Below are 193,369 nucleotides of genomic sequence, written 5' to 3'. Positions count from 1 at the left end.
CCTCGAGGAATCGGTCGATTCATTCTTTCGGAGTAGGTAGTGTTAATCGGGCGTTCATCCGCCGCAAGTGTGGCAGACGCCTATTCAGTCTACATTCGTCATTGCATCGCACTCCGACCCAAGCGGTGCTCACACACCCCCGGCACAAGAACACGTTCACGATCAACGACGGACAGCAGATTGGTGCGTCGCACAACGATGCATATTCCGCGTCGGTAGCGCTCTGTGCTCAGGCCGATTTGGGCAGTGGCGAAAACTCTTACGGATCATGAGGGCGACCTGACAGCCCACCCTGCGCTGAGCAAGCTGCCGGGCGGACGCCGCGTCATATCGATGCGGATGAAGCCGTGAGGGGATCACGTAGGCCGCTGCCGGCAAGGTGCGGCGATGGGCTGTCAGAACACAACTGGAAACGACATCGTCACCACCGTGCCGCGCTCGAACCGCGACGCGATCTCGAACTCGCCCGACCATCCCATGACGATCCCCTTGACGATGGCGAGCCCTAAGCCGGTGCCCTGGCCCTCGGTCTTTGTGGTGAAGAAAGGATCGGTCGCACAGGCCGCGACCTCTTCGGACATGCCACACCCGTCGTCGATCACCACGAGCTGAAGGCATGGCACCTCGGCAGGACCCGCGGTGAAGCGCCGGTTGCAACGGTCGACCCGCACCGTGATGCGCGATGCCTCGGCCTGCATGGCGTTCTGGACGAGATTGAGCAGGATCTGGGTGACCTCGCTCTCCGTGGCGAGAACCGGGCTCTCGGTATCCCGAATCGCGACATCGAGAGGCGGACGCAGCATTGGCTGGAGGAACGCGCAGGCATTCTCCACCGCATGGCCCAATGGTATGGCTTCAGGTACCCTGCGCTCCTGTCTGACATAGGCCAGGATGTTGCGGATGACCCCGACCGCCTGATCGGTGCAGGCGAGGATGGTTTCGAGGTCTGCCCGCTCGGGCGCATTCGCCTCGAAATCCGCGAGCATGATCTCCGTCATGCCATGGACCGGCTGAAGCAGGTTATTCAGTTCGTGCGCCACCGAGCCAACCATCTGGCCGAGGGTCTCGAGGCGCTGACGCTCCCGTTCCGTTCGCTTGCTCTCCTCCTGCCGCTGCCGTTCAAGCAGTTCGAGCTTGCTCCCGAAGGCAATGGCCGCCGCGATGGCCAGGGCGCTCAGACAGGCCGACATCCGGCGGATCATGGCCGGCTCGCTGATGGCGATTCCCATCTCCGAGAGGGATAGAGTGGCTCCCTCGTGAAGGCCGACAATGTCTTCGAGCGAGACATCTGTCGCGATGGCCTCGCGGCCAAGCTCCTCGATATCGACGAGAGCGGCCTCCCCCTCGGTCATCACGTAGGAGGCCATCCCGGCGGCATAGCGGTCGAGGAAGGCCTTCACACCACGGCTCCGTCGAAGGCGACGCAGAGGACGGAGCAATCGTCGCTCTCGCATCCGAAGCGCGCGAGCAGGCAATCCGCGAGCCTTTGTGGTTCGTCGCGAAACCGCCAGCAGGTCTCGTCGATATCCACGTGCCGCAGGCCGTCGCTCCATAGAACCAGCACATCCGCCGGATCGAACGCGAATGTGAGGGGGCGGATCGCTCGGATTCCCGCCCCGACGATGCCTGCGGCCCCGTCGAAGCGCCGCGTTCGAGCGCCGAATATCCCGCCCTGAATGTTGCCGACCCCCGCAACGGTCAATGTCATCGCGGCAAGGTCGATCTGCACGAGGGTGGCCGCCACGCCCCGTGTGCGCACGATCGCCCGATCGGCCCGTTGCATCCGTTCGGCCAGGCCGAGGCCGGAAGAATCCTCCACGGCGGCCATGAAGGATTCGGCGGCGAGCCGCGCGGAGGTGCCATGCCCGAGGCCGTCCGCCACGGCGATGAGCGTCGAGTCATTCTCCCGCCACCAGGCGACGACGTCACCGCAAGCGGTCTCACCCGGGAATGAGCGCAGGGACGAGGCGATCTTCATATACGGGTCAGGCTGCAGGCGATGCGGGTTCCCTCGCCGGGACGCGTCGTCACCGCGAAGGTGTCGACGAGGCGCCTTGTCCCGGGCAACCCGCATCCCAGGCCCCCGAGGGTCGAGTAGCCATCCTGCATGGCCAGAGCGAGATCGGGTATGCCGGGGCCGTCGTCCTCTGCGGTGAAGCCGATGGTTGGAATGCCGTTCACCAGCGCGGCTGTCAGATGGATGACGCCGCCACGGTCGGCATGGAGGACGAGATTGGTCGCGATCTCGGACACCGCCGTGGCGAAGCCATAGGCCTGCACCGTCTTGAAGCCATGTCGGCCGGCTATATGCCGCGCGGCCCGCCGGGCCTCGGCCACGTCGATCTCCGCGATGATTCGGAACATCAGCGTTTCGAGGGGGGTCTCGTCCGGACGTTCGGATCCGATGGGCGTCGTCATGTATGCCGCACCATCTGCGCCCGGATCATGGTTCGTCCCGGCCGCGTCTCCACGATCATGTCGTCCATCAACCTGAGGACGGCGGACATGCCGAGACCGAGTCCTCCGCCGGTCGAGAAGCCCGGAGTGAGGGCGGCGGTCACGTTGTCGATGCCGGGTCCCCGATCCTCGATTTCCAGCACGATGGTGCGGGTCAGGACCGCCACCTGTGTGGTGATGCGGCATTGGCCGCCGCCGGCGTATCGGAGGGCGTTGCGGGCCAGTTCGGAGATCACCGTGGCGAGGCGGGTCTGATCGACGGTGCAGAGCCCTATGTTCCGGGCTGCGTCCCGCCCGGCCTGACGCGCGATCAGGATGTCTTCCTGTCCGTGAATCTCCACGACCGATACCAGGGTCGCCGACGTCTCGTCGGAAAATTCAGACCTCAGGTGGTTCGTCACGGTGACCTCCGCGGGTGGCCATCGCCCTCTGAACCTTCGCGACGCCGCCTTCGAGGTCGAACGCCGTTTCCATCTGAATCAGGTTCTGGCCCATCTCCACCAGAGTCAGCGCCACGGCGGGGCGCATGCCGGCGAGTACCGCGACACCGCCCATGATGCCGACCATCTTGGCGGTCTCCGACAGCACCCGCGCCATGTACGAATCCACTACGTCGACGGCGGTGATGTCGATGACGAGCCCATCCGCGCGGTCGTCGCGGAGCAGGGCCAGCGCATCGATCTGCAGATCCATGACCTGCTGGTCCGTCAGGTCGGCGGGCAGGGAGGTCAGCAGGACGCGCCCGAGCTTCAGGATCGGGACGCGCATCAGAACCCCGCCTTGCTGGGCGGTGCCTGGCCATCGGCGCAGAGCAGGCGGAAAGCTTCGCCGAGGCCGGCCCGCAAGGTGCCGCGGGTGATCATGCTCGTGAGGTTCACATCGAGCTTCACCAGTGTCTGCGCCGCATCCGGGCTGATGCCGGTGACGATGACCTTGGCGCCCAGAAGGCGTGCCGCCTCCACGGTCTTTGTGAGATGGAGGGCGACGCGGCTGTCGATCACCGGCACTCCCGTCACGTCGAGGATGGCGATGTGGGCTTCCTCCCGCGTCAACGCTTCGAGCAGCCATTCCATGATCTGTCGCGCCCGCTGCGTATCGACGATGCCCACGAGCGGCATCAGCACGATGTGGCGCCAGATCGGCAGGGCCGGTGTCGCAAGGTCGAGAAGCGCACGGCTCTGGCGCTCGATCAGCCGCTCGCGGGTCTCGACGAAGGCCGAGAAGGTCACGAGGGCAACTCTGTCCACCGTGGCATTCAGGTGCGCGAGAGTCTCGAGGAGTTCGGACGAAAGACCGCCGGCTTCGCGCTGGATGACCGCGCTGACGACGGGTTTCAGCGACATGACGAGGGTCGCGGTCTGGGCGGGGGTGTAGCCGTCCCGAGCCCGCGCCGAGCTGATGATGGTTGCCTGTGAGGCGACCTCGCGGAAGCTGTCCTCGGTTCCTTCAATGCCGCTGAGGAAGAACGCCGTCAGCGCGTCGAGAAAGGCGGCGAGTTCGATTCGCAGAACGCGGGGTGAAGCACTCGGTGTCACGCCGGCACCGCGATCGTCGCGTAAACGCTCGATCCATGAATCGATCACCGCATCGCGGTGCTCCGACAGGATACGTCCGAGACTGTGCATCAATTCACTCCCTTCAGACGGGCGGCGAGCAGTTCCGTCACGCAGTTCAAGAGCTCTTGCATGCCCACGGGCTTCATCAGCACGCGGTCGGCTCCGGCCCGGATCGCCTCTTCGGTAGAGAAGAGCTGGGGCATCCGTGGCGCCCCGCCCGTGATCGCCACCAGGGGAAGCGGCCGGGTGCGCGATTTCACGTGCTGGATCAGCGTCAATCCATCCTGTCCCGGCATCCAGAGATCGGTCACGATCAGGTCGAATGAACCCGATCCCAGCGCCTGTTCCGCTTCGCCCACGGAACCGCATTCGGTCACCAAATGACCGCCGCGTTCGAGGAATTTGCGGATGGTCCGCCTGACGACAGGGATGTCGTCCACCACCAGGACGGTTGCCATGCGCGCGTGATCACTTTCTGCTTGTAGACGGTACCAGCGGAGCCGAGAGACCGGACGTTAATGTAGGTTACCATTGTCCCGCTCTAGGCGCAGCACGGTGACCCATGGTTTGTGGTTCAGGCCCCATGCGTTTCATATGCAGGGAGCCTAGAAAAGCTCGATCTCGTCGCCGCCTCCGACAACGAGTTTGCGCGGTGGAGATGGGCCATCGGCGTTCGCCACGGCGGCGAACTGATCGAGATCGGGCAACTCGCCCGTGGACTGGGCGGCGTTGCCCAACGCATCGAGATTGTGGCGTGCCGCCGCGAAGATCGTCTCAAGATGTTCGAGACGCTGGCGCGTGACATCCTGGAACTGAATCGAAGCCATAAGCTCGACCACCGGCTGAGCGATGCGTGCGCTTTCGTCCTGAACCTTCACCAGTGTGTCGCGCTGATGCGAGATCAGTCGCTCCATGTTCTCGGTCAGGTCCGATATCGCCGTCGAGATCTTCCCGAGTTCCACACGCTCACCCGCGATGCGGTGACTGACGAGGGTCGTCAGGTTTTCCCGAATCGAGCCACGCAGCGTCATCAAACCCTCGTTAATGCGGGTCGCCGCCTGATCGGAGGCTTGCGACAGCTGCTTGACCTCGGATGCGACAACGCCGAAGCCGGCCCCGAACTCCCCAGCGCGCGCCGCCTCGATAGCGGCGTTGAGAGCGAGGAGATTCGTCCGCCTTGCTATGTCGCGGATACCGCCGACCAGGCCGCTCAGTTGATCCGTCGCGGTTTCCACATCCTCGAGCCGCACGCGGCACTCCTCGATGTCCCGGTCACGGCTTTCGAGAAAGGCCGCGATCAGGTTTCGGTTCGTCACGAGTTGCCGGTCGGTCTCCTCCACGATCTCGATCACGCGGGTGTTGGACCCGGACGAATCGAGGAAGCTCAGAAGGTCCGACATGGCGATGTCGACCGCTCGCAGGCTCATCATGATGTTATAGGCCGCCGCTTCGGTCTCGGATGTCACCGAAGCGGTGTCACGCGAGGCCCGCGCGAAGAGCTGATCGTAGACGCCGAAATGCTGCGTCAAGGCATGGTTGAATGGCGGAGGCTCGGTGCCGGACGGCCCTTCCGGCTCCTCCTCACCCGCCTTCGCCTCAGCCTGCTCATGGACGTCGTCGTCCGCGGCAGGGGCGGAAGCAGGATCGTCGGTTCGACGGCGGGACAGACGTGTCGCAGTGGAAGCCAGCCACGTCGTCGCGAACCCTGCCGCCGCGATGGCGAGGAGGGCCGGCGTGAGACCGAGCGTGGGCAATCCGGCCGCGCCGACGACGAGGGCCGAAAATCCGGCCGCGAGCGGTGCGATCCGCTCCGGCGGTGGAAGGATGGCTTCCCTCCTCATGATTCAGGCGCCCGGCACGAGCTGGCGAATGACCTTGATGAGGGCGGTCGCATCGACTGGTTTCACAATCCAACCGGTGGCTCCGGCCGATTTAGCTTCGTTCCGTTTGTCCTGCTGCGACTCCGTCGTCAGCATCAGGATCGGCGTGAACTGAAGGCCAGGAAGCTTACGCACACGGCGGATCAGCTCGATCCCGTCCATCGCGCCCATATTGAGATCGGTGATGACGAGAGAAGGCTTGGTTCCGGTCTTCAAAGTCTCGAGCGCCTGCTCTCCGTTCGCTGCTTTGACAACGCCGAGTCCAGCTTTGGTCAGGATTCCCTCGATGCTCATGAGCATCGTAGGGGAATCATCGACGATCATGATGGTCGCTGCCATGAATGCTCCTTAGACAAATTATAGAAGTCGAGTTCAGACATAACTTTCTGGAAATCACTCAATAGGTGGCAAATCATTGATTAGTGGTTTCATTGTTCCAGATATATCTTCTTTTCCCCAGCGCGTTTCAGGATAAACGGGTATCAAAAGCCTGCTCGGGGTTAAATTCAGGCCAGAGTCCCCCCAGTTCATCCGCCAAGACGCGATAATCGGCCGCACCACGACTGCGCGGGGCGTAATCGTGGATTGGCCGCCGGGCAGCGAAGGCCTCCGCGAGCTGAATGTCGGATCGGATCCCGCTGAGCAGGCGGTCGAAGCCGAACTCCGTGCCGACATCCTGCAGGGTATCCCGGTGATGGCTCGTGCGCGGATTCAGCATCACGGGAAGCAGGCCCGCCAGCGTCAGCCCCGCATTCACCGTCGTGGCGATCCGGAAGAACAGCCGCGTCAGTTGCCGCACGCCTTCGGCTGACAAGGCGTGGGGGATCATTGGGATCAGGACGCTATCGGCGGCCGCCAGGGCATTGACCAGGACCATGTCGAGAGAGGGCGGCGTATCGAGGATGACGAGGTCGAACCGCTCGGCGATGGCGGGGGACCGTAAGTTATGTCGCAGAGCCGAGACACTCCGGTCGGCTACCCCCGTCCCGTCGAAAAGCGGGTCGGCGGGCGCCACCGCGACATTGGCCGATACGCTCGGCCGGATGGCCTCCTCGATCGAGAAGCCCGTCTTGGAGAAGATGTGATGCGCCGTCGGCTCGTCCCGGCCCGCCACCACGCCGAAGCCGAGCCCGGCATGCCCCTGTGTGTCGAGATCGACGAGCAAGATGCGATGGCCGCGTGCCCCCCACTCCGCCGCGAGGTTGACAGCCGTCGTGGTCTTGCCGCTGCCTCCCTTCCGGTTGGAGATGGCGAGAATGGCGGTCACCTGTCGGCTCCGATCCCGCTGAGGAACGGCATGATTGCCTGGGCGAGCGTGGGATCCGACGGCGGCGCGATGCTGGCCGGCTGTGCGGCCGCCAGCACTTGGAGCAGGGCCGTGTGCAGGCCGGCGCATTGCGTCAGCACAACCTTGGGCACCTTGACCCGGCCAAAGAAGGCCTGGAGGTCGAGGGCTTCCTCCACCGAGCAATGACCTTCGAAATGCACGGTCGTGCGAGCAATTCTCAGCGGCATCAGATCAATTCCTTGAGGTCCAGGATGAGCAGGACGCGGCCGTCTCCCAGGAGCGCGGTCCCCGAATAGCCCCGCATGCCCGCCAGGGCGCCCTGGAGGGGCTTGAGGATCACGTCCATTCCCTCGCGGAAATCGTCGATGACGAGGCCCACATGACGGCCGTCGATCTGGCAGACGAGGACCGCCTCCTCGGCTTCCTCGTCGCTGTTCCGCTGGCGCGCCGGCACGCCCAGCAGGGTCGACATCCGCATCAGAGGGATGACGATGTCGCGCAGGACGAAGGCTTCGGCGCGCTTGATCCGCTGGATCCGGCTTTCCGGCACCCGGACCGTCTCGGCGATCATGTCCATGGGCACGCCGTAGACGCCATCCGCGGCCTCCACGACCATCACCCGCGTCACCGCCATGCTGAGCGGCAGTGTGAGTCGGGTGGTGGTGCCTTCGCCCAGGCGCGATGTCACGGAAACACGGCCGCCGAGCTTCTCGACCGTGGTCAGCACCACGTCCATGCCGACGCCGCGACCGGACAGGTCGGAGATCTCCTGCGCCGTGGAGAAGCCCGGCCTGTAGATCAGGTTGATCGCCTCCTGATCGGACAGGCGGCCGGCCTCATCGGCATCGATGACACCCTTCTCGATCGCCGCGGCGCGGATCCGGGCCGGATCGATACCGCGCCCGTCATCCTGCACCTCGATGACCACGCCGTCGGCTTCCTGGCGGGCCCGCAGACGCAGGCTCGCCGTGCGTGCCTTGCCGGCGGCCTCGCGTATCTCGGGCTGCTCGATGCCGTGATCGAGGGAGTTGCGGACGATATGCAGCAGCGGGTCGCCGAGCGCTTCGATGATCGTCTTGTCGGCCGCCGTGTCTTCCCCTTCCACGGACAGGTCGATCTGCTTGCCGAGCTTGCGGGCGAGATCGCGTACCAGACGTGGGAATCGATCGAAGATGTCCGAGACCGGAAGCATCTGGACCTGCATGATCGCGCCCTGCATTTCCTGCGCGAGGCGGTCGATGACAGCGTATTGCTCCTTGATCTCCCGCGACATGTCCCGGGAGCCGTAGGTTTCCTCCGCCCGTTTGGCCAGGAAGGGCAGGCTGTTCTTCGAGACTACGAGCTCGCCGATCAGATTCATCAGCAGATCGACTTTGGCTTGCTCGACCTTGAGGGTCTTCTGTGGCGCGCGCACCTCCGGAGCTGCATTCCGTGCGGCTCCGTCCGGCACCGGTGCGGTACTCTTTGGGAGATCCGCAGCCTTCGGCAGGTCGGTTGAAGAGGTAATCGAGGGGAGTGGATCCGAGGGGGGGAAGGTATCCGGCATCCCACCGTTTTCGAGCACGTCCAGGAAGATCAGGAGCGGCAGGGTCGAGCGGCTCTCATGCGTATCCACGATCGCCTGCTGGAACGCATGACGTTGCGCGTCCAGGCCGAGGCCGACGAGCAGGTTGCCGACCACCGCCGCAACGGAGGCCAGCCGAATCTCGTCATACCCGTCCTTGCCGAGGGCTTGCCGCTGGCCGGCAATAATGCTGCGTGCCACCGCTCCGTTGGGGCCGTCCAATAGCGTGGTCGGAGCCCCCGACGCAGTAGCGGATACGGTGGAATTCCCTGCGCCGCCGAAGCGCCCGGTTCCGGCCGCGTCGATCAGGGCGCGGACGAGGTCGTGGTCCGGAGCGGTGGCGGAGGCTGCGTCTTCGAGCCAGGAAAGGGCGTCGTTGCGCCATAGACCCGGCCCGGTGAAGCTCCGAAGCGTCGCCGCGCTGGCACGGATGGCCGCAAGATCGCCTGCCGCGTACTGGGCCGAGGCGGCCTCGTAAAAATCGTCCCAGACCGGCCCGTCGCTCGGCTCGCCGGTAATCTGGACGAGGTCACGGGCAGAGACCGGGCTGAACGAGACCTGATCCAGCTCGTAGCGTATCGCCTGCTCCACCTCGGTCCGGGGGGCGTCAGTGAGGATGTGGAAGCGCAGGTTGCAATGGTAGGGGTCGAGATCAGCTACCGGTCCCCAGGGCGCCACCGCCTCGATGGTGAAGGCCATGGCCTCGGGAACCTGGAGGGCGGCCTGAAGCGGGTCGGTGCCCGCATAGAAGCAGCCGGGGTCGGGCTCGTAGCACAAGGCCAGAACGGTCGCGCCTCGACAGGCACGACGGAATCCCTCCCGAAGGGATTCCACGGGCAGGCGATGCAGCCAGATCGGCGGCGCTTCGGCCGGCAGCGTTGCGTCAGCCGTCGTGGCGGTTTCCGGCGAATCCTTGGAGGCGACCCGAGCGCGCAGGCCCGATGCCATCCGGCTGGCTACGCCATCGGCATCGGCGGGAAGCTCGGCGTCGCCTTCGAGACGGTCGACCCAGAGGCTGACCTGGTCCAGGCTGTCGAGCAGCATGTCGACAAGGCTCGAATCGAGGACGATTTCCTGCGCTCGAACCGCACCGAGCAGATCCTCGGCGGCGTGGACGAGACGGGTCAGCGCGGTCGCGTCGAACAGCCCCGACGACCCTTTCAGGGTATGGACGGCCCGAAACACTTCATTGATCGCAGGTCCGTCCTGCGGGTTCTTCTCGAGCCGCAGCAGGCCGCCGGCGGAGGCCTGCAACAGTTCCCGCGCTTCCGGAATGAAGCGCTGCAGCAAGGGGTTGTTACGGCTCGGGTTGCTCATGCCGCTGCACCGGTGAGAAGGCGGGCGGTCTGGACCAGAGCGACGGGATCGGCGGGCTTCACCAGGTAGAGGTTGGCGCCTGCATCATAGGCTCTGGCGGCATCCTGGTCACCGGCTTCGGTATTGATCGCCACCACGGGAATCGCCCGTAGTGCCGGCTCGTTCCGAAGGCGAGACAGCAACTCGTAGCCGTCCATCTTCGGCATGTTGATGTCGACGATCAGCATGTCGAAACGGCCGAGAAGCGCCCGCTCCAATCCCTCGAATCCATTCGCCGCCTCCTCGACGACGAAGCCCGCCCGGCTGAGCACGTCGCGGTAGAACATGCGCATCGTCGCGCCGTCCTCGACCACGAGGATCTGTTTCTGTTCGGCGCTCATCTCAATCGTTCCCGAGAGGCTTCTGATAGACGATCGTGTCGCCGAATTTGCGCGGCTGAAACATCGACGAGATCCGGCTCATGCTCTCGGAATGCCCGAGGCAGATGAAGCCGCCCGGCGACAGGCAGTCGTAGAGTGCTTCGACGGCCAGCCGGCGCGACACGTCGTCGAAGTAAATCAGAAGGTTACGGCAGAAGATGACGTCGACGGCGCGGTAGCGGGTCGTATGTAGGGGGTCGACGATATTGGCGATGGAGAAGTCGACGGATTCGCGTAACTCCTCGCGGAGTTGGAAGCGATCCGGTCCGACACTTTGGAAATACTTCGCACGCAGTGCCGGAGTGAGCCGGTGCAGCGAGCGCTCGCCGTAAATGCCCTGGCGTGCCTCGTTCAGCACGCGGGTGTCGATGTCCGAACCCCTGATCTCGATGGCGAAATCATCGGCCCGCGACCAGTTCTCGATGATCTGGATCGCGACGGAATAGGGTTCCTCGCCGGTCGAGCACGGCATCGACCAGATCCGCAGGGTATCGCCGATCTTACGCGAGCGTGCGATCTCCGGCAGCATGCCCTGGACCAGGGCATTGAACTGATAATCCTCGCGGAAGAAATAGGTCTCGTTCACCGTCATGATGTTGACGAGGCATTGAAGCTCCTCGCCAGAGGCCTGGAAGCGAACCAGATCGAAATAACGCCGGAAGCTTGTGCTTCCCGTCTTTTCCATACGGTCATGCAGGCGCTTCTCAACGAAGTACCCTTTCTTGTCGTTGAATAGAATGCCTGTCCTACGATAGAAGAACTCGAAGAAGATGTTGTATTCTTCTTCGCTGATCGGAGGGTGCCCCTGTCTCATCGTCATGGCGCTGGAGAGCGGCATTACAATCCTCTGATCCGGCGGATCACGGCCGAAACCGCGAAGGCAATGAAGGGGACGTCGGGGAAACGGCCAGGGAGGGCTTCCAGCGCGGGAATGGCGTGTTCGGTGCCGATCTCGGCCAGTCCCTCGACGGCGGCCGCGCAGACATTCACGTGCTCGTCCTCGGCCACGACCTGCGTCAGCCAAAGCGGCGTGCTGGGATGCGGCAGCAGGCTCACGATGTTCACGGCGAAGATGCGCACGTCGCTATCGGCATCGGCGAGCAACTCGGCGACGAACGGCTCGACCTCGGACGGCATCTCCTGAAGCGCCTCGATGACGGCATTGCGCAGGCCGGTATCCTCGCTGCGCAGGAACGGCAGCAGGCCTTCCACCACGCGCTCGGATTTCAGCCGAATGAGAGACGTGACGATGGCGCTCCGGACACTGAGGGCGCTCTCCACTGCCAGCCGATCGCATAGCAGCGGCACTGCTTCCGGGACTGCGCCGAGGGTCCGCGCGGCACCGCGACGCGCCGAAGCCTCTAGGGAGGCGAGTTCGAGGCTCAGCGTCGCCAGATCGATGGTGGACGCCATTACCTGCGTGTCGCCGAGTGCGGCGGGTTTCCTCAGTGCCATCCTAAGCTCCCTGGGCTCGAAGGCCGGCCTGTGGCCGAAGCCAAGCGGTGAGTTGTGCGGCGATGGCGTGGCTCGGCAGCACCATGCTGGCGCCTCCGAGCTTGATGAGTTCGTTCGGCATGCCGAACACGACGCTGGTGTCGGCATCCTGTGCGATGGTCAGGCCGCCGCGCTGGTGGATCCGGGCCATGGCCTCGGCGCCGTCATTGCCCATGCCGGTGAGTTGCACGCCGATGAGCTGCTCGGCCGGAAAATGATCGAGGGCGCTGACGACCAGGCGGGTGACGCTCGGATGCCAGAGATGATCCTGGGACTGGGGCAGCGGGGTCGCCGAATGACCGGTGCCGCGCTTCGTCACGACGAGGTCGGCGTCGCCCTTGGCGATATAGATCGTTCCTGCCGCCAGCGGCGTCTGGCGCGCCGCCTCGACCACGGACAAGGCGCAGAGCTCGTTCAGGCGCCGGGCGAAGACGCCGGTGAAGCTTCCGGGCATGTGCTGGGCCACCAGGACCGGCCAGGGGAGATCGGCAGGCAGAAGCGGCAGGATTTCCTCCAACACGCTCGGGCCGCCCGTGGAGACGCCCACCAGGACGAGGCCCATGCGGCCCCGCGCGCCGGCCCTTACGCGGTTCGAGACGCTGTCGACGGGAGCCGAAGCGGGTGCGGGGCGCCTCGCCCCGATGCGCTGGCGCAGACCGATGCTACGCCGGATCCGCACCCGTGCAGCACCGCGGATCTTGGTGAGCAACTCGTGGTGGATGCGGTCGATCGACAACGAGATCGTACCTCCGGGCTTCTGGACGAAGTCCACCGCACCGAGCCGCAACGCCTGGAGGGTCGTCTCTGCGCCTTCCTCGGTGATGGAGGAGACCATCACCACGGGGCGCGGGTAATCGCTCATGATCCGGGAGAGGCAGGTGATCCCGTCCATCTCGGGCATGTTCACGTCGAGGGTGATGACCTGCGGGTCGAATTCCTCCAAGCTCGCCAGGGCCTCGACGCCGTTGCGTGCGGCACGAACGATGAAATCGCCCTGGCCTTCGAGCAACTGGGTCAGATGCCGGCGCATGAGCGCGGAATCGTCGACGATGAGCACCTTGATCATGCAACTGTCTGACGGGTGAGGTGAAAAGGAGCAGAGGCGGAAGAACGGCACGATCCGGATTCGTGGATCGATGTCCCGTCCCGCGAAGGTCAGCCATGCCCGGGACCGACCGTCATCCGACGCCCATCGAGGGCGGCCGAACGACGGGCGGATTTCCGGAGCGGCCGGGACCGTGAGGCCGGTCCCGGCCGGGTATCAGTGCGTGACCTGTCCGATGGAAGCCGCTTCGTCGGTGTCCAGAAGCTGCAGGATATCCAGCAGCAGGATCATCCGCTTCTGATCCTCGAGGTTGGCCACCCGGCGGATCAGTCGCTTCTGCGCATCCGAGAGGTGAGGGGCATCTCCGATCACCTTGCCGGAGATACGCATCACCTCGGACACGGAATCCACGATGAAGCCCGTGCGCACGTCGCGGATCGTGAAGACCATGATCCGCTGGCGGTCGCTGCGATCGGCCTGGGCAAGGTTGAAACGCCGCCGCTGGTCGATCACCGGCAGGACGACGCCCCGGAGGTTGATGACCCCCTCGACGAAGGCCGGTGCGCGGGGGATTCGGGTCAGCTCGTCGGGGACGCGGACGATCTCCTGCACGGCTTCGATCGGGACGCCGTATTCCTCGTCCATCAGGCGGAACACCACGAACTGTTCCTCGTCGAGGCTGTCCTGGACCGTCTCCCGCTCAGAACCGGTGCTGGTGCCCATCATCGTCTCCCCGGCCTTCACGGCCAACCGCAGATCGGCGGTGTCGAACATCCGCCCCGCCGAGAGGACCGAGACCAGGCGCTTGCCACCCTGAAGGCGGCAGATCGCCTGGATCTCGTCCATTGTGCCGTCATGGCTGAGAAGGGTCGGCATGGCCTCCACGAGGCTGCGGTTGACCCGCAGGACCTCCTTGACGCTGTCCATCACGACGCCGACCGAAAAGCCGGACTCACCGCCGAGGGACACCACCACCACCTTGTCGGTGCCGCTGAACGCTTTCGCGGGCAGGCCGAACATCTCGCGGAGCGAGACGAGCGGCAGGAGCCGGTTCCGCAGGGTGATCACTCCGAGCACGTGGCCGGGAGTGTTCGGGATCTGGGTCACGTGCTCGGGGAGCTGCACGATCTCCTGCACCTGCTCGATGGGAAAGGCGTATTCCTGCCCGGCCACCTCGAAGCTGACGAGCTGGTCCTCATCGACCACCGCGTCGACCGATACGGAGACGGATGCCGTCCCGTCCGAGCCGATGAGGCCGCCCGCCGAAGACCGCTGGGCAGCGATGGAGCTGAACTCCCGCTGCACCAGCTGCACAGAGTCGAGGATCATGACCATCGATCCGCCCTTGGCGTCCTTGATCATGCCGGTGAGCAGCTCGGTATCGACGGTGCCGCGGAGCGAGGAGGCGGGCTCGATCCGCTCTGCATCCACGGTCACCACATTGGCCATCCGATCGACGACGAAGCCGATCGGACTGCCCTGGTCGAGCACCACCACGCGGGTCGCGTCGTCGTGGAGCACCGGCGGGAAGTTCAGCACGTCCCGGAGGTTGAGGACGGGTAGGACCGTGCCCCTGAGGTTGGCAAGGCCGAGGAGGGAGCCCGGGCTGAGAGGGACCCGGACCACGGTCGGGACCCGGATGATCTCCTGGACATCTGAGAGGGAGACGGCGAACATCTCGGTCTCGATGTGGAAGATCACGAATTGCCGTGCTTCCGTAAGTGCCGCGTCCGAGTCCGGCGGCGGGGCGGCGCGAGCCGCTGGAGGCGCGAACTTGGCCTCCAGCGTTTCTAACGCCTGGGCAACTGCTGGTGCCATGGGGGTGTCGTCCCTTCGAGAGAGCTCGGTTCAGGCGGCCTGGAGCTCGTCGGCGAGGGAGGCGATCTCTTCGATGGCAGCGGCGAGTTGCCTGAGCGGCGCCTGCACCGAGTGCGGTGGCCGTCTCCAACTCGCCGCCCTGGACCTGGCCGACCAATACGTTCGCGAGCCCGCACGCGCACTGCGCGGCCGGATGACCATGATCACGGTGGTTCCCAGCTTCGGATGCGTGATGCCGGGTGAGCTGGATGTGGCCGTTTGTCGGCGGGTTCTGGCTGAAGTGGGGGCTGCCGCTGTGGCCAGCGGTATCACCCCCAGCATCTTCAGCCTCGACATCTCCTTAAATGAGGATCTGACCGGCAAGGGTCCCCCGCCGCACTGGTGCGTGCACGCGGCCGGGCTCGCCGTCGATTGGTTCTCCCAGGCTCAGCAAGCGCCCTTTCGCTTTGCGTTCCCGCGATCCGATTGGGTGAAGCGACCGGTCTGGTTTGAACCTATCGATGCCAGCGGGGTCGCCGAGTGCTACGCGCTCAAGCCCGACCGCGGCCGGCGGGTGACCCACTGGGACGAGCACCGGCTGAACGCCGGCGGCGGTCCCAGCACCAAAACCACTCCCCGTGGGTTGCGGGCGATTCAGGCCGATAAGCTGGCCATGGTTGAGCATCAGCTCGGCTTGGCTGGCCGGGTCATCGGGTGCGGAATCGATGACGATGCCGTCGAGCGGGCTCTGGGTGGCTTCAACTGGGTGAGAGACGGGCCCTAGGGGCGACTAGGCGGGAGGGGGAACTGCAACCCCCGTCCACCCTGACTCAGTGGCCGTCTTCAACGGCGTGCCCGGCGCCTACCCCACCCTGTCAGCGAAAAGCCCGTGCAACCCGTGCATCCCGTGCGTGAGCTGACCCAACACCATCGAAAATCAGTCCGACCACCGGATCAAAGGACCCATCATGTCAACTGACAACCCCACGACCACCGCGGGCATCCGCAAAATCAATCAGCTTTACGACGAGAGCGAACAGGTCTGGTACGACGTCTACGAGGCGCCGGGCATCGAGGGGGCGGTCATCCAGGCCACTGTTCCCCGTCAGGAGCAGAGTGTTGCAGTGGTCGCTCGCTACTTGCTTGCGAAGGGCGCGCAGCTACCCTTTACCACCGAGCGTCAGGGTATCATCGCTTCCGCCATCGCAGCCGATGCCCCCATCGTTCGTCGAGCCGCTCGCAACGGTTGGCGGGACGCCACCACGTTCGTGACACACCGTTCCGTTGTATCAGGGCGCGACGACGCCGAAGCGATTTTGCCGCCGACCGGAGCTTACGCTGGGAGCACCGGTCACATGCAGGATCGCGGTGACCTCGACGGGTGGCGAGCCCTGATCAAGGTCGCGCGTTTCTCGACGGCAATGATGATCGCACTAGCCGCCATCTTCGCAGCGCCGCTCCTCAAGATCGCGCGGCGCCCGAACTTTGGGCTTGTGCTTTTCGGCCCCAGCCGCTCGGGGAAATCCACGGCTCAGCTCGCTGGTGCATCGGCCTTAGGCTATGGGCAGGAAGAGGATCTACCCAGCCTGAATGCCACGGTTAGCGGTCTTCTGGCGGTTGCGGTCGCTTTCAATGACCACGCGATCCCGATCAACGAGATCGGCACCGCACGAGGTGGAAAAAACAATGTCCATGAGGTGGTTCGCGAGACGACTTATGGGCTGATGAACGGGCAGGACATCATCCGTCACCCGAGCTGGGCTGGTAGTGATGGTGGGGCGACGGCAACCTTCCAGGTTCTGCCACTTATGTCCTCCGAGCACTCGCCCGACGCTTGGGCGGCGCGGAAGGGCGAGACCCGCGATGAGGGGGAAACGGCCCGCCTCATTGGCGTCCCGGTGCTCTTCAACGGATCCCAAACCATCTTCGATTTGGCGCCCAAGACCCTCACTGGGGCGGATCTCGCAGCCTGGGAAAAGAAGCAGTTTCAGCTTTTGCGGGAGGGCCTGCCTAACTTCCGCGGCCTTGCCTTGAGCACCTATACCGAATGGCTCGCTAGACAACACAAGGCTGTCGAAGAGGTGGTTCGAATTCTGGTGGCGAACTTCGAAGTGGCCGTAGCGCGGCCAACGAGGTCACCGGTTGAACGTGATATCGTGGCGAAGTTTGGCGTCCTTTATGCGGGTGGCCTTTTAGCAATCGCTGCGGGTGTTCTTCCGCTGGACATGAAACGGCTCGGTGCGGCTTTGAAGCGGGCATGCTTGGCGGCGCTCGCAGAGATCCCCAATCCACAGGCTGAGCTCATGGCCGATCTGAAGGTGTTGAAGGGCAAGCTGAACGGCGCCAGCGTTTTGGACACCGAAACCTGTACTCGTAAGCAGTTGCGGCTGATGCACAACGCGGATGGCTTTCGCCAGATCAAGAATGAAGGTCTTGAGTGCGTGGTTCGATCCGAGGTTTTCACGCGGTGGTTTCGGTCGGAATTGCGGAGGCAACGGGTCCTCGAATGGCTCGACGCTGAGGGGTTCTTGAACCACGGCCGGGACCGGACCACTGGCCGCTCGATTGAGTGGGCTCAGCGTCAGGTGACTTGGCCTGATACCTCCCGCAAGCGGTCGATCAGCGTCTACCTGCCCGGCGGCTTCGCTGATTTGGAGCGGGCGTTCTAAGGATTACTATAGACCTCGGGCGTTGAAAGCGACGCCCGGGTTTTTTTGGTCGGTCAGGCGCTCCCGCCATGCCGGGCGACCTACGATGACTACAGGCGTCGATAGCACTCATCAGTGTCCAACCCCGCCTTCGGCCGAGATGGCCCGCGTGGGCCGCCTGTGACGCCTCCAAGGGCATAGCGCCGAAACGGGTACCCTTCACCGTCGGGATTCGGTCGCATCGGCTTCTCCCCGCCACGCGCTAGCTCACCGTCATGGATCGCATTTTCCCTATGACCCGCGCCGCCGGGCTCGACCGCCTCGCTGCCTTTCTAGAACATGAGGGAGCCGAGTATGCCGGGGCCCGCAACTTCGACCTCGGACCCGAAGGGAGGTCAACGACCTCGGCGCTCTCCCCTTATCTGCGTCGGCGCCTGATCGCCGAGGCCGAGGTCGTCGCTGCGGCCGTCGCTGCCTTCGGCGAAGAGGGAGCCGAGAAGTTCGTCAGCGAGGTGTTCTGGCGGACCTACTTCAAGGGGCACCTGGAAACCCATCCCACCGCCTGGACGGACTACCTTGCGCTGGCCGCCGAGGGCCACGAGCGGCTCGCCGTCGAGCCTGGCCTGCGACGGACCTATGAGGCTGCGATTGAGGGTCGGAGCGGCATCGACTGCTTTGATGCCTGGGCGAACGAACTCGTAGAGACAGGGTGGCTCCACAACCACGCACGCATGTGGTTCGCCTCGATCTGGATCTTCACCCTGCGCTTGCCTTGGGCCCTCGGCGCTGACTTCTTCATGCGCCAGCTCGTCGATGGAGATCCGGCCAGCAACACGCTCTCCTGGCGCTGGGTCGCCGGCCTGCACACTCGGGGCAAGCACTACGTTGCCCGCGCCGAGAACATCCGGCGGTACACCGACGGACGCTTCGACCCAGTCGGCCTCGATGAGTACCCCGATGCCCTCGACGAGCCGATGCCGCCGCGAGAAGTGCTGTTGCCGCTGGCGGACGCCCTGCCCGACGGCGAGGTCGCGCTCCTCCTCCACCTCGACGACTTGCAACCGGAAAGCCTGCCCCGCGGCACCGCGCGGGTCGCCCGCATCGGTGGCCTCGTTGCCCATGCCGCCAGCGCCTCCGACCGAGTAAGGGCTATGGACGAGGCTGCGATGGCGGATGCCCTGGCGCGAGCCGAGGCCCATTTCGAATGCGCCGCTGGCCACACTGATAGCGGTTGGGCCTGCGGCCTGCCGGTCGTGACCGCATGGGCCCCAGTCGGGCCATCGGCAATGGCGCTGCCAGACGGTTGCCTTCGCCTACGACGGGCCTGGGACGAGGCAGCATGGCCGTTGTCGAATCGAGGCTACTCCCGGCTGAGAAAAGCTATCCCACAGCTCTTACTGAACTGATCCACTGAATGTTTTGCCGAGATCAGGATCGGATCGGTAGCCGGGCGATTCGCCCGTAAGCGGTTATTTAAAATCGATTTATCCCTCGATGAGATCGTCGGCTAGGCTCGGCGAAGCCGTCCAGAAGCAACAGGCGTTCCCTAGCGGCATTCTCCTTGCTCGCATTGGCCGGACGCCCGGCGTGGCGGGCCATCCCTGTTGCGGTGGCTAGGTGCCGATAACAAGATAACGGGAAACGCCCATGAATGGACTTGGCGGACTCAACAGATCCCCCAACGGCGTGGTGCTGGGCCTCGTCCAGCTGCAACTACCAACTGTCGTCACAAAGGCCGACCTCGCGGCCCAAACTGAGCGCATCGTCGCAATGGTCGCCAAGGCCCGGCGCAACCTCGCAACAATGGACCTTGTGATCTTTCCCGAATACGCCCTGCACGGCCTCTCGATGGACACCAACCCTGACATCCTGTGCCGGATGGATGGGCCGGAGGTCGCAGCCTTCCAGCAGGCCTGCATCGACAACCGGATCTGGGGCTGCTTCTCGATCATGGAGCTGAACCCGGGCGGCTCCCCTTGGAACACCGGCCTCATTATCGACGATCACGGCGTCGTGAAGCTCTACTATCGTAAAATGCATCCGTGGGTGCCGGTCGAGCCCTGGGAGCCCGGCGACATCGGCATCCCGGTGATCGAGGGACCGCGCGGCGCGAAGATCGCGCTCATCATCTGCCATGACGGCATGTTTCCAGAGATGGCGCGTGAATGCGCTTACAAAGGCGCCGAGATCATGATTCGCACTGCGGGCTATACCGCGCCGATCCGCGAGTCGTGGCGCTTCACCAATCAGTCGAACGCGTTCTGCAATCTGATGGTCACGGCCAATGTCTGCATGTGCGGAACGGACGGCTCGTTCGATTCCATGGGCGAGGGCATGATCGTTAATTTCGACGGGGCCATCATCGCCCACGGCACCACGGGGCGCGCCAACGAGATCATCACCGCGGAGGTCCGGCCCGACCTGGTGCGGGAGGCGCGCCTTCACTGGGGCGTCGAGAACAACATCTATCAGTTCGGCCACCGTGGATACACGGCGGTGAAGGGTGGCGCGCGGGACTGCCCCTACACTTACATGCACGATCTCGCCGCCGGTCGTTACCGCCTACCGTGGGAAGACGATGTGAAGGTCGTTGATGGCACGTCCTGCGGATTTCCCGAGCCGACCTGTTTGTACGGTGACGCACAAACTCCAGGAACAAAGAAGTCGGTGGAGTAAGTGGTGGCTCCGTGCGTTGAAGCGGGCGCCATCGGGGGCTCTCAGCCCCGGTTTTTAGGTACTGTGCCAGTCTTCTTGATATGAAGTCATCGGCAGGATTCTGCTTGTTCCACATCGTTTCTACAACTACGCTTGCTGCACTCTAGTTTGGATGGACAGGAGCAAACACCGCCCTCACGACCGGGACGTCGGCGATCCTGGTTGTGTAGCGCGGCGACCGCATGTCAAATCGCGTGGACCAGTTTTGCTGCGAGCCAAACCGGCCCGTGCCGGGCACCACCGCCCTGCGCCCCCAGCGGCGGTTACAGGCGTCGAGAGCGTCCATCAGTGCCGAACCCCGCTCGCGGCCGAGACCGTCGAACAGCGCACGCTTTGAGGCTGCCAGGGGGGACGAGATCGACGGTCATCACCCCGGCCTTCGAGTACCGGTAGCTCGCCTTCCAAATCCGCCACACGCCCGACGTCCCCGCCTTGATCAGCACCCGGGCATCCCTATGCCTGAACGTGGCGTTAGGTACGATGTGATGAATGATGGCGAAAGGGACCTGCGGTAAGTCTCCGATCAGGTTTGATGCCCCAGATACCAGAGCACAAAACCCACGCTTGGAATCGCTTGACGACGATGGGGCTTCAAGAGCTATCGAAGGTACTACGGTCCGCCCGGACTTGGACCGCGCTGAGCGTCCTGGCCCCGGTCGGTATGCTCGTCGTCTCGAGTTTGATGCTGATCGACCTACGCCGCGATGCCTGGGACAAGGCTGAGGTGACGTCACGCAATCTGCTTCAGGTCATCGAACGCGACATTGCCCGTAACGTCGAGATCTTCGACCTTTCGATTAGCGCAGTTGTCGAGAACCTCCATGCGCCAGGCATCGACGCGGTCAGCCCTGCCATGCGTCAGCTCATCCTGTTTGATCGAGCGGCGATGGCCCGCGACATGGGCGTAATGCTCGTTATCAATGAGCGTGGCGACATCGTGGAGGATGCGGGCGCCGCCCAATCGCGAAAGGGCAACTACGCTGATCGGGAGTACTTCCAAGCCCAACGGCTCCGGTCCGACCGGGGGCTCTACATCGGCAAGCCCATCGTTTCGCGGCTGACTGGTGAGCCCATGCTGCCGTTCAGCCGGCGCGTTTCCAAGCCCGATGGCTCATTCGGAGGCGTCGTGCTCGGGAGCCTGAAGCTCACTTACTTCACACGCCTTTTCGATCACATCGGTCTCGGCCGCGACGGTGCGATCAATCTCTATCTGCGCGACGGCACGCGGGTCATGCGCTATCCCTATGAGGCGGCGGACATCGGCGTTAATATTGGCGGTGCGCCAACCTTCATGAGGTTTGCGAGCACGCGCAACGGTTCATTCGTAGACGTTTCGGTCCGAGACGGCGTCGAACGCTATTACACCTTCACTCAGGTCGGCGACTTGCCCCTAATCCTCAACGTCGCCCTTTCGACGCGCGCGGTGGAGGCAGAATGGCGTGCCAAAGCCCTCGGCATCGGCTCTGTCGTACTGATCCTCTGCGGCCTGACCGTGGCGTCGTCCCTGCTTTTTGGGAAAGAACTACGTCGCCGTACCCAGATGCAGGCGGAGCTCGCTCGGCTATCGGAGACCGATACCCTGACGGGCTTAGCCAATCGGCGGCGCTTCGATGAGGCATTCAGCCGTGCTTGTGCGCAGGTTGCACGTTCTGGCAAACCGCTCTCACTGCTTATGATTGATGCCGATCATTTCAAGCGTTTCAACGACCGCTACGGCCACGCGGTCGGGGATGCGGTGCTGAAGGGCTTGGCCGGCTGCCTTGCGGCAAGCGTACATCGACCCTCCGACTTGGTCTGCCGGGTCGGCGGCGAGGAATTTGTCCTCCTGCTCCCTGACACCGACACGGCCGGCGCCTTGCGCGTTGCTGAGGCGGCGCATGCCCAGATTGCGACCCTGGCGGTCGAGGCTGCAGGGATCGGCCCTGGCGGCATAACAGTCAGCATCGGCTCCGCCACGGGCACTGTCGATGCTCGCAGCCTGTACGCTCGCGCGGATGCCGCGTTGTACGAAGCCAAAGCAGGCGGCCGCAATCAAACCCGCTGCGCACCGTCTCTCACCATCGAGCCCGTCGAGAAGCCATCCTTGCGCCTCGTTGAACGCTGAGCCGACCAAGCCAGGTAAGGCCGTCAAAAGAGGATGATAATGGAATTGAAATCGCCTCAGCCCATTGGCACTTCCGTAAGCTGAGAGGGGTGCTTGAGCCGTTCGTTCATTCTGACGCTCGTTGTAGCCCTCACATTCTGGCCGGTTTCCATTTCGGTTGATCCTTCGTCGCAGGGTCACTGACCGCACACACGGAGGTGGACCTGGGGATAAAGCCCCTCGCGCAGAGGACGTCACCGCGGTAGCCTTCAACTCTGCCGGAGGCTTCGGCGAGGGCGCCAACGATGCCGGCACTACCGGAGGTCTGCCATGGCATTCTCAAGCCTGATGGTCCCGCTGGATCCGGGTGCCTTGGGGCTGGCGCGCCTGAGGCTCGCGGTGGGCCTGGCACAACTCTTCGAGGCGCGCCTGATAGGTATCGCCGCCCGTCAAGCGCTGCCACAGCACCTGTATGGGAGGGGCGCCCTCATCGATAGTCGGTTCGTCGATCAGGCGTCATCGCGCCTGAGCGCCGAACTCTCGCAGCTTGCCGCCCGGTTTCAAGAAGCTTCGGCTGATCTCGGCGCTGTCGAATGGCGCTCGGCCGAGATTGACCCGATGACGTTCCTGGTCCAGCAGGCGCGATCTGCCGACCTCGTCATCGTCAACCGCTACCGAGAAGAGGGCAACGACGACTGGTGCTCCTGCATCGCGCCGGGCGAACTTGTACTGCGCCTGGGCCGACCAGTGCTCGTCGTCCCGGAGACGGTTGAGGCCGTCACAGCGCGGCGCATCGTTATTGCATGGAAGGACACACGCGAGGCCAGGCGCGCTGTGTCCGATAGCTTGCCGTTCCTGAAGGTCGCCGAGAAGGTTCTCGTCGTCGCTCTTGGGGACGAGGCGGACTGGGCGGGTGCTCGTGCCATCCAGGCCTACCTAGCCCAGCATGGCGTCGCCTCGACCATGATTTTACGCCCCCCTCCGGCGGGCAACGTCGCCACACAGATCCTTGCCATCGTGCAGCAAGAGGACGCAAACCTAATCGTTGCCGGAGCATACGGACATACGCGGGTCCGCGAGGTCATCTTTGGAAGCGTGACCCGCACCCTGCTCGAGCGCACCCCGATCTGTTGCTTGATGAGCCACTGAGCGTCTGGCAAGAAAACCCAAGCCGTCCAGGCCGTTCGCGTTGGGCATCGGTCATAATAGTGGGTAGTGGGGCGTAGCAGACGAAAGCGCTGTCGAGGTTGACGCGCACCATCTTATGTAACATCGTTTGCTACATGAGACGCGATAGCCGCCTGTCCGGCATTCTCCACGTATTGCTCCACATGGCTGAGGAGCCTGGCCCGGTGACCTCCGAGGTGCTGGCCGCCGCCATGCAGACCAATCCGGTCGTCGTGCGCCGCATCATGGCCGGACTGCGCGAGGCAGGCTTCGTCCGGTCCGAGCGTGGCCACGGTGGTGGCTGGACGATTGCGCGCGAACTGCACGAGATCACGCTTCGCGACATCTACGTCGCGCTCGGCTCACCCGCACTCCTCGCCATCGGCAACCGCACGGAATCGCCGGGCTGCCTCGTCGAGCAGGCCGTGAACGCCGCCCTCGATACGGGCTTCCGCGAGGCCGAAGCGCTGCTGCTGGAGCAGTTCGGCCGCGTCACCCTCGCGGCCCTCAGTGCCGATTTCCACGCCCGTCTCGCTGCACGGGGCGGCACCCTCACCCTGGAGCAGGCCCATGGCATTTGACGTGATCATCGTGGGGGGCAGCTTCGCCGGCTTGTCGGCGGCGACCTACATCGCCCGCGGGCGACGCTCGGTCTGCGTGATCGATACGGGCAACCCGCGGAACCGCTTCGCGGCGGCCTCCCACGGCTTCTTCGGTCAGGACGGGAGCGACCCCCGGGCGATGATCGCGCAGGCGCGCGCACAGCTCGAGGGGTACCCTCAGGTGACGTTCGTGGCGGGGGAGGTGGTGGACGCCCGCGCGGGCCAGGACTTCGCCATCGTCCTGGCGGGTGGAGAGACCCTGCACGCCGCCCGCCTCGTCCTCGCTCACGGTATCTCGGACGTTCTGCCGGACCTGCCCGGCCTTGCCGAGCGCTGGGGCAAGAGCGTCCTCCACTGCCCCTATTGTCATGGCTATGAATTCGCGGAGCGGAAGCTGGGGGTGCTCGCGCTATCGCCGATGTCCGCCCACCAGGCTTTGCTGATCGCCGAATGGGGGCCGACGACGCTCTACCTCAACGGCGGTGATAGGCCCGATGAGGCAATGCATGCCCGGCTCGTCCAACGGGGCATCGAGATCGAGCCGGCTCCGCTGGTCGCTCTCACGGGCGACGGCGATACGTTGTCGGGTGTGCGGCTCGTGGACGGCCGAACGGTCGCGGTCGATGCCCTCTATCTCGCACCGCGTTCACGCTTGAACAGCCCGCTCGCGGAACGTCTGGGTTGCGCGCTGGACGAGGGACCGTTCGGTCCGGTCATCCGCACGGATTCCAGCAAACTGACGACGGTGGCGGGTGTCTACGCTGCGGGCGACATCGCCCGCGCCCCCCATAGCGTGAGTTGGGCCGTGGCGGACGGTGTGACGGCGGGCGTGTCCGTGCACCAGTCCCTCGTCTTCGCAAGCCTGGCTGCCTGACCCCGTGCGGATGCTGTCGCACCTGCTTTCGACCCAAAGCAGGCCCTGGGAAGGTCCGCTTTGCGGAAGCTTGATGGGGGATTGGCTACGTCCGGGCTGGGTGAATTTTGATGATCCGCTATCGAGCGGTAATAAATATGAGCGAACATCATCCCAGATGACATCAAAGATTTTTCTTACCCTCGCGCTGACCACACTGTTCGCAAGTGGATCGGCCGCGCTGGCCCAGGCAATCGACAAGGCCGCCGTCGACACCGCGGCGCGCGCATTCATGGCTGAGACCAACACGCCTGGACTGGCTGTCGGCGTCGTCACCCCGGCGGGGGCTCAGGTGTTCTGCTATGGCGTGGCCTCGGAGGAGACCGGCATCTCCGTGGATGAGCGGACGCTGTTCGAGGTCGGTTCGATCAGCAAGACGTTCACAGCGGCCTTGGCGGCCTATGCGGCTCGAATAGGCTTGCTCGATTGGACCGGGCCGCCAAGCCGATACCTCCCGGAACTCAAGGGTACCGCCCTCGACCGGGTGAGCTTGATCAAGCTTGCGACGCACACGACGGGTGGAATGCCGTTGCAGCTTCCCGATGGCGTGAGGACGAACCCCGACCTGATGGCCTACTACCGGGGTTGGACGCCTCCATCGCCGCCGGGAAGCGTGCGGACCTACGCTAATCCCAGCATCGGCCTGCTCGGCGTCGTCACGGTACGAGCGCTGAAGGGCGATTTCGCCGCGCTGGTCCGCGAGCACGTCTCCGAGCCGCTTGGCCTTCGGCACACCTTCAATGACGTGCCGGCGGCCGAGCAGACGCATTACGCACAGGGCTACACGCGCGACGGAAAACCCGTCCGGGTCACCTCGGCTCCCCTGTCGACGGAGGCGTATGGCCTCCAAACCACGGTGGGAGACCTGCTGCGGTTCGTCGAGGCGCAACTTGGAAAGGTCGATGGGGACGAAGTGCTACGGCGCGCCCTGGCCGATACCCATGTCGGTTACTTCCGCGCCGGACCGATGACACAAGCGCTGATCTGGGAATGGTATCCGCTACCTGTGAACGCGGACGACTTCGCAACCGGCAATGGCGACGCGATGGTTTTATAAGCCCACGCCGGTCACTCGCATAGAACCGCCGCAGTCTCCTCCTGAGAACAGTCTCGTCACGAAGACAGGGGCAACCAATGGTTTTGGGGCGTATGTCGCCTTCATTCCTGGACGTAAAGTCGGATTAGTTCTCTTGGCAAACCGCAATCACCCGACAAGCTTACGGCTGATGCTTGCCAAGCGCGTCTTCACAGCGGTGGGCGTTGAAATCACGAAGAACCAGCCGTAGCGCCAACTCTTCGAGCTTCTGATACTCACCCACACTCAAAGTTGCCAGAAAGCTGACGAGTGGCCGCTTCGGAGAAGCGTTTATGGCGGTCCGTCCGCTTCAGGGCGAAGGGTCAAGGTCCGCTCCCCACTCATTGCGACCACTCTACCATCTTTATTGCGAGGGCTCCGCACACAACTCAAGGCATGCACCAAAGACAAATATAACCTGACTTGACATTAGGACTATAATCTTATAATATGAGGGTCGCTGCGGGCTGTTTCGCAGCTTACTGGATGCTCCTGATGACCGTGCCGTCGCGACCCTTACCACTCGAGCCCGACCGGCATCGGGCGGGTGCATCCTCCCCCTCACACTCAACGCAAGGCGGCCTCCGGGCCGCCTTCGTCGTTTCTGGAGCCATTTTATGACCCCGAACATCACAACCAGCACACCCACCGCCGTGCCGCCCGGCCTGATCCTGTTCGGCCGCGACGAACGACACCGCCCGCACGCCTCACGCTTCGCCGTTGGTGACAAGGCCGAGGCCGAGCGCGCCGCCGGGCTGATGGGCATGCATGTGCTCGAGATCAGTGACGACGCCCATTACAGCCTCGCCGCCGGCCTACCGCACGGACGCCTATTCGAGAGCGGCAAAGCCTTCGTGCCGTTCGTCAAAGCCGAGGTGTTCGACCGGCTCGTGGCGGCGGCGGGCCTGCCCGATATTGCCCCGCCCGTCAGGGCCTCGGCCAAGGCCACCGGCGCCCCTCCGGCATCAGGGGGCGGGGCGAGTGGCGATGCGGGCGGCGGAGGCCCTGGCGGCCGTTTCAAGGCGCCGGCCGATTGGCCCGCCATCGAACGGGGCTGCCTCGTGCTGGCCTGCGCCGGCCCGCAGGAGGGCTGGTTCGAGGCGATCATCATGTACACGAAGGCCGACGACGCGTTCGAGCTTCAATGGCGCGACTGGCCAGACGATGGGCTGATCACCCGACACCGCAGCGAGCTTGGCTTGCTCCCGCCCGGCGCGGTTCAGGGCGCGAAGCAAGGGGCATGAGGCAGCTTGCCCCTAACAGCGTCGAGGCGGATCCCGCCTCGACCACTCGTACCGACCGGGTGCGTGCCCTGAACGATGCCTTCCGCCGGAGCTTTGCCGGCGGCCGTGTGATGCTGTCGCGCGGGATCGCTACTCTGCCCGAGGAGCGCCGGCGCGAAGCAGAGGCAGCGGTGCAATCGTTCGAGGCCTTCGGCGCCGCCGACGACCCGCATGATGAGCACGATTTCGGCGCCTTCGATCTCACTGGGCAGCGATGTTTTTGGAAGATCGACACGTACGACCGCGCCATGGTCGGGCACTCGCCTCACCCAGCCGACCCTGCGGTGACGGCGCGCGTCCTCACCATCATGCTGGCCCAGGAATACTGAGCCTCCGACACTGATAGCCGTGCCTGCCTGCTGCCTAGCCGGCGCACCTGACCGAACGGCGTTGCGCCTGCCCCTGGCCACCGCGCCGCCCTTGTCACCACCCCATCATCAGGATTCCGAACATGAACTCGTACCTTAGTGCGATGCGGAGCTATCGCGACTTTTCCGGCCGGACCTCGCGCGGCAACTACTGGCGCTTCATTCTCGTGTACCTCGGCATTGCGTTGATCGCGCTGATGCTCGATGCCGCCTTCGCAACCGGCAACAAGGATGGCGGCCTGTTCATCGGCCTCGTCCACCTGATCCACCTCGTGCCGCAGGTGGCCGCCGGCATTCGGCGGATGCACGACACCGACCATTCGGGCTGGTGGTTGTTGCTCAGCCCCGTTGCGCTGGTCTTTGCCTGCTTTGCCGGGACGCCAGGGCCGAACCGGTTCGGGTCGCCTCCGATGGGCAGTGTCGTGCCCGCTTCAATTGGCACCGCGCCATTGGTGCCTGCTCACGCCACCCCCGTTGCACCGGTCGCCCCGCCGCAGCGTGACGTGATCGCCGAGATCGAACGGCTGGCGCAGCTTCGCGCCAACGGTAGCCTGTCGGAGGCCGAGTTCGAAGTGATGAAGGCGCAGGCCCTGTCGCAGGCGCGCGGCGCGTGAACGACGACACAGCCTGGGTGTTGGTCGCGGTCACCGTTTGCATCGCGATCTACGGCCTGCCCTCGATCATCGCCTTCCACCGACGCCATCCCAACCGCTGGGTCATCCTGGCGGTCAACGCCCTATTCGGTGGGACGCTCGTGGGCTGGTTCTTGGCGCTGGTCTGGGCGCTGCACGCGGTGCATCGGCTGGAGCAGCCCGGCGCCTCGCAGGGCGGTGAGTCGGGGCTGAACTTGTTCGTGAACGACACCCGGCGGGTCACCCTTGTGGCGGCACCTCAAGAGGATGGGGTCGGAAAGGTGCGGCGCGCCCTTTCGCCGGCCGATGCAGTGCGGGAACTTGAACGCTTTGGCGATCTCCGCACCGCCGGTCACATCGATGACACTGAACACCGGATGCTCAAAGCCATGATCTTTCGAAAGATGTAGGGCGAATGGCTCTTATCGACCCAACATAGCCGTAGATACCATAGGAGGCATTGCTCGGAAGCAGCCGTACAATCGGCTGCAGTTAAGCCGGACTCGCGAAGAAGAAGGCCAATCCGAACAAGACGTAGACCCCGAGAAGGAGGAGTCTTTCGAACCACGTCGTTTCGCCGTCCCGGGCAATAGTGTTGACGATGAAGGCGGTGCTCGCGATGCCGAACACCCGGCAAGCGTGGGTCGACGCTGCGGGCGGCGGGTGTCAGCCTTCCCGCAGCGTCCGTCGCGCCACCATGCCGAGGGTGGAGCCCTGGACGATGATGGTGAAGAGCACGACCGCATAGGTCGCCGCCAGGATCGCGGGTTTGGCGTCACTCTCGGGAATCGACAGCGCCAGCGCAACCGAGATGCCCCCGCGCACCCCGGCCCAGGTTAGGAACGGCACGTTGCGCGGCGACAGGTGGCCGCCCCAGCGGAAGACGAGGAGCGGCGTCGAGACCGCCACCAAGCGGGCCAGGAGGACGATGGGAACCGCGCAGGCGGCGAGGAGCAATCCGTTCGTCTCGAAGCGCAGCACCAGCACTTCCAGCCCGATGAGCAGGAACAGAACCGAGTTCAGCACCTCGTCGATGAGCGTCCAGAGGGCGGAGACGTAGCCTTGGGTCCGCTCGCTCATCGCGTCGCGCGGGGCACGGTCGCCGACCAGCAGGCCCGCTGCGACCACCGCGAGGGGACCGCTGGCATGGATCTTCTGCGCGAGCGCGTAGGTTCCGGCCACGAGCGCCAGGGTGATCAGCACCTCGACGGGGAAGTCGTCGATGGTCCGCATGGCCCGGTAGGCGACGTAGCCGGTGACGACCCCGAGGAGGAGGCCGCCGCCCGCCTCCTGGAGCAGGAGCCAGGAAATGCTGATGGCGCTGGTTGCCTCGCCGCCCGTGCCGGCCGCGAAGGCGACGAGGACAGTGAACAGCACGATGCCGACGCCGTCGTTGAACAGGGCCTCGCCCTGCATCTCGACCTCCAGCGTCTCGGGAACTTTGACGTTCTTCAGCGTCGCCAGGACCGCGACTGGGTCGGTCGGGCTGATCAGCGCGCCGAAGACGAGCGCCCACGCGAGCGATATGGGCCGGCCGATGAGGTCGGCCGCCAGCCAGAACGCGCCGCCGACGAGGGCCGTGGAGATCAGGGTGCCGAGGAGCGCCAGCGTCGCCACGGCCCAGGCCCGATCCCGGAGCATGCGCAGATCGAGGCTCATGGCGCCGGCGAACAGCAGGAAGGCCAGCATGCCGTTCATCACCACGTCGGTGAAGTCGACCTGGCGCAAGACCTTCGTGAGGTTCTCGTAGAGGTGCTGGGACGGGAAGGCGAGGTCGAGGCCAACGAGGGCCAACGAGGCGGCAAGGCCCATGACGAGGAGGCCGATGGTGTGCGGCATCCGCAGGAACCGCCGGTTCAGCCAGCCGAACAGGGCCGAGAGGGTCAGCAGCATCGCGGCGAGGTCGAAGATGGAGATCACGGGCGCTCCCCGCCCGCGCAGAGAGAGCCTGCCGGGACCTGTCGATGGGTGATGGAAGTCAACGCGAGCCCAGCCGTTCTGTCGCGCCCGCCGAAGCAAGCACCGCGTTGGCCGTGGCGACATCGTCCGCATCCCGCTCGGGGGGAGCCTTCGTACCTTCCCGGGCCTGACGGCAGAGACGGACGAGGTAGGGGAAGTGGTCCGATCCGAACGCGTCGAGGCGCTCGACCGACACCGCGGCGAACCCGCCTTCGTGGAACACGTGGTCGAGGGGCCAGCGCATCCACCATGCGTTTGCGTTCCAGGTCGCGACGTAGCCGTAGCCCTGCCGTGGGTCGATCAAACCGGACAGTCGCGCCATGCGCTCGACCGCGATCTCCCAGGGCGTGGCATTGAGGTCGCCGGCGAGGATGCCGGGCTCGACTCGCGTCCGCAGAACGTCCGCCGCCGCGTAGAGCTGGGCATCCCGCCCGCGTGCGGATTGCCAGGCTTGCGGAGGTTTGGGATGAATGCCGACGAAGTCGACGGTCTCGCCGGTGCGCAGGGTGACGCCGGTGACGATGGCCGGGGTGTCCTGACCCGCGAGGTACCGGATGCTCCCGTTTACCAGCGGCAGCCGGGAGTACAGGTGGATGCCGTAGTACGATCCCGTGATCCGCTGGAGGGCATGGGGCATCGCCGCGAGAACGGGCTTCAGGGCCTCGTCCCACCAGGCGTCGGTCTCCATCGCGAGGAACAGGTCCGGCTCGACCCGTGCGATGAACTCGACCAGGGGGGCGGCCTTTCGGGCCCCGAGCTGGACGTTGGCGACCATCACGGAAAGTCGGCGCTCGGCGGGACAGGCCTCGACGCTGGAGCCCCGGGTCGGCAAGTACGGGCGAAGCACCCACGCATCGACGGTGAGGGCGACCGCCACGAGGGCCAGCGTCGACGTTGTTGATCTCGGGGATTCCCGGAGAAAGAACAGGAGGCCGAGGCCGACCGTGAGCAATCCCAGGGCGAAAAGCAGCCGCGGGAAGTCGAGCAGGCGCACCCACCACCACTCGGTGGGCACCAGCGGGATCAGGCTCGCGGCCGAGAGCACCACTGCGAGGACGAGGAGCGCGTAGCGGACGAGAGATCTCACGGGCGGTCCGGATCGGGTCGGTCAATCTCGTGCCGCGGCACCCCATCCAAGCCGTCGTCGCGCCCGGAGAGCGACTTGAGCACGCTGATCGAGCCATCGGTCTCCAGCACGACCGCCGCGGCCTGGGAGAGGTCATCCAGCCCTTCCGAGCGCAGGGCGGAGAGGACGTCGTCGCGGGTCAGGCGCTGCCGGCGCATCGCGCCCTCGACCAGATGCCCCTTGTGCGCGAGGAGGGTCGGCTCGGCCTTGACCAGCGACCGGACCCGGGCGGAGCGCACGCTCGACCACGTGATCGCGTATTGCAGTCCGATGAGGGTCGCGAGGGCAAGGACGCCCTCCAGGAGTGCGACCGACTTCGTCAGGACGATGGACGACAACGTCGAGCCGAGTGCGACCGTGACCACGAGGTCGAAGGCGTTCAGTTTCGTCAGGGTGCGCTTGCCCGAGATCCTGAGGAACAGGATCAGGGCGACGTACGCCAGGGGGGCGACGACCACGACCCTGAGCAGGCCGGACCAGCTATCGAAGAACATCGCGGAAGTCCTTGTCGCGACACCCGCCGATGGGTGGCGGGTGTCTGGGCCATCGGTCCATCGAGCCGAGGCTTGTCATCCTGCCCGGCTGGCGCGCGCCTCAGCGCATGTACTTCGGGAGGTGCTGGATCGGGTTGGTTCGACCGCCCTGTCCCTTGCCCTGGACCGAGCCTTCGGACTGCATGACGTCCGTCGAGGACTGAATCGCGCTCGGCGGCGCGACCCCGCCGGTGCCCTGGTGGCGCGCGGCGTCCGATCCCTTCGTGGTCGACGTTCCCGATGGGAGCGTACCGGGCGTGGGTTGGTCGATGGAGCTGCCTACGGACTGCGCCGAGGCTGGCCCCGCGAGGGCGAGGCCGACGATGACGGCAAGGGCGCCGGCGAGGCGCAAGGCGGAGCGGCCCCTTGCAGGGTCGGTTAGGTCCAAGCGGTGCATCGGCGTGGTTCCGGTCGGACGCCTGGGCGTCGGGATTGTCGAACCGAAGCGTTGCCCGCCGACTTTGGTTCCGGCCCGAGACGCTCACGCCGACATGGCGGATCGCTTCCATGGCCACCCCACCTCCGCTGGCGGAGATAGGGGGGCCTTCTTCCGGGTTACTTCGGCATCAGCACGCTGTCGATGACGTGCACGACGCCGTTGGACTGGTTGACGTCGGCCTGCTCGACGATGGCGCCGCCGCCCTTCTGGTCGATCAGCGACAGCCGGTTGCCGTCCATCTTCACCGTCAGGACCTGGCCCTCGACCGTCTTCAGGTTGGCGTCGGCGCCGCCCATCTTCGCCTTGGCCATCAACTCCTTCGCGTCGAGCTTGCCCGGGACGACGTGATAGGTGAGCACGCCCGTCAGGGTCTTCTTCATCTCGGGCTTAAGGAGGGAGTCCACAGTCCCGGCCGGCAGCTTCTTGAAGGCGTCATTGGTCGGGGCGAAGACCGTGAACGGACCCTTGCCGCTCAGGGTGTCGGCAAGGCCCGCGGCCTTCACGGCGGCGACGAGGGTCGTGAGGTTGCTGGCCTTGGATGCGTTCTCGACGATGGTCTTGTCGGCCATCATCGGCGCGCCGCCGACCATGGGGGAGGTCTCGGCGAGGGCGGGAGCGGCCACGGTCAGGCCGACGGCGAGGAGGGCGGCGTTCACGGTCGAGCGCATCATGAAAAATCCTATAGGTGAGATGAAGCTTCGGGAACCGAGGCTCATGCCACCGATACGCGTCGACTTATCCGTAAGTTTCAAAAGACGGATCACGATAAATTCATGAATCCTAAGGCGCGGCTTCAGGTCATCTCCGTGATATATGGTGTTCATTTTAAAAAATGCGCTGTGATGACGCCCTTGATATCAGGATCATTCTTCCTAAGGGACCATCTGAAGGCTTAGCGGCCTAGACTATCTTATGCTTTACGCCAATCGATTGACATGAACGTTTCCTGAACAGGCGCGTTGAACCTGCGAGCCGATTGACCGCGCGTCGGTCAATCGCCGTCCAGGCCTCGCGGGCATTCCCGTCCGTTCAGGCCTCCTTCCAGGAGATCCCCTTGTCACATCGCGCCCTCGCCGCCGCCCTCGCGCTTACCTGCCTGTCGCTGCCCGCCATGGCCCAAACCACTCCGGCCCCAACTGCGCCCACTCGCGGCACCGCGATGCCAGCGTCCTCCGACATGGGGATGAAGATGGCCGACACGGCGACGGTGAAGCTGAAGTTCATGACCGTGAAGTCGGCCGACGTGATGTCGTCCAAGCTCGTTGGCACCACCGTCTACAACAACAAGAAGGAGACGGTGGGCGAGGTCGAGGATCTCGTGATCGAGAACGGCAAGACCCTCACCGGCGTCGTCGTCAGCGTCGGCGGCTTCCTGGGTCTCGGCGAAAGCTACGTCGTGCTTGACCCGTCCTCGCTCGCTATCAGCAACAAGGACGGCAAATGGATGGTCCACGCCGACACCGACAAGGACACTCTGAAGAACGCGCCGAAGTTCGAGTATTCCAAGAAGAAGATGTGATCCCCGCAGACAAAGGAGACATGATCATGAAGCACACCATTCTCGCCTCAGCGCTCCTGGCTGGCCTCGGCCTCTGCGCCTTCAGCCTGCCCTCAGCCGCCCTGCCTATGAACGCCACCGGCGTCACGGCATCGGATGGCGGCGATCTCGTGCAGGTCCGCATGACCCGACGCGAGATGCGCCGCCATCGCATGATGCGGCATCACCGTATGCGGCAGGGCTCGGCCAGCCGCGGCAACGCCAGCATGCCTTCGCGCGGGGCTAGCGGGCAGCAATACGGCGGGACGTCCGGCGGCCCGCGTCGCTGACATCGTCGTACTCGGTCCGCGAGGTCGGTTGATCCTCGCGCAAAGCCTTTTGAGACGCCGCCGGATGGCACGCCCGCCACCGGCGGCTTTCCCACGACCCAAGGGTTCCCATGATCTTCTCGGAAGCGCTCGGGCGCCTCGAAGGGCTCGGTCGTTCGGCCGCGGCCCTGCTGCCGGGGCTCGCCGTCGCCCTCCTGCTGTTCGGCCTGGGCCTGCTCGTCGCGCGTGGGGTCCGTGCCGCCGTGCGGCGAGCCGCCGAGTTGCGGCAGGCCTCGCCCGGGTCCGCCTCGGTGCTCGGGCGCATCGCGGGCGGCATGACCATCCTGGTCTCGTTCCTGGTGGCGGCCTCGGTTGCCTTCCCCTCCGTTTCCGCCGCCGACCTGTTCAACCTCCTCGGCATCGGTGGCGTCGCCATCGGCTTCGCCTTCCGCGACGTGCTCCAGAATCTGCTGGCCGGCATCCTCATCCTGCTGACCCGCCCCTTCGTCATCGGCGACCAGATCCGGGCCGGTTCGCACGAGGGCACGGTCGAGGACGTCTGGGTGCGGGCGACGGTGCTGCGCACCTACGACAACCAACGCGTTCTGATCCCGAACGCCACGCTGTTCGTCGACAAGATCACCGTCATCACCGCGCACGACAAGCGCCGGCTCGCCTTCCCGCTCACCATCGGCAACGGGGACGACATGAAGGAGGCGCGCCTCGTCATCGTCGAGGCCCTGCGCAAGACCGAAGGGGTCCTGGCCGACCCAGCCCCGGAGGCGCTGGTCACGGGCCTCGGGGCCGCCGGTGTCGACATGACGGCGCGGTTCTGGATCGACCCGCCCCGGCGGCGCGACGCGGTCGACGCCCTCGACCACGCCATCTCGAACGTCAAGGACGCGCTCACCGCAGCCGGCATCGACCTGCCTTACCCCACGAGCCAGGTTCTCCTGCACGACCAGACCGAGGCGACGGACGGCGACCGCACGAGCCAGCGCGAGGGCTGGCCCGCCGGTAAAAACCCGCCGCGCGCGCGTTGGCATGTGCTGCGCGAAGATCGTGACGACGTCCAACGCAAGGACCCCGAAGACCGGGGTTCGGAAGGAAAGGGCGAGCCGGCATGAGGGCACGTTTTCGAGCCTGGATCGAATCCCTTGGCGATCAGTTCTGGCTTCGGCCCGCGCTGATCGTGCTCGGTTGCATCGGCCTCGCCCAGCTTGGGATCTGGCTGGAGACGGCCCATGTGGCCGGGTACGACGCCTCCTCGCCGGACCAGAACTGGGGCTATTCCGGCGGCGCCGAGGGCGCCCGGGCGCTCCTGAGCGCGGTGGCCTCCTCGACCATCGGGGTCGCCGGCACGACCTTCTCCATCACCATCGCGGCCCTGACGCTGGCCTCCGGGCAGATGGGCCCGAGGCTGCTGCGCAACTTCACCCGCGACGCCCGTAACCAGATCGTCCTAGGCATCTTCCTCGGCACCTTCGCCTACGCGCTTATGGTCCTGCGCACCGTGCGCACGGTGCAGGAGAGCCCCTTCGTCCCGCACCTCGCGATCACGGGGGCCATGCTCCTGGCGCTCCTCTCCCTCGCGACCCTGGTCTGGTTCGTCCACCACATCGCGGCCAGCATCAATGTCGAGACGGTGGTTGATGCAGTCCATCGCGACCTCTGCGCCGCAGTGGCGGCGCGGACCTGCGACGCGGCCGGCATGACGCTCCCGGCCCGACTACCCACTGGCTGCGGGGTCTCCATAGACGCCAACGGCTACCTTCAGGCCGTGGACGAGGGCGGGCTGGCCGACTGGGCGCAGGGGCATGGTGCGACCGTCGTCCTGCGGGTTCGCCCCGGCGATTACGTGCCGAGCGGGTTTCCCGTCGCGTTCCTCTCCGCCGGGATCGAGGATGCGGAGGCGGCACTCAGGCGTTCGCTGACCTTCGGCCGTCGCCCGGCCGCCCTGCAGGACCTCGAATACTCGATCCGGCAACTGGTCGAGGTCGCGGTCCGGGCGCTTTCGCCCGGTATAAACGATCCCTTCACGGCCGGCAGCGTCGTCGACCATCTCGGCGATGCCCTGTGCCGGGTCGCATCATGCCATCTGCCCACCGGTGCCGTCGTCCGAGACGGCCGGGTGGTGCTCGTCCTTCCCGTGACCGATTACGACGGCCTGTGCGATGCCATGTTCCACATGATCCGCCAGAACGCCGCCGGATCGGTGCATGTCCTCGTCCGGCTGCTCGACGTGCTCACCCGTGTCGCCGAGGTGGAGCGCCTCAAGGACCGGACCGCCGAACTCGTACGTCACGCGGACCTCGTGATCGCCGCTGCTCGGCGCGACGTCGCAGATCCCAACGACCTCGCCGACCTCGAAGAGCGTCACCGCCACTTCCACGCCGTTGCGGCCCCGTTCTCCCCGGCATCCGTTTAGGAACAGGCACGGTCTCGGCCCAGCGTCGGCTGCACAACGTCGGATTATCTGAGCGCCAAGCCGGTATGCGACCAGAAGACGTAGTAGGCGGCGATCATCAGCGCCGCATAGGCGGGTGCCAGCAGTGCCCCCAGCTTGAGCAGGTCCGTTGAGGTCCAGGCCGGTCGCTCCTCGCTCTGGAAGATCAGCAGCGCCTTCGAGGAGACCGGCAGGGTGAGGCAGTAATCCATGCCCGCATTCGCCAGGAAGGCGACCGCGACCGGGCTGAGGCCGAGCTTGTTCGCCAGGAGTAGCAGGGGCGGCAGCAGCGCCACCACCCGTGCGGTGTGGGACACCATGTAGAGGTGCGCCGTCAGGCTGAGCGCCGTCAATCCGAGTAGGATCGGGAGGGTCGGGCTGTCGGCCCCAAGGCCGCTCGCTGAGAGCGCGGAGCCGATCAGCCATTTCGCGGCTCCCGTCGAGATCAGGGCGCGGCCGAGCACGAGGGAGGCCGCGATGAACAGGACGAGCGACCAGTTCACGGCCTTCACACCGTCCTCCCAGTCGAGGACGCCGATGACAGGCATCGTCAGGATCACCGCGCCGACGACCGCCACGGTGGCGATGCCGAAGGGATGATAGCCCTCCGTCAGCCACAGACCCAGCATGGCGAGTACCACCGCCCCGGCCCGCCACTCCTTGGCGGACAAGGGGCCTGACGACGCCTCGATCTCCGCGACCTGCCGGGCCCGGGTCTCGGCGTCGAGGAAGAGGTGGCCGATCAGGAAGGTCGTGATCAGGCAGGCGGCAGCGCCGAAGGGCAGTCCCCAGAGCATCCATTGCCCGAAGCCGATGGTTCGGTCCGAGAGCCGCTCCAGCAGGTCGACGGTGACGAGGTGCGAGCCGGCGCCGGTGAGGCTGCAGATTGTCGAGAGTACGATGAGGGCCGGGATCAGCAGTCCGATGGCCTTGGCGAGCCGCGGGTCGTCGTCGGCCTCTGTCAAGCTGCGATGCAGCGGCAGGAGCACCGTGGCCCGCCCGGAGGTGGAGGGAATCAGGAAGGCGAGTGGGACGATGCCTAGGGTCAGGCGCCACATCAGCCCGCCGACGCTGGTCCCGCGCCCGGCGATCAGGGCGGTGAGCCGGCCTGCGAGTCCACTCTTTTCCACCGCCGCGCCGAGCACGAAGGTGCCGATGACGAGCCAGACCACCTTGGAGCCGAGGCCCTCGATCAGCGCGCGCTGCTCGACGGCCCGGACCGCGACCAGGAATACGGCCGCGGCGACGGCAACATAAGCGGCGCTGAGCCCAGTTAGGATCCACAGGATGGCGGCCCCGCCGAAGGCCAGCATGGACGCCCGCGCGGGCCAGTCCAAGGCCTCCGGAAGAAATACGACGAAGGCCAGGGCCGCAAGGAGTCCGGTGGCCGAGAGTGTCCGCGCGCTCATCAGAGGCATGGCGGGCAGACCCGCGCCGGGACACGCGTCGGTGGGACCGCCGTTAGATCAGGGCGATGTGCAACCTCGGACGCGGCACGCCCAGTTTCATGGCCCCCCCTGGGGCTCGGGTATGCCAACATGTCATGAAGAGTCATTGGCGGTTCGGGTCCTTGGCCGCCAGGGTCTTCGATGACGAGGGGCAAACACGGGAAGGGCCCGCCTCGGCAGTGCTCGGCGGGCCCGGTGGGGGGGTCGATCAGACGGCGTGCCTTAGCAGTTGTCGTCCTTGCCAAGGCCCTGGTTCGCGCCGGCGTTGTTCATGGCGCCGACCGTGCCCGGCGAGGCCGGCTGTTGACCGCCGGCGAGGTTCTTGCTCGACGTGCCCACGCCGTTGCCCTGGTCGTTCTTCGCCTCGGTGCCCGGCTTCTCGCCGACCATCTGGTTGGTGCCGACGTTGTTCATGGCGCCGACCGTACCCGGCGAAGCCGGCTGGGGGCCGCCGGCCAGGTTCTTGCTGGACTTGTCGACGTCCGAGCTCTTCGGGTTCACGTGGTCCGGCGTTGGGTCCTTGGAACGCGTGGCGCCCGTGTTGCAGGGGGCTGCGAGGGCTGGCACGGCCAGGGCGAGGGTGGCCACGGCGGCGAGAGCAATAGTTCTCATAAGCGTTTCCTCAAGGTTTTTATCTTATCGTCGACAAGACGTAGGGCCGCCCCAGGTTCCTGGGCGAAACCTCCGCCACCGAGGACGTGAACGCGGTGCCCACCGCATCAAATTGCTTCTCTAACGTAGTCGACGACGGCATGACGACGCCGATGCGTGCCCCCTACCGGAGGGTGAGCGCGTCCAGCCAACCGTGGGAGGCGGCGTAGCGGATGATCTCGGCACGCGACCGCAATCCGAGCTTCTCGGCGGCCCGGGCCTTATAGGTCTCGACCGACTTCACGCTGACCTCGAAGCGTCGCGCGATCTCCTTGTTGCTGAGCCCCTGCGCGATCAGGCGCAGCGTCTCCGTCTCTCGCGGGCTAAGCGACTCGCCGGTCTCGGCCGGCTTGGGCCCCGCCGCCGCCGCGGAGTTGTCCCCCAGGGCATGACCAGCGACGGACGGGTCCAGGTAGACCCCGCCCGTCGCGACCGCATGGACCGCCCGCAGGAGGTCCTCGGCCGCCGAGCGCTTCAGGAGGTAACCCCGGGCGCCGGCCTTCAGCAGCGGCTGGACGTAAGCGGCATCCTCGTGGACCGTGAGCACAAGGACCCGGGTCCCGGGGCACTCACCCGTGAGGCGCTCCGTCAGTTCGAGGCCGTTGAGGCCGGGCATCGAGACGTCGATGACGGCGACGTCAGGCGCCACGGAGCGGATCAACGGCAGCGCCTCCCCGCCGTTCGTGGCCTCGCCGACCACCTCCACCCAGGGATCGGCGTTCAGCAGCGCCCGGATGCCGGCGAGGACGACGGGATGGTCGTCGGCGAGGACGACCCGGATCAGGTCCGTGGGGAGGTCATTCATGCGTCAGGCAACCTGCGGAACCGGAATGGTGATGAACAACGTCGTGCCGACGCCCGGTGACGATTCCAGCGTCAGCGTCCCGCCGAGGAGGGACAGGCGCTCGCGGATGCCGGACAGGCCAAGGCGTGGGTTAGCCGGCGACCCGTCCGCAGGGGGGCAGGAAACAGCCTCGGGATCGAAGCCCACCCCGTCGTCCTCGACGATCACCCGCATCTCCTCCGGGCGGTGGTCGACCGATACGCTGACGGTGGCGGGCCGCGCGTGCTTCAGGACGTTGGTGAGGGCCTCCTGCACGATCCGGTAGACGGCGCTCTCGGTGGCCGGGGGAACCCGGCCGGGCTCGCCGAGGAACTCCAGGTCCGCGCGGACGCCATGGCGCTGCCCCCACTCGCGCAACAGGGTGGCGAGGGCCTCGCGTAAGCCGAGGTCGTCGAGGGCCGTCGGTCTGAGGTCGACGGCGGCGCGGTGGATGTCGCGTCCGATCTCGCCGGCCAGCGCCTGCAGCCACTGGACCTGGCGCTCGGCCTCCGGTGACATACCCCGCGCTTCGAGGAGCCGTTCCAGCCCCTTCAGGCCGAGCGAGAGGCCGGTCACGGTCTGGCCGACCTGGTCGTGCAGCTCGCGCGCGATCCGGCGCTGCTCGTTCTCCTGCGCCTCGCCGAGGCGTCGAAGGAGTTCGAGGCGCTCGGCCTCGGCCCGCTTGCGCGGCTCGATGTCGGAGACCACGCCGTAAACCAGGCCGGCGGCGCCGCCGTGCAGTCGGGGCGCCCGGCCGGTAAGGCGCACCCAGCGCGGCTCGGGGTTCGAACCGACGACGCGGAATTCGACGTCGAGGGTCGCCCCGTCCGCCAGGCTCCAGCGCAGGTCGTCAGCGAGGCGGGCGCGGTCGTCCGGGTGGATCGCCTCGGTCACAGCGCCGGCCGCGGCCTCAGTCTCGCCCTCCTGCACGACGGTGGTCGTCCAGCCCAGAAGATGGGCCGCGCGCGGCGAGCCGGTCACCGTTTGCCGGATCGTGTCCCATCGCAGCGTGCCGAGCTCCGCCGCCTCGGCCGCCACGGCGCCCTGCTCCTCGCTCGACCTGAGCGCCAGGGCGAACCGGGCCCGCTCGCCCGCCCGCCGTTGGGCCATGTCGCGGCCCACCAGGCCGACCAGCGCCAGGGCGAAGCCGATGCTGAGGACGCTGCCGCCGGCCAGGACGAGGTATGAGCGCAGGACGGGGGCATTCAGCGTCGCGGCCGGCATCCCGAAATGCACCGACCAACCCCCGGTCTCCTTCAGCGTGCGGTAGACGACCTCGACGTTCGAGCCTTCCAGGGTCGAACCCGTGTAGAAGCCGTTCGGCGCGCGCCGGATCGCGGCCTGCAGGGCGGCGTCGGCCGGTTGGCCGAGCTCCTCGGCCTCGGCACGGGTTCGGGCGATGGTGTTGCCTTCAGCATCGACGACGGTCCCGACCCAGCCCTCCGGAGCGCTGGCGTCACGCAGGATCGAGCTGACCGCGTCGTTGGCGAGCCCGACCGAGAGGACGTAACGCAGTTGCCCGTCGCGGACGACCGGGACCCGCAAGGCAACGAGGCGTTTGCCCGAGACCGCGCCGACGGGACCGATGCCCCCGACCACGGGACGACGGGTGCGCACGACAGCTTCGAAGCTCCGGCGGTCGGCGGTGGGTCCGAGCTCGTCGTCGAGAGAGCGTAGCAGGTTGACGATCTGGCGCCCGTCCGGTTCGGCGAGCTCGACGGTCTCCCAGAGGGGGCGCGCTTCCTTGAGCCGCTCGGCCTCGGCGTAGAAGGCGGCGAGATCCGGCTTGTCGAGGGTGGCGGACGCGGCCTCAGCTTCGAGGATGGCGACCTGCCCGGCGATGTCGGATGCAACGCGTTCGGCGACCCGCGTCGCACTGGCCACGGCCGCGCCGCGGGTCAGGTCGCGCTGCTGCTGGGCCATGAGGGTAGCGACCCAGCCGCTGAGCAACATCACGGGGATGGCCGCCGCGACCGCGAGCGCGACGAAGGTCCGACGGTTGCCGCGGTCCAGCCGGGGCTGGCCGGTAAGGCCGGGGGAGGCTCCACCCGGGGTATTCATGCGACAGGCATTCGAACCGTTCCCTTGCCTCGGATGCTTCCGGGCGTACGGTCCCGCGGTCCTTAGCGCATTGCCTCCCGGTCTCCGAGTTCGGTGCCGGGATCCCTACGCGGAAGCTGACGCCAGACCCGGTGTCCCGCCGACGTCCCGTGCCATCGCCGCGGCCTTCGAGGCGATGGCCGGGTGTGACACCCTCGTGCCCGGCTCCCAGGCCGATCCGTCAAAACCCTCGAACCAAGCCCGACGCTCGCGGGAATCGGCGGGATAGGGACAGGCATCTCTCGGCCGACCGGTGGTGCGGGCCCTGGCTCCCTGCCGGATGACTTCCATGATCATCGGTACTCACCCTTTCGCTGTTCCGAGGCGTCCTCGGCACACCCGAGTAGCGCCCGGATCGCAGCGACCGACAAGCTTTTCCGCCCGCTCCTGCCGGTCTTACCGACGCGTGTCAGGGCAATCCCTACAAGCGGCGCGACCGAAGACACTTGACCGTGCCGTGTGCGCCGCGCCGCGTCCCCGATTAGTCGGGAGTTGGGTGAGGGAGCCGGCGTGATGGCCCCCCGGCCGTGCGTCTCAGTAGCCGCAGCCGAGGTAAGGACGGCCGTACCCGTAACGGACCGGGGCGTAGCCATACCCTGAGCCGTAACCGTACGGACGGCCGTAGCCGGCGCCGTAATAGGCCGGCCGGACGGCCGCTGCGGCAAGGCCGAGGCCGAGACCCGCCGCGAGGCCGAACCCGCGATAGCCGCGCCGGTAGCCGTAGCGTCCGTAGTGTCGCCTGTAGCCGTAACGGGCATGGCGGAAGCCGATCCCGCGATAGCCCCCAAACCCGCGGCGGTGCGACCGGAAGCCGATGCCGCGGTAGCCGTGGTGTCCCCGGAAGCCGCCGAAGCCGTGATGCCCGCCGAAGCCGCCGTGATGCCCGTGGAAGCCGTGTCCGCGCCCGAAGGGACGCGCTTCGCTCGACGGGGCGAACAGGACGAGGCTCGATACAGCCGCAAGGGCGAATGCGATGCGTTTCATGGGTCTGCTCCGAGAGGGCCATGCGTGACGGAGGAGAGGCTGGTCCGACGTTTCGATCCGGGGTCACCTCTCCGGCTCGGAGGACCATCTGTGTCGCCGAAGGCGGCCGTTCAGTCAGAGAAGCCCGCAGTCTTGTCGGGATAAACCTGACGGCCCCTGGGACGCCCTGCCGACGCGGCTTGCAAACGTTTCGGCGCCATACGAAGTCAAAACCGTGGTTCCAGGCGTCCGGGTCGTACTACGGCGACGGTCGGGTCCGGAGCTTCCTCGGTCAAGCCGACAAGGAGCACCATGAAGGAAGCGATGGGTCGAACGGCACGACTGGTCCGCACGCTCCGGCGGCGGCCTGCAGCCTCGCCACCGGTCGATGGCGTCGGCGGAACGGCGGCGTCGAATGAAGCGTCCGTCGAGGACTGGGCCCGATACGGCGGAGGGCTTTTGGCGGCCGACGTTGCCCCGGGCCAAGTCCGCGCCCGGTCGTCGGGCCATGTGCTGCCGACCTGAGCCGGGCCCGAACCCCGAAAGGCCCTTGCACCAGGCTCCCTGGGCCTGCCGCAGTTGGCGAGGCTGGCCGCGGAAGCTCCCGGGACCGGCCAACGACAACGGCGTCGATTCCTTGGCGAGCCGCTTCCATGCGGTCGGCCTCGCCACATTCGGATACTTCGTCGTGCTCTGCCTATCCTTCGCCTACGCATCCTGACCGAGGATCGGTCGATCTCAATTCCCTCATGCCTTCGAGGCCTGCCTTGCCACGTGTCACGACCCGTAGACGACCCTGGAAGCAACTCGCGTTCGCCAGTCACCTCGGCGGGGAGCCGCGCACGTCCGACATCGTCATGGGCGTGCTTGGCATCGCGCTCCTCGCCGGCTTCTGCCTGATCATGGCCGCCAACGTCGTCGACGGCCTCACCGGGGTCACGGGCTGAGGTATCCCCGTTAAGACGAAGCGTCGGTTAGGGGCAGGCGTGGCGCGCGCCGTCGTTGCCGAGGTAGGTGCCGCTCGATGCGTCGTAGGACCGGAATCGGCGCGCGCAGGCCGCCACGGCCTCGGCGCCCGGCGCGCCCTGCGAACCTTGCGCCTGTGAGTTGGCGATGGCCCCGCCGATGATGGCTCCGGCGGCGAGGCCCGCCACGCCGGCCCCCACCGCGGCGCCGACCCCTGGCCCCCGACGGTACCCGTAGCCCCGGCCGTAACCACGGCGGTACCCGTATCCACGACGGAAGCCGTGGTGCCGATGCCCGAAGCGCCGGTACTGGACGTAGCTGGTCGGCAGGGCGCCGGCAGTGAGCGCCTCGACCGGCCAGCCCAAGGGACCGGCCGATGCCGGCTGGCCGAGCAGGCATGCGGCAACCGCGGCGGCGAGGGTGAGGGAAAGCTTCATGGCGACGGCTCCTGAACTTTGGGCGATGCCGGTTGGGGCTCGGGGGCCGCAGACATCGCGGTTCGGTCAGCGGACGGTCTCGGGACGCTGTCCGCATCGCTCGTGAGAAGAATGAACACTCGCCGCCCAAGGCCGTTCCGGTCGATGGGGCCGGACACATCGCTTGACCTTCCCACGGTTGGAAGTCCGATCCTGCCGATTGTGGGCCGAACGCGCTTCAAGGGAAGCCCATGCCCGGCTCTCGCGTTGTCAGGGTATTGGCGTTCCTAAAACTCAATTTTCCCAAGGAGGGATTCCGCGATGCTGGACACTGTCCGCAGAGCCGTCGTCCATCGCATGGTGATGGAGAAGCACGTCTGCCCCTACGGCCTGAAGACAAAGGACCTGCTCGAACGGGAGGGCTTCCAGGTCGAGGACCACTGGCTCACGACGCGTGAGGAGACCGACCGCTTCAAGGCCGAGCACGGCGTCAAGACGACGCCTCAGACCTTCATCGAAGGCGAGCGCATCGGCGGCTACGACGACCTTCGCCGCCATCTCGGCAAGTCCGTAGCCGATCCAAAGGCCACGAGTTACATGCCCGTGGTCGCGGTGTTCGCCATGACCGCCCTGATGGCGCTGGCGGCCAGCCACGCGGCTTTCAGCACGCCGCTGACGATACGGGCCGCCGAGTGGTTCATCGCCTTCAGCATGTGCGTGCTCGCCATCCTCAAGCTGCAGGACGTCGAGAGCTTCTCGTCGATGTTCCTCGGCTACGACCTTCTGGCCAGGCGCTGGGTGCGCTACGCCTACGCCTACCCGTTCTGCGAGGCGCTGGCCGGTATCCTGATGATCGCCGGAGCCCTGAACTGGCTTTCGATCCCCGTCGCCCTGTTCATCGGCACGGTCGGCGCCGTGTCGGTGTTCAAGGCGGTCTACGTCGACAAGCGCGAGATCAAGTGCGCCTGTGTCGGCGGCTCGGCCAACGTGCCGCTGGGCTTCGTCTCGCTGACCGAAAACTTGATGATGATCGGCATGGCCGTCTGGATGCTGGTTCGGTCCTGACCGTCATCGGGGTCAGGTGGCAACCCGGAAGAGCTTGCCGGTCAGATCCCCCTGACGCCCTGGCACCCTCACGGCGGCGTCTTTCGTGACTTTGTCCGGGAAGCGGACAGCTCGCCGGAGGCGCCGGGAATTGTGCTCGGGAAGTCTCCGCCCCTCTCAGTACGTTCCTTCGTCAGGGATATTGAGGGTCGTGCCGCAGGCCTTGCAGTGGACCGCGTCCGGCTCGTGCCGCTGCAGCCCGCACGTCGGGCAGGGAAAGCGTACCTTGTGGGGCCGGAAAAGCACCTGGGCGAGGCGCAGGAAGAGCGTCACCCCGCAGATCATCACAACCACCGAGATCAGGCGCCCGCCCGTACCGTTGAGCGTGACGTCGCCGTAGCCTGTCGTCGTCAGCGAGGTGACCGTAAAATAGAGCGCGTCGACGTAGTTGCCGATGGCCGGGTTCCGCCCGTGCTGCGTCGCGTAGACGATGCCCGTCATCACGAAGACGAACACCGCGAGGTTCACCGCAGCGACGATGACCTCCTCGTTGCGGCGAAAGAACGAGAAATCCGAGCGCAGGCGGTCGAGGACCTGATAGGTGCGCAGGAAGCGCAGCGTGCGAAAGATGCGCAGGAAGCCAGCGCCCTCGCCGACGATGGGCGCCAGGAACGAGGCGATTGCCGCGACGTCGGCCCAGGTCGTCGGTCGCAGGAACTCGCGGGTCGGCTTCGGGCAGATGGCGAGGCGTGAGAGAAAGTCGGCGGTGACCGCGATCCCGATCAGCACGTCGACGCCCTCGACGAGCGGCTCGCGCGGCATGAACGAGGATACGACGATGAACAGCAAGGTTGCGAGGTCGAAGGCGAGCAGGGCGTAGCGGAACCGGTACGCCCGGTCGTCGTCGCCCTCGTAGAGTTCCCTCAGCGTTCCCTTCAGTCCGGCCATGGTTCTCAGCATTCCCCCGACGCCCGACGTTCCGCGGGCCCGAACGTTCCCAGCTCGGTCCGTATGCGGACGCCTGTTCGTCGGCAGATGATTTGGGACAGTCTGCGGTTTTCAGGAGCGGAGGCTCTGGTCCATCCGGGGTGAGAGGTTAGGCAAGCTGCCCCTCGTGGCGCAATCGGCCGATGCTCCATGACCTCCACGATAGGCTACCTAATGGCATCTTCTGATCGAAAGCAGCCGGACCGCATTCCACCCGACCTGGCCGTACAACGGTCCGGCGGTTCTCGACCCGACCCGGTAGTTCAAGCTCGCAGCGCCCACCTCCGGAAGCGGCCTTAAACCTTGGCCTGAGATTCGACGCAAACCGACCGAGAGCAGAATTGGCACTTTCTGGAAGATCGACCCGGCATGGCAAACCCGGCTGACGGTGGCACATCGGTGGCGGCAGAAAGGTGGGCCCCTTGCGCCTGTGCCTAGAAGGCCGACCGCGCGAAAAGGTAGATGACGGCTACCGTCAGGACCAGGGAAACGAGCTTCCAGAACAGCACCGGATCGCGCTCCAGAAGGGCAGCCCGTCGTATGCCGGGCAGCGATAGGTTTGGATGGCGCAGATCGTGGACGAAAGCGGAGAGAACGTCGTAGCGCTGGGCGGGATTGGGATGCACCGCCTTGCGCAGGGCCGCATCGACATAGGCGGGCAGGCCGGTGCGTGCTGCGGCGATGGAAACGTAATGCAGGCGGTGCGCGCGCGCCTCGCTGAAGGCCCGCGCGGCTTGTGCGCCATAGGGCAGGCGGCCGGTGAGCATCTGATAGGTGATCACGCCCACCGAGAAGATGTCCGCGGCAGGCGTGGCGGGACGCCCCGCGAGGCATTCCGGTGCGGTATACTGCACCGTTCCCAGCACCGAGTCGTCGATGGTCGGATCGTCTTCTGCGAGCCCGGCGATCCGGGTGGAGCCGAAGTCGATGATCCGCACGGTGCCCACGGCATCGATCAGGATGTTGTGAGGGCGCAGGTCCCGGTGCACCATCTCGCGCCGGTGGAAGGCGCGCAGGCCCGCTGTGATCTGCTCGACCAAGCGCCGTACCTCCTCCAGCCCCGGCTCCGGGTTGTCTCTCAGCCATTGCGCAAGGGTCCGGCCTTCGACGTAGTCCATCACCGTGTAGAGGTGGCTGCGCCGCCGCGTCCGGGGCGGGGCGCTCAGCACGTGCGGGCTGTCGATGCGCCGAGCGACCCACTCCTCCATCATCAGCCGCTGCAGGCCGGCCGGGTCGGTGTGCAGGTCCGTCGAAGGCACCTTGAGGGCAACCGTGCGCTCGGTCTCCCCGTCGATCGCCAGGTAAACGTGGCTACGGTGGCTCGCGTGCAACGTGCGCAGCACGCGGTAGCCATCGAAGGTGGTCGGCGGGTCGAGGATCGGCGCCGGGGGCATGTCATCGATCCGGCCCAACAGCTCGGCCGGCTCACCGTCGGGGAGGGCATCGACGCGCACGATCTGGACGGTGAGGTTGTCGGCGCTGCCGTTCTCGTAGGCACGCCGGACGATCTCCCGGGAAGCCCGGTCGAGATCGTCGCCGTGTTGGGCAATCTCCGCGACGATCGCCTCGGGCCGCACATGTTCGTGCACGCCGTCCGTCGTCAGGACGAAGATGTCGCTGACCTCGATGGCGACAGTGCGGTGGTCGATCTCGACATGCGCGGCAGCGCCAAGCGCGCGACCGAGATAGGATTCCTCGGCGGAGAAGACGACGCGGTGGTCCTCGGTGAGCGCTTCGAGCGAGCGCCTGACCACTCGGGAAACGCGAGCATCGCCCACGTGGAAGATGTGAGCAGTGCGTGATCTCAAGACGAGCGCACTGAAGGTGGTGACGTAGCCGCGATCTCGAAAACCCTCGTGATCGTGCAGGTGCCGATTGCGTCGGGTCTCGGCATGGAGCCACGCATTCGTCGCGGCGATGACCCGGCTCGCCGCCGTCTTCACCGACCACGTGTCGGGGGTGTCGAAATAGTCGGACAGGAAGCTCCTGACCGCCATCTCGCTCGCGACGTGACTGACGGCGCTGCTGCCGATCCCGTCCGCGATGGCGATTGCACTTCCCTTGAGCACCAGCGCGGCGCGTTCGGGAACGAGTGCACCGTGGAAATCCTGGTTGGTATCTTTGCGACCGCGCTCGCTGTGCTGGCCGAGGGAGAGCGTCAAGGTCAGAGGCATCGGTATATCTCGGGGGTCGGGCCCTATGCCCCGCGGCGTGGGGCCCGACCGGTCGAGCCGGCGATCAGGCCGCGAGGCGGCGCTCCGCCTGGACGACATTCCGCTTAGGGGCCGTCCGGACGTGGGTGGTGTAGAGGGTCAGGCCGGTGAAGGCGAGGCCGCCAACTAGGTTGCCGAGCACGGTCGGTATCTCGTTCCAGAAGAAATAATCGCCGATTGAGAACTGGCCGCCCATGAGAAGGCCGAATGGGAACAGGAACATGTTCACCACGGAATGCTCGAAGGTCATGTAGAAGAACACCATGATCGGCATCCACATGGCAATCACCTTGCCGCTCACGGTGGTCGAAATCATCGCGCCGACGACGCCGGTGGAGACCATCCAGTTGCACAGCATGCCGCGGATGAAGATCGTGAACCAGCCGCCGACGCCGTGCGCGGCATAGCCGACGGTGCGCCGCTCACCGATATGGGCGATGAACTCGCCGACCTTGTCGGCCGGCGCGGTGAAGCCGAACGTGAACACGAACCCCATCATGAAGGCCACGGTCAGCGCGCCGAGGAAGTTGCCGACGAAGACGAGGCCCCAGTTGCGCAGCACGCCGCCCCAGGTCACGCCGGGCCGGCGGTCCAGGAGGGCCAGGGGCGCCAGGACGAACACGCCCGTAAGAAGGTCGAAGCCTAGCAGGTAGAGCATGCAGAAGCCGACCGGGAACAGTGCGGCGCCGAGAATCGGGATGCCGGTCTGCTGCGTGATGGTGACCGCGAAGACCGCGGCGAGCGCCAGGATTGCGCCCGCCATGTAGCCGCGGATGAGGGTGTCGCGGGTGGACATAAAGATCTTGGATTCTCCTGCATCCACCATTTTGGTGACGAACTCAGCAGGTGCGAGATAGGCCATATCGGGTCCTCTTCGGATCGGGGCTTCTGCAAAGCTCGCCGGACTGGCGAGGCGTAGGCGCATCATCCGACCACGCTCCATTGGGCGGCTTGCAGCAGGGGATGTGCGAGACGCCGGCACGTGGCTTGTCGGCGATCGGCTAGCAAAATCCGGACCCATCAGGAACCGATCATCCCCGGAGTTTGAATTCGCGATCGCAGTCCTGAGGGAAGGCTCCGCGCCGACCAAGCTTATCCAGTTCGAGCGTTGGCCCGATCGAACGCCCCGCCCTGCCTCGGCCCGTGCCACGTACCGGCTGGTCGAGGATGGCCACCACCATGGCCCTGCCGTCGCCAGACTTAGTTCCGACGATCCTCGCTTGAGATCCGTCGCTATCACTTTAGGGTGCCCGCTTCAGGCGCATGTCATTCCAGAAGCGGACAGGCAGGAAACCACCCATCCAGGACATTGCCATCGCTGAAAACAGTCGGTCGGTCAGGCCTCTCTGATCACCCGATACACCTGCATACGAGAGCAGCCCAAAGCCGAAGCAATCGCGGCGGCCCCATCGCCTGCCGAAGCCATCGCCTTGATCCGCTCGCGGTCGAGGCGACGCTTGCCGCCAGCATACACGCCGCTGCCTTTCGCGCGCTCAATGCCCTCGCGCTGGCGCTCTTTGATGAAACGTCGCTCCATTTGCGCGACCATGCCGAGCACCGTCAGAACGACGTGACCCATTTCGCCTCGGGTCGAGACATGTGGGTCGAGCACGGTGACGTGGGCACCGCGTTGCTCAGCCTCGTGAATGAGGTTCAAGACATCTCGCGTGTCGCGGCCGAGCCGGTCGAGGCGCGTGACCACGAGTTCGTCGCCGGGCCGTAGGAACTCAAGCACGGTCGCCAGTTCGGCCCGGCCATCTCGGCTGCCACCGGAGACCTTCTCAGAACGGATGACCCCGCAGCCTTCGGCCTTCAGCTGGGCAACCTGCCCATCGAGATCCTGATCGAGCGTACTGACACGGGCGTAACCGATGCGGGCCATGGTTTGTAACCTCAGGGTGTAAGCCCGAGGCTACCTTGTCACAAATACCCGGTGTCAACCCAGATGTTACGATGATCGACGCCGACGATGTTACGTCACGCCAGGGTATACCCCGATGTCACGCAGCTACACTGATTGCAGCTTTGCGCCATAAGCGGGAGTTGGCTGCTTGTCTGGAAGCGGACGTTCGACAATCGACCCACATCGGGCATCCAAAAGTGCATCGAGCGTTCTCTAAAGCGGTCATGCCGTGCGGCCAGTCAGAGTGCTCGTGCCGAGCGCAGACGACCAGGGCCCCTGTGGGATGCCCTTGTGGCGCGTGCGGATGATGTTGCGGTGCGGGCGGCGTACGCCGCCCGACGATCACGCGGCGATGGTGTGCAGGTCGGTGTGGACGATGAAGGCCTTGCCTTCCTCGACCCAGCCGCTGCCGGCTGCTCCCTGGCGGATGCCCGCTGCCTCGTCCGACAATGCGAAGTGGTGCTGGCCCGTGTCCGCGTTGTAGAAGCGCACGAGCGCCTCTGTGCCCGCCGCCCCTTCCGCCGCTTTGGCCTGGAAGCTCATGCCCTCGTAGTAGTAGCTCGGCAGCCCCCTGAAGATGCTGTCGCGCTCGCCCGTGCTCGTGGTGAAGAAGTGCTCGCCCGGATCTGACCGAGGAACTTGACCCCGGATACAGCCTGCCGCGTCCCGATGGTCTGAGCGGGGCACTGGTCTGGAATACCCACTACGTCGAGTGTGCTTCGCAGGGGTTCGAGTGGCAGCCGGAATTTGCAGAGGTGACCGGCATTGTATGGGGCTGGCCGGCAAGAGGCGCGCCTGATCGCAACGCGGATGGAGTACGCCCGGAGCTACTTGGCCCATGCCCTGGACGATATGGCCGCCAGAGGCGAAATCACTGTCACCTGAGCCGACGCCTTTCAGCCCGTGTTGGTGATCCCGAGCTTCTGAAAAAAGATCGCGTTCCGCAGCCGCGCATCCTGCATCACCTTGCCGAACGGGACAATTTCCACGAACGCGGCCGGATTAGTCGTGTAACCAAAATAGCCCTCGCCATCGGGGGTTTTCTCAAACCGGCCGATAATCCGCTCCTCGAGCTGCGGTGTAATGTCGGCCACGACATAGCAGTGGAACGAGGTACTAGGACGGATGCCCCTTATGGCGCGGCCCCTGATATCCACTTCCCCGGACGTTTCCTTAAGCCGCTTCACATAGGAAAGCACCTGCTGAACAGGGTCTTTGCCTTTGTTGTATTCCTCGCGCATCGGCCTTTTGAATTCGACTATTACGACGGTGTCCGTATCCTCGCGCTCGCGCCAGGTCACACATGAATTGTAGAAAAAAGCCAGGTCTGGACGTTCATCGCTATCGAGGGTCGTGTAGTTCGACAGCCTCTCATCGGATGCGAAGTAGTTGAAGAACGCCAAACGGTCATCGAGCAGCCAAAGGTTATGGTCATCAATCGTCAGGCCCTTGGAGTCGATCCGCATAGGACAAAACAGCTGATGAAGCGCATCCTCCTTGCTGTAGGTTTCCTTATCGGAGTCATCGTACTCGAGGAGCGTTTCAAACAGATCGAGGACAGCCTTCCGGCGCGTGACATACTCGGCCAGAGCGCCGCGCTTTTCGTCAGCGATATAACCTGTGTACTCCTCGACCTTTTCCGTCAGCGGGCCTTTCAGCAGATCCCCGGTCTTGATCGACTTTTCGATGGCGACAAATTTCTTCTGTCTGCGGAACCTCGCACGGGACATTTCGAGGAAAATCTCCTCCTTCCCGTATGAGTTGGGCTGCAGGCCTTCCGCGAAGTTTTCGAGGTCGTCGGCCAAGTACAGGAACTGCGGATTTTCCGCGATCAAATCCCGGGTCGTTTCGACCTTCCGGGCAACCGCCTCCTCGATGTAGGGGCGCAGATAGTGGCGGGCAGCCTGACCGATGCCGCGCTTGATTTCCTCCACCTCAGACGGATCGAGGGTGAACGCCGTGCGCTCGCTGTTGACCTTCTGATCGAGGTAGGGGCTGGACGCGCAGGCGATGTAGACTGCTCCCTGTCTAGCGCCTTAAGGTCCAGCTGGTCGTCAATGGCGTAATCGATCACCGACCGGCTATCGCCCGCGATGAAAGCGAAGTTGAAGGCTGGCGGCTCGAACGGCATGCGCTTGTCGCACTTAAGCGACCAGACCGTGAGCGGGAAGGCGTCATCCCCTTCGCCAATCGTGATGGTCGTGGTGTCGTGGTCAACGATGCTCTCGCTAAACACGGTTTCAATTTCGGTTATGCCGTCATCCTCAACCGTCACCTTGGGCGCGTTGCCGGCGAAGAACAGCGGGACGAAGTGCGCCGCGATCCGGTTTTCAATGACGCCGTTCTTGACGGGGCAGCGGTTCTCATAAGGAGATTTGAGGCCCCGGAACCTGATGATGGTCCGGTGCGCGGGTTCGACCGTTGGCGTGTCCCGTTCAAGAATCTGATCCGTCTCAGACAGCCGGAAATCGAAGGCCCGGCGCTCCCAGCCTGCTTTGCCCTGATAGGTGCTATCGACGGATATCCGGTCGAACACCTTCAGCCAGGCCAGCCGGCCCACGCCCTTGCCGCCACGCGCCTCCTTCCACCGGGAGTCCGGCGTCCTGAAAGACCGGAAATGCTCCTCAGTGAACCCAATGCCGTTGTCCTCGACATCGAAGCCGATCACCCGGCCGGCAGGGTCATCCCCGAGCCTGACGACACGAACGAAGATCCGGCCCTTGATAGAGGCATCCGCATCGTAGAGGTCCGTGATCGAGTGGACCGAATTGCTGACCGCTTCCATGAGCGGCAGCAGGGCGTTTTTCTCGGTAGGGCGCAGGGCCAGCCGGTTCACTCGGCCGATGATATCGCTCTCGAGGTTTGCCACGTCACCATCCCTGAAGCGCCGCTCAGGGTCTGACGCCCGATTGGTCACGCTTGCGGTTATAGGCGGCCAACGGAACAGGCGGAAGGCGACATTCGGGCGTCCCCCACTGCCCGATTTGCGGGAGAAGTCGAGGCTCAGCCTTGTCGGTAGCGATAGCGGCCGAGGTTGCGAGGTGGCGAGACTGAACTACCCGACAGCGGACGTTGCCAGCGTCTGTGAGGGGTCATCAGCGGGCCATTCAAGCTTCCGGATTTGTCCTAAGCGGAAACCGATCCCGAGCCGTGATGCGTTCGGCAGGTAGGTCGCACACCTCCCCCTGGAAGATTCTCTAGCTTAAAAAGGCGCGCTCGTTCTCAAGCCGGTCCTCTTCAACATTGATGTACCAGCACCGCCGCCGACCGCTCCAGCGATAGTTACGAGCGTTCAGAACTTCCTTCGTGGCGATGGGCGAACCAGCGGCCTAACGCGCTCCGGCACCAGAGGCTGCTCAAGCCACGCGTGATAGGCAGGAACCAGCGCCCGGCCCGACCCGATAATGCGTGGGTCTCGGCTACCGTCGCCCGGAGTGGAAGCGGTAACGCCAGCCCCCCTCCAACCTGCGTTCCTCCGCGCTTTCTTCCGGGATGGGTTCCAGACGCAGCAGAATCATCGCGAAGCCGTTCTGCTGGAGATACACCTGCTCGTAGAGGGCCGGCGCACGGAGGTCGCGCTTCACATCGATCCAAAGATCGGGACTACACACGGCAATGTCGCTCGCGATGTTCGGCCGATGCGAACTGCGGTGATAAAGCGAGCCTGTCGGGACCGGGTTGCCACCCGCGCAGGCGACGGCAGGAAAGGAGAGGCTGCGATAGCACCGCTGCACCCGACCGTTGCCCGCCACTACGATGGCAATCCGCTCGGGGTGGTACTGCACGTAGGCCCGAGCCGCCGTCTCCCTACCGACCGCGAAGTCGCGTGCGAGCGTAAGAACGTGCTGCAGATCGGGCTCGCGAAAGGCCGCCATGGACCCTCGCAGCAGGTGCGGGGGCATCAGCAGGAGAGAGGCGAAGCGGTTGGCCTCGACCTCCCTGCGCTGCCGCTGGTCGCCCTCCTTGGCTTGCACGCGCAGCATGTCAGAACTCTTGCAAAGGAACCGGCCGGGCTGTTCCGGAACATGGTGCGCCATCAGGAAGTGGCCGAGTTCGTGCGCGATGGTGAAGCGGCGACGCGGTTCGCCCCCGCGCCTGGCGAGGATGGTTCCTTCGGATCGCTTCGCGTTGGTGACGAGGCCGCCCTCGAACTCGACAGTGTTCAGGTCCTCGATCCTGAAGATTCCGAGGCGTGCACACATCTCCTGGATCGGCACGGGCACCGAAAGGTTTGGCTCGGAATGTAGAATGCGTTTGACGAGCGCCTCCGGCGAGCCCGCGCCCCCGAGGTCTATCCTGCTGGTCGCCATCCGCGCAGTGTCTTCCCGTTCCTAAGCCGATTCATCAGGCTGCCACGCACACGTTATTCCGAAACCGGATTGCGGGACGTTCGTGCAGGCAGTGATCCGATGTCGCCGCGTGCATTGAGCGGTTGCTCGCTATTTAAACGAGACCTCCTTGCCGGGGATCAGCGCCTTGGGCAAAAAAGTCGCATTGATCAGAAGGCTGCATGTACCCCAAGCGCTCGGCCTCGCGCGCGCGAGGCGAAGTCCAGCGCGATCCAGCTTTAGCCGACACAAGCCGATGCAAAATGTGGGGTAAATTGGCGTTGGTCGCTAGACGTCAAGCCTAATTCCACAGCAATTACAATGGCTTGACTTGGTCAAATGGCGGAGGGAGCGGGATTAAACTGACCGCGCCACTGTCGCCAAGACGTATCATGTTCGTTGAAAAGCCATTGCGCATCAGGTGCTTGGCTTGCGCCGCTTGAAACATCCTGACCATAGTCTCTGCCAGATACCGCCTCGCTGATAGGGCCGGTGATAGGGCAGCATTCAGATGGCTCGCGCGCTTAACCGCCTCTCGGCCCGCTTCGTCGCTACGGCGGTGGAGGCCGGCCGGTATGCTGACGGCGGCAATCTCTACTTCTCCATTTCACCCAATGGCGGACGCCGGTGGGTCTTCCTGTTTCGGTGGCGCGGTAAGCCGACCGAGATGGGCTTAGGCTCTACGCGGGACGTCACGCTTGCTCGCGCCCGTGAGAAGGCCGCAGAGGCACGCGCGCTTGTCGCTGATGGCTTGAACCCGCTGGAGGCTCGCGAGACGAAGCGGGCCATCCCGTCCTTCGGTGACGCGGCAGATGCGCTGATCGCCAGCATGGAGCCTTCCTGGCGCAACCCGAAGCACGTCGCGCAATGGAAGATGACGCTGACGGAGTACGCTGGGCCGCTTCGTCGCAAGGCGGTGGATGCGGTGACCACAGAGGACGTGCTCGGCGTCCTTCGCCCAATCTGGCAGGCAAAGCCGGAAACCGCGTCGCGGGTCCGCGGGCGCATCGAGTCCGTGCTTGACGCTGCGCGGGCACAGGGGCACCGCGAAGGCGAGAACCCGGCGCGCTGGCGCGGTCACCTTGATAAGCTTCTTCCGGCCCGCAAGGTGCTCGCACGCGGCCACCACGCCGCTATGCCCTATGCCGACGTGCCGGAGTTCGTCGCGAAGCTGCGTGAAAAACCGACCATCTCAAATCTTGCCCTCGAGTTCACGATCCTGACCGCCGGCCGTTCCGGCGAGATCATGGGCGCGACCTGGGCCGAGGTTGATATCGCTAAGCGCCTGTGGTCGATCCCGGCTGACCGGATGAAAGGTGGGCGCCTGCATCAGGTGCCGCTCACCGATCGCATGATTGAGATCCTCGAGGGCATGCGCGAGCGGGGCGGCGCGTTCGTCTTTCCGGGTGGCAAAACCGATAAGCCGCTTTCCGTGATGGCGCTGACGATGGCGATGCGTCGTGCGGATGCTGGCCAATTCACGCCGCACGGCTTCCGGTCGGCGTTTCGCGATTGGTGCGGAGATGAGACCGACTTCCCCCGCGATGTCGCCGAGGCTGCCCTTGCGCATGCGCTCAGGGATGCGACGGAAGCCGCTTATCGTCGTGCGACGGCATTGGAGAAGCGCCGCTCTCTTATGATCGCGTGGGACGCTTTCGTGTCTCCGTCAAGCTCAGACAACGTTGTCGCCCTGCATGCGAGGAAGAGCGCATAAAGTTCACAGTGATGCTTGACAGCATGGAGCACCACTGGCACTTTATTCGTATTGGCAATTGCGCCACCGTTCTCAGGAAATCATCGGCTTGCTTCCTTATGTGGAAGCCGCCCCGACAGCAGCAGCTGGCGGATGGATTTCCTTGAGGTCAGCGCTGCTGAGCGACCTCGACATGATCGAGGTTTGCCAAATGGCAGCCCAGACAAGACTGATTTCTCCTAAAGAATTTGGTGACAGGCTCTGCTTGTCACGTTCGTCCATCTATCGACTGATGGAGGGCGAGCCAGGCTTTCCCCGTCCGGTGAAGGTCGCTCAGAAGCGCATTGCCTTCGTGGAGGCTGAGGCGGACGCCTATATCGCCGCCCGCATTGCCTCCCGACAGGAGCGTGCAGCATGAGCGCCGACATTCGCAGACAAGTGCTTGCCGCCATAGTTGCTTGCATGAGCAAAGCGATGAGTGAAGGGCGCAATCCCTGGATAGCAGCGGAAGCCGAGTTCCCCGGCACTCCGGGCGGCGTCCTTGGGGAGGCTTATTGCGAGGTTTCTGATGCTGAAGAGGAAGCCTGGTGGCAGACGATCGAGCGAACCATTGATGGCGAGGTGATCCGCAATGCGATCGCGGGCGCTGTGCCATCGTGAGTAGCGCCGCGGAGGCTCGGGAAGGAGACCAGCCCCTTTCTCCGCCGACCGATAAGCAGAGCTTTGCATCATGGAAGTTCGACCTACTCGACGCGATGATGCTCGACCCCAACGTCCGGCCGGTCGATTTCCAAGTGGCTTACTATCTTGTTCAGGGACTCAATCAGAAATCGCGATCCTTTAACGTCTCTGACGAAACAGCCTGCGTCGAGCTCAATTGCAAGCGGGACAGGCTGACCGACGCCAGGAGGCGCCTCAAGGCGAGCGAATGGTTGAGGGTCCGCCTTGGAAGGGGATTGGGCGATGGGAGCTGGTACGAGTTCGATGACTCAAGGGTCGAACGATTGCTTCAAGAAAGGGACGACAGGCGATCGATTCGGAAAGAAACGTGGACCGAACGGCGACTAGCGAAGGTGGAACAAGCCAAGCGCTGTGCGGAAAAAAGCCGGCACAGCGCAGAGACAAGGCGCAGTGCTGTTGTTCAGCGCTGTGCAGGAAAAACCCCGCACAACGATGAGCCTTATGCGGGAAAAACCCCGCATCGCTGTGCAGGAAAAACCCCGCACATACACCTGTTAGATACACCTAGCTCGGTTTCGCTGTCGGTGGAGGATATGACTCCAGAGCCACCGCCTGATGAGCCGTTCGACCGATCCGAGTGGGATCATGAGGACTGGCAAGCCCTCTACGAAGATCGCGCTGGGATCCTCGAATTCGATGGCGGCTATTCACGAGCCGAGGCTGAAGAGATGGCCGCCCTCGAAATCAGCAAGATGCGAGCGATCGCATGATTGAGCGCGCCGGCCGCTTCGCCGGATGAGGAGGACGTGATGGACGAAATCAAGTTAGAGGGCCCGCCCCGGACCACTGCGAAAATTGATGTTCTTGCTCCTACGGATCCAGTTGAGCGGCAGAAATTTGTTAATGCGCTGGAGCTTTTGGCTAAGACGTACCATGTTGATGGTCCCGAACCCGCTAGAAATAGTGTTGTGTCAGAGGCTGCTTTCAAGCTGGTTGCTGTAAGATTAGACCAGTTCGACGAAGACGGTACAAATTATGCCGAAGCATTAGCGGACGCTTATTTTGCAGCCAGAGCAAACGTTGTTGCCCGTTCAAGCACCACTATGGGCAATGCCTAAACTAATCGGCCGAGGAAAAAGCGGGCAGCAGATTCCTCGGCCTCATCACCCCGAACCGATGAGGAAACAAGATGACTATCCCGAGCCATACCACGACATCCCGTCAGTCCGAAAACGTCGCCAGCCGCCGGGCCGTGCTGATGGGGGCGGCATTGCCATTCGCGGCAATTCCCGACTTCTCAATGCCCTTACCCTCTCTCCCGACGCCAAGCCCTGACGCTGAGCTGATCCGGCAATGTCATGAGCACGCCCATCAATGGGAGCTCGCCAATAGCCTATCTGACGATGTAGAGGCAGACGCAGCGGTGGAGCGCTGTTCCGTGCTCTGCAGGATGATCGCCGGCATTAGGCCGCTGACGCCGATCGGCTTCGCCCACAAGGCGGAGATTGCGGCCCGCGAGAACGGTTTCGGAGGCATCCTGTCTGGCCGGAATCTCCATCCGCTCGATTATGACGGTGATCGGGTGATGTTCAGCCTTCTCGCGGATCTCATCCGGGTTGGAATGCCGGCCTGAACTTGCGGCGGATAACATCGCCATAGGCTGCATGCAGAGCTTGAGTGTGTCATGCGGTGCCAGCTAAGCTCACCGTATGACACTCCGCAGCGTATGGCGTTATACCCTCAACCTTTTTGGCACCCTGCTCCTAGCAATGGTCGCCGCTCCTTTTTCGTTAAACGTTGAAGAGCTAACTAAAAAGTTAGGCTTGGATCAGCTATTGGCTGATAATGGGCAGTCATTTGGTGCTTTGATTGTCCAATTTTTAGCTTCAGAGGCGTTGCATGTAATAGCCGCATTCGCAATAGGCGGTATGCTATCTGTATGGGTTGATCGCTTTATTGTTTGGAAGTCACAAGCCTCACGTGAGCAGAGGTTAACTTCACTTGGATATTCAGCATTGGAGATGGCGCGACGTCTCGAAAGGCGTATCGAACGCGAGAGTTTCAGCTTTGGCGGTCCAGATACACGCCTGGGGCCCGACCTTGTATCTTTGACCATCGACTTTGAGAATCTCGGAGTTAGGCCGCCTAGATTGCCACCCGAATACACTGATGAAGAGGCAAACAAGATCGCGCAGTACCTTCTAATGATAGGAAGCTTATTGACCAATGGTCATCACAATGAGGCCATTGCTTATTCCGAAAGGCACGGAGAAAAACTTGCCCAAAATTAACGACATTGATCGTGCGGCAATCTGTCATTGATCGCATCAATTGCCATTCATTGCAGTTAGTTACGCCTGAAACTTCGTCTAAGTCGTTGTACCAGTGAGTCAAAAGTGCTTGCCAAACCGCGCGGTTTGCGGGTAGCAAATAGGCACACCCGGAACCGCGCCTAAAGCGTTTCGGACATTTCTCGAAAAGCTGACCAATTGCACCACCCGGTCTCGCCGGGTGGGATCTCCTGACGCATGAGCGCCAGGAGACCCGTAGGCTAAGTCTTGGGCTTTTTGGGAGGGGCGACGCGTACCCGCTCCTTCTCCGTCGTCTTCGGATGCTTTTCTGCGTAATCTTTATCCACGAACTGACCGTCACCCGAATCACGGTACACCGTTTTCTTCGGCTCTTTGGGCGGCATTAGAATCTCCTTGGTCTGGGGACACTGATGCTGGCCGCAGTAATTGAGCCAGTACAGCGCAATTCAAATCTTTGCGTTCGATATCCACCACTATTGATTACACCGCCCGGCCTCGCCGCGTGGTGCTTTCGCACGTCTGGATCCCCTCATGCCCCCAGAATGGAACCACGTCTGCGACCTCTCCACCCTTCAGCGTGATCGTAATTCTGAGATCCGCTTGCGCCTAGTGGAAGGCCGGAAAGGCTATGCGGTGGAGATCCGCAAACATGACATGAGCCATCACCACGACGGCATGAACGCCGCCGGCCCTGGATTGCTGGTCTTCTCGGATCGCATCCCCGAATTGATTGCAGCCCTTGAGAGGGGGCACAGCGCCGCCAGCGCTCTTCGCCAGGCGGGCCGCGTTTGATGTGGCCGTTCTCTGGATCGAAGGATGAGGCGAAAGCCGCACCGCCTACCCAGACAGCGACCTTAGCCGAGCCTGACGAGGAGCTTTCGATGCTCCTGACGGGTGGCTACGGCGTCGGGACAGCATCAGGCGAGGCGATTGGGCCGCGATCCGCGATGAGGGTTCCGGCGGTCCTGGCTGCCGTCCGCGTGATTGCGAACACCGTCGCTTCCCTCGATGTCAGGGTGATGCGCTTGCAAGCCGACGGGACCGGCGTCGAGGACTTCGCGCACCCCGCAAACCGATTGCTTGCCCGGCCTGCGCCTTGGCAAGGCCGGTTCACCTACCTTCAGAGCCTCGGCTTCGACGCGCTTCAGCACGGCGCCGGCTACGCGGTAGCGAACCGGCTTCGAGGCGAGGTTCGAGAGATCATCCGCATCCAGCCCGGCCGGCTAATGTGTGAGGTCAATTTAGACACGGGCGAGCCGACCTATCGCTATGGCAACCGGATCTATGAATGGCAGGACGTCGTTCACCTTCAGCCTTTGCCATCAAACAACGGCGAGGTGACAAGCGTCGTCAGTCTCGCCCGCGAAGGAATCGGTTTCGCTGCCGTCTTGCAGCGGCACGGGGCGCAGCTCTTCGGCAACGGTGCCAAGCCCGGCGGTATCCTGAGCGTGAAGCCGGCGGCGGGCTCAAATGTGGTCTCGCCAATCACCCTCAAGAATGTTGTTGCCGTTTGGCAGAAGACATTCGGTGCGCTCAGTGGTGGCAGCGGCAAGACGGCGGCGCTTCCGGCTGATGTGTCCTACCAATCGCTAGCATTAAACAGCGTAGACGCTCAGTACTTAGAGCTTTGGAAGCTCGCTGTCATTGAGATTGCCCGCGCGTTCGGCGTGCCTCCGCAATTCCTGCAGGATCTAGAGCGGACCACGCACACAAACGCCGAAGAGCTTGGGCTTCAGTTCGTGCAGTTTTGCATTAAGCCGTTCTGCGACATGGTGACGGAAGCGCATGAGCGAGTTCTCTTCTCAGATGAAGAGCGGCACACCCATTATATCGAGTTCGATTATTCGGACCTAACCAAACCTAACACAGTCTCGCTCTACGACGCGCTGACTAAGGGTGTCGGCGGCGGATTGCTCACCCCGAACGGTGGGCGACGCAAGATCGGTGAACCGCCCGTGGAGGGTGGTGACGACCTCTTGGTCCCGCTCAACACGCGCCCGGTCAACCAGCCAGCCCTGACGCAAGAGAAGCCCGCCGATCCGCCCGCACAGCCGGAAGAGCCCGCACCCGAGGCAACCCCATGAGCCAGACCAAGGCCGGCCTAGTCCTGCCATTCGAGGCGAAGGCCGTTGACGATACCGGCACCTTCGAGGGCTACGCCTCGACCTACACCGTGGACCAGGGGCGCGACCGGGTTGTGCCCGGCGCCTTCCGCAAGAGCCTCGTGGATCGCCCCGCGTTCCGCGTGAAGATGCTGCGCGACCACGATCCCCGCCAGCTTATCGGTGTCTGGACCGACCTCGCAGAGGATACCAAGGGGCTCCACGCTCGCGGCCGGATCGTCATGGAAACGCAGGCCGGACGCGAAGCGCACGCCCTGATGAAGGCCGGGGCTCTCGACGCGATGAGCATCGGCTTCCGTACCCTTCGCGACCGCCTCGACAAGGCGAAGGGCGAACGCCTCCTCGAAGAGATCGACCTTCGAGAGATCAGCCTTACCGGATTTCCAATGAACGAGGCCGCGACGGTCTCGCGCGTCAAGCACTCCTTCCACAACCCGGCAGAGGCGCGCCGCCTCGTGGCCGCTCTCGACCGCGCCGCGATGGCGCTGAAAGGACATTGATCATGGACATGCGACAGGATGGTTTCGACCTCGACGCGCTCGAGGTGAAGGACGAGACCGGCGGCGACCAGAACCAGGGCGGCGCGGGCGGTGATACCGACGTGGCCGCTGCCGTCGAGCGACTTCAGACCGGCTTCGATACAAAGATGGCCGAGATGGGCCGCGACCTGAAGGCCGCGAAGGATCGCGCCGACGCGCTGGAAATCAAGATGAACCGCCCCGGTGGTCATCTCCTGTCTCTGGACGCCAAGCCGCCCCTGACCGGTGAACAGAAGGCATTCCTCGGCTTCGTCCGAGGCGGCGAAAGCTACCTGCCCGAGGAAGAGCGCAAGATGCTCAGGGTTGCCGAGGGGCCGACCGGCGGCTTCCTCGCACCGCCCGAGTTCACCACGGAACTCATCCGCAACCTCGTGCAGATCAGCCCCGTCCGTGCAGCGGCCCGCGTCAGCAGCATGTCGGCCGGCAGCATCTACGTCCCGAAGCGCACGAGCAACGTCACGGCGCAGTGGGTGGGCGAGATCGAGACGCGGCAGGAGACGCAGCCTGGCTTCGGACAGATCGAGATCGTCGCTCACGAGGCGAGCGCGTTCGTGGACGTCAGCAACCAGTTGCTTGAAGACGCCGCAATCGACGTGGCCGCCGAACTGACCCTCGGCTTCGGTGAAGAGTTCGGACGGGTCGAAGGGCAGGCATTCCTCCTTGGTAATGGCGTCAAGAAGCCCTTCGGATTGCTCAACGCCGAAGGGCTGCGCACGATGCCCCTGACCGTGGCGGAGTTCGCTGGCACCGCTACGGGTACGACGGCGAAGAGGCTCGATTCTGCCCTCGTCGCCATGATGTACGACTTGCCCGCGTTCTTCCGGGCCACCGCCGTCTGGATGATGTCCGGCCCGACCATCGCGCTTGTCCGTGGGATGAAGGACGGCAACGGCCGGTTCCTGTGGCAGGAAAGCCTGTCTGCGGGCGAGCCTCCGACCCTCCTCGGCCATCAGGTGGTCGAAGCCGTGGACATGCCGAACGGCCTCGCCAGCGGCGATATCCCGATCCTCTTCGGCGACTTCAAGCGATCCTACCGCATCATGGACCGCGTGGGTGTGTCCATCCTTCGTGACCCGTACACGCTCGCCCGTGTCGGCCAGACCCGCTTTTATGGCCGGATGCGCGTCGGCGGCGCCCCCGTTCAGACGGAAGCCTATCGCGGTCTCAAGGTCGCCTGATAACGGCCGGCGCGCAGCCCGCGCCGGTTCCCTGCCCGCATTCAAGATCACAGGAGCAGCGCAGATGCGCGACTGGCAAAGCAGCATGGCGACCGTGAGCGCCATCAATCCGGCGACCTATGTCGATGATCCGGCTTCCATCACCATCGATCGATCCGGCTTCGATTCCGTGACGTTCGCCCTGAGCTTCGGCGTAGGCGGCATCACCTTCACCACTGCCAATCGCCTCGACTTCATCATGGAGCACAGCGACGACGGCACCACCTGGGACGCGGTGGGCGCCGACAACGTGCTGGGTGCCCCTGTGTCAGGCGCCGGCATCGTGCTCAGTCAGCGCACCGCTCATGCGGCAGCTACCGTGCATCGTATCGGCTACGTGGATGGCACAATCGGGGATCGTCGCTATGTGCGGCTGCGACCCGACTTCGTTGGCACCCATGCCACAGGCACGCCGCTGTCAGCCATCGCCATCCTGGGCGAGGCCCGCGAGCTGCCGAGAGCAGCCTAGCCTGTGAAGCGGGCCCCTCGCCGCTGTGCCTGCGGTCACACCGTACAGCCTGGCAAGGCATGTCCCTGTCAGGTGCGGCGTGGCTACAGCGCAGACGGCAAGCGCCCGTCCGCCCACAGGCGAGGCTACACGGCAGAGTGGAGGGCAGCAGCAGCCGCCTTCCTCGCCCGACCTGAGAACAGGTTGTGCGCCTGCGGATGCGGGAAGCGAGCCGAGATGGTGGACCACAAGCACGGTCGGGCTGGCTCACGGATGATGGACCCGAGCGGCTGGCAGCCAATGACCATCGCCTGCAACTCCCGAAAGAACGCCACACACGAAGGCGGATTCGGCAACTCCCACAACTGAGGACAGGGCAATGGAAGTTCATACCGACGCAATGAAGCAGCACCCCGAAGCTCTCATCCATGCCGGCATCTACAACGGCACCGTGAGCGTCCATCTGCACGACTTCCTCAAAGAACGCGTTCGCGTGATGCATATGCAGCGAGAGCTTGAGGAAGCGAAAGCCCGCCCTTCCGCCCTCGAAGAGCATCTACGCGCCTTCCCTGGTGTCCTCTACCGGAAGGGTCATGACGGTGAGCCTGTCGTGTCCTGGGAGCTACAGGACTGGCTTACCAAGCGAGAGGCTTTGCTTCCCGCCGACAAGTAGGGGGGAGGGGTCCGAACTAACGAAAACTCTTCGACGGGAGACCTCGCCTCCCTCTTGTTGAACACAATCCGAATTTTCTCTCTCGTTGCGGTGATTTTTATGGACGCCTTGACCCTAATCACGCCGCCCGAATTGATCGTTGAGATCGAAGACGCTCGCAATTTTCTCCGCATCACGGACGAAGAGACGAACGTTCTCAACGACGATCCGCTAATCCGTAGTCTGATCGAGACCGCGACTGCCTATGTGGATGGGCCCGAAGGTTTGCTCGGCCGCTCGCTGGGCCGTCAGAAGTGGCGGCTGATGCTCGACGGATTCCCGCGTGATGGGATCGAGCTTCCGCTTCCGCCGCTGCAATCGGTGGACCTGATCCGCTACACGGCGCCGGACGGCACAACTGCGGACCTCCCTTCGACAGCCTATCGCGTCGCGATCCCCGGCGCTGCGCCCGGCGTGATCCGGCCTCGCGGCCTCTGGCCCATGGTGGCGCTGGGAGAGGCTACCGTCGAGGTGCAGTTCACCGCTGGATATGACACCGTTCCGGCACCAATCCGCACCGCCATCCTTCAGCACGTCGCGCTCCTGTACGAGAACCGCGAGACCTCTGCTTATGGCTCATCGTCATTCCAGACAGTGCCGTTCGCAGGGGTGGCCCTTATCGAGCCCTATGTGCGCTGGAGCTTTGGCGCGTGAGGGCCGGCCAGCGAGACCGCCGCATCGTCATTGAGGGGCCGACCTACACCCGCGACCCAGAGACGAACGAAGAGATTGAGACCTTCGGCCCTGTCGCTCGCGTCTGGGGGCAGCGAAAGGACACCGGCGGTGGCGAGTTCCTGAAGGCCGGCGCCATCGTTGCCGAGGAACGTGCCCTCTTCTGGATACCCTGGCGTTCCGATCTCACCACGTTGCATCAGATCGTGTGTGAGGGACTGACGTGGCGCATCGAGGCGTTCCGCGAATTGTCCGGCCGACGCCGATACCTCGAGATCCAATGCACGACGACGCGGGGGGCGTCGAATGCCTAACGTCCTGCGCCTCGTGCCGAAGGCTCCGAAGTCCTCCGCACCGCGTGGCCTGCCGAAGGCCGCTCGCGACGAGTGGGACCGCCTCGCGCCGATGTTGCGGGTTCGCGGCACCCTCACGGCTGAGAACGAGCCCCTACTAGGCGCCTACGTCGGCGCGGTGGCGCTCATAGCCGAGATCGATCGCGAGCTAGGTAAGCGGGGCACCAAGCTCACCATACCCGGCCCCGGCGGCGTTCCTCGCGTTCATCCGCTTATCGGAGCTCGCAACAAGGCGTCTCAGAACGCCCTTCAGTTCGCTAAGCGCCTTGGCATCATCGGCAGCGGCGCACCGTCCCCATCACCGAACCAGGGGGGCGAGAGTGGCGACGCTTATTCCGACCTGGGCATTTGACGATAGCGAGATACCGGACCCGCACGGCAGAGCCGCGCGGATGCTCCAATTCGCCGACCTACTGACGCACCCGGCGGCGACAGGCGATGACCGCCGGCTGCTTCCTCACCGCTGGCAACGTCGCATCGTGCAGCGGATCATGGGGCCGTCCAACGTAGCGGGCGAGCGCGAGGTGCGAACCGTCTTCATGTTGCTGCCACGCGGGGCACGGAAGACGACCCTCACGTCCGTCCTGGCACTAGGCCACACCATCGGCCCGGCGCAGCGTCCGACCGGCCTCGCCATCTCAGCCGCGTCCGATACGAAGCAGGCCCGGCTTGCCTTCGATGAAGCAAAGGAGATGATCCGCCTCGATGGGCGCATTTCCAGCGCCACGCGGGTCCGCGACACGATCAAGCGGATAGAGCATCCAAAGAGCCGGAGCGTCTACGTGGCGATTTCGGCCGACGCGGACGCGGCTCACGGGTCAACACCGCACTACCTCGCGATTGATGAGCTCCACGTCTGGCCCGGTTATTCGCTCTGGACGGCGCTCAAGTCCGGCGCCTCGAAGGTGTCGGGCGCGCTTACGGTCATCACCACAACGGCGGGCGAGCGGGCCGAGGGCGTGTGCTGGGAGCTGTATCGCTACGCCCTGGAGGTGCAAGCCGGCCGGAAGGTGGACCCTTCGTTCCTCCCCGTCCTGTTCGCCGCCGATCCGAAAGACGACTGGACCGACGAGGCCGTGTGGCACGCGGTGAATCCGGGCCTTGCGGATGGCTTCCCCGACCTTCCAAGCCTCCAATCCGAGATGATCCTTGCGCGGGACATCCCGGCGCTCGCCGCCGGCTTCAAGCAAACTCACCTAAACATCTGGACCGACGGCGCGGCCGCCGGCTGGATCGACGCGGACGCTTATGACGAGGGCGGGAAGCCGCCAATCGACCACGACGAGTTGGCAGAGCTACCGGCGGCGGTGGCGGTGGACATGAGCCGCACCTTCGACATGACCGGGATAGTGGTCGCCTTCCGCGACGAGGCGGGTGTCTATTCGGTCCTGCCCTTCGCCCTCCTACCGGAGACCGCCTATCGGAAGCGTTCGCAGTCATCTCCACAGTACGATTGGAAGGGCTGGCGAGACAGCGGCGTTCTGATCGTCACGCCCGGCGATGTGATCCCCGAGGAGGTGATAGAGGCCAAGGTGCGCGAGCTATGCGGCCTGTACGCGGTGCAGACTGTCGGGTTCGATCCGAAGTTTGCCGGCCGGATCACGGCACGTCTCGCAGCGGATGACATTCCGGTTGTCGAATGCCCTCAGACCCCGGCGCATCTCGCCCCGTTCTATGTCGAGATGCAGCGCGCCATGCTCGCCCGCAAGTTCCGGCACGGGGGCGCACCTGTCCTGCGCCATGCGGTGCTCAACGCGGTGCCCGTGGTCTCCGACAATAACCTTTTCTATCTCTCTAAGAAGAAGTCGGCGGCAGCGATTGACGTTGCAGTTGCCTGCGGAATGGCGGTTGGCCTGCTAGGCGCGGAGCCTCCCGGCGAAGACTACTTCGCGTCCGAAGACTTCGATCCTGACATGATGGTGCTGGCATGATCGGCGGCAGTCTCGTGAACTTGGCTCTGTTCGCTCACCAGCTGAAGAGCATGGAGGACAAGCTTCGCGCCGCGGCACAGGCTAGAGCCGAGGAAGAGGCCCAGCGCGCTGTCGAGGCGATGCAGGCGCAGATCCCGGAGGATTCCGGCACGGCCCGCGAGAGCATCCGATGGGAGCCGCTACCGAACCAGGGCGGCGCCCGCGTCATGGCCGGCGGACCTGAGACCACGAAGGATAGCTACGACTACGTGAAGGCCATCGAGTGGGGCCGGCCGCCAAGCAACAGCGGGCCGGGACAAGCAGCGCACCCGTTCTTTCGGCCGGTGCAGGACGAGACCAACGGCAAGGGCCTGGAGCGCATGGCGCAGGGCATCGCCTCCGACATGAAGGAATGACCATGGCCAACGCCATCCCTTTGCAATTCGATATCAAATCGGATGTGTCCAACTTCCAGCGCTCGATGCAGCTGGTGCAAGATACCGCCAAGCAGAAGGCCGCCTCGTTCGCGCTCGAGATGTCGGGGGCGAGCAAGAAGGCTGAGCAGGCCATGGGCGAGTTCAGCAAGCGAGGCGCCGCCAGCATCAACGACAACCTCGCCGCGGCGGCCAAGAGCTACGAGGCGAACTTCGCCAAGGCATCCGCCAACATGGCGGCGACGATGACAAAGCAGGCGACGGCCGGCGCCAAGGGCATCGTGAGCGCGGTCACACCGGCAGCCCTTGCCGCTTCGCGCGAGCTCGCCAAGATCACCCTTCCCGTGGCCGGAGCCTCGGCCGGTGCCTTCGCGAAGGAACTCGCCAGCACCACGTCTGCGAAAGCGGTCCTGGCGGGAATCGCCGGCATCGCCATCGGCTACGCCACGGTCTCAGCCGCGATCGACCAGGCCAACGCGCAGATCGAACGGTTCATCAAGCTCGGGGTGAATGCCGAGCGGGCCGGTGTGGGCGTCGAGTTCTTCCAGCGTTTCAGCGATGCGGCCAAGGAAGCGAAGGTCAGCGTCGAGGAGATCGAGACCGCCCTTAAGAAGGCCGGGGCGGCGGTCACTCCCAAATTCCAGCAGGACGACCCGGTCAAGAAGCAGCTTAACGACCTGTTTCAGTCCGGCTTCCTGGGCGACTACCAGTCGAAGGGCCTCGACCAGTACCGCGCCGCGGGCAACAACGAGGACCGCATCCGCGCCGCCGTGACGGCGATGCAGGAATTGACGGACCTGGGCGAGCGCCTGGCGGCGATCGACCTCGCTGAAAAGATCTTCGGGTCCGATGTGGCCGAGCGCATCCGTTCCGGCCGGCTACAGATTGAAGCCATCGCCGCGAGCCTCGACAAGCCCCGCACGGACCTTGTGAGCCAGCAGCAGGTTGAGCAGGCGCAGGAGTTCCGCGACCGGCTGGACGCCGCCTACAAGACGATTGACGACTTCTTCCGCGTGTCGGTGGCGTTGGAAGGATCCGGCGGTGCGGTGCTCGATACATGGCTGATGATCGCGGAGGCGATTGCCAAGGGCACCACCAACATCGGCGCTATGTACACCAAGCTGCAGGAGATGCAGGGCCCGCTAGGCGACTACCTCGCCAAGGTCGGCTTCATCCTCACCGGCACCGCCAAGATCTTTGCGGAGGGCCTCAACGACCAGGCGACCGGCTCGCGGACGATCTACGATAAGCCGATCGGGCCCGACCTGCCAGCGGTGAAGCAGAACCAGATCATCAACCCGCCCGCGCCGCCGCGCCGGGATATCAGCCTGTTCCTCGACCCGCCCAAGACGGATCGCGGCGGTGGTGGTGGTGGCGCCAAGGCCGCCGCGCCCGCCAAGCCGGCCGAGACCCTCGACCAGGTGCAAACGGCGGTCAATCAGATCGAACGGCAGACGGCGGCGCTGAAGGGCGAGGCCGACGCGATCGGAAAGAACAACGTCGAACGCCAGATCAGCATCAACATGATGCGCGTCGAGGAGGTGGCGAAGCAGGCGGGCATCACCCTTACGGACGCACAGACGCAGCGGATCCGCGAAGCCTCGAAAGCGATGGTCGATTACCGCGAGGCAATCGAGGACGCCCGCGAGCGTCAGGAAGCGTTGCGCTCCATCGGCGGTGACGTGCTGAAGGGCATCTATTCGGATGCGAGGAACGGCGCCACGGCCATCGACCTCCTATCGAATGCCGTCAGCCGCTTGGCGGATCGCATGGCCGACAATGCCTTGAATGGCCTCGCCGACGCCCTGTTCGGGAAGTCCGGGAGCACGGGCGGTGGCGGCATCCTAAGCACTCTTCTGAGCAGCTTCCTGGGTGGCGGTGGCGGTATCGGCTCGAACTTCGCAGGCCAAGCCGCCGGCGCCATCGGCCCATTCCCCAAGATGCATACGGGCGGCATCGTCGGCGATCCTGGCAACGCCCGCGTGAACGTCCCGCCTCACATCTTCACGGGTGCGCCGCGCTTTCACACCGGGCTCACGTCGAAGGAATTCCCGACGATCCTCGAGCAAGGCGAACGAGTGCTGACGCAGGCGCAGGACAAGCGGATGCAAAGCACCATGGCCGGATTGGCTCATTCAGCAGCGAGCCGGCAGCCGGCCGTGCCGACCAGCAACATCATCCACGGGGATACCGTCACCGTCCAAGTCGCTCAGACCGGTGCATCACCGGAGCAGATCGCGGCCGCCATCGAGCGCAACAACAAAGCCCGTGACCGCAGTCTGTTGGACCGCCTGCAGCACAGTCAGAACCGGTACGGTTGAGGGGAGAGCACCATGAAACGCATCATTCTAGCCGCCCTCGCGCTGGTGACGTTCGCCACCACGGCGAACGCGGACCCAATCCTCACCCCCCTACTCATCTCGGCTGGCGTGACCGGTTCGATAGCGATCGGAACGGGCGTCACCTACGCGTCGATCATTTCTTTCGCGATCACGACCGGCGCCCCTCTGAAACCCACGCTATTCAGGAAGCGCCCATGACCGCGCTCAACGTCTTCTGCGAACCGGCCTACGCGGATTTCTGGACGGACGGCGCGTACCTGGACGATACCGGGAAGCTGGCAGGCAAAGGCTCGAAGGTGTTCACGATCGGCGAATTGCCTGCCGTGGTCGCCATTGCCGGCCGGTCTCACGTGCAGTTCGTGGCGGCCGCGACCCTCTCGACCAAATTCGGCAGCTATGACGAGCTGGCGGACGGTGCCGCGGAAATCCTGAGCCAGACGGCGGGCATTGAAGAGGGATTCGACCAACCGAACCTCTTCGCCATGGCGGGCTGGTCGGATCGCGCCGGCCGCATCATGGCCCATGCCTTCGCCTCAAGGGCGATCCCAGAGATGGGGCTGAAGGCGTGGCAGCGCGCGGAGGTGTGGCGCTACCTCCTGCCAAATCCGCCGGAGTTCGGATTGACCATGGCCCGTCAGGACATCGCGATTTGCGATCCGGATCGGCTGCAGGACGCCGATTGCCTGGCCATCATCCGCGGCCAGCGTGATCTTATCGTTGACGGCGGTGCCATGGGAAGGATCCGCAGCGTCGGCGCCTTTGCGCAGCACACCAGGATCAACCGGCACGGGGTCACCACTCGCATCGTTGAGCGCTGGCCCGATAAGATCGGCACGCCCATGCAGCCGCCACAGCAGCGCGCCGGCTCGGCCCGCGATCCATTCCGCATTGCTGGCACTGGCGGCGTAGCGCTGGCGCTGGGATCGAGCCGGCATTAAGGGGCGGCCCTTTGGATTGGTCACGTCACCACCCAGTCGCGAAAGACCGCTTTGGCCTCTCGACGCTTGCCCATGTCTCGGGAGTGGATGCACCGACGGTGCAGCGTTGGATCCACCGCAAGGCCATCCGCGTGCAGAAGATCGGCAGCGGCAGAGACCGGTCCTACACGATCTGGCAGGCCATCCACTTCGCCATCATCGGGGAGATGAGCCGCCTGGGCCTGTCGATCACCGGTAAGGGCGCGGACCTCTCGCTTGCCCTCATGGGCTACGTGCGCCACCGTGTGGCCCGTGACGGCGATCTGAGTGACGTAGGGCCAGTCTCGCTCACGCTGGTGCCCGATACTGACGATTGGGGCATCCGGCCCGCCGAATGGGTGCTGACGGGCGAATCCTGCATCACCATCGGGCTTGGGCTCCTCACCTCCCGCGTGGTGAAGCGGTTCAAAAAGGAATGGGCATGAAAGCTCCGTATTGAGCATCCCATGACCGGTCCTATGTAAGCACGACGCAAAATCACGGTTTAGTAGCGTTGCGGCCCGCTTTTTTGTCTAATAGCGATTGCATTCCCTTAGTAAACGAGGAGGTTGCAGCAAGAGATGTGGTTATTTGAGATGCTAGAAAAACCAAAGCCTCTCTAACTACCGCCGAAAGATCTAAACATTCTTCGTCAGACTGCGAATGAAGACCCTCGCTAAGAGCTTCATGCAACGCCCTTAGAGGGTTCACGTTGTTAGGTCTTAGTATCGCTGGCAAAAGATCTTTCACAAGATCGATTTTCTCAGCGGCAACACGTGTTTCTCGAGTTTTCGCTAAGGCGTCTGCGTAAACGGCCTTTTCCGCATCTGAGAGAAGATCTGGTATTTTCTCTAGGAGGCCGTCTATTATCTCTTCGACGATCCTCCTGTAGTAAGCAAAAGCGCCGATGCCATAACCTTGTGACTCCAAAATTTGGCCCCGTCGAAGATATTCGCGATGGTTGCCGAGAAGTCTTTCTATGTCTTTGTTCGCAACTATAGTCCAGGCTGGAAACTGTCCGACCTTTGTAATGCTTAAAAGGTCATCCGAAATGCGAGTAAAAAAACTTCTTTCAAAGCTCTTGCATGATATGCACACATAGTTTGACTGAATTATGAGGCCGGCCGAGGGATAGTTGGTATAGTTACGGCCGTCAGCATAGTTGTTCATCATGACATATGTTTGTGTAGATACGCATACTGGACAGCTAAAATTAAGCGTAGGCTTTGGTATGCGATCTAAATGTTTAGGAACTTCAATTTCGAAGGGCCTGTATAGAGGATACGTTTCTAAAAAAATTTTTGACGGCATGTCAGCTCTCGTGCGCGCTTCGGCGTACGTTGTCGCATCGCCTATGAAGCGCATCAAACAGGGGCAGAAGCTAGGGCATAAAAGCCAAAGCTCCGAAAAAATTAATTAAATCAGACGGTTGGCCAAATAAATGGCGGAGGGAGCGGGATTCGAACCCGCGATACCGTTTCCGGTATACACACTTTCCAGGCGTGCGCCTTCAACCACTCGGCCACCCCTCCAGTCTCACACGTCGATGCCATCCAAAGAGGCGGCGGCGATGCGCGAGTGGCGTGCTGTACAAGCCGCGTTCTCGGCGTGCAAGGGACCAGAGCACCGATCGGGTGAGGAAACGTCCGATTTCGCGATTGCTCCGGTGTACCTGTGTCTCAATGGCACCGGGCGGGCGCATCGGGACGCGGCATGCGTTGCGCCATGCGAGGGGGGCTTGGACCGCCACGCGAGGGGGTCTTAGACCGCCATGCGGCGGGTTCTGCGCGATCAGGCGCATGGCGCATGGCGCATCGCGGTCGCTCGAGCGTGGCCCGTCATTGCCGGTCCCGTCGTCGAGCGCGGGGATAAGACCGAGTGGTTCGTTTGGTCGTCGGCGCGCGCTTCGGCAGGCCGGGATGAACAGACCGTGTCCTGCCGTTTGCTGATGTCCCTTCCGTTGAAGGTCCGTTCCGGTTTGCCCGTCCAGCGAAGGCTCGAGGGGCGTGGTTTGCCGAGCATTCCATGGACGGGCGCGTCGGCTTGTAAGACGCCTTCCCAGATAGACTAGTTGGATAGCGGCTCCCCGGTTTCTAGTACTTTTTATGCAATTGCCGCATCACTTCGCATCTGGTTTCTATAAATGGTAGATTGCGACGAGATCCTGGCGAGTTTTCGTCGTGCATCGACCTGAACGTTGCGATGCAGCAAGGAGCGGGACATGCCTTCGGTCAAGTATACGTACGGCGTTGAATTCGATCCTAACGCGAGCCTTGCGATATCGATATCGAACGCGATCTATGACGATGACGGCGCAAAGTACAAATTTCGCGGGCAGATCAACAACGATCCATATGGGAATGTGATTGCCCAGCTCTATAACGGCATCAACAATCTTTCGGAAGATTATATCCTGGAGCAATATAAAGTCAGTTTCAACATAAATTTCTCCGATACTACGGGGAACGTGACGCTGAATGGGCATGATTTCGATGACATCATTCAGGGCGGCGTGGGAGACGACATTCTTCGCGGTGGTGCGGGCGACGACACGATACGCGGCATGGGCGGGGCCGACACGTTCTGGGGCGGTGACGGCGACGACCGCCTCGTCGTAAGGGAGGCAGGCGCGAGCGTTCACGGCGATGCCGGCATGGACAAACTGTTCCTGCAGGGAGGAGACAGTTTCGTCTTCACCGACGATACGCTGCAGAATGTCGAGACCATTCATCTCGGTGCGGGCTCCGAATTGGACCTCTCCGCCGTCACGGCGGGCGTGACCATCATTCAGACCAGCAAGATCGGACTTCCCGGCACGATCGTCGGCACTCAGGATGCCGACACGATCATCGCAGGTGGTGGATACGTCTCTATCAGGGGCGGCGACGGCGACGATGTTCTCAAAGGGACGACCGGATTGCCCAGCTTCGCCGGAGAGGGTGGGAACGATGTCATCACCCTCGGCATGCGGGGCGGCCACGCAACCGGCGGCGAAGGCAATGACGTACTTGTCGGAAGCTCCGTGGCACCGAGCGCACTGCACGGCGATTCCGGCAACGATCGCATCAAGGCCGGTGCGGGTGGAGCGACGATCGGGGGCGGCGCGGATGCCGACAAGCTGTTTGCCAATTCGGGAGAGGACCTGTTCGTCTTCAGCGCCGGTTTTGGCCGCGACATCCTCTATGGCCTCGATGTCGAGAACGATCGCATCGCTGTGGCCATCGCGGGTGTCGAGTCCGGCGATCTCATGTTCCGTTCGATGAATGGCGGGCAGGATACGCTGGTGACGTTCCGCGGCGTCGAGAGCAGCAACAAGATCATCCTGCACGACGTCCACGTCGCCGACCTCAAAATGGCCCAGGACGACCTGTTCCTCTTCGGCGCGTGACCGGCGAGACTGGCCGCGAGATCTCCGCCCCACCGGACGGCTCCGTCCCGAGCCGTCGACCCGCCCGGCTCACGTCGTGGCGGGTTTCCGGCGTCGCCCGAATGCGCCGAGCATGAGAAGAATCGGGGATGGCTTTGGACGGGTCCATGGGCCGGGACCCCGGAGGCTTCGATCTGCGCGGTAAAAGCATCACGGAAGCCCCGTCGTTTCTCGCAAGTCACGAATGACACTTTGGCACCATGATAAACATAGGTGTATGTATTTCCGCGCAAATCCTTAAATTGTGCTTAGTGTTCATTAGATTTGGAACATGGAGGATGAGTAATTATTGACCACCGTCAGTAACGGAGAATGCCTATGTCGAACATTCGCTTGCTCGCACTCGTCGCTCTACTCGGCATGGTCCCGGTCGGGACCGCAATGGCTCAACAGGGCACAGGATCGCCGGGCGCCAGCGGGGCTCCTACGGGGGCCGAAGGTCAGAAGGTCGAGACCGGCAAGGAGATGACGGGCGGCGAGCGCGGCGGCGGATCGGGAAATACCGGAGTCCCCGGTGGCTCTCCGGCAGCCGATGGCAACAAGACGCAGGATAGCCGGACCACCAAGACCCGCGATCGCTGATCTGCCCCTGCCTCGTTCCGGCCGGAGCGCTCTGCGCCGAAGCGGATTCCGGTTCGGCGAAAAAGAGCGCGGCACCAGGAAGGCCTGGAGATGTGCCCCGGCCCGACGTGGTCGGGCGCATCTCTCGGCGGATCACTCCGCGCCCGGCAATCGATGCTTTCGGCGCCGTATTAGAGGCGGCCGAGAGCGCTCTCTTCTGGAAGCGAGCCTCCCTCCCCTCCTAGCGCCCCTCCCCTCAAGCCGGTTCGGTCGCCAACGAGCCGGATTTGGTGGTGGCAGTCCTCAAAAATTAACTCTTCGCTAACCCTGAGCCCGGCAATTCTTGCCGGGTCCACGTGGGACGTGAAGGGTGTCGAGTATGAGCGAGACGGGCGCCGCCGCGCCGGCTCAGGGGCCGGGTCTGGGGCAGTTCGCGAGTTTCGCGATGCCCAACCGCGCCAACCTCACCGCTCTGTCGAAGCGCACCGACCTGTTCTTCGCCACGGCGGTGATGGGCATCCTCACGGTGCTCATCTTCCCGCTGCCGGCCTTCCTGCTCGACCTGCTGCTGGCCGTCTCGATCATCATCTCGGTCATCATCATGATGACGGGCCTGTTCATCGACAACCCGCTCGAATTCACCGTCTTCCCGACCCTGCTCCTCGTCGCGACCCTGTTGCGGCTGGCCCTGAACCTCGCCTCGACGCGCCTCATCCTCGGCCATGGCCACGAGGGAACGGCGGCTGCAGGCCACGTCATCGAAGCCTTCGGCAACTTCGTGATGGGCGGCAACTTCGTCATCGGCATCATCGTGTTCGCGATTCTCATCATCGTGAACTTCGTCGTCATCACCAAGGGTTCGGGCCGTATCGCGGAAGTCGCGGCCCGCTTCACCCTCGACGCGATGCCCGGCAAGCAGATGGCGATCGATGCCGATCTCTCGGCCGGTCTCATCGACGAGAAGGTGGCGAAGGCCCGGCGCGCCGCGCTGGAGGAAGAATCCTCCTTCTTCGGTGCCATGGACGGTGCCTCGAAATTCGTGCGCGGAGACGCCATCGCCGCGCTGCTCATCACCTTCATCAACGTCATCGGCGGCATCATCATCGGCGTGGCCCAGCAGGGCATGCCCTTCGGTGCCGCCGCGAAGACCTACACGCTGCTCACCATCGGTGACGGCCTCGCCAGCCAGGTTCCGGCCCTCATCGTCTCGACGGCGGCCGGTATCCTCGTCTCGAAGGCGGGCGTGAAGGGCTCGGCCGACAAGGCGCTCGGCAAGCAGCTCGCCAACTACCCGAAGGCGCTCGGCATGTCGTCGGGCGTGATGGTTCTGCTCTCGCTGCTGCCGGGCATGCCGATGCTGCCCTTCCTCGCCCTCGCCGGCGCTTCGGGCTACGCCGCATGGCACTTCGCCAAGGTCGCCCGCGAGGCCCCGCCCCTCGATTCCGACGGTGCGCCGATGGACGCCACCGCCGTGGCCGCCGCCCAGGCCGCCAAGGAGGAGACGGTGACCGATCTCCTCAAGCTCGACGATCTGAAACTGGAAATGGGCTACGCGCTCCTCGCCCTCGTCAACGGGCAGGAGGGCCAGGACCGCCTGACGGACCAGATCAAGGCCCTGCGCCGCCAGCTCGCGGCGGAACTCGGCTTCGTCATGCCCTCGGTCCGTATCCTCGACAACGTCCAGCTCGATTCCAACGCCTATGTGGTCCGGGTGAAGGAGATCGAGGCCGGCACGGGTCAGATCTTCCCCGGTCAGTTCATGGCCATGGACCCGATGGGCGGACAGGTGCAGCTGCCCGGACAACACATGCTGGAGCCGACTTTCGGCCTGCCCGCCACCTGGATCGACGCCTCCCTGCGCGATCAGGCGCAGCTCAAGGGCTACACCGTGGTGGATGCGGCCACCGTAGTCTCGACCCATCTCACCGAGATCATCAAGGCGCATGTCTCCGAGCTTCTCAACCATGTGGAGGTGCAGAAGCTGCTGAAGGAGCTCTCGAAGGACCATGCCGACCTCGTCAAGGAGGTGGTGCCCTCGCAGATCGGCACCACGGGTATCCAGCGCGTGCTGCAATACCTCCTCGCCGAGCGGGTCTCGATCCGCGATCTCGGCTCCATCGTGGAAGGCATCGCCGAGGTGGCGGGCCATGTGAAGAATCCGCGCGACATCGTCGAGCATGTCCGCGCCCGTCTCGGCCGCCAGATCTGCGCGCAGTACCAGGGGCATGACGGCATGCTGCCGATCATCACCCTCTCGCCGCTCTGGGAGCAGGCGTTCCTCGAATCCATCGCCGGGGAGCGCGACGAGCGCTACCTCGCGATGCAGCCCTCGAAACTATCGGAATTCGTCAACACAGTGCGCGACCGCTTCGAACAGGCCGCGCGAATGGGCGAGATGCCGGTCCTCGTCACCTCGGCCCAGGCCCGGCCTTTCGTGCGCTCGATCATCGAACGCTTCCGCCGCGAGACGGCCGTCATGAGCCAGGCGGAGATCCACCCGCGCGCCCGACTGCGGACGGTCGGTTCGGTCTGAGGCCGGGATCCGGAATCACGGTGAGGGTCCGCCTGACCGTATCGCGGGGCTCTAAAGGCTGCTTGAGCCGTTTTTCCAAAGCTCTGCCTCATCCTGAGGTGCCGCGTAGCGGCCTCGAAGGAGACGTTCAGAGATCTCGCGACCACTGGAGGTCTCCTTCGAGGCCTTCGCTGCGCTTCGTCACCTCAGGATGAGGTGAGCTGATTGGATGATGGACCTTGGCACAGGTACCCAATGGGACATCCGAACGATCGGATTCTCAGAGCGGCTTCTTCTCCAGCCGCTTCTCGATCCTGTTCGGATCGATGCCCGGAGCGACGACGGGGGGCGCGGGCACGGCGGAGGCCGGCGGCGCTTTCGCGAGATCGGCCAGGCGTGAGCGCTCGTAGAGCAGGACGACCACCACCGAGATGAGCGCCGGGATCCAGAAATAGAACACCCGGAACACGATGACGGCCGCGATGATCGCGTCCTTCTGGCCGGGATCGGTGATCTGCATCGCCGTGATGAAGACGAGTTCGAAGACGCCGAGCCCGCCCGGGGCGTTCGAGACCAAGGCGACGGAGAACGAGGCGAGGAAGATCGCGATGACCGCGATCGGGCCGGGATTCACCGCTTCGGGCAAGGCGAAATACAGGATGCCGGCGGCGCCGAGCAGTTCGAGGGGGGCCGCCAGGAGCTGGCGTCCCATGATCGCCGGGCGCGGATATTCGAGCTTGAACTTGCGGATGTGGAGCGGCGGAAGGCGCAGGATCGACCCGGCGACGTAGAGCGCGACGAAAGCCAGCAGCCCGATGCCAACGATGAGCGCGGTCTTCGGGTCGGTGAGGAAGCCCGGCAGGATGCCCTTGAGCCGCGAGAGCAGCTGCGGCTCGACCACGAGGACGACACCGCCGAGGAGGACCGTTCCCAAGAAGAAGGTGAAGGAGCAGAGAGCCACCAGCACCGCCACCTGGGCGGCCGAAAGGCCCTTGGCCGTATAGGCCCGGTAGCGGACCAGGGCGCCGGAGAAGACCGAGGCACCGATATTATGCGACAGCGCGTAGGTGGTGAACGAGCACACCGCCACGAAGAACCAGGAGATGCCGCGCACCCCCAGATGCAGCAGCGCGATCCGGTCGTACCAGGCCAGGGCCGCATAGGCGACGAGGGTGGAGAGCCCGGCCAGCACCATGCGATGCGGCGGGATGGCGACGATGGCCGCCCATACCGCCGCCATCGAGGTCGTCTTCAGCTCCTGGTAGAGAAAGTAACCGGAGATGGCGATCGCCAGGATGCCGATGAGCGGCCAGGCGAAATCCTTGATTGTCTTCATCACGAACCGGTCATGCCCCCACAGCCCAGCCTACCTGCACGACCGCGAGGAGCATCGCAAGCGAGACGGCCGGCCCAGGCATTACCCGGACAGATGTCATGTGAACATGACGACTTCGTGCCGCCCGCCGCGCCGCTCGTTCAGGCGCGGATGCGGGAGAGACCGATACCGTCCATGGCGGCCTGATCGCGGGCCGCCTCGGCGACGCGTTCCGCCGTGCGCTCGCGATCCTCGAGGATCTCGATCTTCTTGAGCTCCTCGAACGCCTCGCCGAGCTCGGCCTTGGCGTCCGTGAGCTGGCCTTCCAGGGCGAGCGCGGATTGGCGCATGTTGTCCCGGCGGGTCGCGGCGGCGCGGGCATAGGTCGGATAGGCGAAATGGCCGGTATCGGTGATGCCCGCGCGGCCTTCCTCGTAGGCGACCTCGCGGTCGAGCTCGGACGCCATCCGGTTGAAATCGGCCATCATCATCTCGATTTGCGTCACCCGCCGACGCTTCTCGTCGACCTGGAAGCGGCGCAGCCGGATCAACGTGTCACGCGATTTCATATTGAGGGTCCCATTCCACGCCACGCACGAAAGGCCGGCGCCGTCGGCGCCGGAGACGAGAGAGAAGACGTTCCGGACGTCACTCAGGCGCCGCCGACGATCGCTGCCAACCGTTGGTAACCCTCGCCTATCGAGGTTGCTTCTTCCTTACTCTGACCCAGAAAAGCCTCGATACTTGGCATCAACCCGACGGCTTCGTCCACTTCCGCCGACGCGCCGGCCCTGTAGGCGCCGAGTCTGATGAGTTCCTCCATGTCGGCATAGGTGGAAAGGATGCGCCGGGCGCGCCTCACGGTCGGCAGATGGACGGGGTCGCAGGAGCGCGGCATGGTCCGCGAGACGGAGCGCAGGACGTTGATGGCCGGATAGCGTCCCCGCTCAGCGATGCCGCGCTCCATCACGATATGCCCGTCGAGGATGCCGCGCACCGCATCGGCAACGGGCTCGTTATGGTCGTCGCCCTCCACCAGCACGGTGAAGAGGCCCGAGATCGCGCCCTGCCCCGTGCCTGGGCCGGCCCGCTCCAGCAGGCGTGGCAATTCGCTGAACACCGTCGGCGTGTAGCCCTTGGCGGTGGGCGGCTCGCCCGCCGCGAGGCCGATATCGCGCTGGGCCATGGCGAATCGGGTGATCGAATCGATCATGCAGAGAACCTGCGCGCCCTGATCGCGAAAGTACTCGGCCATGGCCAGGGTGACGTAGGCTGCGTTGCGCCGCATGAGGGCCGGCTCGTCCGACGTCGCCACCACCACCACCGAACGGGCGAGGCCGGCGGGGCCGAGATCGTCCTGGAGGAATTCCTGCACCTCGCGCCCGCGCTCGCCCACGAGGCCGATCACCGCCACGTCCGCCGCCGTGTAGCGGGCGAGCATGGAGAGGAGGACGGACTTGCCGACCCCGGAGCCGGCGAAGATGCCCATGCGCTGGCCGGCGCACATGGTGATGAAGGTGTTGATGCAGCGGATGCCGAGATCCAGCGGCGGGCCGACTCTCCGCCTTGCATGGGCCGGCGGCGGATCGGCGCGCAGGGGGTAGATGGCCGGGCCGGGTGGCAGCGGGCCGAGCCCGTCCACCGGTCGGCCGAGGGCGTCGATGGTCCGCCCGAGCCAACCGGCGGAGGGGCGGATCGCGCCGGCGGCCTCGTCGCGCACCATGGCCGGACAGCCGCGCCGAACGCCTTCGAGCGAGCCGAACGGCATGGCCAGCGCCCGGTCGCCCTGGAACCCGATGATCTCGCAAGGGACGGCGCCGCCGCCATGCTCCACCATGATGTCCAGGCGCCCGCCGAGCCGCATGGCAGCGACCGGCCCGGCGACCTCGACCAGCAGGCCCTTGATCGCCACGACGCGACCGAAGGTCTCCAGGGTCTGGATGCCGGCGAGTGCGGCCTGGGCCGCAGCGAGATTCAGCGTGGGAGAAACGCGGGGCCGGTCCGTCATCTGCGCGTCTCTCAACGATTCATTTACCTCCCTCCTTAACACTGCGTACATCGGGCTTGAAGCGGTCCGTCGTCATTCATGAACGGACTTTCGTTCGTTCGGGATACGATGCATCGCTTGGGCGTGTCAGTTGAGATACAGCTGTCGACGAAGGCAAATCTATCAAGTGCTTAGCTGAATGTTTTCGTGTAATGCTTCCGCCGGCCCCTCACCTCTCGGGGCCGGATCGCCGATCGGTCGCAGCATCATTTTCGGAAACGTTCAATTCTGTGCTTGCCACCGAGAATCAGGTTTTGTTAACGATTAACCATTAGCGTTTCACGTCTATGACGAGGGAGCGTCCGCCACGGGCCGGTGGTGGACGAATGGCGGGGGCTTGCCCGAACGCTGAATACGGCCGGCTGGGCTGGGGACCGACGATGCGGGTACTTCTGATCGAAGACGACAGCGCGACCGCGCAGAGCATCGAACTGATGCTCAAGTCGGAGAGCTTCAACACCTACACGACGGATCTCGGCGAGGAAGGTATCGACCTCGGCAAGCTCTACGACTACGACATCATCCTTCTCGACCTGAACCTCCCCGACATGTCGGGTTACGAGGTGCTGCGCAATCTGCGTGTGGCGAAGGTCAAGACGCCGATCCTGATCCTCTCCGGCATGGCCGGCATCGAGGACAAGGTGAAGGGCCTCGGCTTCGGAGCCGACGATTACCTCACCAAGCCCTTCCACAAGGACGAGCTTGTTGCCCGCATCCATGCGATCGTCCGCCGCTCGAAGGGCCATGCCCAGTCGGTCATCACCACCGGCGACCTGATCGTGAATCTCGATCAGAAGACCGTCGAGGTCACCGGCAGCCGGGTCCATCTCACCGGCAAGGAGTACCAGATGCTGGAGCTCCTCTCGCTGCGGAAGGGCACGACCCTCACGAAAGAGATGTTCCTCAACCATCTCTACGGCGGCATGGACGAGCCCGAGCTCAAGATCATCGACGTCTTCATCTGCAAGCTGCGCAAGAAGCTCGCCAACGCCTCCTCCGGCAAGAACTACATCGAGACCGTCTGGGGACGCGGCTACGTCCTTCGTGAACCGAACGAAGGCGAAGAGCGGATCGCCGTCTGATCCTCCTCGCTTCGGAACTCGGAAAAAAAGGCCTCGCGTGAGCGGGGCTTTTTTGTTGCGGCGAAGGGCCAATCGAAAGGGCGGGCCCGAGTAGCGTTTCGCGCACCGGTAAGCCCTGTCCCAAGATCGCCGTCGTTCATGGCGTCTCAGCGCTCGTTCTTATCCGAATTGATCCGGATCGTGAGGTGAGCGCTTCCTTGCATCAGAAGGACGACCGTACTTCCGATCTTCGAGAGAGGAATGCCGGTCAATGACAATTCGCCGGTCGCGAAAGCCGACGACACCCTTTGTCGTTCGATCTCCCGCCCATCGATGGCGAGGGTCGCGAGCTTGCCGGCTTGTCGGTCGGCCAGAGCCGCGAGACGTTTCGCGCTCTCAGGGTCGAGGAGCAGACGCGCGGTCGCTCTGTTCGAAGCGCGCGCGTCTCCCTTGATCGCCGCCTTCGCGACCCGCAGGGGGATTGTTTCGGCCATTGCGGGCTGAAGCGGGATTATTGCCCCTAGTAGAGCCAGGATGGCGAACTGCTTCATGTCGTCAAACCCGTTCTGCAGACGAGCCGGCCTCGCCTGAGCGGGGAGGAACTACAACCCCACGACCTTGCGCAGCATCGGCTGAGGCTGCGTGGCCAGGCCCGGCCGTGCGGCGCTTGGCGCCTGGCCATAGAGCCCGCGATGCTGCGGGTGCGGCACGAGCCGGTCGGTGAGCCCGATCACGGTTTCGGCCGCGCCGAGAAGGACGACGCCGTCTGAGGTCAGGCTGGAACTGAGACGTCCCAAAACGTCGCCCTTCGTCGGCGCGTCGAAATAAATCAGCACGTTGCGGCAATAGATGATGTCGAACGCCCCGAGCGATTCGAATGGGTGCAGCAGGTTCAGTGGGCGGAAATCCACCATCTGGCGTAGGCTGGCGGAGATGCGCCACTGATCGCCCACCTGCTCGAAATGCTTGAGCAGGGATTGTACCGGCAGGCCGCGCTGCACCTCGAAATGGCTGTAGAGGCCGGCCTTGGCCTTATCCAGCACCTCGGTCGAGAGGTCGGTGGCGACGATATCCACCTGCCAGCCGGCCAGGCGCGGTGCCGCGTCCTGGATCAGCATGGCCAGGGAATACGGCTCCTGGCCCGTGGACGCCGCCGCGCACCAGATCCGCAGGCGGCGCTGGCTCGCGCGCCGAACCAGGGCTTCCGGCAACAGCACGTCCCGGAACAGATCGAAGGGCACGCGGTCCCGGAAGAAGAAGGTCTCGTTGGTGGTCATCGCCTCGACCACCGCGCGTTCCAGGCTCGGGTCACGCGGGGACTTCAGCGCGTTGACCAGATCGTGGAGGGTCGCGAGGGTGAAGCGCCGGCAGACGGGCGTGAGCCGGCTCTCGATGAGGTAGCGCTTCTCGGCACTGAGAGCGAGGCCCGACCGCGTCTTCAGGTAGCTGCGCAGGAAGTCGAATTCGAGATCGGTCATGCGCCATGCCCCGTCAGGAGGTTGCGGAGTGCCGGGCCGATCTCGCCGAGCGGTAGCACGGCCTGGGCGAGGCCGGCCTTGGCGACGCTGCCCGGCATGCCCCAGACGGTGCTGGTCGCCTCGTCCTGGGCGAGCACAGCCGCCCCCGCCTCCGTCAGCGAGCGAGAGCCGTTGGTCCCGTCGGATCCCATGCCGGTGAGGATCACCGCGAGGGCCGCCGATCCGTAGAACGCGGCGGCATCATGGAACAGCACGTCCACCGCCGGGCGGCAGAAATTCACCACCGGCCCATCGTCGAGGCGGATGGAGAGGTCGTTCCGGCTGCCCTGCAGGCCCATATGGCGGCCGCCCGGGGCGACGTAGATTCGGCCCGGCACGATACGCTCGTCGGGCTTGCCCTCCGCCGCCGGAATACCGGTCCTGGCACCGAGATGCTCGGCGAAGACCGCCGTGAAGACCGGTGGCATGTGCTGGACGATCAGGACCGGAAACTGCCGCAGGGTCGCGGTACCGATCTTTTCCAGCACCTCGCCGACGGCGCGCGGGCCGCCCGTGGACGAGCCGATGAGCAGGCAGCGCGGCGGGATTCCCGTTCGGGTTTTCGGGCGCAGGACGAAGGGCGTCGCCGGCCGTTGGGCCGGTGCCGGGGCGCTCTGGACCGCTCCGACAGGGGCTGGCGCGGCATGGGGCCGCCGCCGGGCGCGGGCCGCCCCGAACACGCGGACCCGCTCGATCAATTCGGCGCGGAACGTATCGGAGGTGGTGACGCCGCGATTGCTTTCCGGCTTGGCGAGGTAATCGACGGCGCCGAGGGCGAGGCATCGCAGGGAGATGTCGGCGTTGCGCGTCGTCAGCGTCGACATCATCACGACCTGGACACCAGGGCTCTTGGCGAGAATCAGAGGCAGGGCCTGCGTCCCGTCGAGCTCCGGCATGTCGATGTCGAGAAGCACCACGTCGGGATCGGTGCGCGACATGGATTCCAGCGCGATCCGGCCGTTCGAGGCCGTCGCCACCACCTCGAACCCGGCTTCGCCGATCCACCGGGCCACGAGGCCGCGAACCACGGCGGAATCATCGGCGATCATGACCCGCACGCGAGCGGCGTTGCTCGCGGCGCCCCCGGTATGCGGAGCGAAGGCGGGGGCGGAGGCGGCAGCGGCCATGGAACTCTACGCTTCGTCGGGACGACGGGAAAACCTCAGCGACGATGGGGCGGGACTGGAAACCCCCCTGTCTCCGGTTCAGGCGGCGTCGGCCTGCTGGCCGAATCCAACCTGTTCGAGCTTGGCCGTGACGATGTCGCGGTCGAACGGCTTCATGATGTACTCGTCGGCGCCGGCATGCAGTGCCCGTGCGATGGCGCCGACGTCGTTCTCGGTGGTGCAGAACAGAACCTTCGGCGCCAGGCCTCCGGGTGTCTGGCGCAGGACCCGGAGGAACTCGTAGCCATCCATGGTCGGCATGTTCCAGTCGAGCAGGATCACGTCGGGCATCGCTTCGACGCAGGCCGTCAGGGCCTTGGCGCCGTCCTCGGCCTCCCCGACCTTGAAGTTCATGGACTCGAGGATACGCCGCGCGACTTTCCGGATGACGGCGGAATCATCGACGATGAGGCAGTTCTTCATGGGGCTGTCCTCGATCTGGATGGTCAAGCGGCACCGGCGACGTCGAGTTTCGTTCCGAAGGCGAGCAGAGCGTCGACATCGAGGATGACGAGAAGTCTTCCATCGAGCCGGTGCACCCCGAGGGAAAGATTGCGCCAGCGGGAATCGAGGTTGATCGGCACCGGCTCATGCGTCTCCGCTCCGAGCTTCAGCACCTCGCCGACACCATCGACCACGAGGGCGAAGGTTTCGCCACCCTGTTCGAGGCCGATCGCCATCTTCTGGCTATCGTCCGCACGGTCGGCGAGACCGAGACGGCGGCGCAGGCACAGGGCCGTGACTACGCGTCCGCGCAGGTTGAGGAGGCCGACGATCTCCATCGGCGCCAGCGGGACGGGCGTCACGCCGGCGGGAATGAAGACGTCGTGGACCCGGTCGATCGCGAGGCCGAACATCGTGTCGGCGACGAAGACCGTGATGAAGTCGGTGGTGGCGCCGGAATCGACGCCTTTGTTGCTGTTGGCGGCCTGCATCATGGCTCAGATTCTCCGATTCTGTTCGAAGGCCGTGTTCAGGCGGCTTTGGGAAGGCTGACGATGTCGATTTCGCTCAGGGCCGAGATCAGCCCGCTGCGGTCGAACTTCGCCACCAGATCGAGGATCGAAAGCGACCGGGCGCGCTCGATGGCATCGACGCCCACCGTGCCGGAGAGGCCGATGACCGGGAGCTGCGAGACCCGCTCGTCGCCCTTCCGCATGGCGGCGACCAGATCGAAGCCGTTGCGGCCCGGCATTTCCAGGTCGCACACCACCACGTCGATCCGGCTGTTGTTCACCAGGGTGGTGAGAGCGGCTTCCGCGCTTCCGGCGGTGATAACGTTGTAGCCGGCGGCCTTGAGGACCGGGCTCAGCATGTCGCGGAAGAAGGCGGAATCGTCGACCAGGAGCAGCGTCGCGCTGCGCTTCTCCGGCTTGTGCGCGCCCCGCGCCCAGTCGTCATAGGCGAGCGGCAGGAAGTGGGCGATGTTGATGATCTCCGTGGCGCGGCCGCGCAGGACCGCCGAGCCGATGAGGTCCGAACGCTCGGCCGCGATCTCCACGTCGAGGCGCTCCTCGACGATGTCGATAATCTCGTCCACGACCAGGCCCATGGCCCGTTCGCCGTCCGAGAACACCACCAGCGCCTGCGTGCCTTCGCTCCTGATCTCGATCGACTGATCGGCCGGGACCAGCGGCATGAGCCGGCCACGGTACTGGATCAGCGGGCGTCCGCCGACCCACTCGATCTTGTTGGCTTCGATTTCCTCGAGCCGTGTCACGAGCGAGAGCGGCACCGCCTTGAAGCTGCCTCCGCCGCCCTTGAACACCAGCAGCGTCGCCTTTGCGTCGGCGGCATCGGTCTCCTCCGGCTCGGCATCCACCGGGATGACGCCGGTCTGCGTACCCTGGCTGACCTGGCGGGCGATGCCGTTCGGATCGACGATCAGGACCACGGCACCGTCGCCGAGGATGGTGTTGCCGGCGAAGAGCGGCAGATGGCGCAGCTTCGACGACATCGGCTTCACGACGATTTCTTCCGTGTGGAAAACCTCGTCCACGAGGATGCCGAAACGCTGGCGGCCGACCTGGGCGACGACGACGAAGCCGGAATCGATGCTGTCGGCGTTCTCCTGCTGCCCGAGCACCCCGGTCAGGGTGACGATCGGGAGAAGGCGCTCGCGCAGGCGCAGCACCGGCGAGCCGTTGATGCGCTCGACCTTCTGGGCCGTGGCCTTGTCGACGCGCACGAGTTCCAGCACGGCCACCTGCGGCACGGCGTAGCGAAGGTCGCCGGCCTTGACGATGAGGGCGGCGATGATCGCCAGCGTGAGCGGGATCTTGATGGTGAAGGTGGTGCCGCGGCCGAGCTGCGTGTTGATGTCGATGACGCCGCCGATCAGCTCGATATTGGTCTTCACCACATCCATGCCGACGCCGCGGCCGGACACCGAGGTGACCGCCTTCGCCGTCGAGAAGCCGGGATGGAAGATGAACTTCGCCACCTGGGCGTCGGTCATCTTGTCGATCTCGGACTGGCTCGCGACGTTGCGCTCCACGGCCTTGCGGCGGATGGCGGCGAGATCGAGGCCCTTGCCGTCATCGGCGATCTCGATCGTGATCGTTCCGCCCTCGTGATAGGCGGCGAGGCGGATCGTGCCGCGGGCCGGCTTGCCGGCCGCTTTCCGGTCGGCGGTGGATTCGATGCCGTGGTCGGCCGAATTGCGCACCATGTGGGTGAGCGGGTCCTTGATGACCTCGAGCACCTGACGGTCCAGCTCGGTCTCGGCGCCGCTCATGATGAGCTCGATCTGCTTGCCGAGTTCCGACGACAGATCGCGAACCACGCGCGGCAGCTTCTGCCAGGCATTGCCGATCGGCTGCATACGCGTCTTCATGACGCCTTCCTGCAGCTCGGCCGTCACATGGCTGAGGCGCTGCAGGGGAACTTTGTAGGTAGAATCGTCGTGGCGACGGGCAATCTCGAGGAGCTGGTTGCGGGTCAGCACCAGCTCGGACACCATCGTCATGAGGTGTTCGAGCGTGTCCACGTTGACGCGGATGCTCTGGACCTTCGAGGCTCCGCCCTCGGATTCCCCGGAGGGAGCGTCCGACCCGTTCTTCCGGTTGGCGCCCTTCGAGGACGAATCCTCGGCCAGCGACACGGTTTCGAACTCGGGAGCGGTGAATTCGGGCTGCTTCGGTTCGGCCATGGCGACGGGGGCCGGCTCGAGGGGGAGCGGCTCCGACAGGTCGGGACCTTCGGCTTCGAGGAAGGCGCGCTCCAGATCGTCGAGGGAGACTTCGCCGGGCTTGAGCTCACGCACGACGGGGTCGGGGAGCTTTGTCTCGACTACGGCGGCCGGTGCCACGAACGGGGCGGCCGACATGGCGTCGAGGGCATTGATCAGGTCGTCGTCGTTTCCGGCCGGCTCGGTGCCGGCGATCTCGAGATCGCCGAGGATCTGCTTGAGCCGGTCCAGCGTCACCAGGATCAGGCTTACGGCGGGGCTGCTCACCGGCATTCCGTCGCGGAACTGGCCCATCAGCGTCTCGGCTGCATGCGCCAGCGCTTCCAGGCGCGGAAGGCCGAGGAAGCCGCACGTTCCCTTGATCGTGTGGACGAGGCGGAAAATGTTCCGCAGGATCGTCTGGTTGTTGGGGTCCTGCTCGAAGCGGACGAGTTCGGCGTCCACCGTGTCGAGATGCTCTGCGCTCTCGGTCAGAAACTCACGCAGCAAGTCATCCATTAGAGGCACTCGGTCCAGACGCGCACTAGGTTTGTGCGAAGTCCACCTTGAGGCCGACAGGTTAGTGAAGAGTTTCGAGAGAGAGACAAATCCACAAGTCGCGGCAGGATTTGATTGAGGCCTGCCGCGACAGTCGGGCCCGTGATCAGGCGAGCGAGGTTTCGGGGGGCTCGCTGTCGGAGGGGCGGGTATCCTCGACCGGGGCAGCGGCGGGGGGCGAGGCCGGCGCGACGGCGTCTGCGACGGGCTCCGCGCTGATCGTCACTTCGTCGCCTTCGATCCCGAAGCGCACGTTCATCGCGGCGACACGCGCGACGAGGCCCGCATAGAACGGCAGGATGCTGTGCGCGTCCACCGCGCCGTTCTCCGGCGTTCCCGCGATCAGATCCTCCACATGCGCCGGGATGCGGGCATGCGACCCCTTCGACCTGATGACGATGGAGGGAGCCTCGCCGTCGCCGCTCACGACGACGTCGATGCGGCCGCCGCGCGGGATCGTGGTGGTGGCGATCATCACGAGGTTGAGCAGGAGCTTGACCTTGTTTTTCGGATAGAGCGCCTGCGGCGCGCTCCAGGTCAGCTGGGTCTTCTCGTCGCCGAACATCCCGCGGGAGACCTTCTCGGCATCGGCGAGGTCTATCGAGGCGCCCGCCGATCCGGCGGCGCCGAAGGCGATGCGGGCGAATTGCAGCCGCGCCGAGGCCTGTTTCGCGCTCTTGCTGATGAGTTCGAGGGCGAATTCCCGCATCGAGGTGTCGCTCTCGTCCTCCAGGACTTCGAGCCCGTTCACGATGGCGCCGACGGGGCTGATCACATCGTGGCAGACGCGCGAGCACAGCAGCGCGGAGAGATCGAGGGAATCGAGATCGACGGGGGTCATCGTGCTCTCCGCACAGGGCAATGAATGGGCCGCCGATGCGGCCGGTCCGTCGGCTCCGAGAGATGAAACCGACTGGGTGCGGCACCGATAGACGGCACAGCATGCTTTGAAAAGCGACGCGACGAGTGCGTAGGACGCTTTGAAGCCGACTCTAGAGTCGACAAGGCGCGGCTCGCAAGGCAAGACTTTCCCATGCCCCTCGATCCGCGGATGCGCGACAGCATCGCGACGACATTGACCGACATCGCCTGCGAAGCGGGCGACATCCTCCGACGACATCATGGTGGCGATTGCGCACACGTGATCAAGCCGGACGGGACCCCTTCGAGCGTCGCCGATATCGCCTCCGAAAAGCTGATCATCGAAGCGCTGAAGCAGCGTTATCCGACGATCCCGATCGTTTCCGAGGAATCCACCCACGACCTGCCGCCGGCGGACCTGTTCTTTCTGGTCGATCCATTGGACGGAACGCGCGATTTTCTCGCGGGAAACCCGGATTACAGCGTCAATATCTGCCTGATCGAAGGAAACAGGCCGGTGGCCTCGGCCGTGGCCGGTCCGGGTATCGGCCGCGTCTGGGGGGCCGGCGTCACCGCGTTCGAGGCGGTGATCCATCGCGGGCGACCGACGGGTCGGAATGCGATCCGGGTCCGGAAAGTACCGGAGGACGGGCTCGTGGCCCTGGTCAGCCGCCGCCACGGCGACATCGAGACGGAGGCCTGTCTCGCCGGCCTTCCCATCGGTCAGAGGCGGGGCGTGGCCTCGGCCCTGAAATTCTGCCTCATCGCCTCGGGCGAGGCCGATATTTATGTCCGCTGCGGCCCGACCATGGAGTGGGACACGGCCGCCGGGGATCATGTGCTGACCACGGCCGGCGGCAGGGTCGTCGTGCCCTCCGGGCGCGAGATCACCTATGGCCATTACCGCATCTTCTACCGCAACGGCCCTTTCGCGGCCCTTGGGGATCCGAGCTATACCAGTCGTCTCGGACTGCCCGATCGCGGGCCCAACCTGAATACGATCCGGGAAGGGCACACCGCGCGGCCCTGACCGGGGCGCCCGTGTCAGCGGGTCACGCCGTCCTCCGTGAGCGACTTCAGGCTCGGCCACGTCTCTTCCGCCACCCCGACGATGGCGGGAGACGCCACGACCTTCGCGCGATGTTCCGGGTTGCGGAACAGGTAGAGCGCATCCCCCGTCGGACCGGGCAGGATCGCGAAGACCAGCGGGTCCGTATCGACGATCCGGCCATCGACGATCCCGATCGGATCGTAGCCGCCGAGACGCGGTGCGTAGACCGACGGCGCATCCCGGAACGCCGCGAGATTGCTCGCTTTCGAAAAGCGCCAGGTCCGGTTCTTCCAGACCCATTCGTAGGTGGCTTTGCCGGCGACCGGCTGGCCTTCGGGGTCAAGGAAGTAGCTCACCGCGTCGAAACCGTTGAGGGCGATCAGCCCCTGCCCCGCCGAGGCGCTTCGAGGTGCGGCGAGGCACGACGCCAACGCGACCGCCCCGAAGTTACGCCGCGTTAACCCTATCATGCGGTACTTCATGCTCGACTCGGCGCGACGCAAGCTCGTCTCTCCGCTCGTCCCGGACCGGATAAACCCATTCGCCAGAATGTGGGTGATCGGGACGGATGTCGAACCATTGATGGGCGAACATGGAGCTCCGGATGACAGATCCTTCGAATCCCCTCTCCGCATCCGCCGAGTCCTCGCCGCTCATCACCCGTCGGCGCGTTCTGAGCCTCGGCGTGGCAGCCGCCGCGCTGTCGATCGCCGCGTCCGTCGCCCCGGCTCTGGCCTTCGACGAGCCGCCCCCGGGCCGTTTCCGTCCGGCCGAGATCGTGGATAACGGGCATAAGTTCTTCGGCTCCATGTCGCGCGGCCTCGCCCTCACCGTCGAGGAAGCGACCCGCCGTTGGGGCGAGCCCAACGGCTACATCCTCGGGCAGGAAGCCTCCGGCGCCATCGTCGGCGGCGTCCGCTACGGCGAAGGCACACTCTATACCCGCAATGCCGGGCAGCGCCGGATCTACTGGCAGGGACCGTCCATCGGGTTCGATGTCGGCGGCGACGGCGACCGCACGATGATGCTCCTCTACAACATGCCCTCGGTCTCCGGCCTCTACCGGCGCTTTGCCGGGGTCGACGGCTCGGCCTATTTCATCGGCGGGTTCGGGATGACCGCCGTCACGAATGACGGAATGGTGGTGGTGCCGATCCGAACCGGCGTCGGCGCACGCCTCGGGATCAATGTCGGCTACCTGAAATTCACGTCGAAGCCGACTTGGAACCCGTTCTGATCCGGTTCGCCCGGCTCGGTCGGCGGCGGCTTATTCCAAGCCGTTCAAAGGATTGGTCTCGCACGGGGGAAATGGTTTAAAGACGTTCATGCTGAGGTCTGTCGGCTCGCGAATCTGGCCTATGCAAGCCCGCGGTGGCGTGCCAACGCGAGCCTGCTTAGACTGTTGAAATCTCGCAGGTTTCAAGGCGCAGAACCGGTGACCACTTTTGCGAAACCTGCTTAGGAAGAGCATCCCCGCGTGATCGAAACCGTGATGATCTTCGCGCTCGGCTTCCTTGCGGCGAGCCTCTGCGCCCTCATGGTCCTGCCGGCCGTGAACGCCCGGGCGATCCGTCTCTCCAAGCGTCGGCTCGAAGGGCTCGTCCCCCTCTCCGCCTCCGAGATCGCCGCAGAAAAGGATTTCCTGCGCGCGCGTTTCGCCGTCACCCAGCGTCGTCTCGAACGGAAGGTGGAGGCCGCACGCGCGAGCCGCCATTCGGATATGGCAGCCATCGGAGCGCGGACCCTCGAGATCGCCGCCCTGGCTCGAAATGTGGAGGAGCGGGATGCCACCCTCGCATCCACGAGAGCGACCCTCGACGGCGTCGAACGCGACCTCGCCACCGCTCGCGCGGAAGGAACCCTCAGCCTCGCCACGCTCGAAGTCCTGGAGAACGCCCATCGCGATCTCATCGACGATCTCCATGCGCTACGCAGCGCAGCGGCATCGTCGGAGACCGTGGAAGGAGACACCGCCAGCGACGAACCCGCGCCGGATCTCCAAGCCCGCTACGTAGTGCTTCTGGAGGAATGCGAAGCGCTGCGAGCGGCAAAGGTGCCGCAGGCCAACGTGCAGCAAGACCAGGAGATCGCCGTTCTTCGCCAGCGTATCGTCGAGGTGGCGGATTCGCTGCTGAGGCAGAACCGGCTTCCGTCCGTCGATGTTTTCCCCATGCCCGGTGCGCAGGCCGGCCCTGTTCCGTTGAAACAGGCCGAACGGGTCTGAACAGCCGCCGAAGCCTGACAGGCTTGTTGCAGGTCATGGAAGCTGTGGCGTAGAAGCCGCGTTGTTCATGGGATGACCACCGGCGTGCCTTGTTTCGACCATGCATAGGCATCATCGGGTTCGTCACATCTCCACTGTCTGAGACGGATCTCGTTCCCTATGGCATTCAAGTCGACTTCGCTTGCCCTCGCTCTCGCCACCATGGCCATGTTCTCGTCGGCGGCGGCTTTCGCTCAAGCCGCTCCCCAGACGAAGCGGGGCAACGAGACGTTGAAGAAGTATTGCACCGGCGATTACCTCACCTATTGCGGGAACCTCTCTCCCGACGATCCGGCGGTGGACAAGTGCTTCCAGACCAACTGGACCAAGCTGTCCGAGAATTGCCGCCGTGCGATCGACGCCTACGAGAAGACGGGCGGCAAGAAGGGCTGACCAGCCCGGCTGACACGAAGGTTTGATCCCCTTCCCTGAGGCCTCCGGGCCTCAGGCTGCACAAAGCGTGGCCGTTGCGCTCGCATCGGCGAGCGGCAGCGGCTATGATGCCGCCGCCTGAGGTGCCGGACCCGCGTTGATGTTGTTTCGTTCCCGACTGACGTTGCTCCTCGCTGTGGGCTGCGTGGCCCTTGCCGGTTCCGGCTGCGGCCGGCGCGGTGCCCTGCAGGCCCCCGATACGCGAGCACCGGTGCAATCCTCCGGGATCGGCCTCGGAGCGTCGCCGGTGGCGGATGCCACCGCGGTGGCCGATGGCGACGACCTCGACCCGACGGCGATTTCCGGTACGCCCCAGGCGATCTTCGAGGCTCCCGTACAGACCTCGAGGGGCGTCAAGCGCGGCTATACCGTCCCCAAACAGCCCTTCATCCTCGATCCGCTCCTCTAGATTGACGCGGGCCTGACGTCCGTCCCGACGGGGCTATGTCGGGCGTGCCGTCTTCTGTCAGGTTCGCGTTTCGGGATTCGCGTCCCAAGGCCCGCCATGCACCATTTCCAGTATCGTGACGGCCGGCTGGCCGCCGAGGATGTCGACCTGACCGGCCTCGCGGCCGAAGTCGGCACGCCGTTCTATTGCTACTCCACGGCGACGCTTGAGCGGCATTACCGCGTCTTCGCCGAAGCCTTCGCCGGGGACGACGCCCTCGTCTGCTATGCGATGAAGGCGAATTCCAACCAGGCGGTGCTCACCACCCTGGCCCGTCTCGGGGCGGGGATGGACATCGTCTCCGAGGGCGAGTTGCGGCGGGCGCTTGCCGCGGGCGTCGATCCGCAGCGGATCGTGTTCTCCGGCGTGGGCAAGACCCGCGAGGAGATGGCGGCGGCTCTGCATGCCGGCATCTACTGCTTCAACGTGGAGAGCGAGCCCGAGCTCGAAACCCTGTCCGAGGTGGCCTCTTCCCTGGGCGCGACTGCTCCGGTCTCCGTCCGGGTCAATCCGGATGTGGATGCCGGGACCCATGCCAAGATCTCCACCGGAAAATCCGAGAACAAATTCGGCATCCCCATCGGACGCGCGGCCGAGGTCTATGCCCGCGCGGCGTCCCTGCCGGGGATCGCGGTGTCCGGCGTCGACATGCATATCGGCAGCCAGATCACCGATCTCGCGCCCTTCGCCCATGCGGCCGGGCTCCTGGCCGAATTGGCGCGCAGCCTGATGGCGCAGGGTCACCCCCTGCATCACATCGATTTCGGCGGCGGTCTCGGCATTCCCTATCGCGAGGACAACGCCCCTCCCCCGGAGCCCGCCGCCCTGGCGGATATCCTGCGCCCGCATTTCCGGCCCCTCGGCCTGCGCCCGGTCTTCGAGATCGGCCGCATGATCGCCGGCAATGCCGGCATCCTGGTCACCCGCGTCCTCTACGTGAAGCGCACGGAGGGCCGGACCTTCGTCATCGTCGACGCGGCGATGAACGATCTGATCCGCCCGACGCTCTACGAGGCCTACCACGCCCTTCGCCCGGTCATCGAGCCCGGTGCCGACACCCCCCGCCTCGTCGCCGACGTGGTCGGGCCGGTCTGTGAGAGCGGCGACTATATCGCGCTGGCCCGGGATATCCCCGATGTCGCACCGGGCGACCTCGTCGCCGTGATGACCGCGGGCGCCTACGGGGCTGTCCAGGCCGGAACCTACAATACGCGCCGCCTCGTGCCAGAGGTTCTGGTGAGTGGCGACCGCGCCGCCATCGTCCGGCCGCGCCAGAGCTATGACGACCTCATCGGCCTCGACCGCGTGCCCGACTGGCTGCGGTCGGACTAAGCAGGTTTAGTAAAAGTGGTCACCGGTTTTGCGTTCCGAAACCTGCGACACTTCAAAGGCCTAAGCAAGGTGAAGCGTTGGCTCGCCAATGCTGACCTGCTTGGCCGCGCACCCGCGATGCGGGTGGGCCGATTTGACCCGATCGCCGCGCGCCGCCACCATGCTAGGCTGACATGGCGGGATGCCTGGAGCATTCCCCGCCTCGGGAGCCCAAACAGAATGGACGAGGCCGACGCGACGACCTCCAAAGCGACCCAGATGACGGCGCCGAAGACGCCGGCAGCCCGAAGCCGGCTCGATCGGCTCGTGTCGCAATCGCAGGCCGCCGGATTGTGGGAACGTGCCTGGCCGCTCGTCTGGCGGGCGCTTGCCGTGGTCCTGGCTTTCCTCGCGGCCTCGTGGCTAGGGCTCTGGCTCGATCTGTCGCCGTTCTGGCGTATCGCCGGACTCGCCGCCTTCGCCCTCGCCTTCCTCGCCGCTCTGGTGCCGCTGGTCCGCCTATCGCGCCCGAGCCGCCGCGAGGCACTGGCCCGCCTCGACCGTGACGCCGCCGACGGCGCTTCGTCGCACAATCCGGCCTCGGCCATCGAGGATACCCTCGCCGTCGGAACGACGGACCCGGCGACGCAGGCGCTTTGGGCGCTGCATCAGCGCCGCGCAGCCGAGGCCGTCTCTCGCTTGAGCGTCGGCCTGCCCCGTCCGGGCATGCCGCGCCGCGACCCCTTCGCCCTTCGCGCCGGCCTCGTCGTGGCGGCGTTGGCCAGCCTGTTCGTCGCAGGCCCGGAATGGCGCCAGCGCATCGGGAGTGCGTTCGACTGGCACGAGGCCGCCGGCCCGGGACCAAACTTTCGCGTCGATGGCTGGATCGATCCGCCGCTCTATACGAGGCTTCCGCCCCTCGTCGTCACGATGAGCGGGACCGAGCAGCGCCTGCGCGCACCGGTCAACTCCACGCTGATCGTCCGGATCGCCGGACAGGGCGATGTCGTGCTGACGCCGAATGCGGGTTTCAAGCCTCTGCCCGGCAAGGAAGCGCGCCCGGACCTTCGTGAGGACCGTTTCCAGCTCGTCGGCGGCACCGCCGATCTCATCATCGCCGCGGGCTCGGCGCCCAAGCAGCATCTCATCGTCGAGACCATCCCGGACCTCGCCCCGGAAGTCCGGCGCGTCGGCTCCCTGGAGGTGAATGCGCGCGGCACCTTCAATCTGAGCTACCGCGCCAAGGACGATTACGGCATCGCTTCGGCCGACGGGATCGTTGAACCCCTGACAGGCAGTCGCTCCCTGGTGCCCCTTCCGAAGATGCCTCTCGCTTTGCCCTCGGACGCGAGCGGCGAGACCGATACGAAGACCCTTGTGGACCTCACCGACAATCCCTGGTCGGGCGCGCGGGTCCGGCTGACCATCGCGGTGAAGGACGAGGCCGGCCAGGAGGGGCGAACCGAGACGGCGGAGATCACGCTGCCGGCCCGGCCGTTCCGCGAGCCCCTGGCGCGCGCCCTGGCCGAGGAGCGTCGGCGCCTCGTCACCGCTCCCGACGAAAGCCGGCGCCGGGTGCAGACCGCCCTCGACGCGCTGATGATCGCACCGGATCAGTTCACGCCGCAGCCCTCGATCTTCCTCGGGTTGCGCACCGCGTCCCGCCGGCTCAAGGCGGCACGGACCGACGAAAACCTGATCGAGGTGGCCGACCTACTGTGGGAGATGGCGCTCAAGATCGAGGATGGCGACCTCTCCGATGCGGAGAAGAGCCTGCGCGCTGCCCAGGACAGGCTGAAGGACGCCATCGACCGGAACGCGCCGGACGAGGAAATCAAGAAGCTGACGGAGGACCTGAAACAGGCCCTCGACAAGTTCATGAAGCAGATGGCCGAGCGCCAGCAGAAGCAGCCTCAGCAGCAGGGCGAGAAGGGCAAGTCGCAGCAGAACGCCAAGACCGTCACCCCGGACGATCTGAACAAGATGCTGAAGGACATGGAAGAGGCGATGAAGCGCGGCGACACCGCCGAGGCGCAACGCCTGCTCGAACAGCTCCGCAGCATCCTCGAGAACCTCCAGACCGCCGAGCCGGGAGCCAAATCCGACCCGAATGGCCGTGAGATGAGTAAGCAGGCCGAGGAACTCGACAAGATGTCCCGCGAGCAGCAGGCGCTCCGCGACGAGACCTTCAAGGACGGTCAGAATAAGCGCGGCCAGCAGCCCGGGCAGAAGCAGGGCCAGAAGCCCCAGCGCGGCCAGCAGGGTCAGCAGCAGAATGGCGACCAGGGCCAGCAGGGCGGAGAGCAGGGCCAGCAAGGGCAACAGGGTCAGAAAGGCCAGAAGGGCGAGCAGGGCCAGGGCGGCGCCGGCGAACGCCAGCAGGCTTTGCGCCAGCGCCTCGAAGATCTGCAGAAGCGGATGAAGGAGCTCGGGATGCAGGGCGAGGAAGGCCTCGCCGATGCCGAAGAAGCGATGCGCGACGCCGAAGGCGCCCTCGGCGAGGGCAAGGAAGGCGATGCCGTCGATGCTCAGGGCCGCGCCCTCGATGGGCTCAAGCGCGGCGCGGACGGCATGCAGAAGCAGATGGAGGAGATGGCGCAGGGCGAGGGTGAAGGCGAGGGCGAGCAGGAGGGCGGCGAGAACCCGAACCAGCAGGGGCAGGCCGGCAATCGTGACGACGATCCGCTCGGCCGTCCGACCAAGGGCCGCGACCTCTCCGACGGCCGTGGCAAGGTTCCGACCGCCGACGAATCCGCGGTCCAGCGTACGCGCCGGATCATGGAGGAGCTGCGGCGCAAGCTCGGCGATCCGAGTCGGCCCAGGGAAGAGCTCGACTATTTCGAGCGCCTGCTCCGGCGAAACTGAAGGTCGCACCCGTTCCGCGGGTGCGATCCCCTGCCCTATGGGCTAGGGGATCGGCAGAGCCATATGGGCTTCGTCCCCCCGTTCCGAGCGCGAGCCTCCATGTCATCCAACACCCTGGTCCTCGTCGCCTGCCTCGCCGTGGCCGTCGTGCTGTTTCTCGGTCTCATCAACATGATGCGTGGGGGCAGCGCCAACCTGTCTCAGCGGCTGATGCGCCTCCGCGTACTGCTCCAGTTCTTGGCGATCATTTTCATCATGGGCGTCGTCTGGTGGCGCTCCGCCTGAGCAATCATCACATCTCGGTGAGTGTGGCGGCTGGGTCTCACCTCCCGTCTAAGACGATATCGGGGCGGGATTACTGATCGGCCGGGCTGACACCAGCGTATTCCTGCGTGGTAGGAAGGTCGGGTTCACTTTGGATCCGTCATCGATGCAAGCCATCTGCTCTCGCCTGGTCGCCGGCATTCTCGCCCTGCCCGTCGTGTGTTCCGCCCAGGCCGCCGATCTCGGATCGCCGCCTCCCGCCGCGGCCTACGTCACGCCTGTCCAGCCGCTGAGCATCGTGTCCGAAGTGCGTATCGGCGGGGCCGTGCAGGATCCCGGCAGCGCCGAGAAGAACACCAACGCCATCAACGGCGAGATCCTGTTCTCCAAGCCGGTGGTGAGCCTCGATCCGTTCTGGCAGGCCTTCGTGCCGCGCCCGACCGTGGGCGGCAGCTACAATTTCGATGGTCGCACCAGCTTCGCATATATCGGCGCGACCTGGACGGTGGACCTCTTCCCGCAGACCCTGAACAACCGGGTCTTCCTCGAAGGTTTCTTCGGCGCGGGCGCGCATAACGGTTATACCGGCCTGAAGGCCAACGCACCGGCGGGCTTCAACGCCCTGGGCTGCAACCCTCTCTTCCGCGAAGCGGCGGCGCTCGGCTATCGTCTGACCGAGCATTGGAGCATCATGGCCACCGTCGAGCACATGTCGAATGCCGGCCTGTGCCACGAGAATCGCGGCCTGACGAATTTCGGCGGCAAGATCGGCTACACGTTCTGAGCCCGACGCCCGGATCTGAGATCGGATAACCCTTGGTCACCCTGAACCGCATCTACACGCGCACCGGCGACAAGGGCTCCACGGCGCTCGCCAATGGCGAACGTCGCTCCAAGGCGGATCTGCGGGTCGAGGCCTACGGGACGGTCGATGAGACCAATGCCTGCATCGGTCTCGTCCGTCTCCACGCCGATATCGTCCTCGACGCGATGCTCGGCCGTATCCAGAACGACCTGTTCGACCTCGGGGCCGATCTCGCGACCCCGGAAAGCGACGAGCCGCCGGCTTACGAGCCTCTGCGTATCGTCGCCAGCCAGGTGAAGCGGATCGAGGCGGATATCGACGTGCTCAATGCCGAGCTGTCGCCGCTGAAATCCTTCGTGTTGCCCGGCGGTTCCGCGGCCTCAGCCGCGCTCCATCTCGCCCGCACGATATGCCGCCGGGCCGAACGCCTGACGGTGGCCCTCGCCGCCATAGAGGGCGAGCGCGTTTCGCCCGAGGCGCTGCAATACCTCAACCGCCTGTCGGACTTCCTTTTCGTGGCGAGCCGCACGGCCAATGCCAATGGAGCCGACGACGTGCTCTGGGTTCCAGGCAAGAACCGCTGAAGCGGGAAATCTGGTAGACCGCATACAAGCGAGCGTGAATTACGGATCGCATGTGTTCGACGCGGGGCTAGACTGTCGCACGCGTTGACAAGTCTGAAATCCCCCCGTTACGGTCCGCCGCTTCATTCCAAGAGGGTGCCCGGACCTTCGACCGCGTCGAAGGCCCCTCGCGCGCTGCGCCGGCCCTTGCCAAGAAAATCATTGGAGGATTGTGACCGCCATGAAGGTTCTGGTGCCCGTCAAGCGGGTCGTCGACTACAACGTCAAGATCCGCGTCAAGGCCGACGGTTCGGGCGTTGAACTCGCCAACGTCAAGATGTCGATGAACCCGTTCGACGAGATCGCCGTCGAAGAGGCGATCCGTCTGAAGGAGAAGGGCAAGGCGACCGAAATCGTCGCCGTGTCCATCGGTCCGCAGCAGGCGCAGGAGACCTTGCGCACCGCTCTCGCCATGGGCGCCGACCGGGCGATCCTGGTGAAGACCGACGGGCTCGTGGAGCCGCTGGCGGTGGCCAAGATCCTGAAGGCCGTCGTGGAGAAGGAGGCCCCCGGCCTCGTCATCCTCGGCAAGCAGGCCATCGACGACGATTCCAACCAGACCGGGCAGATGCTCGCCGCCCTGCTCGATTGGCCGCAGGGCACATTCGCGTTCAAGCTCGAATTCGGCGAGGGTTCGATCGACGTCACCCGTGAGGTCGATGGCGGCCTGCAGACCGTCACCCTCGCCCTGCCGGCGATCGTGACCACGGATCTGCGCCTGAACGAGCCGCGCTACGCGTCGCTGCCCAACATCATGAAGGCGAAGAAGAAGCCCCTCGAGGAGCTGAGCCCCGATGCGCTCGGCGTCGACGTGACGCCCCGGGTCAAGGTGCTGAAGACCGTCGAGCCGGCCGGACGCAAGGCGGGCATCAAGGTCGGCTCCGCGGCCGAACTGGTCCAGAAGCTGAAGGGCGAAGCCTCGGTCATCTGAGCTTCAGGCTCCGTCCGCGCTCCGGCCGTCGCAGGATGGCCGGCGCCGGCCCACAATCCTTATCCTCGGCCGCAATCCGGCGCGACGCCGCGACGGATGCCAGGCCGCACCGCATATGAGGTTCGACGCATAGCATGGCCATTCTCCTCCTCATCGAGCACGATAACGGCGCCGTGCGCGACGCCAGCCTGAAGGCGCTCTCCGCCGCCAAGGAAATCGGCGGACCGATCCACGCCCTGGTCGCCGGTGCGGCGAGCCGCCCGGCAGCCGATGCCGCCGCCGCACTCGACGGTGTCGAGAAGGTGCTGCTGGCCGAGGATGCCGCCTACGACCACGCCCTGGCCGAACCGACGGCGGCGCTGATCGTCTCTCTCTCTGGCGATTACGACGTGATCATCGCCGCCGCCTCCACCACCGGAAAGAACGTGCTGCCGCGCGTGGCCGCTCTTCTCGACGTGGCGCAGATCTCCGACATCATGAGCGTGATCTCGCCCGACACGTTCGACCGGCCGATCTATGCCGGCAACGCGATCCAGACCGTCCAGGCCGCCGAGGGCAAGAAGGTCATCACGGTCCGCATGGCGGCGTTCAAGGCCGCTGCCGCCGGGGGATCGACGGCTCCGGTGGAGCCCGTCACGGTAAGCGCGCCCGCTTCGTCCAAATCCACCTTCAAGGGCGAGGAGATCGCCCAGTCCGATCGGCCCGAACTGGCCGCCGCCAAGATCATCGTCTCGGGTGGCCGCTCGCTCGGCTCCTCGGACAAGTTCAAGGAGCTCATCGAGCCGCTGGCCGATGCCCTCGGCGCGGCGGTGGGTGCCTCGCGCGCCGCTGTCGATGCGGGCTACGCTCCCAACGACTGGCAGGTCGGCCAGACCGGCAAGGTCGTGGCGCCGGACCTCTACGTGGCGGTGGGCATCTCCGGCGCGATCCAGCATCTGGCCGGCATGAAGGATTCGAAGGTCATCGTCGCCATCAACAAGGACGAGGATGCGCCGATCTTCCAGGTGGCGGATTACGGCCTCGTCGGCGACCTGTTCCAGATCGTCCCCGAGCTTCAGGCCGAGATCGCCAAGGCCAAGGGCTGACCCTACGCCCCGGAACCACGACAGGACTCCGCCGCAGCCATCCGCGGCGGAGTTCTTTTCCCATTTAAGCGCTTGCCCGGGCTGCACCTCAGCGAGAAAATGATCTAGGAATTTTGTGCGCCGCATTTCAATTGCGGCGCCAACGCCTCGATCGCTAGGCGGGCGTTCTGCGGCCGAACCGGCCGCGCCTCAGGGGTGCGAGTTCAAGCGATGGCCATCGAGATCAAGACCGTCGGAATCATCGGCGCCGGCCAGATGGGAAGCGGCATCGCCCATGTCTGCGCCATGGCCGGACTGGACGTGCGGCTGAACGACCGCGATACCGCCCGGATCCATAGCGGGCTCGCGACGATCGACGGCAATCTGGCGCGTCAGGTCTCCAAGGGTACGATCACCGACGAGCAGAGGCGCAGCGGCGTCGCCCGTATTCAGGCCGCCGAGAGCTATGACGACCTCGCCCCCTGCGACCTCGTCATCGAGGCGGCGACGGAGGACGAGGCGACCAAGCGCCAGATCTTCACCGCCCTGTGCCCCTCTCTGAACCCCGACGCCATCGTGGCGACGAACACGTCGTCGATTTCGATCACCCGCCTCGCCGCCGCGACCGACCGGCCGGAGCGGTTCATCGGCATCCATTTCATGAATCCGGTCCCCGTCATGCAGCTCGTTGAGCTGATCCGGGGCATCGCGACGGCGGACCCGACCTACGTTTCGGCCAAGGCGTTCATCGCCAAGCTCGGCAAGACCTCCACCATGTCGGAGGATTTCCCGGCCTTCATCGTCAACCGCATCCTGCTGCCGATGATCAACGAGGCGATCTATACGCTCTATGAGGGCGTCGGCTCGGTGGAGGCCATCGACACCGCGATGAAGCTCGGCGCCAACCATCCGATGGGACCGCTGCAGCTGGCCGATTTCATCGGCCTCGATACCTGCCTGTCGGTGATGCAGGTGCTCTACGAGGGGCTGGCGGATTCGAAGTACCGCCCCTGCCCGCTCCTGGTGAAATATGTCGAGGCCGGCTGGCTCGGCCGGAAGACGAAGCGCGGCTTCTACGATTATCGCGGTGAAACGCCGGTTCCGACCCGCTGAGAGCCGGCGGGCGACGCGCGGAGACCTTCGAATCGGCTTTCGAGGGCAAGGATCGAAAGCCGATCGGAGCACGTGAGGTCAGACGAAGAAGCCGGACTCCACTCCGCCGGGCGCGATGTCGTTGAGCACCACCGTCCCGCCGCCCGACAGGGTGATAAGCGCGTCACCGTAGATGTCGTGGCCGACGGTGTAGGACTGTCCCGATAGGTCGATGCGATCGCCGTCACCGAACCTGAAATCGATGATGACGTCGTGGCCGGAAGCGGTCTCGAACACGAAGCGATCGGCGCCGTTGCCTCCAGTCAGCTGGTCCGCGCCCGCGCCGCCGACGAGGACGTCATTGCCGGCGCGCGCATGGATCTTGTCGTCGCCGGCGCCGCCCCGCATGACGTTGGCGGCGCCGTTGCCCCAGAGGAAGTTGTCGAGGGTGTTACCACTCACGTTGATCGCGTTGGCCCCCTGAAGAACCACGTCCTCCACATGCGTACCGGAGATCGCGAAGGAGACGCTCGTTAGGAGACGGTCATGTCCCTCGCGTCCGGCCTCGACGACGCGGTCGCCCCTGTTGTCGGCCGTGAAAATGTCGTCCCCGGCACCTCCCACCATCAGATCGGCCCCCTGCCCGCCGTCGATGGAATCGTTGCCCCGGCCTGACTTGATCGTGTCGTTTCCTGCCATCCCGAAGATGGTGTCGCTCCAGATCGTACCGTGGAGGGTCTCGGACGCGACGCCGCCGTTGATCATGTTGAGGCCGTCATCGGTCAGCCGATAGATGGTGACCGCCTCCGGGTTGGCGTCCGACTGATATTCGGTCCAGTGTGCCGCGATCTTGTCCAGGCCGTTATCGACCACCTCCATCGTTCCGGTCTGGTTGTGACTGGAAACCACCGTGAAGCTGTGGGGACCACCGTTCTGCCAATGCAGCCGCACCACGTCGCCCGGCTGAAGCTCGGATTGCCAATCGGTGTCCTCGGCGGTTCCGCGATGGGCGATGCGCCAATATCCCCCTTCGACGTTCTGCGAGGGCAGGCCGTAGGAATGGTTCGGCAGCGGCGCGCCGGCGGAGGCCGCGATGATGTCGGCGATAAAGTAGCAATCGTTGCCGTTGGGAACATCGTGCTCGGCGACCGCCAAGGCGCGTGCGGCGGCGACGATGTCGGAGGGGTTCACGATGCCATCGTGCGCGTCCTGGCCCTTCAATTCCCCGGGGACGGTCTGAAGACGAAGATTCTGGTACTGGCCGGCGCCGGTCTTCACCGCGATCTCGACATTCGCGAAGATGAGGTTGCCGGCCTTCAGCGAATAATCGTCGAGCTGGGTCTGATTGAAGATCGTGTAGGTCTTGTCGTCTTCGAGAGTCTTGCCGTTGCGCAGCACAGTCGTCGCCGATGGTATGTCGGGGTTCCAGTAGCTGAACGGCGTATAGCCTGGCGTGGTCGCGTAGGAAATCTGCAGCTTCGTGAATTCGGCCACAGCTTCCTTGCCGTAAGCCTGTTCGAGCAATGCTCGCAGGCCGATGGTGGCTCCAGGATCGCCGAAGAAAGGAACAGGCAGGCTTGCTGGTGTGTAGGTAATCATCGGCAGTTCTCGAACGCATCGAAAAGACGCCGAGAACTCTGCGGATGAAGTCCTAACAGAGACTGACTATAAGTAGCGAGAATGATCGAGCTCAAACAATTTCCACAGCGTGGAGTGTCGGCTTCGATTCTTTTACCGTACAGAAAAGTGCCACGGTATTGCGTCCGGGACGTACCCCTTGGCGTTACCGTGGCACGGCTTACCCCGAGCTTAGGATATGCTTATTTCTGACCGCCATTGGCCGAGGGCTGGGCCGGCGCCGGGTAGGCCGGGTTTCCAGCGGGAACGTTGCCGGTATTCGCCGACGAGGTTCCGTTTCCGGACCCGTTCACGGAGCCGGTGACCTGACCACGGGAGGCGTCCTGGCTCTGCGAGGCGTAGTCTTTCGGAGAGTTCGCACCCTGCCAGGTCATCAGACCTGTGATGGCGATGGCGAGGAGGACGAGGCTGCCGATCAGGACGTAGAGGACCGGCTTGCCCTTCTTGCCCTGACGCGCGTCCTGGCCGTCGAGTCGTTCTGCCATGGGATACCTTTCGAAGCTCGGCCGGGGACGGCCGTCATGGTCAACCTGAGACGCGGATGTCCCATTTGGTGGATTGAACGCGACGGCCGAGCTCCCTGTTCCGACTCGATTTGCCCTGGTTGCGGCATATGACGCAAAAGCCGCAGCGACATCCAGGTTAACCCCTGCGTCACCGCCCGGTCGTCAGCATGATCTTGCCGAGATGCGCACTGGATTCCATGAGCGCATGGGCCTCGGACGCCTTCTCCAAGGGGAAGGTGGCGTGGATGATGGGCTTCATCCGGCCATCGGCGAGCAGGGGCCAGATGTCCCGGCGCAGTCCCTCGGCGATGGCCGCCTTCTCCGCTTTGGGACGCGCCCGCAGGGTCGCACCGGTGAAGGTGAGCCGCTTCATCATGATCGGCGTCATGCTGAAGCTCTCGACCTTGTAGCCCTGCATGAAGGCGATCTGCACGAGACGCCCCTCGATCGCCAGGGAGGCGAGGTTGCGGGCCAAGTAGGGTGCACCCACCATGTCGAGGATGACGTCGACGCCCTTGCCCTCGGTGAGGCGCTTGATCTCCTCGGCGAAATCCGCCTCCCGGTAATTGATCGCCTCGTTGGCGCCGAGCTCCTTGCAGAAGGCGCATTTCTCGGCGGATCCGGCGGTCGCGAAGACACGCGCGCCGTGGAGCTTCGCCATTTGGATCGCCGTGGAGCCGATGCCGCTCGATCCGCCATGGACGAGGAAGCTTTCGCCCGGCTTCAGCCGCCCGCGCTCGATGACGTTGCTGTAGACGGTGAAATAGGTCTCCGGCAGTCCGGCGGCCTCGATCAGCGAGAGCGGCGCCGGGCGCGGCAGGCATTGTCCGGTCTCGGCCACGGCGAATTCGGCGTAACCGCCGCTGATGGTGAGGGCGCAGACCTCGTCGCCGATGGCGAAACCCTCCGCCCCCTCGCCGAGGGCCGCGATCCGGCCGGCGACTTCGAGGCCCGGGATCTCGGTGGCCCCTTTCGGCGGCGGATACTTGCCTTCGCGCTGCTGGATGTCGGGCCGGTTCACGCCGGCCGACACGACCTCGATGAGCACCTGGCCGGGACCGGGCTGGGGCAGCGGCACCGTCTCGAGAGTCAGGACGTCCGGCCCACCTGCTCCCGCGAACCGGATCTGGCGCATGGTCTCGGGCAGGTCTGGGCTTGACGTCATTGCATCACATCTCCGGTTGGCGTGACCCGTCATGTGCGGCCGGAGGGCGGGTTGGCAAGGGCGCAGTTGTTAAGCGCGGAATGTCTCAGCGGGTGCCGTACATCCGGTCGCCGGCATCGCCGAGGCCTGGCACGATATAGCCGTGGTCGTTGAGGTGGCTGTCGATGGAGGCCGTCCAGACCGGCACGTCGGGATGCGTCGCCTGGAGCTTGGCGACGCCTTCCGGCGCGGCGAGGAGGCAGACGAAGCGCAGGTCGCGAGCGCCGCGCTGCTTCAAGAGGTCGATGGCCGCGATGGCCGAATTGGCCGTGGCGAGCATCGGGTCGAGGACGAGGACGGTGCGGTCGGCGAGGTCGGACGGCGCCTTGAAGTAATATTCCACCGCCTCCAGCGTCTCCGGGTCGCGATAAAGCCCGACATGGGCGACGCGCGCGGAGGGCACCAGCGACAGCATGCCGTCGAGGAAGCCGACCCCCGCGCGCAGGATGGGGGCGAGAACCAGCTTCTTTCCGGCGATCTGCGGTGCCTCCATCGCCTGGATCGGCGTTTCGATCGTCACCCGCTCCAGGGGAAGGTCGCGGGTGACCTCATAGGCGAGGAGCATCCCGATCTCGTTGAGGATCTGGCGGAAGCCCTTGGTCGAGCGCTCCTTCTGGCGGAGCAGGGTCAGCTTGTGCTGGACCAGGGGATGGTCGACCACCGTGACCGTTGCGCGGATCTCCGCGCCGGGACCGTCCGTATTCGCCATCGCCTTCACTCCCCCGAGAACCGGCCCACCGTGCCACGGACGGCACCGGACCGACCCCACGCACTTTTGAACTCCCGCCCTTATGGCCCCCCGGGGCATGAAAATCCGATAAAGAAGCGCGGCCAAGACGCGGTGGGGGGCGCGTCCCAGTCGTCGGAGCGATGCAAACAGGGTGGTCCGGGTCGTCGATGAAACTTATCCGAAACAGTACGCCCATGAGCAAGTCCGCCCGTAACGACAGGGTCCGCTATCGCGCCACGTTTCTCAATACGCTCGGGGCGTCTCTGGTGATGGTCGGCTTCTTCCTGCCGGGGATGCGGCTCTACGAAGGGTTTGACCACCGCCTGTCCCGCTCCGAGGCGTGGAGCGTCTCGCTGCGGTTCTTCCAGACCGAGCCGGGTGCGGTGAGCGTGACGGCCCTCATCCTCGGCTTCTGCCTGCACTTCATCGCCCTGCATCACCTGAAGAAACTGCAGGATTGATCTCGCTGCCGGACAAACGAAAAAGGGCTCCCGGCATCACTGCCGGAAGCCCTCCTTGCCCCGAATGGGGGATCGGTCAGACGCTCTGCGTCGGACCGCTATTGTTGCGCTTGGCCATGAAGGCATCGAACTGCTCGCGGTCCTTGGCGCGCTTCAGTTCTTCCACGAACTCGGCGAAGGCGCGGCTCTCCTCCTGCAGCGCCTTGCGCTGGGCATTGAGCCGGTCGAGTTCGGCGCGGCGGTAATCGTCGAAGGCAAGGTTGCCGGTGCCGCGCAGGTCTGCGGCCTCGAACGCCTGGGCGAAGCGCGACTTGCGCATGCCCGCCTGCCAATCGGATCCGCGGCCGATCATGCCGCGCAGTTCGGACAATGCCGGGTAACCCGCCACCTTCCAGGCGATGTAGGCCGCCGCCAACGGCCACCAGTAGAAGAACGCGACGACGACGGCGCCGATCTCGAAAGAGCGGCGGGGAAACGGACCGCTGCGGCAGGCTTTGCCGGTGGCCCAGGGAGAGGTCGAGGAAAAGCTCACAGCTCACAGCTCCGATGTTAATGTGAACCACATTTACTTGCGAATGCGACGTGGCGGTTTCAAGGGTCGTTTTCAGGAGAGTGTCAGGCCGAGGGTCGGGGGCGTCCCGCGCCATGGACGAGGGCCAGCACGCCGGCGCGTAGCAACTCGTATTTGTCTGGCATTCCCGGCCCCTTCGGCAGATGGCCGGAAGCCGAGAGCGTGGCGAGCCCGTGCGAGAGGGCCCAGACTTCCAGGGCGACGAAACGAGGCTCGACTCCGCCGAATCCATCCGGAAACGTCGATTTCAGCGCTTCGAGCAGAAGGTCGAAGGGGCTGGGCCTCGGCGGGACGTCGGAGGCTGCAGAATCCGCTGCCATGGGTGCGCCACGCGTCTCGAAGATCGCGGCATAATAGCCGGGCTCTTCTTCGGCGAAGGCGAGATAGGCTTCGCCCATTCGGGTGAAGCGCTCGAGAGGTGTTCCGCGTGAGGTGAGGGAGCGTGCCAGACGCTCGGCGAGGTCGGTGAAGCCACGGCCGGCCACCTCCTCCAGCAGAGCTTCGCGACCCCGGAAATGACGATAGAGCGCGGCCGGGGTCACTCCGACGAGGCGTGCCGCATCGACCAGGGTGAAACCGCCCACGCCGCGTTCGGCGATGAACCGGCGCGCCGCTTCGATCAGCGCCTCTTTGAGGTTGCCGTGATGGTAGCTGCGCCGGTCTCCCGGTCCTTCTCGCCAGGGTCGCACTGGATTCCATCCTCGGGCGATCGCCGGCCAGCGGCTGCACCTTTGCCGCGACTCTGCCGGGATGGCCCTCCCCTAACACGCGGAGCGCGCTTTTCGACCCTCCTCTGTCTACCCGTGGACAGAGATTTTCAAACGGCGATTGACAGGGACGATCCCACGAATTGTAATAGTATTACATTACATAGCGGATTTCCGATGAGCCAGCGCGATCACCGTCTCCCCGTCACCGTCCTTTCCGGCTTCCTCGGTGCCGGCAAGACCACGCTGTTGAACCACATTCTCAACAACCGCGAGGGACGACGCGTCGCCGTGATCGTCAACGACATGAGTGAGGTGAACATCGACGCCGCCCTGATCCGTGAGGGCAGCGCCAACCTCTCTCGCACCGACGAACGCCTGGTGGAGATGACCAATGGCTGCATCTGCTGCACGCTGCGGGACGACCTTCTGGCCGAAGTCCGGACGCTCGCGGAGGAAGGGCGGTTCGATTACCTCCTGATCGAAGGCACCGGCATCGCCGAGCCGCTGCCGGTGGCGAGCACCTTCTCATTCCGCGACGAAGACGGGGCTGCGCTGAGCGACGTCGCCCGCCTCGACACCATGGTCACCGTGGTCGACGCCGTCAGTCTCCTGCGCGATTACGGTTCGACGGCGTTCCTGCGCGACCGGGGCGAGAGTGCGGGCGAGGAGGATGCCCGGACCCTTGTCGACCTTCTCGTGGAGCAGATCGAGTTCGCCGATGTGGTCGTCCTCAACAAGGCCGGTGATGTCGGGGCGGATCAGCTCGCTTTGGTCCGCTCGGTGATACGCGGGCTCAATGCCGATGCCCGCATCGTCGAGGCCTCCTATGGCCGCGTCCCCCTCGATCGGGTTCTGGATACCGGCCTGTTCAGCGAGGAGAAGGCGCAGGAACATCCGCTCTGGTTCAAGGAGCTCTACGGCGCCGCCGATCACGTGCCCGAAACCGAGGAATACGGGATCGGCTCCTTCGTCTACCGGGCTCGCCGTCCCTTCGCGCCCGAGGCGTTCGATGCCTTCACCAAGGCGACATGGCCGGGCCTCATCCGCGCGAAGGGGCATTTCTGGCTGGCGACGCGCCCGGACTGGGTCGGCGAATTCTCCCTCGCTGGTGCCGTCGCCCGGGTCTCGCCGATGGGGGCCTGGTGGGCCTGCGTGCCGAAAGCCCGCTGGCCGGAGGATGCGGAGTGGCGCAGTCATCTGTCCCGGAACTGGAGCGAGCCCTGGGGCGACCGCCGCCAGGAACTCGTCTTCATCGGGACGGGTCTCGACCAGGAAGCGATCACCGCCGCACTCGACGCCTGTCTGGTCGGTTCCGAGGAGGTGACGCGGTTCGATCCGGCGCCGTACCGCGCCCTGCCCGATCCGTTTCCCGCCTGGCAGCGTGCCGCCGCCTGATGGCGTTCTTTTCCCTCAAGGATGCCCGCGCCCGCTCGGCCGCACGGTCGGCCGATGCGGCGAGGCTCAAGGGCGCGCTTCGCCTGGGTCTCGGGCTCGGCGAGGAGGACGTCCTCGCCGTCAACGAAATCGCCTGTGGCGAGCCCGGCTGCGCCGATCGCGAGACCATCGTCCTGGTGATGCGGGTCGGCGAGCCGACGCGGGCGCTGAAGATCGCGCGTGGACTGGAGGCGGTCGTAGCCGACGACATCGCCCGGCTGGGCGAGGAGGAGGAGGCAATGAGGCGGGAGGGCGCGGCCCCGCCCGGGGAGTCCGCGCCTACAGTTTGAAGATCGAGGATGCCCGGTCCAGCGCGGATTTCTTGCCTGTTCGGGCCGATTCCAGGCGCTCGATCTCGGCGCGCAGCAGGGCGATCCGCTCGGCGATCTCGTCGAGGGAGAGGGTGTCGAGGCTCTCGCCGATCGTATGGGAGACCGTGCGCTTCGGCCGGTCCGTGTCGTCGTCGCGCATGGCTTGTCCCCCTGTCTTCCGGCGCTCGCCTAACGGTCCCACCGCGAGACCGAGCGAACGTGCTGTTGAGTGCCGGCATATTGCTTGAGGAATGTCGTCATTTCCGACAGTTCCGGCGCTTTCGAGCGGAAGGTGACCGAGAGGGCCAGAAGCGTGTCGGCATGGTCGAGGCCGGGATAGATCCGCTCCTGCACCGGCACGCGCATCGCGCGCAGTCGCGCCGCGAGGCTCTGGGTATTCTGCGGACGGACGATGGTGTCGTTGCCGCCCGTGGCCAGGAATGCCGGCGGTGAATGAGGGCTGGCGAAGGTGATCGGCTGCGTCGCCGCCGGGTCGGGGGCCTGTCCGAACACGTCCCGTGAGGTGTCCTGGTCGAAAGGATGGAAGTCATAGGGGCCGGACAGACCGGCCACGGCCCGGATCACCTTCGGGTCGACGCCCGCCTTGCGCAGGTAGCGCGGATCGAGCCCGAGCATCAGGGCATTGTAGGCCCCGGCCGAATGGCCCGCGAGAACGATGCGGCGCGGGTCGCCGCCATATTCTGCGATGTTGTCGCGGACCCAGGCGATGGCGGCGGCGCCGTCATCGAGGAAGTCGGGGAACCGCACTTCCGGATAGACCCGGTAATCGGGGATGACGGTGACGAAACCCTGGGCCGCCAGGGCCTGACCGACGAATTCGTAATCGTCCTTCGCGCCCGATTTCCACGAGCCGCCATAGAAGAAGACCAGCACCGTCGCATCCGCCGCGCCGCCGACGGGCGTAAAGACATCGAGGCGCTGCCGCGGATGGGTGCCGAAGGCGGCGCTCTTCTGGGCGAGCCGGCCGCCCTGGTCGCGCGGACCAATGGCATCGAAGAGGGCGAGGGGCGAACAGGCCGTGACCCCGAAGGCGGCCAGTGCGAGGCAGGCGAGAGTGGCGAAGGCGGCGAAGGCGCGGGTCATGCATCTCTCAAACGGGGAAACGAACACCCGAATGACACGTGCCGCACGGCGGATTCATGACCGGAAAAAGGGTTTTTCGGATTCAGGTGCGCAGCACGATGCAGGCGCCTCCGACCTTCCGGATGCGGCCGCACAGGATATCGCCCGCCGCCCGGCTCTCGGCCGGGATGCGGATCCGGTAGAAGGCGCGCGTGCCGCGACTGCGCAGGCGCGTCCCGATGATCATCGGCCGCACCTCGCCGATCACCCCGGCATAGAGTTTCCGGGTACGGGAGAAGCTCTGGAGGGCGAGGGATTTCGAGAAATTCCCGGCGAGCTGAATGCCCCACGGGGCAGCCGGCCCCTCGTTGCCGCCGAGGGCGAAGCGATCGCCGCGCGAGGGAATCCGCAACGCGGCGGTGACCTGCAGGCAGGTCTTCGGCGCTTCCGCCTTCGATGCTTCCTTCTTGGGGGCATCAGACTCTCCCTCGGCTCCGTTGACGGCCGCGCCTCCGCGCCAATCCTCCGCCGGCGCCCCGGTGATCGCCATCACGTAGGCGCGTGTCTCGGCGGGCAGACCGCCCGTTCCGGCGAGCCAGCCCGAGACCCGGCCCGCGCCGCCATTATAGGCCGCAGCCGCGAGGCCGAGATTGCCGAACTGGCGATTGAGGTCGGCGAGGAGATGGGCGGCGTGGGGGATCGCCTGTTCGGGATCGAACGGGTCGGTCAGCCCGCGCTCGCGTGCCGTTCCCGGCATGAACTGCGCGACGCCCTGCGCACCGACCGGGCTCACGGCCGTGACGCGAAAACTGCTTTCCCGCCAGATCAGCCGCGTCAGGAACGGCACGGGCAGGCCGCGCACCCTGGCCGAATCCTCGATCAGGCGGCAGAGCGCCTGCTCCACGGTTTCCGTCGCCACCTCGGCCGAGGCCGGCGCGGCGGCGAGGAGACAACAGGCGAGGATCAGGCTGCGGAGGGATGTCACGGGGCGTTTGTAATGCGGTCTGGCGCCGGATCAATCGCCGTTCGCCGATCTCATCGCGCCGCGCTATAAGAACCTCGGCTTTCCCAATCCGCGGACCCGGTGCCCTTCCCTCGATGACTGACACGCTGCTCGACGTCCAAGACCTGTCGGTCGCCTTTCGCTCGCGTGAGCGTGAGACGCTGGCGGTGGATCGCGTGAGCTTCACGATCCACAGGGGCGAGACGGTGGCCCTGGTGGGCGAGTCCGGGTCGGGCAAGTCGGTGACGGCCCTGTCGATCCTGCGTCTTCTCGATGGCAGCGCCGTCCATCCCGGCGGTCGCATCCTGTTCAAGGGACGGGACATTCTGGCCTTGCCGGAGCCGGAACTGCGCAAGATCCGTGGTGCCGACATCACCATGGTGTTCCAGGAGCCGATGACCTCGCTCAATCCTCTGCACACGATCCAGCGGCAGATCGGCGAGGTTCTGGAGATCCATCGCGGCCTGTCCGGCCGCAAGGCCCGCGCCCGCATCCTCGAATTGCTCGAACTCGTCGGCGTCCGCGACGCCGAGCGGCGCATGGGCGCTTATCCGCACGAATTGTCCGGCGGCCAGCGCCAGCGCGTCATGATCGCCATGGCGCTCGCCTGCGAGCCGGACCTTCTGGTGGCGGACGAGCCGACCACCGCCCTCGACGTCACCGTCCAGGCGCAGATCCTCACGCTTTTGGCCGACCTGCAGAAGCGCCTCGGCATGTCGATGCTGTTCATCACCCACGATCTCGGCATCGTGCAGCGCATCGCCTCGCGGGTCTGCGTGATGCTCGCCGGCCGCATCGTCGAAGCGGGGCCGGTGGACGAGATCTTCGCCAGGCCCAAACACGAATATACCCAGCGCCTGCTCGCCTCCGAGCCGAAGGGGCGCGCCAACCCGGTGGCGGACGACGCTCCGCGCCTGTTGGAAGCCGGCCCGCTCAAGGTGTGGTTCCCGGTCCGCGAGGGGCTTCTCCGGCGCACGACCTTCCACGTGAAGGCAGTGGATGGCGTGTCCCTCGCCGTCCGCGAGGGGGAGACGATCGGGATCGTCGGGGAATCCGGATCGGGCAAGACCACTCTGGGGCTCGCCCTGCTGCGCCTCACCGGCAGCGAGGGCCCTATCGTTTTCCTCGGCCAATCCATTGCCGGGCTCGGCCCCGGACCGATGCGACCGTTCCGGCGCGACATGCAGGTGGTCTTCCAGGACCCTTACGGCTCGCTCTCGCCGCGCATGACGGTGGCCGACATCGTCGCCGAGGGCCTCGTCGTGCAGGGGGCGGTGAAGTCGCGCGCCGAGCGGCGCGCCGTGGTCGCCAAGGCACTGACCGATGTCGGTCTCGATCCGGCGACGATGGATCGCTACCCGCACGAATTTTCCGGCGGCCAGCGCCAGCGCATCGCCATCGCCCGCGCCATGGTGCTGAAACCGCGCTTCGTCGTCCTCGACGAACCGACCTCGGCCCTCGATCGGTCGGTTCAGGCTCAGATCGTCACCCTGCTCCGCGACCTGCAGAAGGAGCGCAAGCTCGCCTACCTCTTCATCAGCCATGATCTCAAGGTCGTGCGCGCGCTGGCGAACTACGTGCTGGTGATGCAGAACGGCAAGGTCGTGGAGGAAGGCCCGGCGGAGGCCATCTTCGCCCGGCCGCAGACCGATTACACGAAGGCCCTGTTCGCTGCCGCCTTCGATCTCAACAGCGCCACCACCGAAGACGTGGTCCCGGCCTGAACACGACGAGACCCATGGCGCGCGTCTTTCTCATCGTCCTCGATTCGGTCGGCATCGGCGGAGGGCCGGACGCTGCCCGTTACGGCGACGAGGGCTCGGACACGCTCGGCCATATCGCGGAATCCTGCGCCGCCGGGGCGGGCGATCGCGCGGGCCTGCGAGCCGGCCCCCTCGCTCTGCCGAACCTGACGCGTCTCGGCCTCGGTCTCGCCGCCGAGGGGGCGAGCGGCCGCATCCCGCCCGGGCTCGAGCCATCCGGTCCGGTCGATGGGGCCTACGGACATGCCGTCGAGACCGCGCCCGGCAAGGACACACCCTCCGGCCATTGGGAGATCGCGGGCGCCCCCGTCACCGAGGAATGGGGCTACTTTCCCGACAGAGTGCCGGCCTTCCCCACTGCCCTCATCCAAATGCTGATCGAACGGGGCGAACTCCCCGGTATCCTCGGCGATTGCCACGCCGCCGGCATCCCGATCGTCGAGCGTCTCGGGGCAGAGCACGTCCGGACGGGCAAGCCGATCTGCTACACCTCGGCCGACAGCGTCTTCCAGATCGCCGCTCACGAGGAGACGTTCGGGCTGGATCGGCTCTACGAGCTCTGTCGGATCGCCCGCGAAATCTGCGACCCCTACCGCATTGGCCGGGTCATCGCCCGCCCCTTCCTCGGCTCGGAGGAGAGCGGTTTCCGGCGCACCGCGAACCGCAAGGATTTCGCCACGCAGCCGCCGGGCGAAACCCTCCTCGACCGCCTGAGCGAGCGGGGACGCCCTGTGGTCAGCGTCGGCAAGATCGGCGACATCTTCGCCCACCGCGCCACGGGCCGCGAGATCAAGGCCGCCGGCAACGTTGCCTGCCTCGATGCGGCGCTGGCCGCGTTCCGCACCCTCCCCGAGGGCGGGCTGGTCTTCCTGAACCTCGTCGATTTCGACACGGAATACGGCCACCGCCGCGATGTGCCCGGCTACGCCGCCGAGCTGGAGCGCTTCGATGCGCGCGTGCCCGAGATCCATGCGGTGCTCAAGGCGGGTGATGTCTGCATCGTCACCGCCGACCACGGCAACGACCCGACATGGTCGGGGACGGAGCATACCCGCGAGCAGGTGCCGGTTCTGGCCTTCGGTCCCGGTCTCGCCGCCCGGTCACTCGGGCGTAGGGAGACCTTCGCGGATATCGGCGCCTCCATCGCGCGTCATCTCGGCATCGGCGAACTGGGACGCGGCACGTCGTGGTGGTGAGGCGGTCCCGCCCGAACCGGGTGGGATCGAAACTCAGACTTCCCAGGTCTCTTCGACCTCGGGCGGGATCGGCCTCGGGCGACGGTCGCTGCCGATGGCGACGAAGGTAAACAGGCCTTCCGTCACCTTCATCGTAGTCTCGCTCTCGCGTTCGCGGCGCCAGACCTCGACCTGGATGCGGAGCGAGGTGCGGCCGACCTTCACGATCCAGGCATAGATGCTGACCTCGTCGCCGACGATGACCGGGCGATGGAAGGTCATGGCATCCACGGAGATCGTGGCGCAGCGGCCCCGCGCGCGACGAGCGGCGACGTTGCCCGCCGCCAGATCCATCTGCCCCATCAGCCATCCGCCGAAAATATCCCCGGCCGGATTGGTGTCAGCGGGCATCGCGATCGTGCGGACCACGGGGGAGCCGCGGTCGGTGGGCTGTCGTGGCTCGGAAACATCGGTCGACATGGGGTGGTGCGGTCTCTTGTGATCTCGGCTCTGCCAATGCAAGCGGCGCGCCGCCTGTGTCGTCCTGTCACATCCGGCCGGGCGCGAACAGGTGACCTGCTTGAAGGGTAATGGCGGTCGTCACGCCTTCATCACAGTCTGGACCGTCCCGTTCCTCCCGGCGGCGGCGAAGGCGGGCGCCTGCGCAGCATCACCGACCCGCCCGCCAGCAGCGCGATGCAGAGCAGGGCGTAGGGCAGGCCCAACAGCAGTAGGAAGAACCCGGCACTCGCCTCGCCACCACTGGCACCACCGGAATCCCGGTCGAGAAGCCAGCCCAGGACGCCCGTGACCGCCAGGAGGACGATGCCGTTCAGGAGGATGGCGCCCCCGACGGCGAGGCAGCCCCAGCCTATGCGTCGACGCTCATCGCCCACGCGGGCAAGGAGAAGCGTCACGGCGATCACCACGCTGGCCTGAAGACCGATGGCGAGGAAGGGCAGCATGTCTACCGCCGGTCCCGGCCAGGTTATGGCGGCATCCCGCATGCCGGGGGTGGGCCGGACCATCATACCGATGAGGGCCGTCAGGGCGGGAAAGATCACCCCGCCGATCGCCCAGCCCACGAACAGGCCGAAGACGCTACTGATGACCCATCGCCGGGTGTTCGGGTTCATGCCGTCACTTCCTGCCGCCGGGCAAATACGATTGGCCCCGCTATCGACGACAGCACGCTAATGGCACGCCGTCTACGCGATGATAGCGATCCTCGACCCCCAACACGACGGTCAACCATCGTGCTGGCCAAGTTTGTGGGGGGAGCATGTCCGGCAGGGAGTCGATGACGGAGGCGCTCCTCGGCCCGTCGAGGCGGATATGCGAAGTGACGAGATAACCGTCAGTCCGGCAGGGCGAACACGACGAGCGCGTCGCCGGTGCCGAAACCCGAGCCCTTGGTGAACGAGGCTCCGCCGGCCGCCACGGCCACGTATTGCCCGCCGTCCAGCGAATAGGTGATCGGCGGCCCGCCGATCCCGGCACCGCACTGGAAACGCCACAGCATCGTGCCGGTCGCCGCGTCATGGGCGTCGAGATGACCGTCTTCCTCGCCGGAGAAGACGAGACCGCCGGCGGTGGCGAGCGTGCCGCCCGAAAGGCGGCTTCCCGCCTTCACCGACCATTTGATCGCGCCGCCCTTGGCGAGGTCGACAGCCGTGAGCGTGCTGAAGGAAGGCTCTCCCTTCGCCTCGCTCGTTTCGGTGAAACGGATCTGCGGCCTGCCGGCGGCGGCGGGGACAGTCCTCACCGTGTAGGTGGTCGCGCCGTGACGGACCTGGGCATAGGCCATGCTGGTCGTCGGATCGAAGGCGACCGGATGCCAGGAGATCGCCCCGAGGGGACCGGGGCTGACGACGGTTCCGGTCTCGGTGGGCGGTGCGTAGAGGTTCTTCTGCGTAGTGAGCGGCGCGGACTTGCCGAGGAGCGCGCCGGTCGCCCGGTCGTGGACGTAGAGCCAGCCGGTCTTGCTCGCTTCGGCGACCGCCTTCACCGGACCTTGCGGCGTCGCGTAATCGAGCAGGAAGGGCGGGCTCGCGACGTCGTAGCCCCATTCGTCATGGGGGACCTGCTGGTAATACCAGCGCAGCTTTCCGGTCTTCACATCGAGTGCCACGAGGCTCATCGTGTAGAGGTTGTCGCCCGGCCGCGAGAGGCCGAAATTCTGCGGCGCGGGGTTGCCGGTGCCGACATAGATCAGGCCGAGATCGGCATCGTAGGCCGGGGTCATCCAGAGCGAGCCGCCGCCGACCTTCCAGGCCTCCCTGTGCCGGGGCGCGGCCGCCTTCTCGGCGGCAATGTCGCGATTGAGCGGCACCCCATCGGCGGTCTTCTCGACGAAGCCGCCTTCCCAACCGTCCTCCTTGGTGACGTACCAGCGCCAGCGCTCCTCGCCGGTGGCGGCATCGTAGGCGGCGAGCCAGCCGCGCCGGCCGTAGCCGCCCTCGATCCCGACCACGGCGCCGCCGTCGAGCCCGCCCTTTTCGTCCTCCACGTGGAGGCCGTAGCCGGCCCCGGCGACGCCGACGATGACCAGTCCGTCGGCCACGAGGGGCGGCATCTTGAAACCGAGCCGGCTCGATCCCTGGATCGCGCCCGCGCCGAGCGTTCCGGCGAGATCGGACGCGGTCTCCGACTCGCCCTCCTCCGGGCGGACCGCCTCGTGGTCCCACAGGACCTTGCCGGTCTTGGCGTCGAGGGCGATGACCCGCCCGTCCATGGTCGCCTCGAAGACCTTGCCGCCCGAGACCGCGACACCGCGATTCGAGGGCGGTCCGAAGATCTTCTCCGTCCGCGCCTTGTGGGTGTAGGTCCAGATCACCCGCCCGGTCTTCGCCTCCAGGGCCGCCACGTGGTTCTGCGTGGTGGAGACGTACATCACCCCGTCCACCACCACCGGCTCGGCCTGGAAGTAGCCGGTGATCCCGGTCTGGAAGATCCAGGCCGGGCGCAGCTTGGCGACGTTGCCCCGGTCTATGACCGTCAGCGGCGAGAAATGCCGGTTGGTATGGTCGCGGCCGAACATCGGCCATTCCTCGGCACGCGCTCCCGGGGAGATTGCCAGGGCGCCCACCATCAGCGGAAAGACGGAGCGGCGGACCATCGCCAATGATTTGATCATCCCGTCACGCCCCATCCATCGATCGGTTGGCTTCAGTCGACGCTCAGTCGGGCGAGCCGAATGGCTGCCTCGAGCTGGAACGGCGTGTCGGCGGCGTTCATGGAACGGGCGAGATCCGCAGCATTCTGCCCGTTGCCGTCGCGCCTGGCCGGGTCGGCACCCCGCGCCAGCAGGAGTTCCACCATCTCGGTGCGGTTGAACATGGCCGCCGTCATCAGCGCGGTGCGCGTGCCGGTTCCGGTGCCGTCGATCATAGCGCCCTTCTCCAGCAGTAGCTCCACGATGGCCATGTCGCCCTTGAAGGCGGCGCCGGCGAGCGGCGTCTGCCCCCGGTCGTTGGAGAGCTCGGGGTCGCCACCGTTCTCGAGGATGAGGCGCGTGGTCTCGACCTGCCCGTTATAGGCGGCCAGCATCAGCAGGCTGTCGCCCTTGTCATTGAGGAGGTTCGCCGGGAGTCCCTGAGCGAATAGCTCTTCGAGCTCGTCCACATGCCCTGCCCGCGCATATTGGAAGACCCGGCCCGCGAAGGCCAGGGTCTCCGAGTCGAGTTCGGGAAGCGCAGGGTTGGGCGAAGCCGGCGTTTCGGATTGCATCGTCACTTTCTGTCTCAGTGAATGCTGTGTCAGGGAATGACTTTTTCGGTCCGCAACCGGCCGAACAGGTCGAGGAAACTGTCGTCGCTGGGCTGATAATCGAGGAAGCCGAGCCGGCGGCTGCGCGCCATGTCGGTGACCACCTCGATCGGTCGGCCGAGATCCGCATCGGTGTGCCATGCGGAGGCGAGACGGTCGAGGTCGGACTCGGCCAGCCCGTGGCGTTCAGCCAGATCCCTCCAGACCGGCCCGTCCTTGGCCATCTGCTCTTCGAGGGGCGTCGCCGCACCCGGATAGGGCGCCGGCTCCAGGCCGAACCATTCCGCGATGCGGCCCCACATCCACGACCAGCGGAAGACGTCGCCGTTGACCACGTTGAACGCGGTGTTCGCCGCGGCGGGATCGGTAGAGGCCCAGGCGAGATGACGGGCCAGCAGCCGCGCATCGGTGACGTCGGTCAGTCCGTTCCATTGCTGCGGTGAGCCCGGGAACAGGAACGGACGTCCGGTCTCTCGACAGAGGGAGGCGTAGACGGCCAGCGTCACGCCCATGTTCATGGCGTTGCCGAGGGCATAGCCGACGATGGTGTGCGGACGGTGCACGCTCCAACCAAAATCCTGGCGTTTGGCGGCGGCGAAGACCTCGTCCTCCTGTGCGTAGTAGAAATTCTCCACCGGCAGGCGGTCCTGGTCCTCGCGGAACGGCGTCTGCGGCAGCGCGCCTTTCCCGTAAGCTTCGAAGGGCCCGAGATAATGCTTGAGCCCGGTCACCAGGGCCACGTGGCGCAACGGAGCGGATTGCAGGCTGTCGAGGAGGTTGCGCACCATGGCGCCATTGACGCGGCAATTCTCGGCTTCGGTCGCCTGCCGCATCCAGGTGGTGATGAACACATGTGTCGGCGCGAGGTCCGACAAGGCCGCCCGCAGGGAGGCCGGATCGGTCAGGTCCGCCGTCACCGGGGTCACGCCCTCGATATCCACGGGCCGGCGCGCCAGACCCAGGACGTTCCAGCCCTCGGCGACGAGGTGGCGTGCGAGGTTGTTGCCGACGATGCCGCTCGCACCCGCGATGAGCGCCGTACCCTTGATCCTGTCCGACATGCTGTCTCCAATAGAGGTGCATTCCTCCTCGGCCTATCCGATGGAGGGACCGGCCGAGGAGAGAATGTGTCTATCGGAACGCGGGAGGCCGGATGTCGATCCGGCGTGGATCCGCTTCAGGCGATGGGGGTCAGCTCGCCGGTCTCGCTGATCTCGTCGGTATGCACGTCGAAGCTCGCGAGCAGGGCCGTGCTGAAGCTCGTGGAGATCGCCACGTCGGTGGCGTCGCGGCCTCGCGCAATGAGGATGCGGCCGATGCGGCGCTTGTTGTTGCGGGCGTCGAAGGTGAACCAGCGCCCGTCGAGATAGACTTCGAGCCAGGCCGAGAAGTCGCCCGGCGGCACCACGGGCACGCCGATATCGCCGAGATAGCCGGTGCAGTAGCGGGCCGGGATGTTCATGCATCGGCAGAAGGCGACGGCGAGATGTGTGAAATCGCGGCAGACGCCGATCTTCTGCGTGTAGGCTTCGAAAGCCGTGCGGGTGGCATCGGCCTGCTGGTAATCGAACTTGATGTGCCGATGCACGAAATCGTGGATCGCCTGGACCCGTGCCCAACCCTCGGGTGTGGTGCCGAAGAGACCCCAGGCGATGTTTGAGAGCTTGTCGGTCTCACAATAGCGGCTGCCGAGCAGGAACGGCATGACGTCGTCCGGGAGATCCTGCACCGGATGCTGTTTCGCCTCGGGCACGAGTTCGTCCAGTTCGCCGGAATCCTCGACCATGAAATCGGCCGAGACCGTGATCCGACCACCGGGGGCGAGGATGCGGGTGCAGACGTTGCCGAACGGATCGAGGTAGCTGTGAGCCTCCACCGGCGGCTCGATCGTCATCGTCTCCGGCGTCAGCAGATCACCGCCCCTGGATGGGTGGACGTTGAGCATCAGGGTGATCGGCGTCGGGCCGAACGTGTCGTAGCCGATCGTGTAGCCGGTCCGGATTTTCATGGGGTCGCTCGCATCGGGCAAAGGGGGGCGCGGCTCGTCTCCACCCGCCGCCGCCCTGCGCCCGAGACCGTGGGCCTCGAGCGAGCGGGTGGCGTCGAGGCGGCGACGATCTGGTGCCGCCATGCCCGCCTCGGCCGCCCCCGTTCGAGAGCGGTATCGTCTCGTCACTCGTTAGCACACGGAAAGGTTGCCACCTAACGTTTTGGTGCTCCTCAGGTTTCATCCAGGGCGGCCCGGAGATCGGCGAGGTCGAGGCGGCGGGTGAACATGGTGAGGCCACCCTCGGCATCGCGCGGCCATTCCGCTTCCGGCCTGTCCCTGTAGAGTTCGACCCCGTTCATGTCCGGGTCGCGCAGGTACAGTGCCTCGCTCACACCGTGGTCGCTGGCCCCGTCGAGGGCGATGCCGGCCGCGTCGAGACGCTGCAGGGCATCGGCGAGGGAGGCGCGGGTCGGATAGAGGATTGCGAGGTGGAACAGGCCGGTCGTACCGGGCGGCGGCGGGCTGCCGCCTTCGCTCTCCCAGGTGTTGAGCCCGATATGGTGGTGGTAATCCCCCGCCGCGATGAAGGCGGCCTGGGTGCCGTAGCGAGCCTTGAGGGAGAATCCGAGCACGCCGCAATAGAAGGCAAGAGCCCGGTCGAGATCGGCGACCTTGAGATGGACATGGCCGATCCGCGCCTGCGGATGGATCGGGTTCGACGTCGTCGTCATGATGGGTCTCGCTCCTGATTGGCGCGAAGCGATGGGCCGCCCTTTCCCCTTTCGTTCCGCGGGGCCATATTCCACCCATGCCTCCTGCGAACAAACCCCGCGTCTCCTCGGCGAAGGCTTCGAAGCCCGAGCTGAAACCGCTCGACGAGCACCTGGCGGCCCTGCTGAGCCCCGCGCTCAACCGTAACCGGCTGCCCGTCGTCGAGAATCCTGCGCCGCCGGCTCCGCCGAAGAAGCCCGGCAGGCCCAAGAAAGCCGCATCGCCGCCCGGCGGTTTCGGTGAAGCGCCGCAGGCCGGGTTCACCCTCGGCGACGCGGCCGAGGTCGACCCACGCCTCGCCCAGGCGCTGGGAATCACGCCGCCGGAAGACGGCCCGGCACCCGAGGCGTTGGCGAACGAGGATGAAGGTTCACTGGCCACCGACGGCGTATCCGCCACGGTCGACGCGCTGTCGCGCCTCCTCACCGAGGGCAACCCGCTGTTCCGGGACGGCAAGACCTGGGCGCCGCATCGCCCGGAGCGGCCAAAGAAATCCGAAGGCGGCCTCGCCTTCACGTTGAAATCCGAGTTCGAGCCGGCGGGCGACCAGCCGCGCGCCATCGCCGAACTGGTGGAGGGGGTGAACAAGAACGAGCGCGATCAGGTGCTGCTCGGCGTCACCGGCTCCGGCAAGACCTTCACCATGGCCAAGATCATCGAGGCGACGCAGCGCCCCGCCCTGATCCTGGCGCCGAACAAGACCCTGGCGGCGCAGCTCTACGGCGAGTTCAAGAGCTTCTTCCCCGACAACGCGGTGGAGTATTTCGTCTCCTACTACGATTACTACCAGCCCGAGGCCTACGTGCCGCGCTCCGACACGTTCATCGAGAAGGAATCCTCGATCAACGAACAGATCGACCGGATGCGCCACTCGGCCACCCGCGCTCTGCTCGAGCGCGACGACGTCATCATCGTCGCCTCGGTCTCGTGCATCTACGGTATCGGCTCGGTGGAGACCTACACCGCCATGTCGTTCACGGTGTCGCTGAACGAGCGGATCGAGCAGCGCCAACTGGTCGCCGACCTCGTGGCGCTCCAATACAAGCGCATCCAGTCCGACTTCGCCCGCGGCACCTTCCGGGTGCGCGGCGACGTGATCGAACTCTGGCCTGCCCACTTGGAGGATCGCGGCTGGCGCATCGGCCTGTTCGGCGACGAAATCGAGTCGATCACCGAATTCGATCCGCTCACCGGCAAGAAAATCAATGACCTCAAATTCGTGAAGGTCTACGCCAACTCGCACTACGTCACGCCGCGCCCGACGCTCCAACAGGCGATCAAGGGCATCAAGACCGAGCTGAAGCTTCGGGTGGACGAGCTGACTAAGATGGGCCGGCTCATCGAGGCACAGCGGATCGAGCAGCGCTGCACCTTCGACATCGAGATGATCGAGGCGACGGGCGCCTGCAACGGTATCGAGAACTATTCGCGCTACCTCACCGGCCGCAAGCCCGGCGAGCCGCCGCCGACGCTGTTCGAATACCTGCCCGACAATGCCATCGTCTTCACCGACGAGAGCCATGTCACGGTTCCGCAGATCGGCGGCATGTACAAGGGCGACTTTCGCCGCAAGGCGACGCTGGCCGAATACGGTTTCCGCCTGCCCTCCTGCCTCGACAACCGCCCGCTCCGGTTCGAGGAATGGGACGCCATGCGACCGCAATCGGTCCACGTCTCGGCGACCCCGGCAAAGTGGGAGATGGAGCAGACCGGCGGCGTCTTCGCCGAGCAGGTCATCCGCCCCACCGGGCTCGTCGATCCGGTGATCGAGATCCGCCCCGCCCGCTCTCAGGTGGACGATCTGCTGGGCGAAGTGCGCGAGGTCGCGCAGGCCGGCTACCGCACGCTGGTGACGACGCTGACCAAGCGCATGGCCGAGGACCTGACCGAGTATTTGCACGAGAACAGCGTCCGCGTGCGCTACATGCACTCGGACATCGATACGCTGGAACGGATCGAGATCATCCGTGACCTGCGGCTCGGCGCGTTCGACGTGCTCATCGGCATCAACCTGTTGCGCGAGGGCCTCGACATCCCGGAATGCGCCCTCGTGGCGATCCTCGACGCCGACAAGGAAGGCTTCCTGCGTTCCGAGACCTCGCTGATCCAGACCATCGGCCGCGCCGCGCGTAATGCCGACGCGCGCTGCATTCTCTACGCGGACAACATCACCGGCTCGATGGAACGGGCCATGGCGGAGACCGAGCGCCGCCGCCAGAAGCAACTCGCCTATAACGAGGAGCACGGCATCACGCCGCAGAGCGTGAAGCGCGGAATCTCCGACATTCTCAGCAGCGTGTTCGAGGGCGACCACGTCCAGGTCGATACGGGTCTGGCCAAGAACGCGGCCACGATCGGCCACAACTTCAAGGCCGTCATGGCCGATCTCGAGAAGCGCATGCGCACGGCCGCCGCCGATCTCGATTTCGAGGAAGCGGCGCGCCTGCGCGACGAGCTGAAGCGCCTCCAGGCGACGGAGCTTCTGCTTTCCGACGACCCTATGGCGCGCCAGGGTGACGTGGAGCGCGATGCCGGAAAGTACGGCGCGAAGCGGAGTCGTATTTCGAAGCCGAGCCTCGACAATATGGGCCCGGGCACCGACCGCGAATTACCCGTGGGAGGCGAAGCGCCGCTCTGGGCCGAGCGCCCGAAGGCGCGCTCGACCCAGGGGCTCGGCGGCCAGAAGCCGAAATACAAGGGCGGCGGCGGGCGCAAGCGCGACTGAAACCCGCACCGGCGTCGGAACCCCCGGCCTAGGCTCGGGCTTGGAGAAGCATGTGACGGCGCCCGAACCCGGGCGCCCCCGTGCCTCGAACCGACGGAGCAATCCCATGCGCAAGGAACCTCTCATCCGGGCGAGCCTGCTCCTCGCTGCCGGCATCTTCTTGGTGCAGACCGCGCCTGCCCAGGCAATCTCCGATCGCCGCGACCAACCGACGGCCGCCGACGTGCCGTCGGAAACCCGATCCGGCGAGACATCCGGTTCGAAGCCCATCGGCGACGTGAAGCCGCCGAGCGCCATCCGCCCCACGACGGCTGTGACCGAGGATGACGGCAAGTCGTCTCGGACCAACCCGCTCGATCATCTGCCCGCGCGCGACCGCGCCGGGACCGGCGGACGCCGGGAATAGAATTCGCCGTCAAGGCTCGCTGCTCAGGAGGAACGACCATGGGATTACTCGATCAGGTCATCGGCGGTGTGCTCGGCAACGTCCTCGGCAGTGGCCGGGGCAGCGATCACCAGCAAGGCGGCGGTTCCGGTGGCGGAGCGCTCGGAGGCTCCCTGTCACCCATCGTGCAGGCTTTGCTGATGCTGCTCCTGCAGAAGGGCGGCGGCGGGTTGAGCGACATCCTCGGCGGCGGTCGGGGAGGCCAGCCGGAAATGGAGCAGGGCCGGCGCGGGCCGCCCGAGCCCTATGACGACGGTGACCAGGGCGGCTTCAACCAGGACCCGTACAATGAGGGCCGAGACCGTGGCGGCTATGGCGGCGGATCACGCGGATCGTCGCCGGAAGGCGATTTCAGCGACCTGTCGGGGATGCTCGACGGACCCGGCGGCGGTCAGGGCTACCAGGGCTCTCGCGATCAGGGCCATTCCTCCGGCGCGGGGCCTTACAGCCGCCTCGACCAGGAGCAGGGCGACGATCTCGGTGGGTTCGACGGGTTGATCGACCGGCTCCAGCGCGGCGGTCTCGGCGACGCCATCGGTTCCTGGATCGGGCATGGACAGAACCAGCCCGTCGAGCCGAACCGGCTCGCGGACGCCCTCGGTTCAGACACGGTGAACACGCTGCAGAGTCGCACCGGCCTCTCCCGTGACGATCTGCTGTCACAGCTGGCCCAGGCGCTACCGGGCGTCATCGACGGACTGACCCCGCAAGGACGGAAGCCGGATCTCGAGGAGCGTCGCGGCTGGTAATACCGAGTCAGGCCCGGCGAACAGCAGGTTTGCTGGGCTTCGCAGGCTGGCAGGTGGCACAGTAGAAGGTCGAGCGTCCCGATTGCACGATCCGCGCTATGGTGCCGCCGCAGCCTTTCGCCGTGCAGGGTTCGCCGGTGCGGTCGTAGACGCGGAACGCATGCTGGAACGAGCCCGACCCGCCATCGGTATGGGCGTAGTCGCGCAGGGTGGACCCGCCGGCGGCGACGGCTTCGGTGAGCACGTCGCGGATCATCCGTGCGAGCAACCGCGCTTTCGTCGTCGGGCGCCCATCGTCTTTCGCCAGGATTCCCGCCGGCAATTCGGGATGCAGCCCGGCGCGGTGAAGCGCTTCGCAGACATAGATGTTGCCAAGACCGGCAATCAGCCGCTGATCGAGGAGAGCGGCCTTCAGCGGCGTGATCTTGTTGCGGAAGAGGAGCGCCAGGCTCTCCGGGCCCATGGCCTCGCTCAGTGGCTCGATCCCCATCGCGGCGAAATGCTTACAGCCGGCGAGGTCCAGGGTCGGCACGAGATCCATGAAGCCGAAGCGGCGCGCGTCGTTATAGGTGACGGTGGCGCCGTTCGACATCGCCATCACCACATGGTCGTGCTTGGCGTTGCCGAGCGCTCCTTCGAGATAGAAATCTCCGGGCGAGACGTTACGACCATCCGGCAAGGCCACGTCGAAGCGCCCGCTCATGCCGAGATGCAGGATCAACGTCTCTCCCGTGTCGAGACCGGCGGTGAGGTATTTCGCCCGTCGCGCCAGATCGGTCACCGTGGCGCCTTCGAGCCGCTGGGCGAAGCGCTCGGGGAAGGGAAACCGCAGGTTCGGCCGGCGCAGGGTCACGCGGGAGAAGCGTGCACCCACCATGGCGGGGGAAAGCCCGCGACGGACGGTTTCGACTTCGGGCAGTTCTGGCATGGAGGGGGGCGAGGCTCTGGATCGGGGGACGGCGCCGACATGACGAGGGTCGGCATCCGCCACCGATCGTCATGCACCTGTCTAACCCGGCACATGGCGATCCTTGCCGGCTTTCGCTATGACGCTCGCGCAAGAGGATGGTGACATGAGTTCGGCCGAGCGTTCGAAGGACGAGACCAGCACGCATTTCGGGTTCGAGCAGGTTGCGCTCGACGAGAAGCAGGGGCGTGTCGACGACGTGTTCCGCTCCGTGGCGAAACGCTACGACCTGATGAACGACTTGATGTCGGGCGGGCTCCACCGCGCCTGGAAGTCGCATCTCATCTCGATGCTGCGGCCACCACGCAACCGGCCTTTCCACCATCTCGATGTGGCCGGCGGCACCGCCGACATCGCCTTCCGCTGCCTGGAGGCGGGGGGGCCCGAGACCCATGTCACAGTGCTCGACATCAACGAGGCGATGCTGCGGGTCGGCGCCGAGCGCGCCGGCCACCGCTATGACGGGCGGATCGATTTCGTCACCGCGAATGCCGAGTCGCTTCCCCTGCCGAACGAGGCGTTCGACGCCTACACCATCGCGTTCGGCATTCGGAACGTGCCCCGGATCGACCTTGCCCTGGCCGAGGCGCGCCGCGTCCTGAAGCCCGGCGGGCGCTTCTTGTGCCTCGAATTCTCCAAGGTAGACCTGCCGGTCCTCGACCGCATCTACGACGCCTATTCGTTCCACGTAATTCCTCGCTTGGGCGCCAGCGTGGCCGGCGACGCGGATTCCTACCGGTATCTCGTGGAATCCATCCGCAAATTCCCGACCCCTGGTCGATTTGCCGGCATGATCGAGGAAGCCGGGTTCAAGCACGTCACCCACCGGCCCCTGTCCGGCGGGATCGTGGCGATCCATTCCGGCTGGAAGATCTCGTGAAACCAGAACGGATCGATCTGCCCGATCTGGTCCTACACAGCTCCCTCATCCTGAGGTGCCGCGATAGCGGCCTCGAAGGAGGCCTCCAGATCGCAGGGCGGCCTCTGGAAACCTCCTTCGAGGCCGCCGCCGAGCGTCGGCACCTCAGGATGAGGTTCAGTGGTGGGCCGAGTGCTGGTCCTGCCGTGATCACGCACGTCGAAAGCATCCCATGCTAGGCGCCATCGTCTATCTCATCCGTGGTGCCGGGGTCGGCTTTGTGCTGGCGCGCGAAGGCGGGCTGTCGTTCATCGACCCCACCGAGCTGCCGCCGCATCTTCGCTTCGCCCTGAAGCTCGGGCGGATGCTGGAACGGCCGGGCCTCGGCGCAGGGGCGGGTCCGCTGCAGCGCGCTCTGACGCGGCTCGGCCCCTCCTACGTCAAGTTCGGCCAGTTCCTGGCGACGCGGCCCGACATCGTCGGCATGAATGCCGCCCTCGATCTCGAGAAGCTGCAGGACCGGGTTCCGCCTTTCCCACAGGAGCAGGCGATCCGCGTGGTCGAGGCCGCCTTCGGCAAGCCGGTCCGCGAACTGTTCCTGTCCTTCAGCGAGCCCGTGGCCGCCGCGTCCATCGCCCAGGTCCACAAGGCCCACATTCTCGACGCGAACGGCGTCGAGCGGGTGCTGGCGGTGAAGATCATGCGGCCGGGCGTGCGGGAGCGGTTCCAGCGCGATCTTCAGGTGATGCGGTTCATGGCCCGCGTGGTCCATGCCCTGTCGCCGAAGGCCGAGCGCCTGCGTCCGCGCGACGTGGTCGAGATCCTGGCCCGCTCCGTGATGATGGAGATGGATTTCCGGCTCGAAGCCGCGGCCATGTCCGAGCTGGCGCAGAACACCAAGGACGATGCCGATTTCCGCGTGCCGAAGCCCGAATGGGAGCTGACCGCGCGGGACGTGCTGTCGAGCGAGTGGATCGAGGGCATCCGGCTCAATGATCGCGCCGCCATCGTCGCCGCCGGCCACGACCCCAAGGCGCTCGGCCTCGCGGTCATCCAGTCCTTTCTACGGCAGGCGATTCGCGACGGCTTCTTCCACGCCGACATGCATCCCGGAAACCTGTTCGTGGATGCGAGCGGCACGCTCGTGGCGGTCGATTTCGGCATCATGGGCCGGCTCGGGATCATGGAGCGGCGCTTCCTCGCCGAGATCCTGCTCGGCTTCATCCTGCGCGACTACAAGCGCGTGGCGCAGGTGCATTTCGAGGCGGGCTACGTGCCGGCCCACCATTCCGTGGAGGATTTCGCCCAGGCCATCCGCGCCATCGGCGAGCCGATCCACCAGCGACGGGCCGACGAGATCTCGATGGCCAAGGTGCTGACCCTTCTCTTCGACATCACTGCCCTGTTCGACATGAGCACGCGCACCGAACTGGTGATGCTGCAGAAGACCATGGTGGTGGTGGAGGGCGTCGCCCGCTCCCTGGACCCGCAGCTCGACATGTGGACCGGGGCGGAGCCGGTGGTCCGCTCGTGGATCGCGCGCAATCTCGGCCCCCTCGGGCGAATCGAGGGTGCGGGACGTGCGGCCCTGACCTTGTCCGACGTCGTCACCGACCTGCCCGATCTCGCCCAGCGCCTGCGCCGGATTCTCGTGCGTCTCGACGAGAGCGGAACCGGCGACCGCAAGGCGCTGGAAAGCATCGCCCGCAAGGAGCGTCGCCGGGCGCTCTGGTCCACGGCGGCGCTCTGGGCCATCGCGGTAGGCGCGCTGGTGATGGCGTTCCGGTAAGGGCCGGGTGAACGGGATGGCGCGGACACCGCTGTTCGTGGCTGCCATGCCAAATCCGTTCGCTGTGGACGATCACGAAGAGCGGGAGTAGCCCTCCATCATGACCCTCCCCCTCCAGAACCGACGCATCCTGCTCGTCATCGGCGGCGGTATCGCCGCCTACAAGTCGCTGGACCTGATCCGCCGCCTCCGCGAGCGCGGGGCGCGGGTGCGTCCGCTGCTCACGTCGGGGGCACAGGAATTCGTGACCCCCCTCGCCGCTGCCGCCCTGGCCGGAGAGCGCGCCCATACCGACCTGTTCGATCGGGCGGAGGAAGCCGATATCGGCCACATCAAGCTGGCACGCGATGCGGATGCCATCGTAGTTGCGCCCGCCACCGCGAACCTGATGGCGCGGATGGCGAGCGGAGACGCTTCGGACCTCGCCTCCACGGTTCTCCTGGCGACGACCCTCCCGATCCTGATCGCTCCGGCGATGAATGTCCGCATGTGGCGGCATCCCGCGACGCGTCGGAATCTCGCGACCCTGAAGAGCGACGGTGTCCGGGTGGTCGGACCCAATGACGGCGCCATGGCGGAAGCGGAGTTCGGTCCGGGCCGCCTCGCGGAGCCCTTGGAGATCGCCGATGCGGTCGAGGCCATGCTCGGTAAAATCTCGAAAGCATCCTCGGCGGCGACCGGGGGATTCGGATTTCTGGCCGGTCGTTCGCCGCAGAAGCCTCTCGCGGGCCGGCGCGTCCTCGTGACGTCCGGCCCGACGCATGAACCGATCGACCCTGTGCGCTACCTCGCCAACCGCTCGTCGGGGCGACAGGGCCACGCCATCGCTGCCGCTGCCGCAGAAGCGGGCGCGGAGGTCACGCTGATCTCCGGTCCCGTGGCCATCGCCGATCCGAAGGGCGTCACGATGGTGCGTGTGGAGACCGCGCGGGAGATGCTGGCGGCGGTGGAGGCCGCCCTCCCCGCCGACCTCGCCATCTTCGCTGCGGCAGTGGGGGACTGGCGCCCGGCACAGGATCACGCGTCCAAGATCAAGAAGGACGGGGCGGCCGTGCCTCCCCTCTCGCTTGTGGAGAATCCGGACATTCTCGCCACCATCGCCCAGCGCAGTGAAGGACGCCCGAGGCTGGTGGTCGGCTTTGCCGCCGAAACCGATTCGGTGATCGCCCATGCCCGGGCGAAGATCGCCCGCAAGGGCTGCGATCTGCTCGTCGCCAACGATGTCTCCGCCGAGGCCGGTGTCATGGGCGGCACCGCCAACACCATCCATCTGCTCGACCGGGATGGGGGTCTGGAGACATGGCCGACCCTCGACAAGGACGAGGTTGGGCGACGACTGGTGGAGCGCTTCGCCGCGCGGCTTGCATCGTGATGCGGATCAATCCCGCGGATGCCACGTTAAGGCTTGACGAACCCTTCGCACCGCATCATGTGGGCGCAACCGCCGTTGCCCGGCATATGCTCGGCTCGGTGGATCACAGGAACTTTCGAACCCAATGCCCAGCGACAGTAGTCGATGGACCGCGCCGACTTCGGCCGACAGCGTGTTGAGCGCCTGATCGCTTGATCGGGTTCACCCGCGATCGGCCCTGACGGCCGGTCGAACGAGGTGAGCCCATGACCTTCCAGACCCTTGCTTTCCGCCGTGCCCGCTCGCGCGCCGCTTCGCCCTCCCGCGACAACAGCGTGGCGTTGATCCTTCTCGTGATGATGACCCTGGTCTTCGCACCCGTCATCGGCATGCATCTGGTGGCGGCCTTCGCCCCCTCCTCGCTTCCTTCGACGATGATGACGCGCTCGACCGGCACGGCGATACCGCCGGGCTGAGCCCGGCGGCCGGATGCACGTCTCAGGATTGCGGCGGAATGGCTGCCGGATCCATATGCATCAGCTCCCAGACGTGGCCATCCGGATCTTGGAACGAGCAGCCATACATGAAGCCGTAATCCATGTTCGGCTTCCAAGGCTTGGCCCCGGCCGCCAGCGCCTTGGCCAAGGTATCGTCGACCTCCTGACGTGATTCGCAGGAGAGACAAGTCAGCACTTCGGTGGCCTTCGATGCATCGCAGATGTCGCCGGTGATGAAGTCACGGAAGCGCGCTTCCGTCAGCAGCATCACGAAAATGCTGTCCGACACCACCATGCAGGCCGCATTCTCATCGGTGAACGCCGGATTGAACGTGAAGCCCAGGGCGTCGAAGAACGTCTTCGAGGCTTCGAGATCCTTCACCGGCAGATTGACGAAGATCATCCGCATGTCTGTCGCTCCTTCTCATGATTCCGATGGGCATGGTGGGTCACGAACAGTGATCAGTCCGCTTCCTGCTGCTTGGCCGCGAGGGCGGATTCGTCGGCCGTGATCTTGCGGAAGGAGGGGCGATCCTTGATCCGGGCCACGTAGGCGACGATCACGGGTTCTTCCGGGACGAGTTTGAACGCGGTCATCCAGCCGAGTGCGGCACCCCAAAGGATGTCGGCGGCGCTGAACCGCTCGCCCAGAAGATACGGCCCCTTCGACAGGCCCGCGACGATGCTGTCGAGAACCGCGTCGAAGCTGCCATAGGGCGACATCGCCATCGGGCCCGGTTCTCTTTCGAGCGCGCGGTCGATCACCGCCGGCTCGAAGCACGACCCGTAAAGGATCATCCAACGAAGATAGGGACCGCGCAGCGGGTCCCCGACCGGCGGCGCGAGGCCCTTCTGGGCGAACTCGTCGGCGAGATAGAGATAGATCGCGGCCTGCTCGGTGATGACCGCATCCCCGTGCCGGATGGCAGGGACTTTCCCCAGGGGATTGATCGCCAGATAGGCGGCCTGGCGATGCTCCCCCGCCCGCATATTGAGGACGTGCAGGCGATAGGGCACCGCGAGCTCGTCCAGCAGGATTCGGACGCCAGACGAGCGCGTGTTGGGTGAATGATAGAGCGTGATGTCGGAGGTCATCTATTCCGTTTCGCGTGCGAATCGTGGAAGGCCACTTTCTCCGAAGCCCGGTCCCGGTCAAACGTCGTCTCATCGTCGAGCGAAAAAAGACAGTCGCCGGATGATCGTGTCGGGAACGAGAGGGCTGTGTCGGGGCGCCCCGTTCGACTGTCGAGGCTGCGGATAACCTGTTCGTAGTCCGATACAATACTTGCTGTCAGCCGATTGTTTTGTTCGACCGGCGTCATTCAGTGCGGAATGTCGATGGCCCGAGCGAGGGTTCGGCAGCATCGGCGGTACGGACATTCGCGCCTGTCGCGTTGACGGAATGCCGGGGCGTGTCTATAGAGCGCGCTTCGCCGACAGGCCGCACTCACGCAGCCCGTCGGCTTCGCCATTGCCCGAACAACCTTCGCGCGTAGACCGACACACCAAGCCCGCGGGCTCGTCGGCATCGCCCTACATGAACGAGGATGCCCCATGGCCAACACCGTGTCGGCCAAGAAAATGACCCGCAAGATCGCGAAGCGGACCGCTGTGAACCGCTCGCGCCGCAGCCGTATGCGTACCTTCCTCCGCAAGGTCGAAGAGGCGATTTCCGGCGGCGACCAGTCCGTTGCGCTGACCGCCCTGCGGGCAGCCGAGCCCGAGATCATGCGGGCCGCTCAGCACGGCATCGTTCATAAGAACAACGCCTCCCGGAAGGTTTCGCGCCTCGCGGCGCGGGTCAAGGCTCTCGCAGCCTGATCCCTTCCTTCCTTGGATGACGCGAAAGAAGCCCGGCCTCAGTGCCGGGCTTCTTTCGTTTCAGGCCGTGTTTTCCCGCCTCTGTCCCAATGCTTCCGTCGTGCGAGCCCGCCGGATGTTTCGTCGCGGGTCATTGCCATCCCGGACTGTCCGGTGGGCTGTTGGTCGCTCCAATCCGAGTCGAACCGTTAACCCTACTTGCGAATCTGCCGTGTTGCGGAGTCTAGGAGGGCTGTGTAGATTAATGATGTCTCGCCAAAAGCGGGAAAATTCACACTTAATTCAAACCTATCCGAATCGTCCGCAAGGTTTCGGGCGGCTCAGGACTCGGTGCGGATCAGCGAGACTCTCAGGGCACCTCACGCTGCTTTCCCCGCAACCCCCGTTGTTAGGAGAACCGTAGCTTATTGTTGATAGGGTCTTCTCATCGGCAAAAGCCTGCGGTGGAGGTGTTGACTCCGCCGGATCTCTATGGGTTCCGCGAATTCCTTGCGGGGCGTGAAGTCAGTCCAGTGTGCGTACGTTCCGGGCGGCGGCTTCCGCCCTCGGCGCGAGGAGAGCGATGATGCATGTCGACGGTAGCGTGGCGGGTAACGCCGAGACCGGCATGAGTGGCGCAGGGGGATCGGACACGGTTGCTGCCTGGGCGCGCGTGAAGCGGCGCCTGCGGGCGGAACTGGGCGAAGACGTCTTTGCCAGCTGGTTCGCGCGTCTCGAATTGGTGGAGGTGGTCTCCGGGACCGCCCGCCTCAGCGTGCCGACCCGGTTCCTCAAGAGCTGGATCGAATCCCATTATCTCGACCGTGTCCTGGCCACGTTCCGCAGCGAAGTCGAGAGCGTCTCGCTCATCGAGGTGGGCGTTCGCGGGGCCGGTGCTCCCCCACGCGTCGTTTCGGGTGCGGTCAAGTCCTCGGCTCCCGCGAGTCCCCTCGCCCGTCTCCAGGCCGCCAGCAGCGCGCAGCCCTCATCCGGCGAGATGAGCTTCCCGGCCGAGGCGGAATCCTCTTCTCAGGCGCGCGGCGAAGCCTCCGGTGACCTCAACGGCGCGCCCCTCGACAATCGCCTCACCTTCGCGAGCTTCGTCGTCGGGCGATCCAATGCCCTGGCACACGCCGCAGCCGAGCGCGTGGCCCGTCATGACGGCCAGGGTGCCCTCTACAATCCGCTCTATTTCCATGCCGGCGTCGGCCTGGGTAAGACCCACCTTCTCCACGGAATCGGCCACGCCGCGCGCGAATCCGGCCGCCGGGTGATCTACCTCACCGCCGACCGCTTCATGTACGGCTTCGTCAACGCGCTGAAGACCCAGAGTGCGCTCGCCTTCAAGGAGAAACTGCGCGCCATCGATCTGCTGATCCTCGATGACGTCCAGTTCATTCAGGGCAAGTCGATTCAGGCTGAGTTCGGGCACACGATCAACTCGCTCATCGATGCGGGCCGTCAGGTCGTCGTCGCCTCGGATCGTCCGCCCACCGAACTCGAAGCCCTGGAAGAGCGGGTGCGGTCGCGCCTGGCTGGCGGCCTCGTGGTCGAGATCGGCACGCTGGACGAGCAGCTGCGCATGTCGATCCTGTCCGCACGGCTGGCCGCTGTGCGGGTGGCGCATCCGAATTTCGAGGTGTCGCCCACCGTCGCCACCTATGTCGCCCGTGCGATCACCGCCAATGGCCGCGATCTCGAAGGCGCCGTGAACCGGCTTCTCGCCCATGCCACGCTCACCGGCACCGCCGTGACCATGGAGACGGCGGAGACGGCGATCCGGGACCTCGTGAAGAACCGCGAGCCGAAGCGCATCAAGATCGAGGACATTCAGAAACTGGTCGCCTCGCGCTACAACGTCTCGCGTTCGGACATCCTGTCGGAGCGGCGGACCGCCGCCGTGGTCAAGCCGCGCCAGATCGCGATGTACCTCTCCAAGGTGCTGACCCTGCGGTCGCTGCCCGAGATCGGCCGCCGCTTTGGAGGGCGCGACCACACCACCGTGCTCCACGCGGTCCGCAAGATCGATAAGCTGATCGGCGAGGACAATGTGCTGAACGACGAGGTCGAGCTCCTCAAGCGGATGCTGCAGGACTGAAAGCCTGGACGAGGCGAAGCTGCATGAGCAGCTTCGCCTCGAGCTCGAGCGAAAGCTCCGGTTCGCGGTCACCGGCATTGCCGACCGAGGGCGTCGAAGAAAGCCGGGGCAAGCGCTCGAAGTGGTTGCCCTGGAGGACGTCTCTTCCGCATTGCCCTGGATAGAGCGTTTCGCGCTCTTGCGTTCGGACAGGGCCTTCGCCAAGTTCACCGGCCAAGCCGCCGGCTCCATCCGTCATCGTTTTCGGGGTCGGCGACGTTTTTCCGACTGACCACGAGTTGTTGCGATGAAAGTCACTGTCGAGCGCGCGGCCCTCCTTCGATCGCTCGGCCACGTGCATCGTGTGGTTGAGCGGCGCAATACGATTCCGATCCTCTCCAATGTGCTCCTGCGCAGCGGAACCGACGGATTGGAGTTGAAGGCGACCGATCTCGACATCGAGGTGACGGAATCCGTGCCGGCCGACATCGTCGATCCGGGCGCCACCACGGTGCCCGCCCATGTGATCTACGACATCGTACGCAAGCTCCCCGACGGGGCGCAGGTCTCGCTGGAGACCAGCGGCGAGACCGGGCAGATGACGATCCGTTCCGGCCGCTCGCGCTTCTCCCTCGGTGCCCTGCCCGAAGGTGACTTCCCCGATCTCGCCGCCGGCGAACTCGGCACCAGCTTCGCCATCGGCGCGAGCGACCTCAAGCGTCTGATCGAGAAGACCCAGTTCGCCATCTCCACGGAAGAGACGCGGTACTACCTCAACGGGATCTACCTCCACACGATCGATGTCGACGGCGCCCTCAAGATGCGTGCGGTCGCCACCGATGGCCATCGCCTCGCCCGCGTCGAGATCGACGCTCCCGACGGCAGCCGTGGCATGCCGGGCATCATCGTGCCGCGTAAGGCCGTGGCGGAGATTCAGAAGCTGGTGGAGGATGGCGGCGAGACCGTCGAGATCGACCTGTCGCCGGCCAAGATCCGCTTCCGCTTCGCCAGCGGCGTGACGCTGATCTCCAAGCTCATCGACGGCACCTTCCCCGACTACCAGCGGGTGATCCCGTCGGGGAATGACAAGTTTCTCACGGTGCAGCGCGACGAGTTCGCCCGTGCGGTCGACCGTGTCTCGACGATCTCGTCCGAGCGCGGCCGCGCGGTGAAGCTCGCCGTGCAGGAGGGCCGCCTCGCCCTTTCCGTCAACAACCCGGATTCCGGCAGCGCCACGGAAGAGCTCGACGTCGATTACGAGGCCTCCGCCCTCGATATCGGCTTCAACGCTCGCTACCTCCTCGACATCACGAGCCAGCTCGAGGGCGACACGGCTCTGTTCAAGCTCGCCGATCCCGGCTCGCCGACCCTGATCCAGGACCGCGAGGGCGCCTCGGCGCTGTATGTGCTGATGCCGATGCGGGTGTGATCGAGGTCGTTTCGCCGATTACCCTAGAAAGTTCGGGCATCGTGGATCCATCCACCGACGAACCGTCCGTCGTCGGTCTGCGCCTCACCCGTGTCATCTGCCGCGACTTCCGCAACCATGCCGATCTCGACCTCGCCGTCGGGAGCCGCTTCGTCGCGCTCGTCGGAGAGAACGGGGCGGGGAAGACTAACCTCCTCGAATCGATTTCGCTCTTCTCCCCCGGCCGTGGCCTGCGGCGCGCGGACCTATCAAGCATGGCGCGCAATGCCGGCTCCGGCGGGTTTGCGGTCTCCCTCGCGCTCAAACAGGGCGAGGAGGAACATCGCATCGGCACGGGCTTCGAGCCCGCCGTGGGCGATGGCCGGGCCACGCGTCTATGTCGGATCGACGGCGAGACGGTGGGTTCCCCCGTAGCCTTCTCCGAGTTCCTGAGGGTGGTCTGGCTGACGCCGGATCTCGACGGGTTGTTTCGCGGCCCCGCCGGCGACCGCCGCCGCTTCCTAGACCGTCTGGTCCTTGCCGTCGACGCGACGCACGGCGCCAGGGTGAACGCGCTGGAGCGGGCACTTCGATCCCGCAACCGCCTGCTCGAAGAACGACCCAGCGACGGGCAATGGCTCGATGCGGTCGAGCGCGAAGTCGCCGAACTCGGCGTCGCTGTGGCGTTGGCGCGGCGCGAGACCGCCGAGCGGCTGGATCGTCTCATCGCCGAGACCCGCGACGACGCGCAGCCCTTTCCATGGGCGGGGCTGAGGCTGGAAGGCGACCTAGACGATCTCGTGGCCGTCTGGCCGGCCCTGGAGGCGGAGGACCGGTTCCGCGCCGCCCTGCGCCAGGGCCGCCACCGCGACCGTGCCGCCGGGCGCACCCTGGTCGGCCCGCAGGCTACCGACCTCGTTGTCCGCCACGGACCGAAGGACGTGGCCGCCGCGACCGCTTCGACAGGTGAGCAGAAGGCGCTGCTCATCGGCCTCGTCCTGGCCCATGCGCGCCTAGTTCAGGCCATGTGCGGCATCGCTCCCGTCATCCTGCTCGACGAGGTCGCGGCGCATCTCGATCCGCGGCGGCGGGCGGGCCTGTTCGATGCCTTGGCCGCCCTGCAGGGTCAGGTCTGGATGACCGGCGCCGATCCGGCGTTGTTCGCCGAGCTGGACGGCCGGGCTGACATGGTTTCGGTGTCCGACGGGCGTATCGTGCCCGCCTGAATCACCGCGCGATCAGCCGCTCGAACATCTCGTAATTTACCGGATTGTCGGGACACAGGCCGAATCCGCATTCTGCGAAGGTCGAGCCGGCATTGGCCAGCGCCACGACGAGGAACAGCAGGACCACGGAAAGACCGAGCGCCCCGGCCCGGGTGCCGGGGAGAACCGTCGGCGCCGTTCCGGTGGGCTGCCCGAGGACCGAGACCGTCTCGGAGCGCGACACGGCGGCCTCAGGAGTGAACTGCCGATCCCACAGGCACAGGATCGCGACGGCGACGATGATGCCGGTGAAGGCGATGAGCGCCCAGACATAGAAATGGAAGCCGAACAGATCCGAGCCATAGGTCCCGGTTCCGGGGATGATGTGCAAAGCCGTCTGACGGGCGGAGACCGCGCCTCCCACCACGGCGCTGAGGATGACGATGGCATAATGTGACGGTCTCGGCCGGTCGCAGATATTGAGGACGAGCCCCAGCCCGACTGAAGTGAAAGCGGCGCGCTGGAGCACGCAGAGCGGGCACGGCAATTCTCCGAAGACGATCTGAAACCAGAACGCCACGAGCAGGATGAGGCTGCAGCCGAGGAGTCCCGCTGCGTTCAGCGCGCGGGCGAGGGACGATGCGGACATTCCGTGGCCTTCAGAAGACGAGCGGCAGGGCGTCGGTGGCGTGCTCGCGGAACAATGCCAGCAGCACGCCCAGGGACAGGCCCCAGAGCAGCAAGGCCAGGCCGCGTCTCCCGGCGATCGCCGCCCCCGTGGCGCCAGCGAAACCGAGGAAGGGAAGGACCATCATGGGATAAACTCGCCGGTCTTTCATCGGCCCGCGATGACGACCCGCTGACCCTTGCCCAATCTGAGCAGACATCTCCTTTCGGGTGACTTAAGATGTGAAGTCTTTGTATGCCCTGTATTGCAACTGTCGACCGGAGCAGGCGTCATTCCCATCGCGCATCTTGTCGTTTTTGCCGCCATCTACGCCGCCGCCGTAGCCTCCCCCGGGCCCGGCATCGCAGCCCTGGTGGCGCGTGTCCTCGCCGAGGGCACCCGCGGCATCGGTGCCTTCGTCGCGGGCTTCATTGTCGGCGACCTGATATGGTTCGCGGTAGCGGCCGGTGGATTCGCCCTGGTGGCGCAGACCTTCGCGCCGCTTCTCGTCGCCCTGAAATATGCCGGCGCGGTCTATCTCGTTGTCCTGGCGTTCAAAGCCTGGACATCTCGGGTCGGCGTGATCGACGCGGAGCCTCTTCGTGACGAGAGCGCATTGCGTCTGTTCGCGGGCGGCCTCGCCATCACCCTGGGCAACCCGAAGGTGATCCTGTTCTTCCTGGCCCTGCTGCCGACGGTGGTCGATCTCGACCGGATCGATGCTCTGGGGCTGGCGGAGCTTGGTGTCACCATCGTTCTCGTCCTCGGCACCATCCTCTCCGGTTACGTCCTGGCGGCCGAACGAGCCCGGCGCGTGATGACCTCCGCCAGGGCGCGAAGACTGCTCAACCGTGGATCCGGAACGGTCATGGCTGGTGCCGCCGTCGCGATCGTATCCCGTTGACACGTTCGAGATCGAGGCGAGGCGGCAATCCCGACGATTGACCTCGGAGCCCGGGGCCGTCAAAGCCACCATCCTGGCAAATGACGGCCGCGACGGCGGCATTGCCGTGCCGAGGATGGCCGGCGCGACGTCCGCCTGCCGCCCTTCCCTGACCGCGATGACGGGCCCTGCATGACCGACCGCCTCGACGAAGCTCGACGCGCCCTCAAGAAGACCTTCGGCTACGACGATTTCCGGCCCGGACAGGACGAGGTGATCGGTGCCGTCCTCGATGGGACAGACGTGTTCGCGGTGATGCCGACGGGCTCGGGCAAGTCGATGACCTATCAGTTGCCGGCCCTGGTCGAATCCTCACTCACGGTGGTCGTGTCGCCGCTGATCGCCCTGATGCACGATCAGGTCCAGCAGATGATCGGTTTCGGCGTCGAAGCGGCGACCCTGAACTCATCGGTGGCGGAGGCGACGTCGCGGGAGACCTGGCGCAAGATCCGCAGCGGCGATCTGCGGCTCCTCTTCGTCTCGCCTGAGCGGCTGATGATGGAAGGGCTGATGGATGCCATGCGCGGGGCCGGCGTCCGGCGGCTGGCCGTGGACGAGGCTCATTGCGTCTCGCAATGGGGCCATGATTTCCGCCCTGAATACCGCGACCTCTCCAAGGCGCGCGAGGCGTTGGGGAATGTCCAGACCGTGGCGCTCACCGCCACCGCCGACAAGGCGACGCGGGCCGACATCACCGAGCGGCTGTTTCCGGCCGGCCGCGACCTGAAGGCCTTCGTGCATTCCTTCGACCGGCCGAACATTCGGCTGACTTTCACGCCGAAGGACAACCCGACCCGCCAGATCGAGCGCTTCCTGCGCCACCGCCGCTCCGAGAGCGGGATCATTTACTGCTCGTCGAGGAAGCGCACGGAGCAGCTCGCGGAGGTGCTCGCCAAGGATGGGTTCAACGCCCTCCCCTACCATGCCGGCCTCGACCAGGGCACGCGCATGAAGAACCAGGACACGTTCCTGCAGGAGGATGGGGTGGTGATGACCGCCACCGTCGCCTTCGGCATGGGCATCAACAAGCCGGACGTGCGCTTCGTCTGCCACGCCGACATGCCCTCCAATGTCGAGGGCTACTATCAGGAGATCGGCCGCGCCGGCCGCGACGGCCTGCCCGCCGACACGCTCACGATCTACGGCCTCGACGACATGTCTCTGCGCCGACGGCAGATCGACGAGAAGGACGTGCCGGACGAGCGCCGCCGGGTCGAGCGGCGCAAGCTGGAGGCGATGATCGCGCTTTGCGAGGGTGCGACCTGCCGGCGGCAATCGCTGCTCGGCTATTTCGGCGAGGCGAGCGAGCCCTGCGGGCGTTGCGACCTCTGCCGCAGCGGCATCTCGCTCATCGACGCCACCGTGCCGGCACAGAAACTGCTCTCTGCCATCGTCCGTACGGGGCAGCGTTTCGGCGCCGCCTATGTCTGCGATGTCGTCCACGGCAAGGAAACCGACACGATTCGGCGCAACGGCCACACGGCCCTGAAGACCTTCGGCGTCGGTGCCGACAAGCCGCTCCCGGCATGGCGGGCAATGCTGCGCCAGCTCTTTGCAGCCGGTGCCGTGGCGGAAAACGACGACGGGTTCGGCGGGCTCTCCCTGACCGAAAAGGGCGAGGCCATCCTGTTCGGCCGCGAAGCGATCCAGATGCGGCCTGACCCGGAGCCGAAGGTGGCCGAGCCGCGTGACCGGAAGCGCAGCGGCGCGGCGCGCGAGGATGCGACCCTCGATCTCGATCCGGCGACGGAAGCTTTGTTCCAGCATCTCAGGGGCCTGCGTGCCACCATCGCCCGCGGCGAAGGCATCGCCGCCTTCATGGTTTTCCCTGACCGCACGCTGATCGAGATGGCCAAGGCCAAGCCCGTCGACCTCTACGCCTTGCGGACGGTGCACGGCGTCGGTGAGCGCAAGCGCGACGCCTATGGCGACCGCTTCGTCACCGCCATCGCGGAATACCTTACGCACGGCTAGCGCTGGGCCCGAGCATGTCGGGCCGGACACAGCTCCAGCCCCTTGTTGTGCCGCGCTCGTTTTCGTCGAACCGGCATCCACGTCGGCGGAGAGCGCTCTCGACCGGCACAGCCTGATGCGGTTTCGCACTCGTATCAGGCCGGCCAGTTCGTGTAGGCAGCGGATTCGGCGCCCCGCTCGCGCCTGTCTTCCACACAGTCACGGATACCAGCCCCATCGCCTCCGACCCGCCGGCCCCCGACACCTTGCCTCGCCAGGTCTTCTACATGCCGGGTTTCGACCCGCGTGAGCCCGAGACCTATTGGGGCCTCTTCCGGCGGGAGAGCCGGCTGACCGCCGTCCGGCGCGGCATGACCATCACCGTGAGCGATCCGGAACGGTCCGCCGACGGATTGCGCCTCGACTGGCGGGTGGAGGCGGATGGCGCGCCGACGCGCTACACCCTGCTGCGCTGGGACGACATCGTCCGCGCCCGGTTTCCACGTTCGACCCTGCGCCGGCTCGTCGAGGTGCCCGCACTCTGGTGGCGGCTCTTACGGGACGGCTACCCGAAGCGATTCCGTCGCGAGGCGAAGCGCTTCGCCCGCGTGATCATCGGCGTCCACGCGATCTATGCCGCCCTGGTGGTCCTCTCCCTCGTCCTCGCGGCTTTGCCGGCCTGTCTCGGACCGGAGCAATGGCGACCCTGGAGCCTCGCGGCGATCCCCGTTCTCGCCTACGGGATTCATCTCGGCCTGATGGCGGTGACACGGGGCAAGCCGTTCTACGTCGCCCATCTGGTGGACGATACCGCCTTCACCTACGACCATGCCAGCGGCGCCGAGACCCGGATGCGCGCGCGCCTCGACGCCTTCGCGACCGAGATCCAGGCCGCCGAGGGCCATGCCTCCGAGATCGTCGTCATCGGCCATTCCTCGTCGAGCTTTCTCGGCATCGAGGCCCTCGACCGGATCCTCACCCGCGATCCGGATTTCGGCTTGCGCGGCACGCCCGTCTCCTTCGTCAGCATCGGCAGCGTGATCCCCTGGATCACCCTCGATGCGCCGGCCAAAGAGATGCGCGCAGCGCTCTCCCGGGTGGCGGCGGCACCGGCGATTCGCTGGATCGACGTGCGCGCGAAATGGGACTGGCTCTCGGTTCACGATCGCGACGTGCTCACCGCTTCCGGTGTCCCGTCGCTTGCCGGGCACCAGCCGGTGGAGATCCATGTCCGCATTACCGATCTGATCGAGCGCAAGATCATCGCCCGGCGCAAGTGGAACCTGTTCCGCATGCATTTCCAGCTTCTGATGTCGAGCCTGAACCCGGAGGCGTTCGATTACGTCGCCTTCGTCGCCGGGCCGGAGCCTATCCACAGCATCATCGACCGCTGTCGCGGAGCGGGTGTTCTGCCCCCGTCCAAAGCGGCCTGACGGCGCTTTTCCACGAGAGCGCATGGCCGGACGCCGCGATGACGTGTTGCCAGCACAGGCGCTTACACTCTAGAGCCGACCCAACTAGGTTCACCTCGCGCGACTTCCGTCCATGGGAGGCCGCCCGAGTGGAGCCTGAGCGGTCGAGAGGGCTCGCATGTTCCGCAACGATGTTCCGATCACCCCTGAACTGGTTCGCCAGCATGGCCTGACGCCGGACGAGTACGAGCGTTTTCGTGGCCTCATCGACCGCGACCCGACGCTGACGGAACTCGGCATCGTCTCGGCCATGTGGAATGAGCACTGCTCCTACAAGTCCTCCCGCAAGCATCTGCGTGGGCTGCCGACCTCGGCGCCGTGGGTGATCCAGGGGCCGGGCGAGAATGCGGGTATCATCGATATCGGAGACGGTCTGGCCTGCGTCTTCAAGATGGAAAGCCACAACCACCCGAGCTTCATCGAGCCCTATCAGGGCGCGGCGACCGGGGTCGGCGGAATTCTGCGTGACGTGTTCACCATGGGCGCCCGGCCCATCGCGGCGCTGAACGCGCTCCGCTTCGGCTCGCCGGACCATCCCCGCACACGCCACCTCGTCTCCGGCGTGGTGGCGGGCATCGGCGGCTACGGCAATTCCTTCGGCGTTCCCACTGTGGGCGGCGCCGTCGGCTTTCACCCGCGCTACGATGGCAACATCCTCGTCAACGCCATGGCGGTGGGCCTCGCCCGCACCGACGCGATCTTCTACGCGGCGGCCACGGGCGTCGGGAATCCGATCGTCTATCTCGGCTCGAAGACCGGCCGCGACGGCATTCACGGCGCCAGCATGGCCTCGGCCGAATTCGACGACGCCTCTGAATCGAAGCGGCCCACGGTGCAGGTCGGTGACCCCTTCGCCGAGAAGCTGCTGCTCGAAGCCTGCCTCGAACTGATGGCGACGGGGGCCGTCATCGCGATCCAGGACATGGGTGCGGCCGGCCTCACCTGCTCGGCCGTCGAGATGGGCGCCAAGGGCGATCTCGGCGTGGAGCTCCACATCGAAAAGGTGCCGGCCCGCGAAGAGAATATGAGCGCCTACGAGATGATGCTCTCGGAGAGCCAGGAGCGCATGCTCATGGTGCTCAAGCCCGGTATGGAAGCGGAAGCCGAGGCCATTTTCGTGAAATGGGGCCTCGATTTCGCGATCATCGGGCACACCACCGACACGCTGCGCTTCGTGGTGAAGCATGACGGCGTGACCATGGCCGACCTGCCGATCAAGGAACTCGGTGACGAAGCCCCGCTCTACGACCGGCCGCATATCGCCAACACGCACCAGCCGGTCATCGCCGCTGCCGACGTGCCCGCGCCGATCGGCAATGCCGAGGCCCTGAAGAAGCTGGTCGGCTCCCCCGACCTGTCGTCGAAGCGCTGGGTCTATGAGCAATACGACCACTTCATCGGTGGCAACACTGTGCAGAAGCCCGGAGGCGACGCCGCCATCGTTCGCGTCGAGGACGGCCCCAAGGGACTCGCCCTGACCGCCGACGTCACGCCGCGCTATTGCGAGGCCGATCCGGTCCAGGGCGGTCGGCAGGCCGTGGCGGAAGCCTGGCGCAACATCACGGCGGTGGGCGCCAAGCCTCTTGCCATCACCGACAACCTGAATTTCGGCAACCCGGAGAAGCCGGAAGTGATGGGTCAGCTGGTCGGCTGCCTCAAGGGCATCGGCGAGGCCTGCCTCGCCCTCGACTTCCCCGTCGTCTCCGGCAACGTCTCGCTCTACAACGAGACCAACGGCGTCGGCATCCTGCCGACCCCGACGATCGGCGGCGTCGGCCTCCTCGACGACGTGACGAAGCATGCCACCCTCTCGCTAAAGCGCGACGGCGACATGCTGGTCCTGGTCGGCGCCACGGAGGGCTGGCTCGGCCAGTCGGTCTATCTTTCGGTAGTCTCCGGCCGCGAAGACGGTGCGCCGCCGCCGGTCGACCTCGCGGTCGAGCGACGCAATGGCGATTTCGTCCGCAGCCTCATCGTCTCCGGACTCGTCGACACGGTGCACGACCTGTCAGATGGCGGCCTTGCCGTGGCCTTGGCCGAGATGGCCATCGCCGGTGGCATCGGCGCGACGCTGCCGGAAGCGCCGGCGGGTCTACCTGCGCATGCCTATCTCTTCGGAGAAGACCAGGCCCGCTATCTCCTCAGCGTGGATCCCGAAAACGTGCCGGACCTTCTCTACAGCGCGAACGCGCAAGGCATCCCGGCCGCTGTCATCGGCATCACCGGGGGGCAGGATTTGACCTTGCCCGCGGGTGAAACCATATCCGTTTCGGATCTGCGCGAGGTGCATGAAGGCTGGCTGCCGACCTACATGGCGACCCGGCCTGCCGCGGTCTGAACGTCACTCGAAAGGGATTAAGTCCGATGCCGATGGATGCGCGCGATATCGAGGCCATGATCCGCGAGGCGCTGCCCGACGCCACGATCGAGATCAAGGACCTAGCCGGCGACGGCGACCACTACGCCGCGACGGTCATCTCCTCGGCCTTCAAGGGCAAGACTCGCGTGGCACAGCACCAGCTCGTCTACGGGGCGCTCCAGGGGCGGATGGGGGGCGTGCTCCACGCCCTTGCGCTCACGACGGGCGTCCCGCAGGATTAAGGGCGATCAACGAGGCGTCCCCATGGACCAGCCGAGCCTTTACGACGACGGTGCCGTGGCCTGGGCGATGGAACAGGCTGCCGCTGTGCGCGCGCTTGGACAGCGCCCGGAATTATCGAATGTTCTCGATTGGCATAATGTAATCGAGGAGATCGAGAGCGTCGGGCGATCCGAGATCGATCGTGTCGAGAGCGCGCTTTCCCAGGTGCTCATTCACATTTTGAAGCACGTCTCTGCGCCTACGGCTCAATCGACCCGGTCATGGCGCAAGGAGGTCAGCGTTTGGCATGCGTCGGCCGCGCGCAATTACAGGCCCTCGATGCGTCAGCGGATCGACTGGCAACGCTTGTGGAGCATATCGGTAAAGCTCGCTGACGCGTCGCTCAACGTGTTTGGAGAATCCCTGCCCGGCGGCCTCCCGGACATCATGCCTTTCACGCCCGAGGAACTCACCTCGCTCGACTTCGATATGGACTGCGGTCTCGAGCGTCTTGCAGCCGTATTGAAACCGGCGCCCGACCATCACTAGATCAGGCCAGTAACAAGGAACATCGCAATGACCGACGCCAACACCGCCATCAAGACCGAAATCGATTCCCAGGACGTGGTCGTGTTCATGAAGGGCACGCCGCAATTTCCCATGTGCGGCTTCTCCGGCCAGGTCGTGCAGATCCTCAATTACCTGGAAGTGCCGTTCAAGGGCGTGAATGTTCTCGACGACATGGCGATCCGCGACGGCATCAAGGCGTTCTCGAACTGGCCGACCATTCCGCAGATCTACGTGAAGGGCGAGTTCGTCGGCGGATGCGATATCACCCGCGAGATGTTCCAGTCCGGCGAATTGCAGCAGTTCTTGACGGAAAAGGGCATCCCGGTGAAGGCGACCGCAGTCGCCTGACACCAGCGAAGTCCGAATGGAGACGTCGATCAAGGGCGCGAAAGCGCCCTTTTTCGTGTCGAATACCCGGAGGAAGCGACGTCCCGATCTCGACAGGGCGACCTTTCCCAGGATCGTCGCCGAGATCCCCAACGAGCTGCCGAGCTTGCTCGAACCATTGCGGTGACCATGCCGGATGCTTGAATTCGAGGTCCGAACATAGGTGTGCTCAGCGTCGATTCTATTTTATTCGACGTCTAATCAAAACACGGGCATGTCTAGGATGCTGGGACGTACGGTGCCTGACGCGATGAGAAAAAGAATTCTTGTCTCTGCTTGAGGGTCTTGGTCAAAGGACGGTTCCGTGTTCACGGCCAGAGGGCATTTTGCATTGGAGACTTGCCAAAGAAGCGATGGGTTTACTCGGATAAGATTTTCGAACGGCGAAAACCCTGGGCCGGCGCAATTAGAGCTTTGATCCGGTGCGCTTTCGCACTGCGAAAACTTCGCGGCAGTGCAAAAGCAAATTAAGCGTAAATAATCAGGGTGATCGGGAACTTGTTGCCGCAATCCCCATTATTCGCTTATACGAGCCCAACGACCCCTGCGAATCCGCACGGCTCAAGGTCCGGTGACCGCAATGCCAGTGTTCGAAGCCAAGAATCTCGACGCCGATCTCGAAGGCCAAGCCCTTTTGGCGGCAATCCTGTTTCCGACCCTGGAAAGCCAGGACCGTGCTTTGACGCATGGTCGGACCCGCATCACGCGCGCCTGCGCGATGGTCCATCCCATGACCATCGAGCCGCGCTTTCCGCATTCCCTGCGTGATCCGGAAATCGAGGTTCAGGTTTCCTGAAGTCGCACCTTCGCGCTCATTTCGTTCCCATCACCACGTCTGGTTCGTGATTAGCCCTTGCTTCGTCACGACGGTCCAGCCACGACCGCGCCGTTCCACCGCATCGACCTTGCCGATACCGGGAATCGTATCGCCCGGACCGACTTCCACCAGACGATGGCGGCGGTCTTCGATGACGGCAACCCCGTTATAGACCTCCCGCACGGCCCAGGTTTCGATCACGGCCGGGGCGGCGACCTTCGGTTTATCCGGGATCGAGCCGGTTTCAGTCGGCTCAGCCTGATGAGGTTTTGCGGCTTGCGGTGCCATCACCGGTGCGGCCGGAGCCGATGCCACGGCACGCTTTTCGATCTGAGCCGTTAGGGCCGCGATCTTCGCCGTCTGGTCGCGCTCGGTCTGGTCCTGGCGATCGGCGAGGCTCGTGATCTTCGTCACGATGGCCTGTTCCGATTTTCCGATCCGGTCGGTGAGTGTCGCGGAGCGATTCTTTGCTTCGCTGCGAACCGATTCGGTCGCATCCTGCACCTGAGCGAGGACCTTGCCGAGTTTCTCGATGTCGGTCTGCAGACGACCGAGATCCGCGTGGCGGGCATCGAGACGGGATTGGATCTGCGTCAGGGATTCCGAAGAAAGGTTACCGTTCGGGGAGGCAAGGCTCATCGCGCCCGCACCCATGGCGAGGCCGAGAACGAGAGCCGCCGCGGCGACACCGGCGAGAAGCGGATCGATGGCCGGCAGGCGCTTGCGTGCCTCCGGTACCGGCGCCGGCCTCGTCTTGGCGCCGCTCACGGCCTGTTTCAACAGCGCTTCCGGCGACCGATCGGACGCCGCCGCCCCGATGACCTTATCCGCCATGACCCATGCTTCCCGTTTGACTGCGTCAGGAAGCATTAAGGACGTTTGTTTACCGAAAGGTTACCGTCTCGCAGTGGCGAGGTGGCATCGACCCATCGTTAAAGCTGAGCTATCCAGCATGATCGCTCGGGAATGGCGGCGAGGGAGAGGCATGGCGAGGACGATCGGGACCTATGGCCTGCTCTTCGGTATGGTCCTGACGTCGGCCGCGCCCGCTCTCGCGCTCGAGCCACTCCGCCCCGAGTCGCAGCAAGCGGCGAAACCCTGCCCCCGCCACGGCTCCGGCTTCATTCGTATTCCCGGCTCGGACACGTGCATTCGCATCGGTGGTCGGGCGACGACGGGCCTCGCTCTCCGCTCTCGCGAAGACGGTCCCGACTCGCGGCCGATCACCGGCGGCCGACTGGCCGTCGATACGCGCGTGGACACGGATTACGGTCCGGTCCGCACCTATGTGAGGATCGACGCGGGGGGGCGTTGAGCCGTCAGAGGCTGCGCGACAGAACCAGCGGCTGGCTCCGCGCGGCCGCGCCCCTGCCGTACGGCGAAGGCGGCTGCGAGGGACGGCCGTAGACGGTCGTCGTCCTCGACCGGCTCATATCCTCGGCCAGGGACTTGACCAGGCTCTCCGACACCGTGCGCGCCGTCGCCAGGACGATCTGGCTGGTCTCGACCACCTGAGCGAAGCGCTGGTGCGCGGATTTAAGTCCCTCGATCGAGTCCGGGGCAAAGCGCGCCAGCGCGATGGCATTGGCCTTCGCGACTTCGAGGCCCTGCATATAGGACGCACCGAGAGCGGTCTTCCGCTCCGTGTCCGACAGCCCCTGGCGCAGCCGACCGGCCCTTACGTGGCTACCCTCTTCGACAAGGATGGCCTCCAGCGACTGCATCGTCTCCATGATATGGGCGATCAGCGCGTCCGCGCCGGCCTTGTCGACGATCCGTAGCGTTCTGGTCTCAGATCCGGGGTGCATTGCCGGCCTCCTGCATCTTGATCATCTCACGGTAAACCTGATCGGCAATGCCGATTCCGCCGCTCTTCACCATCTGGCCCGCATATTCTTTGGTCAGCATCGAGCGGTAGACCGCTCCGCCGGTGCCGTTATCGCCTAGCGGACCGTCGGTTCCCTCCGAGGTGGTGAGTCGCTCCAGGGTCTGTTCCAGGAACATCGTCTCGAACTCGTTGGACGCTTTCCGGGCCTTGACCTCCGCCGGGGTTTTGGCGGCCGTCGCCGACAGTCTGGCAGTCGCCGACGTCGATGCGGATTTGGCGCTTTCCTTGGCCGCGTCTTCCTTCAGGCCGTTGCCGACGGTCTTGGCGATGTCGCCGATGAGCGCGCGGCCGACGCCAATGGCGGCCTTGGCGGCGAGGGGGGCGAACAGCATGGTCAGCGCCTCTTGGGTGGGAGGAAGGAAAGGGGTTGCATCACATCACCTCGATATCGGCCTGGAGGGCGCCGGCGGCCTTGATGGCCTGGAGGATCGAGATCAGGTCGCGGGGGCCGACCCCCAGCGCGTTGAGGCCATCCACCAGCTCGCGCAGGGTGACGCCTTCCTTGACCATGGCGAGCTTGTTGCCGTCGCCGGTATCGACCTTGACCCCCGTGCGAGGCACGACGGTGGTGGTGCCGTTCGAGAGGGGTGCGGGCTGGCTCACCTGCGGCTGCTCGGTGATGGTGACGGTGAGGTTGCCCTGCGCGATGGCGACGGTGGAGACGCGCACGTCGCGGCCCATCACGATGATGCCCGAGCGCTCGTCGACGACGACCCGCGCCGTCTGGTCGGGCTCGATCTTCAGCTGCTCGATCTCGGTGACGAGGCGGATCATGTTGCCATTGTATTTGGCGGGAATCTGCAGGGTCACGGTGGCCGGATCGGTGGGCTCGGCGGTGTCGGCGCCCATGAAGTCGTTGATCGCGGCCGCGATCCGCTTCGAGGTGGTGAAGTCCGGGTTGCGCAGAGACAGGCGCAGGGAGTGCATGTCGTTCATCTTGAACGCCGTCTCGCGCTCGATCATCGCCCCGTTGGGGACGCGCCCATTGGTGGGAACGCCGCGGGTGATCTTCGCGGCATCGCCTTCGGCCGAGAAGCCCGCAATGGCCACCGATCCCTGCGCCAGCGCATAGACCTCGCCATCGGCACCGAGCAGGGGCGTGACCAGAAGCGTGCCGCCTTGGAGCGACTTGGCGTCGCCCAGCGACGACACCGTGATGTCGATGCGGTTTCCCTGCGTGGCGAAGGGCGGCAGGCTCGCCGTGACCATCACGGCCGCGAGGTTCTGGGTGCGCATGGTGGCGCCCCGCGTATTCACGCCGAGGCGTTCCAGCATCGCCTGAAGCGATTGCCGGGTGAACGGGATGTTGTTGAGCGTGTCGCCGGTACCGTTGAGACCGACGACAATCCCATAGCCGACCAGCTGGTTCTGTCGGACTCCCTCGATGCTCGCGAGATCCTTCACGCGTGACAGGGCGGAAGCCTGCCCGTTCATGGCGAAGACCAGCGTCAGCAGCGCGGCTGCGCAGGCAAGGAGAGCGGAACGTTTGGGCCGGGCGATCGCGAGTGGCATGAGTCGCTTTGCTGGTCGACGGAGCATGTCGGTCAAGTCGGACATACCGGTGGGTCTGCCAGGACCGTGCCAATCGATATTGTCGGATAAGCTATTGGTAATAAATGGTTTTGTTAATTATCTCCGGTGATGCCAAGGCATGGAAGGGGCGGCCTTCCCTGCCGACCCGGCATGTTCTGCCGGCTTGTTTACCGATGATTAACCATCGAGGGCGGAATCTGCTGGGCGGAACGATCGTCGTGCCGATGCGCGAAACGACGCCCTGATTTTCGGAGACGGCCCATGCGCGTCGATAACCGCCTCGTCTCGCAGACTTCGGCCGCTGCCTCGCCGACCGTTCGCAAGGCGGATGCGTCGCCGTCCTTCATGCTGGGCCATGATGCCGCCGCCACTTCCACCGCCGCCTCCACCGCATCGACCACGTCTCTGGCGGGGCTCGACGCGATCCTGACCCTTCAGGGCCAGGACGAGCAGCCCGGCGAGCGTCGCCGTCGTTTCGCCAGGCGCGGCCACGACCTTCTGGACGGTCTCGACCGGCTCAAGGCGTCGCTGGTGATGGGGCGGGTGTCGACACGTGAACTTCAGTCCATCGCGAGCCGTCTCTCGGAACGTGCGGGAACGAGCGGTGATCCGCGCCTGGATGGGCTCATCGCCGATATCGAGCTGCGTGCGGCGGTGGAACTCGCCAAACTGCAATCGGCGCAGGACAGCTGAGGGGCTACGAGCGCTCGACGACGCGCCCTCCGATCAGCTTTCCATCATCTCGCGAATACGCCCGGCCAGGATCTCCACGGGGAACGGCTTGGTGATCATCTGCATGCCCGGATCGAGCTGGCCGTTGCCGAAGATGGCGTTCTCGGCATACCCCGTGATGAACAGCACCTTGAGGCCGGGCCGGGTTTCACGCGCCTGATCGGCGAGTTGGCGACCGTTGAGGCCGGGCAGGCCGACATCGGTCACGAGCAGGTCGACGCGCTCCTGGGTCGTGAGAATCTTGAGGCCGGACAAACCGTCGGCGGCGGAGATCGCACGGTAGCCGAGGTCTTCCAGCACATCGACGATGAGGTCCCGGACCACAGTCTCGTCTTCGACGACGAGAACCGTTTCCCCGGCGCCGAGGCGAGCAAGTTCCGCGACGGCGCCGACCGCGTCCACCTCCACGACCGCTTCGATGGAGCGGGGCAGGTAGAGCTTCACCGCCGTGCCGCTCCCCACTTGGGAATCGATCTTGGCATGCCCGTCGGATTGTCGGGCGAAGCCGTAGATCATCGACAGGCCGAGGCCGGTCCCCTGCCCCAGGGGCTTCGTCGTGAAGAACGGGTCAAAAGCACGGGCGATGACATCGGCCGGCATGCCGGTGCCGGTATCCGACACGACGATGCAGACATATGGGCCCGGCTCCACCCCCGGATGCAGGCGGGCATAGGCTCGGTCGAGTTCGGTGTTGCTGGTCTCGATGCGGAGCCGGCCGCCATCTGGCATCGCATCGCGGGCGTTGATCGCCAGATTGAGGATGGCGTTCTCGAGCTGGTGCGGATCGCACAAGGTCGGCCAGAGCCCCTTCCCCATGGCGATGTCGAGAGCGATCGTCTCGCCCATCGTCCGGCGCAGGAGATCTTCGAGCGACGCGATGAGCGCGTTGGCATCCACCAGTTTCGGATCGAGCGGCTGGCGCCTTGCGAAGGCGAGAAGCCTGTGGGTCAGCGCGGCTGCCCGGTTGGCCGAGGACATCGCCGCCTTGGCGTAGCGCTCGATATTCTCCATCCGCCCCTGCGACAGGCGGGTCTGCATCAGGTCGAGGGAGCCGACGATCCCGGTCAGGAGGTTGTTGAAATCGTGGGCGATGCCCCCGGTGAGCTGGCCCACGGCCTCCATCTTCTGGGCTTGGCGCAGGGCATCCTCGGCGAGTTCCAGGGCGGCGGCCTGTTCGCGCTCCGCCGTGGTGTTGCGCCCGCTGGCATAGATCCGTCCGTCCTCGAACGCGCCCGTCCAGGCGAACCAGCGATAGCTGCCGTCGGCATGGCGCAGGCGGAGGTCGAAAGGAGCGGTGAGCGGTTCGGTGACGATGGCCGAGAAGGTCGAGCAGACTGCGTCGCGGTCTCCGGGATGGGCGAGTTCCGCGAAGGACCGTCCGGTAAGGGCGTCGGAAGTCCAGCCGAGAAGCGTCGTCCACGCCGTGTTCACCGCCGCGATCCGGCTGTCGGCTTCGGTGACCATCAACAGGTCCTGTGACAGGCGCCAGGCCCGGTCGCGCTCCTCGGTCCGCTCCTGCACCTCCTTCGTGCGGGCCTGGACCTGCTGTTCCAGCGTCTCGTTGAGGCGTCTGAGGGCATCCTCGGCCTGGGCCCGGTCGGTGACGTCGTGACCTTCGGCGAAGATGCCGCTGACCGTTCCGTCGGCTTCCGTGATCGGCTGGTAGACGAGGTTGACGACGCGCTGTTCGAGGCCGCCCTCTCGTCCGAACTGAACCGTCACGGTCATGTTACGCCCGATGAAGGGCCTGCCCGTCGCATAGACCTCGTCGAGGAGCTCGAAGAAGCCCTGGCCCTCGACCTCGGGCAATGCCTCACGGACGGCGATCCCGATGATGTCGCGATGGCCGATGAGCTGGAGATAGGCCTCGTTCGTATACTCGAAAACGTGCGTCGGGCCGCTTAGGACGCACATGAAGCCGGGCGCGTCCTTGAACAGCGACCGCATGCGGTCGCGCTCTGCCGTCCGCTGCCGCACCTCGGAAAGAAGGGCGTCGTTGGCCTGCCTCAGGGCTTCGGCCGCCTCCTGCCGCATGCGGACGGCTTCGGCCAGGACGGCGTTGCGCCGCCGCTCGGCCTCGTAGGCGGAAACGCTGGCGAGGCTCGACGAGATCTGGCCGGCGAGAAGCTTGAGGAAGCTGAGGTAATCCGCGTCGAAGGGCCGGTGCGGATTGAGGCCCACCGTGACGATGCCCAGCGGTGCGCTTCCACCCTGTCCGACGAGGGGCAGCGTCACTGCTCTCGCCGGCGGCCCCGACCAATCGCCCGTGGGCCAGTTCTGCGCCTGATCGAGATCGATGATCGTCTCGCCTTGGGTGCCGCCGAACCATTCGGCGAGGGGGCCCGCAGGATCGATCACACCCGGCAATGCGGGATGGTCCCGGGATATTCCGGTGGTGGAGGCGAGATGGGCGAGGTTGCTCCGCTCGAAGAGATGGATGGCGCTGAAGGGAAGATCTCGGCGCGCCGCGCCTAAACTGGTCTCGACCGCACTGAGGACGTCGGGGCAGGATTCCGCACGCGCGAGGCTCTCTCCCAGAAGGCGCAGGATACCGAGCCGGCGCTCGCTGATGACCCGGTCGGTCTCTTCGCTGACCGCGCAGAACAGGCCGCCCACCGATCCGTCATCGTCGATGACGGGGCTGTACGAGAAGGTGTGATAGGTCTCCTCGGGATAGCCGTTGCGCTCCAGAAGAAGCAGCAACCCACGGTCCCAGGTCGCTTCGCCGTGATCGTAGACGCTGCGGATCCGTGCCTCGATGTCGTCCCAGATCTCGGCCCAGAGGATCCGGGTGGGTTTGGCCAGGGAATCCGGGTGCTTGAGGCCGAGGGTCGGGCGGTAGGCATCGTTGTAGAAGAAGGCGATGTCCGGCCCCCAGCCGAGCCACATCTCGAATCTCGAGGTCAGCAGGATCCGCAAGGCGACCTTCAGCGCCTCCGGCCAGCCTTCCGGCGGGCCGAGCGGAGTCTGTGACCAGTCCTTGGCCCGCATCAGGGCCGCCATCTCGCTGCAGCCTACGAAGATCTCCGAATGTTCTTTGATCGGCTTCGGCAAAGATCGGCTTTCCGACACTCTCAGGGCCTCGGTTGCACGCTTAAGGCGAGATCGAGCCGTCGGTCACCGGACCAGCGCGAACGAGACAGGTATAGGTCACGACGGTCCAGCCGCATACCGGCCGTACCGCTCCGGCGACAGCCATTCGCGCAACCTGTCCGACTGCGTACGGTCTCGATTGCCACAGCTATGGGCCAATCTGACGCGCCGTGACCCGACCCCGATAATCCTCGGCGACCGGGTGGAACCGCCACCGACGGACCCGCCGCCGGGGTGATGCACCCGTTGCGTGTTTGTCGCATGGTATACGCATCATGAAATCAGATGAGGTTCGGGACGTCGGGTGCGTTGTAGTGTGGGGCGCCCTCAAGTATAGGCACGCGAAACATCGCCGCGTACCGGCTGTGACGGACTTGCGAAGGGGCGAGGATGGCGACAGTCAAGATCGAAGACGGATATGTTCCGTCTGAGAACGAGCCGTTCATGAACGATCGGCAGCGTGAGTATTTCCGCCGCAAGCTGGTGGGTTGGAAGGCCGATATCCTGCGCGAGGCGCAGGATACACTCGTCGCACTTCAGACCGAGAACGAGAACCATCCCGATCTCGCCGATCGCGCGTCGTCCGAAACCGATAGGGCCATCGAGTTGCGGGCGCGGGATCGGCAGCGCAAGCTCACCGGCAAGATCGACGCGGCGCTCGCCCGTCTCGAGGACGGAAGCTACGGATTTTGCGAGGAAACCGGCGAGCCGATCTCGTTGAAGCGGCTCGATGCCCGGCCCATCGCCACCCTGTCCCTGGAAGCGCAGGAGCGCCACGAGCGGCGCGAGCGCGTCTATCGGGACGAGTAGCACCGAACCTCACGTCATCAACCGGCTCTGTCGGGGATGGTATCGGTGATCAAGCATTGCGGATACCGGAGCCCGAGCTTTCGATCCGATGATCGGGGCCCGATATCCGGCGTAAGCTTGGCAGGGCATTGATTTTCTGCGCCGGAACCTTCGCGCTCATCTCGTGATTACTGATACGACTTCGCGTCGATCAAGGATCCCGAAATGGACAATGAAGTTCTGATCCTGGTGCTTGCGCTCGCCACCTTCGCTCTCGTGATCGGGGTGGCGATGTGGCAGCGCCGCCGTGTCGCCGCGCTCAAGAAAGATCCCGAACGCTCCGCCTTCGTCGACAATCACGGTACCGCTCCGCGCCCGAACCGGCCCGGCACCGACCATTGACCGGCCTCTTCCGGCTTAGAACGGAAGCAGGATGTCGACGAGCTGCTGGCCGTAACGGGGCTGCTGCACATCGGTGATCTGACCGCGACCGCCATAGGCGATGCGGGCCTGGGCGATCTTCGAGGAATCGATCGTATTGTCGGATTCGATGTCCTCCGGCCGGACCACGCCGGCGACGATGAGTTCGCGCACCTCGAAATTGATGCGGATTTCCTGCTTGCCCTCCACGACGAGGTTGCCGTTGGGCAGGACCTGGTTGACGATCGCCGCGATGTTGGTCGTCACCGTCTCGTTGCGCTGGACCGACCCCGAACCATCGCTCGATGAGGTCGATGTCCCGGCAATCAGCTTGTCCGGGCTGATCCCGGCCGCGGCGACGGCGGCGCTGCTCTCCAGGCCGAAAGCGTTGGGAAGGCCCATTCCTTCCGCATTGGAGCGGGAGCGCTTCGTTTCGTTGTTCAGGTTGGCGCGGTCGGTGACGTTCACCTTGATCGTCACGAGATCGCCGATCCGGGCGGCGCGCTGATCCTTGAAGAAGGCGCGCGATCCTGTCCGCCACAGGGAGTTCGGTGCGTAGGAGACCGGCTGGACGTCCGGCATCGGCAGGCGCACCGGGCGGTAGCCCGGCTGCGAAGTCGGGTCCTCGATGGCCGAGAGCGTGGGCGTGGCGCCGACCTGCGACAGCCGATCGACCGTATTGCAAGCGCCAAGGGCCGACGAGACCAGCACGGCAGCGGCAAGCGAAAGCGGCTTGAAGGTGAGGCGGGTGGTGCGGTTGGTCATGGGAGCCAGCTTTTTTCCTAGAGGCGATCGGATGGGATCAGCGGGCGGCGTCGAACGCCGCGCTGGCCTGGCGGCCGAGGCTGGCGGGCGAGCTGACCGAGACGCGGCCGGGGCCGATCACGGTGGCGGCGAGGGATTTCTTGGAGACGGGATTGGTGACGGTGATCGCGGCACCGAGGCGGCCGTTCTCGTTGGCCTGGCCGCGCAGGGAGAGGTTGAGGCCGGGGGCATCGAACACGATGGTCACGGCCTCGCCACGCTGGACCATATCCGCCGGTGCGACGTCGCCGGATCGGAGAATGGAGCCGGCACTCAGGCTGCGCTGTGCGACCTGGCCGATGGAGACGACCGACCCGGCCTGGGCGTCGGGGGGCGTCGCCTCCCGGGGGCGACGCTCGATGGTGACGTCGGCGGCGCTCACCGTGTCGCCGCGATTGAGTGTGCGGGAGAGAATCTGGACCTCGCGGATTTCCTGCACGAGTCCGGCGACGCGCAGGGATGCCTGACGCTCGCCCAGGGTGATGAGGGCAGCGACCCGCTTCAGGCGCGGATCGTAGGTGACGTCGAGGGCCGTCGCCTGTCCGTCGAGATCGAGGGGGGCGAGGAGAACGGTGTTCTCCCCATCGATGCGGATCGCGAGGTTGCGTGGATCGAGCCCGTAGGACGTCTCCAGCACGCGCTTGATCGCGGCCTCGATCTCGGTCGGGCCCACGCGCCGAGCGGCGCGCTGGACCGAGACCTGAGCCCGCCCGCCCGTCTCGATCTCGCCGAGCCCGAGGGGCGCGATGGCGTCGGCGATGCGGCGAGCCTGGATCGTGCCGGACGCCCCGAGCGCCGGCGCGCGGAACAGAGCGCGCTGAGCGAGATCCGCCGGCGCACCTTCCACGAGGTCACCGAGGGTCAGGATGTCGCCGCGTGCCGTGACGTCGCCGCGGAGGCGGAGCCGCTGGCCGTTGTTCTCCGCGAGAACCTGCACGGTCATGAAGCAGAGGGCCGCCAGGGCGAAGAGGGCGCGCACCACGATGCCGGGGGTGAGCGTGGCGGCGCGCCGTGACTCGGCGGTGGGGATCTGTCTCAGGGCGTACATGGCATGACGCTTTCGGAGGCGGGGTAAAATGGAAGGACGAGGCTGGGACGTCAGGGGAGTGAGGCGCCCGCACCGTCAGGCGCGGAACATCTGCGACGTCGTCGAGAGCATCTGGTCGGCCGCCGTGACGACCTTCGAGTTCATCTCGTAGGCGCGCTGCGCGGCGATCAGGGACGAGATCTCGTTGACGGCGTTCACGTTCGCCTCTTCGAGGTAGCTCTGCTGCAGGTTGCCGAAGCCCTCGGCGCCCGGCAGGCCGTTGATGGGGGGGCCGGAGGCAGCGGTTTCGACGAACAGGTTGTCGCCGATGGATTCGAGACCGACCTTGTTGACGAAGCGGGAGAGCTGGAACTGGCCGAGATTCTGCGGCGCGGTCTGACCCGGCACCGTGGCCTGGATCGAACCCTGCGCACTGATCGTCACGCTGGTCGCATTGTTGGGGACGGTGATGCCCGGATCGACGAGGTAGCCGTCGCGGGTCACCAGCTGTCCCTGTGCGGAGAGGTCGAACGAGCCGTCCCGGGTGAAGGCGATGCGGCCATCGGGCATCGTGACCCGGAACAGACCCTCGCCGCGGATGGCGACGTCGTATTCCTTCTCCGTGGATGCCAGCGGACCCTGCGACATCGTCCGGGCGGTGGAGGTCGTCTTCACGCCCGAGCCGATGGCGAGGCCGGCGGGAAGCTGGGTATTCTGGTCCGAGGTCGACGAACCGGCCCGGCGTAGGTTCTGGTAGAGCAGATCCTGGAAATGGGCGGTCTGGCGCTTGTAGCCGGTGGTCCGCAGGTTCGCGATGTTGTTCGAGATGACCTGGACGTTGAGTTCCTGGGCCGCCATGCCGGTGGCGGCAGCGTAGAGGGCGCGCATCGCCTGGGTTCCTTACGCGACGTCGGCGAGGCGGCGGATCGCCGTGCCCCGCAATTCGTCCAGGCGCGAGATCACGCCCGAGACCATGGTGTAGGTGCGGTTCACGTCCATCAGCCGGGTCATCTCGATGACGGGCTTGACGTTGGAGCGTTCGAGGGCACCCGATTCGAGGCGGCCGTTCACGCCGGCGGCCACCGGGGCCGCTTGGGACGAATAGAGGTTGGCGCCCTCGTTGGTCAGGGCCTGCGGGTTGGGGAAAGTCACCATCCGAACGCGACCACGGATGCCGAGATTGGTGGAGACCGTTCCGTCCGGACCGATGGCGATGCCGGTTTCCTGGGGGTTGATCTGGATCGGCCCACCCTCGCCCTGGACGGCATAGCCGTCGCTGGTGACGAGGTTGCCCTGAGGGTCGGTCTCGAACGCACCGTTGCGGGTGTAGCGGTCGCCGGTCGGAGTGCGGACCACGAGGAACGCCTCGCCGCGCACGGCCACATGCAGAGGATTGCCGGTCTGCTCGATCGGCCCCTGGGCGAGGTCGAGGGCCGTGCCCTGATCGATGACGTAGGAGACGCGCCGATCCTGCCGCTGGAACGAGTCGGCGCTCGCCACCGGCATCAGGTACTCCTGGAACCGTGAGCTGCGGCCCTTGAAGCCCGTGGTGGAGACGTTCGCCATGTTGTTGGCGATCACGTCGAGTTCACGCTGCAGGGCGACCTGACTGGAGACTCCGACAAACAGCGCGTTCTGCATGGATCGAAAGGCCTTGGGCTGCGGCGACGTTAATCATGTCCGCACGGCTCGTGCCATCCGCCGAAAAATTGATTTGATGATGAGTATCAATTGCTTGGTATGAGTCCGACCTGCTCCAGTCCGCTGATCTTCCTCTCCTCACGGCAAGAACCGCCCGGCAGAATTTGCCTCCTTAACGAGGTGTTAACCGTAGCCACAGATATATCCCTGCAAGGGGTCGCGGGCACACATCGCCGAACGCACCCTGAGACGAGATCCGAAGGGGGCGCGCCATGGCGAAGAAGCCGACGAAGACCCCTTCCGCCGACGGGGAAGACGCCGAAGGCGAAGCCCCGAAGGGTGGAAAGAAGAAGATCATCATCATCGGTGCGGCCGTGCTGTTGCTGGCCGGCGGTGGTGGTGGATATTTTATGATGAAGAAGAAGGGCGGCGACGATCACGCCGCCGTCGAGGTGAAGAAGCCCCTCGTCTTCCTCGACGTGCGCGAGATGACGATCAACCTCGCCAACGACCCCGGCCAGGAAAAGCCGCGCGTCGCCAAGGTCAAAGTGTCCCTCGAACTGAAGGACGCTAAGGTCGAGGGTGAGGTCAAGCCGCTGATGCCGCGCATCGAGGACACGTTCCAAGTCTACATGCGTGAGCTGCGCGCCAGCGATCTCGCCGGCTCGGCCGGCCTCTACCGGCTCCGCGAGGAACTGCTGCGGCGCGTCAATGTCGCGATCCATCCGGCACGGGCCGAGGCCGTGCTCTTCAAGGACGTGATCGTCCAGTAATCCCCCTCAACCGGTATCGAGACGGTCATGGCAGGTCCCGAAGACGAGCTCGAAGAGGACGATTGGGCAGCCGCCCTGATCGCGCAGAACGCCGAAGGCGGCGAAACCTCGCTCGCCGACGAGTGGGGCGCCGCTCTCGCCGAGCAGGGCACGAGCACGCATGCCAGCGACGTCGCCGCCGAATGGGCGACGATGATCGAGGACGGGGAGACCGACAATCTCCCCGAACTCGCCGGCAACGACCGCATCCTGAACCAGGACGAGATCGACGGCGTCCTCGGCTTCTCCTTGCGCGAATTGTCGGCCTCGGGCGCCGGTGGTGTCCGCGCCATCGTGGATTCGGGCGTCGTCCAGTACGAACGCCTGCCGATGCTGGAAATCGTCTTCGACCGGATGATCCGGTTGTTGTCGACCAGCCTGCGCAACTTCTTCCAGGACAACGTCGAGGTGACCCTCGACAACATCACCTCTGTCCGCTTCGGCGATTATCTCAACGCCATTCCGCTGCCGACACTGCTCGGGGTCTTCCGGGCCGATGCCTGGGAGAATTCCGGCCTCGTCACGGTGGAATCGAACCTTGCCTACTCGACCCTCGACCTGCTGCTCGGCGGCAAGCGCGGCGGCTCGGCGACCCGACTCGACGGGCGTCCGTTCACGACCATCGAGATGCAGCTGGTGCGGCGCCTCGTGGAGATCATCCTCAGCGATCTCGAACTCTCGTTCCAGCCCCTCTCCCCGGTGCGCTTCGGCATCGACCGGATCGAGACCAACCCGCGCTTCGCCACGATCACCCGGCCGGCCAACGCCGCCATCCTGATCACCCTGAAGCTCGACATGGACGGCCGCGGCGGCCAGCTCCAGATCCTGTTTCCCTACGCCACGATCGAGCCCATCCGTGAACTGCTCATGCAGAGCTTCATGGGCGAGAAGCTCGGCCGCGATCATGTCTGGGAGAGCCACCTCGCCACCGAGATCTGGCAGGCCGACGCGACGATGGATGCGGTCCTCCACGAGATGATGCTGCCGCTGAAGAAGGTGCTGTCGCTCAAGGTCGGCGACACGCTCATGTTCGATACCAAGCCCACGGACCTGATCTCCGTGCGCTGTGGCGACTGGGCCCTGACGCAGGGGCGCATCGGCCGGGTCGACGACAACATCTCGGTACAGCTCACGCGGCCGCTGCGGCGCTCGCGCACCACGTTCCAGGCCTTCGAGGCTTCCATCAACAACCGCAACGACGGGTGACCGCGCCATGAGCCTCCTCGTCACCCTCGCAGCCGACATCCTCGTTGCCGTGCTGCTCGTCGCCAGCATCGTTTCGTCGGTGAGCTTGAGCCGGCGCATCACCCGGATGAAGGCCGATGAAGCGGCCCTGCGCCAGACGATCGGCGATCTCGTGGTGGCGAGTTCCACCGCCGAGCGGGCGATCATCGGCCTGCGCGCCACCCTCGACGAATGCGACCGCACCCTGGCCGACCGTCTCGGCACGGCGGAGCGCTATGCCGCCGATCTCTCTGCCCATGTCCAGGCCGGCCAGACCGTGATCGCCCGCATCTCGGCCATCGTCGCGCATTCCCAGCCGTCACAGTTAGCCGCGGTGCCGCCCGTCGAAATCCGCCCCTCCGACATCCGCCCGACGGAACTCCGCGCCAGCCGGACCCAGCCCGAGCAGGCGCCGGTCGCAGCATCGAGCCCTAACGGTGAGCGTCTCGGAGCCGCCGCCGCCGCCGCGCTTGCCATGTCCGAGCGCGCCCTTGGACGCCTGCGGAGCCGCGCCGCATGAAGAAATCCGGCTTCCTTGTCCGCGCGGGGCAGAACCACCTCGGAAAGCTGCGGCCGGGCCGTAAAGGTACCGGCCAGGTTCGGCCCTACAAGCTGCGCCTCATCGATGCCGTGACGATGGCGGCTGTCGGGCTGCTCGTGCTCAAGCTCGGCGCCATCGTCGTCGACGATTTGGGGCCGAGCGCGGCCTCGGCGGGCGGGCAATTGCCGGACTTCGCCAGGGTCCTCGCCAAGGCGCGGACCAATTACGAACTGGCCGACCCGCAGACCACGGGTTCGGTGACACCGAAAGAGCCGGAGAAGCCGGCGGCCGAGCCGGAGCCGCCTGCTCCACGGCCACCGCCGCCCGCGGAGCCGATGCCGGCCAGCGAGCGCGCCATCCTCGAAAAATTGTCTGCTCGGCGCGACGCGCTCAAGCAGCGTGACGAGACCCTGAGCCTGCGTGAGCAGATGCTCGGCACCGCCGAACGCAAGCTCGAAGAGGGCGTGAAGGATCTCAAACGCAACGAAGAGAGGCCCGATGGGGCTGGCGCCCAACAGGCCGAGGCCGAGAGGGCGGCCCTGAAGAACATCGTCACGATGTACGAGACGATGAAGCCGAAGGATGCCGCCCGCGTCTTCGACCGTCTTGCCCTCGACGTGCTGGTGCCCATCGTCCTGGCGATGAACCCGCGTAAGATGGCCGACGTCCTGGCCCTGATGCAATCGGAGCCCGCCGAGAAGCTGACCGTGGCCCTGGCCAACCGCGCGCGTGGCCAGACACCGACGCAGCAGCCCGTCGTCATGGGCCTCGGCCCCAATGAATTGCCGGCCATCGACCAGGGCACTGGCCAGGACAAGCGGCGCTGAACCCGGCGGGTAGATCAGGCAAGGCGAACGGGTCGGATTGCCGGTGGGCGACAAATCGCGATGCCAACCGGTGCATTGCGCTCGGAGGCAGGGAGGGCTAGGCGGCAGGCGTGACTTCGTTCGAACGCCGGATGCCCGCTTGATGCGTTGGAGACATGTTTTACCCCTGGTCGGCGTGATCTCGCTTGCCGCGATCGGGGATGCCTGGAACGCCGCTTACGCCCAGGAGGCCGCGCCGGAGCAGGACGCACCGGCCGCCGAGTCGTCGCCGAAGCCCAAACCCAAGCCGAAACCCAAGCCCGCACCGAAACCGGCCGCTGCCGCCACAGCCGCGCCTTCGCCCACCGCCCCCGCCAAGGCGACGTGGCCGGAAGGAGCCAGCGCGCTGAGCGAGAGCTACGGCGATTGGAGCATCAATTGCTCCCGCGAGAATCAGGCGACGATCTGCTCGGTGGTCCAGGCCCAGGGATCGAAGCGCGACAATCGCCGCGAATTCGCCATCGAGCTCAAGCCGCCGGCGAACGACCGCACCGATGGACTGATCCTGATGCCGTTCGGGTTCCAGATCGAGGCGGGGTTGAGCTTCAAGATCGACGAGGCGGTCCTCGGCAAGGGCGCCCCCTATTACACCTGCAGTTCCGAAGGGTGCCTCGTCCCGGTGAGCCTGCCCACCCTCGCCACCGACACGATGAAGACCGCGAAGAACCTGCTCATTCTCGCACCGAAGCAGGACGCCACCGAACCCACGACGATCACCGTGCCGCTCAACGGCTTCGGTGCCGCCCTCGCCCGGGCCAGCGCGCTCTCGCACTGACGGCAAACAGTCAGGCGATGCGACAGACAGGTAGGAAAACGCCACCCATGAAGCAGATCTTGCTCGCCTCGCTCCTGTTCGGAAGCCTGACGCTCCCGCTCGCCGCACAGCCCGCCCCCGATGCGCCAGCGCCCCCGGACACCAAGGAAGAGCGCCAGAAGAACACCGCCGCCAAGCTCGCTGGGCTGTTGCAGTTCGTTTCGGCGTCCTGCCCCGAAGCGAAACCGAATTACGAGACCTTCAAGACGGTGGTGCGGAGCCTCGGTCTCGAGCCCGATGCCTTGGCGGGCGGCGAACTCATTCTGCGCGTGAAGGCCTATGCCGACGTCTATTCGCAGGACGTTCCGGCCAACTGCGCCAAGGCGCTGGAGAATTTCGGCGAGAACGGCAAAACCCTTCCTGGCCTCGTCGTGAAGCAGTGACCGGATCGGGTATCCGCCCGATCCGTTTGTACAGACCGTCGATCCGGGACCGTCGTCGGTCCCGGATGGGTCAAAGTTAGGTCGTCGGCATACGCGTCACGGCTTGGATGTCGCTTTGATCGACGCATCCGGGCAGTTCGGCAGGATTGCCTTGCCAACCTTGTTGTCGGGATCGCAGGCGGGAACGGCGGGAGCTCCGCCATTCTCGACCCTTTCCATGCGAAGCGATTCGAAATTCCAAAGGCCGACCCAGATCACCGCAAGGATCGCAGCCAGACCCAGCAGCACCATGGGCATGAGGCGACGCATCAGCGAGGCGCCGTCTGCTGGACGGGCGCGGTATGTGCCGTGTCTCCGTTTCGCACGAACGCATATAGAATTCCTGCCGCAAGTAGGGCGAAGACGGCGATCAGAACGGGAAAGTAACGGTGCATCAGTGTTCCTAAGGACGAAATGTGAGAGTGACCGGCCCGGCGGGAGACGGGCGGCGCTGTAAGGGTTCGGCCCGATGGGCTAGGAGCTTGCCACCAGGGCTACGCCTCCGATCATCAGTAGGCCGCCGACGATGCGCCACAGGGTCGCCGGATGGCGTTCGAAGCCGACCCATCCGAAATGATCGAGCATGATCGAAGCGACGACGCCCGCCGTCACGAGCATGCCGAGGAAGGGAGCCGCCCCGATCTGACGCGCCACCATAAGCTGCGCGACAACGATGCCGCCGCCCAGCACTCCGCCGAACCATGCCCACCAGGGGGCCTCGAGGACCTGAGCCGTGGTCGGCAGCGTGAGCTTGCCCGATGCAAGCCCTACGAGAAGCACGCAAGTGGCCGTTCCCGCTGCCACGACGAGGCCCGCACTCAGCGAGCCGCCGAAGCTTTTCGCCAATGCACCGTTCTGTCCCGCCTGCACAGCGTTCGCGACGCCGGCGAGCAGTACGAGGCCGTACAAATACCACATCGGTTACCGAACCCATCGATAGCCTGCGTCATCTAGGGCGGTAACGCGCCGGGGAGGTGCGACATCTGCGCAGTCGCCGTCTTTCCGGGATGATTCCGGTGCCGTGAAGCGTCTAACCCATACCCTCGGCCCCGAGGGGGATATGACGACTTCGCCCCGTCTGGCCTATGCCGGGCGGGGCTTTTACTATCGCGATCTCCATTGTCCAGTATGGATATTTCCGGTCGCTCCCGCGTTACCTCCGGGCATTCGCAGGAGCACCTATGAAGACCTTAGCCATTACATTCTGTGCGCTCGCCGTTTCTTCTCTCGCGCTCGCCCAGATGACGACGTCCGCCGATGCGCGCTCGCGCTACTCGAAGCGCGGCCTTGGCACCCCCAGCATGTCGAACAATACTGGTGGCCGCAGCGGTCGCGACAGCTCGGCGGCGGGCGGCAATTCCAGCCAGCCTTCACGCCGGTCCGGGGGCGGAAGCGCTGGCGGTGGCAGCGGCGGAAACGGCGGTCTGTAACGTCCATCATCGACCGGATCTGTCCCGTCCGCCCTGGGCAACGCCGACATATGCTCGAGCGTCAGGGTAGCCCAGCCTCGAAAGCCGGGGAGATGTTTGGGGTCGATGTGGTAAATGTGGGATCTCACATGATATGAAGGGTCATTCCTCCCAAGGAATGTCCTTCTGAACACTGCCCTGCTTGGCGAAAGCCGAGTGGGGCTTTTTGTTTGTTCGGAGGGCGAGATAGCGCGGATCCGACGATATCGCGCTTCGGAAGAATGAACGCGCCAGTATCGCTCGAGCGACGCGCAGTTTTGAGACAGCGCGCCAGGCGCCCGTTAGGCGGGCGTTAGCCTCGAAGGGGGATAGTCGCCGACGGTGTATCGTTTCGCGGCGGCTTGTCTTCGGCTCTCCGCGCAACCGGGTGTGGCGTAAACTGCAATGGGAATGGGGGCCGGAATCGCGAGACGTCGGCGCCACCTCATGGCCGGCTTCATGGCGACCTCGATCGTGGCGGGGACGTTCGTCTGGGCCAGCGAGGCGGAAGCCGCGCGGCTCCTGACGGTGAAGGCCAATCAGTTCGGGCGCTACGCCCGAATCGCCATGACCTTCAATTCGGCGGTTCCGGTAAAGGCTAGGATGTCCGGCCTCGTCCTCCTGGTGAATTTCGGCGAACCCACCACTCCCGCGCCGGAAAAGATCGTCAGTGATATTCCCGAATTCGTCTCGATGGTGCGGCGGGACCCTGACGGGACCGGCATGCGTATCGCCTTGCAGAAGCCGTATCGCCTGAACGTCCAGGCGGCGGGCGAGCACGTTTTCATCGATCTACTACCTGAGGATTGGTCCGGGCTTCCCCCTCCCCTGCCACCGGAGATCGTGGCCGACCTCGTCCGTCGGGCACAATTGGCAGAAGCCGCCATGAAGGCGGCCACGCCCATCGTGGAACCGAGGCGACTCGCCCTCGAACTCTCGCGTCTGCCAACGCTGACGCGCCTCAGCTTACGGCTCCCGCCGGATACGGTCGCTCGCTTCGACGAGACCGGATCGGGAACGCGGCTGACGATTCCCGGTGCCTGGCGCATCGACGACGGCGCTCCCCGCGGACGGACGAAGCCTGCCATCGAGACTCTGACGGTCGAGAACGACGCGGACGGCGCCCGTCTCATGGTGAGTCCCGCCGCCGGCTACGAGATCCGGACCGGACGGGACGATGACGGCGTCACGCTGGATATTCTCCGCAAAGCTGTGCCATCGGACGCCAAGGCCGTGCCCGTCGATGGCAAACCCTCCCCTGACAGTAAGTCCTCCACCGACGGCAAGGCCGCGGATGCGAAGGCCGAACCTGCGTCGAAACCCGCCTCGCCGCTCACCGCAAAGATGCAGAAGCAGGCGGGTGCCCCGCAGGTGACAGCCCCGCAGAAAACCATCATCCTGCGGCCAGCCGGCCCAGGCCTCGCCTTCCCGTTCAGCCGACAGCCGGCGGCGGCTTTGTTCGAACGCGCAGGCATCGCTACCCTCGTCTTCGAGACCGGCGAAACCGTCGTCGTGCCCACTGGCGATCCGGTCTTCGAGACCGTCAGCCAGCCCCGGCGGCAGGGTGCCTTCATCGTTCTGAGTTTCAGGGTTCCCCGCGACCGCCTTCTCGATCTCGTTCCGATTGGCGATGCCGACGCACCGACCGGGTGGGAACTCGTCGCCGGTGAGAATCTGTCGGCAAGCGAACCGCTTTCGGCGATCCGCAACCCGGAAGTCAGTGGCCGGATCGGCATCGGTATACGCCTGCCGCATCCGGGCGGAGCGACATGGATCGAGCGGAACGGCGAGCGGATCGGTGTCGTGACCGGTTATGGGCCCAAGCCCGCTGGGATCCCCAAACGCCAGGCGTTCGTGGATTTCGAGCTGCTGCCCAGTCGTCAGGGCGTCGCCGTCCTTGCGAAAGCCGATGACCTGCTGGTGCGGCCGGATATGGACGGCGTCGTGATCGGCCGCGAGGGCGGCATGTCGGTTTCCGGCGTCGCGCGTCCTGCCGAGCCGGCCCTCACTGCCGTGAGCGATCTCGCCATAGAGCGCACGCCCTGGGATGCGGCGAGGAGCGGCAACATCGGCGAGAACCTGCGCCAGCAACTGAACGACGTGGTGGATGCCCCACGGCCGGCGCGTGGACCGCTGCGACTGATCCTCGCGAGGGGTATGCTCGCCAACGGGCTCGACGTGGAAGCCCTCGGTGTCCTTCAGGTGGCGGCCAGCGAGGATCCGGTTCTGGCCGGACAACGCGAACTCGCCATCCTCACCGCCGTGGCAAACATCCAGATGGCGCGCTACGCCGATGCGCGAAAGGCGCTGGAGAACGAGTTCCTCCGGGCGGACCCGGAAGCACGGCTTTGGAAAGGCTACCTCGATGCCATGGCGGGTCGCTGGCCGGCCGCCGATACAGCCTTTCGCGATACGGCCGGCATCATCGAGCGCTATCCCGACGACTTGCAGGGCCTGCTTCGCGCGGCGGCAGCGGAAGCCGCCATCGAGAACGGCGATTGGGCCGCTGCGGGCCGGCAGATCACGACGGCGCTGGCGCGCGCGGCGGATCGCTCCGTCACCGACAGGCTCGCTTTCCTGCGCGCACGCATCGACGAGGTGACGGGCCAGACCAGTGCTGCCCTCGACACCTACACGCGGCTCTCGGACACGGCGGACCGGCCCATCGCGGCGGTGGCGACCCTTCGCGCTGCGATCCTGGCCCATGCCCTCGACAAGATGCCGGTGGCTGAGGCGATCGAGCGGCTGGAAACCCTCCTCCTCACCTGGCATGGCGACGAGATCGAGCAGAGGACGATCGCAGCGCTCGCCAAGCTCAACATGGAAGCCGGGCGCTGGCGGCAGGCCTTTGCCGCGTCACGCAAGGCGGATGCGCTGGCGCCGGGATCACCGATCAGCCGCGAGCTCCACGACAGCGCTCAGGAATTGTTCGATGACCTCTTCCTGACCGAGAAGGGCGCGAAGATGTCCGGCGTGGAGGCGCTGGCGCTGTATTTCGACTTCAAGGATTTCGCCCCGATCGGCCGCCGCGGCGACGAGATCGTGCGCCGCCTCGCGGACAAGCTGGTCGAACTCGATCTCCTCGATTCAGCCGGTGAACTGCTCCAACATCAGGTCGACCACCGGCTGTCCGGGCCGGCCCGCGCCAGTGTCGCTGCGCGGTTGGCGACCATCAGGATGATGGACGAGAAGCCCCTTCAGGCGCTTCAGGTCATCGACGCTACCTACCAGCCCGAGCTTCCCGAGGACCTGCGCCGCGCCCGCGCCCTCATCCGCGCCCGCGCCCTGTCCGACCTGTCACGCACGGATCTGGCTTTGGAGACCATCGAAGCGGAGTCAGGCCCCGACGCGGACCGGCTGCGTGCCGACATTCTCTGGGGTGGTCGCCGCTGGCGCGAGGCCGGCGAGGCGCATGAGGCCATGGTCGGCGAGGCATGGCGCATGCGCAAACCTCTCGACGATGCCATGCGCTCCGACATCATCCGCGCCGCCATTGCCTACGGCTTGTCGAACGAGGTGCTCGGGCTCGAGCGCCTGCGGGCGAAATTCGCCGGCCCCATGGCCGACAGCATGGACGCGCGCACCTTCGCCTTGCTCACCCAGCCGAACGCCGTGCGGAGCCAGGCCTTCCGGGATATCGCGCAGCGAGCCACTAAGGCGGATACGCTGCAGGCCTTTCTCAAAGAGTATCGTAAGCGCTACCCGGAAGTGTCCGTGCCCCAACCGGCCAACGCCGACGGCGCGCAGGTCGAAGCCAAGGCCAGCGAGCCCCTGCCCTCACCGAAGGGCTGAGGCCCGCCTTTCACAACAAAGCCTCAGCGCCGGAACGCGACGGTGCCGTTCATGCCCGGCCAGTCGGAATAGCCGTTGGCGCCCCCGCCATACCAATACGCCTTCGGAGCCTCGGCGAGCGGTGCGCCGGTGCGGAGCCGCTCCACGAGATCGGGATTGGCGATATAGGGCCGGCCGAAGCTGAACAGGTCCGCTCTCCCTTCGGCGAGATCTTTTTCGGCAAGTTCGAGCGTGTATTGGTTGTTGCCGATATAGGCGCCCTGGAAACGCTCGCGGATCTGCCCGAAATCGACCTCGTCCGGCACGTCGCGGGTCTGTTGTGTCACGCCCTCGATCGTGTGGACGTAGAGCAGATCGAACGCGTTCAGCGCGTCGATATAGGCGCCGAACGTTGCCTTCGGATCGCTGTCGAGAGGCGTCTTGCCCGGCTCCGTGGTGGCGGGCGAAAGACGGATGCCGACGCGCTTGCCGCCCCAGACCTCCGTGACCGCCTTCACCACGGCGAGGGGAAAGCGCAGGCGGTTCTCGATGGAGCCGCCATACTGGTCGGTCCGCTTGTTGGTGGAATCGCGCACGAATTGTTCGAGCAGGTAATTGTTGGCCGAATGGATCTCGACACCGTCGAACCCTGCGCGCTTCGCATTCTCGGCGGCCTTGCGATAATCCTCGACGATGCCCGGGATCTCGTCCGTCTCTAGCGCACGGGGCGTCTCATGCGGCTTCATGCCGGATTTGGTGAAAGCCATACCCTCGGGCTTCAGGGCCGAGGGTGCCACCGGCGACTGGCCGTTCGGCTGCACGTCGGGATGCGAGATGCGCCCCGTATGCCAGAGCTGCAGGAAGATACGCCCGTCATTGGCGTGAACCGCCGCGGTGACGGGCTTCCATCCCTCTACCTGCGCATTGGTCCAGATGCCCGGCGTCAGGGCGTAGCCGACCGCCTGAGGCGAGATGTTGGTCGCCTCCGAGATGATGAGACCGGCATTGGCCCGCTGGGCGTAGTAGTCGACTGCGAAATCCGGGGGAATGCCCTCGTCGGAGGACCGGCTCCGGGTCAATGGAGCCATGACGACGCGGTTCTTGAGGGTGAGGTCGCCGAGGGTGAAGGGTTCGAGGATCGGGCTCATGAGGGGCAAGAATCCTTGGGCAAGACGTCGGCGGAAGGCGGTGGCGCCCTCCGGTGCCGACCTCACCCGATCTGCCCGAACCATCCCGACCCGTCCGTGGGCGGTAACGCGACGACGAAGGACCGGGGTGAGGCGGGATGTGCGGGAAAGCCCGCTTCACCACGCCTTGTTCCCCGCCCGGCCGAGCTTTCGCGACGCAGGCCCGCCCTCAATACCCTTTGGCGGCAATAGATTCCGACCAGTTCACCGCGCGGCGCGCCATGCTGATATGTTGGCGCTCGTACATGCGACCCTCTACCTTGATGGCACCCCGCTTCGCATTCTCCGGTTTGTCGAAGGCGTCGATCACCAGGGTAGCGCGGCGCACTTCCTCCTCGGTCGGGGCGAAGGAGGTGTTGGCCGGTTCGAGCTGGTTCGGATGGATCAGCGTCTTGCCGTCGAACCCGAGGTCGCGCGCCTGCCGGCACTCCGTGCGGCAGCCCTCCACATCGCCGATATCGTTCCACACGCCGTCGAGGATGGTGAGTCCTTCGGCGCGGGCGGCCGCAAGGGTGAACATCATCCAGGGCAGCATCGGCACCCGGCCCGGCACGAGCTGGGCCCAGGTATCCTTCGCAAGATCGTTCGTCCCGAGGACGAAGCAGGTGAGCCGGGTGCGCCGGTCGCGCCGGGCCTTGGCGATCTCCTGGATGTTGAGGATCGCCGCCGGTGTCTCGATCATCGCCCAGACATCGATGCTCTCGGGTGCGTCGAGGGCTTCGAGATGGTTGGCGATGCTCTCGAGAACCGCCGGCGAGGACACTTTCGGCATCAGGATGGCGTCGGGACAGGCCTGGATCGCGGCCTTCAAATCCGCCTCGCCCCAGGGAGTCTGGGGAGCATTGACGCGGATCACGAGCTCGCGGCTACCATACCCGCCACCCTTCACGGCCGCGCAGACCTGATCCCGGGCCAGTTCCTTCTCGTCCGGCCCGACCGCGTCTTCGAGGTCTAGGATCAGAGCGTCCGCCTGCAGCGTCTTCGCCTTGTCGAGGGCTCTTTGGTTCGAGCCGGGCATGTAAAGGACGCTGCGGCGCAGGCGAAGATCGGACATGAACGCATTCCAGTGACGATGCGGTGCAGCTTAGTGCAACACGGCTGCCGCGACAGCCCTCCGGATATAAAATGCGCACCGATGACGCGCGATTGACAAGCGGCCATGCGTGCCGAAGACCGCCGCATAGGTCTCTTGGGAGAGATCCGGAGAGAAGACTTTCGCCGATGCTCCGCTTTTGCCTCGCGCCGGGATCGCACTGAGGAAGGGGTCTGGTGTTGGGGCTGATTGGAATCATCTTGCCGTCGGCGGAGAGCCGTCGCCACGCCTCGGCCATGCCATGACCGAGGCGTGTCCCTATACCCTGACTTCGGAGGGGATTCGGCTCGCCGTGCGTCTGACGCCACGTGCGAGCCGAACGGGCCTCGACGGGCTGGTCGAGACCGCCGATGGACGGGTCTGGGTACAGATGCGGGTCGCCGCGCCGCCGGTGGAGGGCGCCGCCAATACGGCTCTTATCGCTGCCTTGGCGGAGGCCCTGTCACTGCGACGGTCCGAGATCCGGATCGCGGCGGGCGAAGCCTCGAGGCAGAAGATCCTCGCGCTCAGCGGAGATCCGGCCGGGATGGCCGCGCGAGTGGACGCCTGGATAGCCACCGCTCCCCGCCGGCGGTGAGTCTACATTCAGAACAGGCGGCTTCCGTCCGGCACGGCATGGTCGGGGCGGAACAGTACGACGGCACCGTTCGTATCGGCGAAGCCCAGCGTCAGGACCTCCGAGAGGAACTTACCGATCTGGCGCGGGGGGAAGTTCACCACCGCGGCGACCTGCCGGCCGACCAGATCCTCCGGCCGGTAATGTTCGGTGATCTGGGCACTGGAGCGCTTGGTGCCGATGGCCGGACCGAAATCGATGACGAGCTTGATCGCAGGCTTGCGCGCTTCGGGGAAAGGCTCGGCGGAGACCACCGTCCCGATCCGGATGTCGACGGCGAGGAACTCGTCGAAGCTGATCGGGGCGGCCGCCGGGGCCGCCGAATCGTGAGTCACATGCACGGCCTGTGTCTCCGCTTCACGCCGTCCGCAGTGTCCGCCGACGCTTGTCCGCCGACGACCATTGCATGAGGGCGACCATGACCAGGATCGTGCCGAGATAGACGATGACCTGCAGCCCCGTCGGGCGGTCGGTATAGCCGACGAGGGCGTGGAGCACGCGGCCGACCATGCTGCCCTCGGACAGGATGTTGGCGGTGTTCCAGAGCGGCCGGTCGAGCACGGTGATGAGCCCGGCATTGGTGAGGAACTGTGCCGCCTGCGCGGCGAGGCCGGCGGCGAGGAAGATGATGAGCGCGCTGGTGACCGAGAAGACGTAGCGGGTCGGGATCGCGGCCAAGCCGAAATAGCTCACCGCCGACATAAGAATCCCGGCGCCCACCCCGGCCAGCGCCCCGATCTGCAGGTCGGGGCCGGACGTGCCCGAGGCGACGAGGCCGTAGAGGAACAGGACGAGCTCCGCGCCCTCGCGCAGGATCGCCGCGCCGACGACGAAGGCCAGAGCGGCGGATGTGGTCTCGCCCCGGCGCACGGATTCTCCGGCGGCCTTCAATTCGCCCGCGAGTTCGCGCCCGTGGCGGCTCATCCAGGTGTTGTGCCAGATCAGCATGACGACGGCGGTGGCGAGGACGGCGGCGTTGAGGATGTCCTGACCCGCGCCCTCGAACGCGTCGGAGATCGCTTCGGCAAAGAGCGCCACGAGGCAGGCGCCGGCAAGCCCGCCGACCACGCCGAGGCCGATCCAGCGGCCGCGCCCGGTGATGCCGCGCGTGGCCGCCAGCACGATGCCGATGATGAGGCCGGCCTCGATGACCTCGCGGAAGGCGATGACGAATGCTCCGATCATGCGGAGATTTCCTTCGATGTCGCGGGCGGGCTGTGTGAGCGCCCTACCAGATCCAGAACAGAAGCACCCAGCCGGAAACCGACAGGGAGGCGGCAGCGGCGATACAGGCCGTCGCGCCCGCCCGGCGCCATCCGCCGGTGGTGAGCCCCGCCACCTGCCAGGCGAGCCACGCGCTCCACAGGCTCGCGCCGATGAGCAGCCCGGCCCGCATCTCGGCGACGTAGGGAAGGGGGACCCCCTCCCCGCGCAGGAAGGTGACGGTGAGGGCCGAGAGGCCGAGGAAAACGCCACATCCCGCGATGGGGATCAGCGTCTGCGTCAGGTGGTGGAAACGCGACGACGACCAGGGGCCGAGAAAGCGAGTGCCGAGGGCCACGAGGGCGGAGAGGCCGAATCCGAGGATGATCGTCGCGGCGCCGATATAGGCCAGCAGCAGGCCGCCATCGAGCAGGGTCATGACGTCGTTGTGCTCGGGGTAGTTGGTGAGCACGAACCACGGCAGGGTGGTCTCCAGAGGCCAGACCATGCCGTGTTCGATGAACCAGGTGGCGAGCCATTGCTTGGCGTCGATGAACCAGGGGCTCGACGACCATTGGAAGGCGCCGGCCGCGAGGCCCATCATGCCGAACAGGATCAGGACCGTCTGTTCGAGGCTCGGCTCGGTGCCGGCCACATGGACGATCTCGTAGGCGGGGGAGCGCCGGGCGAGGCGGACCGCGCCGCGATAGCCGCTGCAGCGCCCGCACATATGGCAGGAGCCGGCCCCGCGCATGGTCTTCACCGGCACCAGGGGCGCGCAGTTGAAGGCGGCGCCCTGCGGCTTGTCGGAGGCGGCCCAGGCGGGGCGGTCCACCTGGAAGCTCACTGGCGCGAGCTTGGCCAGCACCGCGAAGACCCCGTTCACGGGGCAGAGATAGCGGCACCAGACGCGCTTGTTGCGGCCATAGACGAGGCCCACCGCGATCGCCGCCACCGTCGAGCCGCCGAGGACGGCGAGCACCGGCTTCGGGTAGCCGTAGACGCTGACCATCTGGCCGTAGACCGTGGTTCCGGCGAACGCGATGAAGGGCCAGCCGCCCCAGGTGATCCAGCGCGGCACCGCGCGGCCGAGGCTCCAGCGGCTGGCGAATTCCGTGAGCGTGCCCTCGGGGCACAGCACCCCGCACCAGGCCCGGCCGACGAGCACCATGCTCACGAGGACGAAGGGCCACCAGATACCCCAGAACGCGAACTGCGCGAGGACGGTCAGGTTGTTCCAGAGATGGGCGGTCCGGTCCGGCAGGGGCAGGAAGGCCGGCACGGCCACGAGGACGAGGTAGACCGCGACCACAGCCCATTGCACGCTGCGGATGATCCCGCCGTGGCGCTGGAGCCAATGGCCGAGTTCCGCGAGGCGCTGGTCGATCCAGGCTTCACGCAGGTCCGTCGAGACGCTCGCCGCCATCGGGCTACTTCGCCACCAGCTTGGCTTTGGCTTCCGGGTGGAAGTCGTCGAAAACGTCGTAGGTGCCGGGGTCGAGGGTGCGGAAGACGATTCCCGAGGTCGAGCCGGCGGCCAGTGCCTTCTCGCGCTTCAGTTCCATGCTCTCGAACTCCACCGGCGAGGTGCCGGTATTGGTGATCTCCAGCTTGAAGCGTGTATTGGCTGGCACCTCGATGATCTCGGGGATGATCACGCCATCCTTCATCTCGACCTTGATCACCGGCATGTCATTGGCCGATGCAAAGCCGATGCCGGCTGCCATGAGGGCGCAGGCGAGTGCAAGGCTGCGGACGTGCTGCATCACGGTGGTCAATACGCGCCCTTCTTGCCGGTGCCGGCGAAGGTGAAGTCCTGGATCAGGTCGAAGGGCTTGAACCATTCGGCGACACCCGTCTCCTTGTCCACGTGGCGGCCGAAATGCTGGTTCTTGCCGGGAGGCGCCACCGTGAGCTTGAGCCGGTAGCGGCCGGGGCCGCTCAGCTTGACGTTGTCGCCGTAATGCGGGCCGTCATTGGCGACCATCGGCATCAGCGAGCCGCTCACCTTCGGACCCGTGGCGGCCTCGCCCTCCAGCTTCGTCAGTTCGAAGCTCACGTCGAGGGAGGGCAGCCAGTCGCCCTCGGCGAACCCGTTACGGTTGTCCTTGGCCGCGCGGATATCGGCTTCGAGGTGGATGTCGGATTGCGCGGCGGCGCGCATCATGTCCGGCGGGTCCATCTCGATCGGCTGAAGATAGACCGCCGTCACTTCCAGTCCGTCCTTGAGCATGGGAGGGCCGATCGGCGTCTCCTTGGCCGAGGCGAAGCCGGTGCCCAGGGCCGCGAAGGCCAGCAGGGAGGCGGAAATCAGTGCGGAGTGAGTGATGTTGCGCATTGTCGCTAGCGCGTAGCCCAGCGATCGTCGGAAGCAAAGCCGGTTCTTGAGAAAAACCATATATCAGAATACTTCCAATGTGTTGCGCCTATAGGAAGCTAGGGTGTTCGCCCGGCCTTACCCTGACGGACAGGGCTGGCGTCGGTTTTTCCAGCCCGATGGCGGGAATCACCGATCATCGGGAATTTTCTAGGGCACCTTCGATACCGTTGCGGCTCATCCCACGCCGGATGGTCGGTTCGCGGCGGGCGACGGCCGGGCGTTAACGGACGCGCGACCAATCCGTGAACAATGGGATGCGCTGGCTGGGGGGCTTGGCCGGAGACATCATCTCGTCCGCTCCGTACGGTTCGGCCGGGAAATCCTCAAGCTGTTCACGACCTCGCAATCGGAGCGCGCGACGGCGCCCGAAGCGATGCATGGCATGACGGCGGCCTTCCAGGCCCTCTCCGTCACGACGGCACAACGTGTGGTTCGCATGAACGCCGCGCGATATCCGGCCAACACCAATCATGGCTGATCGGTGCGACTTTGCGCACGATTTTGCATGCCATATTTTGTTGACGAACAGAGACTATCCTCACGGCCTATGAAGTCCAACCCCGACCGACCTTATTGTCATGACGCAGCTGCACAAAGACATCGCGACGAGTTTCGTGAACGTTCGCATGAAGATCGAAGCTTATGCTTCCGTGGGTGAGGATTTATCTGGCGAGTTGAGGCGGTGGACCGATAGTGCGATGCGGTTCATCGAACCCGACCCTACGATCCACTCGCTTCACCGCATCGTCCTGGAAAGTACGGACGACCTTGTCGGCCTGATGATGGAGCAGCCCCGTCCGCGCGCCACGACCATCCTGACGGCCAAGACCCATCTCACGAAGGCCTTCGACGAACTCGAAGACGCGATCCTGAAGCGAGGCATTCTTTCGGTGAGAGGCGAGAAAGTCGGCCTGGGGATCGCAGGCAAGCCGATCTGAAGGCGTCGTCTTTGTCGAAGCGCGAGGCTCAGCGAGAGGCGGGATCGACCGACATTGTCTTGGCTTCAGGCAGTGTCTTGACTTCAGGCAGTTCGGGGGATGGCAGTTTGCGGTTAAGGGCCGAAGCAGCGCGTAGGAATGTAAGGACAACCGTCGCCAGGCGGATATGGCGGGGCAGTTGCCGAGGGCCGAGCGGGCGGTAGACCAGTTTGGGGCTGACACGCTCGATCTCGGCGACCGCGAGTCCGACGAGAGGCTGCTTGGCGATCCGCACGGCATCCGACTCGGGGATCGACAGTTTGCGTGCCCAGGCCGTGGTGGTCGCCAAGGCGCTCGAGGCGTGGAGCCGACGAAGGCGGCGTCGCCACAGATAGCGGTAGAGCGCGCGGGGAACCGCCTCCATACGTGCATCGCAGAGGCTGTCAGGCACCTCGCAGCGCGCGCGTATCGTATCGGCGACGCCACCGGGCGCGCGGCCGACCAGGCGGCCGGAAACGGTGACGACGACGTCCTTGGCGTGCCGGACCCGCAGCCCGTGCTGTAGCAGGGCTGCTACGAAAGCGCCGTCCTCGCCGAGAGCGATCATCGGCATGCCCCCCACCTTACGGTAGGCCGAGAGGCGGACGGCGAGCGTGGCGCCGATCGTCGTCCGGTGGCACGGCCAGGGATCGTGCGGATCGTGATCGATCCGTGCTTCCAACTCGGTCAGGAGATCGCTGTAGGCATCTTCGAGCTTGCCCCGTGCGCGAAGCGACTTGGGCAGTGCCACCCATTCGTCCTCATCGATCTGGATGCGCCCCGCTACGGCATCGGCCCCGGCATCCAAGGCGGCGAGGTTGCGCGCAACCCAATCCGACGGTACCCGGCTGTCGGCATCCGAGGTCAGGATCGTTCCGGCGGTGCCGTCCGGGCCGATCCATTCGGCAGCGGCTTCCATGGCCGCGCGGCGCGCCCATCCGGCATGGGCGCCATTGAAGGTCACCATCCTGACCCGGACCGGGATCGACATGTCCTGCACGAGTTCGGCAACGATCCGACCCGTGCCGTCGCTGCAATTGTTGAGGAACAGATAAAGACCGAGGCTGCCGGGACGCACGCCCTCCTGCGCGTCGATGGCGCGCAGGCAGGCCTCGATCCGCTCGGCCTCGTTATAGACCGGGATCGCGATGACGGTGTCGGGAACCGAGGAGGCGAAGCGCGGCGACGTATCGATGGCGGGGGCGACGTCGGAGAGGGTGGAATAGGGCACGGAGGACTCCGATGAGGCGGCGCGGATGGATACCGGCGCCGATCCCCGGCAGGTGAGACATGCTCAGTGTATCGATCGAAGCTGAACGGCAGCAATCCGGCTCGGACGGCAACGATCAGGGCGCGCGCACATCCCTTGCCGCAGGCGCAGTATCGAAGGTCCGGCGGGCGAGCCCCGGATAGGCCAGGGCCTGACTGGCGCCGCGTGCCGCCAGCAGAATCAGGAACGAGAGCCACAGACCCATATTCCCGAAGCCTGCGGTGTGAGCGATGCCGATCGCCACGGCGTAAACGCCGGTGGCCGCGATCATTAGATTGCGCATGGCCCGTGTCCACGTGGAGCCGATGTAGATTCCATCGAAGGCGAACGGCACGGAGGCAACGAGAGGTGCGAGTGCGGCGGGCGCCAGATACGCACGCGCCGTTTCGCGCACCTCCGGGCTCGTCGTGACCGTATCGATGAAGGCCGCGCCGAAGGCCAGGAACAGTGTCGCCACCGCTAGGCCGAAGGCAACGCACCAGATTACGCTAAGGCGGGCCGCGCGGCGGAAACCGGCTTCGTCACGCGCGCCGACGGCCTGCCCGCACAGCGTCTCGGCCGCGGTGGCGAACCCGTCGAGGAAAAACCCTCCGATGAGGAAGAGATTCCACAGGACGGCATTCGCCGCCAGGATCACGTCGCCCGAGCGCGCACCGAGCGCGGAAAACAGGGCGATGGCACCGACCAGCAGCAGGGTGCGGATCATGACGTCAGCATTGACGCTGAGCATGCGCGCCAATGCCAGGGGATCGCGAATGACGGCGAACGGCACCGCGAACGGACGCGAGCCGAGCCGGGCCAGCAGGACGAGCCCGATGCCGGTTCCGGCGGCTTCGGCGACGAGCGTGGCCATGCCGGCTCCCGCGACGCTGAGATCCGCCCAGAGCACGAGGAAGAGGGTCAGGACGATGTTGACGAGGTTGATCGCCACCTGAAGCAGAAGTCCGAGATCGGTCCGCCCACGACCGAGCACCGAGCCGAGGATGGCATAGTTCGCCAGCGTGAATGGGGCCGCGAAGATGCGGATGTGGAAATAGGTGGCGAGACCCGCGATTACTGCCGGGCTCGCGCCGCTGAGGGCGAAGGCCCCGGTCGCGATCGGCACCTGAGCGGCGACGATGACGAGCCCCACCAGGATTCCGGCCGCAAGCGAGCGGGCCAGGATCCGGTCGATCTCGGCCAAGTCGCGGGCACCTGCCGCCTGAGCCGTGAGCCCCGCCGTCGCCATGCGAAGCGAGCCGAAGGACCAGAAGATCGCATCGAACACCACTGCACCCAGCGCCATGGCGCCGAGGAGAGCGGCATCGCCGAGGCGCCCGATCACCGCCGCCCCGACGAAACCGAGGAGCGGGGTGGTGACGTTGGCGAGCGTCATCGGCAAAGCCAGCGCCAGGATGCGGCGGCTGGTGGCGGGAGTCGGGGTCGCGATACCGTTCGGGTCCGCGGTGGCGGTCAGTGACATCCGCACCCGCTTCCGCAGCTTCCCTCGCCCTTCGGTGGCTCGCTCTTTGCCGGATTGGCGGTCGGACGCCGGGCGGCATCGCGCACGAGGCCGCGCTCTTCGAGCTCGGACAGGTACTTCGCCCAGCGGTTCCGGTACTCACGGCCGAGGTCGTAGAGATAGCCCCAGCCGAACAGCCCGGTATCGTGCATGTCGTCGAAGGTCAGCTTCACCGCATAATTGCCCACCGGCTCCACCGAAAGGATCGCCACGTCGCGCTTTCCGCCGATGACCTTGCGCTCGGCGGGGGAATGGCCCTGAACCTCGGCCGAGGGGCTCGAGACGCGCAGATATTCCGCTGGCAGCGCGAACTTGCCGCCATCCTCGAAGGAAACGTTCAGCGTCCGCTTGTCGCCTGACAGGCGGATCTCGGTGGGCCACCGCTCCGGTGAGGCGACCTGCTGTCCGGTGGGGAGGGGATCGGCGTGATGCTGGCTCATACTGGAACTCTCATGCCTGTAACCGTCTCGGATGCAATATATGTGTAGAGCGTACGGGGCATGCGTCGGCATGCGCTTGCTCCCTGGCCACCAACGCCTCATATGCCAGTGATGCTAGGTTCCTCGCGCGACCACGCTTCAGAAATCTCCCCAGCCAAGAGCCACGAGTCTCCCATGGGTGTTGCCTATGCCGAACCCGTAGCTTCGAAAGCGCAAGCGCCCCTGATAGACCCGTTCCAGCGGGCGATCACCTATCTTCGCATCTCCGTGACCGATCGCTGCGACCTGCGATGCGTCTATTGCATGTCGGATGACATGACGTTCCTGCCCAAGCGTGACCTGCTCACGCTAGAGGAACTCGACCGGCTCTGTGGCGTGTTCATCGACCGGGGCGTGCGCAAGCTCAGGATCACCGGCGGCGAGCCGCTCGTTCGCCGCGACATCATGCATCTCTTCCGTCGTCTGTCGCGCCATCTAGGCACCGGCGCCCTGGAAGAGCTGACGATGACGACGAACGGCACGCAGCTCGGTCGCTTCGCATCGGAACTCGCCGAACTCGGTATCAAGCGCGTGAACGTGTCTCTCGACACGCTCGACCCGGACAAGTTCCGTGCCGTGACGCGGCGCGGCGACCTCAAGGTTGTGCTCGACGGCATCGAGAAGGCCCGCAAGGCCGGGATCAAGGTCAAGATCAACGCCGTGGCGCTGAAGGGCGTGAACGAAGACGAGATCGCCGACATGATCGCCTGGGCCCATGGCGATGGCATGGACATGACCCTCATCGAGGTGATGCCCCTCGGTGAAGTGGATGGTGACCGCACCGACCAGTTCCTGCCCCTGTCTGTTGCCCGGGCACGTCTCGAACAGCGATACACCATGATTCCGCTGCCGGACCGCACCGGTGGCCCTGCCCGCTATGTCCGCATCGCCGAGACCGGGGGGCGGCTCGGCTTCATCACGCCTCTGACCCATAATTTCTGCGAGAGCTGCAACCGTGTCCGCCTGACCTGCACGGGGAAGCTCTACATGTGTCTCGGCCAGGAAGACGCGGCCGACCTGCGCGAGGCCCTGCGCGCCTCACCGGACGACGCCCTCGTTACTCAAGCCGTGATCGATGCGATCGCGCGAAAGCCCAAGGGCCACGACTTCGTCATCGAGCGCGCCCGACCGGCTGCCGTACCGCGCCATATGAGCGTCACGGGCGGCTGAAACCGTCTCGCGTTTGACCCCTCCCGCCATCGAATCTAGACCCGCCGCAAACGTAGTGACGGATGGAGACGGATGATGGCGAAGGTCGCGTTCCTGGGCCTGGGTGTGATGGGCGGCCCGATGGCGGGTCACCTCGCAAAGAATGGCCACGACGTCACCGTCTACAACCGAACCACCGCCAAAGCGGAAGCCTGGGTTAAGGCCAATGGGGGCGCCTTCGCCAAGACCCCGCGCGAGGCCGCTGCCGGACAGGAGATCGTCTTCGCCTGCGTCGGCAACGACGACGACCTGCGCGGCGTGACACTGGGCGAGGACGGGGCCTTCGCCGGAATGGAGAAGGGCGCGATCTTCGTCGATCACACCACGGCCTCGGCCGAGGTCGCGCGCGAACTGTCCCAGGCCGCGTCCGAACTCGGCCTCGGCTTCATCGACGCTCCCGTTTCCGGCGGACAGGCCGGCGCCGAAAACGCGGCGCTCACCGTGATGTGCGGCGGGGACGAGGCCACCTACGCCAAGGTCGAGCCCGCGATCCTGAGCTTCGCCAAGGCCTCACGCCTGATGGGACCGGCGGGCTCCGGCCAGCTCACCAAGATGGTCAATCAGATCTGCATCGCCGGCATCGTCCAGGGCCTGTCGGAGGCGATCCACTTCGCCAAGCGTGCCGAGCTCGACGTGGATGCGGTGCTCGACGTGATCTCGAAAGGCGCGGCTGGCTCCTGGCAGATGGAGAATCGCGGCCGGACGATGAATGCCGAAAAATTCGATTTCGGCTTCGCCGTCGACTGGATGCGCAAGGATCTCGGCATTCTCCTCCTCGAAGCCCGGCGCAACGGCGCCAAGCTCCCGGTCACCGCCCTCGTCGACCAGTTCTATGCCGACGTGCAGGCTATGGGCGGCAACCGCTGGGATACGTCGAGCCTCATCGCCCGCCTGGAAAAATGAGGCTGGTCGCCACGGCGAGGGCCGCGTCGGGATCGGTCCAGGCCCAGTCCTCGCCCATCTGGTGGCGGAACCAGGTGAATTGCCGCTTGGCGTAGCGCCTTGTATCGCCCTGGCCGCGCTGGATCGCCTCGGCGAGGGGGATCGTCCCGTCGAGATGGGCGATGAGGCCCGGCACGCCGTGGGCGCGCATGATCGGCAGGAGCGGATCGAGGCGGCGCTCCCGCAGGGCCGCGACCTCGTCGAGGGCGCCCTCCTCTATCATCGCCACGAAACGTCGGTCGATCCGGGCGCGCAGGGTCTCGCGTTCGGGGGCGAGGAACAGCTTGACCAGGCGTTTGCCCGCCAGCGGCCCGGCGACGCGCTCGCCATGAAACGCCGAGATCGGTCTCCCGGTGGCGCCGAAGATTTCGAGAGCTCGCATGATCCGGGCGCGGTCGGTGGGCCGCAGGGTCGCCGCTCCGGCGGGGTCGACCTCTGCGAGGTCGGCATGAAGCAGGTCGGTGGCCCGGTCCTCGGCCCGTGAGCGAAGCGCGGTTCGGACCTCATCGGGGACCGGCGGCAGGTCCGACAACCCCTCCTCCAGGGTGCGAAAATACAGGCCGGTGCCGCCCACGAAGATCGGAAGCCGGCCGTGCAAGCTGTCGAGGAGGCGCGCGGCATCGCGGGCGAAATGGCCGGCGGAGTAATTCACCGCGCCATCTACCTCGCCGTAGAGCCTGTGGGGCGCCAGCGCTTCCTCCTCGACGCTCGGCCGCGCCGACAACCGTCGCAGGTCGGCATAGACCTGCATGGAATCGGTATTGATCACGACGCCGTCGTGACGGCGCGCGAGTTCCGTCGCGAGGCCGGACTTGCCCGAGGCGGTGGGCCCTGCGATTAGGATCGCCGCCGGGGGCGCCTGTCTGTGTGATCCGTCCGTGACCGGCGGCAAGGCGTGGACACTCCCCGATGACCCTCGTCGCGACCCTGATAGCAAACGAGAGCCGGCCCGCCATCACCGATGCGGTTCTCGCGGAAGCCCGTTCCGTGCTGCGGACCGATCATCAACCGCGCATCCTCCATGGCGAGGTGGCGGCCGAGATCCTGTTTCCCGGCTCCGGTGAAGAGGTTTCCGCAACGGCGCGGCGGCTACGGGCGGCCTTCGCCGCCGAACCGTTCGACGTCGCCGTGCAGGTGGCCGGCTCCCACCGCCGCAAGCGACTGTTCCTGGCCGACATGGATTCGACCATGATCGAGCAGGAATGCATCGACGAGCTCGCCGACACGATCGGCCTGAAGGACCGCGTCGCCGCCATCACCGAGCGGGCCATGCGCGGCGAAATCGCCTTCGAGCCGGCCCTGCGCGAGCGTGTCGCCCTGTTGCGCGATCTGCCGGTCGGCGTGGTGGACGATCTCATCCGGGATCGCATCACCCTCACACCGGGGGGACGCGTCCTCGTGCGGACGCTGAAGGCCAACGGCACGCATACCTGCCTGGTCTCCGGCGGGTTCACCCTGTTCACGGGACCGATCTCGGCAACGATCGGATTCGACGAGGCGCATGCCACCACCCTCGGGGTGAAGGACGGCTATCTCACCGGCGAGGTGCTGGAGCCCATCGTCGGCAAGGAGACCAAGCGCGCGACGCTGATCGCCCTGCGCTCGCGCTTCGGCCTCGACCGTGAGGACACGATGGCGGTGGGCGACGGGGCGAACGATCTCGACATGCTCGGCGAGGCCGGCCTCGGCGTGGCGTTTCGGGCCAAGCCCAAGGTCGCGGCGGCGGCGGATGTCCGCATCGACCACGGCGACCTGACCGCGCTCCTATACCTGCAGGGTTACGGAGCGAACGAGTTCGTCGCGTAGGACTGAGGCGTCAGCGGACGATCCGTGCCAGGGCAATGACGGCGCCGAGGATGATCAGGGTCTGCAAGCCGATCGTGCCGAACATCCACTTGATGATATCGGCCTTCGTGGCTTCGATCTTGGCTTCCAGCCGTGCCAGGGCTTCGCGAAGGTCTGATCTCGTGGACAGCCGAAGAGCTTCGATATCGAATCGTGTCGACAAGTGAAGAGCTTCGATATCGACTTTCACCGATCCAATATCGGACTTCGTGGCGATGTCGCCCTGAAACAGTTCGGTGAATGCGTCCGCGAGGCCCTCGGCCTGTTCGGACGACAGCTTCGCCTTCTCGCGAAGGGAGCGGGCGAATTTCAAGGTGTCGAAGGCGACCGCCGTCATCAATTGCTAGTCTCAATAGCGTCGAGATCAGCCTACGCGCCGGCCGGCGAGTCGCACAAGACGAATGTCCCGGCTCGACGGCATAGCGAAGCCCATCCCGCGTGCGAGATGGGCTGATGCTCTCGATGGGACGGCGCCTATTCGAGGCCGATCGCCACGAAGCGCACATCACCCGATGCGGCCGCTACGAGGAGGAGAACCGATTTGCGGTTCTCCTTCTTCAGCTGATCGACCCGCTTCGTCACGTCGGCGGGCGATGAGACCGATTCCTGTCCAACCTCGACGATCACCTCACCCGGCTTGATCTGCTTGTCGGCGGCGGTGGAGTTCGGGTCGACGCGTGTGACGACCACGCCCTTCACGCTGTCCTTGATGCTGAAGCGGCGGCGCAGCTCGTCGGTGATCCCGGACAGGTTGAGTCCGAGGGCTTGACGGATGGCGGGCTCAGCCGCATCCGGCTGCTTGGCATTGGCGAGTTGCGGCTTCTCGGGGTCGTCGAGGCGGCCGAGGGTGACGGATTTCGTCGTCTCGGCGCCCTTTCGGACCACGATGACCTCGACCACCTTGCCCACCGGCGTGGAGGCGACGATGCGGGGAAGGTCGCTGGAGGATTTCACCGTCGTTCCGTTAAACTTGGTGATGACGTCACCGACTTCGAGGCCGGACGTCTTGGCAGGACCCTTCTCATCGACGCCTGCGATCAGCGCGCCCTTGGCGCCGCCCTTGAGGCCAAGGGCGTCGGCGGTGGCATCGTCGACGTTCTGAATGCGCACGCCGAGCCAGCCACGACGAACCTCGCCGAACTCACGAAGCTGGTCGATGACCTGTGACGCCGTAGCGGAAGGAACGGCGAATCCAATGCCGACCGAGCCACCCGTCGGCGACAGGATCGCCGTATTGATGCCGATGACCTCGCCGTCCATGTTGAACAGTGGGCCACCGGAATTGCCCTTGTTGATGGCCGCGTCGGTCTGAATGTAGTTGTCGTAGGGGCCGGACTCGATGTTGCGGCCCCGCGCGGAAACGATACCGGCCGAGACCGAGCCGCCGAGGCCGAACGGGTTGCCGATGGCGATGACCCAGTCGCCGGGACGCATCTTCTCCGAATCGCCGAAGGGCACAGCTTTCAGCGGCTTGTCGGCCTCTGGCTTCACCCGCAGAACGGCAAGATCGATCTTGGGATCCTTGCCGATGATCTCTGCTTTCAGCTTGGTGCCGTTGTGCAGGATCACCTGGATGTCGTTGGCGTCTCCGATGACGTGGTTGTTCGTTACCACGATGCCCGATGCGTCGATGATGAATCCCGAGCCGAGGGAGTTCGACTTGCGCGATTGTGGGCGCGGTGAATCCCCGTCACCGCGCTGACCACGCTTGCTGAAGAACTCTTCGAAGAGATCTTCGAATGGTGTGCCCTGAGGCAGCTGCGGCATCGTCCGGCCGGGCGTCTTCGACTCCACAGTGGTAGAGGCCGAGATGTTGACGACGGCGTCGGTCACCTTGTCGGCGAGATCGGCGAGGGATTCAGGTCCCTTCGCCAGGGCCGGAGTCGCGAGGCCCGTGAACGCCACCGCGGTGGCGAACGACACGGCGGCGAAGGCCGAGCGTGCCGTCTGGTGGAACGCTCGGGGACGTCGCGCCGTTCTGGCGCTCGCGGCGGAAATCATGGTCGACCTCTTGTTGAGACGAGGCTTAGATCGTCCGCCGAAGCGGACGATCAAGGGTAGGTCAGTCAGTGGACGCCCGTTTCAGCGTACGGTCCCGGTCGTCGGAGCCGCATCCGCCGAACCCGATGCGCGCGGTGCGGTTGCCGGAGCACGCCCCTGCGGATCGTTGAAATAACGGAAGAAATCCGAGTTCGGGTTGATGACGAGGCGTGTCTCGGGCCCCTTCAGACCAGTTTCGTAAGCCTGCATCGACCGATAGAAGGCGAAGAAATCAGGGTCTTTGCCGAAGGCCTCCACGAGAATCCGGTTCCTGTCGCCGTCGCCCTGGCCTCGTAGGGTTTCAGCAGTCTGGTTGGCCTCCGACAGGACGACGGTGACGTCGCGGTCCGCCTTCGCCTTGATCGTCGCAGAGATCTGATCGCCGTTCGCGCGGATATCGGCGGCCTCACGGTTACGCTCGGTGATCATCCGCTTGTAGACAGCGGTCGAGTTCTGCGCCGGAAGATCGACCCGAGTCATGCGCAGGTCGACGATTTCCACGCCCAGCTCTTTCGCTTGATTGTTCACGTCGCCTTGGATGACGTTCATCAGATGCGAACGCTCGGTCCGCACGATGGCGTCGCGGGTCGAACGGGCGAGCACGTTACGCAGGGCCGAGTTGGTGAAGCTCGCCAGAAGCGTGTTGGCGCGCAGGACGTTATTCGCCGACTGATAGAAGCGCAGCGGATCGACGATGCGGTAGCGGGCGAACGCATCAACTTCCAGATTCTGCCGGTCGGCAGTCAGAAGCGTCTGAACCGGAAGATCGAGATCGAGGACGCGCTTGTCGAAGAGCACCACGTTCTCGATCAGCGGAACCTTGAAGTACAGGCCCGGCTTCTCGGTGCCAGTCTGGTTAAGGACCGTGCGGACCCGGCCGAACTGGATCACCAGGGCCTGCTGCATCTGTCCGACGGTGAAGACCGAAGCATAGAGCGCGACGGCGAGCACTGCTAGGAGGAAGAGGACGCCGGTGCGAAGAGCGGGATTGTTCATCGTCCAGCCCCCGTATTGGTGTTGCGATTGCCGAATTCGGTCAGCGGAAGCACCGGAACGACGCCCGCGCCCGTTGCTCCACCGGCAACGCCGGTTCCGTTCTGGTCGATGATGACCTTGTTGACCGAGCCCAGGACCCGCTCCATCGTTTCGAGGAAGATGCGCTCACGGCTGACAGCCGGTGCGAGCTTGTAGGATTCGTAGACCTGCTGGAATCGGGCCGCCTGACCGGTAGCGTCCGCTGTCGCCTGGGTCTTGTAGGCTTCCGCGGCCTGGACGATCTGCGAGGCTTTACCGCGAGCCTGCGGAACCTCGCGGCTCGCATAGGTGCGGGCTTCGTTCTGAGCGCGTTCCGCATCCTGCTGAGCCGCGTTCACGTCGATGAAGGCGGGCCGAACATCCGGCGGCGGGTTGACGGCCACGAGCTGGACGACTTCGATGCGGACACCGGCGCCGTACTCGTCGAGAGCCTTCTGGGTGATCTCCTTGACCTCCTGGGCCACGCTGGACTGCTCGTTGGTCAGGATCGCCTGGATATTCCGGCGACCGATCACTTCGCGCATAGCGCTCTCGGAAATTGCCTTGATCGTCCCTTCGGGATTCTCGAGGTTGAAGACGAAGTCCGACGCCTTCAGCGGATTGATGCGCCACTGCACCTCGAAATCGAGGTCGACGATGTTCTCGTCGCCCGTGAGCATCAGGCTTTCCTCAGGCATGTCGCGGCCCCGAGACTGAGACCCGACACCTGCGCGGTAGCCGATCTGAACGCTGTTGACCTGACCGACATTCGGCTTGGTGACCGCGCCGATCGGATAGGGAAAGTTGTAATGCGGCCCCTGGCCGGTGGTGTTCGTGTAGCGTCCGAAGATCGTCTCGATACCGACCTGCTGCGGCGCGACCGTGTAGATGCCGGTGGCGAGCCAGATGAACAGCACGATGCCGCTGGCCACGGCCACACCCTTGCCGCCGCCCATGGAACCGCCGGGGATGATGCCACGCAGACGGTCCTGGCCACGACGGAGGATCTCTTCGAGGTCGGGGGGCGTTTTACCGCCGCCGCCACGGCCCCAGGGCCCTCCCCCGTTGCCGCCACCGCCGCCGCTTTGATTGCTCCAAGGCATGCTCGCCGATATCTCCCGCTGAGGCAGTGACGTTCGAGTTCGGACCGGCGCGTTGCCGCTTCGGGCCGATCCGTCTCACGGTACTGAGTGTCGCCACTCCGTCCTGTCAAGGCTGGCAAGTGGGCATCATGAAGGGGAAAGGCAACAGCGCCGAGCGCTCTTGCACAATGCGTCGCGGCGTAGAGTTACCGGACCCGTTCCATATCAACGAATGCGAAGGCGCATTCATCCCGATCGCCGGACGGGTGTGCGACGCGGGATGTTTCGTGGAAGGTACCTCTGTCGAAGCTGGGGAAGACGGTGTCTCCCTCAGGAGAAATGTCGACTTCCGTCATGTAGATGCGGTCGGCATGCGGTAGCGCCAAGGCATAGATCTCCCCCCCACCGGCCACCATCAGATCCTCCGCATCGCCGGCCGCCGCGATGGCCCCTTCCCAATCGTGCACGACATTGACGTCCGCAATCGAGAGTGACTGATCGCGGGTGAGAACGATGATGCGTCGGCCGGGTAATGGTCGTCCGATGGATTCGTAGGTCTTCCGACCCATCAGAAGCGGCTTGCCCATGGTCAGTGCCTTGAAGCGGCGCAAGTCACTGCCGAGGCGCCAGATCAAGCCATTGTCGCGGCCGATGACGCCATTGCGGGCCATGGCGACGACGAGACTGATCAGGGGGCGGGAGGAGACAGACATCAGACCGCCACCTGCGCACGGATGGCGGGATGTGGCGCGTAGCCTTCGATGGCGATGTCTTCGAACCGAAATTCAAACAGCGAGCGGACTTCCGGATTGAAAACGAGGCGTGGCAGTGGGCGCTGCTCACGAGTCAGCTGTAACCGCGCCTGATCGAGATGGTTCACGTAGAGATGGGCGTCTCCCAGGGTATGGATGAAATCGCCGGGCCTGAGACCGGTCACCTGCGCGATCATGGCTGTCAGAAGCGCGTAGGACGCGATGTTGAAGGGCACGCCGAGAAACACGTCCGCCGAGCGCTGATAGAGCTGGCACGAGAGCCGCCCGTCGGCGACATAGAATTGGAACAGGCAATGGCAGGGCGCCAGCGCCATCCTGTCGAGGTCGGCCGGGTTCCAGGCCGAAACGATCAGGCGACGGGAATCGGGGTTTCGCCTGATTTCGTCCACGAGCCAGGAAATCTGGTCCACCGCACCGCCGTCGGGCTTAGCCCAGGAACGCCATTGCCGGCCGTAGACCGGGCCGAGATCGCCTTTGGCGTCGGCCCATTCGTCCCAGATCGTGACGCCGTTGGCCTGAAGCGCCCGCACGTTGGTGTCACCGGTGAGAAACCAGAGCAACTCGTGGATGATCGAGCGCAGATGCAACTGCTTCGTCGTCACAAGCGGGAAGCCCTGCGCCAGGTCGAAGCGCATCTGGTGGCCGAAGACCGAGAGCGTGCCTGTGCCGGTTCGGTCGTCCTTGCGCGTCCCCTCGGAGAGGATGCGTTCGATGAGCTGATGATAGGCGTGCATCGGGATCCCATTCTTGTCTCCTGCGATACCGCGAAGCGGGTCGGGAGGCGAGCGTCAGGCGGACGCCGGCCACAGCAAGTAGGCGACGACGGCGAGATTGCTCCAGACGTGGAGCAGGATGCATGGACATAACCGCCCGGTCCGCCAACGCAGCCAGCCTAGCATCAGGGCCAGGGGGACTAGGGAGACCGGACGGGCGATGCTGCCGACCTGGATATGAAGCAGCACGAACAGCGCCGAGGTAGCGAGGATGGCTCCCCACGGCTTGAGGAAGCGCGATGCCCTCTCGAACATGGCCCCGCGCATCAGCAGCTCCTCCGCCACGGGAGCCAGGACGATCGTGAAGGCGAGCCAAGCGACCGCGCCCGGCCTGCTGAGCAGGGGCGACAGGCCGACATTGCGTCCGAAAGCCATGTGAAAGGCATCCGCGGTCGCGATCACCCACAGAATATGGAGGAAGGGCCAGAACAGGATGATGGCGAGAAGCCTCGAAGGAGCGAGGCCGGGTGCGTCGACCGGACTGAGCGCGAGCTTGGCGCGCCAAGCCTTGCCCGCGGACCAGATCGCCGTACCGATGACGATGGCGACGATCAGGCATTGTCGCAGGATGTCGCTCGCCACCTCCCGTAGGACCATCTGTTGCGGATAGAGCCGGGGTCGGCGGACGTCGCTGGCCAGCGGATCGATACCCTGCAGGATGTCTGCGCCGACTCGAACGATGAGCATCGCGGCGATGGCCGCGATGACCATGATGGACAGCGTTACCAGGACGAGGCCGATGGCATCCCGAAACGCGGTCGCGGCCAGATGGAACGACGAGCGCCTCGACCGCCCGTCGCCTTCATGGCGAGCCATTTCAGCGATTGCCCGCTCCGCGGACATCTCCACGACAGGATCGGGCTTCAAAAGCGACGCCTCTCCCTCTATATTCAATCCGCTCGGTCGAGAGGCCGGGCTAGGCGCCTGACAGACTTCGGTGAAAGCCGATGGACCCAGGCGTTTTCAGCAGAATTCTGGGTACTTGGATACGGTGTCAATTCACCGCCCCCCGTGGCCACCACGGCGGCAACGGCGCGATTGAAACCTGGGCCCGAGTCCGGCAAGCCTTCACGTCAATTCACCGACCCGGTGCGCCACCAGCGCGATATTCCGGCAGGTACCGGGCAAAGCGACAAGCGATGGCAGACGATCTGATCCGTTACGACCTTCTGGTTCAGGATGCCCTTCGCGGCGTCGTGCGCAAGGTATTGACCGACGCGGCCCGCGAAGGCCTCGCGGGGGAGCATCATTTCTACGTATCGTTCCGGACGGAAGCGCCGGGGGTGCGGATGTCCCAGCGGTTGCGGGAGAAATACCCTCAGGACATGACCATCGTCCTCCAGCATCAGTTCTGGGACCTCGGCGTCACCGAACATGCGTTCGAGGTCGGTCTGTCCTTCTCGGGAGTACCCGAGCGTCTGCTCGTACCGTTCGATGCTCTGAGCGGGTTTTTCGATCCCTCCGTGCAGTTCGGCCTGAAGTTCGACTTGAACGAAACGGCTGAGGACGACGCTTCGGACGATGCGCCACAGGTTCCGGGCTCGAAGAACGCGCCGCGTGGCGCCGCATCGGAGCCGAGCGAGATCATGCCGAAAGGCAATGCCGTCGCGGCGATCGGCGCAAGCGTTCCCAAACTTCTGCCCGCGCAGGGTGCGAGCCAGAACCTCGACAAGACCGAGGATGGCGCGGACGGAAAGCCGGCCCGGCCAGCGGCCAAGAAGCCCGAGGGTGGTGAGGCCGGCGCCGAAGTCGTGAGCCTCGATGCGTTCCGCAAGAAGAACTGAGCCGAAGCGCGCTTCGCTTATCCCATAATGGTGCCGCGGGTCAGGTCAGGCCCGCCGCTCCACTCGCATCCGTAAGCCATGTTCTGGCCGGAGCGTTACGCGCTGCAACGGCGTCACCGGGGCATGATCCGCCGGCAATGTGAAGCATACGCGACGGATCATATGCGCCAGCACGATGACGGCTTCCTGGAGCGAGAAGCTCTGGCCGATACAGACGCGCGGTCCGGCTCCGAACGGCAGGTACGAAAATCGCTGCACCGCCGCTCTGTTCTCCGGCAGGAAACGTTCAGGCATGAACGTCTCGGGCTCGTGCCATAACGTCCGGTGGCGGTGGAGCACGTAGGGTGCCACCATGATCAGTGATCCCTGCGGGATCTTGATCCGGCCGATCCGATCCTCCGCGATGGCCTGCCGGCTCATAAACGGAACGGGCGGGAACAGCCGCATCGTCTCCTCCATCACCGCCTTGGTGTAGGGGAGTGCGTCGGCATCGAATACATCACCCTGCACCGCATCGACTTCACGCTCCACGTGAGCTCGGGTATCGGGGTCCTGCGACAGACAATAGAGAGCCCAGGTCAGCGCATTCGCCGTCGTCTCATGACCGGCAGCGATGAAGGTGACGATGTTGGCGCGGACTTCGAAGTCGCTGAGACCTTTGCCGGTTTCAGGGTCCTGAGCCTGAAGCAGCAAGGTCAGAAGATCGGAAGGCGCCGTTCCGCCATCGAGTTGCGCGCGCCGGCGCTCGATGAGCGCGTTCACGACCTCCTCGAAGAAGCGGATCGCGGGCCTCGCCCGGAGGCGGCCGATACGCGGCACGAAGGCGGGGACACCGAATACGTCCATCGGGTCCACCGGCCCTACCGATTCGAGGAAGCGCGTGATGGCGCGGCCGAGAGCGTCGGGATCGCTGGAGAGCCCCTCGGTGAAGATGGTTCGTTCGAGGACGTCGAGGGTGACCCGGGTCGTTTCCAGCGCCACGTCGACGGTGGTGCCATCGCGTCGGGCGAGGCGACGGCCGATCTTTGCCCCGGCCTCATTCATGGGAGCGGCAAAACCGAGGACGTGGCGGGCCGAAAAAATCGGCGCGAGGGTGCGCCTCTGCAGTTTCCACTCCTCGCCCTCCGCCGTGAGAAGGCCGTTGCCGAGGCCCGGCGCGAGAACCCGGCGCTGCAGGTCGTCCTTGCGGTAATTGGCGGCGTTCTCGACGAACAGGTAGCGGATCAGGGCAGGGTCACTGACCACGGTCACGCGGCCCATCGCACCCTCTCGCGCCACGACCGGCTCAACGAAATGCTCGTCGAGCCACGTGGTGATCGGATTGGCGCGCACCGCCTTCAGGAAGGCGAACAGCCCCGGCTGCTCGCGAAGCGGGCGGGGAACGGAAGGACGGAAACGCGGTCGGGCATCGGGCTCCATGGTCGCTGCGTCCACGGGCATCGGCATGTATCCTCGTTGGATTCGACGCGGGGGCGGTGCCTGACTCCGGCACGGACCTGTGACGCCTTTGGTAAAAGCACCATCGCGGTTTGGCCCCGCACCGTCTAAGTAGGGCCGCATACTCCGCCATCTAAGAGGCCACGATGTCGCCGCTCGAAAGCCCCACCGAACCGTCCGCCACCCGGACCGAGTCCGACACGTTCGGCCCCATCGAGGTTCCGGCCCATCGCTACTGGGGCGCGCAGACCCAGCGCTCGATCCAGAATTTCAAGATCGGCACCGAGAAGATGCCGGCCCCCCTGGTCCATGCCCTCGGGATGGTGAAGCAGGCCGCCGCCCTGGTGAACCAGGATCTCGGCGCCCTCGACCCGAAGGTGGCCCAGGCCGTCGCCGCCTCCGCCGCCGAGGTGGTGTCCGGTGAGCACGACCAGGAATTCCCCCTCGTGGTCTGGCAGACGGGCTCGGGCACCCAGTCGAACATGAACGCCAACGAGGTCATCGCGAGCCTGGCCAACGAGCTGCTCGGCGGAAAGCGGGGCGGCAAGTCGCCGGTCCATCCCAACGATCACGTCAATCGCGGCCAATCCTCCAACGACGTGTTCCCCACGGCGATGCACATCGCGGTCTCGCGCGAGATCAACGACCGGCTGCTGCCCTCCCTGAAGCACTTGCACGACGCGCTCCAGGCGAAGTCCGAGGCGTTCTCGTCCATCGTCAAGATCGGCCGGACCCACCTGCAGGACGCGACGCCCGTCTCGCTGGGCCAGGAATTCTCGGGCTATGTCGCGCAGGTGGCGTTGGGCACTGAGCGCGTGAAGGCGACGCTTCCGGGTGTGCTGGCTCTCGCACAGGGCGGCACGGCGGTCGGCACCGGCCTCAACGCCCATCCGGAATTCGCGGAGAAGTTTGCGGCCAAGGTCGCCGAGCTGACCGGCCTGCCCTTCACCTCGGCCGCCAACAAGTTCGAGGCGCTGGCCACCCACGATGCCCTCGTCTTCACGCAAGGTGCGCTCTCGGCCCTGGCGGCGGGCCTATTCAAGATCGCCCAGGACATCCGCTTCCTCGGCTCCGGCCCGCGCTCGGGCCTCGGCGAACTCTCCTTGCCGGAGAACGAGCCGGGCTCCTCGATCATGCCGGGCAAGGTCAACCCGACGCAGTGCGAGGCGCTGACCATGGTCTGCGCCCAGGTGATCGGCAACGGCACCACGGTGAGCTTCGCCGGCTCCCAGGGCAATTTCGAGCTCAACGTGTTCAAGCCGGTCATCGCCAATGCGGTGCTGCAATCGATCCGCATCCTCGCCGATGCCGCCGTGAGCTTCGCCGACAATTGCGTCGTCGGCATCAAGGCCAACGAGGACAAGATCGCCGACCTGATGAGCCGCTCGCTC

205 protein-coding genes and 1 tRNA gene (1 of these 206 running past the window's edge) are annotated in these 193,369 nt (G+C 65.4%); 102 read left to right on the top strand and 104 right to left on the bottom strand.

The features are described from left to right. Positions 1-395 precede the first annotated feature (395 nt). From AC0IXR_RS18975 to AC0IXR_RS18895, 17 genes are all read right to left on the bottom strand, one after another. A complete protein-coding gene (locus AC0IXR_RS18975; RefSeq protein ID WP_471761806.1) occupies positions 396-1,400 on the bottom strand; it encodes a sensor histidine kinase in 1,005 nt (334 codons plus the stop codon). After that, complete coding sequence (locus AC0IXR_RS18970) at positions 1,397-1,978, bottom strand: SpoIIE family protein phosphatase (RefSeq protein ID WP_056424965.1); 582 nt, start codon at positions 1,976-1,978, stop codon at positions 1,397-1,399. The genes AC0IXR_RS18975 and AC0IXR_RS18970 overlap by 4 nt, the downstream gene beginning before the upstream one ends. Next, positions 1,975-2,418, bottom strand: coding sequence for an ATP-binding protein (locus tag AC0IXR_RS18965; protein ID WP_471761805.1), 444 nt, complete (start codon positions 2,416-2,418; stop codon positions 1,975-1,977). The genes AC0IXR_RS18970 and AC0IXR_RS18965 overlap by 4 nt, the downstream gene beginning before the upstream one ends. Next, entirely contained in the window at positions 2,415-2,858 is a 444-nt protein-coding gene (locus AC0IXR_RS18960; protein ID WP_471761804.1) for an ATP-binding protein, read from the bottom strand. The genes AC0IXR_RS18965 and AC0IXR_RS18960 overlap by 4 nt, the downstream gene beginning before the upstream one ends. Then, entirely contained in the window at positions 2,836-3,225 is a 390-nt protein-coding gene (locus AC0IXR_RS18955; protein WP_056424960.1) for an STAS domain-containing protein, read from the bottom strand. The genes AC0IXR_RS18960 and AC0IXR_RS18955 overlap by 23 nt, the downstream gene beginning before the upstream one ends. Next, positions 3,225-4,082: an STAS domain-containing protein gene (locus AC0IXR_RS18950; RefSeq protein WP_471761803.1), complete on the bottom strand. Its 858-nt coding sequence runs from the start codon at positions 4,080-4,082 to the stop codon at positions 3,225-3,227. The genes AC0IXR_RS18955 and AC0IXR_RS18950 overlap by 1 nt, the downstream gene beginning before the upstream one ends. After that, the gene (locus tag AC0IXR_RS18945) at positions 4,082-4,471 is read right to left on the bottom strand and encodes a response regulator (protein WP_056424954.1); all 390 of its coding nucleotides are present in this window, start codon (positions 4,469-4,471) and stop codon (positions 4,082-4,084) included. The genes AC0IXR_RS18950 and AC0IXR_RS18945 overlap by 1 nt, the downstream gene beginning before the upstream one ends. A gap of 147 nt (positions 4,472-4,618) precedes the next feature. Continuing rightward, positions 4,619-5,854, bottom strand: a complete 1,236-nt coding sequence (locus tag AC0IXR_RS18940; protein ID WP_419952239.1) for a methyl-accepting chemotaxis protein — start codon at positions 5,852-5,854, stop codon at positions 4,619-4,621. A 3-nt stretch (positions 5,855-5,857) separates the two neighbouring features. Continuing rightward, positions 5,858-6,232, bottom strand: coding sequence for a response regulator (locus AC0IXR_RS18935; RefSeq protein WP_056424947.1), 375 nt, complete (start codon positions 6,230-6,232; stop codon positions 5,858-5,860). Positions 6,233-6,359: 127 nt separating this feature from the next. Next, on the bottom strand, positions 6,360-7,160 hold the full coding sequence (locus AC0IXR_RS18930; protein ID WP_471761802.1) for a ParA family protein: 801 nt from the start codon (positions 7,158-7,160) through the stop codon (positions 6,360-6,362). After that, positions 7,157-7,408, bottom strand: coding sequence for a hypothetical protein (locus AC0IXR_RS18925; RefSeq protein WP_471761801.1), 252 nt, complete (start codon positions 7,406-7,408; stop codon positions 7,157-7,159). The genes AC0IXR_RS18930 and AC0IXR_RS18925 overlap by 4 nt, the downstream gene beginning before the upstream one ends. Further along, a complete protein-coding gene (locus AC0IXR_RS18920; protein ID WP_471761800.1) occupies positions 7,408-10,062 on the bottom strand; it encodes a chemotaxis protein CheA in 2,655 nt (884 codons plus the stop codon). Before AC0IXR_RS18920 ends, AC0IXR_RS18925 begins: the two co-directional genes overlap by 1 nt. Beyond that, the gene (locus AC0IXR_RS18915) at positions 10,059-10,442 is read right to left on the bottom strand and encodes a response regulator (protein ID WP_471761799.1); all 384 of its coding nucleotides are present in this window, start codon (positions 10,440-10,442) and stop codon (positions 10,059-10,061) included. Before AC0IXR_RS18915 ends, AC0IXR_RS18920 begins: the two co-directional genes overlap by 4 nt. A gap of 1 nt (position 10,443) precedes the next feature. Beyond that, positions 10,444-11,319 carry a CheR family methyltransferase gene (locus AC0IXR_RS18910; RefSeq protein ID WP_244478146.1) on the bottom strand — a complete coding sequence of 292 codons (876 nt, stop codon included), beginning with the start codon at positions 11,317-11,319 and terminating at the stop codon, positions 10,444-10,446. Next, positions 11,319-11,936 (bottom strand): HEAT repeat domain-containing protein, encoded by a 618-nt coding sequence (locus AC0IXR_RS18905; RefSeq protein ID WP_056424935.1) that lies wholly within the window; start codon positions 11,934-11,936, stop codon positions 11,319-11,321. The genes AC0IXR_RS18910 and AC0IXR_RS18905 overlap by 1 nt, the downstream gene beginning before the upstream one ends. Before the next feature lies 1 nt (position 11,937). Beyond that, positions 11,938-13,041, bottom strand: coding sequence for a chemotaxis-specific protein-glutamate methyltransferase CheB (gene cheB / locus AC0IXR_RS18900; RefSeq protein WP_056424932.1), 1,104 nt, complete (start codon positions 13,039-13,041; stop codon positions 11,938-11,940). A gap of 195 nt (positions 13,042-13,236) precedes the next feature. Continuing rightward, positions 13,237-14,838 (bottom strand): chemotaxis protein CheW, encoded by a 1,602-nt coding sequence (locus AC0IXR_RS18895; protein ID WP_471761798.1) that lies wholly within the window; start codon positions 14,836-14,838, stop codon positions 13,237-13,239. A 73-nt stretch (positions 14,839-14,911) separates the two neighbouring features. On the opposite strand from AC0IXR_RS18895, the gene AC0IXR_RS18890 reads away from it, so the two are divergent. The 4 genes from AC0IXR_RS18890 (at position 14,912) to AC0IXR_RS18875 (ending at position 20,141) form a co-directional block, all read left to right on the top strand. Continuing rightward, positions 14,912-15,601, top strand: a complete 690-nt coding sequence (locus AC0IXR_RS18890) for a hypothetical protein (protein WP_471761797.1) — start codon at positions 14,912-14,914, stop codon at positions 15,599-15,601. 184 nt (positions 15,602-15,785) lie between these two features. Beyond that, positions 15,786-17,486 carry a DUF927 domain-containing protein gene (locus AC0IXR_RS18885; RefSeq protein WP_471761796.1) on the top strand — a complete coding sequence of 567 codons (1,701 nt, stop codon included), beginning with the start codon at positions 15,786-15,788 and terminating at the stop codon, positions 17,484-17,486. 272 nt (positions 17,487-17,758) lie between these two features. Further along, on the top strand, positions 17,759-18,871 hold the full coding sequence (locus tag AC0IXR_RS18880; protein ID WP_471761795.1) for an FAD-binding domain-containing protein: 1,113 nt from the start codon (positions 17,759-17,761) through the stop codon (positions 18,869-18,871). A gap of 241 nt (positions 18,872-19,112) precedes the next feature. Continuing rightward, positions 19,113-20,141, top strand: a complete 1,029-nt coding sequence (locus AC0IXR_RS18875) for a formamidase (RefSeq protein ID WP_471761794.1) — start codon at positions 19,113-19,115, stop codon at positions 20,139-20,141. A gap of 142 nt (positions 20,142-20,283) precedes the next feature. Here the strand turns inward: AC0IXR_RS18875 and AC0IXR_RS18870 are convergent, their stop codons facing one another. Continuing rightward, complete coding sequence (locus tag AC0IXR_RS18870; RefSeq protein WP_471761792.1) at positions 20,284-20,466, bottom strand: DUF4113 domain-containing protein; 183 nt, start codon at positions 20,464-20,466, stop codon at positions 20,284-20,286. A gap of 297 nt (positions 20,467-20,763) precedes the next feature. Here AC0IXR_RS18870 and AC0IXR_RS18865 point away from each other — a divergent pair, with 297 nt between their 5' ends. From AC0IXR_RS18865 to AC0IXR_RS18820, 10 genes are all read left to right on the top strand, one after another. After that, positions 20,764-22,284 carry a sensor domain-containing diguanylate cyclase gene (locus AC0IXR_RS18865; protein ID WP_471761820.1) on the top strand — a complete coding sequence of 507 codons (1,521 nt, stop codon included), beginning with the start codon at positions 20,764-20,766 and terminating at the stop codon, positions 22,282-22,284. Positions 22,285-22,593: 309 nt separating this feature from the next. Next, positions 22,594-23,412 (top strand): universal stress protein, encoded by an 819-nt coding sequence (locus tag AC0IXR_RS18860; RefSeq protein ID WP_471761791.1) that lies wholly within the window; start codon positions 22,594-22,596, stop codon positions 23,410-23,412. Between the two features lie 134 nt (positions 23,413-23,546). Continuing rightward, positions 23,547-24,011, top strand: coding sequence for an RrF2 family transcriptional regulator (locus AC0IXR_RS18855; protein WP_056428528.1), 465 nt, complete (start codon positions 23,547-23,549; stop codon positions 24,009-24,011). Beyond that, positions 24,001-24,906, top strand: a complete 906-nt coding sequence (locus AC0IXR_RS18850) for an NAD(P)/FAD-dependent oxidoreductase (RefSeq protein WP_471761789.1) — start codon at positions 24,001-24,003, stop codon at positions 24,904-24,906. The genes AC0IXR_RS18855 and AC0IXR_RS18850 overlap by 11 nt, the downstream gene beginning before the upstream one ends. A 10-nt stretch (positions 24,907-24,916) precedes the next feature. Continuing rightward, complete coding sequence (locus AC0IXR_RS18845; protein WP_471761788.1) at positions 24,917-26,002, top strand: serine hydrolase; 1,086 nt, start codon at positions 24,917-24,919, stop codon at positions 26,000-26,002. Then, positions 25,980-26,231: a serine hydrolase gene (locus AC0IXR_RS18840; protein ID WP_471761787.1), complete on the top strand. Its 252-nt coding sequence runs from the start codon at positions 25,980-25,982 to the stop codon at positions 26,229-26,231. Before AC0IXR_RS18845 ends, AC0IXR_RS18840 begins: the two co-directional genes overlap by 23 nt. 406 nt (positions 26,232-26,637) lie before the next feature. Continuing rightward, positions 26,638-27,264: a hypothetical protein gene (locus tag AC0IXR_RS18835; RefSeq protein WP_471761785.1), complete on the top strand. Its 627-nt coding sequence runs from the start codon at positions 26,638-26,640 to the stop codon at positions 27,262-27,264. Next, on the top strand, positions 27,261-27,632 hold the full coding sequence (locus tag AC0IXR_RS18830; protein WP_471761784.1) for a DUF3768 domain-containing protein: 372 nt from the start codon (positions 27,261-27,263) through the stop codon (positions 27,630-27,632). The genes AC0IXR_RS18835 and AC0IXR_RS18830 overlap by 4 nt, the downstream gene beginning before the upstream one ends. Before the next feature lie 122 nt (positions 27,633-27,754). Continuing rightward, on the top strand, positions 27,755-28,285 hold the full coding sequence (locus AC0IXR_RS18825) for a DUF805 domain-containing protein (protein ID WP_471761783.1): 531 nt from the start codon (positions 27,755-27,757) through the stop codon (positions 28,283-28,285). Continuing rightward, a complete protein-coding gene (locus AC0IXR_RS18820; RefSeq protein ID WP_471761781.1) occupies positions 28,282-28,713 on the top strand; it encodes a superinfection immunity protein in 432 nt (143 codons plus the stop codon). The genes AC0IXR_RS18825 and AC0IXR_RS18820 overlap by 4 nt, the downstream gene beginning before the upstream one ends. A 256-nt stretch (positions 28,714-28,969) precedes the next feature. Here the strand turns inward: AC0IXR_RS18820 and AC0IXR_RS18815 are convergent, their stop codons facing one another. The 5 genes from AC0IXR_RS18815 to AC0IXR_RS18795 all read right to left on the bottom strand — a co-directional run bounded on the left by AC0IXR_RS18815 (position 28,970) and on the right by AC0IXR_RS18795 (position 33,028). Further along, positions 28,970-30,223 carry a cation:proton antiporter gene (locus tag AC0IXR_RS18815; protein ID WP_311276086.1) on the bottom strand — a complete coding sequence of 418 codons (1,254 nt, stop codon included), beginning with the start codon at positions 30,221-30,223 and terminating at the stop codon, positions 28,970-28,972. A 58-nt stretch (positions 30,224-30,281) separates the two neighbouring features. Further along, on the bottom strand, positions 30,282-31,349 hold the full coding sequence (locus AC0IXR_RS18810; protein ID WP_471761780.1) for an endonuclease/exonuclease/phosphatase family protein: 1,068 nt from the start codon (positions 31,347-31,349) through the stop codon (positions 30,282-30,284). Next, on the bottom strand, positions 31,346-31,882 hold the full coding sequence (locus tag AC0IXR_RS18805; RefSeq protein WP_471761779.1) for a DUF421 domain-containing protein: 537 nt from the start codon (positions 31,880-31,882) through the stop codon (positions 31,346-31,348). The genes AC0IXR_RS18810 and AC0IXR_RS18805 overlap by 4 nt, the downstream gene beginning before the upstream one ends. 100 nt (positions 31,883-31,982) lie before the next feature. Next, positions 31,983-32,318 carry a hypothetical protein gene (locus AC0IXR_RS18800; RefSeq protein WP_471761778.1) on the bottom strand — a complete coding sequence of 112 codons (336 nt, stop codon included), beginning with the start codon at positions 32,316-32,318 and terminating at the stop codon, positions 31,983-31,985. 158 nt (positions 32,319-32,476) lie between these two features. Then, positions 32,477-33,028, bottom strand: a complete 552-nt coding sequence (locus tag AC0IXR_RS18795; protein WP_471761819.1) for a fasciclin domain-containing protein — start codon at positions 33,026-33,028, stop codon at positions 32,477-32,479. 386 nt (positions 33,029-33,414) lie between these two features. On the opposite strand from AC0IXR_RS18795, the gene AC0IXR_RS18790 reads away from it, so the two are divergent. From AC0IXR_RS18790 to AC0IXR_RS18775, 4 genes are all read left to right on the top strand, one after another. Further along, positions 33,415-33,879: a PRC-barrel domain-containing protein gene (locus AC0IXR_RS18790; protein WP_471761776.1), complete on the top strand. Its 465-nt coding sequence runs from the start codon at positions 33,415-33,417 to the stop codon at positions 33,877-33,879. Positions 33,880-33,905: 26 nt separating this feature from the next. Continuing rightward, positions 33,906-34,187 (top strand): hypothetical protein, encoded by a 282-nt coding sequence (locus AC0IXR_RS18785; protein ID WP_471761774.1) that lies wholly within the window; start codon positions 33,906-33,908, stop codon positions 34,185-34,187. A 110-nt stretch (positions 34,188-34,297) separates the two neighbouring features. Further along, the gene (locus tag AC0IXR_RS18780; protein WP_471761773.1) at positions 34,298-35,293 is read left to right on the top strand and encodes a mechanosensitive ion channel family protein; all 996 of its coding nucleotides are present in this window, start codon (positions 34,298-34,300) and stop codon (positions 35,291-35,293) included. Next, entirely contained in the window at positions 35,290-36,594 is a 1,305-nt protein-coding gene (locus AC0IXR_RS18775; protein ID WP_471761772.1) for a DUF2254 domain-containing protein, read from the top strand. The genes AC0IXR_RS18780 and AC0IXR_RS18775 overlap by 4 nt, the downstream gene beginning before the upstream one ends. Before the next feature lie 44 nt (positions 36,595-36,638). On the opposite strand, the gene AC0IXR_RS18770 is transcribed toward AC0IXR_RS18775, so the two are convergent. From AC0IXR_RS18770 to AC0IXR_RS18745, 6 genes are all read right to left on the bottom strand, one after another. Beyond that, the gene (locus tag AC0IXR_RS18770) at positions 36,639-38,030 is read right to left on the bottom strand and encodes an SLC13 family permease (protein ID WP_471761771.1); all 1,392 of its coding nucleotides are present in this window, start codon (positions 38,028-38,030) and stop codon (positions 36,639-36,641) included. Between the two features lie 252 nt (positions 38,031-38,282). Further along, a complete protein-coding gene (locus tag AC0IXR_RS18765; protein ID WP_471761770.1) occupies positions 38,283-38,672 on the bottom strand; it encodes an exopolysaccharide production protein YjbE in 390 nt (129 codons plus the stop codon). A 163-nt stretch (positions 38,673-38,835) separates the two neighbouring features. Further along, on the bottom strand, positions 38,836-39,516 hold the full coding sequence (locus tag AC0IXR_RS18760) for a response regulator transcription factor (protein WP_311276097.1): 681 nt from the start codon (positions 39,514-39,516) through the stop codon (positions 38,836-38,838). A 3-nt stretch (positions 39,517-39,519) separates the two neighbouring features. Then, complete coding sequence (locus AC0IXR_RS18755; RefSeq protein WP_471761769.1) at positions 39,520-41,595, bottom strand: sensor histidine kinase; 2,076 nt, start codon at positions 41,593-41,595, stop codon at positions 39,520-39,522. A gap of 105 nt (positions 41,596-41,700) precedes the next feature. After that, positions 41,701-41,925 carry a ribosome modulation factor gene (locus AC0IXR_RS18750; RefSeq protein ID WP_471761818.1) on the bottom strand — a complete coding sequence of 75 codons (225 nt, stop codon included), beginning with the start codon at positions 41,923-41,925 and terminating at the stop codon, positions 41,701-41,703. A gap of 243 nt (positions 41,926-42,168) precedes the next feature. Further along, positions 42,169-42,618 (bottom strand): hypothetical protein, encoded by a 450-nt coding sequence (locus AC0IXR_RS18745; RefSeq protein WP_471761768.1) that lies wholly within the window; start codon positions 42,616-42,618, stop codon positions 42,169-42,171. Between the two features lie 746 nt (positions 42,619-43,364). Here AC0IXR_RS18745 and AC0IXR_RS18740 point away from each other — a divergent pair. Next, positions 43,365-43,544: a hypothetical protein gene (locus AC0IXR_RS18740; RefSeq protein ID WP_471761767.1), complete on the top strand. Its 180-nt coding sequence runs from the start codon at positions 43,365-43,367 to the stop codon at positions 43,542-43,544. A 27-nt stretch (positions 43,545-43,571) separates the two neighbouring features. Here the strand turns inward: AC0IXR_RS18740 and AC0IXR_RS18735 are convergent, their stop codons facing one another. Continuing rightward, positions 43,572-44,000 (bottom strand): BA14K family protein, encoded by a 429-nt coding sequence (locus AC0IXR_RS18735; RefSeq protein ID WP_311276102.1) that lies wholly within the window; start codon positions 43,998-44,000, stop codon positions 43,572-43,574. A 300-nt stretch (positions 44,001-44,300) separates the two neighbouring features. Here AC0IXR_RS18735 and AC0IXR_RS18730 point away from each other — a divergent pair, with 300 nt between their 5' ends. Next, a complete protein-coding gene (locus AC0IXR_RS18730) occupies positions 44,301-45,044 on the top strand; it encodes a glutaredoxin family protein (RefSeq protein ID WP_311276103.1) in 744 nt (247 codons plus the stop codon). A 156-nt stretch (positions 45,045-45,200) separates the two neighbouring features. Here the strand turns inward: AC0IXR_RS18730 and AC0IXR_RS18725 are convergent, their stop codons facing one another. The 8 genes from AC0IXR_RS18725 to AC0IXR_RS18690 all read right to left on the bottom strand — a co-directional run bounded on the left by AC0IXR_RS18725 (position 45,201) and on the right by AC0IXR_RS18690 (position 54,436). Further along, positions 45,201-45,971: a potassium channel family protein gene (locus AC0IXR_RS18725; protein WP_311276104.1), complete on the bottom strand. Its 771-nt coding sequence runs from the start codon at positions 45,969-45,971 to the stop codon at positions 45,201-45,203. 473 nt (positions 45,972-46,444) lie between these two features. Beyond that, positions 46,445-48,184 (bottom strand): protein kinase domain-containing protein, encoded by a 1,740-nt coding sequence (locus AC0IXR_RS18720; RefSeq protein ID WP_471761766.1) that lies wholly within the window; start codon positions 48,182-48,184, stop codon positions 46,445-46,447. Positions 48,185-48,248: 64 nt separating this feature from the next. Next, positions 48,249-49,085, bottom strand: coding sequence for a formate/nitrite transporter family protein (locus AC0IXR_RS18715; protein ID WP_471761817.1), 837 nt, complete (start codon positions 49,083-49,085; stop codon positions 48,249-48,251). A gap of 474 nt (positions 49,086-49,559) precedes the next feature. After that, positions 49,560-50,105, bottom strand: a complete 546-nt coding sequence (locus AC0IXR_RS18710) for a recombinase family protein (RefSeq protein ID WP_471761765.1) — start codon at positions 50,103-50,105, stop codon at positions 49,560-49,562. Between the two features lie 363 nt (positions 50,106-50,468). Next, positions 50,469-50,813, bottom strand: a complete 345-nt coding sequence (locus tag AC0IXR_RS18705) for a hypothetical protein (protein ID WP_471761763.1) — start codon at positions 50,811-50,813, stop codon at positions 50,469-50,471. 209 nt (positions 50,814-51,022) lie between these two features. Further along, positions 51,023-52,060, bottom strand: coding sequence for a hypothetical protein (locus AC0IXR_RS18700; protein WP_471761762.1), 1,038 nt, complete (start codon positions 52,058-52,060; stop codon positions 51,023-51,025). Continuing rightward, entirely contained in the window at positions 51,958-52,995 is a 1,038-nt protein-coding gene (locus AC0IXR_RS18695; RefSeq protein WP_471761761.1) for an ATP-binding protein, read from the bottom strand. Before AC0IXR_RS18695 ends, AC0IXR_RS18700 begins: the two co-directional genes overlap by 103 nt. A 550-nt stretch (positions 52,996-53,545) precedes the next feature. After that, positions 53,546-54,436, bottom strand: a complete 891-nt coding sequence (locus tag AC0IXR_RS18690; protein WP_471761760.1) for an ImmA/IrrE family metallo-endopeptidase — start codon at positions 54,434-54,436, stop codon at positions 53,546-53,548. A 529-nt stretch (positions 54,437-54,965) separates the two neighbouring features. On the opposite strand from AC0IXR_RS18690, the gene AC0IXR_RS18685 reads away from it, so the two are divergent. The 7 genes from AC0IXR_RS18685 (at position 54,966) to AC0IXR_RS18655 (ending at position 59,119) form a co-directional block, all read left to right on the top strand. Further along, complete coding sequence (locus tag AC0IXR_RS18685; protein ID WP_471761759.1) at positions 54,966-56,168, top strand: tyrosine-type recombinase/integrase; 1,203 nt, start codon at positions 54,966-54,968, stop codon at positions 56,166-56,168. Positions 56,169-56,256: 88 nt separating this feature from the next. Then, positions 56,257-56,565, top strand: coding sequence for a helix-turn-helix transcriptional regulator (locus AC0IXR_RS18680; protein WP_471761758.1), 309 nt, complete (start codon positions 56,257-56,259; stop codon positions 56,563-56,565). Continuing rightward, entirely contained in the window at positions 56,562-56,807 is a 246-nt protein-coding gene (locus AC0IXR_RS18675; protein ID WP_471761757.1) for a hypothetical protein, read from the top strand. The genes AC0IXR_RS18680 and AC0IXR_RS18675 overlap by 4 nt, the downstream gene beginning before the upstream one ends. Next, on the top strand, positions 56,804-57,598 hold the full coding sequence (locus AC0IXR_RS18670; protein WP_471761756.1) for a hypothetical protein: 795 nt from the start codon (positions 56,804-56,806) through the stop codon (positions 57,596-57,598). The genes AC0IXR_RS18675 and AC0IXR_RS18670 overlap by 4 nt, the downstream gene beginning before the upstream one ends. A gap of 39 nt (positions 57,599-57,637) precedes the next feature. Next, entirely contained in the window at positions 57,638-57,946 is a 309-nt protein-coding gene (locus AC0IXR_RS18665; RefSeq protein WP_471761755.1) for a hypothetical protein, read from the top strand. 332 nt (positions 57,947-58,278) lie between these two features. Next, positions 58,279-58,461 carry a hypothetical protein gene (locus AC0IXR_RS18660; protein ID WP_471761754.1) on the top strand — a complete coding sequence of 61 codons (183 nt, stop codon included), beginning with the start codon at positions 58,279-58,281 and terminating at the stop codon, positions 58,459-58,461. Positions 58,462-58,537: 76 nt separating this feature from the next. Further along, the gene (locus tag AC0IXR_RS18655) at positions 58,538-59,119 is read left to right on the top strand and encodes a hypothetical protein (protein WP_471761753.1); all 582 of its coding nucleotides are present in this window, start codon (positions 58,538-58,540) and stop codon (positions 59,117-59,119) included. A 260-nt stretch (positions 59,120-59,379) separates the two neighbouring features. Here AC0IXR_RS18655 and AC0IXR_RS18650 read toward each other — a convergent pair whose 3' ends face one another. After that, on the bottom strand, positions 59,380-59,523 hold the full coding sequence (locus tag AC0IXR_RS18650; protein WP_471761752.1) for a hypothetical protein: 144 nt from the start codon (positions 59,521-59,523) through the stop codon (positions 59,380-59,382). Between the two features lie 148 nt (positions 59,524-59,671). On the opposite strand from AC0IXR_RS18650, the gene AC0IXR_RS18645 reads away from it, so the two are divergent. The 15 genes from AC0IXR_RS18645 to AC0IXR_RS18575 all read left to right on the top strand — a co-directional run bounded on the left by AC0IXR_RS18645 (position 59,672) and on the right by AC0IXR_RS18575 (position 71,292). Continuing rightward, positions 59,672-59,932 (top strand): hypothetical protein, encoded by a 261-nt coding sequence (locus AC0IXR_RS18645; protein WP_471761751.1) that lies wholly within the window; start codon positions 59,672-59,674, stop codon positions 59,930-59,932. An 89-nt stretch (positions 59,933-60,021) separates the two neighbouring features. Further along, the gene (locus tag AC0IXR_RS18640) at positions 60,022-61,224 is read left to right on the top strand and encodes a phage portal protein (RefSeq protein WP_471761750.1); all 1,203 of its coding nucleotides are present in this window, start codon (positions 60,022-60,024) and stop codon (positions 61,222-61,224) included. After that, on the top strand, positions 61,221-61,763 hold the full coding sequence (locus AC0IXR_RS18635; RefSeq protein WP_471761749.1) for an HK97 family phage prohead protease: 543 nt from the start codon (positions 61,221-61,223) through the stop codon (positions 61,761-61,763). The genes AC0IXR_RS18640 and AC0IXR_RS18635 overlap by 4 nt, the downstream gene beginning before the upstream one ends. A gap of 2 nt (positions 61,764-61,765) precedes the next feature. Further along, positions 61,766-62,980, top strand: coding sequence for a phage major capsid protein (locus AC0IXR_RS18630; protein WP_471761748.1), 1,215 nt, complete (start codon positions 61,766-61,768; stop codon positions 62,978-62,980). A 64-nt stretch (positions 62,981-63,044) separates the two neighbouring features. Continuing rightward, positions 63,045-63,488 carry a hypothetical protein gene (locus AC0IXR_RS18625; protein WP_471761747.1) on the top strand — a complete coding sequence of 148 codons (444 nt, stop codon included), beginning with the start codon at positions 63,045-63,047 and terminating at the stop codon, positions 63,486-63,488. Positions 63,489-63,846: 358 nt separating this feature from the next. After that, the gene (locus AC0IXR_RS18620; protein WP_471761746.1) at positions 63,847-64,140 is read left to right on the top strand and encodes a hypothetical protein; all 294 of its coding nucleotides are present in this window, start codon (positions 63,847-63,849) and stop codon (positions 64,138-64,140) included. Between the two features lie 54 nt (positions 64,141-64,194). Continuing rightward, entirely contained in the window at positions 64,195-64,833 is a 639-nt protein-coding gene (locus AC0IXR_RS18615; RefSeq protein ID WP_471761745.1) for a head-tail connector protein, read from the top strand. After that, positions 64,830-65,165 (top strand): phage head closure protein, encoded by a 336-nt coding sequence (locus AC0IXR_RS18610; protein WP_471761744.1) that lies wholly within the window; start codon positions 64,830-64,832, stop codon positions 65,163-65,165. Before AC0IXR_RS18615 ends, AC0IXR_RS18610 begins: the two co-directional genes overlap by 4 nt. Continuing rightward, positions 65,158-65,556 carry a P27 family phage terminase small subunit gene (locus AC0IXR_RS18605; protein WP_471761743.1) on the top strand — a complete coding sequence of 133 codons (399 nt, stop codon included), beginning with the start codon at positions 65,158-65,160 and terminating at the stop codon, positions 65,554-65,556. The genes AC0IXR_RS18610 and AC0IXR_RS18605 overlap by 8 nt, the downstream gene beginning before the upstream one ends. Positions 65,557-65,596: 40 nt before the next feature. After that, the gene (locus AC0IXR_RS18600; RefSeq protein ID WP_471761742.1) at positions 65,597-67,135 is read left to right on the top strand and encodes a terminase large subunit; all 1,539 of its coding nucleotides are present in this window, start codon (positions 65,597-65,599) and stop codon (positions 67,133-67,135) included. Beyond that, positions 67,132-67,530: an HK97-gp10 family putative phage morphogenesis protein gene (locus AC0IXR_RS18595; protein ID WP_471761741.1), complete on the top strand. Its 399-nt coding sequence runs from the start codon at positions 67,132-67,134 to the stop codon at positions 67,528-67,530. Before AC0IXR_RS18600 ends, AC0IXR_RS18595 begins: the two co-directional genes overlap by 4 nt. A 2-nt stretch (positions 67,531-67,532) precedes the next feature. After that, the gene (locus AC0IXR_RS18590; RefSeq protein ID WP_471761740.1) at positions 67,533-69,869 is read left to right on the top strand and encodes a hypothetical protein; all 2,337 of its coding nucleotides are present in this window, start codon (positions 67,533-67,535) and stop codon (positions 69,867-69,869) included. Between the two features lie 12 nt (positions 69,870-69,881). Beyond that, positions 69,882-70,088 carry a hypothetical protein gene (locus AC0IXR_RS18585; RefSeq protein WP_471761739.1) on the top strand — a complete coding sequence of 69 codons (207 nt, stop codon included), beginning with the start codon at positions 69,882-69,884 and terminating at the stop codon, positions 70,086-70,088. Then, positions 70,085-70,828: a hypothetical protein gene (locus tag AC0IXR_RS18580; RefSeq protein WP_471761738.1), complete on the top strand. Its 744-nt coding sequence runs from the start codon at positions 70,085-70,087 to the stop codon at positions 70,826-70,828. The genes AC0IXR_RS18585 and AC0IXR_RS18580 overlap by 4 nt, the downstream gene beginning before the upstream one ends. A 98-nt stretch (positions 70,829-70,926) precedes the next feature. Then, positions 70,927-71,292, top strand: coding sequence for a hypothetical protein (locus tag AC0IXR_RS18575; protein WP_471761737.1), 366 nt, complete (start codon positions 70,927-70,929; stop codon positions 71,290-71,292). 52 nt (positions 71,293-71,344) lie between these two features. On the opposite strand, the gene AC0IXR_RS18570 is transcribed toward AC0IXR_RS18575, so the two are convergent. Beyond that, positions 71,345-72,019: a hypothetical protein gene (locus AC0IXR_RS18570; protein WP_471761736.1), complete on the bottom strand. Its 675-nt coding sequence runs from the start codon at positions 72,017-72,019 to the stop codon at positions 71,345-71,347. A 269-nt stretch (positions 72,020-72,288) separates the two neighbouring features. Beyond that, positions 72,289-72,378: transfer RNA gene (locus AC0IXR_RS18565), tRNA-Ser, on the bottom strand. A gap of 689 nt (positions 72,379-73,067) precedes the next feature. On the opposite strand from AC0IXR_RS18565, the gene AC0IXR_RS18560 reads away from it, so the two are divergent. The 3 genes from AC0IXR_RS18560 (at position 73,068) to flhA (ending at position 77,367) form a co-directional block, all read left to right on the top strand. Then, positions 73,068-74,234 carry a calcium-binding protein gene (locus AC0IXR_RS18560; protein ID WP_471761735.1) on the top strand — a complete coding sequence of 389 codons (1,167 nt, stop codon included), beginning with the start codon at positions 73,068-73,070 and terminating at the stop codon, positions 74,232-74,234. Between the two features lie 357 nt (positions 74,235-74,591). Next, the gene (locus AC0IXR_RS18555) at positions 74,592-74,855 is read left to right on the top strand and encodes a hypothetical protein (protein WP_419952259.1); all 264 of its coding nucleotides are present in this window, start codon (positions 74,592-74,594) and stop codon (positions 74,853-74,855) included. A gap of 358 nt (positions 74,856-75,213) precedes the next feature. Beyond that, the gene (flhA, locus tag AC0IXR_RS18550) at positions 75,214-77,367 is read left to right on the top strand and encodes a flagellar biosynthesis protein FlhA (RefSeq protein WP_056424913.1); all 2,154 of its coding nucleotides are present in this window, start codon (positions 75,214-75,216) and stop codon (positions 77,365-77,367) included. 259 nt (positions 77,368-77,626) lie between these two features. Here flhA and AC0IXR_RS18545 read toward each other — a convergent pair whose 3' ends face one another. From AC0IXR_RS18545 to fliI, 3 genes are all read right to left on the bottom strand, one after another. Further along, positions 77,627-78,682 (bottom strand): lysylphosphatidylglycerol synthase domain-containing protein, encoded by a 1,056-nt coding sequence (locus AC0IXR_RS18545; protein ID WP_056424910.1) that lies wholly within the window; start codon positions 78,680-78,682, stop codon positions 77,627-77,629. A 140-nt stretch (positions 78,683-78,822) separates the two neighbouring features. After that, positions 78,823-79,230: a flagellar export protein FliJ gene (fliJ, locus tag AC0IXR_RS18540; RefSeq protein WP_027174293.1), complete on the bottom strand. Its 408-nt coding sequence runs from the start codon at positions 79,228-79,230 to the stop codon at positions 78,823-78,825. Between the two features lie 83 nt (positions 79,231-79,313). Beyond that, the gene (gene fliI / locus AC0IXR_RS18535; protein WP_056424907.1) at positions 79,314-80,669 is read right to left on the bottom strand and encodes a flagellar protein export ATPase FliI; all 1,356 of its coding nucleotides are present in this window, start codon (positions 80,667-80,669) and stop codon (positions 79,314-79,316) included. Between the two features lie 419 nt (positions 80,670-81,088). On the opposite strand from fliI, the gene ctrA reads away from it, so the two are divergent. Further along, positions 81,089-81,790 (top strand): response regulator transcription factor CtrA, encoded by a 702-nt coding sequence (gene ctrA / locus AC0IXR_RS18530; protein ID WP_018042682.1) that lies wholly within the window; start codon positions 81,089-81,091, stop codon positions 81,788-81,790. Positions 81,791-81,936: 146 nt separating this feature from the next. On the opposite strand, the gene AC0IXR_RS18525 is transcribed toward ctrA, so the two are convergent. The 7 genes from AC0IXR_RS18525 to chpT form a co-directional block, all read right to left on the bottom strand. After that, positions 81,937-82,320, bottom strand: coding sequence for a hypothetical protein (locus AC0IXR_RS18525; protein WP_471761734.1), 384 nt, complete (start codon positions 82,318-82,320; stop codon positions 81,937-81,939). 51 nt (positions 82,321-82,371) lie between these two features. Then, complete coding sequence (locus tag AC0IXR_RS18520; RefSeq protein ID WP_471761733.1) at positions 82,372-83,247, bottom strand: CheR family methyltransferase; 876 nt, start codon at positions 83,245-83,247, stop codon at positions 82,372-82,374. Further along, positions 83,244-84,413, bottom strand: coding sequence for a protein-glutamate methylesterase/protein-glutamine glutaminase (locus AC0IXR_RS18515; protein ID WP_311274908.1), 1,170 nt, complete (start codon positions 84,411-84,413; stop codon positions 83,244-83,246). Before AC0IXR_RS18515 ends, AC0IXR_RS18520 begins: the two co-directional genes overlap by 4 nt. A 78-nt stretch (positions 84,414-84,491) precedes the next feature. Further along, complete coding sequence (locus AC0IXR_RS18510; protein WP_056425005.1) at positions 84,492-84,875, bottom strand: response regulator; 384 nt, start codon at positions 84,873-84,875, stop codon at positions 84,492-84,494. A gap of 23 nt (positions 84,876-84,898) precedes the next feature. Beyond that, positions 84,899-85,387: a chemotaxis protein CheW gene (locus AC0IXR_RS18505; protein ID WP_056425002.1), complete on the bottom strand. Its 489-nt coding sequence runs from the start codon at positions 85,385-85,387 to the stop codon at positions 84,899-84,901. A gap of 38 nt (positions 85,388-85,425) precedes the next feature. After that, positions 85,426-88,140 carry a hybrid sensor histidine kinase/response regulator gene (locus AC0IXR_RS18500; RefSeq protein ID WP_471761732.1) on the bottom strand — a complete coding sequence of 905 codons (2,715 nt, stop codon included), beginning with the start codon at positions 88,138-88,140 and terminating at the stop codon, positions 85,426-85,428. A gap of 145 nt (positions 88,141-88,285) precedes the next feature. Next, positions 88,286-89,020 (bottom strand): histidine phosphotransferase ChpT, encoded by a 735-nt coding sequence (gene chpT, locus AC0IXR_RS18495; RefSeq protein ID WP_311274906.1) that lies wholly within the window; start codon positions 89,018-89,020, stop codon positions 88,286-88,288. 192 nt (positions 89,021-89,212) lie between these two features. Between chpT and AC0IXR_RS18490 the strand changes: the two genes are divergently transcribed. Further along, a complete protein-coding gene (locus AC0IXR_RS18490; RefSeq protein ID WP_471761731.1) occupies positions 89,213-90,070 on the top strand; it encodes a 3'(2'),5'-bisphosphate nucleotidase CysQ family protein in 858 nt (285 codons plus the stop codon). 14 nt (positions 90,071-90,084) lie between these two features. Here the strand turns inward: AC0IXR_RS18490 and AC0IXR_RS18485 are convergent, their stop codons facing one another. Then, positions 90,085-90,561 (bottom strand): YHS domain-containing (seleno)protein, encoded by a 477-nt coding sequence (locus AC0IXR_RS18485; RefSeq protein WP_471761730.1) that lies wholly within the window; start codon positions 90,559-90,561, stop codon positions 90,085-90,087. Between the two features lie 134 nt (positions 90,562-90,695). On the opposite strand from AC0IXR_RS18485, the gene AC0IXR_RS18480 reads away from it, so the two are divergent. The 12 genes from AC0IXR_RS18480 to AC0IXR_RS18425 all read left to right on the top strand — a co-directional run bounded on the left by AC0IXR_RS18480 (position 90,696) and on the right by AC0IXR_RS18425 (position 102,210). Then, positions 90,696-91,328 carry a DUF1134 domain-containing protein gene (locus tag AC0IXR_RS18480; protein WP_471761728.1) on the top strand — a complete coding sequence of 211 codons (633 nt, stop codon included), beginning with the start codon at positions 90,696-90,698 and terminating at the stop codon, positions 91,326-91,328. A gap of 240 nt (positions 91,329-91,568) precedes the next feature. Continuing rightward, complete coding sequence (locus tag AC0IXR_RS18475; protein ID WP_471761727.1) at positions 91,569-92,315, top strand: hypothetical protein; 747 nt, start codon at positions 91,569-91,571, stop codon at positions 92,313-92,315. Between the two features lie 159 nt (positions 92,316-92,474). Further along, complete coding sequence (locus AC0IXR_RS18470) at positions 92,475-92,747, top strand: 3',5'-cyclic-nucleotide phosphodiesterase (RefSeq protein WP_311274901.1); 273 nt, start codon at positions 92,475-92,477, stop codon at positions 92,745-92,747. Positions 92,748-92,886: 139 nt separating this feature from the next. Beyond that, entirely contained in the window at positions 92,887-93,195 is a 309-nt protein-coding gene (locus AC0IXR_RS18465) for a hypothetical protein (RefSeq protein WP_056424881.1), read from the top strand. A 96-nt stretch (positions 93,196-93,291) separates the two neighbouring features. Further along, entirely contained in the window at positions 93,292-94,566 is a 1,275-nt protein-coding gene (lysA, locus tag AC0IXR_RS18460) for a diaminopimelate decarboxylase (protein WP_471761725.1), read from the top strand. A gap of 219 nt (positions 94,567-94,785) precedes the next feature. After that, positions 94,786-97,410 (top strand): TIGR02302 family protein, encoded by a 2,625-nt coding sequence (locus tag AC0IXR_RS18455; protein ID WP_471761724.1) that lies wholly within the window; start codon positions 94,786-94,788, stop codon positions 97,408-97,410. A gap of 99 nt (positions 97,411-97,509) precedes the next feature. Next, complete coding sequence (locus AC0IXR_RS18450; protein WP_056424872.1) at positions 97,510-97,695, top strand: twin transmembrane helix small protein; 186 nt, start codon at positions 97,510-97,512, stop codon at positions 97,693-97,695. 145 nt (positions 97,696-97,840) lie between these two features. Continuing rightward, positions 97,841-98,458 carry an acyloxyacyl hydrolase gene (locus tag AC0IXR_RS18445; RefSeq protein WP_056424869.1) on the top strand — a complete coding sequence of 206 codons (618 nt, stop codon included), beginning with the start codon at positions 97,841-97,843 and terminating at the stop codon, positions 98,456-98,458. 32 nt (positions 98,459-98,490) lie between these two features. Further along, positions 98,491-99,063, top strand: coding sequence for a cob(I)yrinic acid a,c-diamide adenosyltransferase (locus AC0IXR_RS18440; RefSeq protein WP_471761722.1), 573 nt, complete (start codon positions 98,491-98,493; stop codon positions 99,061-99,063). 220 nt (positions 99,064-99,283) lie between these two features. Further along, positions 99,284-100,033, top strand: coding sequence for an electron transfer flavoprotein subunit beta/FixA family protein (locus AC0IXR_RS18435; RefSeq protein WP_056258098.1), 750 nt, complete (start codon positions 99,284-99,286; stop codon positions 100,031-100,033). Positions 100,034-100,167: 134 nt separating this feature from the next. Further along, on the top strand, positions 100,168-101,118 hold the full coding sequence (locus AC0IXR_RS18430) for an electron transfer flavoprotein subunit alpha/FixB family protein (RefSeq protein WP_056424860.1): 951 nt from the start codon (positions 100,168-100,170) through the stop codon (positions 101,116-101,118). Positions 101,119-101,328: 210 nt separating this feature from the next. After that, on the top strand, positions 101,329-102,210 hold the full coding sequence (locus tag AC0IXR_RS18425) for a 3-hydroxybutyryl-CoA dehydrogenase (protein WP_056424857.1): 882 nt from the start codon (positions 101,329-101,331) through the stop codon (positions 102,208-102,210). 78 nt (positions 102,211-102,288) lie between these two features. Here AC0IXR_RS18425 and AC0IXR_RS18420 read toward each other — a convergent pair whose 3' ends face one another. From AC0IXR_RS18420 to upp, 4 genes are all read right to left on the bottom strand, one after another. After that, on the bottom strand, positions 102,289-103,788 hold the full coding sequence (locus AC0IXR_RS18420; RefSeq protein WP_471761720.1) for a calcium-binding protein: 1,500 nt from the start codon (positions 103,786-103,788) through the stop codon (positions 102,289-102,291). Between the two features lie 221 nt (positions 103,789-104,009). Next, positions 104,010-104,312 (bottom strand): flagellar basal body-associated FliL family protein, encoded by a 303-nt coding sequence (locus AC0IXR_RS18415; protein ID WP_056424851.1) that lies wholly within the window; start codon positions 104,310-104,312, stop codon positions 104,010-104,012. A 169-nt stretch (positions 104,313-104,481) separates the two neighbouring features. Next, entirely contained in the window at positions 104,482-105,498 is a 1,017-nt protein-coding gene (locus AC0IXR_RS18410; RefSeq protein ID WP_471761719.1) for an NAD(P)H-quinone oxidoreductase, read from the bottom strand. Positions 105,499-105,583: 85 nt separating this feature from the next. Beyond that, positions 105,584-106,246 carry a uracil phosphoribosyltransferase gene (upp, locus tag AC0IXR_RS18405; protein WP_461222753.1) on the bottom strand — a complete coding sequence of 221 codons (663 nt, stop codon included), beginning with the start codon at positions 106,244-106,246 and terminating at the stop codon, positions 105,584-105,586. Positions 106,247-106,461: 215 nt separating this feature from the next. Between upp and AC0IXR_RS18400 the strand changes: the two genes are divergently transcribed. Next, entirely contained in the window at positions 106,462-106,728 is a 267-nt protein-coding gene (locus tag AC0IXR_RS18400; protein ID WP_056424843.1) for a hypothetical protein, read from the top strand. 76 nt (positions 106,729-106,804) lie between these two features. Here the strand turns inward: AC0IXR_RS18400 and AC0IXR_RS18395 are convergent, their stop codons facing one another. Then, on the bottom strand, positions 106,805-107,260 hold the full coding sequence (locus AC0IXR_RS18395) for a DUF2852 domain-containing protein (RefSeq protein WP_056424840.1): 456 nt from the start codon (positions 107,258-107,260) through the stop codon (positions 106,805-106,807). An 83-nt stretch (positions 107,261-107,343) separates the two neighbouring features. Beyond that, complete coding sequence (locus AC0IXR_RS18390; protein WP_056424838.1) at positions 107,344-107,988, bottom strand: TetR/AcrR family transcriptional regulator; 645 nt, start codon at positions 107,986-107,988, stop codon at positions 107,344-107,346. Between the two features lie 195 nt (positions 107,989-108,183). Between AC0IXR_RS18390 and zigA the strand changes: the two genes are divergently transcribed. Together zigA and AC0IXR_RS18380 are read left to right on the top strand one after the other, a co-directional pair. After that, positions 108,184-109,404 carry a zinc metallochaperone GTPase ZigA gene (gene zigA / locus AC0IXR_RS18385; RefSeq protein ID WP_471761717.1) on the top strand — a complete coding sequence of 407 codons (1,221 nt, stop codon included), beginning with the start codon at positions 108,184-108,186 and terminating at the stop codon, positions 109,402-109,404. Beyond that, the gene (locus tag AC0IXR_RS18380) at positions 109,404-109,733 is read left to right on the top strand and encodes a hypothetical protein (RefSeq protein WP_471761716.1); all 330 of its coding nucleotides are present in this window, start codon (positions 109,404-109,406) and stop codon (positions 109,731-109,733) included. Before zigA ends, AC0IXR_RS18380 begins: the two co-directional genes overlap by 1 nt. Here AC0IXR_RS18380 and AC0IXR_RS18375 read toward each other — a convergent pair. The 3 genes from AC0IXR_RS18375 to AC0IXR_RS18365 all read right to left on the bottom strand — a co-directional run bounded on the left by AC0IXR_RS18375 (position 109,723) and on the right by AC0IXR_RS18365 (position 111,822). Next, the gene (locus AC0IXR_RS18375) at positions 109,723-109,914 is read right to left on the bottom strand and encodes a DUF1192 domain-containing protein (protein ID WP_207412625.1); all 192 of its coding nucleotides are present in this window, start codon (positions 109,912-109,914) and stop codon (positions 109,723-109,725) included. The genes AC0IXR_RS18380 and AC0IXR_RS18375 overlap by 11 nt on opposite strands. A 29-nt stretch (positions 109,915-109,943) precedes the next feature. Beyond that, positions 109,944-110,858, bottom strand: coding sequence for an alpha/beta hydrolase (locus AC0IXR_RS18370; RefSeq protein WP_419952275.1), 915 nt, complete (start codon positions 110,856-110,858; stop codon positions 109,944-109,946). A gap of 82 nt (positions 110,859-110,940) precedes the next feature. Continuing rightward, positions 110,941-111,822: a lytic transglycosylase domain-containing protein gene (locus AC0IXR_RS18365; RefSeq protein WP_471761715.1), complete on the bottom strand. Its 882-nt coding sequence runs from the start codon at positions 111,820-111,822 to the stop codon at positions 110,941-110,943. 113 nt (positions 111,823-111,935) lie between these two features. On the opposite strand from AC0IXR_RS18365, the gene AC0IXR_RS18360 reads away from it, so the two are divergent. Both AC0IXR_RS18360 and AC0IXR_RS18355 read left to right on the top strand, forming a co-directional pair. Continuing rightward, a complete protein-coding gene (locus tag AC0IXR_RS18360; RefSeq protein WP_471761714.1) occupies positions 111,936-113,564 on the top strand; it encodes an ABC transporter ATP-binding protein in 1,629 nt (542 codons plus the stop codon). Between the two features lie 14 nt (positions 113,565-113,578). Next, on the top strand, positions 113,579-114,799 hold the full coding sequence (locus AC0IXR_RS18355; RefSeq protein ID WP_471761713.1) for a phosphopentomutase: 1,221 nt from the start codon (positions 113,579-113,581) through the stop codon (positions 114,797-114,799). Positions 114,800-114,832: 33 nt separating this feature from the next. On the opposite strand, the gene AC0IXR_RS18350 is transcribed toward AC0IXR_RS18355, so the two are convergent. The 7 genes from AC0IXR_RS18350 to AC0IXR_RS18320 all read right to left on the bottom strand — a co-directional run bounded on the left by AC0IXR_RS18350 (position 114,833) and on the right by AC0IXR_RS18320 (position 121,267). Continuing rightward, on the bottom strand, positions 114,833-115,258 hold the full coding sequence (locus tag AC0IXR_RS18350; protein WP_311274889.1) for an acyl-CoA thioesterase: 426 nt from the start codon (positions 115,256-115,258) through the stop codon (positions 114,833-114,835). Positions 115,259-115,389: 131 nt separating this feature from the next. Beyond that, positions 115,390-115,914, bottom strand: coding sequence for a hypothetical protein (locus tag AC0IXR_RS18345; protein ID WP_471761712.1), 525 nt, complete (start codon positions 115,912-115,914; stop codon positions 115,390-115,392). Between the two features lie 221 nt (positions 115,915-116,135). Then, positions 116,136-117,869 (bottom strand): outer membrane protein assembly factor BamB family protein, encoded by a 1,734-nt coding sequence (locus AC0IXR_RS18340; RefSeq protein WP_471761816.1) that lies wholly within the window; start codon positions 117,867-117,869, stop codon positions 116,136-116,138. 77 nt (positions 117,870-117,946) lie between these two features. Next, positions 117,947-118,507 (bottom strand): ankyrin repeat domain-containing protein, encoded by a 561-nt coding sequence (locus tag AC0IXR_RS18335; RefSeq protein WP_471761815.1) that lies wholly within the window; start codon positions 118,505-118,507, stop codon positions 117,947-117,949. Positions 118,508-118,536: 29 nt separating this feature from the next. Beyond that, positions 118,537-119,595, bottom strand: coding sequence for an SDR family oxidoreductase (locus tag AC0IXR_RS18330; protein WP_471761814.1), 1,059 nt, complete (start codon positions 119,593-119,595; stop codon positions 118,537-118,539). 128 nt (positions 119,596-119,723) lie between these two features. Then, positions 119,724-120,554, bottom strand: a complete 831-nt coding sequence (locus tag AC0IXR_RS18325) for a transglutaminase domain-containing protein (RefSeq protein ID WP_471761813.1) — start codon at positions 120,552-120,554, stop codon at positions 119,724-119,726. 212 nt (positions 120,555-120,766) lie between these two features. Then, positions 120,767-121,267, bottom strand: a complete 501-nt coding sequence (locus AC0IXR_RS18320; RefSeq protein WP_056424800.1) for a VOC family protein — start codon at positions 121,265-121,267, stop codon at positions 120,767-120,769. Between the two features lie 77 nt (positions 121,268-121,344). On the opposite strand from AC0IXR_RS18320, the gene uvrB reads away from it, so the two are divergent. The 3 genes from uvrB to AC0IXR_RS18305 all read left to right on the top strand — a co-directional run bounded on the left by uvrB (position 121,345) and on the right by AC0IXR_RS18305 (position 125,226). Continuing rightward, a complete protein-coding gene (gene uvrB / locus AC0IXR_RS18315) occupies positions 121,345-124,032 on the top strand; it encodes an excinuclease ABC subunit UvrB (RefSeq protein WP_419952280.1) in 2,688 nt (895 codons plus the stop codon). A gap of 106 nt (positions 124,033-124,138) precedes the next feature. Then, the gene (locus AC0IXR_RS18310) at positions 124,139-124,438 is read left to right on the top strand and encodes a hypothetical protein (RefSeq protein ID WP_056424796.1); all 300 of its coding nucleotides are present in this window, start codon (positions 124,139-124,141) and stop codon (positions 124,436-124,438) included. Positions 124,439-124,476: 38 nt separating this feature from the next. Beyond that, entirely contained in the window at positions 124,477-125,226 is a 750-nt protein-coding gene (locus tag AC0IXR_RS18305) for a YidB family protein (protein WP_471761710.1), read from the top strand. A gap of 7 nt (positions 125,227-125,233) precedes the next feature. On the opposite strand, the gene mutM is transcribed toward AC0IXR_RS18305, so the two are convergent. After that, complete coding sequence (gene mutM / locus AC0IXR_RS18300; RefSeq protein WP_471761709.1) at positions 125,234-126,154, bottom strand: bifunctional DNA-formamidopyrimidine glycosylase/DNA-(apurinic or apyrimidinic site) lyase; 921 nt, start codon at positions 126,152-126,154, stop codon at positions 125,234-125,236. A gap of 145 nt (positions 126,155-126,299) precedes the next feature. On the opposite strand from mutM, the gene ubiE reads away from it, so the two are divergent. The 4 genes from ubiE to AC0IXR_RS18280 all read left to right on the top strand — a co-directional run bounded on the left by ubiE (position 126,300) and on the right by AC0IXR_RS18280 (position 130,668). Next, a complete protein-coding gene (ubiE, locus tag AC0IXR_RS18295) occupies positions 126,300-127,073 on the top strand; it encodes a bifunctional demethylmenaquinone methyltransferase/2-methoxy-6-polyprenyl-1,4-benzoquinol methylase UbiE (protein WP_461222737.1) in 774 nt (257 codons plus the stop codon). Positions 127,074-127,284: 211 nt separating this feature from the next. Beyond that, positions 127,285-128,841: a 2-polyprenylphenol 6-hydroxylase gene (gene ubiB / locus AC0IXR_RS18290; protein ID WP_419952284.1), complete on the top strand. Its 1,557-nt coding sequence runs from the start codon at positions 127,285-127,287 to the stop codon at positions 128,839-128,841. 100 nt (positions 128,842-128,941) lie between these two features. Beyond that, positions 128,942-130,213 (top strand): phosphopantothenoylcysteine decarboxylase domain-containing protein, encoded by a 1,272-nt coding sequence (locus AC0IXR_RS18285; protein WP_471761708.1) that lies wholly within the window; start codon positions 128,942-128,944, stop codon positions 130,211-130,213. A 245-nt stretch (positions 130,214-130,458) separates the two neighbouring features. Further along, on the top strand, positions 130,459-130,668 hold the full coding sequence (locus AC0IXR_RS18280) for a hypothetical protein (protein ID WP_056258007.1): 210 nt from the start codon (positions 130,459-130,461) through the stop codon (positions 130,666-130,668). Positions 130,669-130,690: 22 nt separating this feature from the next. Here AC0IXR_RS18280 and AC0IXR_RS18275 read toward each other — a convergent pair whose 3' ends face one another. Further along, complete coding sequence (locus AC0IXR_RS18275) at positions 130,691-131,098, bottom strand: VOC family protein (RefSeq protein ID WP_461234108.1); 408 nt, start codon at positions 131,096-131,098, stop codon at positions 130,691-130,693. A gap of 53 nt (positions 131,099-131,151) precedes the next feature. Beyond that, positions 131,152-131,784, bottom strand: a complete 633-nt coding sequence (locus AC0IXR_RS18270) for a glutathione S-transferase family protein (RefSeq protein WP_471761707.1) — start codon at positions 131,782-131,784, stop codon at positions 131,152-131,154. Between the two features lie 459 nt (positions 131,785-132,243). Here AC0IXR_RS18270 and rpsT point away from each other — a divergent pair, with 459 nt between their 5' ends. Next, entirely contained in the window at positions 132,244-132,510 is a 267-nt protein-coding gene (gene rpsT / locus AC0IXR_RS18265; RefSeq protein ID WP_018042629.1) for a 30S ribosomal protein S20, read from the top strand. A 565-nt stretch (positions 132,511-133,075) separates the two neighbouring features. Further along, entirely contained in the window at positions 133,076-134,587 is a 1,512-nt protein-coding gene (dnaA, locus tag AC0IXR_RS18260) for a chromosomal replication initiator protein DnaA (RefSeq protein ID WP_207412677.1), read from the top strand. Here the strand turns inward: dnaA and AC0IXR_RS18255 are convergent. Beyond that, entirely contained in the window at positions 134,565-134,921 is a 357-nt protein-coding gene (locus AC0IXR_RS18255; protein WP_471761821.1) for a hypothetical protein, read from the bottom strand. The two genes, dnaA and AC0IXR_RS18255, sit on opposite strands and share 23 nt — an antisense overlap. On the opposite strand from AC0IXR_RS18255, the gene dnaN reads away from it, so the two are divergent. Both dnaN and recF read left to right on the top strand, forming a co-directional pair. Continuing rightward, positions 134,874-135,995: a DNA polymerase III subunit beta gene (gene dnaN, locus AC0IXR_RS18250; protein WP_311274883.1), complete on the top strand. Its 1,122-nt coding sequence runs from the start codon at positions 134,874-134,876 to the stop codon at positions 135,993-135,995. The two genes, AC0IXR_RS18255 and dnaN, sit on opposite strands and share 48 nt — an antisense overlap. 41 nt (positions 135,996-136,036) lie before the next feature. After that, positions 136,037-137,200, top strand: coding sequence for a DNA replication/repair protein RecF (gene recF, locus AC0IXR_RS18245; RefSeq protein WP_056424987.1), 1,164 nt, complete (start codon positions 136,037-136,039; stop codon positions 137,198-137,200). A gap of 1 nt (position 137,201) precedes the next feature. Here the strand turns inward: recF and AC0IXR_RS18240 are convergent, their stop codons facing one another. Together AC0IXR_RS18240 and AC0IXR_RS18235 are read right to left on the bottom strand one after the other, a co-directional pair. Then, complete coding sequence (locus AC0IXR_RS18240) at positions 137,202-137,828, bottom strand: disulfide bond formation protein B (protein ID WP_471761706.1); 627 nt, start codon at positions 137,826-137,828, stop codon at positions 137,202-137,204. Positions 137,829-137,838: 10 nt separating this feature from the next. After that, on the bottom strand, positions 137,839-137,994 hold the full coding sequence (locus AC0IXR_RS18235; RefSeq protein ID WP_018042624.1) for a DUF5993 family protein: 156 nt from the start codon (positions 137,992-137,994) through the stop codon (positions 137,839-137,841). 117 nt (positions 137,995-138,111) lie between these two features. Between AC0IXR_RS18235 and AC0IXR_RS18230 the strand changes: the two genes are divergently transcribed. The 8 genes from AC0IXR_RS18230 (at position 138,112) to AC0IXR_RS18195 (ending at position 146,548) form a co-directional block, all read left to right on the top strand. Next, a complete protein-coding gene (locus tag AC0IXR_RS18230) occupies positions 138,112-138,750 on the top strand; it encodes a LysE family translocator (protein WP_471761705.1) in 639 nt (212 codons plus the stop codon). Positions 138,751-138,921: 171 nt separating this feature from the next. Further along, entirely contained in the window at positions 138,922-140,763 is a 1,842-nt protein-coding gene (gene recQ, locus AC0IXR_RS18225; RefSeq protein WP_471761704.1) for a DNA helicase RecQ, read from the top strand. A 266-nt stretch (positions 140,764-141,029) separates the two neighbouring features. Continuing rightward, the gene (locus tag AC0IXR_RS18220) at positions 141,030-142,175 is read left to right on the top strand and encodes a hydrolase (protein WP_471761703.1); all 1,146 of its coding nucleotides are present in this window, start codon (positions 141,030-141,032) and stop codon (positions 142,173-142,175) included. A gap of 157 nt (positions 142,176-142,332) precedes the next feature. Then, positions 142,333-144,552, top strand: coding sequence for a phosphoribosylformylglycinamidine synthase subunit PurL (purL, locus tag AC0IXR_RS18215; RefSeq protein WP_471761702.1), 2,220 nt, complete (start codon positions 142,333-142,335; stop codon positions 144,550-144,552). Between the two features lie 26 nt (positions 144,553-144,578). After that, a complete protein-coding gene (locus tag AC0IXR_RS18210; protein WP_018042619.1) occupies positions 144,579-144,815 on the top strand; it encodes a BolA family protein in 237 nt (78 codons plus the stop codon). Positions 144,816-144,837: 22 nt separating this feature from the next. Continuing rightward, positions 144,838-145,344 (top strand): DUF29 domain-containing protein, encoded by a 507-nt coding sequence (locus AC0IXR_RS18205; RefSeq protein WP_471761701.1) that lies wholly within the window; start codon positions 144,838-144,840, stop codon positions 145,342-145,344. 27 nt (positions 145,345-145,371) lie between these two features. Continuing rightward, entirely contained in the window at positions 145,372-145,713 is a 342-nt protein-coding gene (gene grxD / locus AC0IXR_RS18200) for a Grx4 family monothiol glutaredoxin (RefSeq protein WP_056424753.1), read from the top strand. A 619-nt stretch (positions 145,714-146,332) separates the two neighbouring features. Then, positions 146,333-146,548, top strand: coding sequence for a hypothetical protein (locus tag AC0IXR_RS18195; RefSeq protein ID WP_471761700.1), 216 nt, complete (start codon positions 146,333-146,335; stop codon positions 146,546-146,548). Positions 146,549-146,578: 30 nt separating this feature from the next. Here the strand turns inward: AC0IXR_RS18195 and AC0IXR_RS18190 are convergent, their stop codons facing one another. Continuing rightward, positions 146,579-147,403 (bottom strand): hypothetical protein, encoded by an 825-nt coding sequence (locus AC0IXR_RS18190; RefSeq protein WP_471761699.1) that lies wholly within the window; start codon positions 147,401-147,403, stop codon positions 146,579-146,581. A gap of 151 nt (positions 147,404-147,554) precedes the next feature. Here AC0IXR_RS18190 and AC0IXR_RS18185 point away from each other — a divergent pair, with 151 nt between their 5' ends. After that, entirely contained in the window at positions 147,555-147,884 is a 330-nt protein-coding gene (locus tag AC0IXR_RS18185; RefSeq protein ID WP_471761698.1) for a porin, read from the top strand. A gap of 4 nt (positions 147,885-147,888) precedes the next feature. Here the strand turns inward: AC0IXR_RS18185 and AC0IXR_RS18180 are convergent, their stop codons facing one another. From AC0IXR_RS18180 to AC0IXR_RS18170, 3 genes are read right to left on the bottom strand one after another with little or no spacing between them, the layout of a single operon-like run. Beyond that, on the bottom strand, positions 147,889-148,377 hold the full coding sequence (locus AC0IXR_RS18180; protein ID WP_461228095.1) for a hypothetical protein: 489 nt from the start codon (positions 148,375-148,377) through the stop codon (positions 147,889-147,891). After that, entirely contained in the window at positions 148,361-148,789 is a 429-nt protein-coding gene (locus AC0IXR_RS18175; RefSeq protein ID WP_311274873.1) for a rod-binding protein, read from the bottom strand. Before AC0IXR_RS18175 ends, AC0IXR_RS18180 begins: the two co-directional genes overlap by 17 nt. Positions 148,790-148,829: 40 nt before the next feature. Beyond that, positions 148,830-149,969 (bottom strand): flagellar basal body P-ring protein FlgI, encoded by a 1,140-nt coding sequence (locus tag AC0IXR_RS18170; RefSeq protein ID WP_471761697.1) that lies wholly within the window; start codon positions 149,967-149,969, stop codon positions 148,830-148,832. Between the two features lie 282 nt (positions 149,970-150,251). Here AC0IXR_RS18170 and AC0IXR_RS18165 point away from each other — a divergent pair, with 282 nt between their 5' ends. Continuing rightward, positions 150,252-150,683, top strand: a complete 432-nt coding sequence (locus AC0IXR_RS18165; RefSeq protein WP_056424733.1) for a flagellar assembly protein FliX — start codon at positions 150,252-150,254, stop codon at positions 150,681-150,683. A 33-nt stretch (positions 150,684-150,716) separates the two neighbouring features. Here the strand turns inward: AC0IXR_RS18165 and AC0IXR_RS18160 are convergent, their stop codons facing one another. Further along, a complete protein-coding gene (locus tag AC0IXR_RS18160; RefSeq protein WP_471761812.1) occupies positions 150,717-153,725 on the bottom strand; it encodes a PAS domain-containing protein in 3,009 nt (1,002 codons plus the stop codon). 480 nt (positions 153,726-154,205) lie between these two features. Between AC0IXR_RS18160 and dksA the strand changes: the two genes are divergently transcribed. Both dksA and AC0IXR_RS18150 read left to right on the top strand, forming a co-directional pair. Then, complete coding sequence (gene dksA, locus AC0IXR_RS18155; RefSeq protein WP_056424729.1) at positions 154,206-154,625, top strand: RNA polymerase-binding protein DksA; 420 nt, start codon at positions 154,206-154,208, stop codon at positions 154,623-154,625. Between the two features lie 204 nt (positions 154,626-154,829). Continuing rightward, a complete protein-coding gene (locus AC0IXR_RS18150) occupies positions 154,830-155,006 on the top strand; it encodes a hypothetical protein (protein WP_200919058.1) in 177 nt (58 codons plus the stop codon). Between the two features lie 15 nt (positions 155,007-155,021). Here AC0IXR_RS18150 and flgH read toward each other — a convergent pair whose 3' ends face one another. The 4 genes from flgH to flgF all read right to left on the bottom strand — a co-directional run bounded on the left by flgH (position 155,022) and on the right by flgF (position 158,496). After that, positions 155,022-155,789 carry a flagellar basal body L-ring protein FlgH gene (flgH, locus tag AC0IXR_RS18145; RefSeq protein ID WP_056424727.1) on the bottom strand — a complete coding sequence of 256 codons (768 nt, stop codon included), beginning with the start codon at positions 155,787-155,789 and terminating at the stop codon, positions 155,022-155,024. A 37-nt stretch (positions 155,790-155,826) separates the two neighbouring features. Further along, positions 155,827-156,876, bottom strand: a complete 1,050-nt coding sequence (gene flgA, locus AC0IXR_RS18140) for a flagellar basal body P-ring formation chaperone FlgA (protein ID WP_471761696.1) — start codon at positions 156,874-156,876, stop codon at positions 155,827-155,829. A 75-nt stretch (positions 156,877-156,951) separates the two neighbouring features. After that, positions 156,952-157,743 carry a flagellar basal-body rod protein FlgG gene (gene flgG, locus AC0IXR_RS18135; protein ID WP_056424719.1) on the bottom strand — a complete coding sequence of 264 codons (792 nt, stop codon included), beginning with the start codon at positions 157,741-157,743 and terminating at the stop codon, positions 156,952-156,954. 12 nt (positions 157,744-157,755) lie between these two features. Then, a complete protein-coding gene (gene flgF, locus AC0IXR_RS18130; RefSeq protein WP_056424716.1) occupies positions 157,756-158,496 on the bottom strand; it encodes a flagellar basal-body rod protein FlgF in 741 nt (246 codons plus the stop codon). Positions 158,497-158,768: 272 nt separating this feature from the next. Here flgF and fliL point away from each other — a divergent pair, with 272 nt between their 5' ends. The 6 genes from fliL to AC0IXR_RS18100 all read left to right on the top strand — a co-directional run bounded on the left by fliL (position 158,769) and on the right by AC0IXR_RS18100 (position 163,136). Next, on the top strand, positions 158,769-159,269 hold the full coding sequence (gene fliL, locus AC0IXR_RS18125; RefSeq protein ID WP_461234125.1) for a flagellar basal body-associated protein FliL: 501 nt from the start codon (positions 158,769-158,771) through the stop codon (positions 159,267-159,269). Positions 159,270-159,296: 27 nt separating this feature from the next. Continuing rightward, a complete protein-coding gene (gene fliM / locus AC0IXR_RS18120) occupies positions 159,297-160,514 on the top strand; it encodes a flagellar motor switch protein FliM (protein WP_056424709.1) in 1,218 nt (405 codons plus the stop codon). A 7-nt stretch (positions 160,515-160,521) separates the two neighbouring features. Continuing rightward, complete coding sequence (locus AC0IXR_RS18115) at positions 160,522-161,052, top strand: DUF6468 domain-containing protein (RefSeq protein WP_056424706.1); 531 nt, start codon at positions 160,522-160,524, stop codon at positions 161,050-161,052. Beyond that, positions 161,049-161,900, top strand: coding sequence for a MotE family protein (locus AC0IXR_RS18110; protein ID WP_471761695.1), 852 nt, complete (start codon positions 161,049-161,051; stop codon positions 161,898-161,900). The genes AC0IXR_RS18115 and AC0IXR_RS18110 overlap by 4 nt, the downstream gene beginning before the upstream one ends. Before the next feature lie 142 nt (positions 161,901-162,042). Next, complete coding sequence (locus AC0IXR_RS18105; RefSeq protein ID WP_471761694.1) at positions 162,043-162,714, top strand: invasion associated locus B family protein; 672 nt, start codon at positions 162,043-162,045, stop codon at positions 162,712-162,714. 47 nt (positions 162,715-162,761) lie between these two features. Next, positions 162,762-163,136 (top strand): hypothetical protein, encoded by a 375-nt coding sequence (locus AC0IXR_RS18100; RefSeq protein ID WP_471761693.1) that lies wholly within the window; start codon positions 162,762-162,764, stop codon positions 163,134-163,136. 96 nt (positions 163,137-163,232) lie between these two features. Here AC0IXR_RS18100 and AC0IXR_RS18095 read toward each other — a convergent pair whose 3' ends face one another. Next, the gene (locus AC0IXR_RS18095; protein WP_471761692.1) at positions 163,233-163,445 is read right to left on the bottom strand and encodes a hypothetical protein; all 213 of its coding nucleotides are present in this window, start codon (positions 163,443-163,445) and stop codon (positions 163,233-163,235) included. 204 nt (positions 163,446-163,649) lie between these two features. Further along, positions 163,650-164,093, bottom strand: coding sequence for a DMT family transporter (locus tag AC0IXR_RS18090; RefSeq protein ID WP_056424691.1), 444 nt, complete (start codon positions 164,091-164,093; stop codon positions 163,650-163,652). 263 nt (positions 164,094-164,356) lie between these two features. On the opposite strand from AC0IXR_RS18090, the gene AC0IXR_RS18085 reads away from it, so the two are divergent. Both AC0IXR_RS18085 and AC0IXR_RS18080 read left to right on the top strand, forming a co-directional pair. Then, positions 164,357-164,605, top strand: coding sequence for a hypothetical protein (locus tag AC0IXR_RS18085; RefSeq protein ID WP_056424689.1), 249 nt, complete (start codon positions 164,357-164,359; stop codon positions 164,603-164,605). 465 nt (positions 164,606-165,070) lie between these two features. After that, positions 165,071-168,415, top strand: coding sequence for a hypothetical protein (locus AC0IXR_RS18080; protein WP_471761691.1), 3,345 nt, complete (start codon positions 165,071-165,073; stop codon positions 168,413-168,415). 23 nt (positions 168,416-168,438) lie between these two features. Here AC0IXR_RS18080 and AC0IXR_RS18075 read toward each other — a convergent pair whose 3' ends face one another. Both AC0IXR_RS18075 and AC0IXR_RS18070 read right to left on the bottom strand, forming a co-directional pair. Continuing rightward, positions 168,439-169,542, bottom strand: a complete 1,104-nt coding sequence (locus AC0IXR_RS18075) for an alkene reductase (RefSeq protein ID WP_471761690.1) — start codon at positions 169,540-169,542, stop codon at positions 168,439-168,441. A 208-nt stretch (positions 169,543-169,750) separates the two neighbouring features. Continuing rightward, positions 169,751-170,635 (bottom strand): HpcH/HpaI aldolase/citrate lyase family protein, encoded by an 885-nt coding sequence (locus AC0IXR_RS18070; protein ID WP_311274866.1) that lies wholly within the window; start codon positions 170,633-170,635, stop codon positions 169,751-169,753. Between the two features lie 280 nt (positions 170,636-170,915). Here AC0IXR_RS18070 and AC0IXR_RS18065 point away from each other — a divergent pair, with 280 nt between their 5' ends. Further along, positions 170,916-171,251 (top strand): DUF167 family protein, encoded by a 336-nt coding sequence (locus tag AC0IXR_RS18065; RefSeq protein ID WP_471761689.1) that lies wholly within the window; start codon positions 170,916-170,918, stop codon positions 171,249-171,251. A gap of 8 nt (positions 171,252-171,259) precedes the next feature. Here AC0IXR_RS18065 and AC0IXR_RS18060 read toward each other — a convergent pair whose 3' ends face one another. From AC0IXR_RS18060 to AC0IXR_RS18040, 5 genes are read right to left on the bottom strand one after another with little or no spacing between them, the layout of a single operon-like run. Then, on the bottom strand, positions 171,260-171,631 hold the full coding sequence (locus AC0IXR_RS18060) for a tRNA-binding protein (protein WP_461222712.1): 372 nt from the start codon (positions 171,629-171,631) through the stop codon (positions 171,260-171,262). Positions 171,632-171,647: 16 nt separating this feature from the next. Beyond that, positions 171,648-172,475: an FTR1 family iron permease gene (locus AC0IXR_RS18055; RefSeq protein WP_471761688.1), complete on the bottom strand. Its 828-nt coding sequence runs from the start codon at positions 172,473-172,475 to the stop codon at positions 171,648-171,650. Positions 172,476-172,518: 43 nt separating this feature from the next. Further along, complete coding sequence (locus AC0IXR_RS18050; protein WP_471761687.1) at positions 172,519-173,919, bottom strand: 4Fe-4S binding protein; 1,401 nt, start codon at positions 173,917-173,919, stop codon at positions 172,519-172,521. A 4-nt stretch (positions 173,920-173,923) separates the two neighbouring features. Further along, positions 173,924-174,259: a cupredoxin domain-containing protein gene (locus AC0IXR_RS18045; RefSeq protein WP_419952303.1), complete on the bottom strand. Its 336-nt coding sequence runs from the start codon at positions 174,257-174,259 to the stop codon at positions 173,924-173,926. An 8-nt stretch (positions 174,260-174,267) separates the two neighbouring features. Beyond that, entirely contained in the window at positions 174,268-174,831 is a 564-nt protein-coding gene (locus AC0IXR_RS18040; RefSeq protein WP_471761686.1) for an iron transporter, read from the bottom strand. Positions 174,832-175,571: 740 nt separating this feature from the next. Between AC0IXR_RS18040 and AC0IXR_RS18035 the strand changes: the two genes are divergently transcribed. Continuing rightward, a complete protein-coding gene (locus AC0IXR_RS18035) occupies positions 175,572-175,811 on the top strand; it encodes a hypothetical protein (protein ID WP_244478237.1) in 240 nt (79 codons plus the stop codon). Positions 175,812-175,839: 28 nt separating this feature from the next. Here the strand turns inward: AC0IXR_RS18035 and AC0IXR_RS18030 are convergent, their stop codons facing one another. From AC0IXR_RS18030 to AC0IXR_RS18020, 3 genes are all read right to left on the bottom strand, one after another. Continuing rightward, entirely contained in the window at positions 175,840-177,024 is a 1,185-nt protein-coding gene (locus tag AC0IXR_RS18030) for a glycosyltransferase family 2 protein (RefSeq protein ID WP_471761811.1), read from the bottom strand. A 151-nt stretch (positions 177,025-177,175) separates the two neighbouring features. Further along, positions 177,176-178,561, bottom strand: a complete 1,386-nt coding sequence (locus AC0IXR_RS18025) for an MATE family efflux transporter (RefSeq protein WP_471761685.1) — start codon at positions 178,559-178,561, stop codon at positions 177,176-177,178. Then, positions 178,552-179,040: a gamma-butyrobetaine hydroxylase family protein gene (locus AC0IXR_RS18020; RefSeq protein WP_056424649.1), complete on the bottom strand. Its 489-nt coding sequence runs from the start codon at positions 179,038-179,040 to the stop codon at positions 178,552-178,554. The genes AC0IXR_RS18025 and AC0IXR_RS18020 overlap by 10 nt, the downstream gene beginning before the upstream one ends. 174 nt (positions 179,041-179,214) lie before the next feature. On the opposite strand from AC0IXR_RS18020, the gene moaA reads away from it, so the two are divergent. Together moaA and AC0IXR_RS18010 are read left to right on the top strand one after the other, a co-directional pair. Then, entirely contained in the window at positions 179,215-180,249 is a 1,035-nt protein-coding gene (moaA, locus tag AC0IXR_RS18015) for a GTP 3',8-cyclase MoaA (protein ID WP_056424647.1), read from the top strand. A 75-nt stretch (positions 180,250-180,324) separates the two neighbouring features. Then, on the top strand, positions 180,325-181,191 hold the full coding sequence (locus tag AC0IXR_RS18010) for an NAD(P)-dependent oxidoreductase (protein ID WP_471761810.1): 867 nt from the start codon (positions 180,325-180,327) through the stop codon (positions 181,189-181,191). Here the strand turns inward: AC0IXR_RS18010 and miaA are convergent. Further along, positions 181,169-182,122 (bottom strand): tRNA (adenosine(37)-N6)-dimethylallyltransferase MiaA, encoded by a 954-nt coding sequence (miaA, locus tag AC0IXR_RS18005; protein WP_471761684.1) that lies wholly within the window; start codon positions 182,120-182,122, stop codon positions 181,169-181,171. The genes AC0IXR_RS18010 and miaA overlap by 23 nt on opposite strands. A gap of 17 nt (positions 182,123-182,139) precedes the next feature. On the opposite strand from miaA, the gene serB reads away from it, so the two are divergent. Beyond that, entirely contained in the window at positions 182,140-183,036 is an 897-nt protein-coding gene (gene serB / locus AC0IXR_RS18000; protein ID WP_471761683.1) for a phosphoserine phosphatase SerB, read from the top strand. 10 nt (positions 183,037-183,046) lie between these two features. Here serB and AC0IXR_RS17995 read toward each other — a convergent pair whose 3' ends face one another. The 7 genes from AC0IXR_RS17995 to AC0IXR_RS17965 form a co-directional block, all read right to left on the bottom strand. Beyond that, positions 183,047-183,412, bottom strand: a complete 366-nt coding sequence (locus tag AC0IXR_RS17995; RefSeq protein WP_471761682.1) for a CCDC90 family protein — start codon at positions 183,410-183,412, stop codon at positions 183,047-183,049. A gap of 137 nt (positions 183,413-183,549) precedes the next feature. After that, positions 183,550-185,076 carry a Do family serine endopeptidase gene (locus AC0IXR_RS17990; RefSeq protein ID WP_471761681.1) on the bottom strand — a complete coding sequence of 509 codons (1,527 nt, stop codon included), beginning with the start codon at positions 185,074-185,076 and terminating at the stop codon, positions 183,550-183,552. An 81-nt stretch (positions 185,077-185,157) separates the two neighbouring features. Continuing rightward, positions 185,158-186,111 (bottom strand): protease modulator HflC, encoded by a 954-nt coding sequence (gene hflC / locus AC0IXR_RS17985; protein WP_056424635.1) that lies wholly within the window; start codon positions 186,109-186,111, stop codon positions 185,158-185,160. Then, positions 186,108-187,232: an FtsH protease activity modulator HflK gene (gene hflK, locus AC0IXR_RS17980; RefSeq protein WP_471761680.1), complete on the bottom strand. Its 1,125-nt coding sequence runs from the start codon at positions 187,230-187,232 to the stop codon at positions 186,108-186,110. The genes hflC and hflK overlap by 4 nt, the downstream gene beginning before the upstream one ends. Positions 187,233-187,417: 185 nt before the next feature. Then, positions 187,418-187,924 carry a dihydrofolate reductase gene (locus AC0IXR_RS17975; protein WP_461234143.1) on the bottom strand — a complete coding sequence of 169 codons (507 nt, stop codon included), beginning with the start codon at positions 187,922-187,924 and terminating at the stop codon, positions 187,418-187,420. Further along, positions 187,924-188,718, bottom strand: coding sequence for a thymidylate synthase (locus AC0IXR_RS17970; RefSeq protein ID WP_471761679.1), 795 nt, complete (start codon positions 188,716-188,718; stop codon positions 187,924-187,926). The genes AC0IXR_RS17975 and AC0IXR_RS17970 overlap by 1 nt, the downstream gene beginning before the upstream one ends. A 54-nt stretch (positions 188,719-188,772) precedes the next feature. Then, a complete protein-coding gene (locus AC0IXR_RS17965; RefSeq protein WP_471761678.1) occupies positions 188,773-189,573 on the bottom strand; it encodes a lysostaphin resistance A-like protein in 801 nt (266 codons plus the stop codon). A gap of 323 nt (positions 189,574-189,896) precedes the next feature. Between AC0IXR_RS17965 and AC0IXR_RS17960 the strand changes: the two genes are divergently transcribed. Further along, positions 189,897-190,541 carry an SspB family protein gene (locus tag AC0IXR_RS17960; RefSeq protein WP_207413685.1) on the top strand — a complete coding sequence of 215 codons (645 nt, stop codon included), beginning with the start codon at positions 189,897-189,899 and terminating at the stop codon, positions 190,539-190,541. 45 nt (positions 190,542-190,586) lie between these two features. Here the strand turns inward: AC0IXR_RS17960 and AC0IXR_RS17955 are convergent, their stop codons facing one another. Beyond that, positions 190,587-191,981, bottom strand: a complete 1,395-nt coding sequence (locus AC0IXR_RS17955) for a cytochrome P450 (RefSeq protein WP_471761677.1) — start codon at positions 191,979-191,981, stop codon at positions 190,587-190,589. A gap of 143 nt (positions 191,982-192,124) precedes the next feature. Here AC0IXR_RS17955 and fumC point away from each other — a divergent pair, with 143 nt between their 5' ends. Next, a protein-coding gene (gene fumC / locus AC0IXR_RS17950) for a class II fumarate hydratase (protein ID WP_461234149.1) crosses the window boundary here: on the top strand, positions 192,125-193,369 show its 5' portion. The gene runs 180 nt beyond the window's last position; only the first 1,245 of its 1,425 coding nucleotides appear in the window; its start codon is at positions 192,125-192,127; its stop codon lies off the right edge, out of view.

Source organism: Methylobacterium sp. AC832 (genome assembly GCF_979256025.1).
Note: the sequence above shows the minus strand (reverse complement) of the source record. Positions and strands in the feature narration are given on the sequence as shown.

What these genes read in the sequence shown, in the direction of transcription:
- AC0IXR_RS18970 (WP_056424965.1), bottom strand. Translation starts at nt 1,978, where the DNA reads ATGAAGATCGCCTCGTCCCTGCGCTCATTCCCGGGTGAGACCGCTTGC.
- AC0IXR_RS18965 (WP_471761805.1), bottom strand. Translation starts at nt 2,418, where the DNA reads ATGACGACGCCCATCGGATCCGAACGTCCGGACGAGACCCCCCTCGAA.
- AC0IXR_RS18955 (WP_056424960.1), bottom strand. Translation starts at nt 3,225, where the DNA reads ATGCGCGTCCCGATCCTGAAGCTCGGGCGCGTCCTGCTGACCTCCCTG.
- AC0IXR_RS18950 (WP_471761803.1), bottom strand. Translation starts at nt 4,082, where the DNA reads ATGCACAGTCTCGGACGTATCCTGTCGGAGCACCGCGATGCGGTGATC.
- AC0IXR_RS18945 (WP_056424954.1), bottom strand. Translation starts at nt 4,471, where the DNA reads ATGGCAACCGTCCTGGTGGTGGACGACATCCCTGTCGTCAGGCGGACC.
- AC0IXR_RS18940 (WP_419952239.1), bottom strand. Translation starts at nt 5,854, where the DNA reads ATGAGGAGGGAAGCCATCCTTCCACCGCCGGAGCGGATCGCACCGCTC.
- AC0IXR_RS18935 (WP_056424947.1), bottom strand. Translation starts at nt 6,232, where the DNA reads ATGGCAGCGACCATCATGATCGTCGATGATTCCCCTACGATGCTCATG.
- AC0IXR_RS18925 (WP_471761801.1), bottom strand. Translation starts at nt 7,408, where the DNA reads ATGCCGCTGAGAATTGCTCGCACGACCGTGCATTTCGAAGGTCATTGC.
- AC0IXR_RS18920 (WP_471761800.1), bottom strand. Translation starts at nt 10,062, where the DNA reads ATGAGCAACCCGAGCCGTAACAACCCCTTGCTGCAGCGCTTCATTCCG.
- AC0IXR_RS18915 (WP_471761799.1), bottom strand. Translation starts at nt 10,442, where the DNA reads ATGAGCGCCGAACAGAAACAGATCCTCGTGGTCGAGGACGGCGCGACG.
- AC0IXR_RS18910 (WP_244478146.1), bottom strand. Translation starts at nt 11,319, where the DNA reads ATGCCGCTCTCCAGCGCCATGACGATGAGACAGGGGCACCCTCCGATC.
- AC0IXR_RS18905 (WP_056424935.1), bottom strand. Translation starts at nt 11,936, where the DNA reads ATGGCACTGAGGAAACCCGCCGCACTCGGCGACACGCAGGTAATGGCG.
- cheB (WP_056424932.1), bottom strand. Translation starts at nt 13,041, where the DNA reads ATGATCAAGGTGCTCATCGTCGACGATTCCGCGCTCATGCGCCGGCAT.
- AC0IXR_RS18895 (WP_471761798.1), bottom strand. Translation starts at nt 14,838, where the DNA reads ATGGCACCAGCAGTTGCCCAGGCGTTAGAAACGCTGGAGGCCAAGTTC.
- AC0IXR_RS18890 (WP_471761797.1), top strand. Translation starts at nt 14,912, where the DNA reads ATGGCAGCGGCGAGTTGCCTGAGCGGCGCCTGCACCGAGTGCGGTGGC.
- AC0IXR_RS18885 (WP_471761796.1), top strand. Translation starts at nt 15,786, where the DNA reads ATGTCAACTGACAACCCCACGACCACCGCGGGCATCCGCAAAATCAAT.
- AC0IXR_RS18880 (WP_471761795.1), top strand. Translation starts at nt 17,759, where the DNA reads ATGACCCGCGCCGCCGGGCTCGACCGCCTCGCTGCCTTTCTAGAACAT.
- AC0IXR_RS18875 (WP_471761794.1), top strand. Translation starts at nt 19,113, where the DNA reads ATGAATGGACTTGGCGGACTCAACAGATCCCCCAACGGCGTGGTGCTG.
- AC0IXR_RS18870 (WP_471761792.1), bottom strand. Translation starts at nt 20,466, where the DNA reads ATGGACGCTCTCGACGCCTGTAACCGCCGCTGGGGGCGCAGGGCGGTG.
- AC0IXR_RS18865 (WP_471761820.1), top strand. Translation starts at nt 20,764, where the DNA reads ATGGGGCTTCAAGAGCTATCGAAGGTACTACGGTCCGCCCGGACTTGG.
- AC0IXR_RS18860 (WP_471761791.1), top strand. Translation starts at nt 22,594, where the DNA reads ATGGCATTCTCAAGCCTGATGGTCCCGCTGGATCCGGGTGCCTTGGGG.
- AC0IXR_RS18855 (WP_056428528.1), top strand. Translation starts at nt 23,547, where the DNA reads ATGAGACGCGATAGCCGCCTGTCCGGCATTCTCCACGTATTGCTCCAC.
- AC0IXR_RS18850 (WP_471761789.1), top strand. Translation starts at nt 24,001, where the DNA reads ATGGCATTTGACGTGATCATCGTGGGGGGCAGCTTCGCCGGCTTGTCG.
- AC0IXR_RS18845 (WP_471761788.1), top strand. Translation starts at nt 24,917, where the DNA reads ATGCTGTCGCACCTGCTTTCGACCCAAAGCAGGCCCTGGGAAGGTCCG.
- AC0IXR_RS18840 (WP_471761787.1), top strand. Translation starts at nt 25,980, where the DNA reads ATGGCGACGCGATGGTTTTATAAGCCCACGCCGGTCACTCGCATAGAA.
- AC0IXR_RS18835 (WP_471761785.1), top strand. Translation starts at nt 26,638, where the DNA reads ATGACCCCGAACATCACAACCAGCACACCCACCGCCGTGCCGCCCGGC.
- AC0IXR_RS18830 (WP_471761784.1), top strand. Translation starts at nt 27,261, where the DNA reads ATGAGGCAGCTTGCCCCTAACAGCGTCGAGGCGGATCCCGCCTCGACC.
- AC0IXR_RS18825 (WP_471761783.1), top strand. Translation starts at nt 27,755, where the DNA reads ATGAACTCGTACCTTAGTGCGATGCGGAGCTATCGCGACTTTTCCGGC.
- AC0IXR_RS18805 (WP_471761779.1), bottom strand. Translation starts at nt 31,882, where the DNA reads ATGTTCTTCGATAGCTGGTCCGGCCTGCTCAGGGTCGTGGTCGTCGCC.
- AC0IXR_RS18800 (WP_471761778.1), bottom strand. Translation starts at nt 32,318, where the DNA reads ATGCACCGCTTGGACCTAACCGACCCTGCAAGGGGCCGCTCCGCCTTG.
- AC0IXR_RS18795 (WP_471761819.1), bottom strand. Translation starts at nt 33,028, where the DNA reads ATGCGCTCGACCGTGAACGCCGCCCTCCTCGCCGTCGGCCTGACCGTG.
- AC0IXR_RS18785 (WP_471761774.1), top strand. Translation starts at nt 33,906, where the DNA reads ATGAAGCACACCATTCTCGCCTCAGCGCTCCTGGCTGGCCTCGGCCTC.
- AC0IXR_RS18780 (WP_471761773.1), top strand. Translation starts at nt 34,298, where the DNA reads ATGATCTTCTCGGAAGCGCTCGGGCGCCTCGAAGGGCTCGGTCGTTCG.
- AC0IXR_RS18775 (WP_471761772.1), top strand. Translation starts at nt 35,290, where the DNA reads ATGAGGGCACGTTTTCGAGCCTGGATCGAATCCCTTGGCGATCAGTTC.
- AC0IXR_RS18770 (WP_471761771.1), bottom strand. Translation starts at nt 38,030, where the DNA reads ATGCCTCTGATGAGCGCGCGGACACTCTCGGCCACCGGACTCCTTGCG.
- AC0IXR_RS18765 (WP_471761770.1), bottom strand. Translation starts at nt 38,672, where the DNA reads ATGAGAACTATTGCTCTCGCCGCCGTGGCCACCCTCGCCCTGGCCGTG.
- AC0IXR_RS18760 (WP_311276097.1), bottom strand. Translation starts at nt 39,516, where the DNA reads ATGAATGACCTCCCCACGGACCTGATCCGGGTCGTCCTCGCCGACGAC.
- AC0IXR_RS18755 (WP_471761769.1), bottom strand. Translation starts at nt 41,595, where the DNA reads ATGAATACCCCGGGTGGAGCCTCCCCCGGCCTTACCGGCCAGCCCCGG.
- AC0IXR_RS18750 (WP_471761818.1), bottom strand. Translation starts at nt 41,925, where the DNA reads ATGGAAGTCATCCGGCAGGGAGCCAGGGCCCGCACCACCGGTCGGCCG.
- AC0IXR_RS18745 (WP_471761768.1), bottom strand. Translation starts at nt 42,618, where the DNA reads ATGAAACGCATCGCATTCGCCCTTGCGGCTGTATCGAGCCTCGTCCTG.
- AC0IXR_RS18735 (WP_311276102.1), bottom strand. Translation starts at nt 44,000, where the DNA reads ATGAAGCTTTCCCTCACCCTCGCCGCCGCGGTTGCCGCATGCCTGCTC.
- AC0IXR_RS18730 (WP_311276103.1), top strand. Translation starts at nt 44,301, where the DNA reads ATGCTGGACACTGTCCGCAGAGCCGTCGTCCATCGCATGGTGATGGAG.
- AC0IXR_RS18725 (WP_311276104.1), bottom strand. Translation starts at nt 45,971, where the DNA reads ATGGCCGGACTGAAGGGAACGCTGAGGGAACTCTACGAGGGCGACGAC.
- AC0IXR_RS18720 (WP_471761766.1), bottom strand. Translation starts at nt 48,184, where the DNA reads ATGCCTCTGACCTTGACGCTCTCCCTCGGCCAGCACAGCGAGCGCGGT.
- AC0IXR_RS18715 (WP_471761817.1), bottom strand. Translation starts at nt 49,085, where the DNA reads ATGGCCTATCTCGCACCTGCTGAGTTCGTCACCAAAATGGTGGATGCA.
- AC0IXR_RS18710 (WP_471761765.1), bottom strand. Translation starts at nt 50,105, where the DNA reads ATGGCCCGCATCGGTTACGCCCGTGTCAGTACGCTCGATCAGGATCTC.
- AC0IXR_RS18690 (WP_471761760.1), bottom strand. Translation starts at nt 54,436, where the DNA reads ATGGCGACCAGCAGGATAGACCTCGGGGGCGCGGGCTCGCCGGAGGCG.
- AC0IXR_RS18685 (WP_471761759.1), top strand. Translation starts at nt 54,966, where the DNA reads ATGGCTCGCGCGCTTAACCGCCTCTCGGCCCGCTTCGTCGCTACGGCG.
- AC0IXR_RS18675 (WP_471761757.1), top strand. Translation starts at nt 56,562, where the DNA reads ATGAGCGCCGACATTCGCAGACAAGTGCTTGCCGCCATAGTTGCTTGC.
- AC0IXR_RS18665 (WP_471761755.1), top strand. Translation starts at nt 57,638, where the DNA reads ATGGACGAAATCAAGTTAGAGGGCCCGCCCCGGACCACTGCGAAAATT.
- AC0IXR_RS18660 (WP_471761754.1), top strand. Translation starts at nt 58,279, where the DNA reads ATGATCGCCGGCATTAGGCCGCTGACGCCGATCGGCTTCGCCCACAAG.
- AC0IXR_RS18655 (WP_471761753.1), top strand. Translation starts at nt 58,538, where the DNA reads ATGACACTCCGCAGCGTATGGCGTTATACCCTCAACCTTTTTGGCACC.
- AC0IXR_RS18650 (WP_471761752.1), bottom strand. Translation starts at nt 59,523, where the DNA reads ATGCCGCCCAAAGAGCCGAAGAAAACGGTGTACCGTGATTCGGGTGAC.
- AC0IXR_RS18645 (WP_471761751.1), top strand. Translation starts at nt 59,672, where the DNA reads ATGCCCCCAGAATGGAACCACGTCTGCGACCTCTCCACCCTTCAGCGT.
- AC0IXR_RS18640 (WP_471761750.1), top strand. Translation starts at nt 60,022, where the DNA reads ATGCTCCTGACGGGTGGCTACGGCGTCGGGACAGCATCAGGCGAGGCG.
- AC0IXR_RS18635 (WP_471761749.1), top strand. Translation starts at nt 61,221, where the DNA reads ATGAGCCAGACCAAGGCCGGCCTAGTCCTGCCATTCGAGGCGAAGGCC.
- AC0IXR_RS18630 (WP_471761748.1), top strand. Translation starts at nt 61,766, where the DNA reads ATGGACATGCGACAGGATGGTTTCGACCTCGACGCGCTCGAGGTGAAG.
- AC0IXR_RS18625 (WP_471761747.1), top strand. Translation starts at nt 63,045, where the DNA reads ATGCGCGACTGGCAAAGCAGCATGGCGACCGTGAGCGCCATCAATCCG.
- AC0IXR_RS18620 (WP_471761746.1), top strand. Translation starts at nt 63,847, where the DNA reads ATGGAAGTTCATACCGACGCAATGAAGCAGCACCCCGAAGCTCTCATC.
- AC0IXR_RS18605 (WP_471761743.1), top strand. Translation starts at nt 65,158, where the DNA reads ATGCCTAACGTCCTGCGCCTCGTGCCGAAGGCTCCGAAGTCCTCCGCA.
- AC0IXR_RS18600 (WP_471761742.1), top strand. Translation starts at nt 65,597, where the DNA reads ATGCTCCAATTCGCCGACCTACTGACGCACCCGGCGGCGACAGGCGAT.
- AC0IXR_RS18595 (WP_471761741.1), top strand. Translation starts at nt 67,132, where the DNA reads ATGATCGGCGGCAGTCTCGTGAACTTGGCTCTGTTCGCTCACCAGCTG.
- AC0IXR_RS18590 (WP_471761740.1), top strand. Translation starts at nt 67,533, where the DNA reads ATGGCCAACGCCATCCCTTTGCAATTCGATATCAAATCGGATGTGTCC.
- AC0IXR_RS18585 (WP_471761739.1), top strand. Translation starts at nt 69,882, where the DNA reads ATGAAACGCATCATTCTAGCCGCCCTCGCGCTGGTGACGTTCGCCACC.
- AC0IXR_RS18580 (WP_471761738.1), top strand. Translation starts at nt 70,085, where the DNA reads ATGACCGCGCTCAACGTCTTCTGCGAACCGGCCTACGCGGATTTCTGG.
- AC0IXR_RS18570 (WP_471761736.1), bottom strand. Translation starts at nt 72,019, where the DNA reads ATGATGAACAACTATGCTGACGGCCGTAACTATACCAACTATCCCTCG.
- AC0IXR_RS18560 (WP_471761735.1), top strand. Translation starts at nt 73,068, where the DNA reads ATGCCTTCGGTCAAGTATACGTACGGCGTTGAATTCGATCCTAACGCG.
- AC0IXR_RS18555 (WP_419952259.1), top strand. Translation starts at nt 74,592, where the DNA reads ATGTCGAACATTCGCTTGCTCGCACTCGTCGCTCTACTCGGCATGGTC.
- flhA (WP_056424913.1), top strand. Translation starts at nt 75,214, where the DNA reads ATGAGCGAGACGGGCGCCGCCGCGCCGGCTCAGGGGCCGGGTCTGGGG.
- AC0IXR_RS18545 (WP_056424910.1), bottom strand. Translation starts at nt 78,682, where the DNA reads ATGAAGACAATCAAGGATTTCGCCTGGCCGCTCATCGGCATCCTGGCG.
- fliJ (WP_027174293.1), bottom strand. Translation starts at nt 79,230, where the DNA reads ATGAAATCGCGTGACACGTTGATCCGGCTGCGCCGCTTCCAGGTCGAC.
- fliI (WP_056424907.1), bottom strand. Translation starts at nt 80,669, where the DNA reads ATGACGGACCGGCCCCGCGTTTCTCCCACGCTGAATCTCGCTGCGGCC.
- ctrA (WP_018042682.1), top strand. Translation starts at nt 81,089, where the DNA reads ATGCGGGTACTTCTGATCGAAGACGACAGCGCGACCGCGCAGAGCATC.
- AC0IXR_RS18525 (WP_471761734.1), bottom strand. Translation starts at nt 82,320, where the DNA reads ATGAAGCAGTTCGCCATCCTGGCTCTACTAGGGGCAATAATCCCGCTT.
- AC0IXR_RS18520 (WP_471761733.1), bottom strand. Translation starts at nt 83,247, where the DNA reads ATGACCGATCTCGAATTCGACTTCCTGCGCAGCTACCTGAAGACGCGG.
- AC0IXR_RS18515 (WP_311274908.1), bottom strand. Translation starts at nt 84,413, where the DNA reads ATGGCCGCTGCCGCCTCCGCCCCCGCCTTCGCTCCGCATACCGGGGGC.
- AC0IXR_RS18510 (WP_056425005.1), bottom strand. Translation starts at nt 84,875, where the DNA reads ATGAAGAACTGCCTCATCGTCGATGATTCCGCCGTCATCCGGAAAGTC.
- AC0IXR_RS18505 (WP_056425002.1), bottom strand. Translation starts at nt 85,387, where the DNA reads ATGCAGGCCGCCAACAGCAACAAAGGCGTCGATTCCGGCGCCACCACC.
- AC0IXR_RS18500 (WP_471761732.1), bottom strand. Translation starts at nt 88,140, where the DNA reads ATGGATGACTTGCTGCGTGAGTTTCTGACCGAGAGCGCAGAGCATCTC.
- chpT (WP_311274906.1), bottom strand. Translation starts at nt 89,020, where the DNA reads ATGACCCCCGTCGATCTCGATTCCCTCGATCTCTCCGCGCTGCTGTGC.
- AC0IXR_RS18490 (WP_471761731.1), top strand. Translation starts at nt 89,213, where the DNA reads ATGCCCCTCGATCCGCGGATGCGCGACAGCATCGCGACGACATTGACC.
- AC0IXR_RS18485 (WP_471761730.1), bottom strand. Translation starts at nt 90,561, where the DNA reads ATGATAGGGTTAACGCGGCGTAACTTCGGGGCGGTCGCGTTGGCGTCG.
- AC0IXR_RS18480 (WP_471761728.1), top strand. Translation starts at nt 90,696, where the DNA reads ATGACAGATCCTTCGAATCCCCTCTCCGCATCCGCCGAGTCCTCGCCG.
- AC0IXR_RS18470 (WP_311274901.1), top strand. Translation starts at nt 92,475, where the DNA reads ATGGCATTCAAGTCGACTTCGCTTGCCCTCGCTCTCGCCACCATGGCC.
- AC0IXR_RS18465 (WP_056424881.1), top strand. Translation starts at nt 92,887, where the DNA reads ATGTTGTTTCGTTCCCGACTGACGTTGCTCCTCGCTGTGGGCTGCGTG.
- lysA (WP_471761725.1), top strand. Translation starts at nt 93,292, where the DNA reads ATGCACCATTTCCAGTATCGTGACGGCCGGCTGGCCGCCGAGGATGTC.
- AC0IXR_RS18455 (WP_471761724.1), top strand. Translation starts at nt 94,786, where the DNA reads ATGGACGAGGCCGACGCGACGACCTCCAAAGCGACCCAGATGACGGCG.
- AC0IXR_RS18450 (WP_056424872.1), top strand. Translation starts at nt 97,510, where the DNA reads ATGTCATCCAACACCCTGGTCCTCGTCGCCTGCCTCGCCGTGGCCGTC.
- AC0IXR_RS18445 (WP_056424869.1), top strand. Translation starts at nt 97,841, where the DNA reads ATGCAAGCCATCTGCTCTCGCCTGGTCGCCGGCATTCTCGCCCTGCCC.
- AC0IXR_RS18435 (WP_056258098.1), top strand. Translation starts at nt 99,284, where the DNA reads ATGAAGGTTCTGGTGCCCGTCAAGCGGGTCGTCGACTACAACGTCAAG.
- AC0IXR_RS18430 (WP_056424860.1), top strand. Translation starts at nt 100,168, where the DNA reads ATGGCCATTCTCCTCCTCATCGAGCACGATAACGGCGCCGTGCGCGAC.
- AC0IXR_RS18425 (WP_056424857.1), top strand. Translation starts at nt 101,329, where the DNA reads ATGGCCATCGAGATCAAGACCGTCGGAATCATCGGCGCCGGCCAGATG.
- AC0IXR_RS18420 (WP_471761720.1), bottom strand. Translation starts at nt 103,788, where the DNA reads ATGATTACCTACACACCAGCAAGCCTGCCTGTTCCTTTCTTCGGCGAT.
- AC0IXR_RS18415 (WP_056424851.1), bottom strand. Translation starts at nt 104,312, where the DNA reads ATGGCAGAACGACTCGACGGCCAGGACGCGCGTCAGGGCAAGAAGGGC.
- AC0IXR_RS18410 (WP_471761719.1), bottom strand. Translation starts at nt 105,498, where the DNA reads ATGACGTCAAGCCCAGACCTGCCCGAGACCATGCGCCAGATCCGGTTC.
- upp (WP_461222753.1), bottom strand. Translation starts at nt 106,246, where the DNA reads ATGGCGAATACGGACGGTCCCGGCGCGGAGATCCGCGCAACGGTCACG.
- AC0IXR_RS18400 (WP_056424843.1), top strand. Translation starts at nt 106,462, where the DNA reads ATGAGCAAGTCCGCCCGTAACGACAGGGTCCGCTATCGCGCCACGTTT.
- zigA (WP_471761717.1), top strand. Translation starts at nt 108,184, where the DNA reads ATGAGCCAGCGCGATCACCGTCTCCCCGTCACCGTCCTTTCCGGCTTC.
- AC0IXR_RS18380 (WP_471761716.1), top strand. Translation starts at nt 109,404, where the DNA reads ATGGCGTTCTTTTCCCTCAAGGATGCCCGCGCCCGCTCGGCCGCACGG.
- AC0IXR_RS18375 (WP_207412625.1), bottom strand. Translation starts at nt 109,914, where the DNA reads ATGCGCGACGACGACACGGACCGGCCGAAGCGCACGGTCTCCCATACG.
- AC0IXR_RS18370 (WP_419952275.1), bottom strand. Translation starts at nt 110,858, where the DNA reads ATGACCCGCGCCTTCGCCGCCTTCGCCACTCTCGCCTGCCTCGCACTG.
- AC0IXR_RS18360 (WP_471761714.1), top strand. Translation starts at nt 111,936, where the DNA reads ATGACTGACACGCTGCTCGACGTCCAAGACCTGTCGGTCGCCTTTCGC.
- AC0IXR_RS18355 (WP_471761713.1), top strand. Translation starts at nt 113,579, where the DNA reads ATGGCGCGCGTCTTTCTCATCGTCCTCGATTCGGTCGGCATCGGCGGA.
- AC0IXR_RS18350 (WP_311274889.1), bottom strand. Translation starts at nt 115,258, where the DNA reads ATGTCGACCGATGTTTCCGAGCCACGACAGCCCACCGACCGCGGCTCC.
- AC0IXR_RS18345 (WP_471761712.1), bottom strand. Translation starts at nt 115,914, where the DNA reads ATGAACCCGAACACCCGGCGATGGGTCATCAGTAGCGTCTTCGGCCTG.
- AC0IXR_RS18340 (WP_471761816.1), bottom strand. Translation starts at nt 117,869, where the DNA reads ATGGTGGGCGCCCTGGCAATCTCCCCGGGAGCGCGTGCCGAGGAATGG.
- AC0IXR_RS18335 (WP_471761815.1), bottom strand. Translation starts at nt 118,507, where the DNA reads ATGCAATCCGAAACGCCGGCTTCGCCCAACCCTGCGCTTCCCGAACTC.
- AC0IXR_RS18325 (WP_471761813.1), bottom strand. Translation starts at nt 120,554, where the DNA reads ATGAAAATCCGGACCGGCTACACGATCGGCTACGACACGTTCGGCCCG.
- AC0IXR_RS18320 (WP_056424800.1), bottom strand. Translation starts at nt 121,267, where the DNA reads ATGACGACGACGTCGAACCCGATCCATCCGCAGGCGCGGATCGGCCAT.
- uvrB (WP_419952280.1), top strand. Translation starts at nt 121,345, where the DNA reads ATGCCTCCTGCGAACAAACCCCGCGTCTCCTCGGCGAAGGCTTCGAAG.
- AC0IXR_RS18310 (WP_056424796.1), top strand. Translation starts at nt 124,139, where the DNA reads ATGCGCAAGGAACCTCTCATCCGGGCGAGCCTGCTCCTCGCTGCCGGC.
- AC0IXR_RS18305 (WP_471761710.1), top strand. Translation starts at nt 124,477, where the DNA reads ATGGGATTACTCGATCAGGTCATCGGCGGTGTGCTCGGCAACGTCCTC.
- mutM (WP_471761709.1), bottom strand. Translation starts at nt 126,154, where the DNA reads ATGCCAGAACTGCCCGAAGTCGAAACCGTCCGTCGCGGGCTTTCCCCC.
- ubiE (WP_461222737.1), top strand. Translation starts at nt 126,300, where the DNA reads ATGAGTTCGGCCGAGCGTTCGAAGGACGAGACCAGCACGCATTTCGGG.
- ubiB (WP_419952284.1), top strand. Translation starts at nt 127,285, where the DNA reads ATGCTAGGCGCCATCGTCTATCTCATCCGTGGTGCCGGGGTCGGCTTT.
- AC0IXR_RS18285 (WP_471761708.1), top strand. Translation starts at nt 128,942, where the DNA reads ATGACCCTCCCCCTCCAGAACCGACGCATCCTGCTCGTCATCGGCGGC.
- AC0IXR_RS18280 (WP_056258007.1), top strand. Translation starts at nt 130,459, where the DNA reads ATGACCTTCCAGACCCTTGCTTTCCGCCGTGCCCGCTCGCGCGCCGCT.
- AC0IXR_RS18275 (WP_461234108.1), bottom strand. Translation starts at nt 131,098, where the DNA reads ATGCGGATGATCTTCGTCAATCTGCCGGTGAAGGATCTCGAAGCCTCG.
- AC0IXR_RS18270 (WP_471761707.1), bottom strand. Translation starts at nt 131,784, where the DNA reads ATGACCTCCGACATCACGCTCTATCATTCACCCAACACGCGCTCGTCT.
- rpsT (WP_018042629.1), top strand. Translation starts at nt 132,244, where the DNA reads ATGGCCAACACCGTGTCGGCCAAGAAAATGACCCGCAAGATCGCGAAG.
- dnaA (WP_207412677.1), top strand. Translation starts at nt 133,076, where the DNA reads ATGCATGTCGACGGTAGCGTGGCGGGTAACGCCGAGACCGGCATGAGT.
- dnaN (WP_311274883.1), top strand. Translation starts at nt 134,874, where the DNA reads ATGAAAGTCACTGTCGAGCGCGCGGCCCTCCTTCGATCGCTCGGCCAC.
- AC0IXR_RS18240 (WP_471761706.1), bottom strand. Translation starts at nt 137,828, where the DNA reads ATGTCCGCATCGTCCCTCGCCCGCGCGCTGAACGCAGCGGGACTCCTC.
- AC0IXR_RS18235 (WP_018042624.1), bottom strand. Translation starts at nt 137,994, where the DNA reads ATGATGGTCCTTCCCTTCCTCGGTTTCGCTGGCGCCACGGGGGCGGCG.
- recQ (WP_471761704.1), top strand. Translation starts at nt 138,922, where the DNA reads ATGACCGACCGCCTCGACGAAGCTCGACGCGCCCTCAAGAAGACCTTC.
- AC0IXR_RS18220 (WP_471761703.1), top strand. Translation starts at nt 141,030, where the DNA reads ATGCCGGGTTTCGACCCGCGTGAGCCCGAGACCTATTGGGGCCTCTTC.
- purL (WP_471761702.1), top strand. Translation starts at nt 142,333, where the DNA reads ATGTTCCGCAACGATGTTCCGATCACCCCTGAACTGGTTCGCCAGCAT.
- AC0IXR_RS18210 (WP_018042619.1), top strand. Translation starts at nt 144,579, where the DNA reads ATGCCGATGGATGCGCGCGATATCGAGGCCATGATCCGCGAGGCGCTG.
- AC0IXR_RS18205 (WP_471761701.1), top strand. Translation starts at nt 144,838, where the DNA reads ATGGACCAGCCGAGCCTTTACGACGACGGTGCCGTGGCCTGGGCGATG.
- grxD (WP_056424753.1), top strand. Translation starts at nt 145,372, where the DNA reads ATGACCGACGCCAACACCGCCATCAAGACCGAAATCGATTCCCAGGAC.
- AC0IXR_RS18195 (WP_471761700.1), top strand. Translation starts at nt 146,333, where the DNA reads ATGCCAGTGTTCGAAGCCAAGAATCTCGACGCCGATCTCGAAGGCCAA.
- AC0IXR_RS18190 (WP_471761699.1), bottom strand. Translation starts at nt 147,403, where the DNA reads ATGGCGGATAAGGTCATCGGGGCGGCGGCGTCCGATCGGTCGCCGGAA.
- AC0IXR_RS18185 (WP_471761698.1), top strand. Translation starts at nt 147,555, where the DNA reads ATGGCGAGGACGATCGGGACCTATGGCCTGCTCTTCGGTATGGTCCTG.
- AC0IXR_RS18180 (WP_461228095.1), bottom strand. Translation starts at nt 148,377, where the DNA reads ATGCACCCCGGATCTGAGACCAGAACGCTACGGATCGTCGACAAGGCC.
- AC0IXR_RS18175 (WP_311274873.1), bottom strand. Translation starts at nt 148,789, where the DNA reads ATGCTGTTCGCCCCCCTCGCCGCCAAGGCCGCCATTGGCGTCGGCCGC.
- AC0IXR_RS18170 (WP_471761697.1), bottom strand. Translation starts at nt 149,969, where the DNA reads ATGCCACTCGCGATCGCCCGGCCCAAACGTTCCGCTCTCCTTGCCTGC.
- AC0IXR_RS18165 (WP_056424733.1), top strand. Translation starts at nt 150,252, where the DNA reads ATGCGCGTCGATAACCGCCTCGTCTCGCAGACTTCGGCCGCTGCCTCG.
- AC0IXR_RS18160 (WP_471761812.1), bottom strand. Translation starts at nt 153,725, where the DNA reads ATGGCGGCCCTGATGCGGGCCAAGGACTGGTCACAGACTCCGCTCGGC.
- dksA (WP_056424729.1), top strand. Translation starts at nt 154,206, where the DNA reads ATGGCGACAGTCAAGATCGAAGACGGATATGTTCCGTCTGAGAACGAG.
- AC0IXR_RS18150 (WP_200919058.1), top strand. Translation starts at nt 154,830, where the DNA reads ATGGACAATGAAGTTCTGATCCTGGTGCTTGCGCTCGCCACCTTCGCT.
- flgH (WP_056424727.1), bottom strand. Translation starts at nt 155,789, where the DNA reads ATGACCAACCGCACCACCCGCCTCACCTTCAAGCCGCTTTCGCTTGCC.
- flgA (WP_471761696.1), bottom strand. Translation starts at nt 156,876, where the DNA reads ATGTACGCCCTGAGACAGATCCCCACCGCCGAGTCACGGCGCGCCGCC.
- flgG (WP_056424719.1), bottom strand. Translation starts at nt 157,743, where the DNA reads ATGCGCGCCCTCTACGCTGCCGCCACCGGCATGGCGGCCCAGGAACTC.
- flgF (WP_056424716.1), bottom strand. Translation starts at nt 158,496, where the DNA reads ATGCAGAACGCGCTGTTTGTCGGAGTCTCCAGTCAGGTCGCCCTGCAG.
- fliL (WP_461234125.1), top strand. Translation starts at nt 158,769, where the DNA reads ATGGCGAAGAAGCCGACGAAGACCCCTTCCGCCGACGGGGAAGACGCC.
- fliM (WP_056424709.1), top strand. Translation starts at nt 159,297, where the DNA reads ATGGCAGGTCCCGAAGACGAGCTCGAAGAGGACGATTGGGCAGCCGCC.
- AC0IXR_RS18115 (WP_056424706.1), top strand. Translation starts at nt 160,522, where the DNA reads ATGAGCCTCCTCGTCACCCTCGCAGCCGACATCCTCGTTGCCGTGCTG.
- AC0IXR_RS18110 (WP_471761695.1), top strand. Translation starts at nt 161,049, where the DNA reads ATGAAGAAATCCGGCTTCCTTGTCCGCGCGGGGCAGAACCACCTCGGA.
- AC0IXR_RS18105 (WP_471761694.1), top strand. Translation starts at nt 162,043, where the DNA reads ATGCGTTGGAGACATGTTTTACCCCTGGTCGGCGTGATCTCGCTTGCC.
- AC0IXR_RS18100 (WP_471761693.1), top strand. Translation starts at nt 162,762, where the DNA reads ATGAAGCAGATCTTGCTCGCCTCGCTCCTGTTCGGAAGCCTGACGCTC.
- AC0IXR_RS18095 (WP_471761692.1), bottom strand. Translation starts at nt 163,445, where the DNA reads ATGCGTCGCCTCATGCCCATGGTGCTGCTGGGTCTGGCTGCGATCCTT.
- AC0IXR_RS18090 (WP_056424691.1), bottom strand. Translation starts at nt 164,093, where the DNA reads ATGTGGTATTTGTACGGCCTCGTACTGCTCGCCGGCGTCGCGAACGCT.
- AC0IXR_RS18085 (WP_056424689.1), top strand. Translation starts at nt 164,357, where the DNA reads ATGAAGACCTTAGCCATTACATTCTGTGCGCTCGCCGTTTCTTCTCTC.
- AC0IXR_RS18080 (WP_471761691.1), top strand. Translation starts at nt 165,071, where the DNA reads ATGGCCGGCTTCATGGCGACCTCGATCGTGGCGGGGACGTTCGTCTGG.
- AC0IXR_RS18075 (WP_471761690.1), bottom strand. Translation starts at nt 169,542, where the DNA reads ATGAGCCCGATCCTCGAACCCTTCACCCTCGGCGACCTCACCCTCAAG.
- AC0IXR_RS18070 (WP_311274866.1), bottom strand. Translation starts at nt 170,635, where the DNA reads ATGTCCGATCTTCGCCTGCGCCGCAGCGTCCTTTACATGCCCGGCTCG.
- AC0IXR_RS18065 (WP_471761689.1), top strand. Translation starts at nt 170,916, where the DNA reads ATGACCGAGGCGTGTCCCTATACCCTGACTTCGGAGGGGATTCGGCTC.
- AC0IXR_RS18055 (WP_471761688.1), bottom strand. Translation starts at nt 172,475, where the DNA reads ATGATCGGAGCATTCGTCATCGCCTTCCGCGAGGTCATCGAGGCCGGC.
- AC0IXR_RS18050 (WP_471761687.1), bottom strand. Translation starts at nt 173,919, where the DNA reads ATGGCGGCGAGCGTCTCGACGGACCTGCGTGAAGCCTGGATCGACCAG.
- AC0IXR_RS18045 (WP_419952303.1), bottom strand. Translation starts at nt 174,259, where the DNA reads ATGCAGCACGTCCGCAGCCTTGCACTCGCCTGCGCCCTCATGGCAGCC.
- AC0IXR_RS18040 (WP_471761686.1), bottom strand. Translation starts at nt 174,831, where the DNA reads ATGCGCAACATCACTCACTCCGCACTGATTTCCGCCTCCCTGCTGGCC.
- AC0IXR_RS18035 (WP_244478237.1), top strand. Translation starts at nt 175,572, where the DNA reads ATGCGGTTCATCGAACCCGACCCTACGATCCACTCGCTTCACCGCATC.
- AC0IXR_RS18025 (WP_471761685.1), bottom strand. Translation starts at nt 178,561, where the DNA reads ATGTCACTGACCGCCACCGCGGACCCGAACGGTATCGCGACCCCGACT.
- AC0IXR_RS18020 (WP_056424649.1), bottom strand. Translation starts at nt 179,040, where the DNA reads ATGAGCCAGCATCACGCCGATCCCCTCCCCACCGGACAGCAGGTCGCC.
- moaA (WP_056424647.1), top strand. Translation starts at nt 179,215, where the DNA reads ATGGGTGTTGCCTATGCCGAACCCGTAGCTTCGAAAGCGCAAGCGCCC.
- AC0IXR_RS18010 (WP_471761810.1), top strand. Translation starts at nt 180,325, where the DNA reads ATGGCGAAGGTCGCGTTCCTGGGCCTGGGTGTGATGGGCGGCCCGATG.
- serB (WP_471761683.1), top strand. Translation starts at nt 182,140, where the DNA reads ATGACCCTCGTCGCGACCCTGATAGCAAACGAGAGCCGGCCCGCCATC.
- AC0IXR_RS17995 (WP_471761682.1), bottom strand. Translation starts at nt 183,412, where the DNA reads ATGACGGCGGTCGCCTTCGACACCTTGAAATTCGCCCGCTCCCTTCGC.
- AC0IXR_RS17990 (WP_471761681.1), bottom strand. Translation starts at nt 185,076, where the DNA reads ATGATTTCCGCCGCGAGCGCCAGAACGGCGCGACGTCCCCGAGCGTTC.
- hflC (WP_056424635.1), bottom strand. Translation starts at nt 186,111, where the DNA reads ATGAACAATCCCGCTCTTCGCACCGGCGTCCTCTTCCTCCTAGCAGTG.
- hflK (WP_471761680.1), bottom strand. Translation starts at nt 187,232, where the DNA reads ATGCCTTGGAGCAATCAAAGCGGCGGCGGTGGCGGCAACGGGGGAGGG.
- AC0IXR_RS17975 (WP_461234143.1), bottom strand. Translation starts at nt 187,924, where the DNA reads ATGTCTGTCTCCTCCCGCCCCCTGATCAGTCTCGTCGTCGCCATGGCC.
- AC0IXR_RS17970 (WP_471761679.1), bottom strand. Translation starts at nt 188,718, where the DNA reads ATGCACGCCTATCATCAGCTCATCGAACGCATCCTCTCCGAGGGGACG.
- AC0IXR_RS17965 (WP_471761678.1), bottom strand. Translation starts at nt 189,573, where the DNA reads ATGGCTCGCCATGAAGGCGACGGGCGGTCGAGGCGCTCGTCGTTCCAT.
- AC0IXR_RS17960 (WP_207413685.1), top strand. Translation starts at nt 189,897, where the DNA reads ATGGCAGACGATCTGATCCGTTACGACCTTCTGGTTCAGGATGCCCTT.
- AC0IXR_RS17955 (WP_471761677.1), bottom strand. Translation starts at nt 191,981, where the DNA reads ATGCCCGTGGACGCAGCGACCATGGAGCCCGATGCCCGACCGCGTTTC.